Annotated in this window: 181 protein-coding genes, 1 tRNA gene, 3 rRNA genes and 1 pseudogene (1 of these 186 only partly in view); 78 read left to right on the plus strand and 108 right to left on the minus strand. The window is 71.8% G+C overall.

Features of this window, described 5'->3' with window-relative positions; all coding sequences use genetic code 11:
* The 8 genes from Bra3105_RS09025 to Bra3105_RS18495 form a co-directional block, all read right to left on the minus strand.
* Positions 1 to 134, minus strand: the beginning of a protein-coding gene (locus Bra3105_RS09025; RefSeq protein ID WP_228359540.1) for a carbohydrate ABC transporter permease. Its footprint begins 805 nt before the window's first position; the window shows 134 of its 939 coding nt (coding positions 1-134); it begins with the start codon at positions 132 to 134; its stop codon lies beyond the left edge, outside the window.
* Positions 135 to 181: 47 nt separating this feature from the next.
* A complete protein-coding gene (locus tag Bra3105_RS09030; RefSeq protein ID WP_228359541.1) occupies positions 182 to 1,483 on the minus strand; it encodes an ABC transporter substrate-binding protein in 1,302 nt (433 codons plus the stop codon).
* A gap of 378 nt (positions 1,484 to 1,861) precedes the next feature.
* Positions 1,862 to 3,166 carry an extracellular solute-binding protein gene (locus Bra3105_RS09035; protein WP_228359542.1) on the minus strand — a complete coding sequence of 435 codons (1,305 nt, stop codon included), beginning with the start codon at positions 3,164 to 3,166 and terminating at the stop codon, positions 1,862 to 1,864.
* Positions 3,167 to 3,693: 527 nt separating this feature from the next.
* Positions 3,694 to 3,810, minus strand: a 5S ribosomal RNA gene (gene rrf, locus Bra3105_RS09040).
* A gap of 113 nt (positions 3,811 to 3,923) precedes the next feature.
* Positions 3,924 to 6,990, minus strand: a 23S ribosomal RNA gene (locus tag Bra3105_RS09045).
* A gap of 365 nt (positions 6,991 to 7,355) precedes the next feature.
* A 16S ribosomal RNA gene (locus tag Bra3105_RS09050) occupies positions 7,356 to 8,876 on the minus strand.
* Together the 16S, 23S and 5S rRNA genes form the textbook arrangement of a ribosomal RNA operon.
* A 460-nt stretch (positions 8,877 to 9,336) precedes the next feature.
* Positions 9,337 to 10,707: a bifunctional glycosyltransferase family 2/GtrA family protein gene (locus Bra3105_RS09055; protein WP_228359543.1), complete on the minus strand. Its 1,371-nt coding sequence runs from the start codon at positions 10,705 to 10,707 to the stop codon at positions 9,337 to 9,339.
* Positions 10,704 to 12,980, minus strand: coding sequence for a glycosyltransferase family 39 protein (locus Bra3105_RS18495; protein WP_267062393.1), 2,277 nt, complete (start codon positions 12,978 to 12,980; stop codon positions 10,704 to 10,706). Before Bra3105_RS18495 ends, Bra3105_RS09055 begins: the two co-directional genes overlap by 4 nt.
* A gap of 138 nt (positions 12,981 to 13,118) precedes the next feature.
* Between Bra3105_RS18495 and Bra3105_RS09065 the strand changes: the two genes are divergently transcribed.
* Together Bra3105_RS09065 and Bra3105_RS09070 are read left to right on the plus strand one after the other, a co-directional pair.
* A complete protein-coding gene (locus Bra3105_RS09065) occupies positions 13,119 to 13,364 on the plus strand; it encodes a hypothetical protein (RefSeq protein WP_200503295.1) in 246 nt (81 codons plus the stop codon).
* Positions 13,365 to 13,429: 65 nt separating this feature from the next.
* Positions 13,430 to 14,365 carry an alpha/beta fold hydrolase gene (locus Bra3105_RS09070; RefSeq protein ID WP_228359544.1) on the plus strand — a complete coding sequence of 312 codons (936 nt, stop codon included), beginning with the start codon at positions 13,430 to 13,432 and terminating at the stop codon, positions 14,363 to 14,365.
* Positions 14,366 to 14,480: 115 nt separating this feature from the next.
* Here Bra3105_RS09070 and putP read toward each other — a convergent pair whose 3' ends face one another.
* From putP to Bra3105_RS09135, 13 genes are all read right to left on the minus strand, one after another.
* Positions 14,481 to 16,049: a sodium/proline symporter PutP gene (putP, locus tag Bra3105_RS09075; protein WP_228359625.1), complete on the minus strand. Its 1,569-nt coding sequence runs from the start codon at positions 16,047 to 16,049 to the stop codon at positions 14,481 to 14,483.
* 167 nt (positions 16,050 to 16,216) lie between these two features.
* The gene (locus Bra3105_RS09080; protein WP_228359545.1) at positions 16,217 to 16,699 is read right to left on the minus strand and encodes an NUDIX domain-containing protein; all 483 of its coding nucleotides are present in this window, start codon (positions 16,697 to 16,699) and stop codon (positions 16,217 to 16,219) included.
* A 10-nt stretch (positions 16,700 to 16,709) separates the two neighbouring features.
* Positions 16,710 to 18,077 (minus strand): MFS transporter, encoded by a 1,368-nt coding sequence (locus tag Bra3105_RS09085; RefSeq protein WP_228359546.1) that lies wholly within the window; start codon positions 18,075 to 18,077, stop codon positions 16,710 to 16,712.
* 285 nt (positions 18,078 to 18,362) lie between these two features.
* Positions 18,363 to 18,833, minus strand: coding sequence for a ribose-5-phosphate isomerase (locus Bra3105_RS09090; protein ID WP_228359547.1), 471 nt, complete (start codon positions 18,831 to 18,833; stop codon positions 18,363 to 18,365).
* 132 nt (positions 18,834 to 18,965) lie between these two features.
* Positions 18,966 to 20,681 (minus strand): dihydroxyacetone kinase family protein, encoded by a 1,716-nt coding sequence (locus Bra3105_RS09095; protein ID WP_228359548.1) that lies wholly within the window; start codon positions 20,679 to 20,681, stop codon positions 18,966 to 18,968.
* A 67-nt stretch (positions 20,682 to 20,748) separates the two neighbouring features.
* On the minus strand, positions 20,749 to 21,531 hold the full coding sequence (locus tag Bra3105_RS09100; protein WP_228359549.1) for a glucose 1-dehydrogenase: 783 nt from the start codon (positions 21,529 to 21,531) through the stop codon (positions 20,749 to 20,751).
* Between the two features lie 49 nt (positions 21,532 to 21,580).
* Entirely contained in the window at positions 21,581 to 22,924 is a 1,344-nt protein-coding gene (locus Bra3105_RS09105) for an RbtT/DalT/CsbX family MFS transporter (protein WP_228359550.1), read from the minus strand.
* A 172-nt stretch (positions 22,925 to 23,096) separates the two neighbouring features.
* On the minus strand, positions 23,097 to 24,092 hold the full coding sequence (locus Bra3105_RS09110; RefSeq protein ID WP_200503303.1) for a D-ribose ABC transporter substrate-binding protein: 996 nt from the start codon (positions 24,090 to 24,092) through the stop codon (positions 23,097 to 23,099).
* Positions 24,093 to 24,157: 65 nt separating this feature from the next.
* A complete protein-coding gene (locus Bra3105_RS09115) occupies positions 24,158 to 25,363 on the minus strand; it encodes an ABC transporter permease (protein ID WP_228359551.1) in 1,206 nt (401 codons plus the stop codon).
* 48 nt (positions 25,364 to 25,411) lie between these two features.
* Positions 25,412 to 26,968, minus strand: coding sequence for a sugar ABC transporter ATP-binding protein (locus Bra3105_RS09120; protein WP_228359552.1), 1,557 nt, complete (start codon positions 26,966 to 26,968; stop codon positions 25,412 to 25,414).
* Positions 26,968 to 27,633: a DUF2291 domain-containing protein gene (locus tag Bra3105_RS09125; protein WP_200503306.1), complete on the minus strand. Its 666-nt coding sequence runs from the start codon at positions 27,631 to 27,633 to the stop codon at positions 26,968 to 26,970. The genes Bra3105_RS09120 and Bra3105_RS09125 overlap by 1 nt, the downstream gene beginning before the upstream one ends.
* Before the next feature lie 217 nt (positions 27,634 to 27,850).
* Positions 27,851 to 28,939: a zinc-binding dehydrogenase gene (locus tag Bra3105_RS09130; protein WP_323188857.1), complete on the minus strand. Its 1,089-nt coding sequence runs from the start codon at positions 28,937 to 28,939 to the stop codon at positions 27,851 to 27,853.
* Positions 28,940 to 29,059: 120 nt separating this feature from the next.
* Positions 29,060 to 29,998, minus strand: a complete 939-nt coding sequence (locus Bra3105_RS09135) for a sugar-binding transcriptional regulator (protein WP_228359554.1) — start codon at positions 29,996 to 29,998, stop codon at positions 29,060 to 29,062.
* Positions 29,999 to 30,161: 163 nt separating this feature from the next.
* On the opposite strand from Bra3105_RS09135, the gene Bra3105_RS09140 reads away from it, so the two are divergent.
* Both Bra3105_RS09140 and Bra3105_RS09145 read left to right on the plus strand, forming a co-directional pair.
* On the plus strand, positions 30,162 to 31,655 hold the full coding sequence (locus tag Bra3105_RS09140; protein ID WP_228359555.1) for an FGGY-family carbohydrate kinase: 1,494 nt from the start codon (positions 30,162 to 30,164) through the stop codon (positions 31,653 to 31,655).
* Between the two features lie 100 nt (positions 31,656 to 31,755).
* Positions 31,756 to 33,201, plus strand: coding sequence for an N-acetylmuramoyl-L-alanine amidase (locus Bra3105_RS09145; RefSeq protein WP_228359556.1), 1,446 nt, complete (start codon positions 31,756 to 31,758; stop codon positions 33,199 to 33,201).
* Between the two features lie 99 nt (positions 33,202 to 33,300).
* On the opposite strand, the gene glpK is transcribed toward Bra3105_RS09145, so the two are convergent.
* The 3 genes from glpK to Bra3105_RS09160 form a co-directional block, all read right to left on the minus strand.
* Positions 33,301 to 34,836, minus strand: coding sequence for a glycerol kinase GlpK (gene glpK / locus Bra3105_RS09150; RefSeq protein WP_200503311.1), 1,536 nt, complete (start codon positions 34,834 to 34,836; stop codon positions 33,301 to 33,303).
* Between the two features lie 70 nt (positions 34,837 to 34,906).
* Complete coding sequence (locus Bra3105_RS09155) at positions 34,907 to 35,629, minus strand: MIP/aquaporin family protein (RefSeq protein ID WP_228359626.1); 723 nt, start codon at positions 35,627 to 35,629, stop codon at positions 34,907 to 34,909.
* A gap of 114 nt (positions 35,630 to 35,743) precedes the next feature.
* Positions 35,744 to 37,480 (minus strand): glycerol-3-phosphate dehydrogenase/oxidase, encoded by a 1,737-nt coding sequence (locus Bra3105_RS09160; RefSeq protein WP_228359557.1) that lies wholly within the window; start codon positions 37,478 to 37,480, stop codon positions 35,744 to 35,746.
* Between the two features lie 192 nt (positions 37,481 to 37,672).
* Between Bra3105_RS09160 and Bra3105_RS09165 the strand changes: the two genes are divergently transcribed.
* On the plus strand, positions 37,673 to 38,632 hold the full coding sequence (locus Bra3105_RS09165; RefSeq protein WP_228359558.1) for a sugar-binding transcriptional regulator: 960 nt from the start codon (positions 37,673 to 37,675) through the stop codon (positions 38,630 to 38,632).
* Positions 38,633 to 38,704: 72 nt separating this feature from the next.
* Here Bra3105_RS09165 and Bra3105_RS09170 read toward each other — a convergent pair whose 3' ends face one another.
* The gene (locus Bra3105_RS09170) at positions 38,705 to 39,175 is read right to left on the minus strand and encodes an SRPBCC family protein (protein WP_228359559.1); all 471 of its coding nucleotides are present in this window, start codon (positions 39,173 to 39,175) and stop codon (positions 38,705 to 38,707) included.
* A gap of 227 nt (positions 39,176 to 39,402) precedes the next feature.
* Positions 39,403 to 41,274, minus strand: a complete 1,872-nt coding sequence (locus Bra3105_RS09175; RefSeq protein ID WP_228359560.1) for an HNH endonuclease signature motif containing protein — start codon at positions 41,272 to 41,274, stop codon at positions 39,403 to 39,405.
* Positions 41,275 to 41,949: 675 nt separating this feature from the next.
* Here Bra3105_RS09175 and Bra3105_RS09180 point away from each other — a divergent pair.
* Complete coding sequence (locus Bra3105_RS09180) at positions 41,950 to 43,302, plus strand: MFS transporter (protein ID WP_228359627.1); 1,353 nt, start codon at positions 41,950 to 41,952, stop codon at positions 43,300 to 43,302.
* A gap of 52 nt (positions 43,303 to 43,354) precedes the next feature.
* Complete coding sequence (locus Bra3105_RS09185; protein ID WP_228359561.1) at positions 43,355 to 44,299, plus strand: SMP-30/gluconolactonase/LRE family protein; 945 nt, start codon at positions 43,355 to 43,357, stop codon at positions 44,297 to 44,299.
* 31 nt (positions 44,300 to 44,330) lie between these two features.
* Here the strand turns inward: Bra3105_RS09185 and Bra3105_RS09190 are convergent, their stop codons facing one another.
* The 9 genes from Bra3105_RS09190 to Bra3105_RS09230 all read right to left on the minus strand — a co-directional run bounded on the left by Bra3105_RS09190 (position 44,331) and on the right by Bra3105_RS09230 (position 51,882).
* Positions 44,331 to 45,230, minus strand: coding sequence for an SDR family oxidoreductase (locus Bra3105_RS09190; protein WP_228359562.1), 900 nt, complete (start codon positions 45,228 to 45,230; stop codon positions 44,331 to 44,333).
* Positions 45,227 to 46,219: an ABC transporter substrate-binding protein gene (locus Bra3105_RS09195; protein ID WP_228359563.1), complete on the minus strand. Its 993-nt coding sequence runs from the start codon at positions 46,217 to 46,219 to the stop codon at positions 45,227 to 45,229. The genes Bra3105_RS09190 and Bra3105_RS09195 overlap by 4 nt, the downstream gene beginning before the upstream one ends.
* A 56-nt stretch (positions 46,220 to 46,275) precedes the next feature.
* Entirely contained in the window at positions 46,276 to 46,941 is a 666-nt protein-coding gene (locus tag Bra3105_RS09200; protein ID WP_228359564.1) for an ABC transporter permease, read from the minus strand.
* Positions 46,938 to 47,588: an ABC transporter permease gene (locus tag Bra3105_RS09205; protein ID WP_200503319.1), complete on the minus strand. Its 651-nt coding sequence runs from the start codon at positions 47,586 to 47,588 to the stop codon at positions 46,938 to 46,940. The genes Bra3105_RS09200 and Bra3105_RS09205 overlap by 4 nt, the downstream gene beginning before the upstream one ends.
* The gene (locus tag Bra3105_RS09210; RefSeq protein WP_200503320.1) at positions 47,585 to 48,409 is read right to left on the minus strand and encodes an ABC transporter ATP-binding protein; all 825 of its coding nucleotides are present in this window, start codon (positions 48,407 to 48,409) and stop codon (positions 47,585 to 47,587) included. The genes Bra3105_RS09205 and Bra3105_RS09210 overlap by 4 nt, the downstream gene beginning before the upstream one ends.
* A gap of 94 nt (positions 48,410 to 48,503) precedes the next feature.
* Positions 48,504 to 49,346 (minus strand): amino acid ABC transporter permease, encoded by an 843-nt coding sequence (locus tag Bra3105_RS09215; protein ID WP_200503321.1) that lies wholly within the window; start codon positions 49,344 to 49,346, stop codon positions 48,504 to 48,506.
* A complete protein-coding gene (locus tag Bra3105_RS09220; protein WP_228359565.1) occupies positions 49,343 to 50,035 on the minus strand; it encodes an amino acid ABC transporter permease in 693 nt (230 codons plus the stop codon). The genes Bra3105_RS09215 and Bra3105_RS09220 overlap by 4 nt, the downstream gene beginning before the upstream one ends.
* A gap of 49 nt (positions 50,036 to 50,084) precedes the next feature.
* Entirely contained in the window at positions 50,085 to 51,056 is a 972-nt protein-coding gene (locus tag Bra3105_RS09225; protein WP_228359566.1) for a glutamate ABC transporter substrate-binding protein, read from the minus strand.
* Between the two features lie 55 nt (positions 51,057 to 51,111).
* Positions 51,112 to 51,882: an amino acid ABC transporter ATP-binding protein gene (locus tag Bra3105_RS09230; RefSeq protein ID WP_323188858.1), complete on the minus strand. Its 771-nt coding sequence runs from the start codon at positions 51,880 to 51,882 to the stop codon at positions 51,112 to 51,114.
* Between the two features lie 189 nt (positions 51,883 to 52,071).
* On the opposite strand from Bra3105_RS09230, the gene Bra3105_RS09235 reads away from it, so the two are divergent.
* Both Bra3105_RS09235 and Bra3105_RS09240 read left to right on the plus strand, forming a co-directional pair.
* The gene (locus Bra3105_RS09235; RefSeq protein ID WP_228359567.1) at positions 52,072 to 53,418 is read left to right on the plus strand and encodes a dicarboxylate/amino acid:cation symporter; all 1,347 of its coding nucleotides are present in this window, start codon (positions 52,072 to 52,074) and stop codon (positions 53,416 to 53,418) included.
* Between the two features lie 2 nt (positions 53,419 to 53,420).
* Entirely contained in the window at positions 53,421 to 54,434 is a 1,014-nt protein-coding gene (locus Bra3105_RS09240) for a D-cysteine desulfhydrase family protein (RefSeq protein ID WP_228359568.1), read from the plus strand.
* Positions 54,435 to 54,488: 54 nt separating this feature from the next.
* Here Bra3105_RS09240 and Bra3105_RS09245 read toward each other — a convergent pair whose 3' ends face one another.
* Positions 54,489 to 55,292 (minus strand): hydroxymethylpyrimidine/phosphomethylpyrimidine kinase, encoded by an 804-nt coding sequence (locus tag Bra3105_RS09245; RefSeq protein ID WP_228356435.1) that lies wholly within the window; start codon positions 55,290 to 55,292, stop codon positions 54,489 to 54,491.
* Positions 55,293 to 55,390: 98 nt separating this feature from the next.
* Here Bra3105_RS09245 and Bra3105_RS09250 point away from each other — a divergent pair, with 98 nt between their 5' ends.
* The 4 genes from Bra3105_RS09250 (at position 55,391) to Bra3105_RS09265 (ending at position 59,888) form a co-directional block, all read left to right on the plus strand.
* The gene (locus tag Bra3105_RS09250; protein WP_228356436.1) at positions 55,391 to 55,918 is read left to right on the plus strand and encodes a GtrA family protein; all 528 of its coding nucleotides are present in this window, start codon (positions 55,391 to 55,393) and stop codon (positions 55,916 to 55,918) included.
* A gap of 123 nt (positions 55,919 to 56,041) precedes the next feature.
* Positions 56,042 to 58,288, plus strand: a complete 2,247-nt coding sequence (locus Bra3105_RS09255; protein ID WP_228356437.1) for a PTS sugar transporter subunit IIA — start codon at positions 56,042 to 56,044, stop codon at positions 58,286 to 58,288.
* Between the two features lie 6 nt (positions 58,289 to 58,294).
* Positions 58,295 to 59,443: a mannitol-1-phosphate 5-dehydrogenase gene (locus Bra3105_RS09260; RefSeq protein WP_228356438.1), complete on the plus strand. Its 1,149-nt coding sequence runs from the start codon at positions 58,295 to 58,297 to the stop codon at positions 59,441 to 59,443.
* 172 nt (positions 59,444 to 59,615) lie between these two features.
* On the plus strand, positions 59,616 to 59,888 hold the full coding sequence (locus tag Bra3105_RS09265; protein ID WP_152353681.1) for an HPr family phosphocarrier protein: 273 nt from the start codon (positions 59,616 to 59,618) through the stop codon (positions 59,886 to 59,888).
* A 138-nt stretch (positions 59,889 to 60,026) separates the two neighbouring features.
* Here the strand turns inward: Bra3105_RS09265 and ptsP are convergent, their stop codons facing one another.
* Positions 60,027 to 61,745, minus strand: a complete 1,719-nt coding sequence (gene ptsP / locus Bra3105_RS09270; protein WP_228356439.1) for a phosphoenolpyruvate--protein phosphotransferase — start codon at positions 61,743 to 61,745, stop codon at positions 60,027 to 60,029.
* A gap of 324 nt (positions 61,746 to 62,069) precedes the next feature.
* Between ptsP and Bra3105_RS09275 the strand changes: the two genes are divergently transcribed.
* From Bra3105_RS09275 to Bra3105_RS09290, 4 genes are all read left to right on the plus strand, one after another.
* On the plus strand, positions 62,070 to 63,353 hold the full coding sequence (locus Bra3105_RS09275) for an ABC transporter substrate-binding protein (protein ID WP_228356440.1): 1,284 nt from the start codon (positions 62,070 to 62,072) through the stop codon (positions 63,351 to 63,353).
* Positions 63,354 to 63,366: 13 nt separating this feature from the next.
* Positions 63,367 to 64,269 (plus strand): carbohydrate ABC transporter permease, encoded by a 903-nt coding sequence (locus tag Bra3105_RS09280; RefSeq protein WP_228356441.1) that lies wholly within the window; start codon positions 63,367 to 63,369, stop codon positions 64,267 to 64,269.
* Entirely contained in the window at positions 64,266 to 65,177 is a 912-nt protein-coding gene (locus tag Bra3105_RS09285) for a carbohydrate ABC transporter permease (RefSeq protein WP_228356442.1), read from the plus strand. The genes Bra3105_RS09280 and Bra3105_RS09285 overlap by 4 nt, the downstream gene beginning before the upstream one ends.
* A gap of 179 nt (positions 65,178 to 65,356) precedes the next feature.
* Positions 65,357 to 65,905 (plus strand): NYN domain-containing protein, encoded by a 549-nt coding sequence (locus Bra3105_RS09290; protein WP_228356443.1) that lies wholly within the window; start codon positions 65,357 to 65,359, stop codon positions 65,903 to 65,905.
* A 41-nt stretch (positions 65,906 to 65,946) separates the two neighbouring features.
* Here Bra3105_RS09290 and Bra3105_RS09295 read toward each other — a convergent pair whose 3' ends face one another.
* Positions 65,947 to 67,344, minus strand: coding sequence for an FAD-dependent oxidoreductase (locus Bra3105_RS09295; protein WP_228356444.1), 1,398 nt, complete (start codon positions 67,342 to 67,344; stop codon positions 65,947 to 65,949).
* 152 nt (positions 67,345 to 67,496) lie between these two features.
* Positions 67,497 to 67,582: transfer RNA gene (locus Bra3105_RS09300), tRNA-Ser, on the minus strand.
* Between the two features lie 93 nt (positions 67,583 to 67,675).
* Between Bra3105_RS09300 and Bra3105_RS09305 the strand changes: the two genes are divergently transcribed.
* Positions 67,676 to 69,964: a S9 family peptidase gene (locus tag Bra3105_RS09305; protein ID WP_228356445.1), complete on the plus strand. Its 2,289-nt coding sequence runs from the start codon at positions 67,676 to 67,678 to the stop codon at positions 69,962 to 69,964.
* Between the two features lie 50 nt (positions 69,965 to 70,014).
* Here Bra3105_RS09305 and Bra3105_RS09310 read toward each other — a convergent pair whose 3' ends face one another.
* The 5 genes from Bra3105_RS09310 to Bra3105_RS09330 all read right to left on the minus strand — a co-directional run bounded on the left by Bra3105_RS09310 (position 70,015) and on the right by Bra3105_RS09330 (position 73,840).
* Entirely contained in the window at positions 70,015 to 70,866 is an 852-nt protein-coding gene (locus Bra3105_RS09310; RefSeq protein WP_228356446.1) for a MetQ/NlpA family ABC transporter substrate-binding protein, read from the minus strand.
* 80 nt (positions 70,867 to 70,946) lie between these two features.
* A complete protein-coding gene (locus tag Bra3105_RS09315; RefSeq protein ID WP_200503337.1) occupies positions 70,947 to 71,642 on the minus strand; it encodes a methionine ABC transporter permease in 696 nt (231 codons plus the stop codon).
* The gene (locus Bra3105_RS09320; RefSeq protein WP_228356447.1) at positions 71,639 to 72,667 is read right to left on the minus strand and encodes a methionine ABC transporter ATP-binding protein; all 1,029 of its coding nucleotides are present in this window, start codon (positions 72,665 to 72,667) and stop codon (positions 71,639 to 71,641) included. Before Bra3105_RS09320 ends, Bra3105_RS09315 begins: the two co-directional genes overlap by 4 nt.
* 119 nt (positions 72,668 to 72,786) lie before the next feature.
* Positions 72,787 to 73,230 (minus strand): nucleoside deaminase, encoded by a 444-nt coding sequence (locus Bra3105_RS09325; protein WP_228359629.1) that lies wholly within the window; start codon positions 73,228 to 73,230, stop codon positions 72,787 to 72,789.
* A 64-nt stretch (positions 73,231 to 73,294) separates the two neighbouring features.
* Complete coding sequence (locus Bra3105_RS09330; protein WP_228356448.1) at positions 73,295 to 73,840, minus strand: dihydrofolate reductase family protein; 546 nt, start codon at positions 73,838 to 73,840, stop codon at positions 73,295 to 73,297.
* Positions 73,841 to 73,962: 122 nt separating this feature from the next.
* Between Bra3105_RS09330 and upp the strand changes: the two genes are divergently transcribed.
* The 6 genes from upp to Bra3105_RS09360 all read left to right on the plus strand — a co-directional run bounded on the left by upp (position 73,963) and on the right by Bra3105_RS09360 (position 84,435).
* On the plus strand, positions 73,963 to 74,601 hold the full coding sequence (gene upp / locus Bra3105_RS09335) for a uracil phosphoribosyltransferase (RefSeq protein ID WP_228356449.1): 639 nt from the start codon (positions 73,963 to 73,965) through the stop codon (positions 74,599 to 74,601).
* A 416-nt stretch (positions 74,602 to 75,017) separates the two neighbouring features.
* A complete protein-coding gene (locus tag Bra3105_RS09340) occupies positions 75,018 to 75,905 on the plus strand; it encodes a winged helix-turn-helix domain-containing protein (RefSeq protein ID WP_228356450.1) in 888 nt (295 codons plus the stop codon).
* Between the two features lie 545 nt (positions 75,906 to 76,450).
* Entirely contained in the window at positions 76,451 to 78,223 is a 1,773-nt protein-coding gene (locus Bra3105_RS09345) for a chromosome partitioning protein (RefSeq protein ID WP_228356451.1), read from the plus strand.
* Between the two features lie 88 nt (positions 78,224 to 78,311).
* A complete protein-coding gene (locus Bra3105_RS09350) occupies positions 78,312 to 81,617 on the plus strand; it encodes a DEAD/DEAH box helicase (protein WP_228356452.1) in 3,306 nt (1,101 codons plus the stop codon).
* The gene (locus tag Bra3105_RS09355; protein ID WP_228356453.1) at positions 81,614 to 82,513 is read left to right on the plus strand and encodes an SWIM zinc finger family protein; all 900 of its coding nucleotides are present in this window, start codon (positions 81,614 to 81,616) and stop codon (positions 82,511 to 82,513) included. The genes Bra3105_RS09350 and Bra3105_RS09355 overlap by 4 nt, the downstream gene beginning before the upstream one ends.
* Before the next feature lie 272 nt (positions 82,514 to 82,785).
* Positions 82,786 to 84,435: a serine hydrolase domain-containing protein gene (locus Bra3105_RS09360; RefSeq protein WP_228356454.1), complete on the plus strand. Its 1,650-nt coding sequence runs from the start codon at positions 82,786 to 82,788 to the stop codon at positions 84,433 to 84,435.
* 23 nt (positions 84,436 to 84,458) lie between these two features.
* On the opposite strand, the gene Bra3105_RS09365 is transcribed toward Bra3105_RS09360, so the two are convergent.
* Positions 84,459 to 85,892: a serine/threonine protein kinase gene (locus tag Bra3105_RS09365; RefSeq protein WP_228356455.1), complete on the minus strand. Its 1,434-nt coding sequence runs from the start codon at positions 85,890 to 85,892 to the stop codon at positions 84,459 to 84,461.
* A gap of 230 nt (positions 85,893 to 86,122) precedes the next feature.
* Between Bra3105_RS09365 and Bra3105_RS09370 the strand changes: the two genes are divergently transcribed.
* Together Bra3105_RS09370 and Bra3105_RS09375 are read left to right on the plus strand one after the other, a co-directional pair.
* Positions 86,123 to 86,419 (plus strand): hypothetical protein, encoded by a 297-nt coding sequence (locus Bra3105_RS09370; RefSeq protein WP_200503347.1) that lies wholly within the window; start codon positions 86,123 to 86,125, stop codon positions 86,417 to 86,419.
* Positions 86,416 to 86,952, plus strand: a complete 537-nt coding sequence (locus tag Bra3105_RS09375) for a GNAT family N-acetyltransferase (RefSeq protein WP_228356456.1) — start codon at positions 86,416 to 86,418, stop codon at positions 86,950 to 86,952. Before Bra3105_RS09370 ends, Bra3105_RS09375 begins: the two co-directional genes overlap by 4 nt.
* Here the strand turns inward: Bra3105_RS09375 and yczE are convergent.
* The 3 genes from yczE to Bra3105_RS09390 form a co-directional block, all read right to left on the minus strand.
* Positions 86,930 to 87,592 carry a membrane protein YczE gene (yczE, locus tag Bra3105_RS09380; protein WP_228356457.1) on the minus strand — a complete coding sequence of 221 codons (663 nt, stop codon included), beginning with the start codon at positions 87,590 to 87,592 and terminating at the stop codon, positions 86,930 to 86,932. The two genes, Bra3105_RS09375 and yczE, sit on opposite strands and share 23 nt — an antisense overlap.
* Before the next feature lie 65 nt (positions 87,593 to 87,657).
* On the minus strand, positions 87,658 to 88,635 hold the full coding sequence (locus Bra3105_RS09385) for an alpha/beta hydrolase (protein WP_228356458.1): 978 nt from the start codon (positions 88,633 to 88,635) through the stop codon (positions 87,658 to 87,660).
* Between the two features lie 127 nt (positions 88,636 to 88,762).
* Positions 88,763 to 90,154: an MFS transporter gene (locus tag Bra3105_RS09390; RefSeq protein WP_228356459.1), complete on the minus strand. Its 1,392-nt coding sequence runs from the start codon at positions 90,152 to 90,154 to the stop codon at positions 88,763 to 88,765.
* A gap of 57 nt (positions 90,155 to 90,211) precedes the next feature.
* Between Bra3105_RS09390 and Bra3105_RS09395 the strand changes: the two genes are divergently transcribed.
* Together Bra3105_RS09395 and Bra3105_RS09400 are read left to right on the plus strand one after the other, a co-directional pair.
* Entirely contained in the window at positions 90,212 to 91,216 is a 1,005-nt protein-coding gene (locus tag Bra3105_RS09395; RefSeq protein WP_228356460.1) for a hypothetical protein, read from the plus strand.
* On the plus strand, positions 91,213 to 91,830 hold the full coding sequence (locus Bra3105_RS09400) for a GNAT family N-acetyltransferase (RefSeq protein WP_228356461.1): 618 nt from the start codon (positions 91,213 to 91,215) through the stop codon (positions 91,828 to 91,830). Before Bra3105_RS09395 ends, Bra3105_RS09400 begins: the two co-directional genes overlap by 4 nt.
* Before the next feature lie 29 nt (positions 91,831 to 91,859).
* Here Bra3105_RS09400 and Bra3105_RS09405 read toward each other — a convergent pair whose 3' ends face one another.
* Positions 91,860 to 93,068 (minus strand): ATP-binding protein, encoded by a 1,209-nt coding sequence (locus tag Bra3105_RS09405; RefSeq protein WP_323188808.1) that lies wholly within the window; start codon positions 93,066 to 93,068, stop codon positions 91,860 to 91,862.
* 278 nt (positions 93,069 to 93,346) lie between these two features.
* Positions 93,347 to 94,726: a replicative DNA helicase gene (gene dnaB / locus Bra3105_RS09410; protein WP_200503355.1), complete on the minus strand. Its 1,380-nt coding sequence runs from the start codon at positions 94,724 to 94,726 to the stop codon at positions 93,347 to 93,349.
* A gap of 196 nt (positions 94,727 to 94,922) precedes the next feature.
* On the opposite strand from dnaB, the gene Bra3105_RS09415 reads away from it, so the two are divergent.
* The 3 genes from Bra3105_RS09415 to Bra3105_RS09425 all read left to right on the plus strand — a co-directional run bounded on the left by Bra3105_RS09415 (position 94,923) and on the right by Bra3105_RS09425 (position 97,914).
* Positions 94,923 to 95,375, plus strand: a complete 453-nt coding sequence (locus Bra3105_RS09415; protein ID WP_228356463.1) for a DoxX family protein — start codon at positions 94,923 to 94,925, stop codon at positions 95,373 to 95,375.
* A gap of 149 nt (positions 95,376 to 95,524) precedes the next feature.
* Complete coding sequence (locus tag Bra3105_RS09420; RefSeq protein ID WP_228356464.1) at positions 95,525 to 96,349, plus strand: SDR family oxidoreductase; 825 nt, start codon at positions 95,525 to 95,527, stop codon at positions 96,347 to 96,349.
* Positions 96,350 to 96,408: 59 nt separating this feature from the next.
* A complete protein-coding gene (locus Bra3105_RS09425) occupies positions 96,409 to 97,914 on the plus strand; it encodes a peptide MFS transporter (protein ID WP_228356465.1) in 1,506 nt (501 codons plus the stop codon).
* Between the two features lie 78 nt (positions 97,915 to 97,992).
* Here Bra3105_RS09425 and Bra3105_RS09430 read toward each other — a convergent pair whose 3' ends face one another.
* Together Bra3105_RS09430 and Bra3105_RS09435 are read right to left on the minus strand one after the other, a co-directional pair.
* Positions 97,993 to 98,499, minus strand: a complete 507-nt coding sequence (locus tag Bra3105_RS09430; RefSeq protein ID WP_228356466.1) for a mycothiol transferase — start codon at positions 98,497 to 98,499, stop codon at positions 97,993 to 97,995.
* Positions 98,500 to 98,634: 135 nt separating this feature from the next.
* Positions 98,635 to 100,803 carry a hypothetical protein gene (locus Bra3105_RS09435; protein WP_228356467.1) on the minus strand — a complete coding sequence of 723 codons (2,169 nt, stop codon included), beginning with the start codon at positions 100,801 to 100,803 and terminating at the stop codon, positions 98,635 to 98,637.
* A gap of 430 nt (positions 100,804 to 101,233) precedes the next feature.
* On the opposite strand from Bra3105_RS09435, the gene Bra3105_RS09440 reads away from it, so the two are divergent.
* From Bra3105_RS09440 to Bra3105_RS09450, 3 genes are all read left to right on the plus strand, one after another.
* Positions 101,234 to 102,406, plus strand: coding sequence for a hypothetical protein (locus Bra3105_RS09440; protein WP_228356468.1), 1,173 nt, complete (start codon positions 101,234 to 101,236; stop codon positions 102,404 to 102,406).
* Entirely contained in the window at positions 102,390 to 103,178 is a 789-nt protein-coding gene (locus tag Bra3105_RS09445; protein WP_152353709.1) for a ferritin-like domain-containing protein, read from the plus strand. Before Bra3105_RS09440 ends, Bra3105_RS09445 begins: the two co-directional genes overlap by 17 nt.
* Positions 103,179 to 103,646: 468 nt before the next feature.
* Entirely contained in the window at positions 103,647 to 104,567 is a 921-nt protein-coding gene (locus Bra3105_RS09450; protein WP_228356469.1) for an endonuclease domain-containing protein, read from the plus strand.
* Between the two features lie 318 nt (positions 104,568 to 104,885).
* Here Bra3105_RS09450 and Bra3105_RS09455 read toward each other — a convergent pair whose 3' ends face one another.
* Complete coding sequence (locus Bra3105_RS09455) at positions 104,886 to 108,905, minus strand: efflux RND transporter permease subunit (protein WP_228356470.1); 4,020 nt, start codon at positions 108,903 to 108,905, stop codon at positions 104,886 to 104,888.
* A gap of 182 nt (positions 108,906 to 109,087) precedes the next feature.
* Here Bra3105_RS09455 and Bra3105_RS09460 point away from each other — a divergent pair, with 182 nt between their 5' ends.
* The gene (locus tag Bra3105_RS09460) at positions 109,088 to 110,500 is read left to right on the plus strand and encodes an MATE family efflux transporter (protein WP_323188809.1); all 1,413 of its coding nucleotides are present in this window, start codon (positions 109,088 to 109,090) and stop codon (positions 110,498 to 110,500) included.
* Between the two features lie 133 nt (positions 110,501 to 110,633).
* Here the strand turns inward: Bra3105_RS09460 and Bra3105_RS09465 are convergent, their stop codons facing one another.
* The 5 genes from Bra3105_RS09465 to Bra3105_RS09485 all read right to left on the minus strand — a co-directional run bounded on the left by Bra3105_RS09465 (position 110,634) and on the right by Bra3105_RS09485 (position 119,795).
* Positions 110,634 to 111,734: an IS30 family transposase gene (locus Bra3105_RS09465; RefSeq protein ID WP_228356471.1), complete on the minus strand. Its 1,101-nt coding sequence runs from the start codon at positions 111,732 to 111,734 to the stop codon at positions 110,634 to 110,636.
* 243 nt (positions 111,735 to 111,977) lie between these two features.
* Positions 111,978 to 114,917 (minus strand): YML083C domain-containing protein, encoded by a 2,940-nt coding sequence (locus Bra3105_RS09470; protein WP_228356472.1) that lies wholly within the window; start codon positions 114,915 to 114,917, stop codon positions 111,978 to 111,980.
* A gap of 291 nt (positions 114,918 to 115,208) precedes the next feature.
* Positions 115,209 to 117,617 carry a 5-methyltetrahydropteroyltriglutamate--homocysteine S-methyltransferase gene (gene metE / locus Bra3105_RS09475; protein ID WP_228356473.1) on the minus strand — a complete coding sequence of 803 codons (2,409 nt, stop codon included), beginning with the start codon at positions 117,615 to 117,617 and terminating at the stop codon, positions 115,209 to 115,211.
* Positions 117,614 to 118,615 carry a methylenetetrahydrofolate reductase gene (locus tag Bra3105_RS09480; RefSeq protein ID WP_228356474.1) on the minus strand — a complete coding sequence of 334 codons (1,002 nt, stop codon included), beginning with the start codon at positions 118,613 to 118,615 and terminating at the stop codon, positions 117,614 to 117,616. Before Bra3105_RS09480 ends, metE begins: the two co-directional genes overlap by 4 nt.
* A 91-nt stretch (positions 118,616 to 118,706) precedes the next feature.
* Complete coding sequence (locus tag Bra3105_RS09485) at positions 118,707 to 119,795, minus strand: glycoside hydrolase 5 family protein (protein WP_228356475.1); 1,089 nt, start codon at positions 119,793 to 119,795, stop codon at positions 118,707 to 118,709.
* A gap of 336 nt (positions 119,796 to 120,131) precedes the next feature.
* Here Bra3105_RS09485 and Bra3105_RS09490 point away from each other — a divergent pair, with 336 nt between their 5' ends.
* The 10 genes from Bra3105_RS09490 to Bra3105_RS09535 all read left to right on the plus strand — a co-directional run bounded on the left by Bra3105_RS09490 (position 120,132) and on the right by Bra3105_RS09535 (position 132,783).
* Positions 120,132 to 121,304, plus strand: coding sequence for a glycosyltransferase family 4 protein (locus tag Bra3105_RS09490; protein WP_228356476.1), 1,173 nt, complete (start codon positions 120,132 to 120,134; stop codon positions 121,302 to 121,304).
* Entirely contained in the window at positions 121,301 to 122,554 is a 1,254-nt protein-coding gene (locus Bra3105_RS09495; RefSeq protein ID WP_228356477.1) for a hypothetical protein, read from the plus strand. Before Bra3105_RS09490 ends, Bra3105_RS09495 begins: the two co-directional genes overlap by 4 nt.
* Positions 122,551 to 123,837: a glycosyltransferase family 4 protein gene (locus Bra3105_RS09500; protein ID WP_228356478.1), complete on the plus strand. Its 1,287-nt coding sequence runs from the start codon at positions 122,551 to 122,553 to the stop codon at positions 123,835 to 123,837. Before Bra3105_RS09495 ends, Bra3105_RS09500 begins: the two co-directional genes overlap by 4 nt.
* Positions 123,834 to 124,907 (plus strand): YveK family protein, encoded by a 1,074-nt coding sequence (locus Bra3105_RS09505; protein WP_228356479.1) that lies wholly within the window; start codon positions 123,834 to 123,836, stop codon positions 124,905 to 124,907. Before Bra3105_RS09500 ends, Bra3105_RS09505 begins: the two co-directional genes overlap by 4 nt.
* Entirely contained in the window at positions 124,891 to 126,939 is a 2,049-nt protein-coding gene (locus tag Bra3105_RS09510) for a polysaccharide biosynthesis protein (RefSeq protein ID WP_228356480.1), read from the plus strand. The genes Bra3105_RS09505 and Bra3105_RS09510 overlap by 17 nt, the downstream gene beginning before the upstream one ends.
* The gene (locus tag Bra3105_RS09515; protein ID WP_228356481.1) at positions 126,936 to 128,093 is read left to right on the plus strand and encodes a DegT/DnrJ/EryC1/StrS family aminotransferase; all 1,158 of its coding nucleotides are present in this window, start codon (positions 126,936 to 126,938) and stop codon (positions 128,091 to 128,093) included. Before Bra3105_RS09510 ends, Bra3105_RS09515 begins: the two co-directional genes overlap by 4 nt.
* A 77-nt stretch (positions 128,094 to 128,170) precedes the next feature.
* The gene (locus Bra3105_RS09520) at positions 128,171 to 129,475 is read left to right on the plus strand and encodes an oligosaccharide flippase family protein (RefSeq protein ID WP_228356482.1); all 1,305 of its coding nucleotides are present in this window, start codon (positions 128,171 to 128,173) and stop codon (positions 129,473 to 129,475) included.
* A complete protein-coding gene (locus tag Bra3105_RS09525) occupies positions 129,472 to 130,449 on the plus strand; it encodes a glycosyltransferase family 2 protein (protein WP_228356483.1) in 978 nt (325 codons plus the stop codon). Before Bra3105_RS09520 ends, Bra3105_RS09525 begins: the two co-directional genes overlap by 4 nt.
* Before the next feature lie 123 nt (positions 130,450 to 130,572).
* A complete protein-coding gene (locus Bra3105_RS09530) occupies positions 130,573 to 131,262 on the plus strand; it encodes a PIG-L deacetylase family protein (RefSeq protein WP_200503375.1) in 690 nt (229 codons plus the stop codon).
* A gap of 282 nt (positions 131,263 to 131,544) precedes the next feature.
* The gene (locus tag Bra3105_RS09535; protein ID WP_228356484.1) at positions 131,545 to 132,783 is read left to right on the plus strand and encodes a GAF domain-containing protein; all 1,239 of its coding nucleotides are present in this window, start codon (positions 131,545 to 131,547) and stop codon (positions 132,781 to 132,783) included.
* A gap of 240 nt (positions 132,784 to 133,023) precedes the next feature.
* Here the strand turns inward: Bra3105_RS09535 and Bra3105_RS09540 are convergent, their stop codons facing one another.
* Together Bra3105_RS09540 and Bra3105_RS09545 are read right to left on the minus strand one after the other, a co-directional pair.
* On the minus strand, positions 133,024 to 134,475 hold the full coding sequence (locus Bra3105_RS09540; RefSeq protein ID WP_323188810.1) for an MFS transporter: 1,452 nt from the start codon (positions 134,473 to 134,475) through the stop codon (positions 133,024 to 133,026).
* 60 nt (positions 134,476 to 134,535) lie between these two features.
* Positions 134,536 to 136,071, minus strand: coding sequence for a choice-of-anchor G family protein (locus tag Bra3105_RS09545; protein WP_228356485.1), 1,536 nt, complete (start codon positions 136,069 to 136,071; stop codon positions 134,536 to 134,538).
* A gap of 232 nt (positions 136,072 to 136,303) precedes the next feature.
* Between Bra3105_RS09545 and Bra3105_RS09550 the strand changes: the two genes are divergently transcribed.
* From Bra3105_RS09550 to Bra3105_RS09560, 3 genes are all read left to right on the plus strand, one after another.
* A complete protein-coding gene (locus Bra3105_RS09550) occupies positions 136,304 to 137,404 on the plus strand; it encodes an IS30 family transposase (protein ID WP_228356471.1) in 1,101 nt (366 codons plus the stop codon).
* A 326-nt stretch (positions 137,405 to 137,730) separates the two neighbouring features.
* Entirely contained in the window at positions 137,731 to 138,279 is a 549-nt protein-coding gene (locus tag Bra3105_RS09555) for an arsenate reductase/protein-tyrosine-phosphatase family protein (protein WP_228356486.1), read from the plus strand.
* A complete protein-coding gene (locus Bra3105_RS09560; protein WP_228356487.1) occupies positions 138,276 to 139,364 on the plus strand; it encodes a MauE/DoxX family redox-associated membrane protein in 1,089 nt (362 codons plus the stop codon). The genes Bra3105_RS09555 and Bra3105_RS09560 overlap by 4 nt, the downstream gene beginning before the upstream one ends.
* A 43-nt stretch (positions 139,365 to 139,407) precedes the next feature.
* Here Bra3105_RS09560 and Bra3105_RS09565 read toward each other — a convergent pair whose 3' ends face one another.
* Positions 139,408 to 141,078, minus strand: coding sequence for a PqqD family peptide modification chaperone (locus Bra3105_RS09565; RefSeq protein WP_228356488.1), 1,671 nt, complete (start codon positions 141,076 to 141,078; stop codon positions 139,408 to 139,410).
* Positions 141,075 to 142,280, minus strand: coding sequence for a mannose-6-phosphate isomerase, class I (gene manA / locus Bra3105_RS09570; RefSeq protein ID WP_228356489.1), 1,206 nt, complete (start codon positions 142,278 to 142,280; stop codon positions 141,075 to 141,077). The genes Bra3105_RS09565 and manA overlap by 4 nt, the downstream gene beginning before the upstream one ends.
* A gap of 51 nt (positions 142,281 to 142,331) precedes the next feature.
* Between manA and Bra3105_RS09575 the strand changes: the two genes are divergently transcribed.
* On the plus strand, positions 142,332 to 143,198 hold the full coding sequence (locus Bra3105_RS09575; RefSeq protein ID WP_228356490.1) for a nucleotidyltransferase family protein: 867 nt from the start codon (positions 142,332 to 142,334) through the stop codon (positions 143,196 to 143,198).
* Here Bra3105_RS09575 and Bra3105_RS09580 read toward each other — a convergent pair.
* Entirely contained in the window at positions 143,195 to 143,656 is a 462-nt protein-coding gene (locus Bra3105_RS09580; RefSeq protein WP_228356491.1) for a VanZ family protein, read from the minus strand. The two genes, Bra3105_RS09575 and Bra3105_RS09580, sit on opposite strands and share 4 nt — an antisense overlap.
* Before the next feature lies 1 nt (position 143,657).
* Positions 143,658 to 145,175 (minus strand): sugar transferase, encoded by a 1,518-nt coding sequence (locus tag Bra3105_RS09585; RefSeq protein WP_228356492.1) that lies wholly within the window; start codon positions 145,173 to 145,175, stop codon positions 143,658 to 143,660.
* 278 nt (positions 145,176 to 145,453) lie between these two features.
* Between Bra3105_RS09585 and Bra3105_RS09590 the strand changes: the two genes are divergently transcribed.
* A complete protein-coding gene (locus tag Bra3105_RS09590) occupies positions 145,454 to 146,125 on the plus strand; it encodes a hypothetical protein (RefSeq protein ID WP_228356493.1) in 672 nt (223 codons plus the stop codon).
* Positions 146,126 to 146,203: 78 nt separating this feature from the next.
* On the opposite strand, the gene Bra3105_RS09595 is transcribed toward Bra3105_RS09590, so the two are convergent.
* The 3 genes and pseudogenes from Bra3105_RS09595 to Bra3105_RS18660 form a co-directional block, all read right to left on the minus strand.
* Positions 146,204 to 148,066 (minus strand): ABC transporter ATP-binding protein, encoded by a 1,863-nt coding sequence (locus Bra3105_RS09595; protein WP_228356494.1) that lies wholly within the window; start codon positions 148,064 to 148,066, stop codon positions 146,204 to 146,206.
* A 133-nt stretch (positions 148,067 to 148,199) separates the two neighbouring features.
* Entirely contained in the window at positions 148,200 to 148,643 is a 444-nt protein-coding gene (locus tag Bra3105_RS09600; RefSeq protein WP_228359693.1) for a hypothetical protein, read from the minus strand.
* A 78-nt stretch (positions 148,644 to 148,721) separates the two neighbouring features.
* Positions 148,722 to 149,270: pseudogene (locus tag Bra3105_RS18660) on the minus strand (transcriptional initiation protein Tat); the annotation flags it as partial.
* A gap of 186 nt (positions 149,271 to 149,456) precedes the next feature.
* On the opposite strand from Bra3105_RS18660, the gene Bra3105_RS09610 reads away from it, so the two are divergent.
* Positions 149,457 to 150,296, plus strand: a complete 840-nt coding sequence (locus tag Bra3105_RS09610) for an alpha-1,2-fucosyltransferase (protein ID WP_228356495.1) — start codon at positions 149,457 to 149,459, stop codon at positions 150,294 to 150,296.
* An 83-nt stretch (positions 150,297 to 150,379) separates the two neighbouring features.
* Here Bra3105_RS09610 and Bra3105_RS09615 read toward each other — a convergent pair whose 3' ends face one another.
* Positions 150,380 to 151,498 (minus strand): glycosyltransferase family 4 protein, encoded by a 1,119-nt coding sequence (locus Bra3105_RS09615; protein WP_228356496.1) that lies wholly within the window; start codon positions 151,496 to 151,498, stop codon positions 150,380 to 150,382.
* 173 nt (positions 151,499 to 151,671) lie between these two features.
* Here Bra3105_RS09615 and Bra3105_RS09620 point away from each other — a divergent pair, with 173 nt between their 5' ends.
* A complete protein-coding gene (locus tag Bra3105_RS09620; protein ID WP_228356497.1) occupies positions 151,672 to 152,559 on the plus strand; it encodes a glycosyltransferase family A protein in 888 nt (295 codons plus the stop codon).
* Positions 152,556 to 153,665: a glycosyltransferase family 4 protein gene (locus Bra3105_RS09625; protein ID WP_228356498.1), complete on the plus strand. Its 1,110-nt coding sequence runs from the start codon at positions 152,556 to 152,558 to the stop codon at positions 153,663 to 153,665. The genes Bra3105_RS09620 and Bra3105_RS09625 overlap by 4 nt, the downstream gene beginning before the upstream one ends.
* 11 nt (positions 153,666 to 153,676) lie before the next feature.
* Here Bra3105_RS09625 and Bra3105_RS09630 read toward each other — a convergent pair whose 3' ends face one another.
* The 16 genes from Bra3105_RS09630 to Bra3105_RS18555 all read right to left on the minus strand — a co-directional run bounded on the left by Bra3105_RS09630 (position 153,677) and on the right by Bra3105_RS18555 (position 172,578).
* On the minus strand, positions 153,677 to 154,885 hold the full coding sequence (locus tag Bra3105_RS09630) for a glycosyltransferase (RefSeq protein ID WP_228356499.1): 1,209 nt from the start codon (positions 154,883 to 154,885) through the stop codon (positions 153,677 to 153,679).
* A 26-nt stretch (positions 154,886 to 154,911) separates the two neighbouring features.
* Positions 154,912 to 155,814 carry a glycosyltransferase family 2 protein gene (locus Bra3105_RS09635; RefSeq protein WP_228356500.1) on the minus strand — a complete coding sequence of 301 codons (903 nt, stop codon included), beginning with the start codon at positions 155,812 to 155,814 and terminating at the stop codon, positions 154,912 to 154,914.
* Positions 155,811 to 156,956: a glycosyltransferase gene (locus Bra3105_RS09640; protein ID WP_228356501.1), complete on the minus strand. Its 1,146-nt coding sequence runs from the start codon at positions 156,954 to 156,956 to the stop codon at positions 155,811 to 155,813. Before Bra3105_RS09640 ends, Bra3105_RS09635 begins: the two co-directional genes overlap by 4 nt.
* 1 nt (position 156,957) lies before the next feature.
* Positions 156,958 to 157,911, minus strand: coding sequence for a glycosyltransferase family 2 protein (locus Bra3105_RS09645; RefSeq protein ID WP_228356502.1), 954 nt, complete (start codon positions 157,909 to 157,911; stop codon positions 156,958 to 156,960).
* Positions 157,908 to 158,972: a glycosyltransferase family 4 protein gene (locus Bra3105_RS09650; protein ID WP_228356503.1), complete on the minus strand. Its 1,065-nt coding sequence runs from the start codon at positions 158,970 to 158,972 to the stop codon at positions 157,908 to 157,910. The genes Bra3105_RS09645 and Bra3105_RS09650 overlap by 4 nt, the downstream gene beginning before the upstream one ends.
* 52 nt (positions 158,973 to 159,024) lie before the next feature.
* Positions 159,025 to 159,924 (minus strand): glycosyltransferase family 2 protein, encoded by a 900-nt coding sequence (locus Bra3105_RS09655; protein WP_228356504.1) that lies wholly within the window; start codon positions 159,922 to 159,924, stop codon positions 159,025 to 159,027.
* A complete protein-coding gene (locus tag Bra3105_RS09660) occupies positions 159,921 to 161,234 on the minus strand; it encodes an O-antigen ligase family protein (protein ID WP_228356505.1) in 1,314 nt (437 codons plus the stop codon). Before Bra3105_RS09660 ends, Bra3105_RS09655 begins: the two co-directional genes overlap by 4 nt.
* Positions 161,231 to 162,373 (minus strand): glycosyltransferase family 4 protein, encoded by a 1,143-nt coding sequence (locus Bra3105_RS09665; RefSeq protein WP_228356506.1) that lies wholly within the window; start codon positions 162,371 to 162,373, stop codon positions 161,231 to 161,233. The genes Bra3105_RS09660 and Bra3105_RS09665 overlap by 4 nt, the downstream gene beginning before the upstream one ends.
* Before the next feature lie 44 nt (positions 162,374 to 162,417).
* Positions 162,418 to 164,670 (minus strand): N-acetylneuraminate synthase family protein, encoded by a 2,253-nt coding sequence (locus Bra3105_RS09670; RefSeq protein ID WP_228356507.1) that lies wholly within the window; start codon positions 164,668 to 164,670, stop codon positions 162,418 to 162,420.
* Positions 164,667 to 165,404: an acylneuraminate cytidylyltransferase family protein gene (locus Bra3105_RS09675; RefSeq protein WP_228356508.1), complete on the minus strand. Its 738-nt coding sequence runs from the start codon at positions 165,402 to 165,404 to the stop codon at positions 164,667 to 164,669. Before Bra3105_RS09675 ends, Bra3105_RS09670 begins: the two co-directional genes overlap by 4 nt.
* A gap of 52 nt (positions 165,405 to 165,456) precedes the next feature.
* Complete coding sequence (locus Bra3105_RS09680) at positions 165,457 to 166,635, minus strand: hypothetical protein (protein ID WP_228356509.1); 1,179 nt, start codon at positions 166,633 to 166,635, stop codon at positions 165,457 to 165,459.
* Entirely contained in the window at positions 166,626 to 167,693 is a 1,068-nt protein-coding gene (locus tag Bra3105_RS09685; protein ID WP_228356510.1) for a CgeB family protein, read from the minus strand. Before Bra3105_RS09685 ends, Bra3105_RS09680 begins: the two co-directional genes overlap by 10 nt.
* On the minus strand, positions 167,690 to 168,670 hold the full coding sequence (locus Bra3105_RS09690) for a glycosyltransferase family 2 protein (RefSeq protein WP_228356511.1): 981 nt from the start codon (positions 168,668 to 168,670) through the stop codon (positions 167,690 to 167,692). The genes Bra3105_RS09685 and Bra3105_RS09690 overlap by 4 nt, the downstream gene beginning before the upstream one ends.
* Positions 168,667 to 170,349, minus strand: a complete 1,683-nt coding sequence (locus Bra3105_RS09695) for a tyrosine-protein kinase domain-containing protein (RefSeq protein ID WP_228356512.1) — start codon at positions 170,347 to 170,349, stop codon at positions 168,667 to 168,669. Before Bra3105_RS09695 ends, Bra3105_RS09690 begins: the two co-directional genes overlap by 4 nt.
* Positions 170,350 to 170,442: 93 nt before the next feature.
* The gene (locus Bra3105_RS09700; protein ID WP_228356513.1) at positions 170,443 to 171,621 is read right to left on the minus strand and encodes a hypothetical protein; all 1,179 of its coding nucleotides are present in this window, start codon (positions 171,619 to 171,621) and stop codon (positions 170,443 to 170,445) included.
* Between the two features lie 165 nt (positions 171,622 to 171,786).
* Entirely contained in the window at positions 171,787 to 172,578 is a 792-nt protein-coding gene (locus Bra3105_RS18555) for a transglycosylase family protein (RefSeq protein WP_323188811.1), read from the minus strand.
* Between the two features lie 462 nt (positions 172,579 to 173,040).
* On the opposite strand from Bra3105_RS18555, the gene Bra3105_RS09710 reads away from it, so the two are divergent.
* On the plus strand, positions 173,041 to 174,141 hold the full coding sequence (locus Bra3105_RS09710) for an IS30 family transposase (protein ID WP_228356514.1): 1,101 nt from the start codon (positions 173,041 to 173,043) through the stop codon (positions 174,139 to 174,141).
* A 136-nt stretch (positions 174,142 to 174,277) separates the two neighbouring features.
* Here Bra3105_RS09710 and Bra3105_RS09715 read toward each other — a convergent pair whose 3' ends face one another.
* Entirely contained in the window at positions 174,278 to 176,014 is a 1,737-nt protein-coding gene (locus Bra3105_RS09715; RefSeq protein ID WP_228356515.1) for a pyruvate dehydrogenase, read from the minus strand.
* A 180-nt stretch (positions 176,015 to 176,194) separates the two neighbouring features.
* Positions 176,195 to 177,145 (minus strand): serine hydrolase domain-containing protein, encoded by a 951-nt coding sequence (locus Bra3105_RS09720; protein WP_228356516.1) that lies wholly within the window; start codon positions 177,143 to 177,145, stop codon positions 176,195 to 176,197.
* A 186-nt stretch (positions 177,146 to 177,331) separates the two neighbouring features.
* Here Bra3105_RS09720 and Bra3105_RS09725 point away from each other — a divergent pair, with 186 nt between their 5' ends.
* Positions 177,332 to 179,056 carry an FAD/NAD(P)-binding protein gene (locus Bra3105_RS09725; protein WP_228356517.1) on the plus strand — a complete coding sequence of 575 codons (1,725 nt, stop codon included), beginning with the start codon at positions 177,332 to 177,334 and terminating at the stop codon, positions 179,054 to 179,056.
* A gap of 91 nt (positions 179,057 to 179,147) precedes the next feature.
* Here Bra3105_RS09725 and Bra3105_RS09730 read toward each other — a convergent pair whose 3' ends face one another.
* The gene (locus Bra3105_RS09730) at positions 179,148 to 180,689 is read right to left on the minus strand and encodes a sugar transferase (RefSeq protein ID WP_228356518.1); all 1,542 of its coding nucleotides are present in this window, start codon (positions 180,687 to 180,689) and stop codon (positions 179,148 to 179,150) included.
* A gap of 627 nt (positions 180,690 to 181,316) precedes the next feature.
* On the opposite strand from Bra3105_RS09730, the gene Bra3105_RS09735 reads away from it, so the two are divergent.
* Positions 181,317 to 184,037: a LuxR family transcriptional regulator gene (locus tag Bra3105_RS09735; RefSeq protein ID WP_228356519.1), complete on the plus strand. Its 2,721-nt coding sequence runs from the start codon at positions 181,317 to 181,319 to the stop codon at positions 184,035 to 184,037.
* Positions 184,038 to 184,066: 29 nt separating this feature from the next.
* On the opposite strand, the gene Bra3105_RS09740 is transcribed toward Bra3105_RS09735, so the two are convergent.
* Together Bra3105_RS09740 and Bra3105_RS09745 are read right to left on the minus strand one after the other, a co-directional pair.
* Positions 184,067 to 185,008 carry a CPBP family glutamic-type intramembrane protease gene (locus tag Bra3105_RS09740; RefSeq protein ID WP_228356520.1) on the minus strand — a complete coding sequence of 314 codons (942 nt, stop codon included), beginning with the start codon at positions 185,006 to 185,008 and terminating at the stop codon, positions 184,067 to 184,069.
* 73 nt (positions 185,009 to 185,081) lie between these two features.
* Positions 185,082 to 186,008: a class II glutamine amidotransferase gene (locus Bra3105_RS09745; protein ID WP_228356521.1), complete on the minus strand. Its 927-nt coding sequence runs from the start codon at positions 186,006 to 186,008 to the stop codon at positions 185,082 to 185,084.
* A gap of 227 nt (positions 186,009 to 186,235) precedes the next feature.
* Between Bra3105_RS09745 and Bra3105_RS09750 the strand changes: the two genes are divergently transcribed.
* The 5 genes from Bra3105_RS09750 (at position 186,236) to Bra3105_RS09770 (ending at position 191,093) form a co-directional block, all read left to right on the plus strand.
* Positions 186,236 to 187,789, plus strand: a complete 1,554-nt coding sequence (locus Bra3105_RS09750) for an MFS transporter (RefSeq protein WP_323188812.1) — start codon at positions 186,236 to 186,238, stop codon at positions 187,787 to 187,789.
* Complete coding sequence (locus Bra3105_RS09755) at positions 187,786 to 188,379, plus strand: universal stress protein (protein ID WP_228356522.1); 594 nt, start codon at positions 187,786 to 187,788, stop codon at positions 188,377 to 188,379. The genes Bra3105_RS09750 and Bra3105_RS09755 overlap by 4 nt, the downstream gene beginning before the upstream one ends.
* Before the next feature lie 130 nt (positions 188,380 to 188,509).
* Positions 188,510 to 189,877 carry a sensor histidine kinase gene (locus Bra3105_RS09760; protein ID WP_228356523.1) on the plus strand — a complete coding sequence of 456 codons (1,368 nt, stop codon included), beginning with the start codon at positions 188,510 to 188,512 and terminating at the stop codon, positions 189,875 to 189,877.
* On the plus strand, positions 189,874 to 190,761 hold the full coding sequence (locus tag Bra3105_RS09765; RefSeq protein ID WP_228356524.1) for a response regulator transcription factor: 888 nt from the start codon (positions 189,874 to 189,876) through the stop codon (positions 190,759 to 190,761). Before Bra3105_RS09760 ends, Bra3105_RS09765 begins: the two co-directional genes overlap by 4 nt.
* Positions 190,762 to 190,850: 89 nt before the next feature.
* Positions 190,851 to 191,093 (plus strand): hypothetical protein, encoded by a 243-nt coding sequence (locus tag Bra3105_RS09770; protein ID WP_200503902.1) that lies wholly within the window; start codon positions 190,851 to 190,853, stop codon positions 191,091 to 191,093.
* Positions 191,094 to 191,339: 246 nt separating this feature from the next.
* Here Bra3105_RS09770 and Bra3105_RS09775 read toward each other — a convergent pair whose 3' ends face one another.
* The 6 genes from Bra3105_RS09775 to Bra3105_RS09800 form a co-directional block, all read right to left on the minus strand.
* The gene (locus Bra3105_RS09775) at positions 191,340 to 192,605 is read right to left on the minus strand and encodes a GtrA family protein (RefSeq protein ID WP_228356525.1); all 1,266 of its coding nucleotides are present in this window, start codon (positions 192,603 to 192,605) and stop codon (positions 191,340 to 191,342) included.
* A 5-nt stretch (positions 192,606 to 192,610) separates the two neighbouring features.
* Positions 192,611 to 193,744, minus strand: coding sequence for a phosphodiester glycosidase family protein (locus tag Bra3105_RS09780; RefSeq protein ID WP_228356526.1), 1,134 nt, complete (start codon positions 193,742 to 193,744; stop codon positions 192,611 to 192,613).
* Positions 193,745 to 193,877: 133 nt separating this feature from the next.
* Positions 193,878 to 195,359 (minus strand): amidohydrolase family protein, encoded by a 1,482-nt coding sequence (locus Bra3105_RS09785; RefSeq protein ID WP_228356527.1) that lies wholly within the window; start codon positions 195,357 to 195,359, stop codon positions 193,878 to 193,880.
* Positions 195,360 to 195,368: 9 nt separating this feature from the next.
* Complete coding sequence (locus tag Bra3105_RS09790) at positions 195,369 to 195,998, minus strand: P-loop nucleotide/nucleoside kinase family protein (RefSeq protein ID WP_228356528.1); 630 nt, start codon at positions 195,996 to 195,998, stop codon at positions 195,369 to 195,371.
* A 112-nt stretch (positions 195,999 to 196,110) separates the two neighbouring features.
* Positions 196,111 to 197,109 (minus strand): proline racemase family protein, encoded by a 999-nt coding sequence (locus Bra3105_RS09795; RefSeq protein ID WP_228356529.1) that lies wholly within the window; start codon positions 197,107 to 197,109, stop codon positions 196,111 to 196,113.
* Positions 197,109 to 198,164 carry an Ldh family oxidoreductase gene (locus Bra3105_RS09800; RefSeq protein WP_228356530.1) on the minus strand — a complete coding sequence of 352 codons (1,056 nt, stop codon included), beginning with the start codon at positions 198,162 to 198,164 and terminating at the stop codon, positions 197,109 to 197,111. Before Bra3105_RS09800 ends, Bra3105_RS09795 begins: the two co-directional genes overlap by 1 nt.
* 164 nt (positions 198,165 to 198,328) lie before the next feature.
* Between Bra3105_RS09800 and Bra3105_RS09805 the strand changes: the two genes are divergently transcribed.
* On the plus strand, positions 198,329 to 199,111 hold the full coding sequence (locus Bra3105_RS09805) for an ABC transporter ATP-binding protein (protein WP_228356531.1): 783 nt from the start codon (positions 198,329 to 198,331) through the stop codon (positions 199,109 to 199,111).
* A 74-nt stretch (positions 199,112 to 199,185) separates the two neighbouring features.
* Here Bra3105_RS09805 and Bra3105_RS09810 read toward each other — a convergent pair whose 3' ends face one another.
* The 3 genes from Bra3105_RS09810 to Bra3105_RS09820 form a co-directional block, all read right to left on the minus strand.
* Entirely contained in the window at positions 199,186 to 199,761 is a 576-nt protein-coding gene (locus Bra3105_RS09810; RefSeq protein WP_228356532.1) for a sugar O-acetyltransferase, read from the minus strand.
* A gap of 34 nt (positions 199,762 to 199,795) precedes the next feature.
* Positions 199,796 to 200,392 (minus strand): manganese efflux pump MntP, encoded by a 597-nt coding sequence (locus Bra3105_RS09815; protein ID WP_228356533.1) that lies wholly within the window; start codon positions 200,390 to 200,392, stop codon positions 199,796 to 199,798.
* A gap of 301 nt (positions 200,393 to 200,693) precedes the next feature.
* A complete protein-coding gene (locus tag Bra3105_RS09820; RefSeq protein ID WP_228356534.1) occupies positions 200,694 to 202,049 on the minus strand; it encodes a multidrug effflux MFS transporter in 1,356 nt (451 codons plus the stop codon).
* A 227-nt stretch (positions 202,050 to 202,276) separates the two neighbouring features.
* Here Bra3105_RS09820 and Bra3105_RS09825 point away from each other — a divergent pair, with 227 nt between their 5' ends.
* Positions 202,277 to 202,684, plus strand: a complete 408-nt coding sequence (locus Bra3105_RS09825) for a VOC family protein (RefSeq protein ID WP_228356535.1) — start codon at positions 202,277 to 202,279, stop codon at positions 202,682 to 202,684.
* Between the two features lie 32 nt (positions 202,685 to 202,716).
* Here Bra3105_RS09825 and Bra3105_RS09830 read toward each other — a convergent pair whose 3' ends face one another.
* Positions 202,717 to 203,589 carry an MBL fold metallo-hydrolase gene (locus Bra3105_RS09830; RefSeq protein WP_228356536.1) on the minus strand — a complete coding sequence of 291 codons (873 nt, stop codon included), beginning with the start codon at positions 203,587 to 203,589 and terminating at the stop codon, positions 202,717 to 202,719.
* An 82-nt stretch (positions 203,590 to 203,671) separates the two neighbouring features.
* Between Bra3105_RS09830 and soxR the strand changes: the two genes are divergently transcribed.
* The 5 genes from soxR (at position 203,672) to Bra3105_RS09855 (ending at position 208,048) form a co-directional block, all read left to right on the plus strand.
* On the plus strand, positions 203,672 to 204,181 hold the full coding sequence (soxR, locus tag Bra3105_RS09835; protein WP_228356537.1) for a redox-sensitive transcriptional activator SoxR: 510 nt from the start codon (positions 203,672 to 203,674) through the stop codon (positions 204,179 to 204,181).
* Between the two features lie 22 nt (positions 204,182 to 204,203).
* Entirely contained in the window at positions 204,204 to 204,656 is a 453-nt protein-coding gene (locus Bra3105_RS09840; RefSeq protein WP_228356538.1) for a VOC family protein, read from the plus strand.
* Positions 204,657 to 204,805: 149 nt separating this feature from the next.
* The gene (locus Bra3105_RS09845; protein ID WP_228356539.1) at positions 204,806 to 205,513 is read left to right on the plus strand and encodes a DUF4956 domain-containing protein; all 708 of its coding nucleotides are present in this window, start codon (positions 204,806 to 204,808) and stop codon (positions 205,511 to 205,513) included.
* Complete coding sequence (locus Bra3105_RS09850) at positions 205,510 to 206,331, plus strand: VTC domain-containing protein (RefSeq protein WP_228356540.1); 822 nt, start codon at positions 205,510 to 205,512, stop codon at positions 206,329 to 206,331. Before Bra3105_RS09845 ends, Bra3105_RS09850 begins: the two co-directional genes overlap by 4 nt.
* Before the next feature lie 103 nt (positions 206,332 to 206,434).
* Positions 206,435 to 208,048, plus strand: coding sequence for a carbohydrate-binding domain-containing protein (locus tag Bra3105_RS09855; RefSeq protein WP_228356541.1), 1,614 nt, complete (start codon positions 206,435 to 206,437; stop codon positions 208,046 to 208,048).
* 166 nt (positions 208,049 to 208,214) lie between these two features.
* Here the strand turns inward: Bra3105_RS09855 and Bra3105_RS09860 are convergent, their stop codons facing one another.
* The 3 genes from Bra3105_RS09860 to Bra3105_RS09870 form a co-directional block, all read right to left on the minus strand.
* On the minus strand, positions 208,215 to 210,773 hold the full coding sequence (locus Bra3105_RS09860) for an alkaline phosphatase PhoX (protein WP_323188860.1): 2,559 nt from the start codon (positions 210,771 to 210,773) through the stop codon (positions 208,215 to 208,217).
* 306 nt (positions 210,774 to 211,079) lie between these two features.
* Positions 211,080 to 212,963 carry a 5-oxoprolinase subunit B/C family protein gene (locus tag Bra3105_RS09865; protein WP_228356543.1) on the minus strand — a complete coding sequence of 628 codons (1,884 nt, stop codon included), beginning with the start codon at positions 212,961 to 212,963 and terminating at the stop codon, positions 211,080 to 211,082.
* Entirely contained in the window at positions 212,960 to 213,799 is an 840-nt protein-coding gene (locus Bra3105_RS09870; RefSeq protein WP_228356544.1) for a LamB/YcsF family protein, read from the minus strand. The genes Bra3105_RS09865 and Bra3105_RS09870 overlap by 4 nt, the downstream gene beginning before the upstream one ends.
* Positions 213,800 to 214,012: 213 nt before the next feature.
* Here Bra3105_RS09870 and Bra3105_RS09875 point away from each other — a divergent pair, with 213 nt between their 5' ends.
* Together Bra3105_RS09875 and Bra3105_RS09880 are read left to right on the plus strand one after the other, a co-directional pair.
* The gene (locus tag Bra3105_RS09875) at positions 214,013 to 214,927 is read left to right on the plus strand and encodes a LysR family transcriptional regulator (RefSeq protein ID WP_228356545.1); all 915 of its coding nucleotides are present in this window, start codon (positions 214,013 to 214,015) and stop codon (positions 214,925 to 214,927) included.
* 44 nt (positions 214,928 to 214,971) lie between these two features.
* Complete coding sequence (locus tag Bra3105_RS09880) at positions 214,972 to 215,466, plus strand: hypothetical protein (RefSeq protein ID WP_228356546.1); 495 nt, start codon at positions 214,972 to 214,974, stop codon at positions 215,464 to 215,466.
* 56 nt (positions 215,467 to 215,522) lie between these two features.
* On the opposite strand, the gene Bra3105_RS09885 is transcribed toward Bra3105_RS09880, so the two are convergent.
* The 3 genes from Bra3105_RS09885 to Bra3105_RS09895 form a co-directional block, all read right to left on the minus strand.
* Positions 215,523 to 216,101 carry a dihydrofolate reductase family protein gene (locus Bra3105_RS09885; RefSeq protein WP_228356547.1) on the minus strand — a complete coding sequence of 193 codons (579 nt, stop codon included), beginning with the start codon at positions 216,099 to 216,101 and terminating at the stop codon, positions 215,523 to 215,525.
* Between the two features lie 123 nt (positions 216,102 to 216,224).
* Entirely contained in the window at positions 216,225 to 216,512 is a 288-nt protein-coding gene (locus Bra3105_RS09890) for a YciI family protein (protein ID WP_228356548.1), read from the minus strand.
* Positions 216,513 to 216,682: 170 nt separating this feature from the next.
* Positions 216,683 to 217,528 (minus strand): undecaprenyl-diphosphate phosphatase, encoded by an 846-nt coding sequence (locus tag Bra3105_RS09895; RefSeq protein ID WP_200503207.1) that lies wholly within the window; start codon positions 217,526 to 217,528, stop codon positions 216,683 to 216,685.
* Between the two features lie 239 nt (positions 217,529 to 217,767).
* Between Bra3105_RS09895 and Bra3105_RS09900 the strand changes: the two genes are divergently transcribed.
* From Bra3105_RS09900 to Bra3105_RS09910, 3 genes are read left to right on the plus strand one after another with little or no spacing between them, the layout of a single operon-like run.
* The gene (locus Bra3105_RS09900; RefSeq protein WP_228356549.1) at positions 217,768 to 218,493 is read left to right on the plus strand and encodes a helix-turn-helix domain-containing protein; all 726 of its coding nucleotides are present in this window, start codon (positions 217,768 to 217,770) and stop codon (positions 218,491 to 218,493) included.
* A 3-nt stretch (positions 218,494 to 218,496) separates the two neighbouring features.
* Entirely contained in the window at positions 218,497 to 219,657 is a 1,161-nt protein-coding gene (locus Bra3105_RS09905) for a serine hydrolase domain-containing protein (protein ID WP_228356550.1), read from the plus strand.
* The gene (locus Bra3105_RS09910) at positions 219,654 to 220,100 is read left to right on the plus strand and encodes a hypothetical protein (protein WP_228356551.1); all 447 of its coding nucleotides are present in this window, start codon (positions 219,654 to 219,656) and stop codon (positions 220,098 to 220,100) included. The genes Bra3105_RS09905 and Bra3105_RS09910 overlap by 4 nt, the downstream gene beginning before the upstream one ends.
* A gap of 247 nt (positions 220,101 to 220,347) precedes the next feature.
* Here the strand turns inward: Bra3105_RS09910 and Bra3105_RS09915 are convergent, their stop codons facing one another.
* The 3 genes from Bra3105_RS09915 to Bra3105_RS09925 form a co-directional block, all read right to left on the minus strand.
* A complete protein-coding gene (locus Bra3105_RS09915) occupies positions 220,348 to 221,166 on the minus strand; it encodes an alpha/beta hydrolase (protein ID WP_228356552.1) in 819 nt (272 codons plus the stop codon).
* A 90-nt stretch (positions 221,167 to 221,256) separates the two neighbouring features.
* Positions 221,257 to 222,738, minus strand: a complete 1,482-nt coding sequence (locus Bra3105_RS09920; protein ID WP_228356553.1) for a family 4 glycosyl hydrolase — start codon at positions 222,736 to 222,738, stop codon at positions 221,257 to 221,259.
* Positions 222,735 to 223,505 (minus strand): DeoR/GlpR family DNA-binding transcription regulator, encoded by a 771-nt coding sequence (locus Bra3105_RS09925; protein ID WP_228356554.1) that lies wholly within the window; start codon positions 223,503 to 223,505, stop codon positions 222,735 to 222,737. The genes Bra3105_RS09920 and Bra3105_RS09925 overlap by 4 nt, the downstream gene beginning before the upstream one ends.
* A 117-nt stretch (positions 223,506 to 223,622) precedes the next feature.
* Here Bra3105_RS09925 and Bra3105_RS09930 point away from each other — a divergent pair, with 117 nt between their 5' ends.
* From Bra3105_RS09930 to Bra3105_RS09950, 5 genes are read left to right on the plus strand one after another with little or no spacing between them, the layout of a single operon-like run.
* Positions 223,623 to 224,978, plus strand: a complete 1,356-nt coding sequence (locus tag Bra3105_RS09930) for a sugar ABC transporter substrate-binding protein (protein WP_228356555.1) — start codon at positions 223,623 to 223,625, stop codon at positions 224,976 to 224,978.
* Complete coding sequence (locus Bra3105_RS09935) at positions 224,975 to 225,910, plus strand: carbohydrate ABC transporter permease (RefSeq protein ID WP_370646002.1); 936 nt, start codon at positions 224,975 to 224,977, stop codon at positions 225,908 to 225,910. The genes Bra3105_RS09930 and Bra3105_RS09935 overlap by 4 nt, the downstream gene beginning before the upstream one ends.
* The gene (locus Bra3105_RS09940) at positions 225,907 to 226,713 is read left to right on the plus strand and encodes a carbohydrate ABC transporter permease (RefSeq protein WP_228356556.1); all 807 of its coding nucleotides are present in this window, start codon (positions 225,907 to 225,909) and stop codon (positions 226,711 to 226,713) included. Before Bra3105_RS09935 ends, Bra3105_RS09940 begins: the two co-directional genes overlap by 4 nt.
* Positions 226,714 to 226,730: 17 nt before the next feature.
* Positions 226,731 to 227,855, plus strand: a complete 1,125-nt coding sequence (locus Bra3105_RS09945) for a carbohydrate kinase family protein (RefSeq protein WP_228356557.1) — start codon at positions 226,731 to 226,733, stop codon at positions 227,853 to 227,855.
* Between the two features lie 41 nt (positions 227,856 to 227,896).
* On the plus strand, positions 227,897 to 230,653 hold the full coding sequence (locus tag Bra3105_RS09950) for a sugar-binding protein (protein WP_228356558.1): 2,757 nt from the start codon (positions 227,897 to 227,899) through the stop codon (positions 230,651 to 230,653).
* The last annotated feature ends 33 nt before the right edge of the window (positions 230,654 to 230,686 follow it).

A 230,686-nucleotide genomic window follows, 5' to 3' on the forward strand; every position in this document is an offset into this window, starting at 1 on the left:
AGGGTGATCCCGAGCAGGCCCAGCAGCCACGGCGCCATGAACACCAGGGCCGGTTTGTTGTCCGGGTGCTTCTCACGCACCCCGCCCCGTCCACGGCCCTTCGCCATGGACGTGAGCTCACCGATAGCACTCATCACTCATCCTTCCTCGAGAGGTCCTCACCGTCCGGTCCGGGACCGGTTCAGACGGTGATCGCCGACGTGAGCTGATCCAGCAGGTCCTTCCCGGCGGCCTTGGTGTCGGTGCGGCCGAACAGGAGGTCCTCCCCGCACCGCGTGAGGATGTCCTCGAACTGGCCGCCGCCCTGCGGGGTGATGACGGGGGCGTCGCCCAGCTCGTCCGCGATCGACTCGATGAAGTCGACGGCCTTGATGTCGGCGTCGGTGAGGTCGTCCGCGATCGCCTCGCGGACCGTCAGGTTGGCGGGCACGCCGCGCTCGGCGAGCAGCAGCCTCCCCGCGTCCTCGCTGTTGACGAGCCAGTCGACGAAGGCGACGGCCTGCTCCTTGGCGGTCGTCTTCGCGGAGACCGCGAAGTACATCGAGGCCTTGTACCAGAGCTGCGCGTCGACGGCCTTCCCGGTCATCGACGGCATGCGCAGCACGTGGACCTTCCCGCCCGCGGCGGTGTCGTAGGCGACGACCTGGTTGGACCAGGCGACCTGGAGGGCGCACTTGCCGGTGGCGAACAGGGACTGGTCCACGGACTGGCCGGCCTCCTCGACCGACACGGACGCGTCGGGCGCGGCCTTCGTCTCCTGCAGGGACTTCGCGTAGGCGAGGAACTTCTCGGCGTCCTCGGCCGCGAAGCCGGCACCATCGGCCGAGTACTGGTCCTTGCCGAGCTGGCGCATGTACACCTGGAAGGTCGCCTGGACCAGGCCGACCTGCTGGACTCCGAAGACGCCGTCGTCGGTGGCCTGCGTGATGTCCGCGGCGAGGGATGCGAGGTCGTCCCAGGTCCAGGTGGTGTCGTCGGGCAGGTCGATGCCCGCGTCCGCGAACACGGCGGCGTTCGCGAGCAGCACCGGTGCGTTGATGCCGGCGTTGATGGCGAGCAGACCCTTGTCCGGGACCTCACCCGCCGCGACCGAGCTGTCCTCGAAGTCGCCCGTCTCCAGACCGGCCTTCTCGAGGTCGAGCAGCGCACCGCGGTTGCCGTACTCGCTGAGGTACTTCTCGTCCATCTGGACGACGTCGGGCATGTCGCCGCCTGCGACCTGCGTGGCGAGCTTGTCCCAGTAGCCCGACCAGTCGGCCGGCTCCGCGGAGATGCTCAGATCGGACTCGGCCTCGCCATAGGCGTCGATCGCGCCGCGGGTGGCCTTGTCGCGCACGGCGTTCCCCCACCACATGAACCGGAGGGCGGAGGAGCCGTCGCCGCCCGAGGCCTCCGAGCTCGAGCGGTTGGGGCCGCAGGCGGCCAGGGTCAGCGCCGTGGGCACGGCGAGGGTGAGGGCGAGGGCTTCGCGTCGGGTGTGCACGTGATCTCCTTCGATCAGGGCTGCTGCGCGGATTGGGGTGGGGTGAGGGGGTGGGGTGAGGGGGTGCGGCTCTGCGGGCGGAGCGGGAGGATGCGGGTCTCTCATGGCCGACGGCCGTGCGCCGGAGGGCGGACGACGAGCCGCGGGTGACGGGCCACGGGCGGCCGCTCGCGGGACTGCGGCCGATGGTCACGGTCGTCGACGACCGTGCGGTGGGCAGATTCTAAGCAGAGGACGCTGTCCGAATGCAAACGTTCTCATAGCGGCTGCCGACGGCATCGACCTGACCTCGGACAGCGCTGTCCCGATGCCCGCACCGCACGACCGACATTCCGCCGACCTCCCGATGCATGCCAGGGCCGACGGCGATCACGGCACTCATCCGAGCTGCCCCTGCGCCTCGGTGAGGGCTGCGGAGCTCGCGTCCGCGGGCTTCGCCCGCCCGAAGAGGACGTCCTCCATGTGCCTGCCGAGGGCGTCGTTCACGGCGCTGCCGCCCGGAGGGGTGATCACCGGGGACTCCCCCAGTTCGTCGGCGATGGCCTCGATGAAGTCGACGGCCTTGAGGTCGGAGTCGGTGAGGTCGCCCTCGATGGCCTTGCGCACCGTGAGGTTCGCAGGGACACCGCGCTCGGCCAGGAGGATCTTCCCGGCCTCGTTCGAGTTCACGAGCCAGTCGACGAAGGCCGTGGCCGCCCCCTGCTGCGCGGACCTGGCCGCGACCGCGAAGTACATCGAGGCCTTGTACCAGAGCTTCACATCAGCCGCCTTCCCGGTCATGGACGGCATGCGGAGCACCTTGACGGTGCCGCCGAGCGCCGTGTCGTTGCTGACCACCTGGTTCGACCACGCGAGCTGGAGACCGCACTTGCCGGTGGCGAACAGCGTCTGGTCGACGGACTTCCCGGTCTCCTCGACCGCGACCGAGGCACCGGGCGCGGCGCCGGTGCTCTGCAGCTCGAGGGCGAACTCCATCCACTGCTGCAGCTGCTCGGCGGTGAAGCCGAGTCCGTCGTCGGTGAACTTCTCCGCTCCGAGCTGGCGGAGGTAGACGCTGAGCGCGGGATCGCCGGCGGCACCGAGCTGCTGGACGCCGAAGGTCCCGTCGGGCGTGCCCTTGGTGATCGCGGCGGACATCTCGACGAGCTCCTTCCAGGTCCAGGAGCCGTCGTCGGGCATGTCCACTCCCGCCCCATCGAAGACGTCGGGGTTGGCGAGCAGCACCGGGGCGTTGACGCCCGCGTTGAGGGCGAAGAGCCCGTCGTCGACCATGCCAGCGTCCAGGGCCGACGGATCGAACTCGGAGGTGTCCACGTCGGTGTCCTTGAGGTCCAGGAGGATGCCCCTGCTGGAGTACTCGCTGAGGTACGACTCGTCCATCTGGATCAGGTCGGGCACGTCCCCGCCGGCCACCTGGGTGGCGAGCTTGTCCCAGTAGCCCGACCAGTCCGTGGGCTCGTCCGAGATACTCATCTCGGGGCGTGCGGAGTGGTATGTCGAGATGGAGTCGCGCGTGGCCTTGTCGCGCACCGTGTTGCCCCACCAGGCGAAGCGCAGAGTGCCGGAGTCGGAGGCGCCGGAGCCGCCGGAGGAGCCCCCGGGAGCGTTCGGACCGCAGGCGGCGAGGCCTCCCAGGCCCGCCAGAGCCAGGGGCACTGCGAGGACGGTTCGACGTGAGGGCATGGCGATCTCCTTCGATCTTCGCCGCCGAGTGCGGCTCTGCTGATGATCCACGTGAGCGACGGGCGTTCGGGGCGCCAGCGCAACGACCGATATCGCCGCCGCGAGGACGTGGGAGCACCTCCGCCGGGAAGCGCTCTCCCACTAGACACAGGAGTCCGCTCACCGGATCGAGCACGAGCGTAGGCGCAACTCTGAAACGTGTAAAGCTGTCGATGCCGAATCGTGACAGCGGCCCGCTCGCCACGAGCGCGCGCAAGATCAGGGCGGCACCACTCGGGGCTCGCCGGCAGCTCGTCCATGAGCTCCCCCGGCTTCAAGGACCCGGCCCAGAACCTCCACAGCACTCCCGACCCCTCGTGGAGCCCGTGGGGCGGCATCACGCAACCACACCCAGCGGGGGCAGGTGAAGCGGCACGGCGTATGCACGCGGAAAAGGGTTGTGGCTCGTCACCGCGCTCCACCCGAACCCACAACATAGGTTCGGGGAGCTGCTCGTGACGAGCCACAACCCTCATTCACAAAGGAATGTCCGGCGGCGTCCTACTCTCCCACACCCTCCCGAGTGCAGTACCATCGGCGCAGAAGGGCTTAGCTACCGGGTTCGGAATGGAACCGGGCGTTTCCCCAACGCTATGACCGCCGTAACACCACGAGACACCACCAGCCCACCACACCCCCACTATCGGAGGATGCGCGGGGTTGTTTCCCGAGAACCACACAGTAGACGCGAGCACAGCACACAATTCTCAAAATTTGTGTTGATAAGTCATCGGCCATTAGTACCAGTCAGCTCCACACATTACTGTGCTTCCACATCTGGCCTATCAACCCAGTCATCTCCTGGGGGCCTCCCACACCACAAGGGTGCACGGATATCTCATCTTGAAGCAGGCTTCCCGCTTAGATGCTTTCAGCGGTTATCCCTTCCCGACGTAGCCAACCAGCCATGCCCTTGGCAGAACAACTGGCACACCAGAGGTCAGTCCATCCCGGTCCTCTCGTACTAGGGACAGGTCTTCTCAAATATCCAACGCGCGCAGCGGATAGGGACCGAACTGTCTCACGACGTTCTAAACCCAGCTCGCGTACCGCTTTAATAGGCGAACAGCCTAACCCTTGGGACCAACTCCAGCCCCAGGATGCGACGAGCCGACATCGAGGTGCCAAACCATGCCGTCGATATGAGCTCTTGGGCAAGATCAGCCTGTTATCCCCGGGGTACCTTTTATCCGTTGAGCGACACCCATTCCACAATGAGGTGCCGGATCACTAGTTCCTGCTTTCGCACCTGCCCGACATGTCTGTCTCGCAGTCAAGCTCCCTTGTGCACTTACACTCAACACCTGATTGCCAACCAGGATGAGGGAACCTTTGAGCGCCTCCGTTACTCTTTAGGAGGCAACCGCCCCAGTTAAACTACCCATCAGGCACTGTCCCTGATCCGGATCACGGACCGAGGTTAGGAATCCAGAACGACCAGAGTGGTATTTCAACAACGACTCCACACGAACTAGCGTCCATGCTTCCCAGTCTCCCACCTATCCTACACAAGCCGTCCCGAACACCAATACCAAACTATAGTAAAGGTCCCGGGGTCTTTCCGTCCTGCTGCGCGTAACGAGCATCTTTACTCGTAATGCAATTTCGCCGAGTTCGCGGTTGAGACAGTGGAGAAGTCGTTACGCCATTCGTGCAGGTCGGAACTTACCCGACAAGGAATTTCGCTACCTTAGGATGGTTATAGTTACCACCGCCGTTTACTGGGGCTTAAATTCTCAGCTTCGCACCACAAGGGCGCTAACCAGTCCTCTTAACCTTCCAGCACCGGGCAGGCGTCAGTCCGTATACAGCGTCTTACGACTTCGCACGGACCTGTGTTTTTAGTAAACAGTCGCTTCTCCCTGGTCTCTGCGGCCCTCACAGCTCTCACTGCTCAGGCCCCCCTTCTCCCGAAGTTACGGGGGCATTTTGCCGAGTTCCTTAACCACGATTCTCTCGAACGCCTCGGTATTCTCTACCTGATCACCTGAGTCGGTTTCGGGTACGGGCGACCGTATTCGTCACGCCGGAACTTTTCTCGGCAGTACAGGATCACTCACCTACGCCCATACGGGATCCCCATCACGTCTCACCCCATACGGCACCGCATTACCGGTGCGCGGGCTGCACGCTTAGACGGACTATTCCATTAAGTCCGCGGAAGCTACCTCACTGCGTCATCCCATGCGCTGACCTACTACATGCTTGGTTCCCAGCCTCACCCCCACCCACATCCCGAAGGACATGGAGGAGACTCGGGTGGTTAGCATCACACGCCTCGGTATGGGTCCTCCTACGATCGGTTCGGGAATATCAACCCGATGTCCATCGACTACGCCTGTCGGCCTCGCCTTAGGTCCCGACTAACCCAGGGCGGATTAACCTGGCCCTGGAACCCTTGATCAATCGGCGGACGGGTTTCTCACCCGTCTTTCGCTACTCATGCCTGCATTCTCACTCGTGCAGCCTCCACCACTGGGTTACCCCGCAGCTTCACAGTCTGCACGACGCTCCCCTACCCACCCCGGCAAAAACCGGAGTGACACAGCTTCGGCGGTGTACTTGAGCCCCGCTACATTGTCGGCGCAGAATCACTTGACCAGTGAGCTATTACGCACTCTTTCAAGGGTGGCTGCTTCTAAGCCAACCTCCTGGTTGTCTCAGCAACTCCACATCCTTTTCCACTTAGCACACGCTTAGGGGCCTTAGCTGATGTTCTGGGCTGTTTCCCTCTCGACGATGAAGCTTATCCCCCACCGTCTCACTGCTGCGCTCTCACGTACCGGCATTCGGAGTTTGGTTAAGGTCAGTAACCCGGTGGGGCCCATCGCCTATCCAGTGCTCTACCTCCGGCACGAAACACGCAACGCTGCACCTAAATGCATTTCGGGGAGAACCAGCTATCACGAAGTTTGATTGGCCTTTCACCCCTATCCACAGGTCATCCCCTCCATTTTCAACTGAAGTGGGTTCGCGCCTCCACGCGGTCTTACCCGCGCTTCACACTGCCCATGGATAGATCACTTCGCTTCGGGTCTAGAGCCGGCGACTGAACGCCCCGTTCAGACTCGCTTTCGCTACGGCTACCCCACACGGGTTAACCTCGCCACCGACCACTAACTCGCAGGCTCATTCTTCAAAAGGCACGCCGTCACCCCGTAAGGCTCCGACGGATTGTAAGCACACGGTTTCAGGTACTATTTCACTCCCCTCCCGGGGTACTTTTCACCTTTCCCTCACGGTACTTGTCCGCTATCGGTCACGAGGTAGTATTCAGGCTTACCAGGTGGTCCTGGCAGATTCACACCGGATTTCACGGGCCCGGTGCTACTCGGGAACAGCGTCACGCCACACACCACTTTCGTCTACGGGAGTCACACCCTCTACGCCACCGCACTCACCACGGCTTCGACTAGCAGCATGCCAAACGTCGACCCTCCGGCAGAAGAATCAGACACGTCCCAACAACCCCGAACCTGCAACCCCTGCCGGGTATCACACAGATCCGGTTTAGCCACCTCCGCTTTCGCTCGCCACTACTCACGGAATCACTATTGTTTTCTCTTCCTGTGGGTACTGAGATGTTTCACTTCCCCACGTTCCCTCCACACCACCTATACATTCAGTGGCGGGTACCAGAGCATGACCCCTGGTGGGTTTCCCCATTCGGACATCCCCGGATCACAGGTCGGTTGTCACCTCCCCGAGGCTTATCGCAGACTCCTACGTCCTTCATCGGCTCCTCGTGCCCAGGCATTCACCGTGCGCCCTTGAAGACTTAGGCAACACAAAAAATATCACAAAGACACTAAAAATTGCTTACAAGATGCTCGCGTCCACTATGCAGTTCTCAAAAAACAACCCCACACCACCACAACCCACCAACCGGCAGATCATGACGGGGAGGACCAGCCACACACCCACACCCCCCACAAGAGGGGCAGGGCTGCGTGCAGCCTCAAAACCCAATAGCGTGCCTCCACCTCAAACCCACCAGCCAGACCATCCGTTCCATCCCCCGAAGAGGAGTACTACGACAGCCACACGACCAGCGAGCGAAGCGCCCATCCGTTGATGTTCCACCCATGAGCAACCACCCCCACCACGAACGGGCAGGCAAGCGGCCACCAATACTGGTGATGCTCCTTAGAAAGGAGGTGATCCAGCCGCACCTTCCGGTACGGCTACCTTGTTACGACTTAGTCCCAATCACCGATCCCACCTTCGACGGCTCCCCCCACAAGGGATGGGCCACCGGCTTCGGGTGTTACCGACTTTCGTGACTTGACGGGCGGTGTGTACAAGGCCCGGGAACGTATTCACCGCAGCGTTGCTGATCTGCGATTACTAGCGACTCCGACTTCATGGGGTCGAGTTGCAGACCCCAATCCGAACTGAGACCGGCTTTTTGGGATTCGCTCCACCTCACAGTATCGCAACCCATTGTACCGGCCATTGTAGCATGCGTGAAGCCCAAGACATAAGGGGCATGATGATTTGACGTCGTCCCCACCTTCCTCCGAGTTGACCCCGGCAGTCTCCCATGAGTCCCCACCATCACGTGCTGGCAACATGGAACGAGGGTTGCGCTCGTTGCGGGACTTAACCCAACATCTCACGACACGAGCTGACGACAACCATGCACCACCTGTGCACCAGTCCAAAGAAGGCCACATCTCTGCAGCTGTCCAGTGCATGTCAAGCCTTGGTAAGGTTCTTCGCGTTGCATCGAATTAATCCGCATGCTCCGCCGCTTGTGCGGGCCCCCGTCAATTCCTTTGAGTTTTAGCCTTGCGGCCGTACTCCCCAGGCGGGGCACTTAATGCGTTAGCTACGGCGCGGAAAACGTGGAATGTCCCCCACACCTAGTGCCCAACGTTTACGGCATGGACTACCAGGGTATCTAATCCTGTTCGCTCCCCATGCTTTCGCTTCTCAGTGTCAGTAATGGCCCAGAGACCTGCCTTCGCCATCGGTGTTCTTCCTGATATCTGCGCATTTCACCGCTACACCAGGAGTTCCAGTCTCCCCTACCACACTCTAGCCTGCCCGTACCCACCGCACGCCCGAGGTTGAGCCTCGGGTTTTCACGGCAGACGCGACAAGCCACCTACAAGCTCTTTACGCCCAATAATTCCGGACAACGCTTGCGCCCTACGTATTACCGCGGCTGCTGGCACGTAGTTAGCCGGCGCTTCTTCTGCAGGTACCGTCACTCTCGCTTCTTCCCTGCTGAAAGAGGTTTACAACCCGAAGGCCGTCATCCCTCACGCGGCGTCGCTGCATCAGGCTTTCGCCCATTGTGCAATATTCCCCACTGCTGCCTCCCGTAGGAGTCTGGGCCGTGTCTCAGTCCCAGTGTGGCCGGTCGCCCTCTCAGGCCGGCTACCCGTCAACGCCTTGGTGAGCCACTACCTCACCAACAAGCTGATAGGCCGCGAGTCCATCCCCCACCGAAAAACTTTCCAACACCCACCATGCAGTAGGTGCTCATATCCGGTATTAGCCCCGATTTCCCGAGGTTATCCCGAAGTGGAGGGCAGGTTACTCACGTGTTACTCACCCGTTCGCCACTAATCCAGCCGTGCAAGCACGGCCATCATCGTTCGACTTGCATGTGTTAAGCACGCCGCCAGCGTTCGTCCTGAGCCAGGATCAAACTCTCCATCAAAAAATGAAAAACTATAATCCCGACAAAACAAACGACTAGCACATTCATATAAATCTGCTACATCATCCGTCATGCCAAAACAAAAAATTTGGCATCAACAAACAGACACGCTATTGAGATCTCAAACAACACGCGCACTCAAAGATCCGCACCCATCCGGGCCTTCTCTCCGAGGCAACCCCTAAAGCTTAGGAGCAATCGGTTCTCCATGTCAACTCGGCACCCTGTGATCTGGGCTACCACCGAAACTGACTATTGAATTAACCGGAGCACCCGAACCCATCCGAGAAACCAGAAACACTGTTTCCGATCCCCCGAACCTGTCGGCCGGGCACGAGGTAATAACTTACGCACCCCGAGCCCCCACGTCAACTCCACAGCCCCAGGTCAGAGCGTGTTCTGCACCACGTGACGCAGGGTGCTCGGGGTCGTTCGTGCGTGACGTGACCTCAGGGAGCCGTCACACGCTCGGCGCGGGCCCCGTCCGTCGGCCGCTCGCGGCATCGTGCGCCTTCGTGGTCCCGTCCCTGCGCCAGCGGCGCATGACGCCGAACTTGGTGACCGTCGCGATGACCATCGAGCCGCCCAGGATCACCGTCTGCACGGCGGTGGGGGCCTGGGGCCATGCGCCGTCGAGCAGCAGCAGCGCGCCGGCGCTGAGCGCCCAGGTGAGTGCGAGGAGGGCGAGCCCCTGGAGCTGGTGCCACAGGGCACCCTCGCGCTCACGGATCCCGAAGGTCCAGGAGCGGTTGGCGCTCGTGTTCACGATGGTCGCGACCAGCAGCGCGAGGATGTTCGCCGCCTGGGCCCCCATGCCGAGCAGTCCGTGCAGGGCGGCGAAGCCCGCGAGATGCAGCAGCGTGCTCGCGACTCCCACCGCGGCGAAGCGGATGACCTGCCCACCGGTCTGGCCCGAGGGCATGGTCCGCCCCAGACGCGCGCGGATGCCGTCGATGCCGAGCTCTCCCGAGCGCAGCGAGCGTCGGACCCGCAGCACGCCCCGGATGTCGTCGAGGGCCGTCCCCACCACGTCCACCCGGGAGTCCGGGTCGTCGTACCAGTCGACGGGCACCTCGTGGATCCGCAGCCCGGTGCGCTCGGCGAGCACCAGGAGTTCGGTGTCGAAGAACCAGGCGGGGTCCTCGACGAGAGGCAGGATCTCCCGGGCGACGTCGGCCCGGATCGCCTTGAACCCGCACTGGGCGTCGGTGAAGCCGGCTCCCAGTGCGACCGAGAGCCCGGCGTTGTAGCAGCGGGAGATGAACTCGCGCTTGGTCCCCCGCACCACCCGCGACGAACGGTGCAGCCGGGTGCCGATCGCGAGGTCGGAGTGCCCCGACATGAGCGGCGCGATGAGAGGCCAGAGCGCGTCGAGGTCCGTGGAGAGGTCGACGTCCATGTAGGCGAGGACTAGCGCGTCCGACGCGGACCAGGTGGCTTTGAGCGCTCGCCCGCGGCCCTTCTTGTCCAGGTGCACGGCGCGCACGCGGTCGGGCTTGCGCTCCTCGAGGTCGGCGGCGATCTCCCGGGTGCCGTCGGTGCTGCCGTTGTCGGCGACCGTGATCCGGAACGGGTACGGGAAGGTCGAGCGCAGGTGGCGGTCCAGGCGCTCCACGCACGCCTCGATCGTGTGCCGCTCGTTGAGGACCGGCACCACCACGTCCAGCACCGTGGTACCGGGCTCCGCACTCACCAGAGGTCGGGCCTGAGGCAGGTCCTCGGGTGTGTGCGCCGAGGGATCGTGGCTCCCGGAGCGGGTACCGCGGGCGCTGTCGGCGCGCCCGGCCCCGGCGGAGAGGCCGCCCGTGCTTCGTGCGAGGTCCAGGGTCATGACGCCTCCTGGGTGCTGGTGGAGCTGGAGACGGGCTGGGTGAGGTCGTAGAACGTGGAGTCGCCGATGGTGACCTCCTTGTAGTTCTCGCTCGCCCACTCGACGATCTCGCTCGCGGAGTCGGAGCCGCCGTTCTGCTGGCCGAAGCCGCTGCTGGCGAGCAGGTAGTGGATCTGGCCGTCCTCGACGTACTGCTGGAACTGCTCGAGGGTGGGGCTCGGGTCGGATCCGTTGAACCCGCCGATGGCCATCACGGGCTCCTCGGTCGCCAGCTGCATGCCCGCGGCGCTCTGGCTGCCGACGGCCGCGGCGACCCAGGTGTACTGATCGGCGTCGGCGGTGAGGGCGTCGACGACGTCCTGGTCGGGCTCGGTGGCATCGAGCAGGCCGCTCATGCCGCCGCCCCCGCCTCCGCCGGGCCCGCCGCCCATGGCGCCTTCGGCTCCGCCGGCCGACGGCATCTGGCCCTGCTGGGTCTGGCCCTGCTGGGACTGGGAGGACTGGCCGGGAGGTGTGCCCATCCCGCCCTGGCCGTTCTGGCTCTGGCCGGTCTGGCTCTGGCCGGTCTGGCCCTGCCCGGTCTGCCCGGTCTGCCCGGTCTGGCCCTGGCCGCCGGGGAAGCCCTGGCCTCCGCCGGGCCCGCCCTGACCGCCGCCCTGGCCTCCCGGGCCTCCGCCCATGCCGCCGGGGCCGCCGCCCATGCCGCCCATGCCGCTGGAGACCGTCGGCCCCGCGGTGATGATCGAACCGGTCTTGGCCGTGGTCACGGTGCTCACCGCGTAGGCGGCCTGCCCGGCGCCGGCGCTCACGATCGCGCTGGCCAGCAGGGCCGCGAGCAGCGCCCTGCCCATCCGGTGGGCGAAGAGCACGCCGACGGCGGCGAGGATGCCGGTGGCGAGGACGAGGATCGCGAGCCACTGCCCGTACTCCGTCTGCCGCTGCAGGAGCACGAAGCCCCAGATGCCTGTGGCGAGCGCGGCGAGCGCGAGGCCGATCCTGGCGAGCCAGGTGCCGCGGCGCTGCCACAGCTCCCCCGCTCCGGCGCCGACCATCGCGGCGATCGCCGGCGACAGGGCCACCGTGTAGTACTGGTGGAAGATCCCGGCCATGAAGGAGAACGTCAGGAAGGTGGCGAGGAACCAACCGCCCCACACCATGTGGGAGGCGCGGCGCATGTCGGTGCGCGGGGCGCGTCGGCCCATCCACAGCGCGAGCACCACGAGGATCAGCGCGGCGGGGATCAGCCAGGAGATCTGACCGCCCAGGTCCGAGGAGAAGAGCCTCGCGAGGCCGGTCTCCCCGGAGGAGGGTCCGCCGCCGCCCACGGATCCGGTCTCCTCGCCGTTGATGCGGCCCAGGCCGTTGTACCCGAAGGTCAGCTCGAGGAACGAGTTGTTCTGGGAGCCGCCGATGAAGGGCCGCCAGCTCTCGGGCACGAGCTCGACGATCGCGACCCACCAGCCGCCGGCGACGACGAGCGCCCCGACCGCGGCGAGCAGCCCCAGCACTCGTCGGCGCCAGGTGGTCGCGGCGAACAGCATGAAGGCGAGCCCGAAGAAGGGCACGACCAGGAACGCCTGCAGCGTCTTGGTGAGGAAGCCGAAGCCGATGAACACGCCCACCAGGGCCATCCAGCGGATCGAGCCCTTCTCGATCGCGCGCAGGGTCGCCCACGCGCCGAGCGCCATGAGCATCACCAGCAGCGCGTCGGGATTATTGAAGCGGAACATAAGCACCGCGACCGGGGTGATCGCCATCGCCGCACCGGCCACGAGGCCCGCGCCCACGCCGAAGTACCTCTTCACCGTGCGGTCCACGAGGAGCACGGTGCCGATGCCCATGAGCACCTGCGGCAGCAGGATCGCGATCGTGTTCAGCCCGAACATGCGCACGGACAGCGCCATCAACCACAGCGAGGCCGGCGGCTTGTCCACGGTGATCGAGTTCGCCGCGTCGGAGGAGCCGTAGAAGAACGCCTTCCAGGACTCCGATCCCGCCTGCACGGCCGCCGAGTAGAACGAGTTCGCGTACCCGTTGGCGCTGAGGTTCCAGAAGTACAGGACCCCGGTCGCCACGAGCAGACCGAGCAGCGCGAGGCTCGCCCGCGGTGACTCGTCCAGGAGCCTCCTGCGCACGGCCTCGAGCCGGTGCGGGGGCTTCCCGGTCGCCGCGCCCGGGCTCGCCGCCCCATCGGCGGCGGGCGTCGTCCGATCGTCTGGTGAGGACCCGGGGCTCGAACCGTCCCCGGTCCGCTTCTCATCTGTGGTGGTCATGGCGGGAAGACTTCCGGCCGGGCCTATGGATCTGCTGTGCCCCGGGCATGGTGCGCGTATGTGCCGAGCGCCTCACCTCACCGCCCGGCGACAGCACGGTCACAGCGGATCCATAGCCCCGCGGGCGAGCGTCGTGGCATGGACATGATCGACACCTCGATGACCGCCTCCGTCCACATCGTGCAGGAGGCCGCGCAGACGACGACAGAGCAGGCCCTCGCCGACCCGTCCCCCGAGCCCACGACCTCTCCCGCGCGAACTCCCGTCGCCTGGGCGGGTGCGAAGCCCGCCATCGGCGCGGCGCTCGCGGTCTCCCATGAGCAGCGCTCCGAGGAGCCCCGTGCGGATCGCGCGTACCGGCACCGGCGCACCCTCGAACCCTGAGTCCCGGAGCTCGTCGCCCCGGCGGGCTACGCTCGCCTGAGCCGCACCCCGCCGAAGGAGACGAGATGGCCCTGCACGAGTTCACGTTCCCCTCCCGCAACGGACGCGACGAGATCCATGCCTGGATCCACGTCCCCGTCGTCCCCGCGCGCGCCGTCGTGCAGATCGAGCACGGGCTCGGCGAGCACTCGCGGCGCTATCAGCGGCTCATCGCGCGTCTCCTGGATGCGGGGATCGTGGTCGCGGCCGACGACCATGCCGGTCACGGGGCCACGGCCGTCGCCTCTGGCGTCTGGGCGGACACCGGCGAGGACGGCCTGAAGACCGTGATCGCCGACGAGGAGACCCTCCGCGAGAAGGTCACCTCGATGTTCCCCGAGCTGCCGTACGTCGTCTTCGGCCACAGCTGGGGCTCGATGATCGCCCGCGCGCAGGCCGCGCGGCACCCGCAGGGCCTGGCCGGATTGGCGCTCGGCGGGATCGCCGCCGGGATGCGCTCGATGCGGACGTTCGACCGCCACGCCCTGGACCGGGCGATCGGCGCGGGCGACGGCGCGAGCAGCGGCGAGTCCTTCCTGCCGAGCCTCTTCGACGGCTTCCTGGACCGCTACGACGACGTGCGCGGGCCGACCGACTGGGTCGCGCGCGACCGCGACGTGGTGCGCGACCACGGCTCCGACCCGCTCAACGGCTTCGGGACGCCCATGTCCCTGCGCTTCGTCCGGGACTTCGTGGGGCTCTACGACGAGGCGAACGCGCCCGAGTGGGCCGCGCGCATCCCCGGCGGCCTGCCCGTGCTGATCCTCTCGGGAGACCAGGATCCCGTGGGCGGCTTCGGCGAGGGCCCGTACGCCGTGGCGACCGCGCTGGCCGAGTCGGGGACGCGCGATGTCACCACCCGCGTGTACACGGGCTTCCGCCACGAGGTGCACAACGAGCCCGAGATCCGCGACGAGGTCGCGGACGAGATCGTCGCCTTCGTGGAGAGTGTCGCCGGCTGACGACGCTCCGCAGCCTGCGGGAACGCACGAGGGCGCCGCTTCCGTGCAGGATGCGGCGCCCTCGTGCAGGTGGCCGTCGGCCCGGAGACCGGTCGGGACCGGACCGGGCCGGGCGTCAGACGCTCGGCGCGGACTCCGGGGCCTCGTCGGCCGGCTTCTGCGCGATGGTGCCCGTCTTGAGCGAGGCGACCATCTCGTCGAACTGCTCGCGGGCCCTGGCGGGCGGCGCAGGCGTCACGAGCGAGACGACGACCGCCACCAGCAGGTTGAGCACGAAGCCGGGGATGATCTCGTACAGGTGCTCCCCGCCGAACAGGTTCCAGGCGACGTCGGGCGCCTCGGCGCCGAGGCCGCCGCCCCACCAGAACGCCACGACCGCACCGACGATCATGCCGGCGAGGGCGCCGGGCATCGTCAGGCGTCGCCAGAACAGGCACAGCAGCACGAGGGGCCCGAAGGCGGCGCCGAAGCCGGCCCAGGCGAAGGACACGAGGTCCAGGATCGAGCTCGAGGGGTCCAGAGCGAGCAGCGCCGCGATCAGCGAGATCACGAGGACGCCGGCGCGTCCGCCCCAGAGCTTGGCCGCGGGGCCGATCGTGCGGTTGAACGCGCCCACGATGTCCTCGATGAGCGCGGAGCTCGTGACCACGAGCTGGCTCGACATCGTGGACATGATCGCCGCGAGCACCGCGGCCAGCAGGATGCCCGCGAGCAGCGGGTGGAACATGATCTGCGCGAGGTCGAGGAAGACCGACTCGCCGTTGGTCTTGTCGGTGAGCAGGGCGTCGCCGTTCTGCTGGAAGTACGCGAGCCCGGCGAGGGCGGTGAAGATCGCGCCGAGCACGCACAGGATCATCCAGCCCACGCCGAAGGTCGCGCCGTACTTCGCGTCGCGCGAGGAGCGCAGCGCCATGAAGCGCACGATGATGTGGGGCTGGCCGAAGTAGCCCAAGCCCCAGGCGAGCGAGGAGATCACGCCGACGGCGGTCGCGCCGCTGGTCATCGAGGCGAAGTCGGCGTTGACCTGACGCACGGAGTCGAACATCTCGACCGGGCCGCCCACGGAGAACATCGCGACGATCGGGACCACGATGAGCGAGATGAGCATGATGATGCCCTGGACGACGTCAGTGTAGGTCGCGCCGAGGAAGCCGCCGAACAGGGTGTACAGCACGGTGACGCCGGCGACCAGGAGCATTCCGACGAGGTACGGGCCGCCGAAGAAGGACTGGAAGAACACGCCGCCGGAGACCATGCCGGAGGAGACGTAGAAGGTGAAGAACACCAGGATCACGAGCCCGGCCACGATGCGCAGGGCGCGCGTGCGGTCGAACAGGCGGTTGCCGAAGAAGCTCGGGACCGTGAGGGAGTCGTCGGCGATCTGCGTGTACTGGCGCAGGCGCGGCGCGACGAGGATCCAGTTGAGGGCCGCACCGACGGTGAGGCCGACGGCGAGCCACGCCTCGACCAGACCGCTCATGTAGAGCGCGCCCGGCAGCCCCATGAGCAGCCATCCGGACATGTCGGAGGCGCCCGCGGACAGGGCCGCGGTGAAGGGGTGCAGCTGGCGACCGCCGAGGATGTACTCGTCGCCGCCCTTCGTCTTGCGGAAGGCGTAGAAGCCGATGCCGAGCATCGCGAGGAAGTAGATCGCGAGCGCGATCAGCTTGAACGTGAGGTCCATTGCCGTGCCGTTCTGGTCGGGGACAGGGACAGGAATGCCCTGCACGGTAGCGGCATAAGGAGGCGCGCGTCACCGCGGCTCCCCCGTTCTCCCCCGCTCCGGACGGCCCGGACGCCTGTGAGACGTCTCGCGATCACGCCCGGCTCCTCCTGGTCACAGCGGTGTGATCACGGAGTGAGCAGATCGACCTCGCTGTCTCCCCGCAGCACGGCGAGTCCCCGCCGTGCGCGTGACGCGCCCCACGGACCGAGCAGGTCCAGCTCATCCGCGTCCGCGAGCATCCAGTCGTCGAGCTCCGCGGCCTGCGGGACCACGTCGGCCTCGAGCCGCGCGGCCGGGACGACGCCCGCGTCGAACAGGAAGTGCGCGCCCATCGGCGCCCCGACACGTGCGCGCGAGGGCATCCAGTGCACGGCGAGCAGGCGGCCGATCGGCAGGTCCAGGCCGAGCTCCTCGCGCACCTCGCGATGGGCGCATGCGCGGGCGTCCTCCCCCGGGTCGACGCCCCCGCCGGGCAGCAGCCAGTGGTCGCGGTAGTTCGGCTTCTCGATGAGCACGCGGTCGTGCTCGTCGCGCAGGATCACCGCGCCCGACGTGATGACCTTCGGGAGCGAGTCGAAGTAGACGGCATCGGGGAGCAGCTCGTTCATGGCGCCATCCTCACAGACCCGAGCGGCCCGCGGACGCACCTGCCCGTCGTGCGCCGAGCGCCCCCACGAGCGTCGCGAGGCTGAGGGCGATGAGCACGAGCGCGGGGTGCCACCAGGCCTGGCCGGTGACGCCGCCCAGCGCGGCGGTGAGCAGGGGGACGAAGCCGCTGAGGGTCGCGGCGATAGCGTAGGCGAAGGACAGCGCCGAGTACCGGAAGCGCCCTTCGAACAGGTCGTTCATGAGTCCGCCGAGCGCCGCCCACGACATGGTGGGCAGGATACCGCCGATCACCATCATCGCGACGAGCACGCCGAAGGTCGCCGAGGGCAGCAGCGCGTACATCGGCAGGGCGATGAGAGCGGTGCCGAGAGCTCCGATGCCCACCACGCGGGCCGAGCCGATGCGCGTGGCGAGCAGGCCGAACAGCGGGATCGTCACCAGCTGCAGGAGCGAGCCGATGGTGGTGGCGGTGAGCAGCTGCAGGAAGGGATAGCCCAGCTGCTTCGCGCCGTAGTTCATGGTGTACGTGTTCATGAGGGAGTACGAGCCGATGCCCAGCAGCGCGGCCAGCACCGCGGTCCCCAGGGCGAGCGGCCGCGAGCGCAGCATGTCGAGCACGGGGATCCGGTCGCGCGAGCCGTCGGACCTCAGCCGGGTGAAGACGGGCGTCTCGTCGACGCGCATCCGCAGGTAGAGGGAGACCAGCAGCAGCGGGAACGCGAGCAGGAACGGCACCCGCCAGGCCCAGGCGGCGATCGCGGACTCAGGCACGGCGGCGATCAGCACGAGGTAGACGGCGGCCGAGAGGATCGAGCCGACGGGCGAGCCCAGCTGCGGGATCGCCGCGTACAGCGCGCGGCGCAGGGGCTTCGCGTGCTCGGCCGCCAGCAGCACCGAGCCGCCCCACTCCCCGCCCAGGGAGAGACCCTGGGCCAGGCGCAGCCCCACGAGGCCGATCGCGCCCAGCCAACCGGCCTGCGCATAGGACGGCAGCAGGCCGATGAGGCCGGTGGCGACGCCCATGATCCCGACGGTCCACAGCAGCGTCGCGCGCCGGCCGAGCCGGTCGCCCATGTGCCCGAACACGATCGCGCCGAGCGGCCGGATCACGAAGCTCACGGCGATCGTGCTGAAGGAGGCGAGGGTCGCCCCGGCCGGGCCGAGCGGCTCGAAGAACAGCGGGCCGACGAAGAATGCCGAGAAGTACGCGAACAGGTAGAAGTCGAACTGCTCGAGAGAGGTGCCGACGAGCGAGGCCCAGGTGACCCGGCGCGCCTCGCGGGGACCAGCGGGCCCGGTCGAGGAGGCGCCGACGGGGGACTGGGGCGCGGCGTCGGTCGTGGGGACGCCGACGGGCCGGGTGGGATCTGCGGGCATGGTGCTCCGTTCACGGGTCCCGTGCCGGGATCGAGCACAGGTCAGGTCACCCTAAGCTCGCGGGGCGCGCGGGTGGACGCCCGGGCGATGTGGGCCACAGGCCCCGGGCCGGCGGCTCCTCATCCCTGCGCACCCACGCACCCACGCACCCGAACCGTCGCTCCCCCACCCCCTCGCCCGGAATGACGATGGCCAGGTTCTCCGACTGGAATCGGACAATCCTGTCAGAGAACCTGACCATCGATCAGGCGCCGGGGCGCTGGGCTGCCGGGCGGGACGCCGGGGTCAGCTCTCCTCGAGGGACCCGTCGTAGGCACAGATCGCGTCGACCTTCGCGGCCGACGACGAGTTCGGGTCGAACTCCAGATCCAGCCACACATCGACCAGGGCCTTCGCGGACTCCAGCCCGATCACGCGCTCGCCCATGCACAGCACCTGTGCGTTGTTCGACAGGATCGAGCGCTGCACCGAGTAGAGGTCGTGCGCGGTCACCGCGCGGATGCCCTTGACCTTGTTCGCCGCGATCGCGACGCCCAGGCCGGTCCCGCACACCAGCAGCGCGCGGTCCGCGTCGCCCGCGGCGACGAGCTCGGCGGCCTCGACCGCGACGTTCGGGTAGTACGTGCCGTCCTCACGGCCGGTGACGCCCACGTCGGTCACGGAGTCCACGCGCTCATCGGCCTCGAGGACCTTCTTGAACTCTTCCTTGTATCCGAATCCGGCGTTGTCTCCGCCGACGACGATCCTCAGTGCCATGTTCTGCTCCTGTTCCTGCTCGTGATGCGGGGTATGGGGTTCGGGACGATTATCCGTGCGCCGCGGGGCGACGGGCCCGTGAGATCCGACGGACCGCCGGCCCGTCCGCCCGACGGCCCGGACCCGCCGTGCTCAGGCGAGCTGCTCGCCGAGGCGGGCGACGATCCTCGAGAACGAGACCGCGCCCGGGTCGGGGGTGCCCACGGACTTGTCGCCGAGCACGCGGGCGCGGCCCAGGTGGGCGGCGATGTCGCTGGTGCCCTCGGCGGCCTCGGACGCCGCCTCTGCCGCGGTGGAGATCGCGGCGCCTGCGGCCGCGAGGTCCGACGGGGTGCCCGCGGACTCGAGGGACTCCCGGAAGGGCACCATCGCGTCGACCATCGTCTTGTCGCCGACCTTCGCGCCGCCCAGGCGCTCGACGGCCTCGATGGCCTGCACGATCCCGGCCACGAGCTGCTCGGGGGTGACCGCGGTGTCGTCCGCGAGCGCGCTGCCGAGGCTCGTGAGCGCGGCTCCCCAGAGGGCGCCGGAGGTGCCGCCGGCCTCGGCGGACCAGGCGGAGCCGCCCTGGACGAGGACGGTGCGGGCGCCCGCTCCGCCGTCGGCCGCCTTCTCCGCGGCGGCACGGGCGGCACGCACGCCGAGCACCATGCCCTGTCCGTGGTCGCCGTCGCCGGCGACGGCGTCCATCTTCCCGAGCTCGGGCTCCCATTCCTCGAGCTTCTCCTGCAGGTCCGCGAGGATCTCGACGATCCGCGTCGCACTGCCGCGGGAGTCCTCGGACGCCTCGGGGATGGGGTCCTCGCCCGGGGTGTAGATCTCGCCGCGCTCCTCGCCGGCCGGCCCGTCGACGACCACTCCGCGGCGGAAGGCGGGGGTGTCGGCCGGGGCGAGCCAGAGCTCCTCGAGCTCTTCGTCCAGGCGCATGACGGTCAGGGACAGCCCTGCCATGTCGAGGCTGGTCACGTGCTCGCCCACCTCGGGGCGCACGATCGTCAGCCCCGCCTCGCCGAGCATCCGCGCCACGTGCGCGTAGACGACGAACAGCTCCTCGTACTTCACGGTGCCCAGGCCGTTGAGGACCACGGCGGCCCGCGTCGAGTCGAGCTCGGGGGTCTCGGCGAGGACGCCGTCGACCAGGCGCCGGGCGAGGTCCTCGGCGCTGGGCATGTCGACCTCGTCGATGCCGGGCTCGCCGTGGATGCCCAGGCCGATGGCCATCTTGCCCTCGGGCACGTGGAACAGGGCCTCGTCGGCCCCGGGGATCGTGCAGCCGTCGAAGGCGACGCCGAGGGAGCGCGTGGCGTCGTTCGCCTTCCAGGCGAGTCGCTCGGCCTCGGCGATGTCCGCGCCGGCCTGGATCGCGGCGCCGGCGACCTTGAAGACGACGAGGTCGCCGGCGATGCCGCGGCGGTCGCGGTGGTTCTCCTCGGAGTTCGAGGCGATGTCGTCGCTGACCTTGACGATGCGCACGTCCACGCCCTCGGCGCGCAGCTTCTCCGCGGCGACGCCGAAGTGCAGGACGTCGCCCGCGTAGTTGCCGAAGCCGAGGATCACGCCGCCGCCGTTCTCGGCGTTGCGCGCGACCGAGTACACCTGGTCGGAGGACGGCGAGGAGAAGATGTTGCCGCACGGGGCGCCGTGGGCGAAGCCCGGGCCGACCCAGCCCGCGAAGGCCGGGTAGTGGCCCGAGCCGCCGCCGACGACGAGCGCGACCTGGCCCTCGGGCGTCGCATCCCGGCGCACCACGCCGCCGTGGACCTGCGTGAGCTCCTCGGGATGGGCGGCGACGAGTCCCTCGACCGCGGCGGCCGGGAACTTCTTCGGATCATCGAACAGGTAGGTCATGAGGTGGTCTGCTCTCTGCGAGGGAGGAACGGATCAGGAGGTGTGCTCGGGGCCGACGGGCGCCGCCTCAGGCGGCGGTGTAGCCGCCGTCGACGCTGAGGATCGAGCCCGTGACGAAGGTGGATGCCTGCGAGGCGAGGAAGACCGCGGCGCCGGCGAGCTCATGGGGCTCGCCCGGCCGCTTCATCGGCGTCATGAGGTTCCACTGGTCGATCTGCGGACCGCCTTCCTCGTAGAACCCGCGGGTCAGCTCCGTGCGCATGTAGCCCGGCGCGATCGCGTTCACGCGCAGCCCGCGCTCGGCCCACTCGCAGGCCGCGGAGCGGGTGAGGTTGTGGACGGCTGCCTTCGAGGCGTTGTAGGAGGCCTGCTTCTGCGGGATGTTCGCGATGATGCCGCTCATGGAGCCGGTGTTGATGATGCTGCCGCTGCCCCGCTCGAGCATGTGGCGCGCCACGGACTGCATGACGTGGAAGACGGCGTCGAGGTTCAGCCCCATGACCGCGCGCCAGTTCTCCTCGGTGACCTCCTCGAGGGGCTGGTGGATCGTGCGCCCCGCATTGTTGAGCAGGGTGTCGATCTTCCCGAGGTCGGCGACGACCCGGTCCACGAGAGCGTCGACCTCGGCGGGGTCCATGACGTTGCAGTGGTAGTAGCGGACGGTGCGGCCGGTCGCCTCCGACAGCTCTGCGGCGGCCTTCTCACCGGTCGAGTCGTCGATGTCGGCGAGCGCGATGTCGCTGCCGTGATCGGCGAGGCCCTTCGCCATGGCGAGGCCCAGGCCCTTCGCGCCTCCGGTGACGAGTGCGACGGTGCCGCTGAGATCGAAGAGGTCTGTGCTGGTGGACATCGGGGTTCCTTCCGTGGGGTTCCGAGGACTGACGGTGCCGCGACCGGGGTCAGTCGTCCAGGACGGGGCCGTGCAGGCGCGGCTGGTGGACCTTGAGGAAGAAGGTCATGGTGAAGGCGCAGGCATACAGCAGCACGAACGCCCAGACCACGCCGACGTTGCCGCCCCACGGGTAGACGATCGCGACGACCGAGCTGCCGAGGAACGTCGCGCCGCCCGCGGCGGTCGTGTACATGGCCATCGCGGCGCCCTTCTCCTTGGGGGCGATGGCGGGCATGATCGCGCCGAGCGGGACGAAGCCGGCGAGCAGGATGCCGAAGACGGTGCCCGCGGCGACGGAGACCACGAAGCCCCAGTCGGACCCTGCCGGGACCATGTGCGGGACGTACCACCACAGCAACAGGCCGATCGCCGAGCCCACGATGCCGAACCAGCGCACCGTCTTCACCCAGCCGACCTTGTCGCCGAGGGCGCCGAAGGCCGCGTTGAACAGGATGTTCCCGGCGTAGACGACCGTGGTCATGATGAACCACTGCGACTGGCTCCAGCCCAGCCCGCCCTGGTCGGCCGTCCCGTAGATGACGTTGGGCAGGATGATGAACATGCCGAACTCGGGCGCGGTGTTGATCAGGCGCGTCAGGAAGCCCATCGCAATGCGGCCGTTGGTGAAGGTCAGGCGCAGGCCCGAGAGGATCACTCCGGCCGGAGACTCCCCCGCCGGCGCCAGGCGCCGCGAGCCGTGCTCCTCGTGGACGCCGAACCGGGCGACGAGGAAGCCGATCAGCACGATCACCGTCGAGGCGAGCATCGTCCACTTCTCGCCGAGGTAGTCACCGCCGAAGGCGGGGATCATGAAGAAGGCGACCAGCGAGCCCAGCGTGGGAAGTCCGCCGGTGAACATGACGTAGAACCAGCCCACCGCGGCGCCGTTGCGCTCCTTGTCCACGACGTGGTTGATCCACACCAGGAACGCGAAGGCGAACAGCGGGAAGCCGAATCCGCGGAGGAAGTAGCTGATCCCCACGAGCCACACGTTCTCGAGCTGCAGGGAGCCGAGGAACGCCATCTCGAAGACCACCCAGACGCCGAACCCGATCGCCATCACGCGGCGCGGGCCGATCAGATCCGCGAGCGCGCCGGCGAGATAGGAGCCGATGAGCACCGCAGCGCTGTAGCAGGCGATCACCCGCGCTGCGAGCGCTGTCGGATCGCTGCCGCCGAGAGCATGCGCGATGTGCGGGGAGACGAAGTTCGACTCGACGCCGTTGCCGGTCATAAAGATGAGCACGCCGAGGAAGCCCCAGCGCAGCGGGTGCGGGATCCCGAGCCGATCGAGGAAGGGCACGCGCTCGCCGCCGGTCACGGGGGGAGCTGCCGGGTCGGCTGCGCTCATGGGGACACTCCTTCGTGTGGGTCACAGGCTCGGCGGCGCGCACGAGGCGCTGCCGCCGTGACAGACACTAGGGACCGACCCGAACATACGTCAAGCACAAATGTTCGCGCCGCGCAGGGCTGAGCGGTCCGGGCGCCTTCGCGTGCGCCCGGACCGCTGGAGAGCCGCCTCCTCAGCCGCTGTAGGTGAAGGCCTCGGTCATCTTGTCGACATTGTCCTCCGTGATGAGGATGCAGTCGAAGGCCTGCTTCTCCTGCTCGGGCTCGGTGCCGTCGGCGACGAGCGCATGGGCCATCTCGACCGCCTTCGCGGCGAACTGGGCGACGGGCTGCAGCACCGTGTAGGCGAGCTCCCCGGCCTTGATCGAGTCCACCGCGTCGGGGGAGCCGTCGAAGCCGCCCACGACGATCCCGTCGAAGGCGTTCGCCTCCTTGAGCGCGGCGATCGCCCCGAGCGCCATCTCGTCGTTGCCCGAGATGATGCCGTCGATGTCCGGGTGCGCCTGCAGCAGGGACTGCGCCTTGTCGTGGCCCTTGGTGCGATCCCAGTCGGCGACCTCCTGGCCCACCTTCTTGAGGTCCGGGTACTGGCTGATCGTCGTCTCGTAGCCGTTGGAGCGGGTCTGGGCGTTGTTGTCCGAGGGCAGTCCGAACAGCTCGACGTACTTCCCCTTCTCCTTCATCCGCTTCACCCACTCCTGCGCGCCGATCGCGGCGCCCTGGGCGTTGTTGGAGACGAGCTGGGACTTCGCGACTCCGGCCTCGTTGACCTCGGCGTTCACGAGGAAGACGGGGATGCCGGCCTGGTTCGCCTTCTTGATCGTGCCGATCGAGCCGTCGGCGTTGGCGGGATCCAGGATCAGCGCCACGGACTTGTTCGAGATCGCCGTGTCCACGAGCGTGTTCTCGGTGTTGGTGTCACCCTTGTGGGCGCCGACGGTGGTCGTGTAGCCGAGCTCCTTCGCCTTCGCCGCCGCGACGTCGCCCTCGGTCTTCCAGTAGGGGTTCGAGGGGTCGTTGACGATGATCGTGATGAGCCCGCCGGCCTTGCCGCTGCCGCCGCTTCCGCCGTCCGAGCCGGAGGCGTCGTCCGAGCCGCTCGAGCAGGCGGCGAGTCCGGCCGTCGCGGCGCCGATGCCGAGAGCGGTCAGGAAGATCCTGCGTTCCATGGTGGGTGTCCTTTCCAGGGGCGCGCGTCCGACGCGGACATCGCGAGAGGGGATCCGGTCGCGGGTCACGACCGGTTGTCAGGGGTGTCGGGGGAATCGAGAGCAGCAGGGGAATCAGGAGCAGCGGGGGAATCCGGCGAGCCCGGGGCCGACGGCGATGCGTGCGCGGACGGCTCCGCCCCGTCGGCCTTCACCGCCCCGTCGGCCTTCGCCGTCCCCGGTGCCGCGCCGAAGCGCCGACCAGTCCGTCCCGGGCGCCCGTACTGCAGGGAGTTCAGCAGCACGGCGACCACGATGACGGCGCCCACGAAGACCGTCTGCCAGTAGGCGGAGACGCCGATGATGACGAGGCCGTCGGAGAGGAAGCCGATCACGAAGGCGCCCAGCAGGGTGCCGCGCACGGTGCCGCGGCCGCCGGAGAGGGCCGCGCCGCCGATGACGACGCCCGCGATCGCGGTGAGCTCGTACGTGTTGCCGGCCGTGGGGCTCGCGCTCGTCAGGGTCGAGGCGAGGATGAGGCCCGCGACCGCCGAGCACAGACCCGAGACCACGTACACCCACACGGTCACCGTGCGCACGGGGACGCCGGAGAGCTGGGCGGCGCGCTCGTTGCCGCCGGTCGCGTACAGCCAGCGGCCGAAGGTGGTGCGCCCCAGCACGAGGGCGATGACGGCGGCGACCACGACCATGATGAGCACGCCCACGGGGATGCCCAGCAGGCGGTTGAAGCCGAGCCATTCGAAGCCCGTGTTGCCCAGCGCCTCGTCGCCCGAAAGGTCGTTGACGGTGCGTCCGTTGGTCATCAGCAGCGCGGCGCCGCGCACGACGTAGAGCATGCCCAGGGTCGCGACGAACGGGGCGACCTTGAACTTCGCGACGAGCACCCCGTTGACCAGGCCGATGAGCGCGCCGAGGGCGACGGAGACCAGCACCGCGACGGGCACGCTCGGGTAGAGGGTGACGCCCAGGAAGTGCAGGGGCACGCCCTTGAGCAGGAAGCCCGCGATGACGGCGGTGCAGCCGAGCGTCGACCCCACGGAGAGGTCGATGCCTCCGGTGAGGACCACGAGCAGCATGCCCAGGCTCAGCAGTGCGTAGATCGCGACGTGCGAGGCCATGATCAGCACGTTGTCGACGGTCAAGTAGTTCGGGGAGAGCAGCGAGAACACCACGATGATGAGGGCGAGCGCGAGGAACGCACGTCCCTCGACGAGCAGCTTCGAGATGTCGAGGCCCCGTCGGGGTGCTGCCGTGGCGGTGGTGGAGGTCATGGGAGTCATCCGTTCGCGGAGATGAGGCGGGAGGCGGGCGGGAGCGGGTCAGAGGGCGACGGCCTCGCCGGAGGCGGCCATGACGTCGGACTTGTCGGCGGTGCCGGGCTCGAACTCGGCGGAGATGCGACCGCGCCGGAGCACGACGATGCGGTGGGCGATGCTGAAGCACTCCTCGACCTCGGAGGTCGTGAAGAGCACGGCGAGACCCTCGCGGGCCTTCTCGGCGAGCAGGGCGAAGACCTCGGCCTTCGCACCGATGTCGATGCCCCGGCTGGGCTCGTCCAGCAGCAGCACCTCGGGGTCGGTGGCGAGGATCTTCCCGATCACGACCTTCTGCTGGTTGCCGCCCGAGAGCGCGCCGATGGCCACGCGCGGACTCGAGGTCTTCACGGTGACCTCGCGGACCATGCGCTCGGCGAGCGCGCCCTCCTTCGAGCGGGAGAGCAGGCCGCGGCGCAGGAACTGGCGGATGCTCGCGAGGGTGAGGTTCTGGCCCACGTCCATGGTCTGCACGAGGCCCTCGCGCTGACGGTCCTCGGGCACCAGGCCGATGCCGCGGCCGATCCGCTCCCCGATCGTCTCCTGGCCCAGGGCGTGCCCCTCGTGGAGGATGCGGCCGCCCGCGACCTCGCCGCTGCCGGCGACGGCCTCGAGCACCTCGGTGCGTCCGGCGCCCATGAGCCCGTACAGGCACACGATCTCGCCGCGGCGCACGTCGAGCGAGAGGTCGTCGACGACGGCCCGCTCGGGGTTCTCGGGGTCGCGCACGGTGAGGTTCTCGATGCGCAGCACCGGTTCGCCCAGCTCGTAGCCCGTGGGCGGGGAGCCGAGGTCGAAGTGCTCGCCCACCATGTGCCGCACGATCCACGGCAGGTCGATGTCCGCGCGATCGCCCGCGGCGGTCATCGAGCCGTCCCGCAGCACCACGGCGCGGTCGGTGACCTGCAGCGCCTCCTCGAGGTGGTGGGAGATGTAGACGATCGAGACCCCGCGCGAGGTCAGCGACTCGATGATCTCGAAGAGGATCTCGACCTCGCGGGCGGCGAGCGCCGAGGTGGGCTCGTCCATGATGAGGATGCGGGCGTCGATCGAGAGGGCGCGCGCGATCTCGACGATCTGCTGCTGCCCCACCCGCAGGTCGCCGACCAGCGTGGACGGGTCCACGTCCACCCGCATCTCCTGCAGCAGCGCGGCGGTCTGCCGGCGCTCCTCGGCGAAGTCGACGCCGCGGGGCCCGGAGATCTCCCGGCCCAGGAAGATGTTGTCGCGGATCGAGAGGTTCGGGGCGAGGCTCAGCTCCTGGTGGATGATCGCGATGCCGTGCTCGCGGGCCTCGGTGGTGTCCGCGAAGGTCACGGGCTCCCCGTCGAGCAGGATCTGCCCGGAGGTGGGCTGCTCGACCCCGGAGAGGATCTTCATGAGCGTGGACTTGCCGGCGCCGTTCTCCCCGAACAGAGTGGTGACGCTCCCCCGCCGCACGGTGAAGTCGACGCCCTTGAGCGCGCGGGTGCCGCCGTAGGTCTTCACGACCTCGCGGGCCTCGAGGACCACGTCCCCGCGTCCCTCCCGCTCGTCGACCGCGCCGGCCGCGTCGGCGCTCATCACGAGACCTCCAGGTCCGAGGGCGTGACGAGCCAGCCCTGGGGGTTGATCGCGGTGAAGGCGCCGGTGACGGTGACGGTCTTCCCGTCGAGGTCGCCCGCGGGGTCGAGGACCTGCTTCTTCATCTCCTCGTTGAGCGCCGCGCCCGCGTCCTGGTACTCGATCTGGTTGGTGAACTGCCCGAAGCCCAGCGTCCCGGTCGCGTCCCGCAGATCGGTGCCGTTGATCGCGGGGCCCACCTGCATGCGCACCGAGACGTCCTTCGGCATGCCGTCGACGGCGACCTCGCAGATGCCGGATTCGCAGTCGTGGACCTTGCCGGTGAAGGTCGTCGCGTACACCGTGTTGCCGGCGGACTCGACGCCCTCCTTCTTCGCGGCCTCGGGATCCTTCTCGATGGACGCGGCGAGGTCGGGCGCGGCGACGGCCTTCTCGGCGATGCCCTTCTGGATGGTCGGGAATGTCTTGGGCCCGTAGGTGGCCTTGTCGAAGGCGGCGGGGCCGGAGGCGACCTCCTGGCCGTCGGGCACGACCTTGGTGCCGGCGACGACGAGGATCACCGCGAGCACGGCGATGATCACGCCGATCCAGCGGCCGAGGTGCCTCTTCTTCGGGAGGGTCGCGCGGCGTGCGGCAGGGCGCGCGGCGGGGGCGGTGCTCGTCATGGAGCAGCCTTCCTGTGCGGGCGTCCGGGGTCGGCGATGACCCGGGCGCAGGAGGAGAAAGGAGGAGCGAGCGGGATGCTCGGGCGCGGCTCGGCGGTGAGCCGCGGAGGTGCCGGCGCAGGGGCCGACGGTCGGGGCGGGGCGGGGGCCGACGCGGCCGGACGCGATCAGCGATGATCGCGTCCGGCGCCGCCGTCCGGGAGGGGGCGGGTCCGGCTCAGCGACCGGGGAGGATGGACACCTTCACCGAGGCGCCGGCGGAGTCGCCGACCTTGTCGAGGGCCTCCTGGAACTCGGCGAGCGGGTACTGGTGGGTGCAGATGTCGTCGAGCGGGAGCTCACCGGATTCGATCATCTTGATCGCGGCGGGCCAGCAGTGCGGGCCGAGGTGGGCGCCCAGGACGTCGAGCTCCTTGTCGTCGGAGATGATCGACCAGTCGACCGAGACGTTGTCCTTGAACACCGAGTACTCGACGTAGCGTCCGAGCTTGCGCAGCAGGGTGAGGCCCTGGCTGACGGCGCTCGGGTGGCCGGTGCACTCGATGTAGACGTCGGCCCCGTAGCCGCCGGTGAGGTTGCGGATCTCCTCGTAGACGTCGACCTTCAAGGGGTTCAGCGTGAGGTCGGCGCCGCACTTCTTGGCGAGCTCGAGCTTGTGGTCGTCGAAGTCGAGGGCGATGACCATCTTGGGGTTCTTGTGCACGGCGCCGATGATCGCGCCGAGGCCGATCGGGCCGCTGCCGGCCACGACGACCACGTCGTCGAAGGTCAGCTGCGCGCGCTCGACCGCGTGCAGGGAGCACGAGAGGGGCTCGGAGAACGCGGCGTGGTGCGGCGGGACGGACTTGTCGACCTTGTGGGCGCGGGCGAGCGGCGGCACGATCATGTACTCGGCCATCGCGCCGTCGTAGTGCTTGAAGCCGAACATGTCGTGCGGGCCGCACATCCAGTACCAGCCGCGCTGGCAGTACATGCACTCGCCGCAGGGCACGATCTGCTCGCAGGCGATGCGGTCGCCGACCTGCACGCCGTGCAGGGCGAGTGCCTCGTCGGAGCCGGCGACGACCTCGCCGACGAACTCGTGGCCCGGGGTGATGCCGGGCTGGACCCAGCGCTCGCGGTTCTCGTCGCCCCAGAACTTGGTGGCGCCGTGGTAGCACTTGAGGTCGCTCGCGCACACGCCCACGGCCTCGACCTTCATGAGCAGCTCGTCGGGGCCGGGCTCGGGGACGTCGAGGTCCTCCAGGCGGTAGTCCTCCGGCGCGTGCATGACGACGCCCTTCATGGTCTTCGGGAACTCGCTCATCACCGATCTTCTCCTTCGAAACGCCCGGTCAGCGTGATGTCGTGGCTCACACTAGGAGGCGCGAGCACAAACGTCAAACACATTTGTTCGCGACGTGTGTGCGGAGTCTGCCGCCCCCGGTCAGAGCGCCGCGGCCAGCACGGCCTCGGCGGTCGCGGCGTCGGTGACGAGGGTGGAGACGAGTCCCGCGCGGCTCGCAGCGAGGATCGACGGAGCCTTCTCCGCACCTGCGGCGACGGTCACCAGGTGCGGGATCCGGCGCAGCTCCTCGAGGCTCGGGCGCACCAGGCGATCGGCCCCGGGGAACCCGACCTCGCGGCCGGCGGAGTCCAGGAAGTGCAGGCAGATGTCGCCCTCGGCGCGCGCGAGCGACGAGTCGCCGCGCGGCACCACCGAGGTCAGGCTCGAGCGCGAGCGGTAGGGGGCTCCGACGCCGGTGACCGCGACCCGCGCCCGGTCCCAGAGGTCGGTGATCTCGCGGTAGCTCGGATCGGCCTGCAGCGAGTCCCACAGGCTCGCGCTGGGCAGAGCCGGGGCGAACATGAAGCGCGGCGTCGCGCCGGTGCGGTCGGCGAAGCGGCGCACGAGCTCGTTGGTCTGGAACCACGGGTCGCTCTCCTGCTGGCCGCCGACGGTCGGAGCGACGACCACGCCCGAGAGGTCCGGCAGGCCGGGAGAGTCGCAGACGGCGTGGACGGTCTTCCCCGAGGAGAGCAGCAGCGCCTCGCCGGAGCCGAGATCGAGGGCGCGCAGCTCCTCGCCGAGCAGCTCGCCGAGCCCCTTGAAGTCCCGTTCGTGCTGGTCACCCGGGGCCACCCGCACCTCGCGCACGCCGAGCAGATCCCGCACCTGGCCCGCGAGGGAGCGCACGTCGACCGCCGAGGGGTCGAGCACCTCGAACCGGACCATGCCGATGCGCCGCGCCTCGGTGAGCAGCTTGCTGACCGTGGGACGGGAGATGCCGAGCCGCTCGGCCACCTCGGCCTGACGCAGGTCGTCGAGGTAGTAGGCCGTCGCTGCGCGGTGCAGGAGGGGGAGATCCATGTCGGTCTCGAGCACCGTGACTCCTTCCGCACGCCGCAGTTCTCCGAGATTGTAGGGGCATGGCCCCCGTGGCAGGATGGAGCGTCGTGACGCGCGGGTCAACAGCGGGTGACGCGCAGGTGAACACGACCCGCACACCGCCCGCCCCGTCGCCAGAGCGAAGAAGCCGGAGGAACGCATGCCCCAGCCCCATCCCGAGCTCGTCCTCGGCTTCGACGTGGGCACCTCGGCGAGCAAGGGCGTGCTGGTCACGGCCGACGGCGAGGTCGTGCGGCGCGCGGTGCGCGAGCACACGGTCTCCCGCCCCCATCCCGGCCACGTCGAGATGGACGCCGAGGTCTGGTGGCGCGAGCTGGTCTCGATCACCGACGAGCTGCTCGCCCCGGGGGACGTCGAGGTCTCCGCGATCGGCGTCTCGGGCATGGGGCCCTCCGTGGTCCCGGCCGACGCGGTCGGCGAGGCCGTGCGGCCCGCGATCCTCTACGGCGTCGACTCGCGCGCGTCGGCCCAGATCCAGGAGCTCGAGGACGCGCTCGGCGCCGACGAGATCTTCGAGCGCTGCTCCCTCGCGCTGAGCTCGCAGGCCGCGGGCCCGAAGATCATGTGGGCGCTCGAGGAGCACGCGGACTCGGCCCGTCGCACGCGGCGCTTCTTCATGCCCTCCTCGTTCCTCGTCCACCGCCTGACCGGCGAGTACGTGCTGGATCATCCGAGCGCGAGCCAGACCGCGCCCTTCTACGACCCGCGGACCCGCGCCTGGGACGCGGACCTGAGCGAGCGCTTCCTGCCGGGCGTCGAGATGCCCGCGCTGCGCATGCCCGCCGAGCAGGCGGGAGCCGTCACCGAGGACGCCTCGCACCGGCTCACCGGCATCCGCCCGGGCACCCCGGTCGTCACCGGGACGATCGACGCCTGGGCCGAGGCGGTGAGCGTGGGCGCCGACTCCCCGGGCGACCTCATGGTCATGTACGGCACCACCATGTTCCTCATCGCGACCACGAGCGAGCCCTGCCGCAGCCGCACCCTGTGGGCCTCGGCCGGGCTCACGCGGGAGGACACGCACGCACTCACCGGGGGCACCTCGACCTCGGGGGCGATCACCTCGTGGGTGCGGGACCTGACCGGCGACGCCGACCACGCGACCCTCATCGCGGAGGCCGAGCGCAGCGGCCCCGGGGCCCGCGGGCTGCTCATGCTCCCCTACTTCGCGGGCGAGCGCTCGCCGATCATGGACCCCGGCGCGCGCGGCGTGATCGCGGGCCTCACCCTCTCCCACACCCGCGGCGACCTCTACCGGGCAGCCCTCGAGGCCGCGGCCTTCAGCGTGCGCCACCACCTCGAGGAGATGGCCGCGGCGGGCGTGCGCCCCCGGCGCGTGGTCGCCGTGGGCGGCGGCACGCAGGGCGGGCTGTGGCCGCAGATCGTCTCCGACGTCACCGGCGTCGCCCAGGAGATCCCGCGGCACACGGTGGGTGCGGCCTACGGGGTCGCCCGGATGGCGGCGCGCCTGAGCGGGCTCTCCGCCGCCGAGGGCTGGAACCCGTGCGACCACGTGGTGCGCCCGGACCCCGCGGCCGACGGCGCCTACGACGACCTCTACGCCTCCTTCCGCGCGCTCTACCCGGCGACGCAGGGCATCGTCCACGACCTCGCGCGGCGCGCGGCGGACTGACCTGCGTCGATCACTCCGGGCCCCGGCGGGTTCCGGAGAATACTTCCGCGCGGACGACGCGGAGTGGAAGACTCCTCTGCACCCGACGAAGGAGTCACGCATGTCATCCCCCTCCCCCATCGGCCGCCGGACCGCGCTCGCAGCGCTGACCGCGAGCGTGCTCGCCGCCCCCGTCGCCGCCCAGGCGGCGCCCGACGCCGACTCCCCCGACCACGAGAGGCTGCGCGGCCGCGGAGGCCGGCACGGGCATGATCACGGCCATGGTCACGACCACGGCGGCGGCCACGGGACCCGGCCCGTCGGCCCCCTCTCCCCTCCCGACGGTCCCTTCACCCCGGACTGCCCGCGCGGCGTCTCCTGCGACGTGCGCCCGGCGGCCTACGAGTCCACGGGCGAGGACCCGCAGGACTACGCGAACTTTACGCTGGGCGGGCGCACCGCCCGGGACATCACGAGCATCGTCGTCCACGACACCGAGGAGACCTACGAGGGCACGGTCCGGATCTTCCAGGATCCGGCGAGCCAGACCTCGATCCACTACGTGATCAGGGAGGACGGCCACATCACGCAGATGGTGCGCGTCCAGGACATGGCCTGGCACGCCGGGAACTGGACCTTCAACCAGTCCTCGATCGGCATCGAGATCATCGGCTACGCGGAGAAGGCGGAGTCCTTCACGGCCGCCCAGTACGAGGCGACCGGGAAGCTCATCGCCCACCTGTGCCACCGCTACGACATCCCCCGCGACCGCGAGCACGTGGTCGCGCACGAGGACATCCCGGGGTCCTCGGCCGCGAGCCAGGCCGCGATGCACTGGGACCCCGGCGCCTACTTCGACTGGGCGGCGCTCCTGCAGGGCGCGGGGATCCGCGTGCCGCGGGCGACGACGGGTCGGCTGCGCGAGGTCGCGACCATCGCCCCCTCGCTGCGCTCGAACACCCTCGCCCTCACGAGCTGCACCGAGGACGGCGGCGCCCTCCCCGCGCACGGCGCCTCCGCGGTGCCCGTGCGCACGGCGCCGCGCGATGACGCTCCCCTGCTCGTCGACCCGGCCCTCGCGGCCGACGACACCCCGAACGGCGGCAGCGACCGCATCTGCGACTGGGGCGCGCAGCTCGCGCACGGCCAGTCCTTCGCGATCGCGCAGCAGCAGCGCGACTGGGTGGGGCTGTGGATCGGCGGCGAGATCGGCTGGGTGCGCCGCACCGACGCGGGCGGTCGGGCCACGATCGCCCAGGGCCCGCGTCGGGCCCGGCGGGTGGCGCCCCGCGGCTCCGCCCCGGTCCGGCCGACGGGCTCCGCCTACCCGGCGCAGTCCACCTTCGAGGAGGCGGGACTGGAGCCCTCGAGCACCGATCCCCTGCCCTACGAGCTCGCTCCCGGCCAGTCGTACGTGGTCGAGGACGAGGTGCGCGGCAGCTACTACTGGGCGCCCGACGTCGACGGCACGGGCGGGATGTGGGTCGGTGACGACACCCGCTGGCTGCGCGTGAGCATCAACCACCGCTTCGGCTTCGTCCGGGAGAGCGAGGTCCGGGACGTGTGACGCGGACGGGGCGGGGCACCGGTTGCTCCGATGCCCCGCCCTGTCGGCCTGTCGACCCGTCGGCCCGTCGGCCCGCCGGCCGAAGGTCCCGCCCGATGCTCAGGCGGTCGCGGCCTCCACGTCCTCGTCGACCCAGTCGAAGGTCTTGGTGACGGCCTTCTTCCACAGGCGCAGCGAGCGCTCGCGGGTCTCGGGATCCATGTCGGGCTCCCAGCGCTTGCCCTCGGCCCAGTTGTCGATGACGTCCTGCTCGCCGTCCCAGTAGCCCACCGCGATGCCGGCGGCGTAGGCGGCGCCGAGCGCGGTGGTCTCGATGACCTCCGGGCGCACGACGGGCACGCCCAGGATGTCGGCCTGGAACTGCATGAGGGTCTCGTTCTGGACCATGCCGCCGTCGACCTTGAGCTCGGTGAGGTCCACGCCGGAGTCGGCGTTCATGGCCTCGAGCACCTCGGCCGACTGGAAGGCGGTGGCCTCCAGGGTCGCCCGCGCGATGTGGTTCTTGTTGATGTACCGCGTCATGCCGACGATCGCGCCGCGGGCGTCGGAGCGCCAGTACGGGGCGAACAGCCCGGAGAAGGCGGGGACGACGTAGCAGCCGCCGTTGTCGTCGACCTTCTTGGCGAGGTCCTCGATCTCCGGGGCGCTCTTGATGAGGCCCAGGTTGTCGCGCACCCACTGCACGAGGGAGCCGGTGACGGCGATCGAGCCCTCGAGCGCGTAGACCGGCTTGCTGTCGCCGATCTTGTAGGCGACGGTGGTGAGCAGTCCGTTCTCGCTGCGCACCAGCTCCTCGCCCGTGTTGATGAGCATGAAGTTGCCGGTGCCGTAGGTGTTCTTGGCCTGGCCCACCTCGAAGCACGCCTGCCCGAAGGTCGCGGCCTGCTGATCGCCCAGGATGCCGGCGATCGGGGTGTCGATGAGCAGGTCGTTCTTGCGGCCGTACCCGTAGACCTCGGAGGAGGACTTGATCTCGGGGAGCATGGACAGCGGGATGCCCATGTCCTTCGCGATGTCCTCGTTCCAGTCGAGGGTGTCGATGTTCATGAGCATCGTGCGGGAGGCGTTGGTGACGTCGGTGACGTGCACGCCGCCGTTCTGTCCGCCGGTGAGGTTCCACAGGACCCACGAGTCGGTGTTGCCGAAGATCAGGTCCCCGGCCTCTGCCTTCTCGCGCGCGCCCTCGACGTTGTCGAGGATCCACTTGACCTTGGGGCCGGAGAAGTAGGTCGCGAGCGGGAGGCCCACGCGCTCCTTGTACTTGTCGGCGCCCTCGTCGCCCGCGAGCTCGTTGCAGATCTTCTGCGTACGGGTGTCCTGCCAGACGATCGCGTTGTAGACGGGCTCGCCGGTGTTCTTGTCCCAGACCACCGCGGTCTCGCGCTGGTTGGTGATGCCCACGGCGGCGAGCTGGTGGCGGTTGATCTCCGCCTGCTGGAGCGCATCGGCGACGACCGCGCGGGTGTTGCGCCAGATCTCCACCGGATCGTGCTCGACCCACCCCGACTTCGGGAAGATCTGCTCGTGCTCCTTCTGGCCGGTGGCCACGATCTGGCCGCCGTGGTCGAAGACGATCGCGCGGGTCGAGGTGGTGCCCTGGTCGATCGCCAGGATGAACTTCTTCTCGTCAGTCACGGAAACTCCTTCAGTCCCTTGCTGCGGTGATGGTGTCGGTGGTGAAGCGGGTGCTCGTGGGGAGCCGGTCTCAGAATCCCATCTGGACGACGAGGCCGGCGATGATCGCGCCGATCACGGGGCCGACGATCGGCACCCAGGCGTAGCTCCAGTCGGAGCCGCCCTTGCCCTTGATGGGCACGAGCGCGTGGGCGATGCGGGGCCCGAGGTCACGCGCGGGGTTGATGGCGTATCCCGTCGGCCCGCCGAGGGAGGCGCCGATGGCGACGACCAGGAGGGCGACGGCGAGCGGGCCCAGGTCGACCGGGGTGTTGCCGAAGTTGAGGATGATGAACACGAGCACGAAGGTCGCGATGATCTCGGTGAGCACGTTCCAGCCGTAGCTGCGGATGCCGGGGGCCGTCGAGAACGTCCCCAGCACGGTGGCCTGGTCCTCGGTCTGGTCGTAGTGGTTGCGATAGGCGAGCCAGACGAACACGGCGCCCAGGAAGGCTCCGATCATCTCCGCCGCGAAGTAGGCGAGCGTGGTGCCCACCGTGATCGGGATGCCGGGCGCGTACTCGCCGGCGCCCGAGACCGCCAGGCCGATGGTGACGGCGGGGTTCAGGTGGGCACCGGTCTTGTACGCGGCGTAGACGCCGACGAACACGCCGAGGCCCCAGCCCCAGTGGATCATCAGCGGGCCGCCGCCATGGCCGCCCGTCTTCGCCAGGGTGTGGTTCGCGACGACGCCGCAGCCCAGCAGCGTCAGCATCGCGGTGCCCATGATCTCGTAGATCATGATCGTGCCGATGGTTCCCATGGATTCTCCTCGTCGAGTGGGATGCCGCAGCGGTGCGGCCAGATGGAAGGGTCCCGCGCGCGGCCATCGGGACCGCGCGCGGGGTGGTCGGTCAGCGACCGGGTGTCAGCTGCGGGGCACCTCCTGGGCGGAGGCGACGGCTGCGGCCGCCTCGGCATCGGAGTGGGTGGCCTCGCCGGCCAGGCGGGCATCGACGAAGGCCCGGTAGGCGCCGACCTCGGCGTCGCGGGTCGCCCGGTCCCAGCCGAGCTCGCCGGCCATGATGTCGGCGATCTCCTCGGAGGCGGCGGCGCCGCGGTCGCGCACCTCGTAGTCGAGGCGGGTGCGGCGCAGCATGAGGTCGGCCAGGTGCAGGGCGCCCTCGGCGCGGACGGCGTAGAGCACCTCGGCGCGCAGGTAGCGCGGCGCATCCTTCAGCGGCTCGCCGAGCGAGGAGTCCTCGTCGATGAGGGCGAGCACGTCGCGCAGCAGGGTGCCGTAGCGCATGAGCAGGCGATCGGTGCGCAGCTCGCCGAAGCCGTGCTTCGTCGCGATCGCGTCCTTCTCACGGCGGATGCCCTCGAAGCCCTGGGCGCCGATCAACGGGACGACGGTCGTCATCGAGGGGCGACCGGGGAACACGTCCTTGATCGCGAAGTCGACGACGTCCTCGGCCATCACGCGGTAGGTCGTGTACTTGCCGCCGGCGATCGCGGTGAGGCCGGGCTCGACCTCCATGACGGTGTGCTCACGGGAGACCTTCGTGGAGGCGCCGCCGGCGTCCTTGACGGGCTGCAGCAGGGGGCGCAGTCCGGCGTAGGTGCCGATCACGTCGTCGCGGGTGAGGTCGTGGTCGAGCACGGCGTTGGCGTGCTCGATGATGTAGTCGATGTCGTCGGAGGTCGCCGCGACGTGCGCGGGGTCCTCCTTCCACGGGGTGTCGGTGGTGCCGATGACCCAGTACTCGTCCCACGGGATGATGAACAGGACGGACTTCTCGGTCTGGGTGATGATCCCGGTGTCCGGGACGGCGGGGATGCGGTCGCGGGCCACGGTGATGTGGACGCCCTTCGAGGCGAGCACCTCGAGGCCGGTCGTCGCGCCCGCGACGTGCTGCTGGTCGCCGGTCCACACGCCCGCGGCGAGGATGGTCTCGCGCGCATGGGCGTCGAACTCCTCGCCCGTCTCCTCGTCGCGCAGACGGGCGCCGACCACGCGGTCCCCCTCGTGCAGGTAGGAGACGACGCGAGTGTACGTCGCGGCGCTCGCCCCGTACTCGAGCGCCGAGCGGACGAGCATCATCACGAAGCGCGCGTCGTCCTCCTGCGCGTCGTAGTACTCGAGTGCGCCGACGATCTTCTCGCCGTCGAGCGCCGGGAAGACGTTCATCATCCGGCGGTGGCTGAGGTGGCGGTGGAAGGGCACAGCGCGCTTGCGGCCGATGGACTGCATGGCGTCGTAGAGCATGACGCCGGAGCCGATGAAGGCGCGCTCGACCACGCGCTTGAAGAACGGGAAGACGAAGCTGATGGGCTTGACCAGGTGCGGGGCGGTGCGCGTGAGCAGAAGATCGCGCTCGCGCAGGGCCTCGGCCACGAGCTTGAAGTCGAGCATCTGCAGGTAGCGCAGGCCGCCGTGCATGAGCTTCGAGGAGCGGGAGGAGGTGCCGCTGGCCCAGTCGTGGGCCTCGACGACGGCGACGTCCAGGCCGCGGGTCGCGGCGTCGAAGGCGGCGCCGGCGCCGTTCACACCTCCGCCCACGACGAGCACGTCCAGGGGGTTCTCGGCCGTGGCGGCCCGGAGTCGATCGAGGCTCTCGGTGCGGCTCGCGGCGTTCAGGGTGGTGGCGTTCTGCGACGGCACGTGCGCTCCTTCGTCAGCTGTGCGTCATCGGGTGACGATGTCTGGGACGTCGGCCGACGGGGCGGGAGCTGGGCGGGCGCTCGTGGAGGGAGGGCATGCCGCTGGACGGGCTCCGCTGGCCGATATGTCTCCATCCTCGGGACGATGTGCGCCGCGAGCAACCGGAGTGCACGGATGTGCAAGACTGCCGGGGTGAGAGCGGATGCACGGCGCGCGGCGGCCTTCGAGGCTGCACGGATGTACTACCAGCAGACGCAGACCATGGAGGCGATCGCCTCGCACCTGGGCGTCTCCCGCTCGACGGTCTCGCGTCTGCTCGCGACCGCGCGCGACGAGGGGATCGTGCGGGTGAGCCTGCACGCGCCGGGCGCGCGGCGGGCCGGGGACCTGCAGGAGGAGATCGCCCAGTCGTACGGGGTCGCGGTGCACGTGGTGCCGTCCGTCCCGGAGTCGACGGAGCGCGAACGGCTCGACGCGGTGGCGGCAGAGGGCGCGGCGCTCGTGCAGTCGCTCCAGCAGCCGGATTCGGTGATGGGCATGGCCTGGGGGACGACGGTCGCGGCGCTCGTCGAGGCGGCCGAGGCGAAGCCGGTGCCGGGGCTCGCGATCGTGCAGCTGAACGGCGCGATCAACCCGCAGGGCTCGGGGCTGGGGTATGTGTCAACCGTGCTCGCGCAGGCGGCGTCGTCCTGGGGAGCGACGGTGCACCTGTTCCCGGTGCCGGCGTTCTTCGACTACCCGGACACCCGCGATGCGCTGTGGCGGGAGCGGTCGGTGCGCCAGGTCCTCGCACTGCAGTCACGCTGCCGCCTGGCGGTGTTCGGCGTCGGCGCGTTCGACGCCGAGGTCCCCAGCCACGTGTACACCTCGGGGTACCTGTCGGCACGGGACGTGCACGATCTGCGGTCCGACGGTGTGGTCGGGGACGTCTGCACGACGTTCCTGCGGGCCGACGGCAGCTGGGACGACGTCCCCCTGAACGCACGAGGATCCGGACCGACCCCTGCGGATCTGGCCCGGATCCCCCGTCGCGTGCTGGTCGCCGCGGGCCCGCGCAAGGCGGCGCCGCTCAGGGCGGCCCTGCTCGCGGGCTGCGCGACCGATGTGGTGGTCGACGAGGTGACGGCGAACCGGCTCGTGCATCTGGGGTGAGCCGGAGCCGGGTCATGGGGACCGGACCTCGTCGGCCGCAGTGATCAGCGGTCGGCGATCAGCCGTCGGCGATCAGCTCCCGGAGACGGCGCCCGCGAGGTCCGCGAGGGACTGCTCGAGCTGCTCCTCGGAGACGAGCGGGAAGATCTTCAGCAGGTCCTTGTCGGTGACGTCGGTCCAGGAGTAGGTGAGGGTGACGAGGGTGGAGTCGGACCCCTGCGACTCGAGGGTGTAGAGCCACTCCCAGCCCTTCGGGTCGTCCTTGGCGTCCTCGTTGGCGGGCTTCCAGCCGATCATCTTGCCGTCGTCGAAGGCGGTGACGTGGTTGTACATCTTGTACTCGCCACCCATGTGCTCGCCCTCCATGTTCATGACGAACTGCTCGCCGACCTTCGTGATGCGCTCGGTGTCCTCGGCGCTGCGCACGAAGCCGGAGCCGTCGAACTCGTGGTGCCGGGCAGGGAGGGAGAGCAGGTCGAAGATGTCCGCGGCGGGGGCGTCGATGGTGCGGCTGACGGAGATGCTGGTCTCGTTCGTGGTCATGTCCCCCACCGTGCCACCATCACCTGGAGATGTCACGGGCTGGCGCCGACCTGGGCGAACGTTGGTCGCGCGTGGCGCGCACGCTGGGGACGGCACGGAGCGAACTGCGGCGTCGCTGTTTTCAGGCGTGCCTGTAGAGGGGCACGGTGGTGTGCCCCTCTACGGGTGGGGGTGCTGCTGGCGGGGCTCCGACCTCAGGCTCTGCGATGGCGGGTCGGGCTGGTGGGTCAGAAGGGTGGTGGTCCGGGGTCGAACTTGGGTGGTGGGTTCTGTTGCTTGCGTGGTTTTCGGGTGGTGGCGCTGATGGGGATGTCGCCGTCGTACTGGAACGTCGGGAGTGGCTGGTACCGATGCCGCACGGGTTTCTCGACGGGGACTTCTTCCAGGTCAGGCGCTCCGGCCTGGTCCATGTCGACGCGGGGCCACGGGTCCGGGACACCAGGCCGGACCGGCCACGGTGAGTCCAGCCGGGAGGGATCCGGAGTCGGTGCCTCTGCGCTGGTGCGGGCCTCGGCATCGCGTTGCTGCTCGTAGTCGTCCTGCCTGCGCTCTATCGAGTCCCAGACGGCGTCGAGCTGTGCGACGGCTTGTGGGGTGAGGAGGTCGGTGTCGTCTTCGCGGAACACGCGGAAGCGTTCGTGCATCTCCCACACCGTGCCCGCGGTCCCTGCCGGTGACTCGTCCGCCTCTACACGGATGGGGTCGAGCTTGCCGGCGGTTTTCATCGCGTGGTGGAACCAGCACAGGAAGTGCAGGTTCTCCACCGCCGTCCGACCACCACACACCGGGTCCGCGTGGTTGTACTCCACGATGTGATCCGCTTCGGAGGCCACAGACGCTGCGCGCTCGCAGCCAGGGACGCCGCAGGACTGGCCGCGGAGTCTCAGGTGTTCGAGCATCGCCCCGGTCGGCCGGTACTTCTCCGCCGGACGCGGCAGAAACTCCCCGCTCGAGGGATCGGTGAGGACCCGGAACCACTCGTCGCTCTTCCCGGCGATCTCACGGGCCATCTGCGCCGGGATCGGCGTCCCGTCCTCCAGCACGCCCGGGGCATCGTCGCCGCCGACGAGGGTCAGGAACGGGACGAGCACGTTCAACCGGAACCTGGCCTCCGGAACGGTGATGCCGCCGGTGTCGAGCTGGGCGGCATGGGCGAGGTGGTAGCGGATCAGGTTCAACGACAGGGGCATGCCCTCGTTCTCCACCCGACGATCCGGATCCAGGGGGATCTCCGTGCCCTCCATGAGGGCGTGGCGCTGGGCGTTCTGGATCGCCCGAGCCGCCTGATCGAACTTCCCCGCCAATGCCTTGATCTCCGGTGCCGGGCCGATGATCCGCAGCGAGGCGACGCCATCGAGGGTTCCGGGGTCCAGGACCATGCGACGGCGGGTGGAGGAGATTTCTTCGGGTTCTTTCGGATGCCGCTGCTGAATCTTCGCCACCAGGAGTTCGAGGCATTTCGTGAATACTCTCGGCATGATCGCCAAACACCACGAGGCGACCGTGACATCCACCAGCACCATCTCCGCGGGCGTGAAATCCGCGGTGCGCCGCAGCAGGGTGCGGAACCATTCCGCCGGGAATTCGCCTGCTTCCAGGGCTTGGGTGCAGCGCGGGAGGAGGTCCACGGCCCGGTGGGCGTCGGTGATGGCTTTGGAGGCCTGCCCGCGGGTGCAGCGCATCGCGACCGCGACCATCAGGTCCTGCTGCTCGACCTCAAAGGGGTCGGCGTCCATGTCCTCACGCCCCGCCCAGAACGGCGCCAGGGCCACGAAGCGGCGGGAGAGCTCGTAGGACTCGTCGACGCCCTCGTCCCAGAGGGCGCGGACCTGCGCGGTGAGCTCCGCATCCGGGCGGGACTTGACCCTGCGCGCCACCACCTCCCGGCAGACCGCCTTCTTGGGTTCCTTCACGATGAACAGCGGCTTCACGCCCTCCGGGGGCGCGGCCACGAACCGGGGCGTGTGGGCGTGCATGTCCTCGCGCTGACGCTCGGTCATCTTCTCCAGGTCGTCCAGGATCGTGAACGTCGACTCGATCGCCGGCTGCCCGGGAAGGTCCAGACGCCCCTGCGACTCCGGCTGCTCGACTGCACTCACACCACCCACCCCCTCCCCCGGCACTCCACCACCCAGCGCGAGACTGCGCGATGCGATAACCCTGATTCGAGAGACGAGAACAATGAATCCGGCGACTTCACCTATGAACCCGCCGCCACTCGCGCTCGATCGATATGTCCGATTCTATCCCGTCTTGCCACCGAAAACTAGACCTCAATCGAGAATGTGGATAAGCCGAAGAAACACCTCCCTCTTCCACGCCCAACAACCTCTCAGTGGATAACCCCGTGGAAAACACCCCCTTGTGGAGGAACCACTCCGCCCACAGAGGAACCACCGAGCGCGAAGACGAACCGATGCGCGAACCCCCGCCCGCAGATTCACCGACTCCCGCGACGCGACACAGCGAGGCCCACCCCACCCGCCAGGCCACGGCCCCTCAGCGCGCCGAGAAGCGGCCGATCCTATAGCTCCGCACACCGCCCACCCCCAAGCCCACCTCGGAGCACGCTCGCACCGTCACCTGCACGTCCCCACCGTTCACCACCCACTCCTCGACTCCCCGCCGCACCCGACCCACCCGAGCCCACCGCCACACCACCCGTCGGCCCCACGAGACACCCCTTGACTCCCTATAGGATCCACACCACACTTGCGACCGAACCATGGCAGGGACGCCGCGACGACGCGGCCCTGAGGTGCGAAGGAGCGCTCATGACTGCCTCTCACGGTCCGACCGAAGCCGCCAACGCGGAAGCAGCCGGGATCAACCCCGGCACCCATCGTCTGGTGCCGCGCGCGCCGGCGATCTCGTGGTGGATGCTGCTGCTCACCACGGTCGCTATCCTCATGACCTCGGTCGATCATCAGATCCTTCCCGCGGTGCTGCCGGAGGTCTCGCAGGAGTTCGGGCTCTCGCCGGAGCAGGCGGGGCTCATCAACTCGGTCTACTTCGCCGGGCTCGTGGCCGGCGGCATCGTGTTCGGCTACCTCTCGGACCGGATCGGCTCCGGATACCGGCGCACGTGGACGTGGAACATCGCGATGCTGCTCGCGATCATCGGCGGCGCGCTGACATTCGGCCTCGCCGGGAGCTTCCTCGCCTTCCTGCTGCTGCGCATCCCGATGGGCATCAGCCGCGGCGGATCGGAGCCCGTGAACGTCGCGATCGTCGCGGAGTGGTGGCCCAAGGAGCACCGCGGATTCGCCGTGGGCGTGCACCACACCGGCTTCCCCATCGGACAGTTCCTCGCGGGTGCGCTCATCGCGATCGTGCTGGGCTCCGGGAACTGGGCGACGGCGTTCCTGGTGATCCCGCTGCTCGGGATCCCGATCATCATCGGCCAGGCGTTCCTGGGCAGGCGGCGGAACCAGGCCACGCTCTACCGGAAGATCGAAGAGAGGGGGCAGACTCCCCCGCTGCCCGAGCTCACCGACCGCAGCGCGGCCGGCCTCTGGGGTCCGGTGCGCGAGGCGCTGCGCCACGCGAACGTGCGCTGGGCCGTGGTGCTGTGCTTCCTGTTCCTGTGGGGCGAGGCCGGGGTCGTCACGTTCCTGACCACGCAGTTCAAGGGGATCGGGATGGAGACCTCGCAGGCGATCCTGGTCTCCGGCGCCTCGGGGCTGACGGGCTGGATCGGCCAGGTCGTGTGGGGCACGCTCTCGGATCGTCTGGGCAGGAAGTTCTCGATCGCCTTCCTGATCCTGGGGTGGACGGGGACGCTGCTTGCGATGATCCTCATCCACGACGTGGTGACCGCGTGGATCATCCTGCTGGCCTGGGGCCTGTTCCGCAACGCGCCGTTCCCCGTGGTCTACGCGCTGCTGGTCGACTCGGTGCCGCGAGCCGCAGGCACCGCGCTGGGCATCATGATCGGCGTGGCCCTGGGCGTCTCCGGGATCTTCGCCTCGGCGGTGTCCGGTGTGGTCATCACCCATCTCGGCTTCACCTGGCACTACGTCATCCTCGCGGCGATCTGCCTGCTCGGGTTCATCCCGCTGGCCCGGATCACCGAGACCGTGCGGGTCGCGCGCCGGGACATGCCCGATGCGCCCCGCGCCGCGTGAGTCCACCACGAACCCTCGAGCCCCGGCCCCGATCCCCCGAAGGAGACCACCCATGACCGCCTCAGATCTCTTCGATCCCGACGCCCGCCTCGAGAAGGTCGCCGACGGCTTCACGTGGACCGAGGGTCCCGCGTGGATCGCCGCCCGCGGCGTGCTGCGCTTCAGCGACATCCCCGGGAACCAGGTGCTCGAGTTCAGTGAGGCCGACGGCGTGACGCGGCAGGTCACGGGCTCGGCCGAGTTCACGAACGGCCGGACCGTCGGCCCCGACGGGGCGATCGTCGAGTGCTCGCACGGCCGCCGCGCGGTGCAGATCGACCGCACGGGCGCGTCCGAGGACCCGGCCGCCGTTCCCTACGCCCCCGAGGTCCTCGTCGACCGCTTCGGCCGGGCGAGGCTGAACTCCCCGAACGACGTGGTCGTGAAGTCCGACGGCACGATCTGGTTCACCGACCCCTCTTACGGGATCAAGCGGCCGGTCGAGGGGCATGCGGGCGAGGAGGAGTACGGGGACAGGTACGTCTTCCGCTTCGATCCGGCCGACGGGTCGCTCGCGCCGGTCGTCATCGACGTCGAGGCGCCCAACGGCATCGCCTTCTCGCCCGACGAGTCGATCCTGTACGTCTCGGACTCCTCGATCGACCCGCCCGACCGCGACCACCCGGACCCCGAGCGTCCCGGCGGGCACGCGATCCACGCATACGACGTGCTCGGCGGGCGGCACGCGAAGAACGGACGGACGTTCGTCGAGGTCAGCCCCGGTCTTCCCGACGGGTTCCGTGTGGACGAGGACGGCAACGTGTGGTCCTCCTCGGCGACGGGCATCCAGGTCTTCTCACCGGACGGCGCGCGCCTCGGCGAGATCCCCGTGCCGGAGGAGGTCGCGAACTGCTGCTTCGGCGGGGCCGACGGCCGCACCCTGTACATCTGCGGCTCGACGAGCCTGTACCGGATCCGCACGCGCGCCCGGGATGCCCACGCGCGGACGCACGGCTGACGCGCGGCCGGCGCCGGCATCGGGCCTAACGTCAGGCCCTGCCGAACACGTCCTCCAGGCGGAGCTGCGGCCTGCCGAGCACCTGCTGCACGTCCCCGCTCACCGGGGCGAGGACGCCTGAGGCGATCGCCGTGTAGGTGCTGATCCAGGCGTCGACCTGCCAGTCCGGGGCCCCGTAGGGAGCGCGGGAGGCGCGTGCCTCGGCCATCGTCTCGTCGACGTACTCGAACCTCTCGCCCGTCGCCGCGGTCAGGCGCTCGGCGGCCTCTCCCAGCGTGAGAGCCTCACCGCCGGTGATCTCGAGGACGGTGTCGCCCCACGCCTGGGGATCGGTGAGCACACGGGCGGCGACCTGGGCGACGTCCTCGCGGGCCACGAACGCGCACCGGCCATCGCCCGCCGGTCCGCGCAGGGTGCGGTCCTCCCCCGCCCAGGGCAGGAGCACGTCGAGATAGAAGTCGTCCCGCAGGAACGTCCACGTCAGCCCCGAGCGGCCGGCGGCCTCCCGGATCGCGTCCTCGGTGGCGCCGTGGTCCCGGGCGAGCGTGAACTCGGCGTCGGCCGAGGCGCCCGTGAACGAGGTGTAGACGAGATGGCGCACGCCCGCCTCGGTCGCCGCGGCGATCGCCGTGCGGTGCTGCGTGACGCGGTCGTCGGACTCGCCGGCGGAGACCAGCAGCAGGGTGTCGAGGCCCGCGAACGCCGCCCGGCAGGCGTCGCCGTCGTCGAAGGAGGCGACGGCCACCTCCGCTCCCGGCACGTGCGGAGCGCGCGCCGGATCGCGCACGATGAGCCGCAGATCCCCGGCGCGGCCCTGCGCGGCGAGGAGCTCCGCGACGCGTCGGCCGATGTGCCCGCTCGCCCCGGTGATGCCGATCCTGCGGGTGGCGACACCACCGGCTTCGTCGACGCCGGATGCCGGGGCGGTCACTTCGCGATCCCCTTGTCCTTCAGCCAGGCCTTCGCGATGGTCGCGGAATCGGCCTTCTCGTCGACGCTGCGCGTGTTCAGGGCGATGAGCTCGTCGGTGCTGAGCGCATCGGTGACCTTCTTGATCGCGGCGGCGCCGGCGTCGTCCACCTTGGACGAGACGATCGGGACCACGTTCTCCGGCAGCACCATGACCTTCGGGTCCTCGAGCGGGACCAGGTCGTTCTTCACGATCGCCGGATCGGAGGTGTAGAGGTCCGCGACCTGCACCTTGCCGTCCATGAGGGACTTCAGGGTGAGAGGGCCGCCGGAGTCGGAGACGGGCACCACGGTGATGTCCACGCCGTAGTCGCTCTTGGCGCCCTTGGGGCCGTAGGGGCGCTCCTCGAACTCGGGATTCGCAGCGATCTTCAGGTCGCCGATGCCGGCGAGGTCGCCGATGTCCTTGAGCGAGTTCTGCGAGGCGAAGTCCTTGGTGACCGTGTAGGAGTCCTGGTCGGTGGCCTCGGCGTAGGGCAGGGCGCGCAGGCCGTCGTCGAGCGCCTTCTCGAGGCCCTTCGCGAGGTCGTCGGCCGTGCCCTTCGCGGCGGACTCGTCGAGGTACTGCAGCAGGTTCCCGAGGTACTCGGGGATCACGTCGATCGTGCCCTTCTGCAGCTCGGGCACGTAGACCTCGCGCTGGCCGATCTGGAACTGCCGCTTCACGGTCGCGCCCGAGCCCTCGAGGGCCTGGGCGAAGAGCTCGGCGATAATCTCGTTCGAGTAGTACTGCTGCGAGCCGACGACGATCTCGCCACTGCCGCTCCCGCCGCCGTCGGACCCGCCCGAGCCGGAGCCCGAGTCGCTCTTCAGCGGGTCGTCGTTCGAGCAGGCGGCCGCGCCGAGGGCGACGATCCCCGTGCCCGCGAGGGCGGCGAGGCTGCGTCGGCCGACGACGGGGCCGGTCGTGGTGATCGGGCTGCGGACGGGGAGGCGGCGGCGATGGGTCATGGAGACTCCTCGGTGGATGGGACGGAGGTCGGGGAGATGCGGAGAGCTGTGGGGGCTCAGCCCCGGGCGGCTCCGCGCGGCGCGAGGAGGCGTTCGAGGACGCGCAGCGCCACGTCGAGGACGAGTGCGAGGGCGACCACCAGGATGGACCCCGCGAGCATCTGCGGATAGTCCTGCAGCTGGAGGCCCAGGAAGATGAAGCGGCCGAGACCTCCGTTGCCGATGTACGAGGCGAGCATGACGGTGGCGACGACCTGCACGATCGCGAGGCGGAAGCCCGAGATCAGCAGCGGCAGCCCGAGCGGCACCTCGACGCGGGAGAGGATCTGCCATTCGGTCATGCCCTGGGCGCGGGCGGCGTCGACGGTGCGCGGGTCGACGGACTCGACCGCGGAGTAGGCACCCGCGAGCAGGGACGGGATCGCGAGGACCACGAACGCGAGGATCGGCGCCTTCAGCCCGATGCCGAGCCACAGCCCGAACAGGGTGATGAGGCCCAGCGTGGGCAGGGCGCGGGCGGCGCCGCTGAGCGCGACGACGATCCCGCGGCCGCGGCCCGTGTGGCCCACGAGCAGCCCGATCGGCACCGCGATGACGGCGGCGACGACCACGCCGAGCGCCGTGTACCAGAGGTGCTCGAGCAGGCGGGTGGGGATGCCGTCGGCCCCCGACCAGCGGGTGGGGTCGGCGAGCCACGAGAAGGCCTCGAGGAGCTGGCTCATCGGACCCCCTCCCCGCGCACGCGGGACCAGGGCAGCGCGAGGCGGCCCCCGAGCATGATCAGCAGGTCCAGGGCGATCGCGAGGGCCGCGGTGAGCACGATGCCGGCGAGGATCTCCGCGGTGATGCTGCGCTGGAACCCGTCGATGAACAGCATGCCCAGGCTGGGCACGCCGAGCACGCCGCCCACGGTGACCAGGGAGACCGTGCTCACCGCGACCACGCGCAGCCCCGCGACCAGGGCCGGACCGGCGAGCGGCAGCTCGACCCGGAGGAACCGGGCCAGCGGCGCATAACCCTGGGCGGTGGCCGACTGCAGGGTGTCGCGGCTAACCGCGCGCAGGGCCTCGGAGGCGCTGGGCACCATGAGCGCGAGGCCGTAGATCGTGAGGGCGACGATGATGTTGACCGTGGAGCGGATGCCTGTGCCCAGGATGATCGGCAGCACGATGAACAGCGGCAGCGAGGGCACCGCGTAGAGCAGCCCGGCGCCGGCGGTGAGCCCGCCGCGCAGCCAGCCGCGGGCGTTGGCGAGCTTCGCGATCGGGATCGCGAGCACGAAGGCCAGCACGATCGGCGGGATCGACTGCCCCAGGTGGGCGAGCAGGCGCTCGGCCAGCAGCGGGAGGTTCGCGAGCACCCAGCTCACGAGCGGGATCCCTCGCGCAGGACCCCGACGGGGCGGTCGCCCGCGTCGAGGACGACCTGCTGGCCGCTGACCTCGTCCACGTGCAGGGCGCGCTTGCCGACGCCGCTCCCCACGAACGACTCGACGAAGTCGTCGGCCGGATCGGCGAGGATCTCCGCCGGGGTCCCCTGCTGGGCGATCTCGCCGCCGGGGCGCAGGATCACCACCTGCTCGCCGATGAGGAAGGCCTCGTCGATGTCGTGGGTGACGAAGAGGATGGTCTTGCCGAGCTCGCTCTGCAGGCGCAGCAGCTCCTTCTGCAGCTCGGCCCGCACGATGGGGTCGACGGCGCCGAAGGGCTCGTCCATGAGCAGGATGTTCGGGTCCGAGGCGAGTGCCCGGGCGACGCCCACGCGCTGCTGCTGCCCGCCCGAGAGCTGCGAGGGATAGCGGTCGCCGAGCCGATGGTCGAGGCCCACCATCTCCAGCAGGGCGAGCGCCCGCGAGCGGGACCGCCGACGGGAGACGCCCTCGAGGAGGGGGACGGTCGCGACGTTCTCGGCGACCGTGCGGTGCGGGAGCAGCCCGGAGGCCTGCATGACGTAGCCGATACTGCGGCGCAGCTTCACGGGGTCCACGCCCGCGACGTCCTCGTCGTCGATGAGGACGCGGCCCGAGGTCGGGTCGACCATGCGGTTCACCATCCGCATGAGCGTGGTCTTGCCGGAGCCGCTGGTCCCCACGAGCACCACGCTCGCGTGGGAGTCGATGGTGAGGGAGAAGTCCTCCACGGCGGTCGTGCCGCCGGGATATGTCTTCCCGACGTGGTCGAATCGGATCACGGCCGCCTCCCAGCGCGGGGGTCGTCGTACAGATGTTCGAGACGTGCTGGCCCGACACTACGCCACCGCGGTGGCCGGTGCGAACGGGACACGATCAGCGGGATCGGCCGCCGCCCTCCGCGGCGCGGCGCCGCATGCGCCGCTCGAGTAGGCCCGCGGCCTTGGTGAGCAGGAAGTTCAGCACGATGTAGATCACCGAGACGACCACGTAGGTCTGCACCAGGAAGCGGGTGATGGAGACCATCGTCTTGCCCTGGAACTGCAGCTCGTTGAAGCTCACCACGAAGCCGAGGGTCGAGTCCTTGAGCAGGCTCACCAGGGCCAGGATCAGGCTCGGCAGCACGAGGCGCACGGCCTGCGGGAGGATCACGTAGCGCATGGTCTGGCCGCGGGAGAGGCCGATCGCGGCCGACGCCTCGTCCTGGCCGCGGTCCACCGCCCCGATGCCCGCGCGGAACACCTCCGCGGTGCTCGCGGAGCTCACCAGGATCATCGGCACCACGAGCATCCAGAAGCGCGGCAGGTTCACGCCGTAGGCAGGCAGGGCCAGCAGGAACGCGTAGACGACCAGCAGCATGGGGATGCCGCGGAAGAACTCGATCCACACCGCGGAGATCGCGCTGAGGGCCCGTGCCCGCGAGATCCGTCCCAGGGCCAGGACGAGTCCGAAGGGGAAGGCGATGACGGCGGCGACCGCCGTCGCCTCGAGCGTCCCCATCAGCCCCTTGCCGAGGAACGCGATGTAGTCGCGTCGCAGGTAGGGCAGCCACTTGTCGGCCGCGAGCTGGCCGTTGCGCTGGAACTGCCACAGGCCCAGCGCGATCAGCGCGAGGATCGCGAGGGAGGAGACGATCGAGATCAGCAGGATTCGCCGACGGCCCCGCGGGCCGGGGGCGTCGAAGAGGACCTGCGTGGCCGAGGTGCTCGTGGTGCTCATGCCTGCGCCGCCCCCTGCAGTCGGTCGGCGGTGCGCAGCGGGCGCGCGCCGCCCGGGGCGACCGCCCTCTCGACGCGTCGTCCGAGGTAGGCCACCCCGAGCGAGAGCGCGAGGTAGAGGGCGCCCGCGACGAGGAACAGCAGCACGGCCTGCGCGGAGGCGATGTTCAGCTGCTGGGTGACGTAGGTGATCTCGACGACCGAGATCGCCGCGCACAGCGAGGACCCGATGACGGTCGCGATGAACACGTTCACGAGCGGCTGCACCATTGTGCGGAAGGCCTGCGGGAGCACCACGTAGCGCAGCACCCCGAAGAAGCCCAGCCCGATCGAGCGGGCGGCCTCGGCGTGGCCGATGGGGACGGTGTTGATGCCCGAGCGGATGTTCTCGCACACGAAGGCCGCGCCGGAGAGCGTCAGCCCCGCGACGCCGCACCAGAAGTAGGGCAGCAGCACCCCGGCGTCCGGCAGGCCGAAGGCCAGCAGGATCAGCAGGCTCAGCAGCGGGATGTTGCGGAAGATCTCCACGTACACGGTGGCCGCCCAGCGCAGCGGCGGGATCGGGCTGACCCTGCATACGGCGAGCGCCGTGCCGAGGACCAGCGCGAACGCGTACCCCAGCACCGTGAGCGCGATCGTGGTGCCGATCCCCTGCAGCAGCAGCGGGATGTTGTCGAGGATGATCTGCATGGCGTCCCTCCGTCGCTCCTCCGTCGGCCCTCCGTCGGTCCTCCGCGGGTCAGGACGGCAGGTCGCCGATGGTCGGCGGCTCGGGCGTCTCGTCCTCGATGACCTGGCCGATGGTGGCCTCGTAGAGCTTCTTCCAGGTGCCGTCGTCCTCGATCGCCTTCAGGAAGCCGTTGACGAAGTCGAGGGCGTCCGAGTCCTTGTTCAGCCCGATGCCGTAGGGGTCCTCGGTGAAGGGCTTGCCGACGACGGTGACCGACGGGTCCGCCTTCGAGTTGCCGAGCAGCACGCCCTGGTCGAGCACGTAGGCGTCCACGCGCTTCTGCTTGAGGGCGGCGACGCAGGACTCGTTGTCGGCGAGGGTCTCCGTCTTGCCCGGGTCCTTCACGTGCTCCTCGATGGCCTGGATGCCCGTGGAGTTCGACTGGGTCACGAGCTTCTTGCCGGTGAGGTCCTCGGGTCCGGTGATGGAGTCCTTGTCCTCGGTGCGCACCTGGATGGCGGTGCCCGAGAGGTAGTAAGGCCCGCCGAAGTCGATGAGGTCCATGCGCTCGGGGGTGATCGAGTAGGTCGCGATCACGCAGTCCACCGAGTTGTTCTGGACGAGCTTCTCGCGGGTGTCGACGGTGGTGTCCACGTAGTCGACCTTCTCCTCGCCGCCGTCGCCCAGGATGTACCGGGCGAGCAGCTGCGTGATGCCCGCGTCGAAGCCCGTGACCTTGTTGGTCGACGGGTCGATGAGGGAGAACACCTGGTTGGCGGTGGTGCCGCCGCGCGTGAGCTTGCCGGCGTCCTTGATCTTCTTCGCCCAGGCGCTCTTCTGCACGTCGGCGTCGTCGGCGACGGGACCGCCCGCGATGACCCCGTCGTAGGCCGAGCTCGCGCCGCCGTCGTCACTGCCGCCGCCGAGCGACGGGGCGTCGCCGGTGTCGGAGGAGCAGGCGGCGAGCGCGGCGCCGAGAGGCAGGGCGGCGGCAGCGGCGACCACGGCGCGGCGGGCGGGGCGGAAGCTGGTGGAGGTCATCGGGTTCTCCTTCGTCGGGAACGGGATCGGGGATGGAGGGACCGGGCGCGAGGGATCAGTGCGGGAGGATCTTCGAGAGGAAGTCCTTGGCGCGCTGGGACTCGGGGGCGGTGAAGAACTGCTCTGGCTCGCCCTGCTCGACGATCTCGCCGGCGTCCATGAAGACGACGCGGTCGCAGACTCGGCGGGCGAAGCCCATCTCGTGGGTGACCACGAGCATCGTCATGCCGGCCTCGGCGAGCTCGGTCATGACGTCGAGCACCTCGTTGATCACCTCCGGGTCCAGGGCCGAGGTGGGCTCGTCGAAGAGCATGGCCTTGGGCTTCATGGCGAGCGCGCGGGCGATCGCGACGCGCTGCTGCTGACCGCCCGAGAGCGCCGCGGGCAGGCTGTGCTCCTTGCCCGTGAGACCCACGCGGGCCAGCAGGTCCATCGCCTCCTTCGTGGCCTCGGCCTTCGAGACCCCGCGGACCTTCGTCGGCCCGAGGGTCACGTTGTCGACGGCGCGCAGGTGGGGGAAGAGGTTGAAGGACTGGAAGACCATGCCGACGTCGCTGCGCAGCCGCGCGAGGTCCCGCCCCTCCTCCGGGAGGGGCTCGCCGTCGATGAGGATCCCGCCGGCGCTGATCGTCTCCAGACGGTTGATGCAGCGGCACAGCGTGGACTTGCCCGAGCCGGAGGCCCCGATGAGCGCGACGACCTCGCCGCGGTGGATGTCGAGGTCGATGTCCTTGAGGGCCTGGAAGTCCCCGAAGTGCTTGTCGACGCCGCGCACCGAGATCACGGGCTCGGCGCCCGACGGGCTGCCCGGGCTGTGTTCGCTCATGCCGGAAGCATTCCCTGATCCGGGCATTCTGTCCACGCGACGCGGCCCCGCCGCCTGGATCGATGCCCTCTCGTGACCGCTCGCGGGGCTGGTCACCGGCGAGTTCACGGTGAGCGACGGGAGCCGCGTAGGGTGCCACGAACCGCCACAGAGCGCATCCGCACCGACCACACACGAGAGGTGGAGAGCGTGCCCTCCCCCGATCCCCGCACCGCCGCGACCCCGCCATCGGCTCCGCCCTCGCGGGCCCGACGGCTGCTGCGCAGCTACCGCTTCCCCCTGGCCATCCTCACGGGCGTCGTCATCGGCGCGGTCGTGGGCCTCGTGCTCGGAGAGCGCGCGAGCGTGCTGAAGCCCTTCGGCACGCTGTTCGTGAACATGATGTTCACGCTCGTCGTGCCGCTCGTGTTCTTCTCGATCGCCTCCGCGGTCGCGGGCATGTCCTCGGTCAAGCGGCTCGGGAAGATCCTCGGCGCGATGCTCGCGATCTTCGCCGTGACCGGCATCATCGCCTCGCTGCTGATGATCGCGGCGCTCGGGATCTTCCGCCCCACCGACGGCGTGCAGGTCGAGCTCACCCAGCCCGAGAAGACCGAGGACGTCGGCTCGATCGGCGATCAGCTCGTGCAGACCTTCGTGGTCGACGACTTCTCGAAGATCCTCTCGACCGAGCACATGCTCGCGCTCATCGTCTTCGCGGTGATCGTGGGGATCGCGACCTCGAGCATCGGGGAGAAGGGCGCGCCGTTCTCACGGTTCCTGAGCTCCGGCTCCGAGGTGTTCCTGAAGTTCACCTCGATCATCATGTACTACGCCCCCATCGGGCTGGGCGCCTACTTCGCGGCGCTCATCGGGGAGCTGGGCGCGCAGCTCGTGGGCGACTACTTGCGCGCCTTCCTCGTCTACTACCCCGTCGCGATCCTCTACTTCCTGATCGCCTTCACGCTCTACTCCTTCCTCGCCGGGGGCAGGCGCGGCATGAGGCGGTTCTGGGCGCACATCCTGGAGCCCACGGCGGTCTCGCTCGGGACCTCCTCGTCGGTCGCGGCGATCCCCGCGAACCTGCGCGCCGGCGAGAGGATCGGCGTGCCGCGGGACGTGCGCGAGACGATCATCCCGATCGGCGCGACGATCCACATGGAGGGCTCCTCGCTCAGCGCGATCCTCAAGATCGCCTTCCTGTTCGCGGTGTTCCAGCGGGACTTCTTCACACCCTCGAACATCCTCATCGCGGTCGCCGTCGCGCTGCTCTCGGGCATGGTGATGGCCGGGATCCCCTCGGGCGGGTTCATCGGCGAGCTGATGATCATCACGCTCTACGGCTTCCCCGCCGCGGCGCTGCCGATCATCCAGATCATCGGCACCGTCATCGACCCGCCCGCCACCACCGTGAACTCCGTCGGCGACCAGGCGAGCAGCATGCTCGTGGCGCGGGTGCTCGACGGGAAGGACTGGATGGACCAGCCCGACGTGCCCGACGAGCCCGACCCTGCCGAACCCGTGGCGGCGGACCTCGCCGGCGCACGAACGGAGTGACCATGGACCTCACCGCCCTCCCCCGCCGCCGGTACACCGACGGCCCCACGCCGCTGCAGCACCTGGAGCGGATCAGCGCCGAGCTCGGCGGGCCGCAGATCTGGGTCAAGCGCGACGACCTGCTGGGCCTCGCCCTGGGCGGGAACAAGACCCGCAAGCTCGAGTTCCTCGTGGCCGACGCCCTGGCCCGCGGCGCCGACTGCCTGGTCACGGCGGGCGGCGTGCAGTCCAACCACTGCCGGCTCACCCTGGCCGCCTCCCGCGTCGAGGGCCTCGCCTGCCATCTCGTGCTCGAGGAGGACCTGGGGGCCGACGGCACGGCCGTCCCGGGCGGGAATCCGCCCGAGGACACGGGCAACCGCTTCCTCTTCGACCTCCTGGGGGCGGAGACCGTGGAGGTGCACCCGCACGGCGCCGACCTCGGCGCCCGCATGGAGGAGATCGCCCGGGAGCTCGAGGCGAGAGGCGCCCGCCCCTACGTGAGCCCGATCGGCGGCTCGAACGCCCTGGGCGCGCTCGGGTACGTGGATGCGGCCGGCGAGCTGCTGCGCCAGATCGACGAGGCAGGACTCGAAGTCGATGAGATCGTGACGCCGAGCGGCTCCGCCGGGATGCAGGCGGGCCTGGTCGCCGGTCTGCACGCCGCGGGCAGCGGGATCCATGTGGTCGGCATCAACGTGAGCCGCTCGCGCGAGGAGCAGGAGCCGAAGATCGTGGGGCTCGCGCGAGAGGTCACGCAGCTCCTGGGTCTGCCGGAGGTTCCGAGGGAGAGGATCGTGGGGCTCGGGGACTTCGTCGGCCCCGGGTACGCGCTGCCCACGCCCGGCATGGTCGAGGCGCTGCGACTGTTCGCGCGCACCGAGGGCCTGGTGCTCGATCCGGTCTACACGGGCAAGGCTGCGGCAGGGCTGGTGGCGCGGATCCGCAGCGGCGAGCTCGGCCCGGGGCAGACGGTCGTGCTGCTGCACTCCGGCGGGGTGCCCGGCCTGTTCGCGCGCACCGCGGCCTTCGCCTGAGCGACGGGACCGTCGTCCGGGCCCGTCGACCGGTCCTGTCGGCCCGGCCCCGGATCAGCCCCGGTAGAAGCCCTGGTAGACGGCGTCGAACGGAGCCCGGCCGTGCTGGCGGTGCTCGATCGCGCTGGTGACCACACGCTTCGCGGTGCGCGCCGCGTCGAGCGCGTCGGCGCCCTTCGCGAGCTCGGCGGTGACGGCCGCCGCGAGCGTGCAGCCGGCGCCGGAGACGCGATGCTCCCCGATCTTCGGGCTGCGCAGCACCACCTCGCGCTCCTCGTCGACGAAGACGTCGACGGCGTCCTCGCCGGCGAGCTCGACGCCGCCCTTGGCGAGGACCGTCACGCCCCAGCGCTCGTGGATCGCGCGCGCGGCGGCGGTGAGGTCCTCGAGGGAGTCGAGAGGACCCGTGCCCGCGAGGATCCGGGTCTCCCCCAGGTTCGGGGTGACGAAGGTGGCGCGCGGCAGGATCTTCGCCGTCAGCGCGTCGTCCGTGGCGCGGGCGGGGGTGTCGCCCTCGCCCTCCTTGCAGATCATCACGGGGTCCAGCACCACGTGCGGGAAGTCGTGCTCGGCGAGGGCGCCCGCGACCACGTCGATCGTGCCCGGGGTGCCGAGCATGCCGAGCTTCACGGCGTCGATCTCGTGGACGGCGGTGCTCGACTCGATCTGGTCGGCGATCGTCCCCGGGTCGATCGGCACGAAGCGGTGCGCCCAGCCGTCCTGCGGATCGAAGCTCACGATGCAGGTCAGGGCCACGCTGCCGAAGACCCCGAGCTGGTGGAAGGTCTTGATGTCGGTCTGCGCGCCCGCGCCTCCGGTGGCCTCGGAGCCGGCGATGGCGAGGGCGACGTGGACCATGGGGACCTCCGGGAGCTGGGGTCGGCGGCGGTGTGCGATGCGGCCGACGCGGAACGGGCGATCGCCCACTCTACGACCCGGGCCGATAGTGTGCGGGGGTGCCCGGATCAGCATCGGACGGGCTCTGGGCCCGCCATCTGGGTCCGAGCCTGAAGTTCCTCACCGTGGGCGGCCTCGTCTTCCTGTTCGACGCCGCCCTCTACAACCTGCTCGTCTTCTGGTCCCCCGCGAGCGGCTGGGGGCACGGGCTGCTGCACGCGCATCCGATCACCGCGAAGGTGCTCACGATCGTCGCGGCCTCGTCCCTCACCTACCTGGGCAATCGGCTCTGGACCTACCGCGACCGGCCGAGCCCGCGCACCGCCCGCTCGATCCTCGTGTTCGTGGGCCTCAACGTGCTGGCCTCCGCCCTGCAGCTCGCCTGCCTGGGCTTCTCGCGGTACGTGCTGGGCCTGGACTCGGCGCTCGCCGACAACGTCTCCGGCACACTCATCGGACAGGTGGTCTCGACCACCTTCCGATATCTCACCTATGGGCGATTCGTGTTCCCGCACGACCAGGAGACGGCGCCCGATGACGCCGACATCGCGTCGGACGAGCGCACCGGCTCCCTGCAGGACCGCTGACCGTCCTAGAATCCAGGCAGACCGGCGGACATCCTCCGCGTCGGCCTCGGCGTTCCACCGGCACGCCGCTCCGCCCACCCGGGTTGCGACCTTTCCCGCCCCGGGGCGTCGATGAGGACAGTCATGACTACAACAACCGAGGCCAAGAGCGGTTTCAGCCCGCGCGTGGCCCTGCAGAAGGTCGGCACCTCGCTGTCGAACATGGTGATGCCGAACATCCCGGCGCTCATCGCCTGGGGCATCCTCACCGCGTTCTTCATCGCTGACGGGTGGACCCCGAACGCCGCTCTCGAGAGCGCGACGACGCCGATGATCCACTATCTGCTGCCGCTGCTCATCGCGAACACCGGCGGACGGATGGTCTACGAGGCGCGCGGCGCGGTCGTGGGCGTCATCGCGACCATGGGCGTGATCGCCGGCTCCGACTGGCTGATCGCCCAGGACAACGCCGAGATGCTCAAGCAGTGGGTGGCCGCCGGCAAGGACGCCGCCGACTACACCGAGCTGGGCCAGGTCCACATGTTCATCGGCGCGATGATCATGGCGCCGCTCGCCGCATGGCTCATGAAGAAGCTCGACCGGCTGTGGCAGGACCACATCCCCGCCGGCTTCGAGATGCTCGTGAACATGTTCTCGGCCGGCATCTTCGGCTTCATCATGCTGGTGATCGGCTTCTTCGGACTGGCTCCGCTCGTCAACGGCCTGATGAGCCTGCTCTCCAGCGGCGTCGAGGCCCTGGTGCACGCGCATCTCCTCCCGCTCGTGTCGATCCTCATCGAGCCCGCGAAGGTCTTCTTCCTGAACAATGCGATCAACCACGGCGTGCTGACTCCGCTGGGGCTCTCGCAGGCCTCGCAGAGCGGCAAGTCGGTCCTGTTCCTCCTCGAGGCGAACCCCGGCCCGGGCGTCGGCATCCTGCTGGCGTACACCTTCTTCGGCCGGGGCGCCGCGCGCGCTTCGGCCCCCGGCGCCGCCCTCATCCAGTTCTTCGGCGGCATCCACGAGATCTACTTCCCGTACGTGCTCATGAAGCCGATCCTGATCCTCGCTGCCATCGGCGGCGGCATGACCGGCGTCGCGATCAACGTGGCCTTCGGCACCGGGCTCATCGCGCCCGCATCTCCGGGCTCGATCTTCGCGATCTTCGGCGTGGCCGCGCGCGACTCCTATCTGGGCATCTCCCTTGCAGTGCTGGGTGCGGCAGCGGTGAGCTTCGTGCTCTCCATGATCTTCCTGAAGATCGGCAAGCAGGACGACGGCGACATCGCCTCGGCCACCGCGAAGATGGAGCAGATGAAGGGCAAGAAGTCCTCCGTCGCCGGTGCCCTCACCGGCGGTGCGGCGGCGGGCGGCGCGGCCGGTGCCGCGGCGGCCGCCGACGGCTCCTCGCACACCGGCCCGATCCAGCGGATCGTGTTCGCGTGCGACGCGGGCATGGGGTCCTCGGCGATGGGCGCGACGGTGCTGCGCAAGAAGGTGCGCGCCGCTGGCTTCGACGACGTCGAGGTCACCAACAAGGCGATCTCGAGCCTGAACGACGAGTGGGACGTGGTGGTGACGCAGAAGGAGCTCACCGACCGCGCCCGCCAGCGCACCGGCTCGGCGATCCAGGTGAGCGTCGACCAGTTCATGAACTCGCCGCGCTACGACGAGGTCGTCGAGCTCGTCGAGCAGCGCAACAACCCCGATGCCGCGTCGGCCGACGACTCCGCCGCTGATCAGGCCGGGGCCGACGGCGGCTCCACCGGGACTGCCGAGGGCGCCGGCACCGGCGGTGCCGTCGCCGCGGCCGGAGCCGGAACAGCGGCGGGAGCCGGGGCGGGTGCCGCAGCGGCCTCCGCGAACACGCACCGCGCCGAGCCCGTCCAGGAGCCGTCGTCGACAGACGCCGCTCCGGCCGGAGCCGCGCCGTCCGATGCCGCGTCGGCCGATCAGGGCCCCGAGATCCTCTCGGCGTCCTCGATCGTGCTCGACGGCAGCGCCGGTTCGGCCGACGCCGCGATCGACGAGGCCGGCGGCCTCCTGGTCCGCGCCGGCGCGGTCGACACCGAGTACGTCAGCGCGATGCACGATCGCGAGGCGACCGTCTCGACGTTCATGGGCAACGGGCTGGCGATCCCCCACGGCACGAACGAGGCGAAGGAGTCGATCTCCCGCTCGGCCATGTCGTTCGTGCGCTACCCGAACGGGATCGACTGGAACGGCAACCCCGTGACCTTCGTCGTGGGCATCGCGGGCGTGGGCAACGAGCACCTCGCCCTGCTGCAGAACGTCGCCATGACGTTCTCCGACCCCGCGCAGGTGGAGCGCCTCGAGAAGGCCACCACCGCGCAGGAGATCCTGGACATCTTCTCCGAGGACAAGGACTGATCCGATATGGCCAAGAAGGCAGTGCACTTCGGCGCCGGCAACATCGGCCGCGGCTTCGTGGGGCTGCTCCTCCACGAGGCCGGGTACGAGGTCGTCTTCGCCGACGTCGCCGACGCCCTCATCGATTCCCTCGACGCCGCGGACTCCTACACCGTGCGGACCGTCGGCCAGCACCCGACGGAGACGGCCGTCGACGGCTTCCGCGCCGTCAACTCGGGGAAGGACCTCGAGACCCTCACCGGTGAGATCGCCTCCGCCGACGTGGTCACCACGGCCGTGGGCGTGCACATCCTGCGGTTCGTCGCGCCGGCGATCGCCGCCGGGATCGCCGCGCGAGCGGCCGACGCACCCCGCGTCGCCGTGATGGCCTGCGAGAACGCGATCAACGCGACGGACACCCTCGAGGAGGAGATCCGGAAGAACTACGAGGGAGACGACCTCGACGCCAAGGCGCTGTTCGCGAACACCGCCGTGGACCGGATCGTGCCCGTCCAGGACCCCGCCGCGGGCCTCGACGTCACCGTCGAGGACTTCCACGAGTGGGCCGTGGACCGCACGCCCTTCGGCGGCGACGTGCCCGACATCCCGGGCGTGACCTGGGTGGACGACCTCGCCCCGTACATCGAGCGGAAGCTGTTCACGGTGAACACCGGCCACGCCACCACCGCCTGGCACGGCTGGAGGGCCGGTCACGCGACCATCGCCGACGCCATCGAGGACCCGGCCGTCGAGGCCAAGGTCCGCGAGGTGCTCGCGGAGACCTCCGAGCTGCTCATCGCCAAGCACGGCTTCGATGCGCAGACGCAGCAGGACTATGCGACCAAGGTGCTCGGGCGCTTCCACAACCGCGCCCTGCCCGATCCCGTCGAGCGCGTGGGCCGCGCGCCCCTGCGCAAGCTCTCCCGGCACGACCGCATCGTCGGCCCCGCCGCCGAGCTCGCCGAGCGCGACATGGCCGCCCAGGGGCTCCTGGACTCCTTCTCCGCCGCTCTCGCCTTCACCCCGGAGGGCGACGAGGAGGCGGACCGGCTGCAGGAGATCCTGCGCACCGAGGACGCCGACGGCGCGACCGCCGAGATCACCGGGCTCGAGCCCGAGCACCCGCTGTACCCGCAGGTCAAGGAGAGGATCGCCGAGCGGCAGTCCGTGCTCTGACCAGGCGGGCGATCCCGACGGCGCCCCGTGGGCGTCCAGCGGGCGTCCGGCTCCAGGACACCGTCCATCGGCGTCCGATATCGTCCCTGAGTACTCCCGACCCAGAGCGCGGGCAGACCCGCCCGCGCCCCGCGCCGTCGCCCCGAGCGGCGGTCCATCGAAAGGCTGAACCATGGCAGAGCGCACCGTCACCATCGCCAGCGCCTCCGGGCTCCACGCGCGCCCGGCGGCCATCTTCTCGAAGGCCGCCGGCGAGCAGCCCGCGACAGTCACCATCGAGAAGGCCGGCGGCAACGCCGTCCAGGCGTCGAGCATCCTCATGCTCATGACCCTCGGCGCCGGCCACGGCGACGAGGTGACCCTGCGCGCCGAGGGCGACGGCGCCGACGAGTCCGTCGCGGCCCTCGCCGCGCTCCTCGAGAAGGACCTCGACGCCGAGGAGTGAGCCACAGGGGGCCGACGCCCGTCGGCCCGTGGACCCGCACGACATGAGGGCCACGAACCGGATCTCACCGATCCTGGTTCGTGGCCCTCATGTCGTCGCCCTCGCGGGCACGGGCGCGCTGCGAGCGACGAGCGCGCGTCAGAGGCCGAGCTCTCCCAGGATCGGGAGGCCGGCGCGGACGGCGTCGCGGGCGTCGTCCGCGGTGCGCGCGGCGACGGCGGCGGCGGCGAGCTGCTGCGCCTGCTCGAGGGAGACCGTGGAGAGCACCTTCGCGACCGCGGGCAGGGAGCGCGGGGTCATCGAGAGGCTGTTGACGCCCAGGCCCACGAGCACCACCGCGAGACCCGGGTCGCCCGCGGCCTCGCCGCACACGCCCACGGGCTTCGCGGCGCTCTCGCCGAAGGCCTCGGGGTCGCCGCCCGCCGCGCGGGCGCCGTCGCAGGTGGCCTTCACGAGGGTGAGGACCGCGGGCTGCCACGGGTTGTTCAGGTGCGCGAGGGTGCCGAGCATGCGGTCGGCGGCCATCGTGTACTGGGTGAGGTCGTTGGTGCCGATCGAGGCGAAGTCGCAGGCCGCGAGCTGCCGGTCCGCGGTGACCGCGGCCGAGGGCGTCTCGACCATGATCCCGGCCGGGGCGAGGTCGCGCTCGCGGCACAGGCCCACGAAGTCCTCGGTGTCCTCGGTGGTCGAGATCATCGGGGCCATCACCCACACCTTCGCGTCGCTCTGCTTCGCGGCGGCGGAGATGGCGTCGAGCTGGTTGGTCAGCACCGAGCGCTTCTCCCACGAGGTGCGGTAGGCCCGCACGCCGAGCGCGGGGTTCGGCTCGTCGGTGTCGGTGAGGAAGGGCAGGGGCTTGTCGGCGCCCGCGTCGATCGTGCGCACCACGACCTTCTTCCCGGGGAACGACGCGAAGGCCTCGAGATAGGCCGTCGTCTGCTCCTCGACGGTGGGCTCGTCCTCGCGGTCCAGGAACAGGAACTCGGTGCGGAACAGGCCCACGCCGTCGGCGTGCGCCGCGGCTGCGGCCTTCGCGTCCTTCGCGCCGCCGATGTTGGCCAGCAGCTGCATGCGGGTGCCGTCGGTGAGCTCGATCCCGCCGCCCTCGTAGGTCAGCGGGTTCTTCTGCAGCTCGGTCCAGGCCTCCGCGAAGCGCCGGTGCTCGTCGGTGACGTCGTCGGTGATGGTGCCGAAGCCGGCGTCGACGAACACCTCGGTGCCGTCGGCGATGTCGAGCACGCCCTTGGCGGCGACGATCGCGGGCAGGCCCAGCTGACGCGCGAGGATCGCGGTGTGCGACTGGGGGCCGCCGTCGGATGTCACCAGGGCCATCACCAGCGCGGGGTCGAGGGTCGCGGTGTCCGCGGGAGCGAGGTCGGTCGCCGTGAGCACGAAGGGCTCCTCGACATCGGGGATGCCGGGGGCCTGCTCGCCGCGCAGCTCGGCGACGATGCGGCCGCGCACGTCCTTCACGTCGGCCGCGCGCTCGGCCATGTACCCGCCCAGGCCCTCGAGCATCGAGGCGACCTGGTCGCCGGCCTCCCACACGGCGCGCGCCGCGGAGGCGCCGCCGGCCAGCACGAAGCCCTGCGCGGTCTGGGTGAGGGAGGGGTCGGCGGCCATCTGCGCGGTCGCCTCGAGCACGGCCTTCCCATCGCCCGGGGCGTGCTCGGCGCGGTGCGTGAGCGCCTGCTGCACGCTCGCGGCGGCCTCGGCGATGCGCGCGGCCTCGGCCTGCGGGTCCGCGCCCTCGGGGATCTTCTCTCCGACGGGCGGCTCCGCGACCGGCGGCGCCATCGTCCGGACCGTGCCGACGACGCGGCCGGGGCTGACCGCCACACCTGTGTACTGGGACATCTCGGACTCCCTCTGTGATGGGCCCGTGGGGGAGGATTCGGGCGCGCTGGACCACCTCATGCTACGTGCCCAGCGGGCCCTGCGCGGAGCCGTGGGCGGTCCCTGCCGGAGCCCGCGGAGCGGGGAGGGCGTCGGCCCGCGGACCGGGGCGGACGCCGTCACGAAGCGGTCACGGTCGGCCGGTCACGACCCCATCGCGACCAGGACTGTTCTAGAGTCGACCTGCCGGCTCGACGTCGAGCGGGCACCCGCCCCATCCCGCTGCGCACTCCCCCTCCCGCTGCAGCTCCCCACCCCCATCCCGTGTCTTCGAAGGAGAAGAACATGTTGGATCGCAGACGTTTCCTCGCCCTCTCCTCCACCACCCTCGGCGTCGGCGCGCTCGCCGCGTGCAGCTCGGGAGGCGATTCCGGCTCCGGCGGCGACGGCGGCACCGACGTCGAGGTCTTCACCTGGTGGGCCGCCGGCTCCGAGAAGGCCGGCCTCGACGCGCTGGTCAAGGTGTTCGGCGAGCAGCACTCCGACTTCACCTTCGTCAACGGGGCGGTCGCGGGCGGCGCCGGCTCCGCCGCCAAGGACATGCTGCAGTCGCGCCTCCAGGCCAGCGACCCGCCGGACACCTTCCAGGCTCACGCGGGCGCCGAGCTCCAGGACTACATCGACGCCGCGCAGATCGAGGACGTCTCCGACCTCTACGACGAGTACAAGCTCACCGACGCCTTCCCGAAGGACCTCGTGGACCGCCTGACGGTCGACGGGAAGATCTACTCGATCCCCTCGAACATCCACCGCTCGAACGTGGTGTGGGCGAACGCGAAGGTCCTCGAGAAGGCGGGGATCGACGCGAAGAAGGCCCCGGGCAGCGTCGACGACTTCCTCGCCGACCTCGAGAAGGCGAAGGGCGCGGGCGTGACCGCGCTGTCCGTCGGCACCACCTGGTGCCAGGTGAACCTGCTCGAGGCCATCCTCATGTCCGAGCTCGGCTCCGAGAAGTACAACGGCCTGTTCGACGGGAAGACCGCCTGGGACGACTCCGCCGTGACGTCCTCGCTCGAGGCGTTCCAGAAGATGATGGGGTACACCAACACCGACCGCGACTCCCTGGACTGGCCCGACGCGACCCAGCAGCTGATCGACGGCAAGGCCGCCTACAACGTGATGGGCGACTGGGCGGAGGCAGCCTTCCAGCAGGCGAAGCTGAAGGACGGCGAGGACTACACGTACTTCCCGCTGCCCGGCCAGGAGAAGATCTTCGGCTTCCTCGCCGACTCCTTCACCCTGCCCGTCGGCGCCCCGAACGCCGACGGCGCGAAGGCGTGGCTCGACACGCTCTCCTCGAAGGACGGCCAGCTCGCCTTCAACCTCGCCAAGGGGTCGATCCCCGCGCGCACCGACGTCGACGAGTCCCAGTTCGGCACCTACTCGCAGACGGCCCTGAAGTCCTTCGCCGAGGACGCGATCTCCCCGTCGATCGCCCACGGCGCCGCGGTGCCGGTGGCCTGGCTCAACGATCTCTCGGACGCCACCAGCCAGTTCACCACGGGCGCCTCCGACCTCGCGGCCTACCAGAAGGCCCTGGTCGCGGCGGCGGACAAGTACGCGAGCTGAGGAACGGAGCTCGATGCGATCCCGCGTGCGCCGGTACGGACCGCCGCTGCTGCTCATCTCCCCCTCCCTGGTGCTGGTCGGCGTCTTCGTCTACGTGCTCATCGCGAGGAACCTGTGGACGTCGATGACCGACAACCACACGGCCGCGCAGGCGAACGGCCGCAAGGACGTCTCCTTCGTGTTCCTCGAGAACTACGTCGCCCTGTTCAAGAGCCCGCAGTTCCAGCACTCGCTGTGGAACCTCGTGCTGTTCACGGCGGTGTTCCTCGTGGGCGCGATGATCGTGGGCTTCGTGTGGGCGTGGCTGCTGGAGCGGCCGCTGCCGGGCGGGCGCATCTTCCAGACCGTCTACCTGTTCCCCATGGCGATCTCCTTCGTCGCCTCGGGCGTGGTGTGGCGCTGGCTGCTGAACTCGAACCAGGGGGACAGCGCGACGGGCCTGAACCGCCTGTTCCAGATGGTGGGCCTCGACGCGCTCGAGAACCCCTGGTGGAACCAGGTCACCTTCGGCATCGCCGCGATCGCGATCCCCGCGATCTGGCAGCTCTCCGGCTACGTCATGGCGCTGTTCCTCGCGGGCTTCCGCGGGGTGCCCGACGACCTGCGCGAGGCCGCCCGCATGGACGGCGCGAGCAGTCTGCAGATGTACCGGCACGTGATCTTCCCGCAGCTCACGCCGGTGCTCATGAGCGCGATCGTCATCATCGCGCACATGTCGCTGAAGTCCTTCGACCTCATCATGTCGATCTCGAAGCCCGCGAACTACCAGACCAAGGTCCCCGCGGTGGACATGTACGTGTTCAAGTCGAGCTTCGACTACGCGAACGCCGCGGCCGTGGGCACGGTGCTGCTCGCGTTCATCGCGATCCTCATCGTCCCCTACCTGATCCAGCAGCACCGGGAGCGCACCCGATGAGCACCACGACGTCCGCGCCGCCGAGCGCCGCACCGCTCGGCGAGGCCTCGCCGCTCGCCTCCCGCGGCCGCGGCGCCCCCGGCACCCGCCCCACGCCCGTCGGCCGCACCCTGCGCTATCTCGCCATCCTGCTGGGCGTGCTGTTCGTGCTGATCCCCGTGTACGTGCTGCTCATCACGAGCTTCAAGACCGGCGGCGATGCCAGCCCCGCGCGGGCCTGGGCGCTCCCGCACACCTGGACGCTGGAGAACTGGCAGCGGGCCTGGACGGCGCTCGCCCCGGCGCTGGGCCGGACCCTCTCGCTGGTCATCCCCTCGACGATCATCTCCTCGGTGCTGGGCTGCCTGAACGGCTTCGTCCTCTCGCGGTGGCGCTTCCCGGGGGCCGACATCGTCTTCACGCTCATCCTGTTCGGGATGTTCCTGCCCTACCAGGCGGTGATGATCCCCCTGCTGCAGCTCGTGCTCGCGACCGAGATCCCCAACGGCATCCCCTCGCTGATCCTGCTGCACGTGGTCTTCGGCATCCCCATCACCACCCTGATCTTCCGCAACTACTTCGAGACGATCCCGCACGAGCTCATCGAGGCCGCGACCGTGGACGGTGCGGGCATGCTGCGCACCTTCTCCTCGGTCGCGCTGCCGATCGCGATCCCCGGCTTCGTGGTCGTGGGGATCTGGCAGTTCACGAGCGCCTGGAACGACTTCCTGTTCGCGGTGTTCTTCTCGACCCCGCGCAACGGCCCGGTCACCCTCGCCCTGAACAACCTGGCCAACGGCGCGCTGCTCACCGACTACGGCGTCTCGATGGCGGGCGCGCTGCTCGCCTCCCTGCCGACGCTCGTGGTCTACGTGCTGCTCTCCCGCTACTTCATCGCCGGTCTCATGTCCGGCTCGGTGAAGGGCTGAGCGCCGTGGGACGACGAGCGGAGAGCCCGGCCGGGCCGCCGGCGCCGGCGCCCGCCGCTGCCCCGCATCCGGCCGCTCCCCCGCATCCGGCCGCGCAGACTCCCGTCGGGCCGGACCCCGCCGTCGGTCCCGTCGGACCCGCGCCCGACCACCCGGCCACGACCGATAGGCTCGCCACCATGGATGAACGCAGCTCCTACCTCCTCGTCGACGGCGAGAACATCGACGCCACGCTGGGCCTCTCGGTCCTGGGGCGCCGCCCGCACCCCGAGGAGAGGCCGCGCTGGAACACGCTGCTGAGCTTCATCCAGGAGCACTGGGCCGAGCCCACCCACGGACTGTTCTTCCTGGCCGTCGCGAGCGACCTCCCCGCGAGCTTCGTGCAGGCGCTGCTCGCCATGGGCTACACGCCGATCCCGCTGCGCGGCGACGGCAAGGTCGTGGACATCGCCATCCAGCGGACCCTCACCGCCCTCAAGGACCGTGCGGCTGACGTGGCCCTGGTCAGCCACGACCGCGACTTCGTCGACCAGATGCGCGACCTCTCGGAGGACGACGAGCGGCGCCTCGCGATCGTGGGCTTCCGCGAGTTCATGGCCTCCGACCTGCGGCAGGTGCCGCGCGTGGAGATCCTCGACCTCGAGTTCGACGCCGGGACCTTCACCAGCCCGCTGCCGCGCGTGCGCGTCATCGAGATCGACGAGTTCGACCCCTACGAGTTCATCTGATCCTGCTCGCGTTCAACTGATCCTGCTCGCACGAGCAGGCCTCAGGAGAGCCGGCCGAGCACCTCGTTGAGCGCCTCGGTCGAGGACGGGTGGGTCCAGATCCCGTCACGCAGCTGCGTGGCCGTGATGCCCGCGCGCATGGCGAGCGCCACGAGGTTCACGACCTCCTGGGAGTCGACGTGGAACAGGCGCGCCCCCAGCACGAGATCGGTCTGCGCGTCGACGACCACCTTGATCACGCCGCGGGCGTCCCCCAGCGTCTTGGGGCGGGGCATCGCCTTGATCCCCGCGACGGGGGCGAGCACCGTGCGGACCTCGTGGCCGGCGTCGCGAGCCTCGTGCTCGGTCAGGCCGACGGCCGACAGCGGCGGGGTGAGGAAGGTCGTCGACGGCACCGCGACGCGGTCCGAGAGTCGGCGCGAGCCGTCACCCGTGAGCGCGGAGGCCACGATGCGGCTGTCGTCGAGGGAGAGGTAGGTCTGCTGCCCATGCCCGTGGACGTCGCCCATCGCGAACACGCCCTCGGCGCTCGTGCGCAGCTGGTCGTCGACGACGACGGTGCCGTGCTCGTCGACCTCGATGCCCGCCTGCTCGAGGCCCAGGTCCGCGGTGGCGGGCCGCCTGCCGGTGGCGACCAGGACCGCGTCGGCCACGAGCGGTGCGCCGTTCCCGTCGTCCGTGCCGTGCAGCGCGACGCCGTCCGGGCCGTCGACGTACTCGCCGACGGAGGTCCCGGTGAGGAGCGTGATGCCCTCGTCCTCGAGGACCTCGCGCACCGCGTCCGCGACGTCGTCGTCCTCCGCGGGGAGGATCCGCTCGCCGCGGGCGATGACGGTGACCTCGCTGCCGAAGCTGCGGAACATCGCGGCGAACTCGAGACCGATCGGTCCCGCGCCGATCACGGCGAGACGGCGCGGGAAGGGCTTCACGTGCTGGAGCGAGGTGGAGGTGTGGATGCGCGGCCCGTCGATGCCGGGCACCGCGGGCAGGACGGGCTCGGCACCGGTGTTCACGATGACGGTCTCGGCGCTGATCAGGAGGTGCTCGGCGAGGCCGGCGCCGCCAGCGGAGGGCGTCACCTCGACCTCGCGGGGCCCGACGAAGCGGGCGCGCCCGTCCACGATCGTCACGGTGTCGTGGTCGGCGAGCATGTGCAGGTTGACATCGTTGAGCTTCCCGATGAGGGCGTCGCGCGTGTCCACCGCCCGGTCGAAGTACTCCTGGGGGTCGTCGCCCTCGCGGCGCTCGTCCGCGGCGTGCACGAGGGTCTTCGTGGGCACGCAGCCGATGTTGATGCAGGTCCCGCCGTGCATCAGGGAGGACTGCTCGACCATCACGACGCGGCGCCCGGCGGCGGCCATGCTCGCGGCGAGCGTCTTCCCTCCCTTCCCCCAGCCCAGGACGAGCAGGTCGGCGGTCAGGGTGCGCAGTGCGGTCATGGGGTTCCTCCCGGGAGGGTGCGGCGAGCGGTCCCGACGCAGGGGCCCGCGACGACGCTACCCCCGCGGCGACAAGGACGTGCAGAACAGCAGAAGGCCCCCGCCGGAACCGGCGGGGGCCTTCGGGACCCGGACGAGCTCCGGGCCAAGGGCGGTAGCGGCGGGATTTGAACCCGCGGTGGCTATTAACCACACATCATTTCGAGTGATGCACCTTCGGCCGCTCGGACACGCTACCGCCCGCGATTCTACGCAGGGCCATGAACGACGGGCAAACCGCGGGCGCCGACGTGCGATCCAGTTCACCGGCGCAGGCACTACCCTCGACGGGATGACGAGCACCGATGCCCCGACTCCCTCCCAGCCTCCCGTGGATCCGGCGGCGGCCGCGCCCCGGCCGCCCCGCCCCGTCCATCGGCCGACGGACCGCACCCACCACGGCGACACCGTGAGCGATCCCTTCGAGTGGCTGCGCAACAAGGAGGACCCCGAGGTCATCGAGCACCTCGAGGCCGAGAACGCCTTCGCGGATGCGCGCACGGCGCATCTGTCGGGGCTGCGCTCCGACCTCGTCTCCGAGTTCGTCGGCCACACCCAGGAGACGGACCAGTCCGTGCCCGTGCGCCGCGGTGACTGGTGGTACCTCACCCGCACCACCGAGGGCGAGGACTACCCGCGGCACACGCGCGTCGCCGAGACCCCGGAGCTGCCGCGCGGCGCGGGCGGCGTCCCCGCCGTCGAGCCCGGCGTGCTGCTGCCCGGCGAGCAGGTGATCCTCGACGCGCAGTCCCTCGCCGAGGGCCAGGAGTTCTTCTCCCTCGGCGGCATGCGCCCCTCCCCCAGCCAGGACCTGCTCGCCTTCAGCACCGATGTGCGCGGCGACGAGCGCTTCGACGTGGTGGTCACGGACCTGCGCCGCGGCAGCGCGGATGGCGAGCGCGGCGCGGGCGGCGAGGTGATCGACGAGGCGGTGCGCGGCGCCGGCTACGGGCTCGCGTTCTCGACCGATGAGCAGTGGCTCTTCTACGCGCGGGTCGACGACGCCTGGCGCCAGCACCAGATCTGGCGTCACCGCCTGGGGACGGACGCCCAGGAGGATCAGCTGGTCCTCGAGGAGACCGATGAGCGCTTCTCGATCGGCTTCGGGACGTCCCGCGACGGCTCCACGCTGATCATCGAGGCCGCCTCGACCACGACCAGCGAGGGCTGGCTCCTGGACCTCTCGGATCCCACCTCGGCACCGCGCTCCGCCGGCGGACGCCGACCCGGGATCGAGTACTCGCTCGAGCCCGCCGGGGACCACCTGCTGGTGGTCCACAACGATGGCGTGCCCGGCTTCGCGCTCGCGACCGCACCGCTCGAGGACCCGGGATCCTGGACGACGATCCTCGAGGCCGCCGACGGCGAGCGCCTCGAGTCCGTCGACGCCTTCGCGGGCTTCGCCGCGCTCGAGCTGCGCAGCGGCGGGCTCGCCGCGGTGCGCGTGATCCCCCGGCGCGGGACGGCGGGCGCGGGCACGGGGTCGAACGCTGAGGCCGGTGCTGACGTCGACGCGGGCTCGGATGCAGACGCTGACGCGGCGGCGCACGCCTGGGCGGTCGAGGACGCCTGGGACGTCTCCCACGGCGGCGAGCTCGACACCGTGTTCCTGCAGGCGAACCACCAGTTCGACGAGCAGCTCCTGCGCTACCAGCTCACGAGCCTGCTCACCCCGTCGACGATCGCCCAGGTCGACGTGCGCACCCGCGAGCACGAGGTGCTGCGCCGCACCCCGGTCCCGGGATACGACCCGGAGCTGTACGTCGAGAAGCGCCTGTGGGCGCGGGCGGCCGACGGCACCTCGATCCCGATCTCGCTGGCCGCCCGCCGGGAGGTCGCGCCCGACGGCACGAACCCCGGCTACCTCTACGGCTATGGCTCCTACGAGGCGTCCATGGACCCCTCGTTCGTGCCCACCCGCCTGTCCCTCCTGGACCGCGGGGTCGTGGTCGCCGTGGCGCATGTGCGCGGCGGCGGCGAGATGGGCAGGCCCTGGTACGAGCACGGCAAGCTGCTCGAGAAGCGCAACACCTTCACCGACTTCGTGGACTGCGCCGCGCACCTGGTCGACGCCGGCTGGGTGGCGCCGGACCGCCTCTCCGCGGAGGGCCGCAGCGCGGGAGGCCTGCTCATGGGCGCGATCGCGAACCTCGCCCCCGAGCGGTTCCGGGCGATCATCGCGGGCGTGCCCTTCGTGGACGCGCTCACCACGATCCTGGACCCCTCGCTCCCCCTCACCGTGGGCGAGTGGGAGGAGTGGGGCGACCCGCTGCACGATCCTGAGGTCTACGCGTACATGAAGTCGTACTCGCCGTACGAGAACGTGCGGGAGGTCGAGTACCCGGCGATCTTCGCCTCGACCTCGCTGAACGACACCCGCGTGTTCTTCGTCGAGCCCGCGAAGTGGGTGGCGCGACTGCGCGAGACCGTGACCAGCGACCAGGACGAGCGGCCGATCGTGTTCCGCTGCGAGATGGTCGCCGGGCACGGCGGGCGCTCGGGCCGCTACGCGAAGTGGGAGCAGCGGGCCGACGAGCTCGCCTGGCTGCTCGACCAGATCGGCGCGACCGCCCGGATCTGAGCGGCCGGAGGGCCCGAGCGGACGTCGATCGTCCGTCGGGCCCCGTCCGGTCAGAAGGCCGGGATGACCGAGCCGTCGGTGTACGTGGTGGTGATGAAGTCCTTGACCTTGTCGGAGTGCAGGAGCTCGTCGAGCTTCTTCAGCGCGGCGTTGTCCTTCTCCTCGGTGCGCACCACCACGAAGTTCGCGTAGGGGTTCTCCGCGTCGCTCTTCTCGAGCACGATCGAGTCCTCGGAGGGCTTGAGGCCCGACTCGATCGCGTAGTTGCCGTTGACGACGCCCGCCGCGAAGTCGCCCAGGGTGCGCGGGATCTGGGCGGCCTCGATCTCCGTGAACTTCAGCTTCTGCGGGTTCTCGGCGACGTCCTTGGTGGTCGCGTCGGTGACCTCGACGCCGTCCTTGAGGGTGATCAGACCCGCCTCGGCGAGCAGGCCAAGGCCGCGGCCGCGGTTGGTGGGGTCGTTGGCGATCGCGATCTCGTCGCCGTCCTTCAGCTCGTCGAGCTTCGTGATCTTCTCGGAGTACAGGCCCAGGGGCTCGATGTGCACACCCTTGAAGGCGAAGAAGTCGTAGCCCTTCTCCTTCTCCTGCGAGTCCAGGAACGGCTGGTTCTGGTAGTAGTTCGCGTCGATGTCGCCGTCGTTCAGCGCCTGGTTCGGGATCTGGTAGTCCGTGTAGGGCGTGATGTCGAGCTTCAGATTCGCGTCCTCGGCGAGGTTCTTGCTGACGAACTCCAGGATCTCCTGGTGGGGCTTGGGCGAGGCGCCGATCTTGATCGTGGTCACCCCGTCCTTCTCCTCGGGGCCGTCGGAGCCCCCGCCCACCAGGCCGCAGCCGGTGATCGAGAGCGCGGCGAGGCCGGCGCCGGAGGCGAACAGGGAGCGGCGGGTCAGGTGCGACATGGGGATCTCCTCGGGGAGTGGAACGGAGTGGTGGGGCGGAAGGGCGAGGACGGACGGGGAAGGGGCCTCGGGGGCGGGGCTCAGGCGTTGCGTGCGCGGTGGTCGACCGCGCGGGCGAGCACCGAGCCCAGCGACTGCACGAGGATCACGATGACGATGAGCACGACGACGGTCGAGATCATCACGACGTTGTCGTAGGACTGGTAGCCCATGCGGTTGGCGAGGTCGCCCAGTCCCTTCCCGCCCACGGCGCCCGCCATGGCGGTGTAGCCGATGACGGCGATCGTGGTGGTGGTCAGCGAGCCGATGATCCCGGGCAGTGCCTCGGGGAACAGCACCTGGCGGATGACCTGCCAGCGGCTCGCGCCCATCATCTGCACCGCCTCGATCTTCCCGGCGGGGATCTCGCGCAGGTTGATCTCGATGAGTCGGGCGAGGAACGGGATCGCGGAGACCACGAGCGCGAACATGGCGGCGTTCGGGCCGGTCACGCGGCCCACCACGATCCTCGTGACGGGGATCAGCGCGATGATCAGGATGATGAACGGGAAGGACCGGCCCACGTTCACGATGAAGCCGACGATCCGGTTCACCCAGCGGGCACCGCCGCCGGCGGCGCGGTCGGTCTCGAACAGCAGCACGCCGAGCGGGGTGCCGATGAGCGCCGCGAAGATCATCGTGCCGATCGTCATGTAGAGGGTGATCAGCGTGTTCGACCACAGGCTCGTGTTGGAGTCCCAGGTGGTGAAGACGGGGTTGCTCAGCCATTCGCTCATGCCGAGGCCTCCTTCGTGACGACGCCGCGGCCCTCGAGCTCGCGCAGGAAGGCCGCGAGGCCCTCCTCGCTGATGGGGGTGTCGTCCTCGTTGCGCAGGGCCAGCTGCACGCGGCCCACCTGGCGTCCGGCGATGGTCTCGATGGTGCCGGCGACGATCTGCGCGAGCGCTCCGTGCTCGGCGGCGATCCGCACGAGCTCCTCGCTGCTGGCCACGGCCTTCTCGTTCTGCGGGTCGGCGCCGTAGTCGCAGTCGACCACGCGAGCGCTGATGCCCGTCGGGGCCGGCGGCAGCGGGATCAGCTCGCTGCTGAGCGGGCCGTGCGGGTCCGAGGCGACGTCGGCGAGCGCACCGGACTGGCGCACCCTGCCGTCCTCGAGGAGGGTCACCGAGTCGCAGATCTCGCGGACCACGCTCATCTCGTGCGTGATCATGAGGACGGTGATGCCCAGGCGGTCGCGCAGGCTGCGGATGAGCGCGAGGATCTGCCGGGTCGTCGTCGGGTCGAGCGCGCTGGTGGGCTCGTCGCACAGCAGCACCTTGGGCTCGGCGGCGAGGCCGCGCGCGATGCCCACGCGCTGGATCTGTCCGCCCGAGAGCTGCGCGGGATGGTTGTGCTCGCGCCCGGCGAGGCCCACGAGGTCCACGAGCTCGGCGACGCGCGCGGAGCGCTGCTCACGGCCCACACCCGCGATCTCGAGCGGGTGGGCGATGTTGCGGGCGGCGGTACGGGAGTCCAGCAGGTTCGCGTGCTGGAAGACCATGCCGATCTCGCGGCGCGCCGCACGCAGTGCGGGGCCGTCGAGCGCGGCGATGTCCGTGCCGTCGATGCGGACGCTGCCGGACGTGGGCTTCTCGAGCCCGGTCAGGCAGCGGATGAGCGTGGACTTCCCGGCGCCGGAGCGGCCGACGATCCCATGGATCTGGCCGGCGTCGACCGTCAGGTCGATGCCGTCGAGCGCGGTGACGGGGTCTCCCCCGCCCGGCGCGGGGAAGACCTTGGTGAGGCCTTCGAGAGTGATCACAAGCAGAAGTAGAGCATCCCCCTAGCGCACCTGCCGACCCCTGCGTTCACGAAACGTCATCTGACCGGGGGAGGCGTGGGAGGGATCACCGCGAAAGGCCGCGGTGTGTGGTGCGGGCCTCAGCGTCTGCGGCGCGCCCGGAAGAAGCCGCGCAGCAGGTCCCCGCACTCCTGCTCCCGCACGCCCGTGATGAGCTGGGCGCGATGGTTCAGCCGGGGCTCGCGCACGAGGTCGTAGAGGGACCCGGCCGCTCCGGCCTTCGGGTCCGGGGCGCCGACGACGACGCGGGCGATCCGCGCGAGCACGATCGCCCCGGCGCACATGGTGCACGGCTCGAGCGTGACGGCGAGCGTGCAGCCGGTGAGGTTCCAGCGTCCCGTCGCGCGGGCGGCCTCGCGCAGGGCGAGGATCTCGGCGTGCGCGGTGGGGTCCTCGTCGGCCTCCCGGCGGTTCCCCGCCCGCGCGATCACGCGCCCGGCCGGGTCCACGACGACGGCGCCGATGGGGACGTCGGCCGGCTCGCGGTCCGCGGCGGCGCGCGCCTCGTCGAGGGCGATGCCCATGAGGTCGTCGTCGGAGAGGCGCGGGGTGTCGTCGTCCACGCCCCCATTCTCCCCGGCCGCGCCGTCAGCCGCGCGCACCCGTGACCGCGAAGCGCGCCTCGAGCAGGGCGCCGTTCCTCCCGAACTCGCGCAGCTCCAGGTCGAGCCGTCCTCCCATCAGGGGCTTCCCGCTTCCGAGCGTCACGGGGGCGATGGACACGAAGACCTCGTCGAGCATCCCGGCCTCCGCGAACGAGTGGGCGAGGTCCCCGCCGCCCACGATCCAGACGTCCTTGTCGCCTGCGGCCTCCTCGAGCCGGGCGCGGTGCTCGGCGGGAGGCCCCGCGACGCGGGTGATGCCCGCGAAGCCCTCGGGAAGCTCCCGGTGGGAGAAGACGAACGTGGGCTGGTCGTAGACCCAGGCATCCGCGACGGTCTCGAGGTGCCCCACCACCCAGTCGTACGTCGAGCGCCCGGAGACCACCGCCCCGACCTCCTCGACGAAGTCGTCGTAGGGCAGGATGCTCTGCGCGGGGTCGGTGGGCTGGGAGAGCAGCCAGTCCAGGCTCTCGCGATCGTCGGCGAGGAAGCCGTCGAGGCTGGTCGCGGTGAAGAAGCGATAGCGGGTCATCGGGGCCTCCTGCGCGCCGGCGCAGCGCCGCGGGTCGGTCGCTGCGAGGTGTTGGTCCCAGTATTCGCCGGGGCTCCCCCGAACGGATCCCGCGCACAGAGGCGTCGGGTAGATTCGGCGCCATGCGCGTGCTCGAACTCGACCATCCCCTCGTCGCCCACAAGCTGACGGCGCTCCGCAAGGCCGAGACGCGGTCCTCGATGTTCCGCCTCCTGGCCGACGAGCTGGTGACCCTGCTCGCCTACGAGGCCACGCGCAACGTCGCGGTCGCCCCCGTCGAGATCAAGACCCCGGTGACCACGATGACCGGCACGCGCCTGACGGACCCCAAGCCCATGGTGGTCCCGATCCTGCGCGCGGGCCTGGGCATGCTCGACGGCATGACCCGCCTGCTGCCCACGGCCGAGGTCGGCTTCCTGGGCATGGTCCGCAACGACGAGACCCTCGAGGTCACGACCTACGCGAACCGCCTCCCGGACGACCTCACCGACCGCCAGTGCTTCGTGCTGGACCCGATGCTCGCGACCGGTCACACCCTCATCGCCTCCGTGAACTACCTGCACGAGCGCGGCGCGAAGGACATCACCTGCGTGACGCTGCTGTGCGCCCCGGAGGGCCTGAAGACCCTCGAGGAGCAGATCGATCCGGCCATCGACCTCACCGTGGTCACCGCCGCGATCGACGAGAAGCTCAACGAGAAGGGCTACATCGTCCCCGGGCTCGGCGACGCGGGCGACCGCCTCTTCGGCGTCGTCGACTGAGAGGGCCCGCCGACGGACGACGGCTCTCGCCGGGTCCCACCGGGTTCCAACGGGTTCCACCGGACTCTGACCTCGCGCGTCCCAGGATGCGAACACCCGCTTGAGGCCGGGCATCGGCCTCGGGCATGATGGCCGACATGTTTACGAACGCTCCGAGCCGAGAGGTCGCCACGACGGCGGCCCGCTCGATGATGCGTTCGATGATGATGTGCATGTGCATGATGCACCGTCAGCCGAGCCTCTGAGCGCTCGAGAATCCTCCGGGGTCGGCTGACAGGAGCCGGCCGGAAGGCGCGGGCTCCAGGTGCCGGCCGGGAGCACAACCCAGCGATCCGCGAACCTGACGCGTCGATCGGAACTGGGATCCCGGGTCCCCACCCGTTGCACCAGGCGTGCACGAACCCGGAGAACGCATCATGAGCATCACCCTGAACAGTCCTGTCACCCAGACCCGCACCCCGCAGAGCATCGCCGGCCAGAGTCCGGCCGGCCGCGTCGAGCGCCCCGCGCACGACCGCGGACCCCGCGCCCTGCGTCCGCAGCACACCGGCCGTCCCGCCTTCCGCGCCCCCGGCGTCGCCGGGCAGTCGGCCGGCTCGTCCGCCCTGGCCGCTGCGGCGGAGTCCGACCAGGTCACGCTGACCCTCACGGTCACGCTGCCGGCCGGTACGCCCGACGTCGAGGCCGCCCAGATCGCCGACGCGCTGCGCGCCAACGCCCGTCGTCTGACGGCCGGCCGCCGCGCCTCGGCGAGCGTGGGCGTGCGCTCCCCGCGCCCCTTCTCCCCCACCGGGGAGGCCGAGGCCGCGAGCACCGCACCCACCCTGCGGGCCCTCCCGCCGCGCACCCAGGACGGCGAGGCCGCGCAGCCCGAGCGCACGCGCCGCACCGGCGTCGTCTCGCCGAACTCCCCGGCCCGTCGGGACGCCGAGGCGGCACGCCAGCGCCTGCTGCGCGCCACCGCCGTGAGCCCGAACGTCGCCCCCTCCGCGAGCACGGACTGCTCGCTGGTGATCGACCTCTTCGGCCGCCGCGTGCGCATCGACGGCGAGGACGTGGACCTCACCTACAAGGAGTTCGAGCTGCTCGCGCACCTGGCGCGCGGCGCCCGTCGGATCATCGGCCGCGACGAGCTCATGGAGTCCGTGTGGGCCGACGCCTCGTCCGAGACCGGTGAGCGCACCGTCGACGTGCACGTGCGCCGCGTGCGCGCGAAGCTCGGCCGCTACCGCCGCCTGATCTCCACCGTGCGCGGCGCGGGCTACCGCCTGGACACCGGAAGCGACGTCGCGATCCTCGACTGATCGCGCACCTCTCCCGGTCCTCCACCGCAGACCCCCACCCGAGGACCATCGGCCCGGACCGGCAGCCGCTCGTCCGGGCCGATGCATTCGGTGACGAGCGCTCGTCGTCGTCCCAGGTCCGGGAAAGTCGAGGATCCGGGACGAGTCAGAATCCGGGAAGAGCGAACGGCCCGGAGCTCACATCGACGCACTGTCGGGGCTCACGGGCCGTTCGCGATGCCAGTCGTCCCTCAATGGTGGTGGGTGCGGACGACCAGGCAACACGGGTCCACCGATATCGGGGGGAACGTCGGAGGACCCGTTCGTCGCCTCCCGCGAGGGGGATCGAGGAGGCGACGTCCGGGACGATGCTACGGGTCGCGGCGAGCGGATGTAAACGCGAACATGCAATGCTTTGCATGCTTTTGCGCGGCCATGACCAAGTCGGGATTGCCGTTGTCTCCAGCACGTGTCCACCGGTCAGGCGCTTGGCGTCTCGTAGAGTGGAGCATGGCCCCGCGCGCACCGCGGGCGTGTCGACCACCGCAGTGAGGGAGAGCCCATCCATGATCGCGCAGGCGCGCATCGACTCCGACCGGTCCGCGACCGTCCACCTGGCCGATGAGGAGATCGGGATCCACGGGGAGCACATCTCCGAGGTGCGGGCGAACGTCAAGAGCGTGTTCATCGACGCCGCGCGTCGTGCAGGGCGCGACCTCGACGTCGTGATCGTCGAGCCCGACGCCACGCACCATCTGCGCGTGGAGCCCTCGGGCCGCATCAGCACCCGCGAGGCCGACGACCGGCCGCTCTTCGGCCCGTCCGCAGGCGGCGCCGGCCACGGGGCGGGCTCTGTCACCGCACCCTCCTCCACCGCCCCCTCCGCCGCGCACTCCTTCTCCGCGAGCTCCTTCGACGTCGCCTCGTTCGGGCAGCACGCCTTCGATCCCGAGGGCGACGTCGAGGCGACCGCCGTGCACCCCGCTGTCCCCGAGGGCTCCACCGCGGACAGCCCCTCCTGGATCCCGCCGTCGCTGCTCGGCGAGGAGACCCACGAGGCACACGAGGCGCAGGACGAGCAGAACGCCCAGGACGCCCAGGACGCCCAGGACGAGGTCGTCTCTGGATCCGTCCCCTCGGCTGCGCCGACCACGACCTCGGCATCCGGCGCGTCGGCCGCGCGGACTTCCGCATCCTCGGCCGAGCAGGCTCCCTCGGCGCCGGTCGCGCCGGCCCCCGCTCCCTCGGCCGCGTCGCCCGCCGAGCCCGCTGACCAGACGGGCCCAGCGGCACGTCCCGGCCACGGCCGCCGCGCCGCCGCGACGGCGGCGCCGCAGGCCCCCGCCTCCGCGCCGGCGGCGGACGCGCCGCAGGTGGCGGACGCGCAGCCGTCGGGCGAGACCCGTCGGCCCACGCTGCAGGACCTCCAGTCGGCCGGTCGTCAGCCGTCGCCCGCCCCGGCGACCCGCGGCTGGCAGGGCACTCTCACGCGACTGACCGGCGGGCGGATCTCCCCGCGTCCCGGCCGCGCCGAGCGCGAGGAGCGCGCCCAGCTCCAGCGCATCTCCCGCACCCTCGACGGCCCGAAGAACATCGCCGTCGTGAACCTCAAGGGCGGCGCCCACAAGACCACGGCCTCGCTCATGATCGCGGCGACGCTGGGCATGGCCCGCGGCGGCGGCGTGCTGGCCTGGGACAACAACGAGACCCGGGGCACGCTGGGCTGGCGCGGCGCGCCCGCCGAGCACCACCGCACCGCGATCGACCTGCTGCGCGACCTCGACCAGCTGCGCACCGAGCAGGCCACCGTCTCGGACCTCGACCGCTACGTGCGCCGGCAGGAGGCCACCCGCTTCGACATCCTCGCCTCCGACGAGGACCCGGGCTCCTCCGCCCTCATCGACGACGCCGCCTTCCGCGAGCTCGACGAGACCCTCTCGCGGTTCTATCGCCTCAAGGTCATCGACACCGGGAACAACGTGCGCGCCTCGAACTGGCTGGCCGGCGTGCAGTCGGCCGATCAGCTGGTCATCATCTCGACCCTGCGCGAGGACACCTTCAACGCCGCCGCCTGGATGATCGACGAGCTGCGCGCGACCGGTCTGGCCGAGCAGGTCGACCACGCCGTGACGATCCTGTCGCACTCCTCCGGCAAGAAGATGGACCCCTCGCTGCGCACCCAGCTGCACAAGCACTTCGGCGCGCACACCCGCGCGATCGTCGAGGTGCCCTTCGAGGAGCAGTTCGTGGACGGCGCGCCGCTGGACTTCTCGCGAATCCACCCGGAGACGCGGGCCGCGTGGCTGCGGGCGACCGCCGAGATCGTCGACGGCCTGTGAGGACGGGGCCCTCCGGGCCGTTCCTCCCCACAGGGCTCCCGTCCACCGCGCGCCCCGGACGTCGGAGGATGCGCGTAGGTTCGCCCTCATGCCGCTGAACCGCCTGCACCTGGTCGTCGACGACGACCTGGGTCCCGCGCTGTGGGTGCGGGTGCAGGCCGAGGGCGGCGGCTCCCGGCCCGCCGCCGACCTCACGGCCCTGCTCGACGAGGCGCCGAGCGGTCTCTCCGATGCCCTGTCCCGCGCGCTCGGCCGGCACGAGGGCCCGCTGCGCCACCGCGTGCGCGTGCGGGGACGCACGAGCGAGCATCGCGTGCCCGCGCTCCCGCTGGACGGGGAGGCGCTGCTGGACGTGGTCGGTGCGATCGGCGGCCTCGTGGCGGCGCGCACGGGCGCGCGCGCGGAACCGACGGGGCCGACGGGGTCCTCGGACACCGGGAGCGAGGTGGCCGCCGTGATCGGGCCGCTCGTGGAGGCCGGCACCTCCCTGCGACTGTCCGACCAGGTCATCGCCATGCCGGACCTGCTCACGGCCGTGGTGCTGGACCTGCATGCCAAGCGCCTCGTCGCCGCGCGGCACGTGCGGGTACGGATCCTCGAGCGCTTCGGCCGCCCCTGGGCGCGCTGGACGGCCCTCGAGGACGATGCCCAGCCGCTGCTGCATTCCCTCGTCGACGCCCGCGCGCGCGAGGCCTTCGCCCGGCACGTCGGCTCCCGGCGGCGCGCGGAGACGGAGACGTCGGAGGACGACGCCGCGAAGGATCCGACGGCCCTCATCTCCTCGCTGTCCGCCCCCTCCGCGGACGCCCCTGTGCGGGCCGATGTCCCGACCCAGCGGCGCCTGCAGGCGGCGCTCGATGCGTTCATCGACTCGGGGCGCGCCCGCGTGCACCTCTCCTCGACCGGCTCGGAGCTCGTGGTGCGCCTGCACGAGCCGCCGCTGGGCACCGCGTGGCCGCTGCAGACCTGCCTGCGCGACGCAGACGGGACGGTGCGGCCCGTCGCCGACCTGCGCGCCGTGGGCGACGTGGGCGTGGAAGGGGCCGCGGAGGCGTCGGCCGAGGTCATGCGGCTCGCACCGACGGTGCGCGAGGCCGCCGTCGACGACACCGGCGTGGACTGGCTGCTCACCACCGCGCAGGCCTCCGCCTTCCTCGCGCATGACACCGGGGCGCTCGAGGCCGCGGGCGTCACCGTGATGCTTCCGCGCGAGTGGACGAAGCAGAAGACCCGTCTGCAGGCCGTCGTCGGCGAGCAGGAGGCCGAGCAGGAGAAGACGGGCAGCGGCGTGGGCATGCAGGCCATGGCCCGCTTCGACTGGAAGATGTCGGTCGGGGACGTGGACCTCACCAAGGACGAGATCGCGGAGATCCGCGCCGCCCAGGCCGAGCTCGTGCAGCTGCGCGGCCAGTGGGTGCGCCTGGACTCCACGACGCTGCGCGCCGCCGAGCGGTTCCTCGACGCGTTCACCGCGAAGAGGCGCGGGCGGGGCGACGGCGAGGGCGGTGCCGACGGCGGCGGCGCCGACGGCGGCGGCGCCGTCGACGGTGCGCGTCGGGCACCGACCCGTCGGCCCGACGCACCCCGGGATGCCGGGCGTCCCGAGCCGATCGCGGCGAGCGCCGGCAGCATGCACTGGGGCGAGATGTTCGCGCTGCTGGGCAGCGCCCAGGCCGAGGGCCTGCAGGTCCGTCTCCAGGCGGAGGATGCGGCGCCGGTGCCGCCGAGCGCCGGCGCCCCGGCGCGCGGACGCTCCAACGGTCTGCGCAACCTCGTGCCCGGTGGCCCCGGTCCCCTCCCCCTTCCGCAGCCCGAGCGCCTGGACGCCTCCCTGCGCGGCTATCAGCTCGAGGGCCTGAACTGGATGTGGGCGCTGCACGAACTCGGGCTCGGCGGGATTCTCGCCGACGACATGGGGCTCGGCAAGACCATGCAGGTCCTCGCGCTGCTGAGCCGCGAGCGGGAGCCCGATCCCGCCGCGGTCGCCCCCGAGGTGCGGCCCGCGCGAGTGCGCCCGCGCCCCGGGGCACGTTCGCGCACCCACGGAGCGGGCCCCGCTCCCGGGCCCACGCTGCTGGTGTGCCCGATGTCCGTCGTCGGCTCGTGGCAGCGGGAGGCCGCGCGCTTCGCCCCGGACCTCGCGGTGCACGTCCACCACGGCGGCGACCGCATCCGCGACGCCTCCTTCGCCGAGGGCGCGGCCGACGTGGACCTCGTGATCACCACCTACTCGCTGCTGGACCGGGACCTCGAGGTGCTCTCCCAGGTGCGCTGGCATCGGCTCGTGCTCGACGAGGCCCAGCACGTGAAGAACGCCGGCACGGCCGTGGCGAAGGCGGCACGAGCGCTGCGCGCCCCGCACCGTCTGGCGCTCACCGGCACCCCGGTCGAGAACCGCCTGAGCGACCTGCACGCCCTCATGGAGACCGTGAACCCCGGCCTGCTGGGCAGCGCCACCTCCTTCCAGGAGCACCTCGCAGGCCCGATCGAGAAGGACGGCGACGAGTCGGCGCTCGAGCGTCTGCGCGCCCTGACCAGCCCGTTCGTGCTGCGACGCGTGAAGACGGATCCGAGCATCATCTCGGACCTGCCCGCGAAGATCGACATGGTGCGCACCGTGAACCTCACCCCCGAGCAGGCCGGGCTCTACGAGGCGCTCGTCGGCGAGCTCATGGCCCAGATCGACGGCGCCGACCAGAACCAGCGCCGCACGCTCGTCGTCTCCACTCTCACCAAGCTCAAGCAGGTCTGCAACCACCCCGCCCACTACCTCGGCGACGGCTCCGGCATCCTGCGCGACGGCGAGCACCGCTCGGGCAAGCTCGAGTACGTCGACGACCTGCTCGGATCGGCCTTCGCCGACGGCGAGAAGGTGCTGCTGTTCACCCAGTTCACGACCTTCGGGCACATGCTCGTCCCGTACTGGCGCGAGAGGTTCGGCCGCGAGATCCCCTTCCTCCACGGCGGGGTGAAGAAGGCGGACCGCGACGCCATGGTCGCCCGCTTCCAGTCCACGCCCGGCGAGCCCGGGGCGATGCTGCTGAGCCTGCGCGCGGGCGGCACGGGGCTCACGCTGACCGCCGCCAACCACGTCGTCCACCTGGACCGCTGGTGGAATCCCGCCGTGGAGAACCAGGCCACCGACCGCGCCTTCCGCATCGGCCAGACCAAGGACGTGCAGGTGCGCAAGCTCGTGGCCGCGGGCACCGTCGAGGAGCGCATCGACAACGTCCTCGCCGAGAAGCAGACGCTCGCGGACCTCACCATCACGCCCGTCGAGAACGCCCTGGTCAACATGGACGCGGCGCAGCTGTGGGGCATGCTCGCGCTGTCCGACGGGGACGCACCGGACGAGCAGACCCCGAACGATCCGGCGCAGGGAGGTGGACGATGAGCATCCGCATGCGCTCGCGCCGCGGGCAGATCGGCGCCAGCTGGCAGGGCGCCGCCCTGCGCGAATCCCTCGAGAGCGTGATCAGCAGCGGCCGCAGGTCCTCCGGTCGGCGCCTCGCGCGCGCGGACCGCGTGCAATGGCTCGACGTCGCCCCGCGCCGCGCCCGCGCGGGGGTCCTCGACGACGACGGGACGATCTACGAGCCCGAGCTCGACGTCTCCGCCTTCGGCGCCGCCGACCGGCAGATCGTCGTCGACACGCTGCGCGCCCACCCCGAGCTGCCCGCGCTGCTGAGCAGCGGCACCTACCCGCAGGCGGTCGAATCGGAGCTCGACGCCCACATGGCGACCCTGCTGCCGGGCAGCGCCTCCGAGGTCACCCACGACTGCACCTGCCTGGACTGGCCCGGCCCGTGCGTGCACGTCGCCGCGCTCGCCTACGTGCTGGTCGAGGCGATCGACGAGGCCCCCGTGCACCTTCTGACCCTGCGCGGACTCACCCTCTCCGAGATCGCCCAGCCCGTCGCGACAGGCCGGGGTGCACGGGCCCTCGCCGAGACCGCCGGATCGTCGGACGCCGAGACCCCGCAGGGTGCTTCCGCTGCGGGGCGTTCGTCGGACGGGGTCGAGACGGACGGGGCCCCGACGGGAGGAGATGCGCCGGGGGCAATCTCGTCGGCCGGTTCTCCGTCGGCCGATGGCGCGGCGGACGGGTCAGCGGGCGAGAAGACAGCGGACGAGGAGACGGCGGGCGGCCGCCCCGCGAGTTTCGATCCGGCGATCGCCGATCCGACCCTGCTGCAGGATGCGCTGGGAGAGGAGGCATCCGCGATGCTCGCCTCGTTCTATGCCTCCGGCGCGGGATCCGCGGCAGACGAGGCCGCCGGCGAGGACTGATCCCCGCGCACCGCGCGTTCGGGGCCCGGGCCCCGGAGAAGAATCCGGGCCGGCGCGCAGAGGGGGTAGCGCGCCGGCCCGGCACTCAGGGAACCATCACGACACGACAGCTGTGCCGGATCGGGACGAGGGGGTGTCCGTCACGAGAATCATGGAACTCCTCCGACGTGGGAAACCACTGGTGCTTCCCTGTGCGTTCGCTATGTCGGGCGCTGCGCGGGCGCGCAACGGTGGGGCCTCGCGGCGTCACCCGCACCCCTAGAGTGGGAGCCATGCCCCTCACCACGTCCTCGCATTCCCCTGCCTCCGTCGACTCCGCCGCCGTCCTGCCCGACGAGGCGATCTCGCAGATCGACCGCCTCGCGCGCGACGCCGTCGAGAGTGATCGCACCGCCGGGGCGATCTGGGCGATCGTCGGCGGACACGATCATGAGACTGCTGTGCTGGCCGCCGGGGCAGCGGGTGAGCGCCGCCTGGCGGACGGCGAGCGCGCCCCGGACTCCGCGCCCATGGACCCCGCGACGATCTCCCGGATCGCCTCGATGACGAAGTCCTTCACCACGGCGGCCGTGCTGCGCCTGCGCGACGAGGGGCACGTGCGCCTGGACGACCAGATCTCCCGGCACGTGCCCGAGGCCGCGCACCTCGACCCCGTCACCCCGGACTCCCCCGCGATCACCGTGCGGGACCTGCTGAGCATGTCCGCGGGCCTGGTGACCGACAACCCGTGGGGCGACCGCCAGGAGGCCATGACCCGCGAGGAGTTCGCGGCGATGCTCGCGGGCGGACTCGGCCACGTGCACGCCCCCGGCACCGGCTTCGAGTACTCCAACACCGGCTTCGCGCTGCTGGGCCGGCTCATCGACGAGCTCACCGGCACCCCCTACGACCAGTACATCGCCGAGACCTTCGTGCGGCCCCTGGGCATGGAGGACACCGCCTTCTCCCGCGAGGGCCTCGACGCGGCGCGCATCGCCACCGGTCACCGCCTGGCAGACCGCGAGGACCGCACCCGCTTCGAGCCCGTCGACTTCGACTCCCCCGGCGTCTACGGGGCGATGGCGGGCCTGTACTCGACCGTCTCCGACGTGGCGACCTGGGTGCGCTTCCTCGCCGCGGCGGACGCGCCGGACGCCGCCGACCGCGACCAGTCGCTGCTGCGCACCTCCTCCCGCCGCGAGATGCAGCAGCTGCACCGCCTCCAGGACACGCCCTCGCTGCCCGCCGGGCTTGACGGCGCCTCCCCCGGATTCACCCACGTGCGCGGGTACGGCTTCGGGCTCGTCGTCGAGCGCTACCCCGACCTCGGCGAGATCGTCTCCCACTCCGGCGGCTACCCGGGGTACGGGTCGTTCATGGTGTGGCACCGCGACAGCGGCCTGGGCGTGGTGGTCCTCGCCAACAGCAAGTACGCGCCCGCGACGCGGATCGCGATGGACGCCCTGCGGGTCATCGACGCACAGGCCCCGCACCTGCTCGCGGCGCGTCTGCCGACGGCCGCGCCGCGCACCCTCGAGGCCGCGGCGGCGGCGCTCGACTGGCTGCGCGCGGGGATCGGGACCGGAGCGACGTCGAACGACGAGCGCGCCGACGACATCGCCGACGCCTGGTTCGCCGACAACATGAACCTCGACATCTCCCGCGAGGAGCGGCGCCGACGCCTCGAGACGGCCCTGCAGCGCTCGTGCCTGGGGGCGGGCGCCCTCGATGACCTGCGCGCCGAGGACGCCGAGGTGCTCTCGCGGGCGAGCGTGCGCTGGACCGTGCCGGGCGCCGCCGGCGACGACGCGGTCGGCGACGACTCCGCGGGGCGGCGCCGACTGCGCATCACGCTGCTCATGGACCCGAGGGCCGAGGCCCTCATCCAGTCCCTGGACACGCTGGCCCTCGACAGCACGGGCACGCCGGTCACCGCCGGCTGACGGGCCAAGGGGGCGCGGATAGGTCAGAGGAGGGTCACCAGGAGAACGGCCGTCGGTACCCCGATCACGACCGCGAGGACGGCGCCGACGCCCGCTCCCAGCAGGGTGGCGCCGCGTCCGCTCGGCCGGGTCGCCGGGGCGCGGATCGGGGCCGGTCGTGCGGACGTCCCCGCAGGAGCGGCTCCGTGGCCGACGAGTGCAGGCCCCGGCCGCTCACCGGTGCCGGCCGAGTGCGCACCCGGGGAGTGCGCGCCGGCCGAGCCGTGGGACGCGGACGCCTGCCCCGCCGGTGCCTGTGGAGGACCGTCCACGAGACTCCGGCCCGCCGCGTTCCGCGGCGTGCCTCCGTACGGATAGGAGCCGGGCCCCTGCGGACCCTGCTGCGGGGCGACCGGCGCGGCGTTCTGGCCGTGCCCCTGCTGTGGCACACGCTGCTGCGATGGCGGCCCAAGATGAGGTGCGCCCTGCTGCGGCTGACCCTGCTGGGGGCTGCGCTGCGGCATCGCCCCGGGCGGCGGGGTGAAGGCCTGCGAGACGCTGCCCTGGCGAATCTCCTCCATCGAGGGGCCGCTGTGCGCGGGCACCTCGGGACGCTTCGCGCCCGGGGCGTCGGGCGGGAGCGGCGGGAGGGTGTCGGGGATGCGCAGGGGCGCACCGTCGGCGAAGCCGAGCGGCAGACCGGGCGGCACGCGCGGCAGGTCCCGGCGCACGCTCGGGGCGTCCTGGTAGCGGCGCTCGGGCTGCGGGTCGAGCATCCTGCGGATCACGGCGGCGAGCTTCGGGGAGACGCCGCGCAGGCGCCGCGAGAGCTCCTCGGGCCGGAAGGCGCCGTCGCGCAGGGGGAAGGGCCCGTTCAGCGCGAACAGCGCGACGACCCCGCCCGCGTAGAGGTCGTGGCTGGGGTGCGGCTCGGCCATGGAGAACAGTTCGGGAGCCATGTATCCGGGGGTCCCGTTGATCATGCCCACGCTCGTGAAGCGCACGTCGGTCTCGTGCACGGCGATCCCGAAGTCCGCCAGGCGCGAGTGCGGCACACCCGGCCCGGTGGACTCCAGCATGATGTTCGCGGGCTTCACGTCGCGGTGGATCCAGCCGTGGGAGTGGACGTGCGCGAGGCCGTCGAGCAGCTGGTCCAGCAGCACCACCACGGCGGGCTCGCCGAGCGGCCCCCGCGCACGGACCATCGACTCGAGGGTCCCGCCGCTGGCGAGCGGCATCGCGATCACCACGTGCTCGTCCTCGGCGCCCCAGCCGTAGGGGGTGAGCAGGTGCGGATGGTCGAAGCTCACGCCCTTCTCGCGCACGAAGCGCATGAGATCGGCCGAGTCCCGCTGACGCAGCACCTTCGCCGCGCACAGGCGGCGGGTCTTGGAGTCCCAGGAGCGCCACACGGCGCCCGATCCGCCCTTGGCGATCAGGTCGATGAGCGCGAAGCGCCCCACGATGACGTCGGCCATGCTCTCCGGTTCCCTCCGTGCTCCCGATCCGCGGCTCTGCCCACGGCGGGAGCGCAGGTCCACAGTACGATGGATCGTGCGCGAGGTCAGTGCACTCGGCGTGCCTGTGGACGTGCTCGCGCGACGCGCGACGGGACGGGACGGGACGACATCGTGCGGCACAGCACCGCACGGCCCGGCACCGCGCAGAGCAGCACCGCACGACACCGCACAGCGAGAGGGGACGTCACATGGACTGGCTCATGGACTGGCTGACCGACCCCTCCGAGTTCGATCCCCTGGTGTTCGTCGTGCTCGTCGCCCTCACGATCCTGCTCACCCTCGGGAGCATCGTCTGGCTCGTGCTCGAGCGCGAGGAGCCGTCGGCCCGGCGCGGCACCTCGGACGACGCCGCCGCGGCCGCGGAGTCCTCCTCGCCCCTCGCCCGGATCGCCGCGCGCAGCGAGCGGGAGGCCGCGCGCGTGCGGCGCGAGATGGACGCCGACGCCGGCCGCGGATCCGACGCCCGAGGGGGTGCGCGCCGATGAGCGGCGATCCGGGGCCGGCCGCCGCTGCGTCTCCCGCTGCTCCCCCGCGCATCCGCCTGGCTCTCGCCGAGGACGCTCCCGTGGTGCTCGGCATCCGCGACGAGGCCATCCGCAGCTCCTCGGGCCTCTGGATCGACGAGGTCCCGGAGTCCGTGTCCTCCCGCGCCTGGTTCGACGCCCACCTGGACCGCGGCTCGATGCTCGTGGCCACGGGGGCCGACGACGAGGTGCTCGGCTACGCGTGCTTCTCCCCGTTGCGCGACTACGCGGGCTACCGCTTCACCGGCGAGGACTCGATCTACCTGCTGCCCGCGGCGCAGGGGCGCGGGGTGGGCCGCGCCCTGCTCGGGGCGCTCGTCGCGCATGCCCGAGAGCACGGCATGCACTCCCTGGTCGCGCTCGTCGAGGCCGGCAACGTCGGCTCGATCCGCCTGCACGAGCGCTGCGGGTTCCAGGAGGTGGGCCGCATGCCCGAGGCCGGCTTCAAGTTCGACCGCTGGTGGGACCTGGTCACGCTCCAGCTGCTCCTCTGACCGCTCGGCGCCGCACCGGGATCGTCACGTGCGGGAGCACCCAGCCCACGATCGGGCCGATCGCGATCGCATACACGAAGGTGCCCACGCCCACCGGCCCGCCCAGCAGCCAGCCCGCGACCAGCACCGTCGCCTCGATGCCGAAGCGCAGCGGGCCGACGGGCCGCCCGGTGCGGTGGTGCAGGCCCGTCATCAGGCCGTCGCGGGGACCGGGCCCCAGATGGGCGCCGATGTAGACGGCGTCGCTCACGGCGTTCAGCAGCACGCCGCCGAGCATCATCGTGATCGCGAGCGGCAGGCCGTGCGCGGGCGGGACGACGAACAGCGTGAGGTCGGTGGCCACGCCGATCCACAGCGCGTTGGCGAGGGTCCCGATGCCGGGGTGCTGACGCAGCGGGATCCAGGCGACCAGCACCAGGAAGCTCACCACGATGATCACCGTGCCCACGCTCAGCCCCGTGCGCTGGGCGATGGCCACGTGCAGCACGTCCCACGGATCCGCACCGAGCCCCGAGCGGATGAGCAGCGCGAGCGCCGCGCCGTACCCGGTGAGGCCGAGGAACAGGGACAGCAGGCGCAGCCCGAAGCGGCCCAGGTGGAACTGGTCGCGCAGGCTGACGTTCTCGAGAGCGGCGGGCATGCCTCCAGCATGCCTGTGATCGGCCCGGCGACGCCGCGAGGACGCACGCTCACGGGCCGCGGAGGTCAGTGGGCGGCGGCGCGGCGGCCTTCGTTGACGGGGGCGTCGAAGTTGAGTGCGTCGCGCACGAAGCTGATCTGGGCGCGGCGGGCGCACTGGGCGGCCGGTCCGCGCCAGACCAGCGGGTAGCAGTGCCAGCCGCCGGGCTGCTCGAGGTAGGTGACCTGGACGTCGGCGAGGCCGAGGGCGTCGCGCAGACGCTGGGAGTCGCCGAGCAGAAGATCCTGGTCGCCGACGGTCAGGTGCACGGGAGGCAGGCCCTGGAGGTCGCCGCCGAGCGGGCTGAGCCGCGCGTCGTCGAGCGGGAAGCCGTCCGCGTACATCGCCGCGCAGCGCGCGAGCAGATCCGGGCGCACCGCGGGGTCCTTCTCGATCTGCGCCGTGCGCCGAGGATCCTCGCCCGTGAGGTCCGCCCACGGGGAGGTCAGCAGCAGCGCGGAGGGCAGCGACTCGCCGCGGTCGCGGAGTGCCTGGACCACGGCGAGCGCGAGTCCGCCGCCGGCGCTGTCGCCGGAGAGGACCCAGTTCGGGGAGACCGCGTCGAGGTCCTCGAGGATGCCGAGCACTCCCTCGACCGCGTCGTCATAGGCGGCGGGGAACGGCATCTCCGGCGCCATCCGATAGTGGAGCATCGCGGCGGCCGCGCCGGTGCGTCGACGCAGGTCCGACAGCCAGTCCCAGTGGTTCGGGCTCTCGCCGTTCACGTAGGCGCCGCCATGGAGATGGATGACGAACCCGGCATTCGCGCGCGCACGATCGATCCAGGTCACGGGGATGCCGCGATGGCGCGACCGGGTCACCAGCGAGCGGTCGACGAGCTCGCGGTCGGGCTTCGTGGGGTGGTGGGTGCGGCGCACGTTGAGCTCGTAGAGGCCGATGGGCATCTGGGCGCTGATGAACGCGCCGACGCGCAGGGCGCGCGCCCCGGAGGCCTCCTCCTCGTCGACCTGCGGGACGGGGGTCTCGACGTGCATGGACTTCATGAGGGCATCTTCGCATGCGCTCTCGACCGCGCGGTGCGGACACCGCGTGACGCCGCGTGACGCCGCCCGATGCCGCGTGATGCCCGACCCGCCGGCCCCGTCGGCCCCGTCGGCCCCGCGTCGGATCTCAGGCGCGCTCGACGGCGTCGACGAGGTCGTCGTCCACGAGCCTGTTGGCGCTCGCCCGCCAACCGGCCACTCCCAGCAGCACCGCGCTCGCCACCAGCAGCCACAGCACGAGCGTCATCGAGCCGGTCGCCTGCAGCAGCGCGCCCATCACGAGCGGGCCGACGCCCGCGAGCAGGTACCCCACGGGCTGGACCATCCCCGAGAGCCTGGCCGTGATCGCGGGGTCGCGGGTGCGGCCGGGGATCATCGCGATCGCGGTCGGGAAGGCGAATCCGCCGATGCCCAGCAGCGCCGCCCAGGCGACGGGCGCGGCGGCCGGCGCGATGATCAGGGCGAGGTAGCCGGCCGCGGTGAGCACGCCGAAGGCGAGCGCGAAGACGCCCAGGCGCTGGGAGCGCGCGATCACCGTCGGCATCACGAGCCCGCCGATCATGCCCCAGGCGGCGACCTGCGAGACCGTCGCCCCGGCGGCGGCGCCGGAGAGTCCCGCGTCGGTGAGGATCTGCGGGAGGAAGCCGAACTGCGTGTACGCGTTCATCGACTGCAGACCGAACATGAGCGTGAGGAAGAGCGCGGTCGGCGAACGGCGCAGGGGGACGCTGCGCGCCGCCACGCGGGCGGCGGCCCGGGCGCGTGCGCGCTCCGTCGTCGCATCGGGGACCGCCGGGTCGGACGCGGACTCCTCGGGGGGCAGGACGCCGTCGGCCGCGCGCGGGAAGTCGTTGCCGACCTTCGCGAGCACCACGAGGCCGACGAGCACCGGCAGCACGGCGAGCGCGGTCCAGGCCTGCAGGGAGAAGCGCCAGCCGCTGCCCCCGGAGGCGAGCGGGACGGCGATCGCCGGACCGACGGCCGCCCCGACCGAGAGCAGCATCGAATAGGCGGTCATGAGCAGCACGGTCGAGCGTCCGCCGTGGTGCTTGACCCAGGCCGGCGTGACCACGTTGACGAGCGACGGCCCCATCAGCGCGACCGCGCTGAGCAGCACGAACAGCCCGAACGAGCCGGAGAGCGGGCGCAGGACCAGCCCGATCGTCAGCAGCGAGAAGGCGAGCACGATCGTCCCGGTGAGCCCGATGCGCCGGGACAGAGGCACCGCGAGCAGGCCGAACGCGCCGAAGCACAGGCAGGGCAGGGCGGTGAGCAGGCCGTCGGCCCAGGCACCCACGCCGTAGGCGCCGGTGATGTCCTCCATGAGCGGACCCAGCCCGGACGCGGCGGGCCGCAGGTTCAGCGAGATCGTCACCACGAAGACGATCGCGAGCGCGAGCCCGACGGCGCCCGCGGTGCGGCCGGACGCGGCGGCACGGCCGGACTCGGCGGGGCGCGTCGAGGCCGTCGGGAGGTCGGGATCGGGGGTCGAGGAGGAAGGGGTGTCCGGGGACGTCACCGGTCGATTCTCCCCCTCCTCACCCCCTCGCCGCGCATCGCCCCATACGCTGGACCGATGGAACCGATCCCCCGCTTCTGGGCCTCGCGCACCACCACCGTCCCCACTCGTCGCCGCGGCGAGGTCCCCGTGGACGTGTGGGGGTGGTCGGACCGATCCCGCGAGGACGCTCTCTCGCGCGCCGAGCGACGGGCGCAGGACCTCGCGGCGCGCGGCATCGAGGACACTCGCGCGGCCGAGTACTACCCCGGCCGGCCCGTGCGCGAGGAGATCCTCGAGGAGGTGCGCGGCGACGACGGCGCGCTGCTGGCCGTGATCACCCGCAACCGCTACGGCGCCGCCGTGCTGAACACGGACGCCGTGCTCATCGCGGATGTTGACCTGCCGGCCTCGGCGCTGGCACGGGGCCGACGGGGATCCGGGCGCGGTGCGGGCCCGGCTGCGGGCGCGGGCGAGGAGCGCCCGTCCCTGCTGGGACGCCTGTTCGGACGGCGGGCGCAGGCGTCCGCCGCTGCGGGCGACGATGCGGGCGCCGGGGCCGAGGCGCGCACGGCGACCGGGTCCGACGACCCGGCGGGCGTGTCCGATGCGCTCGACGCGACGCCCGAGGCGACGGCCGTGCGCGAGCGGGTCGAGGCCTTCGCCGGCGCCCACCCGGACTGGGGCGTGCACCTGCACCGCACCGCCGCGGGGTTCCGCGTGCTGATCAGCGGGACGGGTGCCGCGCCCGCGAGCGAGCGGGCCCGCGGCATCCTCGACGAGCTCGGCTCGGATCCGCTGTACGTCAGGCTGTGCGCGGCGCAGGGCTCCTACCGGGCTCGGCTCGTGCCGAAGCCGTGGCGGGTGGGCCGCGCGGCGCTGGGTGTGCACTGGCCGGCCGAAGGCCGGGCGGCCGACGAGTACGCGTCATGGGTGCGGGACTTCGAGTCCTCCTGCGCGGGCAGCGCTGCGTGCCGGCGCGTCTGGTGGAACGGCGTCGAGCCGACGAGCGATGCCGAGCGCCGGCTGCTGGCCCTGCACGACGAGCGCTCCGGCGCCGATTCCGGCCACGGGCTCGCATGAGCGTCGACGAGCACGCGGATCGGAACGGACCCGACGGACCCGTCGGCCCGGAGCGGAGCACCGAGCGCCTCGACCTCCACGTGCCCCGGCTCTCCGACCTGCCCGAGCTGCACGCCCTGTACGAGGACCCCCGGGTGTGGGAGCACTTCCCGCAGCTGCGGCACACGGACGAGCGGGACACGCGCGCGATGCTCGAGCGCTGGATCGCCCAGTGGGAGCGGGACGGCCTGGGCACCTGGATCGTGCGCCCCCGCGGAGAGGACGAGCTCCTGGGCAACGCCGGCTGCTCGCTGCGCGGGGCGGTCGACGAGGCGGCGCAGGGCGCGCGCTTCTGGAACCTCGGCTACCGCTTCCGCCCGGAGGCGCAGGGGCAGGGCTTCGCCCGCGAGGCGGCGCGGGCAGCGATCGAGGCGGCCCGCGCGGCGACCCCCGAGGTGCCGGTGGTGGCCTTCCTGCTCGAGCACAACGAAGCCTCCGCGGCGCTCGCACGGCGCCTGGGACTGGTGCAGCGCTACCGGGGACCCGATGCGGGGAACCCCGATCCCTCGGCGATCCGGCTCGTCCTCTCCGACCGGGAGCTCAGCGACGAGGAGCTGGTCGAGACCCTGCGGTGAGCGTCCCGTCCACGTGGCAGGGTCGACTTTCAGTCGCCGAGCAGCGCGAGAGGGACGACGGCGACCCCGTCCGCGCGCCGGTAGGCCTCAGGTCCCGTGGTGAGGACGACGAGGTCGGCGAAGTCGTCCCCGAGCTTCTCCCGCAGCCACAGCAGGTGGCGCACGTCGTGGTCGTCGACCGACCTCGCGAGCTTCACCTCAATGCCCACGATGCGTCCGTCGGGCCCTTCGACGATGAGGTCGACCTCGCGATCTCCGTTCCGGGTGCGCAGATGGCCCACGTGCGCATCGGCCGCAGTGGCCGACGCGCGGACGGACAGCGTGGCGAGCGATTCGAACAGCGGTCCCGCCATGTGCGCGCCCCGCGGGCCCATCAGCGTCTTCGCGCTCATCCCCAATGCCCTCAGAGCGAGGGCGGGATCCACGAGCTGGTGTTTGGGGGCCTGCTGCAGTCGTCCCAGCGAGATCCGTACGGGCTCCCACGCGGGTACGGGGTCGAGCACCCACAGCTGCGTCAGATGCTCTCGGTACGAGATCGTCGTCGTCTTCGCCGGCTGCGTCCCATCACCGCCCGTCGTGGCATCCATGATCTTGGCGTACGCGGTGGTCGACGACGACGCCGCCGCATAGGCGGCGATCCATCGGCGAAGCACTTCCGGGCGTCGCACCTTCAGTCCGACCTCGGGAAGGTCTCGATCGATGATCCTCAGGAGGTAGCTGTCCAGCAGGACGCGTCCGGCCCTCGCCTCGGCCCCCATGACTCCCGGGAAGCCGCTGCGCGAGAGGGCCTCCGCGTAGTCGGACGTCGTCCAGTCCGTCATCCCGGTGACCTTGGCGTCCCCCTCGCCGTCCATCATCGCTGCAAGGCTGACGGTCGGCTCGACGACACCTCTCTCGTGCACTGCCATGGGCCGCATCCGGAGCGAGACGATCCGGCCCGCACCACTGTGCGTCCCCTGCGCAGCGGACTCCGAGGCACTGCCGGTGAGGAGGAACCGGCCCGGGCGTGCCCCGGAATCCACTCGGCGCCGCACGACATCCCACACCTCCGGCAGCCATTGCCACTCGTCGAGAAGGACCGTGCCCTGGTCACCGTTCAGCAGCGACGGATCGGATGCCAGGAGCTCGCGCTGCGCGGGATCATCCAGCAAGTAGGCGCGGGATGCCCTCCGCAGGGCCGTGGCCGACTTCCCGACGCCTTTGGCCCCGTCGATCGCGATCGCGGGCAACGAAGGCATCAGCGCGTCGAGCGAGCTGTCGAGACTTCGTCGTCTGTAACCCACGATTTCCCCCTGACGTGCACATCTGACGCCACAAGGCCGCGCGTACGCTACCTTCAGCAGGACCTTTACGCTACCTTCAGCACGGACTCGACGCTACCATCAGCACGAGAAGGATCTGCAGGACACCCGGACAGGAGCGAGCCCCGCTCCACGAAGATTCCGGGCACGCACGCGTGCATCCCGACCCGCCGTCCTCATTTCTTCGGCGGCGCTCAGTGCCGCCGCGCCACCGCTCACCCGCCGGTGAAGCCGCCGCCTCCGGGCATGTCCTTGAAACGCGAGTAGTGGCCCTCGAAGGCCACGGCGATGGTGCCCACGGCGCCGTTGCGGTGCTTGGCGAGGATGAGGTCGGCCTCGCCGGCGCGCTGGGACTCCTTCTCGTAGTAGTCCTCGCGGTGGATGAGCACGATGAGGTCGGCGTCCTGCTCGATCGAGCCGGACTCGCGCAGGTCGCTCATCATCGGCTTCTTGTCCTGGCGCTGCTCGCTGCCGCGGTTCAGCTGGGAGATCGCGATCACCGGGACCTCGAGCTCCTTGGCCAGCAGCTTGAGCGCACGGGAGAACTCGCTGACCTCCTGCTGCCTCGACTCCACGCGCTTGCCGGAGCTCATGAGCTGCAGGTAGTCGATGACCACGAGCTTGAGGTCGTGCTTCTGCTTGAGCCGGCGGCACTTCGCGCGGATCTCCATGAGCGACATGTTCGCGGAGTCGTCCATGAACAGCGGCGCGTTGCCGATGCGACTCATGGCGCGCGCCATCGCCTGCCAGTCGCGGTCGTCCATCGAGCCGTCGCGCATCTTGCCCATCGGCACCTGCGCCTCGGCCGAGAGCAGACGCATCGTGATCTCGGTCTTGTCCATCTCCAGGGAGAAGATGACGCTGGTCTGGCCGTTGTGGATCGACGCCGAGCGCAGCACGTCCATGCCCAGCGTCGTCTTGCCCATCGCGGGGCGGCCGGCGAAGATGATCATCTGGCCGGGGTGCAGGCCCTGCGTGATCTCGTCGAACTCGGAGAAGCCCGTGGGGATGCCGGTGACCTGGCCGCCGCGGTTCTGCGTGGCCTCGATGACGTCGATGGTGCCGCCGATGACCTCGGACAGCGGCAGGAAGTCCTCGCTCTGGCCGCGCTCGGTGACCGCGTAGACCTGCGCCTGCGCCTCGTTGATGACCTCCTCGACCTCGCCGCCGTCGGCCGCGTAGCCGAGCTGGACGATGCGGGTGCCGGCCTCGACGAGGCGGCGCAGGGTCGCGCGCTCCACGACGATGTCCGCGTAGAAGCCGGCGTTCGCGGCGGTGGGGACCATGTCGATGAGGTCGGCGAGGTAGGCGCCGCCGCCCACGCGCTGCAGCTCGCCGCGCTTGGTGAGCTCGTCGGAGACGGTGACCAGGTCAGCGGGCTCACCGCGCGAGTAGAGGTCGGTGATGGCGTCGAAGATGACCTCGTGCGCGGGGCGGTAGAAGTCCGAGCCGCGGGCCTTCTCGACAACGTCGGCGATCGCGTCCTTGGACAGCATCATCCCGCCCAGCACGCCGCGCTCGGCGGCGAGGTCCTGGGGCGGGGTGCGCTCGAGTCCGCGATCGGGGCCGGGTTCGAAGGCGTCGTTCTGGGTCACCGGGACAGTCTAGGGAAGAGGGCCGACGCCGCCCGACGGGACTGTGGATCCACGCGGCTCGCATGTGGAGTCGCACGCCGCCCTTCCCAAGTCTTTGATCTTTCCACTACCGTGGGCGGCCACCGCCCGACGCCGGACGCTCGCCGCGGCGGGCGCGGGCCCGGGTCGACCCCCGCATCCGACGGAAGGACCCCTCATGGCCACCTCCACCGCACAGCGCCACTCGACCGCACGCGACCTCGGCCTGCTCGTCGCCCGCATCGTCCTGGGCGTCGTCTTCACGGCCCACGGCATCCAGAAGATCTCCGAGTGGGGACTGGACGCGACCGCGCAGAACTTCGCTGGCATGGGCGTGCCGATGCCCGAGCTCGCCGCCCCGGTCGTGGCGATCCTCGAGCTCGCCGGCGGCATCGCCCTCATCCTCGGCGTGCTCACGCCGTGGGTCGGGAGCCTGCTCGCGATCGACATGCTCGTCGCGGCTCTGCTCGTCCACGTGGGCTCGGGCGTCTTCGTCGACGGCGGCGGCTGGGAGCTCGTGGGCGGCCTCGGCGCCGGTGCGCTGGCGCTGGCCGCGACCGGCTCCGGCCGCCTCTCGCTGGACCACCTCTTCGTGGGCCGGCGCTCGGGCCGCCGCTCGGCGCGCGCCTGAGCCGCGCTCGCGCGACCACGCGACCAGCACGCGACCGATAGGACGACGGCCGATGGGCCGACGGCCCATCGGCGACGTCCACGGGGCACGATGGGTGCGGAGCGATCCGCGCTCCTCGTGCCCCGTCGCGTTGCAGGAGGTCCCGTCCCATGGCAGGTTCCGCACGATCCGAGCAGCAAGGCGGGCCCGCCCGCGTGGTCGTCGTGGGCGGGACGGGCACGATCGGCGCGAAGCTCGTGCGCCTGCTCGAGGCCGACGGCCATGAGGTGGTCGTCGCCTCGCCCTCGACGGGCGTGGACACCGTGACCGGTGCAGGCCTCCAGGGGGCCCTGCGCGGCGCGGACCTGGTGGTCGACACCTCGAAGCCCCGCTCCTTCGCACCCGAGGCCCTCGAGGCCTTCTTCACGACCGGGATCCACCGGCTGCTGGGCGCCGAGCGCGCCGCGGGCGTGCGCCACCACCTCTCGCTGTCCATCGTCGGCGCCGACCGCGCGCCCGACGTGCCCTTCTACCGGGCCAAGGCAGGCATGGAGCAGGAGGTCCGCGACGGCGGGATCCCCTGGACGATCCTGCACGCCACCCAGTTCTTCGAGTTCGCACGCGGCATCGCCGAGGCCGCGGAGCGCGCGGACGGCCCGGGCGGGCCCGGCTCCACGACCCTGCTCCCGCCGATCCAGGTGCAGCCGATCGCCGGCGACGCGGTCGCCGCGCATCTCGCCCGGCTCGTCGCCCGGATCCTCGGGGCCGACGGGAAGAACGGCGGCGACCTAGATATCGCCGGTCTCCACCGGATGTCCCTCGCCGCGTTCGTGCGCACCGCCCTCGGGGACGACGCGCCACCGATCCTCGAGTCATCCCGCGCCCCCTACTTCGGCGGCCTGATCAGCGAGGACACCCTTCTTCCGGGCCCGTCGGCCCGCCTGATCGGCCCCGCGCTGAGCGAGTGGACGGGCAGGGAGCGCGGCGTCTGCTAGGTCACGACGAGCACGCACGGGTTTGTGCCCAGCGCGCAGCGGCGGCACGATGGCGGCCCGTGAATGCCACCCAGCACCCGGACCGCACCGAGGCGGTCCCCTCCGCAGCATCCGGCGATCCCGCGGCCGCGCACCACGGCGGCCGCACGTTCTTCGGACAGCCCTGGCCGCTGATGAACCTGTTCAGCCTCGAGATGTGGGAGCGGTTCAGCTTCTACGGCATGCAGGGGATCCTCGCGATCTACATGTACTTCGCGATGACCCAGGGCGGTCTCGGGATCGACCAGGGCGTCGCGACCTCGATCGTCGGGGCCTACGGCGGCGCCGTGTACGTGTTCTGCATCGTCGGTGCCCTGGTCTCCGACCGGCTCATCGGCCCGCAGCGCACCCTGTTCGCGAGCGCCGTCCTGATCATGCTCGGCCACATCTCCCTGGCGCTGCTGCCGGGAGTCCCGGGCCTGGTCACGGGCCTCCTGTGCGTCGCGATCGGCTCCGGCGGGCTGAAGGCCACCGCCGCGACCCTCGTCGGCTCGCTCTACGCGGTCGACGACCCCAAGCGCGACGCCGGCTTCTCGCTCTACTACATGGGTGTGAACATCGGCGGCCTGCTCGGACCGCTCGTCACCGGCTTCCTCCAGCAGAACTGGGGCTTCCACCTGGGCTTCGGCGCCGCCGCGGTGGGCATGGCCGTCGGCCTGGTCTGGTACGTCCTCACCCGCGACTCCCTGCCCGCGAACGCGAACCGCGTGCCCGACCCGCTTCCCCGCTCCCGGTTCGTCCTGTGGGGCGTCATCGCCGTGGTCGCCGTGCTGCTCGTCGTGATCCTGGTGCTCGCCGGCGTGATCAACCCCGGCAACCTCGCGAACATCGTGGTGGGGATCTCCGTGGTCGCCGCGATCATCATCTTCGCGATCATGCTGACCAGCTCCAAGATCACCGCGACCGAGCGCTCGCGCGTCCTCGCCTTCATCCCGATGTTCATCGGCACCGCCGCGTTCTTCGCGCTCTTCCAGCAGCAGTTCACGGTGCTCGTCGTCTACGCCGACGAGCGGCTGAACCGCAGCATCTTCGGCTGGGAGATGCCGATCTCCTGGCCGCAGTCCTTCAACCCGCTGTTCATCCTGCTGCTCGCGCCCGTGTTCGCCGCGCTGTGGACGAAGCTCGGCCGCCGACAGCCCGGCACGCCGGTGAAGTTCGCGATCGGCATCCTGCTGGTGGGCGTCGCCTTCCTGCTGTTCGTGCCGATGGCTCCGGTCGCCGGCGTCCCGGTGCTGTGGGTCGCGCTGATCCTGCTGGTCGCGACGTTCGGCGAGCTCTCGATCTCGCCCGTCGGCCTCTCGCTCGCGACCCGGCTCGCGCCCGCCGCGTTCCCGGTGATGATGATGGCGCTGTACAACCTGGCCGTCGCGCTCGGCACCGCCCTGTCAGGCTCGCTGTCCACGCTCTACTCGGTGGACCACGAGGTCGCCTACTTCGGCATCACGGGCCTGGTGACCATCGCGGTCGGCCTCATCATGCTCGCGATCGCCAAGCCCGTCACCCGCGGCATGGCCGGGGTGCACTGAGCAGGCCACCGACCCGCGGGCGCCCCGGGCGCCCGCGGGTCGTCCGGGCCTCGCCGCGGGTCGACTGAGCCGCGCGGGTCAGGCGCGGGGGATGCCGGCCGCGTAGGCGGCCTGGCCCACGTGCTGGGCGGCGTCGTCGATGACGCTCACCAGCCGCGCGCCGCGCGTGACCGGCGGATCCCAGGCGTCGTCGATGACGACGCCGAGCTCGTCCTCGGAGAGGGTGCGCAGGTAGGCGATGAGCGCGTCGGTCGCGGCGCGCACGTACTCGGCGAGCAGGGCGCCGTCGGTGACGACGACGGAGTGGGCCTGGTCGGAGCTCTGGCCGTAGCCGACGGCGTCGCCCAGCTCACCGAGGTCGAAGCGCTCGCGGAAGCCTCCGCTGCGCCAGACCTCCTGCTCGCCGGACAGGTCAGCGAGCTGCACGTCGATCTCGCGTCCCGTGTGCCACAGCAGCCAGGCGATGGAGTTCGGGTGGCCGCCGGGATGCTGGACGAGCAGCTCGGGGGTGAGGGTGGGACGCAGGGCGTCGACGGCGTCCGCCGGGCGCGACGCGGCGTCGATGAGGATGTCGATGGCATTCATGTCCCTCACGCTACGCCCCGGGTCCGACGGACCGGTGAGCGCAGTTCCGACGGTCCGGAGAGCGCGGTTCCGACGGCCCGGCGGGCCCGGTTCCGCGCGGTGCGGGACGGGGACGACGGGCGGTCCGTCGGTCGATCAGTGGGGGTCGGACGGGAGCGAGGGGCCCGCGTGGCGGGGTGCTCCGCCCGATGACCAGTGGGCGATCTCCTCGGCGATCCGCACCGCCTCGTCCTCGCGGCCCAGCTGGCGCCAGGCGCGCTCGGCGCGGCGCGCGGCCTTGAGCGCCCGTGAGCGGTCGCCGCGGGCGGCGAGCATCGCGGCGTGGCGGTCCTCGAGGTAGGCGCCCCAGTAGGAGGCGCGCGCCTCGTGCCCCTCCGGCACGCGCTCCAGGGTCGCCATGGCCTCGCGTCGGGCCTTCTCGTACGGGGTCCGGGTCTTCGCGGCCGCCTCGCCGGCGCCGCCGGTCCTGCGGGTCCCGTCGGCCCCACCGGTCCCGCCGGTCCCGCCGGGAGCACCGGCGTGCCTGTCGCCGGCGTCGGCTACTGCCCTGAGCTCGGCGGCCGCGCGCAGGCCCTCGGCGATCATCGCGCCGATGCGGGCGTCGGCCTCGTGGTCCCAGAGCAGCGCATCGGGCAGGCTGCCCGTACCGCGCTCGGAGCGGACGCGGCGGACGACCTCGCGGGACGCGGCGGCGGCCTCCGTCGGCCGTCCCAGGTCCAGGGCGTGGCGCAGCACGAGGGCCTCCGCGTCGAGCTCGGCGCGGATGAAGCGCGGCCGCTCGGCGAGCGGGGTGAAGAGGTCGTCGGCGACCCAACGGGCATCCGCGGCGGCGAGGCGGAGCTGATCGAGCGCTTCGAGACCCTGCCCCTGCTCGTGGTGCAGCCGAGCGAGCAGGCGCGTCGCCTCGAGGCGCGAGCGGCGATCGCGCAGCTGCGCGCTCAGGGACTGCACCTCGCTGAGGGCGACCATGGCCCCGTCATAGCGGCGCGCGGCGACGCGCTGCGCACCGACCGCGAGCAGCGGCTCGATCCTCTGCTCGTCGTGCGGGAGCGTGCGCGTGAGGGAGGCCAGGCGACCGGCGGTGAAGGTCGCCTGATCCTGCAGGTCGCAGCGCACGAGTGCGCGCAGCAGCTCGGTGATGAGTCCGACGCGCAGCGGCGAGTCCTCGACCTCGCGCAGACCCTCGAGGGCCGCGAGCGCATGGCCGACGGCCGCGAGCGGGTTCTCCTCGAGCAGCGTCCGGGCGAGCACGGCGTGCGCGGAGACCGCCACGCGCGTGGCATCGGCGAAGCCGCCCTCGCGGGCCTCGAGCCGGGAGGCCTCGTCGAGGACGTCGAGGGCGAGGCGCGTCGCCTCCGGCAGCCAGCCGATCGCCTCGAGGTCCTGCGCGTAGCGCACGGCGAGCAGCGGCCCGGGATCGTCCACGAGCGGCACCTGCAGCTCCGGCAGGGCGACGAGAGCCTCGCGCAGGGCGCGCTGCTCGACGTCGACGGCGCTCGGCCTGGGCAGCTCGAGGCAGCCGACGACGGCGAGCAGACCGGACGGGATCTCGCCGCCATCGCGCCGACGGCGGCGGCGGCCGTGAGCGCCCGATCCCGAGCCCGACGGCGAGGCCGCAGAGGCGCGGGACGCGGCAGGGGCGGCGGAGGACGATGCAGCCGGACCAGGGCGGCTCGAGACGGGGCCGACGACGCGGGCCGGGGCGGCAGCCGCGGACGTGTCCGGCGGCGCGGCGGCCAGGCGACGCAGGTGGGCGCCGAGCACCTCGAGGGTCGCGCCTGCCTGCTCGGGGGCGCCGGCCTCCTCGATCGTCCGGACCATGTCGCGCACGAGCTCCTGCACAGCGATCAGGTCCTGGGGGCTCGTCGTCGCGCCCTGCCCGGCGCGTCCGTCGTGCGCCGTGAACACTCCCTGCGCCGCGAGGCCCTCGTGCGGGCCCTGCTCCTCGATGGCGGCGAGGGCCGCCATGAGCTGGGCACGGAGGAGCTCCAGCCGCTCCGACGGCGGCCCAGGGGCGTCGCGGAATCGCTCGGCGACGTACAGGGCCTCGGCGAAGCGCTCGGCGTGGACCAGGTCGCGCACGCGGACGGCGGCCTCGCGGATCCCACGGGGCGGCGGCAGCGGCGTCTCGGGGCCCCGCAGGGCCTCTCGCAGCCGGGCCAGCGAGGGCACCTGCACCGGGACCGCCGAGAGATCGGGGACGCTCTCGCCCGCACCGCCGGGTCGCGCGGCATCACCGGGTCGCGCGCCGTCACCAGGGTGCGCCGCTCCGGTCCCGGAGGACGCGGAGCGGGGAGCTGTCATGGGGGCAACTTACCAAGGAGCGCCGCCCAGGGTCTTGTCGGCAAATGCGTCGACGGGACTCGCGGACAGGGCGCACGCCACCTCCCACCCCGTGTCCGCTTCGTCCGGTTCCGTCGGTGCGCCACGCCGCCGCGCGTCGGCCCTCGTCAAGGGCGGATCACGCGGGGTCGGGGCGCCCCCGCGCGCCGCGTCGGCCGCTCACGGGGCCGACGGGCCTCCTGTGGCCCTGCCCGCCCCGACGTGGACCCGCTCACAGCGCCGCCCTGGATTCCCACGAGCACCCGGGCGTCACTAGGATGGACGGGCATCCGCTCCCCCGTGGAGCCCGGGTCCGACCGCCGCAGCCCGCCGCGACGGCGTCCCGGACATTCCGGCGACAACCGATGCTTCCGCGGCCCATCCCCTCGCGCGCCAGGAGGTTCCAGCACCCGTGAGCGCTCCCGCACGGCGCGGCTCCAGAACCCGGAGCCGCACCCCACGCCCGACGCCGCGCCCCGTCGCCTATCACGACGACGCGCCGCGCGAGGGCACGCGCGTCTTCTCCGACGGCTCCGTCGCTCCCGTGCTGCGCACGTCCTTCGACGTCAGCGCCTACACCATCGAGGTGCCCGGGAAGATCGACGTCGACGCCGAGGAGATCGCGCGCACCGCCCGGGAACTCACCGCGGATCCGCACGGCATCGAGGCCCGCGACCTCGAGGACCTCCGGCGCGACCTGGCGTTCCTCCACTCCCTGGAGTCGACAGCGCTCACCGAGACCCGCACGATGTACAGCTCGTGGACGGCGAACGAGGCCCGCATCACCGCGTTCCTGGCCAGTTGGCTGTGGGAGCGCCACTGGTGGGCGCACGCCCTCCAGGAGATCCTCGAGGCCCTGCCCGGCGGCGGGCACGACGCCGACCGGCTCCACCTCCCGCATCCGCGCCTTCCGCACCCTCATCTCCCCCACGCCGCCGCCGCGCTGCGCCACGCGTACGTCGAGCGCGCGCTGCCGATCGTCGGCCCGGGATGGACCTGGCTGGCCGGCGAGAAGGTCACCGCCGGCCACATGGCGCGCATGGCGATCCAGGAGGGCGGGCTGCGGGCGGCCGTCGACGCCCTCCTCCCCCGCGCCGCGCAGGTGCCCGAGGCGGGTCGCGTGCTCGGCGAGCTGCTCGCGCGCCGCACCCGCACCATGGAGTTCTTCCGCCTCGAGGCGATCGCCCGGATCACGCGCTCGCGCGGCGAGGCGATCGCCGCCCGCGCGGTCCTCGCCGTCGGCGGCGACCCGATGCGGCCGGCCGGACAGCACCTGCCGGGCGAGGAGACGGTGCTTCCCAGCATCTTCCGGCGCGCCTCCGACCGCGCCGCCCTGCGCTCGGCCCGCTTCGAGATCACGCGCCTGCTCCCCGGGCCCGACCTGCACGGTCTGCTCGGCCCGGCCCGCGCGATCCGTCGCGGGGTCGGACGTGCCGGCGGCGTCGTCGCCCACGCGGGCGGCGTCGTGGCGCAGGCGGGCGGCGCCGTCGCCCACGCGGGCGGTGCCGCGGCGCAGAAGGGCGCCGGGATCGTGCAGCAGGGCGTCGGACGAGCGGACGGAGGAGCCGATGGCATTCGACCTTGAGAAGTTCGCGGAGACCTCCGAGCCCGTGGGCTGGGACGACCTCGACTTCGACACCTTCGAGACCCAGCCGCTGGACGAGCCCACCCTGCGCTCCCTGCGCTACATGTGCGACGTCGAGTACCACACCTCCTGCTACCTGCGGGACATGCTGGTCACGCCCTCGCGGCGCGAGCACGCCACCGGCGGCTTCATGACCGTGTGGAACCGCGAGGAGTTCTGGCACGGCGAGGCCCTCGCCGCCGTCCTCCAGCGCCACGGGATCGTCGTCGACTACGACGAACTGAAGTCCAAGCGCGTCAAGCTAGGCTGGACCCAGGCGCTCAGCCCCCTCAAGCAGTCCGCGCTCTCCAACCTCGCGGGCACCGACTTCGTGGCCGTCCACATGACCTGGGGCGCCGCGAACGAGCTCTCGGCCGTCGCCGCCTACCGTCGGCTCTCCGCGATGACCGACCACCCCGCCCTCAGTCCCCTGCTCAAGCGCATCGCCCAGCAGGAGACCCGGCACGTCGCCTTCTACACCACGCAAGGCCGCGAGCGCCTCGAGGCCTCCAAGAAGGCGCGCCTGGCCACCCGCCTGGCGCTCTCGAAGGCGTGGCGGCCGGTCGGCTCCGGCGTCATGAGCGACGACGAGGTCGTGCACGTCATGGGCCACCTCTTCGGCGGCCGCGGCGAGGAGCTCGACGCCCTCGACAAGAAGATCCAGAAGCTCCCCGGCCTGGACGACCTCACCATCTTCCGCAACGCCTTCGGACGGATGGGCATCGCGATCTGACCGGTGGTGGGCCCGCGGGAGGGCCCGGTCGCCGCAGGATCGCCGCGGGGGTCCGCCGCTGCTGCCTGGGGAGTCGTCATTGCCGGCGCCGAGCGCGGTCGGTGCGCAGCATGGTCGGCGGCCAGCATGGTCGGCACCCGGCATGGTCGGCGGCCGGCATGGTCGGCGGCCGGCATGGTCGGCGGCCGGCATGGTCGGCGGCCGGCATGGTCGGCGGCCGGCATGGAGCGGCGTATGCGGGACATCTCTGCCGTATATGGCAGAGATGTCCCGCATACGCCGCTCGGCGACAGCAATGCGATGGGGCGCGCCCCGGATGAACCCGGTGCGCGGCTGTGCGGCTGTGCGCTGCTCGCGCCGCTAGCCGCTGGCCGCTCGCCGCTGGCCGTCGGTCCTCCCCATACCCGCTTCGTCCACATCAGGGCTGTCCCGCCCCCGCACCCGGGACGCTGCTGGTGGCATCGCCCCATGAAGATCCCCGGAGTCATCCGCAAGTCCCGGCTCCCGGGCATCGAGCCGGACCCGAACGTTCGGCGCCGACTGCTGCGCGACGGCGCCATGCGCTCCGCGGGCCAGTGGTACGTGACGCCCGAGGCACCGGACGACCTCGTCGCGCTGCTCGAGATGGACATGCGTCCCACCTGTCTGGACGCGGCGGCGCTGCATGGCCTCTGGGTCCCCGTCGGGCACGGCGTCCATGCGTTCTGTCCGCGGGTCACGTCGGCTCCCGCATCCCCGCCGATGTTGACGCAGATCCGCCGCAGGATCGATCCGAGGACCGGGCGACTCACCCCACCTGCGCAGCCCGGACCCGGCGAACCCCGGCGCCCGCTGGAGCCGCTGATCCTGCACCGGCCCAGCCTGCGCACCTGGCCGGACGACGACCCGGTCCCTGACATCACCCTCACGCTCGAGCACGCGGCCCGATGCCTGACGACCCTCGATGTCGCCATCCTCATCGAGTCCGCGCTCAACAAGGACGTGCTCAGCCGGCGACAGCTCGACGACCTACTGGCCGGACTCCCCCGCAAGAAGAGCACGTCGCTCGGCCGGGTCCGATCGGACGCCCAGTCCGGCACCGAGACGGCTGTGCGCTGGTGGCTCGAGCAGCGCCACGTGCCCGTCCGCACGCAGGTGCGCGTGCTGCCCGGGATACGCGTCGACATCCTCATCGGCACGAATTGGGTGATCGAGTGCGACAGCAAGCGTTTCCACGACGACCCCGAGCAGTACCGTGAGGATCGTCGGCGCGACCTGGCCCTCGCCGCTCTCGGCTACAAGGTCACACGGCTGACCTGGGAGCAGGTGTTCCTCACCTGGGACAGGACCTCTGCCGTGCTCATGACGCTTCTCCAGCGCCGTCTGCATCGCAGGGCCCTGCCGGTGTGACGGACAGGTTCGCGCTCGATCGAGCTGTGCGGGGCCCGCACCTCGGCAAGGCCGCGTCCCCGTCAGGGCCCGGCGAAGACAGCGCACGGCTGCGTCACGGCCCCGGCTGCGACAGCGCGGCGCGGGCTGCGACAGCGCGGCGGGGCGGGTGTCGTGGAACGGCGTATGCGGGCTCTCTCTGCCATATTTGGCAGAGAGAGCCCGCATACGCCGTTCGCCGACATCGACGAATCCACAGCAGTCGACCCGCACACGCCCCACGACGGGGCCGGCCGCCCCACGTCAGGAACGGCCGCCCCACGGCGGGACCTCTCCCGCTCAGCGACGGAAGCGGTTCCGGATCCTGCGCAGCGGACCGCCGCGTCCCGACGAGCGTCGGGCTCCGGCCGACCCGGACTCCGCGCGACTCTCATCTGCGCCGCCACGGCCGGCGGCGTGCGCACCGCTCTCCCCTGAGGGAGCCGTGTGCGCGGGGCCGGGAGCCCGGTGCGAGTTGGCCGAGGTGTCGGAACCGGACGACGCGTCGGCGCTCGGCGAGGCGCCGTCGGTCGCCCCCTCCGGCGACGTGCCGTCGGCCGCCTTCTCCGGCGAGGTGCCGTTGGCCGCCCCGTCCGGCGACGTGCCGTCGGCCGCCTTCTCCGGCGAGGTGCCGTTGGCCGCCCCGTCCGGCGCGGTGCCGGCGGGCGCCTCGGCCGGCGAGGCCGGGGAGACCGGCACAGATGCCGAGTCCCCTGCCGCAGGGACGCCGGCCGACCGGGTGGACGTCGCCCGAGCCGAGGCCGCAGTATCGGCCGCCGCCGCAGGATCATCCGTCGCGGTGCCCGAACCGGACGACGGGGACTCAGGACCCGACGAGCCCGACGCCGCGCCCGACGCCGCGGGTGCAGCCGCCGCGGCCGCCGCCCGCTCGCCGAGCTCCTTGGACTGCGCCTCGCGCTTGGCCTGGGCCTCGCGCTCCGCCGTCTCGCGACGATCGCGCTCGGCGGCCTCGCGACGCAGGCGGCGGCGCTCGCCCGGGCCCTCGGTGAGCCGGTAGAGCACCGGCACGATCACCAGGGTGAGCAGGGTCGAGGTGACCAGGCCGCCGATGACGACCACGGCCAGCGGCTGGGAGATGAAGCCGCCCTTGCCGGTGATGCCGAAGGCCATCGGCAGCAGCGCGAAGATCGTCGCCGCCGCGGTCATGAGGATCGGCCGCAGACGCTTGGCGGCGCCCACATGGATCGCCTCGTCCAGGGCCATGCCCCCGCGCCGGTACTGGTTGACCAGGTCGATGAGCACGATCGCGTTGGTGACCACGATGCCGACCAGCATCAGCAGGCCGATCATCGAGGGCAGCCCCAGCGGGACGCCGGTGAGGACCAGCAGACCCAGCGCGCCGGTCGCCGCGAACGGGATCGACACCAGCAGCACGAGCGGCTGCACGAGGGACTTGAAGATCCACACGAGCAGCACGTACACCAGCAGGATCGCCGCGAGCATCGCGATGCCCAGCTGGCCGAACGTCTCGTCGATGTCCGAGGCCGAGCCGCCGAGCGATGCCTTCACGCCGCTGGGCAGGTCCGCGTCGTCGATCGCCTTCTGCGCCGCCTGGGAGACCGCGCCGACGTTGTCGCTCGAGGTCGGGGCGAGGGAGACGGTGACCGTCTCGACGTTGTCCTGCGTCGCGATCGACGGCCGGGACTCCTCCTCGCTGACCTTCGCGACGTCGGTGAGCGGCAGACCCTCGGCGAGGTCGAGGTCCTTGAGCTTCGTGAGCGTGGTGACGTCGTCCTTCTGCTCGACGTAGATGTCGAGGTCCTCGTCGTCCAGGGTGATGGTGCCGACGGAGCCGGGGTTCATCTTCTGGGCGACCAGGCCGACGACGGCCTGCTCGGTGAGGCCCTTCTCGGCGGCCTTCTTGCGGTCGACGGTCACCACGGCGGTGGGCTGGTCGCCCTCGAGGTCGCTCGTGACCTCCTTGACGCCGCTCGGGGCCGGGTCGAGCTGGTCGAGGATGGCGTCGTTCGCCTTCTTGCGGTCCTCGGCCGTCGGCCCCGTGATCTGGATGTCCACGGTGCTGGAGCCCGTCGCCGAGGTCATGTCGGCCGCCTCGACGTCCCCGGGATCGGGGAGGTCCTGCAGGGTGCGGACCATCTTCGTCTGCAGCGCCTGCTGGTCGGAGTCGGCGTCGGTGGTGATCGAGAAGCTGATCTCGTTCTCCCCGCCGCCTCCGGCGCTGAAGCCGCCGCCGTCGCCGCCGGAGCCGATCGTGGTCTGCACGGTCTCGACGCCGTCGAGGTCCATGAGGGCCTTCTCGGAGTCCTTCGCCTTCTTCGAGGAGTCCGCCAGGCTCGTCCCGGCCGGCAGGGTCTGAGTGATCGAGGCGATGTTCTGCCCCGTGTCGCCGAGGAAGTTGATCTTCAGCAGCGGCGTGAGGAACACGGTGCCCACGAGCACGAGGATCGCGACGGCGACCGTGATCAGGCGCCGCGGCAGCGAGTCCAGGGTCAGACGCAGCACGGGCGCGTAGAGGCGGTGGAGCCAGGTGCGCTCCTCGCGCGCCTCGGCGGCCTCGCGTACCTTCGCGACCTGCGCCTCGTCGTCCGGATCATCCGGCACCGGCTGCTTCTTGGGCGGGCGCAGGAACCAGTACGCGAGCACCGGCACGATCGTGAGCGCGACCAGCAGCGAGCTGAGCATCGCGATCGCGACGGTGAGTGCGAAGGGCCGGAACAGCTCCCCGGCCATGCCGGCGACGATCGCGATCGGCAGAAACACCACCACGGTCGCGAGCGTCGAGGCGGTGATCGCGCCCGCGACCTCCTTGACGGCGTCCAGGATGGCCCGTCTGCGGGTCTTGCCGTAGGCCAGATGTCTGGTGATGTTCTCGATGACCACGATCGAGTCGTCGACCACGCGGCCGATGGAGATCGTGAGCGCCGCCAGGGTCAGCATGTTCAGCGTGTAGCCCGTGACGAGCATGCCGATGAACGCGATGAGAAGCGAGGTCGGGATCGAGATCGCGGTGACGAGCGTCGGACGCAGGCGCCGCAGGAACAGCAGGATCACGCCGACGGCCATGACCAGACCCAGCAGACCCTCCTCGGCGAGGGACACGATCGACTCGCGGATGAACGGCGCCTGGTCGAAGACCACGTCGCTCTTCGCGTCGCCGCCGACCTCGGCCAGAGTGCTGTCGAGCTTGGAGGAGACGTCCTTGGAGATGTCCACGACGTTGCCGTCCGAGGTCGCGGTCACCATCATCACGAGCGACTCGCGGCCGTTGGTGCGGGAGATCGAGGTGGGATCCTCGGTGGTCTCCTCGACCTTCGCGACGTCGCCCAGGGTGCTGACCTCCTGCTGACCCTGCTGGCCGGCCTGGCCCGACTGGCCCTGCTGACCCCACTGGCCCTGCTGGCCTGTCTGGTCCTGGCCCGACTGGCCCTGGTCGGTCGCGGCGCCCTGGTCGGCGCCCGCCTGGCCCTGCTGGCCCGCCTGACCCTGCTGGCCCGCCTGGCCTGCGGCGTCGCCGCCGGACGCGCCGCCGCTCGACCCGTCGGCCGATCCGCCGGAGGCACCGGAGGAGTCCGACGAGCCGGAGGACCCGCCCTGCGAAGCGGGCATGACGACCATGCCCTTGAGGTCGTCGATGCTGGTCATCTCCTGGCCGATGACCACGTCGATGCTCTGCTTCTTGTCGGTCACGCTGCCGCCGGGCAGGGAGAGGCCGTTCGCGTCGAGCACCGTGGAGATGTCGTCGTCGGTGAGGCCGCGCTTCTTCATCTCGTCCTCGTCGGGCGTGATGCGCACGATCTTCTCGGGCGCGCCGATCACGGCGACGGAGGAGACGCCGTCCACGCGCTCGAGCTCCGGGGTGACGCTCGTGTCGAGGCGATCGGCGAGCTCGGACGGGTTCAGATCGGAGGAGACCGACAGCACCACGGCCGGCAGGTCGCTCGTGCCGCCGGAGATGACCTGCGGGTCCGCGCCCTCGGGCAGCTGGTCGTCGATGCGTCCGATCGCGGCGTCGACCTGGTTGGTCGCGCGTGCGGTGTCGGTGCCGTAGGTGAGCTCGACGGTCACCACCGAGACGCCCGCCTGGGAGGACGAGGAGGTCTTCTCGACGTCCTCGATGCCGGTGACCGCCTGTTCGACGGGCTTGCTGATCTGCTTCTGCACCTGCTCCGAGGAGGCCCCCGGCGAGGTGGTCATCACCTGGATCTGCGGGAGCGAGACGGAGGGGATCAGCTCCTGGCGCATGGTCGTCATCGCGAAGATCCCGATGATCGAGACGGCGATGCAGACCAGCGCGATGAACGGACGATTGTTCAGGCTGAGCTTGGCCAGACGGTTCATGAGTCTCCTGGGCCGATGGGCCGGGACGGTCGAGCGGGGCGTGCGGACACGGCCGACGCGGGGCGGCCATCCTCGGGCATTCGACCACAGGTCGGACATCACGAGCATCAGCCGAAGGTCGGAGCATCGGGTGTGATCCGCGCCCCGCCCGTCGGCCGCCCGGCCCCTGGCACGATGGATCCGTGCCCGACCCCTCACCAGATCTTCCGCCCGACTCCTCCTCCGCCTCCTCGCGCAACTCCTCCCCCGCGCGGCCGCCCGAGCCCTCCCCCGCGGCGGCGCGGCGCTCCGTCGACCGCGAGATCCTGCGCCTCGCACTGCCCTCGCTGGGCGCGCTCATCGCCGAGCCGCTGTTCGTCATCACCGACTCCGCGTTCATCGCGCGGGTCTCGACGACGTCGCTGGCCGGGCTCGGGCTCGCCTCGACCGTGCTGACGACGGTCGTCGGACTCTCCGTGTTCCTCGCCTACTCGACGACCGCGGCGGTCGCGCGGGCCGTCGGCGCCGGGCGCATGCGCGAGGCCATCGCCCGCGGGGTCGACGCCGCGTGGCTCGCCCTGATGATCGGCGCGGGCTGCCTGCTCCTGCTGATGGTCGGCGGCCCGGTGCTGCTCCCGCTGTTCGGGGCGGGGGCCGACGTCACCGCCGAGGCCGCCGTCTACCTGCGGATCTCCGCGCTCGGCCTGCCTGCGATGCTCTCGGTGCAGGCGACCACGGGCCTGATCCGAGGACTCCAGGACGCGCGTCTCCCGCTCGTCGTGGCCGTGGGCGGAGCGCTGCTGAACATCCCCCTGAACGCCGCGCTGATCTTCGGCCTGGGCATGGGGATCGCCGGCAGCGCGACGGGCACGGTGATCAGCCAGTGGCTGATGGCCGGCGTGCTGCTGGGCGTGGTGGTGCGCCATGCGCGGCGCGAGGGCGTGGCGCTGCGGCCGCACCTGGGCTCGGTCGCCGCGACCGGCCGCGAGTCCTTCCCGATGCTCGTGCGCACCCTGAGCCTGCGCATCGTCACGCTCGTCACCGTGCTCGTCGCGGCGCGGCTCGGCGCTGTCCAACTGGCCGCGCACCAGCTCGCGAGCACCGTCTTCATGCTGCTGTCCCTCGCGCTCGACGCCCTGGCGATCGCGGGCCAGGCCCTCACCGGCAGGCACCTGGGCGCGGCCGACACCACGACGGTCCACGCCGTGACCAGCCGCCTCACCCGGTGGGGTGTGGGCGGCGGGGCCGTGGTGGGCGTGGTGCTGCTCGCGGCGAGCTACGTGGTGCCCTCCTGGTTCAGCCCCGACCCGGCCGTGCAGGAGAGCCTGCGCGCGGCGCTGTGGGTGCTGGTCGTCGCCCAGCCCGTCGCCGGCTACGTGTTCGTGCTCGACGGCGTCCTCATGGGCGCGGGCGACGCCCCTTACCTGGCCCGCGCGGGGATGCTCACGATGCTCGCCGTGATGCCCGGCGCGATCGTCGTCTGGTTCTGGGCGCCGGCGGGCCCGCTGGGCCTGGCCGCCCTCTGGGTCGCCACGAACCTGCTGTTCATGGTCGCCCGCGCCGTCGCCCTCGGGGTCCGCGTGCGCGGGGACGCCTGGATGCGCGCGGGAGCGTAGGGCGGCACGGATCCGGCGCGGACGCGCACGGTGCGCGGCGCGCACCGAGGACCCCGCCGTGCCCCACGTGCCCTGCGGGATCACGCGACGATGACCAGGATCTATGACAGGAACGGGCGGCGGATTCAAGGGGTCATCGCAACAGGTACTCCTGGATCATCTCGTATGGCGTGGCGAAGGCCAACCGTTTGCGGGGGCGTCGGTTCAGGAGGTCGGCGATGTAGTCCAGATCTTCTTGACTGTGGATCGAGAGATCGGTGCCCTTGGGGAAGTACTGGCGGAGAAGCCCGTTGGTGTTCTCGTTCGTCGCGCGCTGCCACGGTGAGTGAGGGTCTGCGAAATACACGTCGATGCCCGTCATATTCGTGACTTGACGATGCTGGTGCATCTCCTTGCCTTGGTCCCACGTCAATGTTGCTCTCAGCGTGTCCGGGAGAGCGGCGAGTTTTTCGATCAATCCATCGCGGGTCGCTTCGACTCGTGACTTGGTGGGGTCCAGATGCACCAGGATCACGTAGTTCGAACGTCTCTCGACCACGGTCCCGATCGCCGAGGCCCCGTTCTTGCCCACGATCAGATCGCCTTCCCAATGCCCGGGAACACTGCGGTCCAGCGCCTCGGCCGGCCGCTCCCAGATCGAGACCATGTCCTTGATCCGCCCCCGGCGCCTCTGCGCGCTGCGGCGGGGATGTCTGACTGTGCGTCCGGTGCGGGTCAGCGCCTTCAGCTCGCGCTTGAGACCACCTCTGGCCTGCAGGTAGATGGTCCGGTAGACCGTCTCGTGGCTCACGTGGAACCTCGGGTCGTCGGGATGCTCACGGCGCAAGCGTCCCACGACCTGCTCGGGCGAGTGGCCCTCGTCGAGGCCGTGTTGGACCGCAGCGTGGAGGACCGGGTCGGAAGGGATCTTCAGTTCCTTCGCACGGCGGCGCTTCTCAAAGGCGTCACGTCGAGCGCGTGAGGGTGCGTACTCGCCCCGAGTTCCTTTTGCCGAGCCCCGCCGCACTTCACGCGAAATCGTGGACGGGGCCCGGTCCAGGACCTTCGCGATATATCGGATCGAGCGTCCCTCGATGAGGAGTTCCTTGATCCTGAACCGCTCTCCATCGGTGATATAGCGATCAGGATCCTTCCACCGAGCCGGAGCAATACCGGCCGTGGCCCGGACATACAGAGCCAACGTGGCATGGCTCGTATCGATCTCGTCGGCGATATCCCGCAGTGCTAGCCCCATAGAACGAGCATGCCAGAACCGCTCGATCTTCCAACGAGGCCCCATCTCGAACCCAGGCCTCCCACGACCAACCACAACACCCTCCTCACGTCGAGTGTTGCGACCACCCCTAGAACCCGCGGGCCGTTCCTGTCATAGATCCTGGTCATCGTCAGGCGCAGGGGCCGGGGTCGACGGACCGACGGGCCGACGGACAGACGAGCCGACGGGCCGGCGGCCTGCGGGCCGACGGACCGCGGGGGCTCAGTACTCGCTGTACTGGACGGAGAGCTTCCCGTCGTCGTCCACGGTGACCGCGCCCGAGACCGTGATCGAGCTGTCGCTCGTCTCGTCGGTCGGCTTCTCGTCGTCCAGGAACGGCTCCTGCTTGTATGAGTAGACGGCGGAGCCGGAGTCCTCGTACCCGGTCGAGAAGTACCAGCCGTCCTCCTTCTCGACGGTGACCGTCGGGTAGTCCTCGATCTTCCACGAGCCGGAGTCGTCCACCTGGTCGTACACGTACGCCTCGAAGGGGCAGTCCTCGGGAGCGGCGTCCTTGCTCGTGGCGCACTCGTCGATCCTGGCGTTCACCTGCTTCTGGACCTCCTTCTGACCTTCCTCGGAGAGCTGGTAGAAGGGGCTCGCGTAGGTGTCCTCGTCGCCGCTCGGCTCGACGAGCACCGGCACCTCGCTGTCCGTCACGGTGACGAGATCGGAGGCGGCGGGCAGCGACACGGTGTACGTGCCGGGCAGCGCCGGCAGGTCCACGTAGCCCGGCGACAGGTCCAGGTCGGAGACGTCGACCTCCTGATCGTTCACGAGGATCGTGGACGTGCCCTGGTCGACCACGAGCCGGAGCGTCGAGTACTCGACGGCGCCCAGCCGCCACGACGGGAAGACGACGGCGGAGCGGCCCGCGCGCTCGACCGTGAAGGTCCGCTCGCTGGTGACGCCGTCCTGCGTGATGCGTGCGGTGACCTGCGCGGATCCGTCGTCCTGCCGGTCGGTGGCCGTGATCTCGTGGGAGTCCGGACGCTGCGCCGCCGCGCCTGCGATCTCATCGGTCAGCAGCACCTGCTGAGCGGTGGGCACGTTCGCGGGCGCCAGCTCGGACGCCTGCGAGGCCGAGCCGTCCTCGAGGGCGGAGAGGTAGGCGTCCACGCTCTTCTCCGGTGCGTAGACGGTCCGGGCGATCACGTTGTACGCGATGACGAGGCCGACGACCAGGACGCAGATCGCGCCGGCTCCGGCGAACCCGGCGATGAGGCGGCGCCGCGCCTTCTTCGAGAGCGGGCGTCGTTCCTGGGTCCCGGGCGCCGATCCCGACATGTCCACGGTCGTCGCGCCGCCGGCGGCGGCACCGCCGGCGAGGCCGGTCGCTGCACCAGCGGCGAGCTTGGTCGCTGCACCACCGCCGAGCGCGGCACTCCCGAACGGGGCGCCGGCCGGAACACCGGTCGGGGCACCGGTCGCGGTTCCCTCGGCGACTCCCGTCGCCGGGCTGCCGGGGCCGTTGGCGCCGGCAGACGCGTCGGCAGGCGCCAGGGGCCGGCGGAACCAGGAGAGCGCGCGGCGCGGCAGAACGGGGACCAGCAGCGGGGCGAAGAACCGCGAGAAAACCTCGACGATCACCCCGGCCAGCAGCGCGAGGAACGGCGTCCACCAGGCGAGGCCGACGGAGCCGGACATCTGCTCGCCGCCGCCGAAGAATCCGCCCTCCACACCGACGGACACGGAGACCCGTGCCAGCACGAGCAGCACGATCCCGCCGGCGAAGTAGACCACAGGGAGCGCGGCCCAGGAGACGACGAGGGCGATGATGTTCCCGGGCACGATGCGCCGGCCGTGGTTCCACGGCAGCGAGACCACCAGCAGCACGCCGATCCCCACCAGGATCGTGATCAGCCACGCGTACCAGGGCAGGTCGAAGACCGTAGCGCGGCCTGTGAAGCTCGAGGACGGCAGGAACTCGCCGAGGAGGTCGGGAGCGTTCGCCTTCGCCGTGAGCGAGGACAGCAGCGGCAGCCCGGTGAGCGCCGCGATCATCTGGCCGCCGAGCAGCGGCAGCAGGAGCACGAGCACGAAGACCGGCGGCTGCTCCCCGTCCGCGAGCGCCTGGATCGTGGTGCCGATGGCGCCGAGGACCCCGAGTGCGATGCCGATGACGAGCGCGTGGACGACGGCGAGCTTCGCAGCGGCCGGCAGGTCCGCGACCAGCGGCCACCAGGCCCAGCGTGCGCGCCGGCTCATCCGGCCGAGCCCGATCGCGAGGGTGATCAGCAGCAGCGAGCCGAAGAACGCATCGAAGCCCGCGGCGTGCACACGCAGGGAGAAGCCCTCGTCGAGCGGGACGGGCTGGGCGAGGACGAGGGCCGCGAGCACCGTGAACAGTGCGGTGGCGATGCCCGTGATCAGCGCGCTGACCCAGATGCCGAGGAGCCCCGTGCTGCGTCCGCGCTGGACGAAGCGGCCTCCGTAGAAGGCCAGCAGCACCATCACGAGCGTGACGACGAACGGGAGCAGCCGCACGGAGGCCCGCAGGGCGACCCCCTCGAACTCCGCGTGCGTCCCCCAGGAGCCGAAGGATGCCATCGCGACCAGCTGGAACGGCATGCGCACGATCATCGCGATCCCGCTCAGCGCGCCCTCGGGGTCGATGCCCGCGGAGTCCAGCTCGTCGCCGACCTCCCCGGTGCCCGCGGCTCCCACAGCCATCGCCGCCGCCGAGAGCAGCACCGCGACCAGCGAGGTGAGGAGCGCGCCGACATAGGCGACGCCGCCCACCGCGAGCGACCGCAGGGGGCTCTCCAGCCCCGCTCCCCGCAGCGTCGCGACCACCTGCTCCGTGCTCATCGACGGCGAGGCAGTCGGCATCGCCTGCGGCCCGGCGGCCGCGGGCGATTCCTGGCCCGGGGCCGACGGCGACCCCTGGGCGGGGGCCGCGGGCGACTCCTGCCCGGGCGCCGCTCCGACGGGTGAGGCGGGTGCCGGCGATCCGGCGGAGGCCGAGGCCTGCTGCTGGTCGGTGCCCGCCGGGCCGTCGGCGGACCGGGTCGGGTCCTGCCCGTACGAGCCGTACGAGCCGTACGAATAGTCGGTGGTGCGCTGCTCGCCCTCGGGCGGGTTCGCGGCGGTGTGCTCAGGCGGCTGCGCGGACGGCGTCGTGCCGTCGGGCGCGGACGTGCCGTCATCGGGCGTCGTCATCGGAAGGTCCCCTCGTGCTGATCCGTGGTGTGCAGGATCGGATCCCGCCCGCACCGCTCGCGCCCACCATGAGGAGCCGATGATCAGGGTCCGTGCGGGAGATCTTCACCCTGTTCTCAGATTAGCCCCGCCCACCCACAGATCCAGGGAAATCCCGACGTGCGGACGCCCGATTTCCGGGCGCCCAATCCCGGGGCGCACGAATTCCGGGCACCCGATCTCCCGGCGCTCGATCTTCGGGCGACCGCATATCGGACGCTCGATCTTCGGGCGACCGCGCGGCCCGCCCCGTCAGCCGACCGGCAGACCCGCTCCCTCCCGCGCCGCCCGCTCGCGGACAGTGCGCGCGGCCTCGACGAGGTGCCGGAGGCTCTCGGTGGTCTCCTCGTAGCCGCGGGTCTTGAGCCCGCAGTCGGGGTTCGCCCACAGCCGCCCCTCCCCCACGCGGTCGAGCGCGGCCGAGAGCTGGGAGCGGATCTCCTCGGTGGCGGGCACGCGCGGGGAGTGGATGTCCCAGACGCCCGGGCCGATGCCGCGGGAGAAGCGCTCGGGGTCGAGGGCCTCGAGGATCTCGCCGCGCGACCGGGCGGCCTCGATGCTGGTGACGTCGGCCCCCAGGGCGTCGATCGCGTCGACGACCTCGTTGAACTCCGAGTAGCAGAGGTGGGTGTGGATCTGGGTGGCGTCGGCCGCGCCGGAGGTGGCGAGGCGGAAGGAGTCGACGGACCAGCGCAGGTAGTCGTCCTGGTCGGAGGCGCGCAGCGGCAGCAGCTCGCGCAGCGCGGGCTCGTCGACCTGGACGATGCCGATGCCGGCCGCCTCGAGGTCCGTGATCTCGTCGCGCAGCGCGAGGGCGACCTGGTCGGCGGTCTCGCCGAGGCTCTGGTCGTCGCGCACGAACGACCAGGCGAGGATCGTCACGGGACCGGTGAGCATGCCCTTGACCGGCTTGTCGGTGAGCGACTGGGCGAAGGTCGACCAGCCCACGGTGATCGGCGCGGGACGCGACACGTCGCCGAAGAGGATCGACGGGCGCGTGCAGCGCGAGCCGTAGGACTGCACCCAGCCGTGCGCGGTGGTCGCGAAGCCGTCGAGGTGCTCGGCGAAGTACTGGACCATGTCGTTGCGCTCGGGCTCGCCGTGCACCAGGACGTCCAGGCCCAGCTCCTCCTGCAGCGCGACGACGCGGCGGATCTCCTCGCGCATCGCCTGCTCGTAGGCGGCGTCGTCGATGCGCCCGGCACGGTGGTCGGCGCGTGCCCTGCGCACGCCCGCGACCTGCGGGAAGGAGCCGATGGTGGTGGTCGGCAGCACGGGCAGGCCGAGCCGCGACTGCTGGGCGGCGCCGCGCACCTCGAAGGCGGAGCGCTCGAGGTCAGCCGCGGTCAGGCCCGCGGTGCGCTCGCGCACATCGTTGCGGCGCACGCCCGCGAAATCGCGGGGCACGGAGCGGGGCCCGTCGACGGAGCCGGGGACGACGGTGGAGCCCGCGAGGGCCACGATCTCGGCGATCTTCTCGTCGGCGAAGGCGAGGGTCGCCCGCAGGTCGGCGGGCAGATCGGTCTCGCGCTCGAGGGTGTGCGGGACGTGCTGGAGGGACACCGAGGTCGAGACGACGACGGCGCCGGGGTCCCCGCCGGCCTCGGCCACGCGCTCGCGCAGCAGGGCGAGACGGGCAGCGGCCGTGGGCAGCTCTGTGCGCCACACGGAGCGGCCCTCGACGAGGCCGGCGGCGATCACGGTGCGGCCGACGCCCGCGAGCTGCGTGGCGCTCGGGATCTCGCCGCGCGTGAGGTCGAGGTGGACGGCCTCGACGCCCGTGGCGATCAGGCCGGGCAGCAGGTCGCCGATGCCGCCGTAAGGGGTGGTGACGAGGATCTGCGGACGGTCCTCGGCCGACGCCAGGCGGCCCTCGGCGCGCTCGAGCAGCGCGGCGAGGCCCTGCGGGTCGATGCGCTGGTCGGCGGCGAGCGCGGGCTCGTCGAGCTGCACCCAGGTCGCGCCTGCCTCGTGGAGGCGGGCCAGCAGCTCGGCGTAGACGGCGACGACGTCGTCCAGGCGGTCCAGCGGGTCGAAGCCCGCCGGTGCGCCGTCCTGCGCCTTGGCGAGCAGGAGCAGGGTCAGGGGGCCGACGAGGACCGGTCGCGCGGCGGCGTCGGCACCGCCCTCGAGGCTCTCGCGGAACAGGTCGATGACCTGGGTCGATGCGATGTGCAGGTCGGTGTCGGGGCCGATCTCCGGGACCAGGTAGTGGTAGTTCGTGTCGAACCACTTGGTCATCTCGAGCGGCGGCTGCTCGGCCGTGCCGCGGGCCAGGGCGAAGTACCCGTCGAGGTCGATCGTCCCGTCGGCCGAGCTCGCGCCGTCGGCCCCGAGGACGTCGGCGAAGCGGTCCGGGACGATGCCGACGGCGAGCGCGGCGTCGAGCACCTGGTCGTAGAGGGAGAACGTCTCGGGGATCGCGGCGGGGCCGGTGAGGCCGAGCTCGGCGAGGCGGGCGCGGGTCTCGTCGCGCAGCGCGCGGGTGCGCCGTGCGAACTCGGCGCGGTCGATGCGACCGGACCAGTAGGCCTCCTCGGCCTTCTTGAGCTCGCGGTCGGGGCCGATGCGCGGGTAGCCGACGGGCGTCGCGGCGGGCAGCGGGGCGCGGGCGGCCGCCGGGGTGCGGGGAGCGTTCGGGGTGCGGGGAGCGTTCGTCATCGGGCATCTCCAGTGGTCGGGTCGATTGTGGTCGGGCCGGGTGCGTTCGGGCCGGATGTGGTCGGGGAGGGTGCGGTCGGGTCGGACCAGCGGTCCAGGTCGAGGGACTCGAGCACGTCGAGGGACTCGGCGTGGCGGTTGAAGGTGAACAGGTGCAGTCCGGGGGCGCCGGCGTCCAGGACCCGGGTGATGAGGTCGACCGTCCAGCGCACGCCGATGCGCCGCTGCTCGGACTCGTCGCGCGCGGTCTCCAAGGAGTGCATGAGGTCGCGCGGGAGCGGCACGCCGGAGAGCTCGCCGAGGCGCTCGAGCCGGCGCGGGTTCGTGGCGGGCACGAAGCCGGGGATCACGGGCATCCGCAGGCCGGCGTCGCGGGTCTTCGCGATCAGCGCGCAGTACTCGGCGGGGTCGAAGAAGACCTGCGTGATCGCGAAGTCCGCGCCCGCGCGCTCCTTGGACAGCAGCACCTCCAGATCGTGCTGGGAGGTGGGCGACTCGGGGTGGCGGTGCGGGTAGGCGGCCACGCCCACGCTCACGCGTCCGCCGGCCAGAGCCGCCGTGCGCTCGCGCTCGACCTCGCGGATGAGGTCCACGAGCGGACGGGCGAAGGGGATCTCGTCGTCCTCGAGGTCGTGCCCCTCCTCCTGGTCCCCGCGCAGGGCGAGGATGCCGCGCACCCCGCGGTCCAGGAGGGCCTCGACGACGGTGCGCAGCTCGGCCCGGCTCGAGCCGATCGAGGTCACGTGCACGAGGGGCCGCAGATCGGTCTCGCGCAGCACGTGGTCGGTGAGCTCGAGGACGCGCGCGAGGTTCCGCTGGCCGGTGCGGCTGGTGACGGAGACGTAGTCGGGCGCGGTGGTCTCGAGCTGGGCGATGGTGTCGCGCAGTCGCTCGAAGGTGGTGTCGGTGCGCGCCGGGAACAGCTCGTAGCTGAGCGCGGGCCTTCGACGGGATGCCACCGTGCGCTCGAGCTCGGGCAGGGTCGTGGGCGCTGTCATGCCCGGGAAGCTACGGGAGGGAGCGGGCGGCCCCGAAGGACGGTGACCGTGTGTGAACCCGGTCTCACGGAAGGCCTGGTGAGCGGGCCGGTCAGTCCTTCTGCGAGGCCGCGCGGCGGAGGACTGTGAACGCAGGCTTCGGGCTGCCGTCCTCCTGCAGGATCCCGAACCCGCTGCCGTCGGTGGAGCGGAGCTCGTAGAAGAAGGAGGCCAGCAGCGCGGGATCGTCGAGGACCTTCACGTACCGCGCGTACGCGTCCGCCTGGTCCGCCTCGTCGAACCGGTCGTCACCCGTGGGCAGGCCGATCTCGCCGATCATCATCGAGGCGCCGTACCGATCGGCCAGCCGCTTCGCGCGGGCCGGCAGGGCGTCGAGCGCCGCGGCGTCCAGGTCGGGATACGCGTCGACGGTCAGCACGTCCAGGCTCGGCGCGATGACGTCGAAGATCTCCCTCCAGCGGCGCTCCCGGGCGTCGTCCACCGGGTATCCGTACAGGTTCGTCGTCACCCGTCCGTGGGGCGCGTGCCGGTGCAGGGCCGCCTGCGCGTCGCCGAGGGCGCGCGCGAGGAAGTCGAGGTAGTCGGCCGTCGCCTCGCCGTCGAGCGGCTCGGTGGAGCGGGGATCCCAGCCGTCGGGCTCGTTGAAGACCTGCCACACGTACGACTGGTCGCCGACCGCTCGGGCGATGGCGTCCCAGTACTCGCGCATGCGCCGCAGGAACACGGACTCGTCGACATCGTCGCCCGTGCGCGCGTCCACGAGCAGCAGGCAGACCTGGAGTCCGCGCTTCCGCGCATCGGAGACGTCGCGCGCGAGCGCCTCGAGCCCTTTCTCGTCCATCTCCACGGGATTCTCCGCGTCGCCCCACGAGCGCAGCACGGACTCGGTGTCGACGCCGAAGCGGACCCAGCCCAGCCCGAGCTCGGTCGCGAGATCGAGCTCGCGCGCCATGCCCAGCCCGCCGTCGCGGGAACCGGCGATCGTGACGCCGAACCGGCCCAGCGGCGCGGCGGGCTCCGCGCGGGCCGAGCCCGAGGCCGTCAGGAGCACCCCGGCCCCCACGGCCGCCGCGCCCACGACCCGTCGCCTCGAGGGGAGCGCGCCCGGAAGGGCCGCGCCGACGTCGGTGTCGATGTCGGCGCCGACAGGGGCCTGACCAGGCGAGCTCCTGGGGGTCATGGTCCGATCCGGGACGCGGCGATCACGAAAGCGAGCACCGTTCCAGGATAGACGGGCGGGCGGATCGCGGCCGGGGCCGTCCGGCAGCGCGCGATGCCCGGCGTCCGATCCGCTGCACGACAGTCGGCCCGTCCCCCGCGCCGCCCCTCCTCGCCGCGGCGACCCCACCCCCGGGACCCGTGACCCGCCGCACAATGTCTTCGCGAATCGGACAGAAGGGTGGATTCTGGTCATTCGGGGCAGTTACCGGCGGGTCATCGACGCGCCGACGCCCGGCGCTGCGGGGGACGTGCAGCGCATCAACGCCGTCGACGTCTGCTGTCCAGGGGGAATGACATGCACGCACGCTCCGTCGAGCGCGCCCCGGCAGACGTGCGCGTCCTGCACCTGATCCACGACACCACGGTCGGCGGCGTCGAGGCGATCGCCGCGCACCTGCAGGCGGCGCTCCGCACCCCGGATCCTCTCGCGGCCGACGTGCGATACCGCGTGGCCTCCCTCGCGGGCGCGCCGGAGGGCCAGGAGGCCCTGGTCGCCGACGTCGAGGGCACCGGCGTGAACTCGCCCCTCTCCGCGCTCCGACTCCTCCGGGAGGCCCGTCGCCTGCGCCCGCAGGTCACCGTGACCTCGCTCTGGCGGGTCGTCGCGCTGGGCGCCCTGGCCCGCAGGCTCTCCGGCGGCCGATGGGCCGTCTGGGTGCACAGCTCCCGCTTCACCAACCGCTTCGACCGGGCCGTGCACCGCTGGGCGATCCCCCGCACGGACATGGTGCTGGTGGACTCCGCCTCGGCGTACGAGAACGTGGTGCGACCCGCACTGGCCCGCGCGGGGACGAGCGTCCCCCACGTGCTCGTGCACCCCCGCGCCTCGCCGATCTTCTCCGACGACGTCCCGCGCAGGGCACCGCGGACGGACGAGCCGCTGCGCCTCGTGTTCTGGGGGCGCCTGGCTCCGTCCAAGCGCCTGGACCGCATCGTCGAGCTCCTCGGCCGCGCGGATGCCCTCTGGCCCGGCGGCGCCCGGCTCGATCTGATCGGGCCGGACGACGGAGCGCTCGAGAGCGCCCTGGCCCTCGCCGCGTCCCACGGGCTCCGAGATCGCATCACGCGTCACGGCGCGAGCGCGCGCGAGGAGATCGGCGCCCTCGCCGCCGCCGCGCACGTGTTCGTGCAGCTCTCGGACTTCGAGGGGTACGCCATGTCCGCCCACGAGGCGCTCTCCGCCGGCATGGTCTGCGCCCTCACGCCCGTCGGCGAACTCGCCACGGACACCGCCGACGGCGTCGACGCCCTGCTCGTGGGCGAGGACACCGATTCCGCCGCCGAGCGGCTCATCGCCCTCGCCCAGGACCCCGAGGCCTTCGAGGCGATGGGCACCCGCGCGCGGTCACGCCACAGCGCATCGAGCACGGACATGGCCGAGGCCTTCGTGCAGGCCTGCCGCCGGCTCGCGGGAACCGAGCGGCCGGGATCCGGCGCGGCCCCGCGGCGAGGGACGGGCGCACGATGAGGGGCCTCGGGAACCAGATCGCCGTCGTGCTCATGGCCGGCGCGGCGCTGCTCGCCGCTCCCGTCATGCGGTCGATCGTGCCGGAGCAGTTCGTGCTCGACGGCGGCCACATCGACCACTCCATCCACGGGCCCATTCTGGGCGACGCCCAGTCGTTCCGGCGCGTGGCCGCGATCTACACGGCGCTCGGCCTGGGCGACCAGCAGTCCCTGGCCGCGATGCTGGGCATCGCCCTGTTCATCGCCGCCATGTTCGCGGCGATCGGGTGGACGCGCATCCGCGACCTCTCGCTCGTCGGCCTCGCCGCGGTCGCCGCCTCCCTCGGCCTGGCGGCCGTGTACCTCGCCCAGTACTCCAAGGAGCACGTGACGCTCCTACTTGTCCTCCTGGTGCTCCTCCTGCCCCGCGGACGCCGCTGGGACCTCGCGGTCCCGCTGCTCTGCGTCGCCTACGGCGCGACGCTGCGGCCGTACTGGCTGCTCATCGCCGTCCTCTACCTGGGGTGGCGGATCCTGCTCTCGCGCACTCGCAACCCGCTGGTGATCGTCGCCGCGCTGGCTCTCGTCTACGCGCTCCTGCAGCCCGCGTTCCAGATCGCGCTCGGGCAGACCCTCGAGGGGATGCGCACCTGGTCGAACGAGCAGCAGGCGAACGCGGACGTCGCCACCGTCATCGACTCGGCGTTCCCGGACGCCACCGGCCCGCTCGGCGTGCTCTCGGCCCTCATCGCCCTGGTCTTCCTCGTCATCCCGGTCCCGCTGGGATCGACCGGCACGCCGTACTACGCGGTCAGCGCCCTGCTGATCATGGCGATCTGGGCCGTCGCCCTGCGTCCCGTCGTCAGGGGCGAGCTCATCACGACGGGCCGCGCATCCCGCGCCGGCGGAGCCCGGTGGGGCGCGGATCCCGCCCGTCCCGGCGCCGCCCCGATCGGGACCCCCGGCGCGTCCCAGGGCAGCGGCGTGCGCACCGCCCGGGCCGTGTCGCTGCTGCTCGCGCTGCTCGTGGTGCAGGCGATCTTCGAGCCCGACTACGGCTCATATCTCAAGCACCTGACGCCGATGCTCCCGCTGGTGCTCGCCGCGCTGCCGAGCGGGACCGACCGCTCGCACGCGGCCGCCGTGCTCTTCCCCGATGCGCGCGCCGCGCGACGGCAGGAGCGCTCGGCGCGGCACCGTCCGCCGGTCCGCGCGCACCGCCCCCGCCCGTCCGCCCCACCCGTGACCTCTCAGATCGGAGGGACCCCATGACCCCCCGCACCGCTCCCGACAGCGCCGTTCCTGACGGCGCCCCCGGTCCTGGCGCCCCCGTGCGCGTCCTGCACGCGACCGACGCCTCGAGCTCGGGCGTGCTCGCCGCCGCGACCGCGATCGCCAAGGCCACGGCCGCGCTCCCGGGGTTCGACGTCGCCTTCGCCTACGTCCCGCGCGCCGACTCCCCCTCCCGGGAGGAGATCGCCGCGATGATGGACGGACACGTCCGCGTCATCCGCCTCTCCCGCAGCCACCGCACGGCGGTCCCCGCGTTCGCCGTGGGGATCCTCGCGCTGCTCGCCCGCCGCCGGGTCGACGTCGTGCACCTGCACTCCTCGCGGGCGGGGATGCTGGGGCGCGCCGCGGCCCTGGTGACGGGCCATCGGAGCCGCGCGGTCTACAGCCCGCATTCCTTCGCCTTCGACCGCTCGGACGCCTCGGCGTCGTCGGTCGCCGTCCTGCGGGGGCTGGAGCAGATCGGCGCGGTCCTCGGCCCGCGCCTCGCGCTCGTCTCCGGCTCCGAGGAGCGCCTCGCCCGCCGCTCCCTGCGCGGCGTCCGCACCGCGGTGCTGCGCAACAGCGTGGACGCCGCGGCGCTCGCCCGCCCCGCGTCGCGACGGACCGGGCACGGCCCCCTGCGCATCGTGCACGTGGGACGCGTCGCCCCGCAGAAGCGCCCCGACGTCTTCGGCGAGATCGCACGCCGGTGGGAGCAGGAGCGCCGCACCGGGGACAGCGCCCTGCCCGTGGCGCGTTTCCGCTGGCTGGGCGACGGCGAGCGCCAGCTCCTCGGGGACGGGGTCGAGGTCACCGGGTGGCTCTCCCCCGCCCAGCTGCGCGCGGAGCTCGCCGAGGCCGACCTCATGCTCTTCACCTCCGCCGGCGAGGGGATGCCGATCGCGCTCCTCGAGGCCCAGGCGATGGGCATCCCCTGCGTCGCGCATCCCGTCACCGGCGTCACCGACATCCTCGTGGACGGGGAGAACGGGGTCCTTGACGGGACGGCCGATGGGCTGTTCCGCGCCCTCGCGTCCCTCGCGGCCGACGCCCCGGCGCGTCGGCGGATGGGCGAGGCCGCCACCGTCCGGATCACCCAGGAGTTCGACCTCGCAGATCTGGCGAAGCGGACACTCGACGCATATCGTGCATTGGGTGTCCGCCCTCCCCTCGACACGCGCGTGCCCGGCGCCGGCGAAGCCGCCGAGCACGCGGAGGACGCTGCGGGGGCTCCCCCCGCCCCGGGGCCCGACACAGCACACGAAGAAGGAGTCCGCTCATGACCACAGCCGCCCTCTGGAGGACCCTGCGCGAGCGCTGGTGGCTGCTCGCCGCGGGCGCCGTCATCGGACTGATCGGCGGACTGATCGTGAACGCCGCCCTGCCGCACTCCTACGAGTCCAAGGGCCAGATCCTGGTCGAGGCGGACGCCGCGCAGTCCGCGGAGGTCACGCAGAACCTCCCCACGTACCTCGAGCTCGCCACGGCCGACAGCACCGTCACGAAGATCTCGAAGCTCATGGGCGAGAAGATGACCGCCGCCGACGTGGCGTCGTCCGTGTCCGTGACCTCCCCGGAGAACACCTCGATCATCGAGGTCACCGCCGAGGACGAGGATCCGGCGACCGCGCAGAAGCTCTCCACCGCCGCGGCGACCGCGCTGTCGGAGAACATCGGCGACGGCAAGGACAAGGGGGTGTCCGCGTCGGTCGTGCTCAAGCCGGCCGTCCCCTCCAGCCCGTCCTCGCCCAACCCGGTGATCATCGCGCCGATCGGCCTGGTCGTCGGCCTGCTGGCAGGGCTCGTCGCCGCGCTGGCGCTGAACGGCCGCGACCGGCGCCCGCGCCGGATCGACGACGCCGCGGACGCCGCCGAGGCGCCCGTCCTCGCCGTCCTCGGCTCCTCCGAGCACGGGCTCGCCGCGGAGGCCGCGGAGCAGGGGCGCCCCCGCACGCTGCAGGGGCTCGCCGGTGCGATCCACGGCCTGGACGGGGCGCCCGGAGCACGGACGACGCTGCTCGGCATCGACGGCGCACCCGTCGGCCGGCTCGCGGAGGGCCTCTCGGAGGAGGGCCTCGCCGTGCGCACGATCGACCTCGACGCCGACGCCGACGCCCTCGTCGCGATGGGGGACGACGAGGCGACGATCCTGGTCGGCGCGACCGGCGCCCGGGTCAGCAGGTTCGCACGGGGGGCCGCGATGGCCCGCTGGAGGGGGAAGCGGCTCGACGGAGTGGTGATGCTCGCGGACGGGTCGGAAGAGCGCCTCGACGCGGTCGGGGAATCGGAGAAGAACGAGGCGGCACGGGAACTGCCGCACGAGGGGGAAGAGAACGATGGCAGGCGCATCTGAAGCACTCGAGGACGCGCAGGACCGGGGCACCACGCTCTGGCCCCGCCGGTTCACGCAGGCGGGGATCGAGCGCAACACACCGTGGGTGGTGGCGCTCGTGCTGGGCGCGTGCGATCTGGTGATGTGGGCGCTCGGCTGGCTGGTGGCCGATCTGCTGCTGCCGGGCGTCGTGATCGTCCCGGCGCTCGTCCTCGCCCTGGTCTCGATCGCCGTGCAGTTCATCGCCGGCGCGCTGCTGGGCGTGTACCGGCACCGGTACATCGTCGGCTCCGTCGGCGAGCTGCGCACCGTCGCGCTGGCCTCGGCCATCTCGGCGATCGCGGCGGCCCTGGGCTCCCTCGCCTTCGCCGGCGACCGCTTCTTCGGCGGCGTCCTGCTGGCCTGGCTCGCGGCCCTGGTGCTCATGATCGGCGCCCGCCAGGCGCTCCGCATGGCCTTCGACCGCGAGCGCGCGCCGCGCGATGCGCAGGACGTGGTCATCGTGGGCGCCGGGATCCTCGGAGCCTCGCTCATCGACCACCTGCTCAGCGACAAGCACAGCAAGTACCGCCCCGTCGCGCTCGTGGACGACGACCTCGCCAAGCGCGCCATGGTGGTCCGCGGCGTCCCCGTGCGGGGCCGCACCATGGACCTGGCCCGCGTCCTGGACGAGACCGGGGCCGACGGCGCGATCGTCGCGATCTCCGAGGCCGACTCCGATCTGTTCTCCCGCCTGGCCGATCAGGTCGACACGAGCGCCCGCTGGGTGCGGACCGTCCCGACGTTCAGCGAGATGCTCACGCGCGACAGCATCGGCCGACTGGTCGATCTGGACGTGGAGGACCTGGTGGGCCGCCCGATCACTCCCCCGGACACCTCCGCCGCGCGGGAGGTGATCGCGGGCCGACGGGTGCTGGTCACCGGTGCTGGCGGCTCGATCGGATCCGAGCTGTGCCGCCAGATCAAGAAGCTCGAGCCCGCCTCCCTGGTCATGCTCGATCGCGACGAGTCCGCGCTGCACGCGCTCTCGATGTCCCTGCAGGGCAGCGCCCTGCTCGACCAGCCCGAGTACGTGCTCGCGGACATCCGCGACCGCGAGGCGCTCGACGCGGTCTTCACCGAGCACCGCCCGGAGGTCGTCTTCCACGCGGCCGCGCTCAAGCACCTGCCGATGCTCGAGCGCTTCCCCGCCGAGGGATGGAAGACCAACGTGCACGGCAGCCGCAACGTCATCGACGCCGCGGAGCAGCACGGCGTGGAGCGCTTCGTGAACGTCTCGACCGACAAGGCCGCGCGCCCCACGTCGATCCTCGGCGCCTCCAAGCGGGTCGCCGAGGGTCTCACCACCGACGCCGCCGACCGCACCGGTCGCCGCTACGTGAGCGTGCGCTTCGGCAACGTGATCGGGTCCCGGGGCTCCGCGATCCCCGCCTTCGGCCAGCAGATCCGCAACGGCGGCCCCGTCACCGTCACGCACAAGGACGTCACCCGCTACTTCATGACGATCCCCGAGGCGTGCCAGCTGGTGCTGTTCGCGCTCTCCGTGGGCCGCAGCGGCGAGACCCTCGTGCTGGAGATGGGCGAGCCGGTGAAGATCGTGGACATCGCCCGGCGCATGATCTCCCTCGCCGGGGTCTCCTGCGAGATCGTCTTCACGGGCCTGCGCCCCGGGGAGAAGCTCGCCGAGGAGCTCTTCACGCCCGACGAGAACACCGTCCTCACCCGCAGCGGGCGCGTGTGGCACGTGCGCAACGAGCCGATCGCCGAGGGCGCCCTGCCCGCGCCGGCGGCGCCCGAGACCGCCATCGACGCCTTCTACACGCAGGTCCTCGCCGAGAACGACCTGCACCAGGTCGTCGAGGGGTCGCCCGTCGTTCCGCCCGACGCCGCCGCCGGCACGACGGCGCCCGCGCCCGAGCCGGCGCCCGCGCAGGTCGCGCCCGCGCAGGTCGCGGGCGCGCAGGTCGCGGCGCCCGAGACCCCCGCGACCGCGCGCACCCCGCAGATCGCCGCGGCGACGAGCGCCGATGGACCCCAGGAGATGACGAAGTGACCGCACGCATTCCCCTGTCGGTGCCGACGATCGGCACGCGCGAGCGCGAGCTGCTGCTGGAGGCCGTGGACTCGGGTTGGATCGCCCCCGCCGGGCCGCAGCTCGACGCCTTCGAGGCCGCGCTCGCCGAGCGCACCGGGAGGCGCCGCGCCGTGGCCCTGTCCTCGGGGACGGCCGCGATGCACCTGGCCCTGCGCGTGGCCGGCGTGGGCCCGGGCGACCTCGTGATCTGCCCCTCGCTGACCTTCATCGCCACGGCCAGCGGCATCGTCGCCTGCGGGGCGACGCCCTGGTTCGTCGACTGCGACGAGACCGGCGTCCTCGACCCGGCCCTCGTCGAGCAGGCGCTCACGGAGGCGGAGTCGCGCGGCGCCCGCGTGCGGGCCGTCGTGCCCGTCGACCTCTACGGCCGGATCGCCGACCACGGGAGGCTCGGCGAGATCGCGCGCGCCCACGGCGCGCAGCTCGTCGTCGATGCGGCGGAGTCCCTGGGATCGGTGCGCGAGGGCCGCCCGGCCGGGAGCGAGGGCATCACCGCGGCGCTCTCGTTCAACGGCAACAAGATCATCACGGCCTCCTCCGGCGGCGCCGTGGTCACGGACGACGACGCCCTCGCCGACCACGCCCGCAAGCTCGCCACGCAGGCCCGCGAGCCCGTCCCGCACTACCAGCACGAGGAGGTCGGCACGAACTACCGGCTCTCGAACATCCTGGCCGCGATCGGGCTCGCGCAGCTGGAGCGGCTGGACGAGTTCTGCGCGGTCCGCCGCGCGCACCGTGCGGCGTACGAGCAGATGGCCGCCGATCTCCCGGGCATCACCGTGCTCGGCGGCGGTGACCCCGGCAGCAACTCCTGGCTGACCTCGATCGTCGTCGACGAGCAGGTGGCGGGGATCGACACGGCGGGCATCGGCGAGGCCCTCGCCGCCCACGACATCGAGTCGCGGCCCGTCTTCAAGCCGATGCATCTGCAGCCGGTCTTCGGCGACGAGTCCGCGTTCCCCCGCACGATCACGGGGGTCGCCGAGCGCCTGTACCGCACCGGCCTCAGCCTCCCGAGCTCGCCCGCGTCCTCCGCCGACGACATCGCCGAGGTCTGCGAGCGCATCCGCGCGACGGTGCCCGCGCGTCCCGCGCGGTCGGCAGCCGCCTGATGCAGGATTCCCGAACCTCCGATCCGTCCGTCGGGCCACCGGAGACCAGCAGGCCCGACACGGCGAGGAGCGGCGACATGCCAGAACAGGCCGACCCTCCGGGCCGCGGCAAGCCCGATTCCGCGAAGCGCGTGAGCACGGACGTGCTCGCCATCGGCCTGGGCTACCTCGCCTCGTTCGCCTACCCGCTGGTCTCGCTCCCGTACCTGGGCCGGGTGATGGGGGCCTCGGAGCTCGGCCACCTGATGTTCGCCCTGGCGGTCCTGCAGATCGTCAAGAGCGTCGTCGACTTCGGCTTCGACCAGTCCTCGCTGCGCAGCATCGCCGTCTCGGCATCCACCGCCGAGCGCTCCCGCGTGGCGGCCGAGACCCTCGCGGCCAAGCTGCTCATCTGGACGGCCTGCACGCTCGTGCTGATGTCCACGGTGCTGATCGTCCCCGGGCTGCGGGAGCGATGGCTGATGTACGCCGTGGGCCTGCTCCTCATCGGCCTCGGCGAGATGTACCCCAGCTGGTTCCTGCAGGGCACCGGGCGGGTCAAGGAGTTCGCACTGCTCACGGCGGTCTCCCGCCTGATCTCGCTGGGCCTGCTGCTGCTCACGGTGAACTCCGCGGACGACATGGTCCTCGCGATGCTGTGGCAGCAGTTCCCCTTCGCCCTCTCCGCGCTCGTCGGCTGGTTCATGCTGCGGGTCGTGTGGAAGGAGGCGCACTGGGTCGTCCCCCGCTGGGCGGGCGTACGCGGGACCATCCGGGACTCCTGGCCCCTGTTCATCTCGAGCGTCGCGTTCCTGCTGATGAGCACCGTGAACACCGTGGTGCTGGGCGTCCTCTCGACCTCCCGTCAGGTCGCGTTCTTCGGCGCCGGCGAGCGCTTCAGCAATGCGGCCCGCGGCGTGATGTACGGCGTCACCGGCGCGATGCTCCCGCGGATGACCCGCGAGGACGCGGGGGCCCGCTCGATCCAGCGCCTGATCAGCACGGGCATCGTCCTGGCGTACACGTGCGCCGGGATCATCCTCATCGTCGCCTCGCCCTGGTTCGTGCCGTGGTACCTGGGCGAGGGCTTCGACCCGACGATCACCGTCATGCAGCTGATGGGCATCGCGCTGCTCCCCGTGGGGCTGAGCTCGATGCTCGCGCTGCGCGCCACGGCCAACCATCGCTTCCGCGACGTCGGACGCATCTCCATGACCGGCGCCCTGCTGCACCTGGCGCTGCTGATCCCCGCCAGCTGGCTGTGGGGTGCGGTGGGCGCCTCGGCCGCGCTCATCGCCTCCGAGGTCCTGCTGGCGGCCCTCTACATCCGCGACCTCGTCCAGCGGCGGCGCGCCGCCGCGAGCGCAGTGCCCGACCCTGATCCCGAGGAGGATCTCTCATGAACGACAAGCCCCGCGTCAGTGTCGTCATCGCCGCCTACGAAGCCGGATCCGTGGTCGGCACGGCCCTGCAGAGCGTGCTCGACCAGACGATGGAGGACTTCGAGGTCCTCGTGATCGACGACGGGTCCACGAAGGATCCCGTCCCCTCCGATCTCTCCTCGGACCCCCGCGTGCGGCTCGAGTGGAAGCCGGAGAACGGGGGCCATCCGAGCGTCACGAACTGGGGCCTGGACCGTGCCCGCGGCGAGTGGATGACCTGGGTGGACGCCGACGACCAGATCGCTCCGCGCTTCCTCGAGGTGATGCTCGACGCCGGCGAGGCCGCCGGGGCCGACATCGTCGTCGCGCCCACCGCCTACGTGCGGGACGGCCACCAGGTGGGCGTCTCCCCGTGGGATCCCCCGGAGGGTCCGATCAGCGGTGCCGAGGCGCTGCGGCGCGCGATCCACGGGGAGTTCCCGCTCTCCCAGCACATCCTCTACCGCCGCCCGGTCACGCGGGCCGACGAGGGCCTCGTCTATGCGGACTACCTCTTCGCCCGCGAGGAGCTGAGCCGCGCTGGGACGGTGGCGTTCACCGACGAGCCCTACTACCGGTACGTCATCCACTCCGATTCGGTCACGGGCAGCCTCCGCGAGAGCATCTTCGACCTCCCGGCGCTGGTCGACATGGTCCAGCCTGTCCTGGTCCGCACCTTCGGCGAGCCCGAGGCCTCGGAGCTGCGCACCGTGCACGAGCGGCACGTGGTCACCCATCTGCTGCACGCCGCGGCCCGCGAGAAGACGGACTCTCCCCTGCGCCGCCGGGTCCGCGCGTGGTGCCGCAGCCGCATGAGCGTCGCCGGCGTGCGCGCCCTCCTCGCCGAGGGGCACCGCTCCGAGGCCGCCTCCTGGTCCCTCGCGCTGGTCTCGATGCCGCTGCACCAGGCGGCCTACGGCGCCTACGACCGCGTGAAGGACCTGCGGCGGCGCTGACCCCTCCGGCCCCGGTGCGTCCGCCTCATCCCACTCCACCCCAGAGTCCGTCCCTCCTCCCATCCCTCGTCGCATCAGGAGCTCCACCGCCGGAGCTCCGCACCCAGAGAAAGGCCCACCAGCGTGAGCAGCACCAGAGTCCTCGTCATCGCCCCGCATCCGGACGACGAAGTGCTGGGCTGCGGCGCGACCATCGCTCGCCTGGCCGACGCCGGGGCCGAGGTCACCGTCGCGATCGTGTGCTCGAACCTTCCTCCGCTGTACGAGGAGGGCGTCGCGCCCCGGATCGAGGCGGAGGCCCGGCGCGCGCACGCCGTCCTGGGCGTCCACGAGTCCGTGTTCCTCGACCTCGAGGCCGTGGAGCTCGCCCGCAACTCCGTGGCCCAGCTCAACGCCGGCCTCCAGGCGATCGTGGACCGGGTGAAGCCCGAGCTCGCGCTGATCCCGTTCCCCGACCGGCACGTGGACCACAAGGCCGTGTTCGACGCCTCGATGGTGGTCACGCGTCCGGTCGGCGAGGGCCGGGGGATCCGCACCGTCGCCATGTACGAGACGATCTCCGAGACCTTCTGGAACGCCCCCGGCGCCGAGCCGACGTTCGCCCCGAACTGGACGGTGGACGTGACCTCGACGGTCCATCGCAAGACCGAGGCGTTCCGCTGCTTCGACAGCCAGATCCAGGAGTTCCCCTCCGCCCGCTCGACGGAGGCGCTCGAGGCCCTCGCCCTGATGCGCGGGAGCCAGTCCTCGGTGCCCTACGCCGAGGCCTTCCAGATCGCCCGCATGCACACCCCGGCGTCGCTCGCGCTCTGAGCCCGGGCGGACGAGCGCACGTGAGCCGGCCGGGTTCCGTCTCCTCCCCCGGTCTCGGCACGGTAACCGGCCCCGCCCGCCCCTTCGATGCGTCCGTTTCGTGGCGTACGCTCGATTCGTCGGCGCGCATCGAGAGTCGGGGAGCGCAGCCGCACCGGGAGGTGGCGCATGCACATGCCATCCCGACCGGCCCGGATTCCGGACGACGCCGTATACCGGCACGAGGTGCTGCGGGCGCACGAGGATATGCCTGCGGCGACCTCCCCCGACAATGACCGCCGCATGGTCCGCGACCCCGTGCTCGAGTCCTGGCGGCGCTCCCTGGACCTGCTCCCCCGCGATGCGGCGGCGCCCGTGCGCGCTGGCCTCTCCGGGGCCGAGCTCGCCGAGGCCCGCCGGCGCCACGCGTTCAGCGCCGTCCTCCCCCTGCTCCAGGAGCGTCTGATCGACCCCGCGGTCGAGGCCGGGCTGCTGGTCGCCCTCGGTGACCAGCAGGGTCGTCTGCTGTGGCTCGAGGGTCCCTCGCGACAGCGCACCCGCGCCGAGGACGTCGGCTTCACGGTCGGCGCCGACTGGTCCGAGGACGCCATCGGCACGAACGCCCCGGCGCTCGCCCTGGCGAGCGGCAGCGCGATCCAGGTGGCGGGCGCCGAGCACTACGTCGAGGCGATCCAGGGGTGGAGCTGCAGCGCGGTCCCCCTCCTGGACCCGGCGACCGGCGAGGTCCTGGGGGTCATCGACGTCACCGGGGACGACCGCGCCGTCGGCCCGCTCGTGCTGCCCCTGCTGCGGGCCGCCGCCCGTGCCGTCCAGGCGGAGCTGCCGCAGCGCGAGGACGACGGCGCGGACACCGCCCCCGTGCCCCGATTCCAGCGGACCGACGCGGACCCGCGCACCGGCGATCTCGAGCTGCTGATCACCGGCCGGCGCACCTCCCTGATCCGGCGCGGCCGCGTCACGGCGTGCCTGTCGGGCCGGCACGCGGAGCTGCTGACCCTGCTGCACCTGCATCCCGACGGCATGGGCGCGGGCGAGCTCGCGGAGTCCCTGCACGGGTCGCTCGACGCCGTGGGCACGGTGCGCGCCGAGGTGCTGCGCCTGCGCCGCGTGCTCGAGGGGTTCACTGGCGATGCGCTGACGCTCGGCTCGCGCCCCTACCGCCTGCAGGGAGAGCTCAGCAGCGATCTGCTGCGCACGCGCGCCGCGGTGGACGCGGGGGACGTCGACGACGTCCTCGCGCATTACGAGGGCCGGCTGCTGCCCGCGAGCGAGGCGCCGGAGATCCGCCGGCTGCGCGAGTGGACGTCGACCGTGGTGCGGGCGCTCATGCTCGAGATCGCGGACCACGAACAGCTGTGGCGCTATGCGCAGCTCCCCGAGAACGGGAACGATCTCGAGGTGCTGATGGCCGTGCTCACCCTCGCCCCGCCCGACGCCCCGGAGCGCGCCGCCGCGGCCGCGCGCGCCGAGGCCCTCGAGGCGGAGGGGCAGGAGGAGCGGACGGGCGCGGACCTCCGCTGAGATCCCGGAACCTGACCGTCACCGCCGCCGCACAGGGCGGTGACCAGCGGGAAGAGCGTCCTGTTGCTCTGCGTCACCCGGGCGATCACGTCCGTGCAACCTTCGTGCAACGTGCCGCGGCATATGTTTCGAGCAACCGACGACGGCCGGCAGGCGCGCTGCCCCCGAAGCGCCCCAGCCACGCCCCCGCCTCAGCTGGACCCCCACCTGCGGCCGTCGTCGGAGCCCCCGAGGCCCGCCTCAGGCGTCGGTCCCGGCGAGCCTCTCGCGCTTGCGGTCGACGACGCTGACGCCGAGCGCCGCCATCGCCATCAGCATGATCACCGTGAGGGTGATGATGAAGGCCTCCACCCAGGGCGTGCCGTTCTCCGTGAGGGAGAACAGGATGCCGGGGATGAGCGCCGTGCCGACGGCCGCGCCGATCCTCTGGCCCAGCGACAGGATGCCTCCGGCGACGCCGCCGTAGCGCGGGTCCACCGCGTTCAGGGTGAGCGTCTGGTTCGGGGAGATCGTCATGCCCTGGCTGATGCCCACCAGCGTGAGCGGCACGGCCAGCGTCCAGAACGGCAGCACGCCGCTCTCCACGACCCCGGCCATGACCGCGACCAGGGCGAGGCCGACGAGGACGACGACGAAGCCCGCGATCACGAGGCGCCTTCCCAGGCGCAGCACGTAGCGCCCGCCCAGCTGCGAGGAGATCATCGCCGCGACCGAGGACGGCAGGCCGATGATGGAGGCCTCGAAGGGCGTGCGGTCCAGGTGCATCTGCAGGAACAGCGGCAGCACGATCCAGATGCTCGTGGAGCCCAGGAAGTAGACGGTGACGATGATGATGCCGTTGCGGAAGGGCGGGCTGCGGAAGATGTCGGGGTCGACCATCGGCGGGTGTCCGCCGCGGCGATAGCGGTTCTCCCAGGTCACCCAGCCGAAGATGAGCAGCAGGCCCAGCGGAAGCAGCAGCCACACGAGCGCCGAGACCGAGCGCTCGAGGAACGGCAGCATGATCATGAGGATCGCGAGGGCGAGCAGGATGGTGCCGACGGGGTCCAGGTCTGGCTTGGTGTCCCGGGTGCGCAGCTTGTCGTTGGGGATCCACAGCAGTCCGAGCACGATCGCGAGGATGCCGATCGGGACATTGGAGAAGAAGATCCAGCGCCAGCCCATGTCCTCGCCGAGGACCTGGATGAGCAGGCCTCCGATGACGGGGCCGATGGCGGTCGCGACGGCGACGGTGGTGCCGAACATCGCGAAGGCCTTCGCGCGGGCCTGGCCGCGGAAGTTCATCTGGATCAGCCCGATGGACTGCGGGTTCAGCAGTCCCGAGCCGAGTCCCTGGAGGATCCGCGAGAGGTTCAGGACGCCCACATTCGGTGAGAGCCCGGCCATCAGCGAGCCCAGGGTGAACAGGCCGACGCCGAGCAGCAGGATGCGGCGCCTGCCGGTCGCATCGCCCACGCGCCCGGCGGGGACGAGCAGCACGGCGAAGGCGAGGGCGTACCCGGAGAGCACCCACTGCAGGCCCTCGGAGTCGGCCTTCAGGGAGTGGCCGATGGGCGTGAGCGCGACGTTGATGACCGAGACCGCGACCAGCGCCATGAACAGGGGGAGCAGGAGCACGAACAGCACCCGGCGGGGGTGCGCGGGCGCCTGGGCGGTCGGGGCGGGACGGGTGCTGGGGTCGGGAGCGCTCACCCGATCAAGGATACGGAGGGTGTCCAGGGTCGGGACGGGTGGACCTGCTCATCCTCGGTGTCAGCGGGGCGTGTTCTCTCCCACCGATCCACGACCCAGCGAGAGATCGAGCAGGTTCGCGATACCCAGGATTTGGAGGTGGAGGGCACCGACGTCGTACCGCCCGGACGGACTGATCGCCCGGTAGTAGGAGGGCATGCTTCCCAATGCCACGTTCTGCGCGTTCACGGTGATCGCGAGAACGCCCTGAAGCACTCCGAAGAGGGTCGTGAGCAGGCCGCTGAGTCCTGAGAGCGCTGTGGTGATCGCGCCGTTGGGGGCGAAGAGCGTGTTGAGTGCGGTCTCCACGACACTGCCCAGGGACTTCAGGAGCGGAGAGAGCGCCGCTCCGAGATTGATCGGTATACCCGCAAGAACGAATGTCGCCGTGGCCGTGCCGTTGAGCAGGGACGCCAGTGTGGCCTGGACGAGGAGCCCGGTCGGGAGCGTCCCGGTCGTGTTTCCGGCCTTGATCGTCACGTTGATGACCTGCGTGAGCCGCGTCTTCAGATCGTTCGCGAGCGTGTTCACGATGGTCGCCACCGCATCCGCTGGGAGCGGTGCGTCGACGAACAGCCGGGTGTTGGGATTCTGCTGGTTGAGCCATCCCGAGATGCCGCCCTGGTAGGCGCCGCCCAGAAGACTCGCGACGTCGATGAGCACGGTGCCCTTCGAGAGGTCCAGCTGAAGGGCGGGGTTCCCGCTCTGCGGGATCGGGGTGGACTTGAGGGCGTTCGTGTCCACGGTGGCCGTCACCGTCAGTGCGTTCTTCCCCAGGGCACTGAGCAGCGAGCCCAGCAGCGGCACTCCCTGCAGGACGCTCCAGATCGCGTCCGTCGAGACGTTGAGGGTTGCGGGCACTGCACTCGTGATCGCCCCTACGACGTCCGACGCGACGAGCAGCCTCAGGTAGGCGACGAGATAGTCCCGGTCCACCTCGTCCTCGTCGACCTGAGTGCACAGGGAGTCGAATTCCGCGATGCCGGCCACCGCGCCGATCTGCAGCTGCAGCTGCGAGACGGATGCGACCAGGTCGGCGACACCGGGCAGCCCCGTGGCCTGCTGCAGGAGGCTGCGCAGGTCGACCGTCCCCAGCGTCGGGGCGCTGGCATCCCCCGCGTGAAGGGTGATCGCGCCCGTGCTCTGGTTGACGGCTCCGGATGCACCGATCTCTCCGGTTCCGACGCCCTCGGCGGCCTCGTTCGCGTAGGCGAACTGGTTCACGACGCCAGCATTCTGTCCGGCCACGAGATCGAGGATGCTCGAGAGAGCGCCGGTGAGCGACCCCAGGTTCAGCTGGATCGCCTGGAGCGCCGAGACGGTGAGCGCTGCGCTCTCCGTGTCCGTCGGGGTACCCGCGACCGCCTGGGCATGGGCACCCTCGATTGCGGCCACGGCATCAAGGTTCACGCCTCCGATGGCACCGCTGAGCAGGCGTCCCCGCGACTGCGCGTCGAACACGGTGCCTGGGTCCTGGCAGCCGCCGTTGGAGACCGCCATCGCGGGCGCGCCCACCGCCAGCAGCGCGGTCGGCGTCGCCCATGCGGCACCGCGCACCAGCGCACGTCGCGTGGGGTGAGCCGCACGGCTCGTCAGGATTGCGTCGGTGGACGTCTGATGCTGTGGATGAACGGCGTTCATGGCGATCCTTTCGTGCTCCCACCCGGGCGCGGGTTCTAGGGGTGGTCGCAACACTCGACGTGAGGAGGGTGTTGTGGTTGGTCGTGGGAGGCCTGGGTTCGAGATGGGGCCTCGTTGGAAGATCGAGCGGTTCTGGCATGCTCGTTCTATGGGGCTAGCACTGCGGGATATCGCCGACGAGATCGATACGAGCCATGCCACGTTGGCTCTGTATGTCCGGGCCACGGCCGGTATTGCTCCGGCTCGGTGGAAGGATCCTGATCGCTATATCACCGATGGAGAGCGGTTCAGGATCAAGGAACTCCTCATCGAGGGACGCTCGATCCGATATATCGCGAAGGTCCTGGACCGGGCCCCGTCCACGATTTCGCGTGAAGTGCGGCGGGGCTCGGCAAAAGGAACTCGGGGCGAGTACGCACCCTCACGCGCTCGACGTGACGCCTTTGAGAAGCGCCGCCGTGCGAAGGAACTGAAGATCCCTTCCGACCCGGTCCTCCACGCTGCGGTCCAACACGGCCTCGACGAGGGCCACTCGCCCGAGCAGGTCGTGGGACGCTTGCGCCGTGAGCATCCCGACGACCCGAGGTTCCACGTGAGCCACGAGACGGTCTACCGGACCATCTACCTGCAGGCCAGAGGTGGTCTCAAGCGCGAGCTGAAGGCGCTGACCCGCACCGGACGCACAGTCAGACATCCCCGCCGCAGCGCGCAGAGGCGCCGGGGGCGGATCAAGGACATGGTCTCGATCTGGGAGCGGCCGGCCGAGGCGCTGGACCGCAGTGTTCCCGGGCATTGGGAAGGCGATCTGATCGTGGGCAAGAACGGGGCCTCGGCGATCGGGACCGTGGTCGAGAGACGTTCGAACTACGTGATCCTGGTGCATCTGGACCCCACCAAGTCACGAGTCGAAGCGACCCGCGATGGATTGATCGAAAAACTCGCCGCTCTCCCGGACACGCTGAGAGCAACATTGACGTGGGACCAAGGCAAGGAGATGCACCAGCATCGTCAAGTCACGAATATGACGGGCATCGACGTGTATTTCGCAGACCCTCACTCACCGTGGCAGCGCGCGACGAACGAGAACACCAACGGGCTTCTCCGCCAGTACTTCCCCAAGGGCACCGATCTCTCGATCCACAGTCAAGAAGATCTGGACTACATCGCCGACCTCCTGAACCGACGCCCGCGCAAACGGTTGGCCTTCGCCACGCCATACGAGATGATCCAGGAGTACCTGTTGCGATGACCCCTTGAATCCGCCGGGGCTGTCGGTCCGAATACTCCTGGACGTGGGATCGAGCGGTGACGCCACGACGGTGTGGCTGTCTCCGCGCGTCCTGTCCTGTTCGGACCGCGGATGGCAGATGTGCTCATCGTGCGTCAGAACGACTCGGAAGTCCCACTGTCCAGGGCTTCGAGGAGCATTTGTGATCCACTTGTTACCCAGCGGAAACATTTGCGATGCCGCCATGTCCGAGCCCCTCGTGACGAACGAGGCAGGCGCCGCGCGGTCCGGTCGATCCGGGAGCTCTCCGGGCCCCCTTCCCGACGCTCTCCCGATACGCTCAGCGGGTGCCCCTCACGCCGTCCTCCGCCGCCGCAGATGTGCGCTCGGTGCTGTTCGTGTGCACGGGCAACGTCTGCCGCTCTCCCTTCGCCGAGCGTCTGCTGCGCGTGCGCGCTCCCCAGCTCGAGGTCCGCAGCGCCGGCGTCGGCGCGCTCGTCGGCTCCCCCATCGAGTCCCGGATCGCTCGCGAGCTCGAGCGCCGGGGCGCCTCGGCCGAGGGCTTCGCGGCACGCGAGGTCGAGTCGGCCGACCTCTCGGCCGACCTGGTGCTCGTCATGTCCTCCCGCCAGCGCGGACTGCTGATCGACGAGCATCCCCGCGCCGCCCGTCGGACGGGCCTGATCGGTGATCTGCCCGCGCTCGCCGCGGCCTTCGCCGCGCAGGAGACGCCTCGCGCGGCGATCGACGCCTGGACGCGGCGCGCATCCCGCCCCGCGCTCGACATCACCGACCCCTACCGCCGCAGCGACGAGCTGCTCACGCAGGTCACCGACCGTCTGGATGACCTCGTCGCCGTGCTCGCCCGTCTTCTCCCGCCCGGAGGCTCCCGATGATCCTTCTCCTCGCCGCACAGGTCCTCGTCAGCGCGACGTTCCTGGTGAGCGGGCTCGCCAAGCTCCCGGACCGCCGCGCGACGGCCGACGCCATGATCTCCCTGCGCCTGCCCGCCCGCTCCCTGCACGGTCTCGCCGCCATGGCGGTCCCGATCGCGGAGATCGTCCTCGCCCTCGCCGTGTGGATTCCCGTGCCCGGCCTGCCCGTGGCGCTCGCGGCGCTCGCGCTGCTGCTGGTGATCGCGTACTGGCTGATCATCGCCCGCGCGCTCGGCTTCGACGAGCGGGTCTCGTGCTCGTGCTTCGGCACGCTCGGCTCGCCGGAGATCTCCGGCCTCACGCTCGGACGCAACACGCTGCTGCTCGTGCTCGCGGTGCTCTCCCTGGCCGGCGCGATCCTCAGCGCGCCCGCACAGGCGCTCGTCCACCAGCCGGTGCAGCTCGGGCAGCTCGCCGCCTCCGTGCTCGCGGCGTGCCTGCTCACGCTGCTGACCGTGGGCGGCGTCCGCTCCTCGACGGACTCCGACGAGGGGGACGCTCCCGGGCGAGGGCGCGCCGCGGACGCTGCGAGCGGAGCGACCTCTGGTGAGGATGACGACCTGCTCGACTACGAGCGCACGGCGACCCCCTTCGGCATGCTGCAGAGAGAGGGCGAGGCCCCGACGACTCTCGCGACGCTCACCGCGCAGCGCGCCGCGCTCCTGGTCTGGGTGCGCCCCGGATGCGGCCCGTGCGAGCGCGTGCTGAACGCCGTGCCCGCCTGGCGCGAGGCCCTCGAGGACGTGCTGACCATCCGCACCCTCTTCCGCAGGCCGCCCGAGGAGCTCGACGCGAGCGTGCGCGAGCGCGCGGGGTCGACGGCCGCTCACGACATCGAGGGCAACCTGGGCATGTCTCTGGGCGTGCGATCATCGCCCGGCGCGGTGCTCCTGGGGGCCGACGGCATGCTCGCGGGCGGTCCGGTGGGCGGCGCGGAGGACGTCATCGGCTTCGTCGACGAGATCATCGGCCAGGTCACCGAGGCGAAGCAAAGCGGCGAACTCGCGGGGCCCGACGCCGGGAGCGAGCAGCCTGGGGAGCGCTGAGCCCGAGGAGCGCTGAGCCCGGGGAGCGCTGAGGCCGGCGGCATCAGCCCCGACGCACGCACCCTTCGCTGAGCAGCATCCCGAGCGAGGCCTCGACGAGCTGGTGGGAATCCGGGTTCGGCCCCAGGTGCACGACGATCCGCTCGACGATCTCGTCGATCGTGCTGGGCCCCGCGTCCAGCAGCTGCTCCCAGACGAGACCCGCGAGGGCCGGCGCATGCACGGCGCGCCCCTCGAACAGCACCTGGATCCCGTCATCCATGGCGAGCGCCTGGGCGAACGGGGCGAGCGCCCACTGGCCCGGTCCCGGCGCTGCGATCAGGTCGGGGACGGGGATCGGGGTCGTGCCCTCGGATGCGGGCGCGGGGGCCTGTGCGAGCAGGCCGCGCAGGTCCTCCGCCTCCTGGTACCGCGCCCGCAGGGCACCTCCCGTCCGCTCGAGCAGCGAGGCGAGGGCGGCGAGGCCGTCCGGCACCATCCAGAGGGACGAGGACTGACCGATCAGCACTCCCATCGCCTCATGCAGGGGCATGCGCTCAATCGTCGACGTCGACGCGACGGTGCCCGCCCCGCCCTCGGCGGCCTCCGCGGCCCCGTCGGGGCTCGTGGCCTCCGTGGCCTCCCGCTCCAGGATCACCACGTGCGAGGGCGGTTCGGCCCGTGAGGCGGGGGCGAGGCCCAGACCGGGAAGCGCGTGATCGCGCTTGGCCCACGTGGTCGCCCCATGGTCCAGATGGGACACGGGCTTCGGATAGGCGCTGAGGCCCAGGTCGTCGGGGGCCAGGATCGTCAGCTCGTCGGTGAGGTAGACGCCGTCGCGTGCGAGGGTCTCCGCGGCCGTGGACTTCCCTGCTCCCGACGGTCCGACGAGGAGGACCACTCCGGTCCCCGGCAGCTCCACCGCGGCCGCGTGCAGCAGCAGCCGCCTGCCGCGGAGCCGCTCGATGAGGGCCCGCGTGATGTCCCCGGAGAGCGCGTACGTGCCCTGCGGGCCGGTGGGGAGGACCCGCAGGGCGGCATCGCTGCCGGGACCCGGCGCCGCGGCATCGGCATGGTCGCCGCCCCTCGGGGTGCGCGCCGCCCCGGAGGCGCGCGCCTTGGGCACGTAACGGCGCCGGGAGCGGCCTGCCACTGTGTCCGCTTCTCGATCCGTGCCCCTACCTGTGCCCGTGTCCGTGTCCGTGTCCGTGCCTGTGCCTGTGCCTGTGCCCGTGTCCGTGTCCGTGTCGACCAGAAGATGCGACCACAGCTCGCGGGCGCGCGCCGCGAGCTCCTCCAGGCCCGGTGTGAAGACGAGCTCGACCTCCTCTCCGGCCACGCCCACCACGAGCGTCTCGTCCGCGGTCACCGCATCCGCTGCGGTGCTCGGTTCCACGACGGTGCTCGGTTGCACAGCGGCGCTCGGTTCCCCTGCGGCGGTCGGATCCGCCGGGGCCTCGTCATCGCCCTCGGCGTCGAGCACCCCGGCCTCCACGAGCTCGTCGACGAAGCGGAGGATCTCCCGCGCCGCATCGGGGGGCGCGTTCTCGAAGCGCTCCAGCACCGCCTCGACGAGCCGGTCCCTGGCGAGCTGCCCGCCGGCCTCCTCGAGCACGTCGACCACCTCGGCGCCCGCGCCTGCGAGCAGCATGATCGGGCCGTCGGGCACGAGGCCCACCCACGTCCCGGCCTCGTCCTCCTCGCGCACCACGCGCCGCAGGCTGAGGACGGTCACGGGACGCACGCCTGGACGAGGCGGCCGTGGCCGCTGACGCGCAGCGGCCCGTCGGCCGCGGGGACGAAGGCGGCCTGGCCCGCGAGCAGATCGAGGGCGTCTTCCCCCGTCTCGAGCCGCACCCGACCCTCGAGGGCGAGCAGGATGCGGGGCCCTCCGCCGGCGAGACGGTGGACGGATCGCTCCTCCCCCTCCTCCCCCTCGGGCAGCGTGGTGAAGGTGACCTCGAAGTCATCGACGGGCGCGTAGTACGCGACGGTGACGGAGCTCTGCCGCTCCGGGGCGACGCGCAGGGGCGGGGCGGCCGTCACGCTCACGCACTGGAGCATCTCGTCGGCATCGACCTTCTTCGCCGTCAGGCCCGCGCGCAGCACGTTGTCGCTCGCGGCCATGATCTCCACGCCCGTGCCGTGGATGTAGGCGTGCAGGGTGCCCGCGGGGACGAACAGGGCCTCCCCGGGCCGCAGCGTCACGGGGTTCAGGAGCAGCGCGGCGACGACCCCCGGATCCCCCGGATGGTGCTCGGCGAGCTCGGCGACGATGCGGTCGATGCGCGGGGACGGCGACGCGTCGGCCGCGACCCGGGCACGGCACGCGGCCACGACCTCGTCGACGGCATGGGCGGGCGGACGCATCGACGTCGCCACGAGAGAGCGGAAGGCCGCGCGCATCCCGTGGGCGCTCGGGCTCCCCACCAGGAGGGAGTGCAGGCGATCGGTGAGGTCGGTGCCGAGGCCGTCGAGGATCGCCGCGGCACGGCGCGGAGTGCGGAAGCCGCACAGCGCGGTGAAGCGGGTGAGGGCCACCAGCATCTCCGGCTTGTGGTTGTCGTCGCGGTACGTCCGGGCCGGGGAGTCCAGAGGGAGGCCCGCCGCGGTCTCCGCCGCGAAGGCCTCGGCGGCGAAGTCCCGATCGGGATGCACCTGCAGCGAGAGCGGGCGCTCGGGAGCGATGACCTTGAGCAGGTACGGCAGACGCTCGCCGAAGGACCGGGTCACCCCGTCGCCGAGCGAGGCGGCGGCGTCACGGGAGATCGCGGCGTCCAGCGCCATGCCGTCCGCCAGGACGGCGGGTGCGAGCGGGTGAGCGCCCAGCCACAGCTCGGCCCAGGGGCGGCCGTCGGCCGGGTGCCCCAGGAACTCGGGCAGCGCGGTCGCAGACCCCCAGGCATAGTGCTGGGTCCGTCCGTCGAGCCTCTGCATGGAGCAGGCCCCCTTCTCCTCGTCCGCACCGTCCCGCCTAGACTGCAGCACGTGTCGTCCCTCCCGCCGCTGCCCGTCACGGTGCGGCTGCGTCTGGCGCACGGCTGCCTGGACCATCTTGCCCGGGATACCGGTGTGCGCGTGCTGCATGTGAAGGGTCCGGCACTGGATCCGGTGCTCGCGGAGGGGCGCGGACCCTCCTCGGACTGCGACATCCTGGTCGAACCGGGCAGAGCGGAGGACTTCTGCGCCGCCCTGCGCTCCCACGGCTGGGATCAGGTCACGAGCTTCGAGCACGGCAGCGTCCTCGGCCACGCCGCGACGTTCCACCACACCACCTGGGGCACGGTGGACGTGCACCGCAGCTTCCCCGGCCTGGACAGCGACCCTGGGGCCACGTTCTCGCGGATGTGGAGCGGCCGCCGCCTGATCGAGCTGGGCGGGCAGCAGTGCGCGGTCCCCGCGCTCGAGATGCAGCGCCTGGTGCTGCTCGTGCACGCCGCGCGCGACGCGATGGGCCGACGCGCCCACGATGTGCGCGTCGCCTGGGACTCGCTCGACGACGACGGGCGGGACCGGCTGGACTCCCTGGCCGACGAACTGGGCGGCCGCGTGCCGATCGCTCTGGTCACGGACCGCCCGGAGAGGGCTCGTGGGGTGCGCGGCGTGGCGCTGTGGACGGCGCTGCACGAGAAGGCGTCGCCCTCCGCGGTGTGGTGGGCGAGGCTGCGCGAGGCAGGGTCGATGCGCGAGCGCCTGGAGGTGCTCGGTGCGGCCCTCCGCCTGAACCCCGAGCACCTGGCCCTGCGGCTGGGGCACCCGCCCACGCCCGCGGAACTGCGTCGCGAGAGCTGGGGCCGCTGGGGCCGGGCGGCCCGGCACGCGCTGCACCGCGCCGCGCGCGTCGTACGGCACTAGCCCACTGCGTCGTCCGCGCTGCGTCGATCGAGCCTGCGGCGGATCGCGATGCCGAGGGCGACCCCGAGCGCCGTCCCCAGAGTGTTGGTGACGACGTCGACGACCGACGCCTCCCGGCTCGGCAGCGTCGACTGGTAGAGCTCGACGGAGACGGATCCGGCGATACCCAGGAGCAACCACCACCAGCGCGGCACGAGGAGCGCGAGGGCGCCGAAGAACGGCACGAACAGCAGCACGTTGGCGAGGTTCGCGAACATCTCGGGGCTGACCAGGGAGCGCACCCCGAAGATCCCGGTGACGATCCACCACACGCGGACGTTGGCCCGGTTGATCGCCCAGCCGTCGGAGGAGAGCAGCAGGACGCCCGCCGCGAGCGGATAGACGAGCAGCACCGCCGCTGCGCACGCACGCCCGAGCGCGGGAAGGGGCCTGTGCGCCGGCCGCGACGAGCGGGACACCTCAGTAGGCGCCCGAGGAGGCCAGCACGGCGCGCACCGTGCGCAGGAGGATCTGCAGGTCGCGGAGGAACGACCAGTTGTCCACGTAGTAGAGGTCCAGGCGGACCGTCTCCTCCCAGGCCAGGTCGCTGCGCCCGGAGACCTGCCACAGTCCCGTGATGCCCGGGCGCACGCTGAGCCGCCGTCGGGCGTCGTCGTCGTAGGCGGCGGATTCGCGGGGCAGCGCGGGGCGCGGGCCGACGAGGCTCATGTCGCCGCGCAGGACGTTGAGCAGCTGCGGCAGCTCGTCGAGGGAGTACCGCCGCAGGAAGCGACCGGTGCGGGTGATGCGGGGATCGCGCCGCATCTTGAACATCACAGCGTTGCCGCGGTCCTGGACGGCGCGCTCGGTGAGCTCGACCTGCTCGGCCTCGGCGTCGGTGATCATCGAGCGGAACTTCAGCAGCTCGAAGGTCTCGCCGTCGCGCCCCACGCGCTGCTGGCGGAAGACGACCTCCTTGCCCTCGCGGATCCGGATGCACAGGGCGATCAGCCCCAGCATCGGCGCGAGGACCAGCAGCAGGAGGGTGCTGGCGGCGATGTCGAAGGCGCGTTTCGTCCACCGCAAGGCCTGCCGGGCGCGGGGAAGGTCCATGTGCACGAGCGGCAGACCGGCGACCGGGCGCATCCGCACCCTGTCCGCGGCGATCTCGCTGAGCGCGGGGACCACGATGACCTGCACGTCGAGCCCTTCGAGCCTCCACGCCGTGCGTCGGAACTCCTCGGCGCTCGCGGTGGCGCCCGCGGTGAACAGCAGCACCCGGGGGCGCACCTCGTCGACGATGCGCAGCAGGTCGTGCTCGGCGCCGAGCACGGGGATGCCCAGGCCCGACTCCTCCGCGGCTCCCGCAGCGCCGGTATGCGGGGTGACGGCGCCGACGACGTCGTACCCGAGCCAGGTCTCGCGGTCGATGGTGCGGGCGATGCCGTCGACGTGCGCGAGCGATCCCACGGCGAGGACAGGGGTGCGCAGCCGCCCGCGGTTGCGCAGGGTGTTCAGGCCCCGTCGGATCAGGAGCCTGTCGAGCAGCAGCAAGGGCGGCCCGATCACGAAGAGGGCGACGAAGAACGCTCGGGACAGCTCGATGTCCAGCAGGTAGACCACGGCGCCGACGATCCCGGCCGCGGCCAGGCTCGCGTGCAGGACGTTCGAGAACAGCTCGGTGCCGGCGGGGACCAGGCGGGTGTCGTACCCGCTGAAGAGGATGATCGCGACGAGCCAGCCGAGCGCGATGATGCCGGCGGCGTCCAGCACGTGCTCGGACAGGTCACCGGTGCGGCCGAGCAGGAGCTGACGCGCGGCGTAGGCGCCGAGGGTCGCGAGCACCAGGCACACGGCGTCGGCCAGCAGCATCGTCGTGACCATGAGGGGGCGGACGGCGGCATCGGAGCGCCGTGCGTCCCGAGAGGTCGCACGGGTGCGCACGATCGCGGACACGTTCCTGTGACCGCTCGTCACCGATTCCTCGGACGTCGACATCACTCTCCCGGACGATGCGCTGCCATCTCCATCGTGCAGCCGTCGAGACTCGGCGGGACCGAGCTCGTCCACCAGCGTTGTGACCCGATGGTATCCAGACCTCGTCTCGACGGCACGGGAACGATCCATCCTGCGTCACCGACACTTCATCGGGCCGACCGCAGGACGCCGCGGACGGCGGGGCACGACCGCCCGAGCACGACCAGGATCACAGCCCGAACAGCTCTCCGGCATGTCCGGAATATCTACACTTGGTGTACACGCACGAAAGGACCCCGATGGCCGACTCCCACGACACCCTGCCAGGGCGCAGCGTCTCCCGCCGAGCTCTCGCACGCGGGGTCGCATGGAGTGCACCGGCGCTGCTGGTGTCCACGGCCGCACCGGCCTTCGCCGTGTCCCAGGAATGCACCCCGCAGTCGGCGTCGCAGGCGACGACCGCTCTCGCCTTCACCGGGAACACCCTGGGTCAATGGACGCAGAAGTCGACCACCGACCCCACCGGGAGGACGGCGCCGCGAGTGCTGCCGGGCAGCGCCAACCTGGGCACCGCTCCCTACTGGCAGTTCTGGAACCAGGCCAACACGGCCGCAGTCGTGGACGACCCGCCGACGAACGTGGGCGCCACCATCGTGCTCACCAGCCCGGCGGTGTGCCTGAACCGCGGCACGTACACCTTCTCCTTCACCGCCAAGGTGTATTCGATCAACAGCCGGGAGCTCGTGCTGAAGGCGCGGGTCCTCGATTCGCAGACCGGCTCCACCCTCGCCTCCGCGTCCGACATGAAGTCGAAGGACGGCACCGGCGATTCGCGGTCCCGGACGATCACCCTGACGCTGACCCAGCGCACACAGGTGCGGATGGAGTACACGTGGGCGTTCGCCAAGACGTCGGGCACGACGGGCGACGACATCGGCGTCACCGGGCCCACGGTCCAGAAGACGGCGTGACCCCGCCGCCGATCGCGGCCGCGTCGTCACCTCGACCGGCGTGATCGGCCGGTCCCCGATCAGGACCCGCTCACCCGCTCATCCCTCGATGAGCGTCCCGAGCTGCACGAGCCGCGCGAACTCCGGGACCTCATCGCGCAGCTGCGCCATGGTGCCGCGGGCGCGGAGGGTGCCGTCGGCGAAGAAGAGTATTTCGTCGGCGTTCTTCACGGTGGAGAGCCGATGGGCGATGACGATCACCGTGATCTCGCCGTGCAGGTCCTCGATGGTCGCGGTGATGCGGTGCTCGGTCTCGTTGTCCAGGGCGCTCGTCGCCTCGTCCAGGATGAGCACCTGCGGGCTGGCGTAGAGCGCCCGGGCGATGCCCACGCGCTGGGCCTGACCGCCGGAGAGCCGCGCTCCGCTCTCCCCGATCCGGGTGTCGAGTCCCTCGGGCAGGGCGTCGACGAACTCCTGGAGGTGCGCGCGGCGGACCACGTCGTCCAGGAGCTCGGCATCGACCTCCTCGGGCGCCTCGCCGAAGGTGATGAGGCTCCGCAAGGTGTCATCCCACAGGTAGATCTTCTGGGAGACCATGGCGACCTGGGCGAGCCAGGCCCGCGCATGGCGGGAGATGTCCACGCCCTCGACGGTCACCGATCCCCGCGTGGGCGGCAGCAGCCCGGCGAGGATGTCCGCGAAGGTCGTCTTGCCCGCACCTGATCCGCCGACCAGGGCGATGGTGCGCCCGGCGGGGATCCGCACGCTGACGTCCCGCAGGACGTCCTCGTCGCCGTCGGGATACCGGAATCCGAGGCCGTCGACCACGATGTCCGCGAGACCGTTCCACGCGCCGTCGGGCACGTCGAGCCCGTCGTCCTCGTCCGACGGGGCCTGCTCGCGGCGCCTGTCGTCCTCGAGCTCGTCCATCTCCTCGGTGACCATCGCCAGCGACGGCCGGTTGCTGACGATGCCGTTGTAGGTCGCGACCACGAGGTTCAGGGAGGGGATCATGCGCACGCTCGCCGCGGCGAACATGGCGAGCAGCCCGAACGCGGTGGCGTCGTCGTTGGTGGCGAAGAGGATCACCGCGACGCAGAAGATGCCCAGGACCATGACGATCTCGAGCAGGTACTTGGGCAGTTCGGAATACAGCGCCCGCCATCGGCTGAGCCCGGCGACGCCGTGCCTGTTGGTCTCGTAGCGGTCGGTGAAGTGGGCTTCGCGCAGGAACAGCCGCGCGTCGCGGAAGCCGTCGATCGCCGGGTTGAGGATGCGCCAGGACTCCGTCTCCAGGCCCAGGATGCCCTGGCCGTTGCGCAGGGACCGCGGACGCAGGACCTGCGAGAGGAGCAGCGAGGCGCCGCCGAAGATGATGATCGCGGCCAGGGAGGCCAGAGGCGCTGCGACGAGCAGGGTCACGGCGAGCAGGATCACCGTGAATCCGTAGACGACGACGGTGATGTAGCCCAGCAGCACGCCGTTGAAGGCGGCGGGGACGGCACCGGAGAGCACCTGCATGATCCGGCCGCGGGAGCGACGGCGGTGGGCCGCGTAGGGGGCGGCCATGTACCAGCGCAGCATCTCCGACTGGGCCGCGCTGGAGGCGGCGTTGGTGATACCGAGGCTCCACCAGCGGATCGCGATCACGGTGAGGTTCTTGACCACGAAAGCGGTGACCACCAGCAGCGCGAGCACCAGCAGCACGGTGCGGCGATCGTCGGTGCCGATCAGCGGCACGAGGTAGGTGGAGACCACCCCGGGGAGCGCATCCGGCGCCGCGAGAAGCTGGGTGAGCGGGAGCATCGAGGCGACCGCGAGGATATCCAGCAACGCGGAGACCGCCGCCGCGACGAGGAGCCCGATCGTCCTCCAGCGCATGCGCCAGGGCACCAGCATGAACACTCGGCGCAGCTGCGCGGCGTCGCCGCCGAGCGCGCTCCAGGGACGCCGAGTCGACATGCAGGGCTCCTCTCCTCGGGTCGCGGGACGAGCGAAACGCTACCCGGAGCGAGGAGGGCCCGGCGGATCAGGCGCAGAAACCGGACCTGGCGCGTGCGCGCGCGTCACCCGTCCTCCGCGGACCCGGGGCGGCTCAGTAGAAGATCGTGATCGATCCGGGGTTGCGCACGGTGCTGCTCGTGGAGCCGTTCGAGGCCAGCCCGACCACGCCGTCGCCGATGTTCGAGGCCAGATAGTTCCCTCCGCCACCGCCCCCCGCGCCTTGCGAGGCTGAGGTGAATGCAGTCGAACCCGTTTGGAGGACATGGAGCGAGGAGGAGCCTCCACCACCTCCACCTCCGTACCCGCCGCCGCCCGCGGCGGAGACATGTGCGGTCTGAGCCGTCGACGACACGACTCCATTGCCACCGGCCGCGTTGAACCCCGACCCTCCCGCCGTGCCTGCGGTGTGCTGCTGCGTCACGAGGGTGAATCCGGAACCGACCACGGATGACCCTGCTGCGACGGCGGCGCCACCGGTTCCGCTGACGCCCGCGCCGCCGCCGTTGGCCGTGGTGCGCGTCGTGTTGCCCGTCATCGTTGCAGTGGCCGACGCGCCGACGGCGGAGGAGTTTCCTCCGAGGGCTGCGACGGGCGCCAAGGCGGGAGTGGACGAGCTGTTGCCCTGGGCCCCCGCGCCACCGCCCCCTCCTCCAGCGACCACCACGGGCGTGGTGCCGGCCAGGACGGCGGAAGCACCACCGCCCGAACCACTCCGATTGCGATTTGTGGCAGTGACCGACCCGGGGAACACGACGCTGTCCCCGCCCTTGCCATATCCACCACCACCGGGCACGGCAGCGGTGGCGCTCGCGTCACGCAGTCCCCCCGCGCCGACGATAAGACGCAATGTCTGGCCGGGTGTCACACCGAGATAACCCGTGACGCGCGCCCCGGACCCGCCTGCGGATCCCGCGCTCGATCCCCCACCGCCCGCACCCTGCACCTGGAGACAGATCCGGCGGACGCCCGCGGGGACGGTCCAGTTCGTATCAGTCGCAGTCGCGCTCGAGGTGCTCGGCGCGGTCGCGGTGAAGCTCCGAGAAGGGCACTCGAAGGACGCGGCGACGGCCGGTGCCGCCACAGCGGCCGCGAGCGTGGGCGTCGCCCACGCCGCACCGCGAAGGAGTGATCGTCGTCGCGGCTGTGGGCTCGGCTCGGTCATACGGAAACTCCGTCACGGTCGGGGATGCCGGTGCTGCCTCGCTCCGCGTCGTTTCCCTCGTCCGTCGAAGCGAGCACAGCCACCTGTGTGCGTCGCACGTGCAAGCTATCACGCTCTGGATCTCCCGCCCCTCACCACGGGGATGTGTAGGTTCTGCTGTTGGAGCGAGAACAGAGGAGGTCGCCGATGTCCCTGCTGCGCGCGGCGCGAGTGCGGGCCCTCGACATGGTCCGACGCGGCCGGGAGGTCGCCTGGTGCCCGGAGTGGATGAACCTCGGCAACCTCCTGTACATCGGCGTCTGGGCGCTCGAGGGCGAGAGCCGCGGGTCCCCTCGGCGGATCCTCCTGCAGCCGTCGAAGGCCGCCTCGCTCGCCGTCTTCCCCGAGCTGCGCCGCCGCTTCTTCGTGGAGCGCTCCGAGGTGCGGTTCACGGACCGCCGGGTGATGCCGTGGAGCGGACGGGAGGAGCACGAGCCGGACCGCTACGACGACCCCCTCCTCGTCCCGTACATCGAGCAGGTCCTGCTGCCCGGATCGCCGCTGAACAGCGCTCCGGAGGACCTCGATGACGACGCCATGGTGGTCAACGTGCGCCGCGGCGATTATTTCTCGGTCCCCGAGCATCGGGCCGCCTTCGGCATCGACACCGTCGCGTACACCCTCGAGGCGGTGCGCGCGTCCGTGGACGCGCACGGCGCGCCGTCGAGCATCGTCGTCGTCTCCGACGACACCGCCTGGTGCCGGGAGTACCTGCGGGCCCTCGACGATGTCGCTCCCGTCCGGGTGCGCGAAGGCTCGGCGACCGACGATCTCGCGGCCCTCGTCCACGCCCCGCGGCTGATCCTCCCCAACTCGACGTTCTCGTATTGGGGCGGGTACATCGGGGACGTGATCCACCCGGAGCGCGAGGTCGTGGCGCCGTGGTTCTTCGACCGGACCGCGCGCGGCGGGAAGGCGGGGCAGCTGCGACCGTCCTGGCATCGGATCGACGAGATCCCCGGCGGCTGGGGCGAGCCGGCCGCCTGAGAGCTGCCCGTGGCCGGGGCGCGCGCCGATTCCTCGGGCGCGCCCGGTGAGACCCCGACGCTCGAGATCCGCACGGCGTCGGCTCAGAGCGTCTGCCGGATCACGGTTCCGACGCTCCCCCACATCCGTTCGAAGGTGAAGTGCTCTTCGACGGCCTCCCGGGCGCCGCGGCCGATCCGCTCGCGCAGGGCGTCGTCGGCGAGCGCCGCGCTGATCGTCTCGGCGAGCGCCGTGGGGTCGCGGGGCGGGACGGAGAGGTTCCATCGGCCGTCGTCGATGTACTCGTCCATGGCGTCGGTGCCGGTGACGACGACGCAGCGTCCGCTCGCCATCGCCTCGAGCAGCACGCTCTGCCCGGTGGGGTAGGCCAGATCGAAGGTGGGCACCACGACCAGGCGCGCCGCGCGGAGAAGATCGCGGTAGGTCGCGAAGTCCGTGGGCGGGTGCACGGTGACGTTGCCGGGCAGGTCGCGCTCAGGGATCCGGCCGGGGCCGGTGACGATGTCGAAGCGGTGCTGAGACAGCAGGCGTGCGGCCGCCACCAGGGTGTCCCAGTCCCGGCCGCGGTCGACGCCGACCGCGAGGACGTCGAAGCGCGGCTCGACCCGCGCGGGGGCGAAGTACGTGTGGTCGGCGCCGAAGAGCACCGGCGCGATGCGCTCGGGGTCCACCCCCGCCGCGGCGAAGATCTCCCTCTGGTTCGCGCTGAACACGATGAGCTGGTCGATCCCCTCCATGACCCTCGCGACCTCCGCGGCCGGGCGCGTCCCGGAGGCGAGCTCCTGCGCCCACCAGCAGGAGATGCCGACGGCGGGACGCGACGCGTACGGCGGGAGGCCGCGCCGACGGACCCAGGACAGTCCCGTGAGCTGCGGTTCGAGGAACGCCAGGACGGCATCGGCATGCAGCGCTCGAGGCGCGCCGCGCACCATGAGGTCCATCCGCACCCCGGAGCGGTGCTCGACCACGTCGCGCAGTTTGCGGTGGGCGTGGCCCGTGGCCGGGGGCACCAGGCGAAGGGAGAGCTGAGCGCTGCGCGGCAGCAGGTCCGCCCGGTAGGGCAGCGGGAATCCGGGATCGCGCAGCGAAGGGGCCGTGTGCGGCCGGCCCGCCGAGGGGCCGCTCTCGGCATCGTCGGCCTCCGGGGCGCTCCAGTCGAAGAGCCCGAGCACCGTGGGCCGCTCGTCGTGATCGGACACCATCGACCGCACCTCTCCGGCCCCAGGCCACCTCAACAGCGCTCATGTTCCCGATCGGCCCGCAGGGCCTCGTAGCTTCGCAGGGACGATACTGTCATCCTCGACACCCTGCCGGTCCTCCCGTCCGATACCGGCGGCTCCGATGATGACGCCTCGCGACGAACAGGAAGATCCGTATGCCCTCAGAGGAGTCCGCGCGCGTCACCCTCGTCATCCCCTCGTACGACCGACCCGAGTACCTCGAGCAGGCGGTCGCGAGCGCGCAGGCCCAGACCTGGCCCGCTCTGGACATCGTGGTGTGTGACGACGGCTCGACAGACCCGGAGCAGCTTCGCCTCCTCGAGCGTCTCGAGCGCGATGGGATCGCTGTTCGCCGCTTCCCGCACCGCGGCGTGAGCGCCACGCTCAACGGAGGCATCGGCTCCTCCGACGCCCGGTACTTCCTGTGCCTCGGGGATGACGATCTCATCGAGCCCCCGTACGTCGAGGAAGCAGTCAAGGTCGCAGAAGCGGACCCGCGGATCGGCGTCGTCTACTGCCGAGCGGACGTCTTCGGGGCGATGACTGGACCGTGGGAGCTGCCCGACTTCGACATCGGCTCCATCCTCATCGACAACCAGATCTTCGCAACGGCCCTGTTCCGCCGCGAGGACTGGCTCGCTGTCGGAGGCTACGACGAGACGATGACCGAGGGCCGCGAGGACCACGACTTCCTTCTGCGGATTCTGGGGCTGGGGCGAGATGTGCACCGGCTGGAGGGCACGTACTTCCACTACCGCCAGCACGACCGCCCCTCGCTGAACGCCGTAACCGGTCGCTCCACTGAGACGAAGGCCCGCGTCTACGCGACCATGCTCCGCAACAACCAGAGTCTGTATCTCGAGCATGCCGAAGAGTTCTGGCTCCACTTCTTCCGCCGGCTCGAGGAGGCGAGGGACCTCCGATTGCGCTACCGACACCTCGAAGCGCTGCGAGCGCGTTTTCCTCGTTCCTACGGTGTCCTTCGAACGGTGCGCAGGAGCGCCGAGGCCCTGACCGCGCGTCGTCACCAGGGTCGGCGGTGACATCGTCGGCGCCGGAGCTGGCGATCCACAGCGGATGGCAGCTCGACGACCCCGGTGCGTGGTCCGGCGTCGTGGCTCCGATGGTCACGGCGATCGAAGAACGCTGGAACACACGCCGTCTTCCGGCGATCACAGCCCGCGATGCGGCGATCGACCGTCTCCGTGCACGCCTTTCCCGGCATCCGGTGCTGCCCCGGCACTCAACCGTGACCGCCGCACACCGCTCACGCGCACTACGCGCGCAGCTCGCGACGTCGGACGTCGACCTTCTCGTTGCGGTCGCGGCTTCGACCGACCTTGTCGCTTCTCCCGGAACGCCGGTCCTACAGATCACCGACGCGACCTTCGATGCCGTGGCCGGCTTCTACCCCCAGTTCAGCGGGCTCTCTCAGGAATCACACCGCCAAGGGGCCCGTGTGGAGCGACTCGCCGCACGGAACACCGCGCATTACCTGGTCGCGAGTGACTGGGCGCGTGGATCCCTCGTGGATGAGATTGGCGTGATGCCCCAGCGGATCACGGTTGCTCCCTTCGGACCTGCCATCACCGCGCCAGACCCGATGCCTCCGCGGGAAGCGTCCGGCGGGCCGCTCGAGCTGCTGTTCGTGGCGAGCGACTGGGAGCGGAAGAATGGCAACACCGCGCTTCGGATCCACCATGCCCTGCACGAGAGGACCGGGGCCCGGCTCACGATCGTCGGTGAGACCCCAGCGCTCAGCCCGATGTCCGGGGTGCGCACGGTCGGACGGGTTTCCCCACGAGCCCTCTCTCGCCTGTACACATGCGCCGACGTCCTCCTCGAACCCTCCCGCGCGAACGCCTCCGGCGTCGTCATCACTGACGCCCTCGCCCACGGTCTTCCCGTCCTCGCGACCGATGTCGGTGGGGTAGCGACGCTGCTCCGGCCAGGTGTCGGAGGGTGGCTGCTCCCACCGGACAGAATCGTGGAGGACGCCATCAGTATTCTCGGATCTCTGGACCGGGCAGACCTCGCTGCGCTCTCGCGCTCGGCATCGGAGGACGCGCGAGAACGCCTTTCCTGGAGTGCGTGGGCCGACGCGTTCGACCGCGCTGTCCAGGCGTCCCTGCGCGACGACCAGTACTGAACGTCTACGACTCACAAGCGGTAAATGCGCGCCACAGACGAGTCGAATCGCTCGAAGCCATGCGCTGCACGGAGTCGTGCGGCGGCGTCACGCGCCCGTACGAGCTCCCGGTCATCGTCGAGGGCGCGGATGATGCCCTCTGCGAGGGTCTGCGCCTCGTCGGCCACGATGACGAAATCCTCCTCCTCGCCGACCCCTTCGGCTCCGATGGTGGTCGCGACCGTGGGCAGCCCCGCGAGCAGTGACTCGATGGTCTTGAATTTCACGCCGGCACCGTCGCGCAAAGGCACCACGGAGCAGTCGGCCGCGTCGTACTGAGCCCAGAGATCGTCGACGAATCCGGTGAGTTCGACGTCCTTCCCCTGCCGGGCGACCTCGTCGCGAAGCTCTGGTTTCGCGCCGCCCCCCACGATGCGCAGTCGGGCCTCTGGCACGGAGGCGTGCACATAGGGCCAGATCTCGCGGATCAGCCACATTGCCGCCTCATGGTTCTCGAGTCGCAGCAGGTACCCGACGAAGATCACGGTGGGATGTGCTCGGCGAGGGCGCCTCCCACAGCGCGACCCCGGCGCCTCGAGGTGAGGCGCGAGCACGGTCACGCGCTCCTGCGGAGCTCCGGACGCCGTCAAGAGCCCGCGGTCCTTCTCCGACAGCACGACTGACTCGTGGAGGGTCCTGCCCAGTCTTCTTTCCAGGCGCCGCGCTCTCCTTCCGGCCCTGTTGAGTCGTGCCTGCTGCCGCGGATCCGGCTCCACCTGTGCCGAGCGCTCGAGGCGCTGGGAGACCACGTCATGGAAGGTGCCGATGATGACCGGCCGATGACCGGCGAGCAAGCGGATGAGCGGGCGCAGGCGAATCGACGGGAACCACTGCAGATCGATGACATCGGCCGAACGCAGCGCTCGCCACACCCGTGGCTGCATGAGCAGTGCTACAAGGAAGGGCACGTGGGCGGGCTGCAGAGGCGACCGCGCGACCAGGCCATTCACGCGATGGGAAAGCCGCACCAGAACGCCTCGCGCGCTGCTTCTGGAGGGGATCAGCTCGGGCATGACCACGGTGCATCCGGGGTCGACATCGTCGAGCACCTCCAGCGATGACCGGAAGGCGGGCGCGAGTACGAGAACCTGAGCGCCCTGTGCAGCGAGAGAGCGTGTGACGTCCCGTTGGAGCATCCCGCCAGCGTGGAGCGGCGTCGAGACCGGCAGGGAGGGCGTCACGAAAACGATCCGCGGGGGGTGCGCCATCATCGCGGCCCCCAGACGCGGTGGCGCAGGTTCCCCTGCCAGCGGCCGACGATCCAGCCGAGGCCGCGGGCGATCTCCGGTCGGTCCTCGGGTCGGCGCAGCAGCCGCACGAGCGCCCGCGCCACGCGCGGCACGTCGTGGCGCTCGGCGCCGAGGGAGGACCCGCGGAGGCCCTGCGCGCGATGCTTCACGAACAGCTGGATGTAGGTCGCGCCGTAGCGGCGGTACTGGCGGAAGGCGGACCGGGCGTCGGGCCGGGGCTCGTAGGTGAAGCGCGCCCCGCGCACGACGCCGAGGCGGAAGCCCTGCATCTGCGCCCTCCAGCAGAAGTCGACCTCCTCCTGGCCGCCGACGAAGTCCTCGTCGAAGCCGCCCACGGCGTCGAAGACCTCGCGGCGCAGCGCCAGGAACGCGGAGATGCCGTAGGGCAGGAAGTCCATGGAGACGGGCAGTTCGAAGCTCACGGGGTCGAGCCCGGTGGGCACGCCCGTGGCGAGGTCCGGGGCCGACGGGGCGGAGAACGCATCGGCGACGGCCCGCAGCGCCCCGGGTGCGATCTCGTCGTCGGCATCGACGCACAGCAGCAGCTCGGCTCGCGCGGCGCGGATGCCCTCGTTGCGGGCGCAGTTCGCGCCCTGTGCGCGCAGGGCCGGGACGACGCGCAGGTCCAGGTCCGGCTCGGCGCTGAGCGCGACTCCGCGAGTCGCGTCGCGCGAGCGGTTGTCCGCCACGACGACCTCGAAGGGCGGCGCGTCGACCTGCGCGGCGAGCGCGGCGAGCTGGCGGCCCAGGGTCACGGCCGCGTCGAAGGCGGGGATGACGACGCTGATCTGCGGTGCCGCCTGTTCCTGCTCCGCCCGTTCCTGCGCCGCCGCGTCCTCGCGCCGCCCGCTGCCGCTCATGCGTCCTCCGTCCCGGCCGCGGCGAGCTGTTCGCGCACGGCCTCGCGGATGCGCCGGGCGAAGCGGTGCTCGGCGAAGGTCTCCGCCCGCTCGCGGATCCGCTCGGGGTCCCACGGTGCCGCCTCGGCGCGCTCGACGGCCGCGATGATCTGCTGTGGATCGGGCGCCTCGAAGAACGTCCCGTTCAGCCCCTCCTCGACGGTGTCGAGGTAGCCGCCCGCGCGCAGGGCGAGCGTGGGCACGCCGTGGGCTCCCGCCTCGAGCGGCGTGAGCCCGAAGTCCTCGTGGCTCGCGGCGATCAGCGCGCTCGCGTGGCCGTACGCCCAGCGCATCTGCGCATCGGAGAGGCCCTCGACCAGGCGCACGTTCGCGGGAGCGAGGGCGCGCAGCCGGTCCCGTTCGGGGCCCCGGCCGATCACCAGCAGGCGGCGCTGCGGCATCGCCCGGAACGCCTCGATCACCCGGTCCACGTGCTTGTAGGGCTTGAGGCGCGAGACCACGAGGTGGTGGCGGCCGGCCGCCGCATCGGCGGGTGCGCCCCCGTCGCCCGGCCCGGGGATCTCCTCCTGCGGCCCGTCGGCGACGGCGGCGCTGAACGGCGGGAACAGCGTGGGCGCGTCGATGCCGTAGACCCGGCGGATCCGCTCGCGCACCACGCTCGAGTTCGCGAGGTACCCGTCGGCGCGCAGGGCGGCGCGCCTGTCCCAGCGGCGCAGACCAGGGGCGAGGGCGGTGAGGGCGAGGCGCTTGGGGTCCAGGCGGCCGGCGTCCCCGAGGTAGTCCTCGGGCAGGTACAGCCAGCGGGCGGGCGAGTGGCAGTAGACGATCCTGCGGCCGCTCGTGGGGAAGGCGTGGGCCCACCCGGAGGAGCTCGCGATGACGACGTCCGCGTCGATGCGCATGGTCGCGGAGGCGGCGGCGAGCAGCGGCAGCGCGAGGCGCGGGTCGCGGCGCAGCGGCGCGATCGCGTTCAGCGCGCTCACGTGGATGCGGCGGTCGCCGAGCTCGGGGTAGGTCTGGTCCGGTGCGAAGAAGAGCGTGTGGATCGGGGCGTCGGGGAAGGCGCGGGCGAGGGCGAGCACCACGCGCTCGGCGCCGCCGCGCTGGGTGAGGTAGTCGTGGGCGATCGCGATGCGCACCATCTCAGAACACCTCCTTCGCCCGCTCGGGATGCCGGTAGCCGGCGAGCGCGGCCCCCTCGACGGCGAGTCCGACGAGTCTGCGGCCGGCGCCTCGCGGGACCAGGGGCAGCATCCGGTCGACGGCGCCGCCGGTGCGCCTCGGCCCGAGCACACCGGTGCCGAGGGAGGCCGCCCGCACGGCGGCGTTCCAGAGGGACCACGGCGGAATCGCCGGGGGCAGTGCGCCCGTCCCGTGCTTCGCCTCGAAGATGCGTCGCGCGGCGGCGGCCTGCGCGGCGCGGCGGGCGCGGATCCGCGTGGTCACGGAGGCGGCCCGGTGCGCGGTCTCCAGGGCGGGGTCGAGGACGACGGCGGCGCCCGCCTGCGCGATCCGGTACCCGTAGTCGACGTCCTCCCAGCCGTAGAGGCGGTAGGCCGGGTCGTAGGACCCCACCCGCTCCCAGAGGGACCGGGGCAGGGAGCAGTTGCCCGCCCAGTACCGCCAGCGCAGATCGGCCGGCGCGGCATAGGCGTCCGCGCGGAAGCGCTCGTCGGCCCCTTCCCCGTAGACGGAGGCGTAGGGCGTCGGCTCGAAGCGGTTCCGGTAGAGGCCGACGACCCCGCGCTCCACGCCGTCGGCGTGCGCGGCGAGGTGACGGGCCACGAAGCGGGGGCCGGGCAGCAGGTCGTCGTCGCAGCGGACGAGGACTTCGCCGCGGGCGGCCTCGAATCCCGTGTTCAGGGCGGCGACGCGCCCGCGGTTCTCCGGGAGCACGATCGCGCGCAGCGCGAGTGCCGATGACTCCGCGGTCCGCTGCAGCAGCTCCGTGCTGCCGTCCTCGTCCCCGTCGACGACCACCACGACCTCGAAGTCCCCGGTGCCCGGCGCCTGCGCGGCGAGGGCCTCGAGAAGCGCGGGGAGCCGGCCCGCGCCGCGGTGGGTGGGGACGATCAGGGAGGCGGCCGGGGCGCTCATGGCGCCTCCGTGGGGGATGTGGACGCCGAAGCGTCGAGCGAGGCGAGGAGCGCCTGCACGCGTGCGGTGCCGGCTGACGGCGAGAACCGCTCGGCCCAGCGAGCACGGGCCGGCCGTGAGCGAGCGGCGCCGCCGGCATCGGCGAGGGCGGCGCGCAGAGCCCGCGCGAGGTCCTCGGCGTCGCCGGTCCGTGCGCACCAGGGATGCTCCGGGCCCGCCACCTCGGGCAGCGCTCCCGCCTCGCTGATCACGAAGGGGACGCCCGAGGCCATCGCCTCGGCGGCGACCAGACCGAAGGACTCCGCGGCGGTCGAGGGCATCGCGACCACGTCCGCGGCCTCGAAGAACGCGTTCCGGTCCACCCAGCCCAGGCGGTCGGTGCGGTGCGAGATCGGCGCGAGCGCCGCGTCGATCGCGCGATCGTCGTCGGCGCTCCCGAAGCGGTTCTCGCCTGCGAGCAGCAGGCGCAGCTCGCGGCCGTCGACCTCGGGGACCAGCTCGAGCGCGCGGGCGAGGACGTGGACCCCCTTGTCCCGGGTGAGCCGCCCCAGGAATCCCACGTGCAGCGGCCCGTCGGCGTCGCGGGGAGCCCCGCGACGGAGCGGGATCTCGCCGGTCCAGTTCTCCAGCACCGTGGTGCCGGGCAGCTGGGCGGCCATGAAGCGGGAGGGCACCAGGACGCGCCGCGCACCGAGCATCGCCGCACGCGCCGCGACCTTCTGGGGCCCATGCGGCAGCATGTGCAGGTGGACGATCCGCGGGCCGAGACCCGTGGTCGCGAAGGACGGCACCAGCCCGTTGCACCACAGGGGGATCCGAGGGTTCTGCAGCCGCCACTGCCGCAGGCGGAGCATGTACGAGCGTCGTCCGCGCGCGGGCAGCTCCTCGGTCGCGAACCCGCGCTCGCGCGCGGCGCGCACCAGGCCGCCGGGGGCGGCCGGTCCGAGGACGAGCACGTCGAGGCCGAGGCTCCGCAGCACCTGGGCGATGTGGAGGAGCATGACCTCTCCGCCGCCGAGGTCGCCGTTGTTCGTCGCGATCGCGATGCGGGGCGCGCTCATCGGCCCGCCCCGACGGGATGTCCCGGGAGACGCCCCGCTGCCCCGGCCCGCCTCACAGGGCCTCCAGGGGCAGCCGCGGCGGCGGCAGCGGCCGACCCGCCGGCACCTGGAGGGCGCCGATCACGCGCCCGGCCGCGGCGACCGCGGTGCCGACGCGACGACGGTCGATGCGCCGCTCGCGCGCGCTCGCCACGACGATCCCCGCCACGGCGCCCACGAGGCCCTTGAGGGTCGAGGCCGGCGTGTACGTCGCCGGGTCGTAGCTGGGATAGCGGCGGGCCATCAGCACGCGTCCGCGGCCCAGCGTCAGCTTCTTGCGCACCGAGGCGCTCGCCCCGCTGAGGGAGTAGCGCACGCGCGCGTCGGGTATCCGCACCAGCTCCATCCCCGCCTCCTGCGCTCGCCAGCACAGGTCCACGTCCTCGAATCCGTAGGGCGGGAGGGACTCGTCGAACCCGCCGAGGCGATGGAGCGCGGCGCGCTCGATGACCAGTGATGCCGCACCGATGTAGGGCAGGTAGGCGGTGCCGACCGGGCCGTCGGCGAACGTCGTGGATCCCCCGGAGGCCTCGGCGGCGGGGATCAGCAGCGGGCCGCCGCCGACCTGGTCCTCCCCGAGTCCGCGCGCCATGGCCCCGACCCATTCCTGCTCGACCTCGTCGTCGGCATCGCAGTAGGCGATCAGGCGTCCGCGCGCGCGGCTCGCACCGCGATTGCGCGAGGCCGGGATGCCCCGTCGGGACTTCTTGTGCAGCAGGTGCGCACTCTCGGCGGCCCCTCCCCCGCGCTCGATCCATGCGCGCACCACGTCCCGCGTGCGGTCCGTGGAGCCGTCGTCGACCACGATCACCTCGAACCTCGGGTGATCGACCTGCGCATCCAGGGCGGCCAGCTGTCGGCCGATGCGCGCCTCCTCGTTGCGCGCGCAGACCACCACGGAGACCTCGATCATGGGACCTCCCCCTGTGGCCCGTCCGAGGTGCCGGCGCGCCCGACGGTGCGGTCCGCAGGGCGGGCGCGTCCCCGTTCCGGTCTGCCCATCGGGTCCGGGAGCCGGCCGGACCGGTCGGGATCGCGCGGGGTGGCGAGCAGCTGCAGGGCGACGGCCATCGCGACCGCCCACACGCTCGTGTAGAACACCTCGCCGAGACGGGTCGCACAGACCAGCAGGGCGACCCCGGCCGCCTGGGCGACGTACTGCGGAGCAGGCACCTTGCCCGTGAAGGGCCGCACCAGGAGGAGCGCGGTCACGCCGACCACCAGGACGGCCCACGGCCATCCGCCCTCGACCAGGGCGCTCCAGTACGAGTTGTGGAAGAACCAGGAGCGGTCCTCGATCGTCACGTACGCCTCGCCGAGACCTCCGCCGAAGAAACCTGTGTCGTGGAGCTTGACCTCGCTGGCCGCGTCGATGCGCGCCCGCAGCAGGTCGCTGCCCTCACGGTCGGAGAAGACGCCCACCTGCGAGTAGTCCTCGGAGACGAGGCTGACGAACCAGGCGGAGACCGCGCCCAGGATCCACTTCCCGACGATCGGCAGGTACGGGGCGAGCAGGAACCAGACGATGCCCACGCCGTAGGCGGCGATCGAGGTGCGCGAGCCCGTGAGCCAGAGCGCGGCGGTGCTGAACAGCACGATGAGGACCCTGCCGCCTCTGCTGCGCACGGCCCAGAGCATCAGCAGCCCGACCACGCAGTAGGCGAGACCGGCCTGGTTCTTGTCGCCGATCAGGCCCGTGAGGTAGCCGCCGTAGTTGTCCTGGACGAGCCCCGCGTAGAAGAGCGGCACGTTCACCACGAGCGCGCCGAACATGCCGAGCACGGCCGAGCGCAGGTCGATGCGGCCGCTCGCGCAGACGAAGATCAGCACGGTCACTGCGGCCAAGCGCAGCAGACGGCTCTCCCAGTCCGCGGCGCCCTCGGAGTGCACGGCGAACATCGAGATCCCGCCCACGTAGAGCAGCCCCAGGATGAGCACGGGCACGAGGCTCTGCCACCGCCCGAGGTCGAAGCGCGGCCTGTCCAGGAGCGCCCGCAGGCAGATCAGGGCCAGCACGAGGTTCGCCAGCGGGATCGGTCCGATCGACTGGATCGGGAGCCCGCCGGACGAGATCAGCAGGGCGAACAGGACGAAGTCCAGGATCCGCACGGACCCGGCCGAGTGCGCGGCGTCCCGCAGGTGCTCGCCCAGCCGTCCCCGGGAGCCGGCCGCCTGACCGCCACCGGGCCCCGCGTCGGCGCGCGGCGTCGGTGCGCTGCTCATCCCGACACCTCCCGGTAGACCTCGGCGATCCCGATGCACATCCGCGCGACGCCGCCGGCGTCGGGACGAGGCGCGCGGATCGACGACGGCCTCCCCTGAGCCAGGATCGCATGCGCGACGTCCTCCAGCCGCGAGGAATCCACGAGGCACTGCTCCGGCAGGATCTCCCGGTTCCCGCCGACGTCGGTCGCGACGACGCCCAGCCCGTGGGCGACGGCGTCCAGCAGCGTGTACGAGAGGTTCTCCCAGGCCGAGAGCTGGACGAGCACGTCGTGACGGGGCATCGACTCGGCGGGCTCGACATGGCCGACGAAGGAGACCGCGTCCCCCAGGCCCAGCTCCCGCGCGAGCTCGCGAAGGCGCTGCTCCTGCGGGCCGGTGCCCGCGATCGTGAAGGTCGCCCCGGGGCGCTCGGCATGCACCCTCGCGAAAGCCTCGAGGGCGCGGTCGATGCGCTTCTCCGGGGCCAGACGGGAGAGGGAGAGGACGCGCAGCGGAGCGTCGGGGCCCGGAGCATCCGTCGAGGCGGATGCTCCGGTCGGCCCGCTCGCAGCCGCCGGTCCGATCTCCCCCACCGGCTCGACCGCGTTGCGGACCACCACGATCTTCTCCGCGCTCCCCCACTGGGCGACGATCTGCTCTCGCGTGGACGCGCTCACGGCGATCACACGATCTGCGCGGCGCAGCCGGGCACGATGCGCCGCGGCGATCGCCCGGGCCCGGGCCGGGCTCGACTGGTAGAGGCCGGGAACGCCGGAGATCCCGTGCTCGGTGGAGACCAGGCGGATGCGCGCGCCGCGCCCCGAGCGCAGGCCGGTCACCGCGGCCACCCCCGAGAGGTCCGCGAAGGCGAGGTGGGTGTGGAGCAGGTCCGGGCGCAGCCGTGCGAGCACGCGCCGCAGCGTGCGGACGGCGGTCCTCGGCCCGTCGGCCGGGGAGATCGCGCCGCGCAGCACCGCTGTGCCCTGAGCGGCGAGCCGGTCCGCGAGCGGGCCGTCGGGGCACAGCACGACGATGCGCCATCCGTCCACGCCGTGCCGGGTCGCATCGAGCACGTGCCGGGCGACGCCGCCGAGCTCGGCGACCGGCACGACCCACAGCGCGAGCCCCGTCGCGAGCCGCCGTCGCTCCGCGGGCACGCGTCGCTCCGCGGGCCGACCCGCGGCAGGGCTCCCCGGCTCCCTCAGAACCATTCCTCGAGCCTCTCGAGCGCCGTGAAGAAGCCCTCGCCGCCGTTCACGTGCCCCATCCAGATCTCGGGGATGAAGGGGGCGTCCGGGGCGAGGTGGCCCATGCGCTCGGCGAGGTCCGCGAAGTCGACCTCGCCCTCGCCGACCTGCACGCCCTCGCCGTCCACGCCCACGGAGTCGACGATGTGCAGGTGCTCGGTGAAGGGGCCCATGGCCTCGACGTACTCGCCGAACGGGCGGCCCGCGAAGGTCGCCGCGAGCTTCGTGTGCGAGACGTCGAAGGTGAGGCGGCGGCCCGTGGCCTCGCAGAAGGCCACGGTGTCCTCGGGATCCATGAACAGGTTGTGGAACTGCTGGCCGCCCATCAGCCAGGGGAAGGGCGGGAGGGTCTGCGCGGTCAGGCGCACGCCGGCCTCGTCGACCCGCTCGAGGCCCTGCTGGACCCTCTCGTACATCGCGGGCCGCTCGGCGGGGGCGACGTGACGGTCCGGCAGGAAGCCGCCCATGGTGACGATGACGATCGGATCGTCCTCGCAGGTGAAGCGCTCGCGCAGGCCCCGGGCGAGGTCCACGACCCGCTGCACCTCGTGGATCGAGCGCTCCCAGATCGCGCGATCGGGCGAGGCGAGGTCGATGAGGAAGTCCCCGGGGTACAGGTCGGGCGCGTGCACGGTGACGAACTGCCCCAGGCGCTCCCCCGGCGCGAAGAACTGCGCGGGGTCGAGGTCCATGTCCTTCGCGCTCTGGTGGAACTCGAGGAAGTCCGGTGCCGAGACCTCCAGCAGGGAGCGGAAGTCGTGGAAGCGCACGGGCAGGCCCCAGGGGCGGTCGAAGGAGTACGTCCCGCGGCGGCGCGCCCGCCCGGACAGGTCGCCGGGGTAGAAGAAGTCGCCCGCGGGCACGTCCCTCTGCAGGGCGACGCCCACCAGCTCGTCGCGGCGGTCGGGCTGCAGGCCGCGGCCGGGGCTCTTGACCTCGACGTCGGCGGCGCTCACGACCTCCCCCGCACGCAGGTCGCGCCCGGCGACCAGGGACTTCGCGAGGTTCACGCGGTTCATCAGCTCGCCGGTGGAGACCTCGCGCGGGCCCTCGGTGCCCAGCGCCTCCTCGACCTCGCGGATCTGGCGCACCATGGTCGCGAGCTCGTCGCGCAGCAGGGAGACCTTGTGGTCGGTGCCCTCGAGCGCGCGGTCCACGGTCACGTGCTTCTCGATGATCGAGGCGCCGCGGGCTACGGCCGCCACGGGCACGTGCCAGCCGCGCTCGTGTCCCGAATAGCCGACGGGGCAGTCGCCGATCGCGGCGAGCCGCTCCATGTACCGCAGGTTCACGTCCTTGTACGGCGCCGGGTACGTGGACTGGGTCTGCAGGAGCGCGTAGACGGCGCCGCGGCCGCGCAGCACATCGACCGCACCGCCGATCTCCTGCTCGGTGCTCATGCCCGTGGAGACGATCATCGGCCGGCCGAAGTCCGCCACGTGCGCGAGCAGGTCGTGGTGGGTGAGGTCCGCGGAGGCGATCTTGTACGCGGGGATGCCGTAGCGCTCGAGGGCGTCGGCCGAGACCAGGTCCCACGGGGTGCACAGCACGTCGATGTCGCGGGCGGCGCAGTGGTCGAAGACCTGGTACATGTCCTCGACGGACAGGGTGTACTTGGCCAGCAGGTTCATCGTGTACTGCGGGCCCAGGTCCTCGCCCCCGGACGCGCTGCCGCTGCCGGAGCGGTAGAGGCTCGCCATGTCCCGCAGCTGGAGCTTCACGGCGTCGACGCCGGCCTCGACGCAGTGGTCCACGAGCCGGCGGGCCAGATCGAGGTCGCCCTGGTGGTTGTTCCCGATCTCGCCGATCACGAGCGCGCGCTGCCCCTCGCCCACGAGGTGGCGGCCGACGGGGAACGCGCGCGGGGTCGGCGCCGCGACCGCGACCAGGCGGCCGCCCTCGTCGAGCACGGGGATGCGATCCACGCCGCGGCCGAACAGCGCGGTGATCCGCTCCGCGTCCTCGTGCTCCTGCACGGAGACGAAGTCCGTGCAGGCGGCGTCGAGCGCCGGGGCCTCCAGGTCCGGGACGCTCTGGGCGACCAGCCAGCGGCGCACGTCGCCGTCGGTGAGGGTTCCGCGCACGGTGCCGTCGGCGTCCACCACGAGCACCATGCGGGTCCGGTTCTCGCTGATGCGGCGCAGGGCCTCCATCACCGTCGCGTCGGATCCCACGGTGAACGGCGCGGTGCGGCGGTCCAGGATCATGCGGTCCTCCATCCCAGGCGGGTGAGCATCGACTCGGCGGCGGCGACGTCGGTGAGGGTGTCGATGTCCACGCCCTCCACCTCGTCCAGGACGAACAGGCCGACCCTGCCGCCGATGCGGTTCTCCTTCTCGCGGTAGATGCGCGGGGAGGTGACGTACAGACTGCCGTTCTCGAAGTAGTGCATCTGCGCGGGCGCCAGCTTCTGGCGGCGCGGCCGGGCGTCGACGTCGTACGCGGCCTCGGCGCTCTCCCCCTCGCCCGCGGGCAGGCGCCAGAAGAACGGCGACTCGGGCACGACCCCCACCAGGGAGTCCACGCCCGAGCGCCGGAACTGCGCGATGGCCCGGGCGATGGTGTCCGGATGGCGCACGGGCGAGGTCGCCTGCAGGAGCACCACGGCGCTCAGCTCGGCGCCCTCCGCCTCCACCACGTCCATCGCGTGCAGGACCGTGGGCTCGGTGGGAGAGGCGTCCGCGGCGAGCTCGGCGGGACGGTCGATCACGCGCGCGCCGTGGGCCGCGGCGACCTGCGCGATCTCCGCGTCCTCCGTGGAGACGGCGACGATGACCTCCTCGGCGGGGGCACCGGCATCGACGTCGGCGGGACGGTCGCGGGCGTCGAGCGCCTGCGCGATGGTCCACGCGATGAGGGGCCGGCCTCCCACGGGCAGGAGGTTCTTGCGGGGGATGCCCTTGGACCCGCCCCGGGCGGGGATCACGACGAGGACGCTCATCGCCGGTGCTCGCGCGTCTCGAGCGGGGCGACGAGGTCGCGCGGCTGCTGCGTCACGAGCCCTCCTCCAGGATGCGGGCGATCCGTGCGGCCGGCTCCTCGGCGTCGACGACGGGCGAGGGGGTGGGCTCGGCGCCGACGGGGCGCATGTCGTAGCGCTCCCAGAGCTCGTGCACCCAGGCGGGCGCCGCGGGCGCGAACACCCAGGCGTCGCCGCCTCGCGCGGCCGCCTCGAGCACGCCCGTGGAGAACACGGAGACCACGGGGTTCGGCAGGTCGCGCAGCGGAGCGTCCGTGTCCGCGAAGGCGATGTCGCGCCGTCTCCACAGCCGGTGCTGGGCGCGGGAGAGGACGTCGGTCTCCGCGGGATGGGGCCGATAGAGCCCGTCGTGCTCGCGGCAGAACCGCACCGCGGCGCCGCCGGTCACACGGCGCGGGAGCTCGGCCCCGTGGAGCTGGCCGAGGAAGACGGGCCGCTCGGATCCAAGGAGCACGGAGTCCAGGCGCGGGGCGCGCTCCGCCTCGTGGGCGGCCTGCCACAGCAGCTGGGAGCCCACCGTGCGTGCGCCGACGTCGGTGCGTCCGCTGCGCCAGAACTCGGCGTCGGCCTCCGACCAGGCGAGCAGCGTCGCACCCTCCGGCAGCGGAGGCGCGAACGGGGTGAGCACACCGTGCTGGACCACGAACTCGGGCACGTCGAGGCTCCGCGCGATCCCGTGCGCCGCGGCGCCCGCCGCGAGGTGCCGGCCGATGGAGACCACGGCGGTGGGAGCGGCATCGGAGGCGGCGCCGGCCGCCTGCTCGAGGGTGTCGAAGCCGCGCTCGATCCACTCCGGCCCCGTGGCCTCGGGCAGGTCGAGTCCGGCCGGGGCGAGCACGTCGATGCCCCCGGTGACGTACGGGAGCACGCTCAGCAGGCTCGCGCGCGAGGTCGGGGAGGCGGAGTCGAGGCAGATCAGCGTGCGCGCCCGCTCCTGCGCGCTCCCCTGCGGCGCGCGCGAGACGATCACGAAGGCCGGGGTCGAGGCTGTGTTCGAGGCCGAGGCGGTGTTCGAGGCCGGGGCCGGGGCCGCGTCAGGGGCCGCGTCCGCGGCATCCCCGTCGGGCCGACGCGCACCCGCTCGCGCGCGCCGCATCGTCCCGACCAGGGCGTGCTTGGCCCGACGGGCGCGATGGCGGGAGTCCTGCCAGCGCTGCCAGTCCTCGATGCTGCGCGGATGGTTCAGTCCCACAGGGCGTCCACCTCCCGGATGCGATGGTCGAACGTGTGCTCGGCGAGGGTCCGTCGGCGGCCCGCCTCGCGCAGGCCGCGCGCCCAGGCGGGATCGGAGAGGGCCCGGCGGCACAGCTCCGCGAGCTCGTCCTCGTCGTGCCACAGCGCGACCTCGGTGCCCACGTCGTAGAACTCGGCGACGTCCTCGCGGTCCACGAGCTGCACGCCGCCCATGCCGGGGATCTCGAAGGTGCGCATGGCGTGCCCGTTCTGCAGGCCGTGGACGGCGACCTCCGCGGCGGACTCCGCGTGGATCTGGTACGCGCGCTCCAGAGGGACCTCGCGCGAGGCCTCGAGCGGCGGACGAGACCAGGAGAAGGTGCGCGCCCGGTCCAGCGGGTGCCGGGAGAAGTCGCGTCCCCATGCGCGCACGGGAAGGCCCTGGGCGGCGAGGCCGGTGAGGATGCGCCGGCGGTTCTCGTAGCCCGCCCCGATGAAGGCGATCTCCGGCCGCCGGGCACCGGTGTCGCTCGCCCGGTGCGGATCGAAGGCGTTGGGCACGAAGTGGGCGTCCACACCCCGCGCGCGCAGCATCTCCGCCTCCGAGCGCGCGTATTCGACGACCGGCCCCACCTGCCGCAGGAAATCGGGCGTGTACTCGTGGCGGTGCAGGTCGTCGTAGAGCCACAGGATCCGCGGCGTCGCCCCGAGCGCGTCCCAGAACCGCTCGTCGAGCCCGTCGCCCTTGATGATGACGACGCGGTCGGGCCGCGTCTCCCGCAGCGCCGCGATCGCGCGATCGGTCAGGCGGGCCGTCTCGGCGCGGCGCCGAGCGCTCCCGGCCGGACGCAGGGGGCCGACGGCGAGGCGCTCGGGCAGCTCCACGGTCGCCTTCAGCCGGGTCTTGTCGCCGAGCGTGTCGTAGGCGTCGTAGCGGTGGACGGTGACGTCGTTGCCGTCGCGCGCGAAGGCGCTCGCGATGCTGTGCCAGTAGCCGTGGAAGGCGGGCGAGACCAGCAGGAGCCGCGGCGCGCGAGGAGCGCCGGCGGTCACGGGCGTGCCGGGGGATGCGGTCATCGCGGCAGCCCCCTCCCCGCGCAGTGGATCAGGGAGAGCTCCTCGTGGGCGGCGGCGAGAGGGTGCACGTCGCGACCGGCGAGGCGCCGCCCAGAGTTCCACACCAGGTTCGCGCCGGTCGCGGCGGTCATCGCGGCGCGCAGGGCGTGCACGTGCCCGTGGCGCCGCGCATAGCGCATCCGCGCACCGACGAGCCAGCGGCGGCGCCGGGCCTCCGCTCTCGCGGAGCCGCCGCCCGCGTGGTGCACGGCGAGGTCCGCGTCGAGCAGGGAGGGAATGCCGGCACGGCGGGTCCGCATTTGCAGGTCCACCTCCTCGGTGTACATGAAGTACCCCTCGTCGAAGCCGCCCAGCTCGAGCACCTCGCGCAGAGGCAGGAGCAGGAGCGCGCCGACCACCCAGTCCACGGGCACCATTCCGCTCGCGCGATCGGCCTCCAGATCGTGGCCGACGGCCCGATGCAGCACGTCGCGGTGCCGCTGCGAGGCCAGCGGCACCAGCCATTCGACGCTCTGGTGGCCGATCGTCGGGAACCGTCGCGCCGCATGCTCCGAGCTCCCGTCGGCCCCCAGCAGGCGGCAGCCGACGATCGCCGGGGAGAACGGTGCAGCGTCCTCGACCAGCCGCGCGCAGAGTCCCGGCGGGATCTGCAGGTCGGAGTTCAGCACGAGAGCGTGCGGGATCGGCGGGGCGTCGTCGTGCGGGGAGTCGTCGTGCGCGGCGCCGTCGGCGAGCGCGCGCAGGCCCGTGTTCACGGCCGCGCCGAAGCCGCCGTTGGTCGCACGGCGCAGCAGCTCGACGCCCTCGGGGAGGTCCGCCGGGTCGACGGGCTCCGGGGAGGCGTCGTCGACCACGAGCACCCGCGCGGGACGCTCGGAGGCGGGGACCTCGGGACCGACGAGGGCTTCCAGCAGCGGCCGCGCGAGAGCGATCGGCCCGTGCACGGGGATCACCGCCCCCGTGCCGGTGATGCTCACGGACGCCCCTGGTCAGTCGAGCTCGGAGGGTTGTCGGCGCCGGTCGTGCCCGCGGTGCCGGCGGCATCCGCCTCGGCGGCGCGTCGGCCCCGGCGTCGGACCTCTCCCGCGTGCTCGCCCTCGGCACCCGTCGCCGCGGTCCGCTCCCCGTCCGCGCCGCGGGCCCGCGCGGCGCCCGCGCGGGTGTTCAGCGGGTCGGCGGGACCGCCGGCCGCCTCGACGTCGACCACGCCCGTCTCCGGCTCCACCGTCGCATAGCCCTCGCCGCGCTTGCCCGCGTACCCGTAGCCGTAGGAGGCGGAGGGGGCGTCGTAGCCGTACTCGGCGTCCCCGTAGGCGAGGCGGCTGAAGCGGCTGCTGGAGGCGCGGTTCATCACCACGCCGTAGACCTTCGCGCCGATCGAGCGCAGGGCGTGGGCCGAACGGGTGAGGGCCGCCGCCCGGGTGCGGCCGGGGACGGTCACCACGATCGCGCCGTCGGCGTGACGGGCCAGCAGCTGCGCATCGGTCACCGCGAGCACGGGCGGTGCGTCGATGACCACGAAGTACTCGCGCGAGAGGTCCGCGATGAGGTCCTTCATGCGGCGCGAGCCGAGGAGCTCGGAGGGGTTGGGCGGGACCTGGCCGGAGGGCAGGACGCTGAAGCGGTCGGTGCCGGTGGGCTGCACGGCGTCGTCGAGCGACGCGGCCGAGGCGAGCACCTGGGCGAGGCCCACCGAGCCGTCGACCTCGAACTCCTTGTCGACCATCGGACGGCGCAGGTCCGCGTCGATGAGCAGGGTGGGCTGGCCGGCGCGCGCCATCACGCGGGCGAGGTTCGCCGAGACCGTGGACTTGCCCTCGCCGGGCGCGGTCGAGGTGACCACGATCGAGCGCGGCGGCGAGTCCACGTCGACGTAGCGCAGGTTGGTGCGCAGCTTGCGCACGGCCTCGCGCGGCGCGAAGGAGCGCGGCTCACGCAGGACGCCGTCCTTCGCGCGTCCCAGGTCCTTGGCCTCGGGGAGGGTGCCCAGCAGCGGGACGTCGACCGCGTTCTCGACGTCCTGCGCGGTGCGGATGCGGGAGTCGTTCCGGTCCCGGATCCACGCGGCGGCGAGCGCGATCACGAGGCCCACGGCCGCCCCGATCGCCAGGTACTTCCGCCGGTCCGGCGAATCCGGCGCTCCGGGGACCAGGGCGTTCTGGTACGGGACGAGCTGCACGCTGACGTTCGCCTTCGCGTCGCCGCCGGACTCGAGGGACTTCGCCTCCTTCGCGGTCGCGGTGACCGCGGCGTCGGCGATGTCGGACGCCTCCTGCGGCGAGGACGCGGTGGCGGTGACCGTGATGATCGGTGCGTTCGGGTCGATCGTGGTCTGCAGGGAGCCGGCGACGGCGTCGGGGCTCTGGTCCAGGTCCAGCTCGTCGACGACGGTCTGGCCGACGGCGCGGGTGCCGAACAGCGGAAGATAGGACTGGGCCTTGGAGTACTGGAACTCCATGTTGCCGCTCGCCTGCGTCACCGGGTTGCCCGAGTCGTCCGTCTGCGAGGACGAGGAGACGTACCCGAGCGCGCTCGCGGAGTAGACCTCGGGGCGGGTGAAGGAGAAGCCGAGACCGGCGACGGCTCCCACCACGGTGACCACCACGATCAGCACCGCGTGTCGCAGCAGAAGCCGCAGGAAGTCCTCGATCGTCATCGGCTCGCCACCGTTCCTCTCTCTCGCCGCCCGCGACGTCCCCGCAGGTCCGGGGTCCTGGGCGTCCGGCTCATCCTACGGGGGACCGACGTCTCAGCGGTCCGACGCGACCCGGCTCTCGACCTCCCGGGCGATGCGCGCGGCGGGCTCCTCCTCGGGCATCGCGGGCGCCGGGGTGGGCGTGCCGTGGCGGCGCATCCCGTAGCGATGCCAGAACTCGTGCACCCAGCCGGGAGCGCCCGGCGAGTGCACCCACGCCTCTCCCCCGCGGGCGGCGACCTCGAGGACCTCCGCCGCGAGGATCGAGACCACCGGCGCGCGCAGGGTCAGCGGGTCCGTGCCCTCGGGCAGCACCTCGATGCCCCGCCGCTCCCAGAGCCGGTGCTGGGTGCGGGCGAGCCGCCCGGTCTCCCCCGCCTCGGGCAGGTAGCGGGCGACGCCGTCGCGGCAGAACGAGGAGGCCGCGCGGGCGGCGAGTCGGCTCGGCAGCTCGATGCGCGAGAGCTGCCCCAGCACGACGGGCGAGGGCACGGACGTCGGGTCGGCGCGGTCCTCGGTCACGTCGGCCGACGGGTCGGCGCCTTCGCCGGCCCTCGAGGCGGTATCCGCACTGCCCGGCGCCCCGTCCGCGGCGGGATCGTCCTCGCCACTGTGGTGCCCGAGCTGCCAGAGACGCTGGGAGCCGACCGCCAGCAGGGTGAGGTCCTCGCGCCCGGAGCGCCAGAAGTCGGCGTCGTCGGCGGACCAGGAGAGGACGGTCGCCCCCGCCGGCAGCGGCGCGGCGTACGGGGTGAGCACATCGGTCTGGACCACGAAGGACTGCAGGCCGCGGCGCTCGGCGACCGAGTGCAGGGCTGCGCCCGTCGGCCCGCCCTGACCGGCGGTGACGACCGCGGCGGCGTCGGAGGGGACCGCGTCGCGCGCGGACTCGAAGGCGCGGCGGCGCCAGGCGGGCCCGTCGAGCTCGGGGGCGATGAGGCCGCGCGGGGCGATCACGTCGACGCCCACGCGCAGGTACGGGAGGAAGGCGAGCAGGGCGGCGCGGCTGCGCGGGGAGGCGTCCTCGAGGCCGATGACCACGCGCGCCGAGGTCTCGCCGTCACGCGAGTGGAGCACCCACCGGGGCTCCTCCCAGTGCTCGTCGCGACTGCGCGTGCCGCGCAGTGTGCGGACCGCGTCCGCGACCGAGCCGCGGTGCCGAGCGAGGCCTCCGCGGGAGCGAGCCCAGTCCCGCCACAGGTCGATGCTCTCGGGGTGGACGAGACCGGCCATCATTCCTCCGCGGCGCACGTAGTTCGACAGACCGGCGGCTCCCCGGCCTGGTGCTCACACTGTCGCACACGCACCACCGCCCGGTCGTCGCGACGCGACGACCGGGCGGCAGGCATCTGGCCGGCGGGATCGGGCGAGGCTGCGGAGCGCCCCGCCCGGGAGGGGTCAGTTGCTGTTGAGGTGGATCTGCAGGGCACGCACGGTGGAGTAGGAGGTGCGGAAGTCCCACACGCCGTTGTTCGAGTAGCCGATCTTCGCGCGCAGCTTGCGCGTGGTCTCGGAGCCGATCTTGCCGTCCTGGACCGCGCCGACCTTCTTCTGGAGGGCCTTGATGTCGCTCGTGGACAGGGAGCCGTCGGCCCTCACGCCCACCCACAACTGCAGGCTCGCGGTGGTCTTCGGCCCGAACTTGCCGTCGACCACGAGCTTGCCGCTCGAGGAGGAGCTGGACGAGCCCGACGTCGAGGAGCCCGAGGACGAGCTCGAGGCCTTCGAGGACGAGGAGCTCGAGCTGCTCGACGGGGTCGCGCTCGAGGAGGCGCCGCCGTTGGCCTTGGTCAGGCCCGCGCGGGCGCTGCACACGGGCCAGGCGCCGGGACCCTGGTCCTGCAGGGTGCGCTGGGCGACCGCGATCTGCTCGGCCTTGGTGGCCTTGTCCGCGGTCGCGGCGTAGCTGCCGCCGCCGTAGGCGATCCAGGTCGACCGGGTGAACTGCAGGCCGCCGTAGAAGCCGTTGCCGTTGTTGATCGACCAGTTGCCGCTCGACTCGCACTGGGCGACGTCGTCCCAGACCGCAGGGGTGCTGGCCTCGGCGACGCTCGCGCCGGCCATGCCGAGTCCGGCGACCATCACCGCGCCGCCGGTCGCGGCGGCGAGCTTCGGGGCGACGCGCGCTCCGCGGAAGTAGACGGGTGCGCCCTCGGCGCGATGGGTGGGGGCGCGGCGGGCCTCGGACATGGCGTGCTCCTGGGGGTGCGTGAAGCGGGGGAAGGGCGGGGAAGACGAGGGGAACACCGGCGCGCGAACGCGTGACCTGCACTCCCGTCGCGGGATATCCCTTACAGTGCACCGGGCCCGGCACCGCGAGAAGACCTCGTGACCACATCCGGCCGCTCGTTTTGCCGAACTTTTACCTGTCAGGCACGGCATGTCGGGTCGACAGCGCACACGGTGGCGCGTACTGGGCCGCCCTGGACGCATCCCTACCCACCGCACACGGCCGGCTCGGACGCGGCGGGCCGCGACCGCACGGACGTCACCCGGAGCGACCGTGACCAGGTTCTATGACAGAAAGGGCCCGCGGGTTCTAGGGGTGGTCGCAACACTCGACGTGAGGAGGGTGTTGTGGTTGGTCGTGGGAGGCCTGGGTTCGAGATGGGGCCTCGTTGGAAGATCGAGCGGTTCTGGCATGCTCGTTCTATGGGGCTAGCACTGCGGGATATCGCCGACGAGATCGATACGAGCCATGCCACGTTGGCTCTGTATGTCCGGGCCACGGCCGGTATTGCTCCGGCTCGGTGGAAGGATCCTGATCGCTATATCACCGATGGAGAGCGGTTCAGGATCAAGGAACTCCTCATCGAGGGACGCTCGATCCGATATATCGCGAAGGTCCTGGACCGGGCCCCGTCCACGATTTCGCGTGAAGTGCGGCGGGGCTCGGCAAAAGGAACTCGGGGCGAGTACGCACCCTCACGCGCTCGACGTGACGCCTTTGAGAAGCGCCGCCGTGCGAAGGAACTGAAGATCCCTTCCGACCCGGTCCTCCACGCTGCGGTCCAACACGGCCTCGACGAGGGCCACTCGCCCGAGCAGGTCGTGGGACGCTTGCGCCGTGAGCATCTCGACGACCCGAGGTTCCACGTGAGCCACGAGACGGTCTACCGGACCATCTACCTGCAGGCCAGAGGTGGTCTCAAGCGCGAGCTGAAGGCGCTGACCCGCACCGGACGCACAGTCAGACATCCCCGCCGCAGCGCGCAGAGGCGCCGGGGGCGGATCAAGGACATGGTCTCGATCTGGGAGCGGCCGGCCGAGGCGCTGGACCGCAGTGTTCCCGGGCATTGGGAAGGCGATCTGATCGTGGGCAAGAACGGGGCCTCGGCGATCGGGACCGTGGTCGAGAGACGTTCGAACTACGTGATCCTGGTGCATCTGGACCCCACCAAGTCACGAGTCGAAGCGACCCGCGATGGATTGATCGAAAAACTCGCCGCTCTCCCGGACACGCTGAGAGCAACATTGACGTGGGACCAAGGCAAGGAGATGCACCAGCATCGTCAAGTCACGAATATGACGGGCATCGACGTGTATTTCGCAGACCCTCACTCACCGTGGCAGCGCGCGACGAACGAGAACACCAACGGGCTTCTCCGCCAGTACTTCCCCAAGGGCACCGATCTCTCGATCCACAGTCAAGAAGATCTGGACTACATCGCCGACCTCCTGAACCGACGCCCGCGCAAACGGTTGGCCTTCGCCACGCCATACGAGATGATCCAGGAGTACCTGTTGCGATGACCCCTTGAATCCGCCGCCGTCATCTGTCATAGAACCTGGTCACGATCCCCGCCGGCCGGTGATGGGCGGCGGGTGGACACCGCGGAGCGCCTCGGAGGATCTCGGGGCGGCTCGGCGGGCCTCAGCGCCCCGCGTCTCAGCGCGGGATGTTGCGCACGTTCGCGGCGGCCATGTCGAGCATCTTGCCGACGCCGCCGCCGAGCACGACCTTCGTGGAGGCCATGGCGAAGCCGCGGATCTGCTGCGAGGTGACCTTGGGCGGCATCGAGAGCGCCGCGGGGTCGGTGACCACGTCGATGAGCACGGGGCCCTTGTGCTTGAGGGCAGCCCCCAGCTCCTTCTTGAGCTTCTTGGGGTCGGTGATCTTCACCGAGTGGATCCCGGCGCCGGCGGCGATCGCCGCGAAGTCGACGTGCTCGTGGTCCGTCTCGTAGTCGGGCAGGCCTTCGACGAGCATCTCGAGCTTGACCATGCCCAGGCTCGAGTTGTTGAAGACGACGATCTTCGTGTCGAGCTGGTGGAGCTTCACGGTGAGCAGCTCGCCCATGAGCATCCCGAGCCCGCCGTCGCCGGACATCGAGATGACCTGGCGGCCGGGGTTCCCGGCGGAGGCGCCGATGGCCTGCGGGAGCGCGTTGGCCATCGTGCCGTGGTGCCACGAGCCGAACACGCGGCGCTTGCCGTTGGGCGTGATGTAGCGGGCGCCCCACACGTTGCACATGCCGGTGTCGACGGTGAAGATCGCGTCGTCGTCGGCGAGCTCGTCGAGGGTCGCCGCGACGAACTCGGGGTGGATCGGCTTCATCTTCTCGACGTTGCGGGTGTACGCCGAGACGACGCCCTTGAGCGCCTTCTCGTGCTTGCGCAGCAGCGCGTCGAGGAACTTCCGCGAGCGCTTGGGCTGGACCAGCGGCAGCAGCGCGTCGATGGTCAGGGCGACGTCGCCGTTCACGGCGAGGTCCAGCGGGATGCGTCGGCCCAGGCGGGACCCGTCGGCATCGACCTGGACGACGGTCACGTCCTTCTGCGGGAGGAACTCGCTGTAGGGGAAGTCCGTGCCCAGCAGGATCACGAGGTCCGCCTCGTGCATCGCCTCGTAGCAGGCGCCGTAGCCGAGCAGGCCGCTCATGCCGACGTCGTAGGGGTTGTCGTACTGGATCCACTCCTTGCCGCCGAAGGCATGGCCGACGGGGGCCTTCACGGCCTCGGCGAGCGCGAGCACCTGCTCGCGGGCGCCCCGCACGCCGGCCCCGGCGAACAGGGTCACGGAGTTCGCGCGGTTCACGAGGGAGGCGAGCCCCTCGACCGTCTGCGGATCGGGCTGGACGCGGCCGAAGCGGGTGGCGAGGTCCTTGGTGGCACCGGACTCGACCTCCTCGTCGGCGACGTCGCCGGGGATCACGAGCACGGAGACGCCCTGCTTGGCGAGCGCCGTCTGCGCGGCGATGTGCAGCATGTCCGCGCCGTGCTGGCCGGAGTTCACCATCTCGCAGAAGTGCGAGCACTCCTGGAAGAGGCGCTCGGGGTGGGTCTCCTGGAAGAAGCCCGTGCCGATCTTGCCGCTGGGGATGTGCGAGGCGATCGCGAGCACCGGGGCGCCGTCGCGGTGGGCGTCGTAGAGGCCCTGGATGAGGTGGGTGTTGCCCGGGCCGCAGGACCCGGCGCACACGGCGAGCTTCCCGCTCACGCGGGCCTCGGCGCCGGCTGCGAAGGCGGCCGCCTCCTCATTGCGCACGTGCACCCAGTCGATGCCCTTCGTGGTGCGGACGGCGTCGACGATCGGGTTCAGGGAGTCCCCGACGACCCCGTAGATGCGCTCGACACCGAAGTCCCGCAGCTGGGTGACGAGGTGCTGGGCGAGGGTGACTGCCATGGCGTGCTCCTGACGACTCGGCGGATCCGCGACCCGTCCTGCGGGCCGCATGACGTGATCCAGCCTAGTGGCCAGCCGTTGCGCGCACCGCCCGGACGTGGGCGAGAAGACAGGTCGGACGTCGGATCCGGGGCTCTGAACAGCGGCGGCTCAGAGCATCGCCGGATCCGATTCGCCGGCTCAGAGCAGCGGCAGCAGCTCCTGCCAGACCGCGCGCAGGATCTCCTGCGTCGGCCCGCGCTCGTGATGGGAGGTGAGGGTGACGACGGCGCGCTGGTCCGGCAGCACGACCGAGAACTGGCCGTAGGCGCCGTCGGCCCGCCAGGCCCCGGGCACCGAGCACTTCCAGACGCCGTAGCCGTAGCGGGTGTTCTCCGGCTCGAGCTCGCCGGTGGGCACCCAGGACGACTCGGCGTGCATCGCGTCGATCCAGTCCGCTGGCACGAGCTGCTCGCCCTCCCAGGCGCCGCGCTGCAGCAGGAGCCGGCCGATGCGGGCCACCTCGCGCGTGCGCAGGTGGAGGCCGGTCGCGCCCCAGGTGCGGCCCTCGCGGTCGGAGTGCCACTGGGGGTTCACGATCCCCAGCGGCTCGAACAGCCGCGGCATCAGGTAGTCGCGCAGGCTCGCGCGGGAGCGCTCGGCGATGGTGCGCCCGAGCAGGAAGATCGACCCGTTGGAGTACTCGAACCTCTCCCCCGGCGCGCGCACCAGCGGCGTGCGCAGCAGCAGGTCGGTGAGGTGCGGGTCCTCCCGCTCGGAGTCCAGGAACACGGTGACCGGGTTGCCGGAGGTCATCGTGATCAGGTGGCGCAGGCGCACCAGCTCCATGCCGCGCCCGTACCCGCCGGCGGGCGCGGGCAGGTGGTCGATGAGACGGTCCTCGAGGTCGAGCAGACCCTCCTTCTGCGCGATCCCGACGGCCAGCGCCGTCACCGTCTTGGACACCGACCAGACGTTCTCCGAGGTGTCCTCGACGAAGCGCACCTCGAGGTCCTCGCGCCCTTCGCGGTGCAGGTGGACCGCGCGGACCCCGAGCCGCTTCTCGAGGATGCGCTGGCGCAGGGGCAGCAGGATCAGCGGATCGGGCACGGAGGCCGACGGCGAGGCGGGCGGGACGGGCGCGGGGGTCATGCCCCGACCCTAGACGCGCGGCGTCGCGCGCACGAGATCCTCGTCGCCCGTTCTGGGTGATTTGCCCGTACTCGAGGGTAGGATCGCCGTGGCGCGCCCGCGGTGGGCGGGCGCCTCGGACGCGGCGGACCCCCCAGCCGCCGTGCGTCCGATCCTGCTGCACACGGAACATCACAGAGAACGCGGATGAGCACTCAGAAGATCTCGGAAGACATCAGGGACGACGTATCGGCCGACGTGATCATCGTCGGCGCAGGGGTATCGGGGACATCGACGCTGCTGAGGCTCCTCGAGGAGCAGCGCACGGGGGCGACGGGGACCGACAGGCTCCGCGTGGCGGTCATCGATCGCAGCGACGACATGTTCACGGGCCTGCCCTACGGCTCGCGCTCGGGCGGCGCCTCGCTCATCGTCACCTCGCTCGACGAGTTCCTTCCCGACGGCATCCGCCAGGACTTCATCGCCTGGCTGGAGGCCCGGAAGGAGCGGATCCTGGCGGCCGACGCGTCGCTGGGCATCTCCCCGCACTGGGCGGAGGAGCACGCCGAGGAGATCCGCGGCGGCCAGTGGGACTCCCTGTTCATCCCCCGCCGCCTGTTCGGCCACTTCCTGCGCGGCCGCGTCGAGGACATCCTCGCGAGCACGTCCGACGTCGAGGTCATCCGGATCACCGGAGAGGCCAGCGCGCTGCGCCGGATGGGCACCGCCGCGCGGGCGGGCGCCGCCGCGCGGGCTGACGGGGGCGCCGACGCGGGCGCCGAGGGAGGGATCGAGATCCTCGTCGCCGCGCAGGGCGCCCTCCCCGGGAACGCGACCGCCGACGGGGGCATCCGCAGCGCGGCCGACGGGACCGACGACGCGCGCCGGGGCATGACCCGCGTGCGCGGGCGCTCCGTGGTCCTGGCCGTCGGCAGCCCGCCCACGCGCATGCTCGGCCACGATCCCGCGAACGCCGGCAGCGGGCGCTTCCTCGACGACACCCACGTGCACGGCATGGACCATCTCCTGCAGGAGGCGCGCGCCGCGATCCGGGCGATGCCCGAGGGCGCGAGCCGCGACATCCTCGTCGTGGGCGCGAACGCGGACGCGCTCGAGCTGCTGCACGCGACCGTCCGCGCGGGTCTCGAGCGCGCGTGGGACCACCACGTGACCATCCTGGCCACGCACGGCATCCCCGACGCCTGGACCGTCCACCCGGACCGTCGCAGCGAGTACCGCTCCCGGCACCTCGCCGACTACGCCGCGCGCACGCCCGACGCGAAGCTCACCGCCCGCGCGGTGTACGACGCGGTGGTGCGGGACGTGGACGACGCCATGGCCAGCGGCTTCTGCGAGCAGGACACCGTGGATGAGCTCAAGGAGCTGTGCTCGCAGCTGCTCGAGCGCCTGCCCGCGCCCGAGCAGAAGCTCTACGTCGACGTGTACGGCACGAAGGTGGGGCGCTTCGCCCGGCCCACCGGTGGCGACTACCAGCGCACCGCCTCGGAGCTCCTGGAGTCCGGGCGCGTCCACGCGGAGCGCGGCCACTTCGAGCACGCGGAGAACAGCGCCGCCGGCTGGAGGGTCACGACCTCGACCGAGGAGGGCATCTCCACGCTCGAGCGGACCTTCGGCGTGATCATCAACTGCGCCGGCTTCGAGAACGTCGCCGAGACCCGCGACGGGTTCCTGCGCTCCCTCCAGGACGAGTCGGGGCTGCGCTCCTCGACCTCGCGCACCGGGTTCGAGGTCGACGAGCACTTCCAGGCCGCCCCCGGCGTGTTCGTGGCGGGCCCGCTGCTCGCGGGGAACCTCAACAGCGCCCTGCGCGTGTGGCACCTCGAGAGCTGCCGACGGATCCTCGCGATGGCCGACACCATCGGCGCCGAGATCGCGGCCCACCTCCGCGCCACCGAGCTCGAGCCCGTCTGACGCGCACAGCACGAGAGGGGCCGACCCGCCTGGCGGGTCGGCCCCTCTCGTCATCCTGGGCGCTGAGTCATGGCGCCCGCCGAGCGACGCCTCAGTAGGCGCCGTCCTTGCCGATCACGGCCTTGACGGTGCGCAGCATGATCCACAGGTCCATGCCGAGCGACCAGTTGTGGGCGTAGCGGACGTCGAGCGCCTGCGCCTGCTCCCAGCTCAGCGCGGAGCGGCCGGAGACCTGCCAGAGGCCGGTCATCCCGGGCACGACACCCAGACGGTGGAACGCGGAGCCCGTGTAGAGCGCCACCTCCCCGTCGCGCTGAGGACGCGGCCCGACGAGGCTCATGGAGCCTCCCAGGACGTTGAGCAGCTGCGGGATCTCGTCGATCGAGTAGCGGCGCAGGAAGCCGCCGATGCGGGTCAGGCGGGGATCGTTCTGGATCTTGAACAGCGGCTTGTCGTCCGTCTGCTGCTCGCGCAGCAGCGCGGCCAGCTTCGCGTCGGCATCGACGGCCATGCTGCGGAACTTGAACATGCGGAACGGCTTGCCGTCCTTGCCCACGCGCTCCTGGCGGTAGAAGATCGGCCCGTGGTCGTCCAGCCGCACGGCGAGGGACACCACGATGAGCAGCGGCGAGAGCGCGGCCAGCAGCAGCGCGGAGCCGAGGATGTCGAAGCCGCGCTTGGCCATGCGCACCGGCACCGGCTGGCGCGGGGGCCGGATCACGACGGAGGCGCCGCGGGCGCCGGAGACGACCCGCACGCGCGACCGACGCGCTCCCGGGGCCATGAAGGACAGCTTGAGCGGGATGCCGCGGCCGCGGAGCTCCCAGCTCAGGTGCGTGAGCAGCTGCGCGGGCGCGGCGCCGCGGACCTCGACGACCTCGCTGCCCGTCTCCTCGACGCGATCGAGCACGTCCTGGACCTGCTCGTCCATCGGCGCGGCCTCGCCGCCCACGAGCACTGCGGTCTCCTCCTCCAGGAGTCCCGAGGCCATCGGGTCGACGGGCTCGGTGGACACGAGCACGGAGCGCACGGGGTGCAGGACGCGGCCCAGCCCCACGATGACCGCGCCGCCCGCGCCGAGCGTCAGGGCGAGGGCGAGCAGGGCGGGGCCCGAGGGGACGATCTCGCCGAGGAAGGGACGCGAGAGCGCCAGCAGCAGCGCTCCGAGGACGACGAGCAGGAGGGGACGCGTGGCGTCCGCTCGCGCGCTGTCGAGCGGACGCGAGGACTGGGCGCTCATCATCACCGCCCACGCGAGCGCGAGGACGGCGAGGGTGCCCGCGGCCGCGAGGGGCGCCGCGGTCATCAGGGCGCTCGCACCGACCGTGATCACGGCGACGGCGAGGGAGAGCACCGCGGTGAGGGCGACGCGGCGACCGTGGGCCCCGAGACGCGCCGGGGAAGGGTCCGCATGCGGTGCGGCGGGAGCGAGCTCCGGCCGCAGCGGCACCACGAGGCTCTCGGCGCTGCGTGCGCTCGCGCTCGCGGCGATCTCCGTGCCGGGCTCCGCGAAGCCCGTGTCCGGAAGAAGGAGGAGCGACGACGCGCGCTCCTCGACATCGGCGGCGCTGTGCGCCGTCTCGCCCGCTGCGGATGCGCGGTTCCCGCGCACCTCCGCGACCTGCATACTCATAGGAAGGCCCCCTGAAGTCGACTCTCGTTCCCGGCCGGACTCCACGTCCTGGCCGAGCCGTCGGCGGGGCACCCCGCCCCCGATCTCCGACGTACCGCATGTTCCGGACAACCGGAACGAATACGGACACTTCGGACAGCGTAGGGATGCTCGAACCTGAAGCGAAGGGGGGTGCGGGCTACTTGCGGGTCACCATCGATCCACGGCCGTGGGATGCGGTTCCACTGCGGGCCATTGCGGATATCCGGCCATCCCGCAAGGAGCTCCGTGCTCATCGGAGACCCCGTCGAGCGACGCGTCTCGGGGGCCGCGACGCGCCCCGGAGGGCCCGGTCCGCGCCTTGACGGAAACGGGATGTGATGCGCATCCCGTATATTCCTCGCAAGTCGGACACTTCGGGCTCGACGTGGCATCCTCGATCTACCCCGTTCCGCGCATCCGGAGCGGCCCGGAACCCGTCGCGGAGACTGCGGTGCGACCCGCACCACGCAGAAGCACCCGCATCGCCCCGACCCGAGCCGCACGGACGGCGCCCTCCAGGCGTCGGCGCGGACGGGATCGTGACGCCGCAGAGGCGCCCGCCCCAGGACGGGGACCGGAGATCAGCAGTCAGCAGGAGGTGGAGAGATGGTGTTCGTCGCGCGTCCGGAGGCACTCGCTCAGCTCCAGCGCGCGCTCCGGGATCCCGCCGGCAGGACGCTCACGGTCTCCGGCCCCATCGGCAGCGGCAAGTCGTTCCTGCTCGACGCGCTGCGTGGCAGCGCCTCCCTCCCCTCGACCATCGTCCGGGCCGGGTCGGCCCCCTCCGACTGGACCCTCGGGGGCCTCTCCAGCGTCCTGGCCGCGATCGACGGGCTGCTCGGCACCGAGACGCTCCCCGTGCTCGACGCGCACGACCCGGCGGACCTGCCCGCGCTCGCCCGCGGCATCGCCTCCGAGATCGAGCGGCGATCGATCGCGGACTTCCTCGTGATCGTCGACGACGCCGACCTGCTGGACGAGCCCAGCCGCACCGTCCTCGAGGTCGTCACCCTGCGCTGCGCCCCGCACGGGATGCGCTGCGCGCTCGCGATCCGGCCCGATGCGCAGGGCCCCGACTCCGGCCGACGCCAGACGATCGACCTGCCCGACCTCGACCTGGAGACCATGCGCCGCCTCGCGGGGGACTTCGCACCCGAGGGCGCGGATCCCGCCGTCCTGCTGCTGCTCGCGACTGCCGCCGGCGGGAACCCCCTCGCCCTCGAGGGACTCATCGACGCCTCTCTCCCTGAGGCTCTGGACGGCACCTCGCCCCTCCAGGTGCCGCTGCCCGCGGATGCACGGCTCGAAACGGCCCATCGTGCCCTTCTCGACCCGCTCGACGAGGAGCAGATGATGCTGGTGCAGGTGCTCTCGAGCGCGCCCGCGACCCCCGAGACCACGCTGCTCGCGTGCGGGGACCCAGGCACGTCGGCCGTGGCGCTCGACGACCTGATCGGTTCCGGGCTGGTGACCCGCACGGGCGGCCTGGTGCGGCTGCGCTCGCTCTCCCTGCGCTCCTCGGTCTACTGGGGTCAGACCGCACACGCTCGTCAGTCCCTCCACGAGAAGCTCGCCGCGACCGCCGCCGGGGACGCGCCCGAGTGGGGCCAGTGGCATCTCAGCTTCGTCGACCCCGAGCGCGCGCAGCCGACGGTGCTGCTCGAGGGAGCGCGCGCCCTCGTGGACGCGGCCGACACGCGGCCGGCCCTGCACCTCGTGGAGCGCGCGCTGTCCCTGTCCGTCGGCGAGGCCCCGCAGATCGCGCGGCTCCTGTGCGAGCTCGTGGAGTCCCTCCTCGCGCACGGGGAGATCGAGCTCGCCGAGCGATACCTCAGCTTCGCCCGCGAGCGCTTCGCGGGATCAGGCATGCCCGCGGCCCTGACCCGCTCCGCCCTCCTCTTCGCCCACGTCCGGGGCGAGGCGTTGCCGGTGCACCTCCTGCGCCACAGCCTCGCGGACCACGCGGCGGGAACGGAGACCGAACGCATTGACCTGGTGGCCATGGGAGCCCTGCTGCTCCTCCAGCGCTGGGAGCTGCGCGGCGCGCGGGAGCTGGTCGGCCTCGCGGAGGATTCCGGGCTGCGCGCGACGCCCCTGCTCGCGACGACCGCGCGCCTGGCCGACCTCTACCACCGGGTGCTGCACGGCGAAGGAGCACCCGCCGGCGCCTGCGAACGGGTGATGATCGCGGATCTCGAGCGCCCCGGCGACCAGGGAATCGTGAGGACCGTGCTCGCACAGGCGCTCTCGATCGCCGAGTCCTACGCCGAGGCCCGCGATGTCGTCGACCCGTCGGGACGCGGGGGCACCTCCTCGCCGGCCCCGCGCGCACTCAGCCGCGCCCTCGACCTCACGGAGATCGAGCTCCGCGCGGGCCTGCCCGCACGCGCGCGCGAGGCCTTCCGGAGCCTCGCCCCGTTCGGCTCGAGCACGCGCATGATGCAGCCGCTGGTGCTGCGGGCGCAGGTCGCGCTGCTCCTGAGCAGCGGGGAGGTCGAGGAGGCGGAGACGATCCTCTCCCGTCTCCAGCGCAGTCTCGCCCCCGGCGGCAACCCGCGCCTGGAAGCGGAGCTCACCGTCCTGATGGCCCGCGCCGCTCGCATGGGCGGGAACCTCGAGTCCGCGGCCCAGCACTTCGCACGGGTCAGGGCCCAGGCCGCACGATTCCGCGCACCGCACCTGCTGCGCTTCCACGAGCACTACATCCAGACGCTCGTGGAGCTGGGGCGGCGCGAGGAGGCCGCCGCCGTCCTCGAGGAGCTCACGGCGCTCTCCCACGACGCCCCGTCGCCCTGGGCGCGCCTCGCGATCGCCAACTCCCGCACCCTGCTCAGCACCGGCGAGTCCGCGGACGGCGAGATCCAGGGCGTCATCGAGACGGGGCACGACACGGGCCACGAGCTCCAGCGCGGCCAGTTCCTGCTCGCCTACTCCCAGCGGCTCGAGGAGCTGGGGCGCAGCACGGACTCACGGTCGGCGCGCGATGCCGGTCTCCTGGCGATCGACCAGACGGGGCAGAGCACCGCCGACCTCGCACCCGTCCCGGCACCGCGCACGACCGGGAGCACAGACCCCCTGGCCCGGCTCGGCGAGAAGGAGCGGGCGGTCGCCGAGCTCGTCGGCCGCGGCATGCGCAACCGGGCGATCGCCTCCGAGCTGTTCGTCTCGGTCCGCACGGTCGAGCTGCGCCTGACCGGCGTCTACCGCACCCTCGGCATCCGCTCCCGCGCCCAGCTCGCCCAGATCCTCCAGGCCACGGGCACCGGTGCCGGCGTCGGTGCGGGTGCCGACGCCGGTGCCGAGCGCGTCGGCAGTCGCAGCCGCTGAGCCATCGCCGGCGGGCGACGGGCCGGAGCTCAGACGCGCACGCGCTGCGGGGACGGGGCGTCGGCCGATCGGGCGAGGCCCTCGCCCATGCGCAGGCCGTGGTGCCGGTCGAGCGCGTCGCACAGCAGCACGGTCAGCAGGAAGACGGCGATGCCCCACGGGGCGATCGAGGCGCCCTGGCCGGGGAACACGGGGGCACCGAAGGGCGCGAGCAGGGCGGTGAGCCCGAAGGTGCCCAGCTGCAGGAGGATCGGCAACTCGAGGCCGCCGCTCTTCCAGGCAAGGATCCCGCTGCACAGCGAGATGAGGGCGGCCCCGGCGAGCGCGCCCGCGTCGGCCCCGAAGCCGCGGCCGATCAGCGAGAGCGGCACCGGCAGCACGATCGCCCAGAAGGGGCTGCGCAGCCAGGTGCCGACGGCCTGCTGGCCGATCCCGCGGAACACGAGCTCCTCGCCCACGGCGCGCAGCGGCGCGAGCACCACGGTCAGCACGAGCACGCCGACGATCGCCCCGGCGCTCCCCCGCGGCCCGATCTGCGCGGGCCCGGTGCCCACGAGCATGCCCGCGACGGCCGCGATGACCAGCACGGGAAGCATGCGCGCGGCGCCCCAGGCCAGCATGACCGGGCGGATGCGCCCGGCGACCGACCACAGCGTGCGCACCGGTCTCCAGCCGCCGATGCGCACGCCCAGCAGCGCCGCGGGCACTGCGAAGGCGCCGAGCGCGAGGGCGACGAAGACGCTCAGCGGGCTCGCCGGATCGCCCTGGCTGCGGCCGATCGCCATCGGGTCCACTCCCGGCAGGATCGCGAGCACGGTCACCGTGCCCACGAGCACCAGATAGGCGAAGACGATCTGCGCGACGCCTGTGGCCAGCGCGGTCAGCAGCGGCCGGAACCAGCGCGCCCACTCGGGCCGCAGGTGCGCGAGCCTGTGGTAGGGCAGGGCGGCCGACGGGATCGGGTCGGGCACGGGATCGGACGCGCTGTCGGGCTCGGACCGGGGCGCGTCCGCCGGCGCGGCGGACGCGGGCCGGCCCCGCCCCTCAGGCGGCACGTCGCGACCCGGTGCCGGCGAGCTTGGCGCGGCGCTCGGCGCGTTCCTTCGCCTCGGCAGCGTGGGCCTGGGAGGCCGCCTCGCTGAGGCCGAGATCCTCGATCCCCAGGCGATGCGCCGGCTGCGGGAACGGCGTCTCCGAGACCACCTCGCCGGAGGGGCTCACGTGCAGCAGCTCGCCGTCGCCCAGGAGACGCCACTGATCGGAGTCGTCCATGGGCTCGCTCGCGATCACCACCGAGCGCACGTCGCGCAGCTCGGCGCTGGTCGCGCGCAGGGTGTCGGAGGCCTGGTGCAGGGCGTCGTCGTTCCTGCCGCCGGCGGGCCGGTCTCGCACCCACAGCTCGTTGGTCTCCGGCAGGCGCAGCGCGTAGAGGTGCTCGTCCCGGGCGACGACGAGGTTCAGCGAGTAGACGGGCACGCGCCCGAGCACCCAGGAGATCGCGGAGATCAGCCCCGCGTGCAGGTCGCCGCCTGCCGCGGAGGTCTCACCGGCGATGAGCGCGGCGAGCCATTCGCTGTCGGTCGCGCCCTCGACGAGGTGCCCGGCGCCGAGCTCCCGCACGCGCCCGCGCAGCTCGTCCGTCACCCGCAGCACCCCGTTGTGGGCGACGATGATGCCGTCCATGAGGAACGGGTGCGTGTTGACCAGCTCGTTCGCGGTCCCGGACGAGTTGCGCACGTGGGCGATCATCGCGCGGGAGCGCAGGTCGGAGGCGATCCGGGCGTACCGGCTCGAGGAGTGTGCGGCCACCGGCCGCTTCTGCACGTGCGGCGCTCCCTCGTCGTCGAACCATCCGATGCCGGTGCCGTCCGCGTTGAACTGCGACTGGTGCGCGAGCGAGTACGGGGCGTCGAGCAGCCAGAAGCGGGCGGTGACGGGGCGGTCGGCGTGGAGAGCGAAGAGGCGGCACATGGTCCTCCCACTGTAAGGCGGGTGCGCGCGGGCCGCCCGGACAGTGTGATCCGCGGACCCGCGCGGCCCGTCGGCCGGCTGGTCAGCGCCGGGTGGTCCGATCGTCACCCCCGCCTCGCCGACGGGGAGTAGCGTGCGTCACATCCACGGCCGCTCCGGCCGACGCGACGCTCCCCACCGGGCGCCCGCCGACCGCTGTCGCCGACCGCACGTGAGGAGGGGGACGCATGTCCGAGACCGCACACCCCGCGCAGGGAGGCGCGGGCACCGGCCGAGGCGGGAGCGCCGGCCGAGGCGGGGGCGCCCGCGCGACGGCGGGGCCGTCGTTCCAGGCGGTGCGCAGCCTGATCCCGGCCCGCATGGACCGCCTGCCCTGGGCCCGCTTCCACACCCTGGTGATCGTGGGACTCGGCGCCGCCTGGATCCTCGACGGCATCGAGGTGCAGATCGTCGCGGCCAACGGCTTCGCCGCCGACCTCGGCATGAGCAACGAGCAGATCACCGCCTCGGCGACCTTCTACCTGTTCGGACAGGTGCTCGGCTCGCTCGTCTTCGGGCGGCTGACCGACCGGATCGGCCGCAAGAAGCTGTTCGCCCTCACCCTCGCCGTGTACCTCGCGGGCTCCGCGCTCGCGGGCCTCTCGTTCTCCATGTGGTTCTTCTACCTCTGCCGCTTCATCGCCGGCGCGGGCATCGGCGGCGAGTACTCGGCGATCAACTCCGCGATCGACGAGCTGATCCCCGCGAAGTACCGCGGGCGCGTGGACCTCGCCGTCAACGGCACCTACTGGGCCGGCGTCGCCCTCGGTGCGGCCTCGACGATCTTCCTGCTCGATCCCGAGCTCGTGAACGAGCACTGGGGCTGGCGGATCGGCTTCTTCATCGGCCCCGTGCTCGGTCTGATCCTGATCCTCATGCGCCGGGCGATCCCCGAATCGCCGCGCTGGATGCTCACCCACGGGCGCGGCGAGGAGGCCGAGCAGATCATCGCGGGCATCGAGGAACGGGTCCACGACAGCGGCCACGAGCTCGGCGAGGTCGACGAGTCCCGGGCGATCACCGTGAAGCCCGAGGAGCGGCTGCCGTTCCGCGAGGTCGCCCATGTGTTCTTCAAGGTCTACCCGGGCCGCACCGTGCTGGGCGTGACGCTCATGGTCACCCAGTCGTTCCTGTACAACGCCATCTTCTTCACCTACGCGATCGTCCTCGAGCAGTTCTACGGGGTCGCGAAGGACGCGGCGGGGCTGTACATGATCCCCTTCGCGATCGGGAACCTGCTGGGCCCGCTGCTGCTGGGACCGTTGTTCGACACCATCGGCCGACGCAGGATGATCTTCGGGACCTACGGGCTCGCGGCGGTGATCCTCACGGCCTCCGCGATCGCCTTCTCGGCGGATCTGCTGACGGCCACCACGCACACCGTGTTCTGGTGCGTCGCGTTCTTCTTCGCGAGCGCGGGCGCCTCCTCCGCCTATCTGACGGTCTCCGAGGTGTTCCCCCTCGAGGTGCGCGGCCAGGCGATCAGCTACTTCTTCTCGATCGCGCAGATCGCGGGCGCGATCGCGCCGCTCATCTACGGCACCCTGATCGGCGACGGCTCCTCGCGCGGACCCCTCGTCATCGGCTACCTGGGCGGCAGCCTGATCATGCTGATCGGCGGCATCGTGGCCCTGGTGCTCGGCGTGGACGCCGAGCGCAAGGGTCTCGAGGACGTCGCCGATCCGCTCAGCAAGCGCAATGCGGAGGCCGACGAGCAGGGCGAGCAGGAGGCGAGGGCATGAGCATCGACGAGGGCACGAGTCGACGACCCGACCGGGCTTCGGACGCCCCGTCGGCCGACACGCTCCCGATCGTGGTCGGGGTCAGCAGGTCCTCGGGGTCCCCGGCCGCTCTGCGCTGGGCGCTCGAGGAGTCGAGGGTGCGGGGCGTGCCGATGGTGGCGCTGCGCGCCTACCGGGTGCCGGGCACTGCGGCCGGATCAGTGCGGCCGATGCCCTCCCGCGTCGCTGACAGCGAGGACCCCCTGCGCACCGCTGCGCTGGACGCGCTGCGGGCCGACGTCCGCCGCGCTCTCGGCGCGACGGCCGACCTGATCGACGGGTCCGATGGAACCGACGACGCGGGCACTGCCGACGGGGCCCGTGGCATCCGTGAGGACGGCAGGGTCGAGCTCCGTGCAGTGCGCGGCGCGCGTGCGCGGGTGCTGCTCGAGGCGAGCGACGCGGCCTCGCTCCTTGTGGTCGATGCGCCGCGCCGACGGGAGATCGGCACGGGGCCGACCTTCGCCGCGCAGCTCGTGCAGCGGGCCCGCTGCCCGGTCGTCATCATGCCCGGGCCCGTACGCGGGGCCGCGCAGTCCCAGGTGGAGTGACGGCGGGGCGGCCGCAAGGCTCTTCCCACGGCGGACGTCTGGGGGGGGGCGCCTCGAGCATGGTGCCACCGCCCCGCGCTCGTCCCTTCGGCCGATCCGGGGATCCCGCACGGGTTCCTACGATGTGCGGATGACCTCCTCCCCCGTCGACGCCCCCGCCCCGAGCGGCGTCGACCATCCCCCGGCACGAGGACGCCTCGTGCGTCGTCTCGCCGAAGCCGGCCGCATGCTCGTGGTCTCCCTGGCATGCCTCGTCGTCGGTGCGTGCCTCGCCCTGATCCTCTTCCTGGCCGCGTGGGACACGTACGGCGAATCGCTGCCGGGGCGCGTCGGGCTGACGCTCGTGATCGACGTCGGCGTCGGCGCCGTCGCGAACCTCGCCGCCGGCCCGATGCGACGCGCGGGCCTGTGGAATCTGCTGCTGGTGGTGCCCGGCGCACTCAGCGGCTCCGCCCTGCCCGCCGCCGCCGTGGGACTCGCCCGGGTCGGCGTCCGGCGCGATCGGCGCCTGGACGCCATCGGGCTCTCGCTCGCGGCGGCCACGGGGCTCATCTTCACCAGCATCGACCGGTGGGCCCAAGGGAAGTGGTCGAGCACCTTCGTGTTCGACATCCTCCTCAGTCTCGTCTTCGCGGGAGCCGCCCTGCTCTGGGGGCGCGTCCGCGGCACCCGCGCCGTCCTCATCACCTCCCTGCGCAGCCAGGCCGCGACCGCCCAGCGCGAACGCGAGGCCCTCGAGCGCGAGCACGAGGCGCTGGCCCGTGAGCATCGCGCGCTCGTCGCCCAGGCCGAGTCCGAGCAGCGCGCGGCGATCGCCCGCGACATGCACGACAGCCTCTCCCATCACCTGTCCCTCATCGCGATGCACGCGGGAGCCCTCTCCTACCGTGCGGACATGCCGCCGGAGCAGATGCGGGACGTCTCGGCGACGATCCTCGCCGACGCCCGCGCCGCGAACTCCGAGCTGCGCCACGTGCTCTCCGCCCTCCGCACCGACGATGCGGAGCCCCTGCCCACGGGCGCGCACATCGGCGAGCAGATCGAGCGGGCCCTGGCAGGGGGCCAGGACGTGCACCTGGAGTGGATCGGCACCGATCCGCACGACGTCGATGCCGCCGGCTCGGCCCTCGTGGTGACCCTTGCCCGCGCGGTGCGCGAGCTGCTCACCAACGCACGCAAGCACGCCCCCGGGCAGCCGCTGGCGCTGCGCATCGCCCACGAGGCGGGCACGCTGCGTCTGACCTCGCGCAACACCGTGCCGGAGGATGTGCGCACCGCGGCCTCCGAGCTCGGATCCGGGCTCGGGCTCACGGGCCTGCGCGAGCGCGTGCGCCTGCTGGGCGGGACCATGAGGGCCGAGGCGGCCGCCGCCGAGGGCGGCACCGACACGGACGACGACAACGGCCCGGCGGAGTCCCCGCTCGACGCACCCGCCTTCGAGGTCGAGCTCTCCCTCCCCTGGCCCGACCACCGCACACGAGACGAGGACGACGCATGACACCCGGGAACCCCGCGACCGACCCGGCCCCCGATCCCCTCACGCCCGGGCGCGGGGGCGAGGCCGCTCCGTCGCCCACCACCGCACCCGCCGGCGTCCGCGTGCTGCTCGTGGACGACGAACAGCTCATGCGCGCCGGTCTGCGGCTGATGATCGACGGCAGCGACGGCATCGAGGTGGTCGGCGAGGCGGCCGACGGCGCCGCTGCTCTCGAGGCGGTCGCCGCGCTCGATCCCGACGTGGTGCTCATGGACATCCGCATGCCCCACATGGACGGCATCGAGGCGACGCGCCGGCTGAGCGGCGACGGCGCGCGACCGGGTGTCGTGGTCCTCACGGCCTTCGACACCGACGGGTTCCTGCTCGATGCCCTGCGCGCGGGCGCCGTCTCCTTCCTGCTCAAGGACTCCCCGCCCGAGCAGGTCGTGGAGGGCATCCACGAGGCAGCCCGCGGAGAGGCCCGCTTCTCCCCCGCCGTGCTGCGCCGCCTCGTCGCCCTCGCCGCGGCAAGTCCCGGGCCACAGGCCGGGTCGGCCGCCGACCGCACCGGGGCGGCAGCCGACCGCACCGGTCCTGCTGTCGAACACAACGCCCCGTCGGCCGACCGGCGGGAAGCCGCAGCGGAGCTGACGCCGTTCGGGACGCCCGAGCGCACGCAGCCGGTCCCCGCCGACGCGAGCTCGCTCCCCCATGCGATCACCGAGCGCGAGTGGGAGGTGGGGCGGCTGGTCGCGCAGGGCCTGACGAACTCGGAGATCGCCGACGCCCTGTTCCTCTCCCTGCCCACGATCAAGACCCACATCGGGCACCTGTTCGAGAAGCTGCTGGTCACTAACCGCGTGCAGCTCGCGATCCGCGTGCTCGAGATCGACGGCGGGGCCTGACCCGTCGAGGGGCACCCGATCGACCTCGGGCGCCTGAACGCCCGCGGCACCGGTAGGCTCGCGAGGAACCGACCGCGGGAGATCCTCACGTGAAGTACCTGGCCATCGCCCTGATCCTGGGCCTGCTCGCCCTCCGCCTGCTGCGCGGACGATGGGGCTCGCGATTCCTCGGCGTCTCGGGCCGCGTGGTCGACATCGTCTACGTCGCCGCGCTCGTGATCGCCGGGGTCGCCGCCGTCGCCACGAAGTACTGGCTGCTGCTCGCGCTCGTGGTGGTGCTGCTCGTGCTGCGGATCATCGAGGCGGTGCGCTCCCGAGCTCCGCGCGACTGATCCGCCGGGCGGCCGGGCGGCGCCATTGAGCGGCGGGAAGCCGATGGGGGGCCGACGGGGGCCGATGGGGAGCCGACGGGGTGGGGGCATGTCGTCCACCGGCATATATGGGACGTCTCTGCCACCGGTGGCAGAGACGTCCCATATATGCCGCTCGGTGACAGGAGCGACCCAGCTGACCGGCATCGCCTCCCCGATACCTGGCCACCTTCCCGCCTTCGCCGCTCTGCACCCTCAGCTGCGCCCTCACTTCCGCCCGAAGACCACCAGGCGCTGGGCGAGGAAGCTGAGCACGAACAGCGCCAGGTCGGTCGTCACCTTCGCGACCAGCAGCGATGCCCCGAGGCCCACGAGGGCGTCGACGAGGAGCACCCCGGCCCCGAGCACGACGGCGGCGAGCACCCCGTACCGGACGACTGCCCTGCCGAGCGGGACGTCGGCCCCGCCGTCGAAGACGACACGCCTGTTCAGGGCGAAGTTCCCGCTCGCGCTCAGCACCCGTGCCGCCGCCAGGGCGAGCCACACGGGAGCGCCGAGCGCGGAGACCGCGAGGAACAGCAGGGTGTCCAGGGCGAAGGCCAACAGCCCCGACCCCATGAAGGCGACCACGGGACCGAGCACGCGCAGCGAATCCCGCACGGGCCGGAAGTGGCTGGCCTCGTTGTCGTCGAGATAGACGGTCTCGATCGGCACCTGGTGCAGGCCGATGCCCTCGCGGCCGGCGCGCACGAGCATCGAGTACTCGTACTCGTAGCGGTCGCCGGGGATCCCCTCCGCCCAGGCCAGGCGCGAGAAGGGCAGGCCGCGCAGGCCCGTCTGCGTGTCGCGCAGGCGCGCGCCGGAGGCGAGGCGCAGCACCCACGAGCTCACCACGTTGCCCAGCCGCGAGCGCAGCGGCACCTCGGACCGGTCGAAGCCGCGCACGCCGAGGACGAGGTCCGTGCGGGGCGCGGACGCTGCGGTCGGCGCCGACGGCGCGGCCGAAGCGGCAGGACCGGCCGACCCTGGCCACACTCCCCCGTCGGCCGACCAGCTGGGCACCGCCCCATCGGCCGACGCCCCGATCCCGTCGAGGACGTCGCGCACGCGGCGGATGTCGGCGAGGGTGTGCTGGCCGTCGGCGTCGGCGGTGACGACGCCGCTGCCGGGGCGGGTGGTGCGCACGTGGGCGATGCCGGCGCGCAGGGCGCCGCCCTTGCCGCAGTTCTCCGGCAGGTGCAGGACCTCGGCGCCCTCGAGGGCGCAGCGGTCGAAGACGACCTCGTAGTCGGGTCCGGAGCCGTCGTCGACCACGAGCACGTCGATGTCGTCGGCGGCGAGCCGCGCGACCAGGTCCACGAGCGGACGCGCGGGGGCGAGCGCAGGGATGAGGACCACGGCGCGGGCCGGAGCGGCCGGCTCGGTCGGAGCGGCCGGCTCGGTCGGTGCGAGCGATGCTCCGGGACGGGCGGGAGCAGTGTCGGGGTGGACGGGCGCGGTGTCGGGGCGCAGGTGGGGGCGGATCGTGACCATCGCGCTCACCCGGCCACGTACAGGATGTCGGAGGTGGCGCGCTCGCCGCCGTTCGAGGGCTCGTTGAGGATCTCGCCGTCGAAGATCATCACCGAGGAGCCGCCGCCGTCGAGGTTGTAGCCGCTCGTGCAGCCGAGGTCCGCGAGGATCTCGCCGAGCTCGGTGAGGCCGACGCCTCGCGAGTGCCCCTCGGAGCGGCCGTCGACCACGAGGAAGACCAGGTGGTTCTCGCCGATCACGCCAATGGCGGTGCGCGGCTGCTCGCCCTGGATGGAGTGGTTGCCGATGTTCGTGTCGATCTCGACGTCGTCGACGCCGTCGGGGACCTTCCCGTCCTCGAGCACGGCCGGGCCGAAGCTGAGGGTGTTCCAGGCGCCGTCGGCCAGCAGCTCGTCGGCGCTGGTGGTGGTCTCGTCGTAGATCTCGATGCGTCCGTCGGTATAGAAGACGAGGCCGTCGCGGGCAGGCTCGTCGCGGTAGGAGACGCCGTTGCGGATGACGATGCCGGTGTCGCGGAAGCCGTAGTAGTCGCCGTTGATGGCGAGCACCGCCGCGTTGTCCGAGGCCATCTCGCTGGGCTCGGCGGTGATGTTCTGGCCGAACTCGTCCTGCGCGAAGGCCGAGCGGACGATCGTCGCGTCGTCGATCTCGATCTCCGCGGCGTACCAGGCCAGGGCCTCGGAGCCGCTGCCGGTCTCCGTCTGCGTGAGGGTGATCGTGGTGGTCGACGACGTGTACCCGGTGCTCGAGTACTCGCCGTCGGTCGCGAGCACCGCGGTCTGCGCGGTGCCGGCCTCGGACTCGGCGGCGGAGACGTCGGAGACCTCGACCTTCTCCCGCAGGAAGCGGTCGTAGGCCCAGGCCGCGGAGCCGCCGGTGCCGGCGAGCAGGGCGACGCCCGAGCCCAGCAGCACGCGACGGCGGATCACGCTGCGCCCGCGGTGAGTGCGTCGGCCCGCCGGGGGCTGGGCCGACGACGGCTGGTCCGACGGGGGCTGGTCCGACGGGGGCGGGTCAGACGGGGGCTGGGCCGGGACCGACGGGTCCGACGGGATCCGATCCGACGTCGGCGCGTCGGGCGAGAGCTGACCCGGCGGATGCTCGCCGGGGTCGCGGGTGGGTGCGTGGGGTGCGTTCATGCGCCATAGAGTCGGCGCGCAGACTGTGCCCGGAGCCTCGGGCGGGCTGTGGGGGTGCTGTGCGGCCCGGCGGGCCCCGGCTCAGCAGCTCAGCGGATCAGCACCCCGGGCTCAGCGGGTCAGCACCCCGGGCTCAGCGGGCCGTCGGGCGGGCGGCGAGGCGCTCGAGCATCTCGTCGAGCGCGACGCGGTCGCGGTAGGCGCCGTCGCGGACGACGCCGCGCACGTCGGCGAGCGCAGCGGCGTCGGCCGTCGGGTCCCCGCCCAGCAGCACGAGGTCCGCCTCGAAGCCCGCGCGAACCGCACCGGCCCGGTCCTCGCGGCCGAAGAAGCGGGCGGTGTCGCTGGTCGCCGCGCGGAGGACCGACGTCGGGCGCACCCCGGCCTCGGCGAGCAGAGCGAACTCGTCGTGCAGACCCAGGCCCGGGATCACCCAGCTCGCGCCGTTGGAGTCGGTGCCGGTGAGCATCGGGACGTCGGCGTCGGCGAGCACGCGGGTCATCCGCAGCTGCGCCTCCCAGTGCTCGGCGAGGGCCTCGCGCGTGGGCGCCGGGAGCTCCTCGAAGGTGTCGGTGACCGACTCCCACACCGCGAGCACGTCGGGCGCGATGAACCGCTTCCGGGGATCGTCGCGGTGGCGCGGCGTGCCCGGGAACTGCTGGGTGTGCACGCGGATCAGCGTGGGGCACTGCCAGGTGGTGTTGGCCGCGAGCAGGCGGGCGAGGGACTCGGCGCGCTGCTCGTCGAAGGTGCGGTCCACGAGCCGGTAGTTCTCGGCCGTCTTCTCGCTGGTGCGGGCCACGGGATTGACCACGAGCTTCATGAGGAAGGGCTGGAAGATCCGGTTCGCGATCGGGGCGAGACCGGGGATGCGCGGGAGGCTCGGCACGCCGCCGGCGTTCTTGCGCACCTGCTGCTCGCGCCGCGAGGACGCCGCGTACAGCGAGAGGCCGGTGCCCAGGTGCTCCATGCAGTGCATGCCCGCCTCGGAGGCCTCGCGGGCGTCGATGTCGTCGGGCACGTGGCCCACGACGTCCAGGCCGACCTCCTTGCCCTCGGCGATCGCGGCGAGCAGCGTGCTGCGGTTGGTGAAGCCGGCCTTGATGAAGTCGGCGCCGCGCTCGGCCTGGTGGCGCACGGTGGCGGCGGCGCCCTTCGCGTCGGGCGCGGTGAACGGGGTGAGCAGGTCGCCGGGCAGGGCCAGCAGGCGGGGCGAGCCCTCCGGGCTGCGCAGCGTGCCGGCGGCGCGGCGGGCCAGCAGCTCGTCGCTGCCGGACATCTGCCGGTATCCGGCGATGCCGGCGGCGAGCATGAGCGCGTAGGTCGCGTCGACGTCCTCGGGATCGTTCAGCGGGTGCGCGTGCGCATCGATGTAGGCGGGGACGACGAAGAGGCCCGAGGCGTCGACGACGCGCGGCGATGCGGCGGCTCCCGCGCCCTCGGTCCTGCCCTCGGGGCGGTCGTCGTGCGCCGCGACGGAGGCGATGCGCTCGCCCTCGAGCCGCACGTCCTGATGCGCGGTGACCTCGCCGCTCGCGGGGTCGACGACGGCGACGTCCGCGAGGACGAGCGAGCCGGCGGCGGTGGGTGCGGGGACGTAGCTCGCGGGAGTCATGCCCCGAGGCTATGCCCCGGCGCCGTGCGCGGGTCCGGCCGGGCGCGAGGGGCCGGGGACGTGCGCGGGGTCGGGGACGTGCGAGGACTCGAGGATGTGCGCGGCGGCCTGCTCGACGCCCATCTGCGAGGTGTCCACCTCGATCGCGTCCGACGGGGCGGGCAGCGAGGGGATCGCGAGCAGCTCGCGCAGGACCCCGGCGTCGACGAGCTTCGAGCGCTCCGCCCGTTCGGGGGAGTCCACGCGCGCGGAGAGCTCGTCGGCCGATGCCGTGAGCCAGACGGGCACGAACCGCGCGCCGCGCTGGGCGGCGAGGTCGCGCAGGCGCTGCACGTGGGCGGCGTTGTCCGGATCCTCGGGCAGCCAGTTGGTGAAGACGTGCGAGAGGCCCGCTGGGGCGGCGAGCGTCGCCTCGAGCACCACGTCCAGGACCCGCGCCCGCAGCGCGTCGGTGTCGGCGAGGTCCCTGCCCCCGCGATCCAGGCCCATGGGCACGAAGACGGCGTTGTTGACCAGGTGGTTGTCCACGACGATCGCGCCCGAGCGCCGCCCGATCTCGCGGGCGATGCTGAGCTTCCCGACGGCTGGCGGGCCGACGAGGAGGAAGAGGCGGGAGGGCGCGGGTCGCTCGGGGCTCATGCCCACAGAGCGTAGAGGGTGGCGCGCCCGGTCCCCCGTCGGCCGCGCCCGCCGGGTCGCCCGAATCGGCCGAGCCGGCCGAGCCGGCCGACGGACCGAGCCCGTCGGCCGCTCAGAGGGTGAAGCCGGCCGGGAACGGGTCGCTGGGGTCCAGGACGATCTGCGAGAGAGCGGTGAGCCAGGCGCTGCCGGTGATCGTGGGCAGCACGGCCTCCGTCCCGCCGATGCGGGTGGTCCCGACCAGGCTGCCGGTGAAGGACGTGCCCAGGATCGACGTGCTCTCGAAGTCCTCCTCGAGGCCCAGGTCCCCGCGGGCGTGGTGGATGGCCATGAGCGCGCTGGTGCCGGTGCCGCCGGGCGAGCGGTCCACCCATCCCGGGTGGTTGACGAGGGCGTGCTTCGCCCCGCGCGCGTCCGAGGCGGGGTCCAGCAGGATCGTGTGCTCGCAGCCCTCGTAGCCGGTGCCGGGATCGCGCGGCAGGATCTGCGCGTTCACCGCGTCCATCACCGCGCTCCCCGCTCGGATGAGGTCCCCGGACGCCTCGCGCTCGACGCGGAGCCCGAGCGCGTCGGCGCCGAGGACCGCGTAGAAGTTCCCGCCGAAGCCGATGTCGACCGTGACCTCCCCGTATCCGGGGACGTCGATGCGCTGATCGAGGGCGTGCGCGAAGGAGGCGACGTTCGCGATGGTCACCGCGCGGGCGCGCCCGTCGCGCACCTCGACGTCGGCCGTGATGAGGCCGATCGGGGCGTCCAGGCGGATCCGGGTGACGGGCTCGGTCACCTCGACCATGCCGGTCTCGACGAGCGCGGTCGCGACGCCGATCGTGCCCGCCCCGCACATGGGCAGCACGCCGGTGACCTCGATGAACAGCACCCCCCAGTCGGCGTCCTCGCGGGTGGGCGGCTGCAGGATCGCGCCGGACGTCCACCCGGTGCCGCGCGGTTCGCACATGAGCAGGGTGCGCAGGTCGTCGTGCTCGGCGACGAAGCGGGCTCGGCGCTCCTCCATGGTGTCGCCGGGCAGCGCGGCCACTCCCCCGGTGACCACGCGCACAGGCAGGCCTTCGACGTGCGTGTCGACGACCTGCAGCAGACGGCGCGCGCGCATCAGCGGACCTCCGACGGGGCGACCGGGCTGGGCGCAGCGGGAGCGGTCGCCCCCGTCCCAGCGAGGTCGTCGAGCAGGGCGACGGGCAGCTCGACCTCGGTGACCTCGGCCTTGCGCCGTCCGAAGTCCACGCCATGCTCCTCGCGCAGTCGGCGCAGGTGCTCCTCGGCCCGCTGCGGGTAGTCATCGGCGAAGGCCGACGGGTCGATGGCGATCGCGAACATGCCCAGGCTCGGCGAGGCATCGCCGGAGTCGAAGGGCGCCGCGTCCAGCGAGAACGAGCCTCCCGACATGGCCGCGAGCATCTCAACCATGAGTGCGATGTTCCCGCCCTTCACGCCGCCGAAGGGCAGCAGGGCGCCGGCGAGCGCCGCGCGGGCGTCGGTCGTCGGCTCGCCCTCCGGGTCCAGGGCCCAGCCCTCCGGGATGGAGGAGCCGTCCTCGGCGGCGTCGCGGATCTTCACCCAGGCGGTCTCGCTCGTGGCCTGGTCGAACATACGGGGGCCCTCCGGGTGCGGGAGGGCGAAGGCGATCGGATTGGTGCCGGTCACCTCCTGGCTCGCGCCGTGCACGGCCATCAGCGCGGGCGAGTTCGCGCCGGTCACGGCCACGAGTCCGTGCTCGGCCAGGCGGGTCGCGTAGTCGCCGAGCTCGCCGGCCGTGAACGCGTCGCGCACGGACAGGACCGCGACGCCGCAGTCCCGGGCGGCCGCGACGAGTGCGTCCTCGGCGGTGTCGAAGGCCAGCTGGGCGGTGCCGCAGTCGGCGTCGACCATGATCACGGCCCGGCGGGGCGCGGTCACGCGGGGGCGGGCGTCGGGCGCGATCCGGCCCGATCGGAGGCCGTCGAGGTAGTCGGGCAGGTGGGCGGCGCCGATGGCGGACTTGCCGCGGCGCTCGGCGGAGACAGCGGCCGCGGCCAGGGACTCGGCGACCTCGGCGGATCCGCCGGCCGCGCGCACCGCCTCACGGCAGAGGTCCGTCAGCTCGGCCAGGGTGAGGCGACGGGTCGGGGCGGGTGCGGCATGGCCGGAAGACGCGGAGCTCGAGGTCATGGTCGTCCACGCTATCGGAGCGGCGCGCTCGGCTCCGGGGCGTCCGGCGTTCGACGCTCCCGACCCGGCCCCAGCCTCCATCGCTACAGTGCCGGAGGTCGGGCACCCGGACCCGCACCCGCACCCGCACCCGCACCCGCACCCGCACCCGACAGAAAGCGATCATGGCCTCCTCCGCCTCGTCCACCGCCCTCATCGCCTCCGACGTCCACGCCGGCTACCCGGGCCAGAGGGTCCTCGACGGGATCGACCTGGAGATCCGCTCGGGCCAGGCGCCCACGGGCCTGCTCGGGCCGTCGGGCGCGGGAAAGACGACGCTGATCGACGCGCTGCGCGGGGTCCTGAAGCCGACGTCGGGCCAGGTCATGTACGAGGGCAGGAACGTCTCCCGGCTGCGCGGCGCGCACCGCAAGGCGTTCACGGCCGACGTCCGCTTCGTCTCCCAGTACGCGATGACCGTGACCGATCCTCGGGCGAGCGTCGCCGGGGCCCTGGGCAACGCCGCGCGCGAGGCGCGCAAGGGCGGCCGCACGCACGCGGTGTCGGTGACCGAGATGCTCGCGACCGTCGGCCTCGAGCCTCGCTTCGAGGGCCGCACGCTGCGCTCGCTCTCCGGCGGGGAGCTGCAGCGCGTCGCGCTCGCGACGGCGCTGGCCACGCGCCCCGGGATCCTCGTGCTCGACGAGCCGCTGACCGCGGTGGACCCGGGCATGCGCGGGGAGATCGCGGCGGGACTGCGCTCGCGCGCGAGCGAGCTGGGCGTGGGCATGCTCATCGCCTCGCACGACCTCGAGCTGCTGCAGCGGCTGTGCGAGGACGTCGCCTTCCTCGGCCAGGGACGGATCCTCGCCCGCGGGACCATGCACGAGGTGCTCGCGAGCACCGAGCACCCGGCGATCCGGGACCTCGCGGCGAGCGCCCCGCTCGCCGTGCAGCGCTTCCGCTGAGCGATCCCCGAGTCCGGCACGCCGCCCGAGCGCGCGCTCCGATCCGCCAGTACCGCCCCGGGTTGAGCCGAGGCTCAGCGCGCCCCGTCCTCCGGCGGGAGAGTGCGGATGATCCTGGCCGGTGAGCCGGCCGCCAGGACGTGATCGGGAAGGTCCCGCAGCACCAGGCTGCCCGCACCGACCACCGTGTTCCGGCCGATGCTCACGCCGGCGCCGACGGTGACCGAGGCGCCCAGCCAGCAGTTCTCCCCGATCGAGATCGGCAGCGCGCGCTCCCAGCCCTCGCGCCTGCGGGCGTGGTCGTCGATCGGGTGCAGGGCCGTCATCAGCTGCGCGCCGGGCCCGAGCCGGGCATGGGCGCCCACGGTGATCGCCGCATCGTCCATGAAGAAGGCGTTCGCGTTGACGAAGGCACCGTCCTCCAGACGGACATGGGCGCCGTAGGTGCACTGGAAACGGGGCACCACCTCGACGTCGGCGCCGAGGTGCCCGAGCATCGCGGTCAGGGCGCGGTGGCGCTCGTCGTCCTCGTCGGCCCCGGCGGAGTTGAAATCGTCCAGCAACCTCCGGCATCGACGTCGCTGCTCCTGCAGCTCCGGGTCATCGAGGTACCACTCGCCGCGGGCGAGGCGCTCGGCGTGTTCTCCCATGGCCCGATGGTCTCAGAGCGGACGCCGCCCGGCGCTACAGCACCCCGAGGTGCTCGAGCAGGATCTGCAGGCCGATGAGGATCAGGATGACGCCGCCGACGACCTCCGCGGGAGTGCGGAAGCGCGCGCCGATCCGCTGCCCCAGGAACACGGCGACGAAGGACAGCACGAAGGTCACGACGCCGATCACGGGCACGGCGGCCCAGATCGAGAGCGAGGAGAAGGCGATCGAGATCCCGACGGCGAAGGCGTCGATGCTGGTCGCGATCGCGAGCACCACCACCTCGCGCGGGGTGACGCGGTGATCGGGGTGATCGGGGTCCTCGGGGAGCTCGTCGGCCGGGTCGTCGGGCCGGAAGGCCTCCCAGATCATCTTGCCGCCGACGATCGCGAGCAGGACGAAGGCGATCCAGTGGTCGATCTTGTCGACGTAGGTGCCGAAGGCCGCTCCGAGCAGCCATCCCAGCAGGGGCATCACGGCCTGCGCGATGCCGAAGGCGGCGGCGAGGACGAGCGCGTTGAACAGGAGCTTGCCGCGGATCTGCAGTCCACGGCCGAGGGCGACCGCGAAGGCGTCGGCGGAGACGCCCAGGGCGAGGATCAGAAGGGTGGCGGTGGCGGCCAGGGTCATGGGGGCGGGGCCTCACGAGTCGGGCCGGCGGATGGAGTCCTCCGGCATGGTCAGATGCCGAAGGTCTCGTTCACCCTGGCCGCGCCGCTGCTGCGGTCGCGGAGCCGGGCGGCGGGCCGGGTGCCGGAGCACCAGAATGTCGACGTCGCCTCGGCGCTGCGCCAGGGGCAGACGGCCGGGCCGACGTGCCTGCGGCGCTCACGCGCTGGGAACTACTCCCCTTCTGCCTGCAGAGTACGGGAGGCCGGCGGCGGCGCGAAGCACCGGTGGGAGGCCTCACGAACCGTCGGTCCTCCCTTCCTCAGCGGCGCCCGCCCGCGAGGGCGAACCCGCCGAGGGCGATGAGCGCGGAGACGAGCATCGTGAGGGCGAGCGGGAGCGTGGTGTCCTCGCCCGCGAGGCCGACGAGCCCCGCGACGATGCCGGCGAGCACGAACTGCAGCATGCCCAGCAGCGCGGAGGCGGAGCCGGTCGAGCGCGGCGGGACCGACGAGAGCGCGAGCGCGGTGGCATTGCCGAAGACCAGACCGAGCGGCGCGATCGCCGCGAACAGCGGCACCATCAGCCACGCCGAGGGTGCTCCCACCAGCGTGAACGCGAGGATCACGAGGACCGCACAGGTGCTGATCGCCAGGCCCGTGCCGGTCAGGGTGCGCACGCTGACGCGGGAGGCGAGGCGGGCGGAGAGGGCGGAGGAGGCCATGAGGCCCACGGCGTTGACCGCGAAGGCGAGCCCGTACTGCACGGTGCCCAGCCCGATCATGTCCTGGTAGACGAAGGGCGAGGCGGAGATGTAGGCCATCATGATCGCCATCCCGAAGCCGAATGCCGCGACGTGCCCGAGGTAGCCGCGGGTCAGCATCGCCGACCAGACGGTGCGCCCCGTCGAGGCCGCGTCGGACGCGGCGTCGGCCGCGTGGGAGTCTGAGGCACGATCGCCGGAGGCGGAGGCGTCGGAGCCTGAGGCATCGGCGGTGCGCCGCCGCCCCGCGCGGGCCTCGGCCGGGAGGGTCTCGCGCACGCACAGCAGCGTCGCGACCAGGGCGACGAGGCCGAGCGCCGCGACGATGCCCAGCAGGCCGCGCCAGCCGAGCGGGGCGGCGAGCAGGCTGCCGCTGAGCGGCGCGATCACGGGCGCGACGCCGCTGATCATCATCATCACGTTCAGGGCGCGCGCCGCCGCGGGTCCGCGTTCGCGGTCCAGGATCATCGCGCGTCCGATGACCATGCCGGCGGCCCCGCCGAGACCCTGCAGGAGCCGCGCGATCACGAGCATCTGCACGTCGACGGCGAGGACGGCGGCGATGCTCGCCCCGAGGAACAGCACGAGCCCGATGAGCAGCGGGGGCATGCGTCCGGAGCGGTCGGACCAGGGTCCGAACACGATCTGCCCGAGCCCGGCGCCGACGAGGAACGCGGTGAGCGAGAGCTGCACGCCCGTGGCCGTGGTCGCGAGGTCCGAGGTCATCGCGGGGAACGCGGAGAGGTAGAGGTCGGTGCCGAAGGGGGCGACGGCCGCGAGGATCGCGAGGGTCACCAGCATCGCGGCGCCGACGGGGCGGCCGGGCGCGGGTCGGTCCGGGGTGGAACTCACGGGCCGCGCGGTCGTCTCGGCGGGCGGGTCGATGGGTGGGTCGATGGTCGCTTCGCTGGTCACGGCGCGCAGTCCTCCTTCGCGGTGCACGGACCGTGCGGCTCCTCGCCGGCTCGTCGCCGGCTCGTCAGGTCCGTCGGGCGCTCCGACGCACCGCATGAATATTGTTATGCATTCATCGCAATCTCGCGAGAAGACCGTGCCGCAGACCACTCGGCAAGGCGGAGGCGCCTGGCGAACCGGAGCGGCCGAAGCGACCGTCCGTCCGTGCGCGGGCCTACGGTGAGGCCATGGCCTCCACTCCCCCGCCCGACGCGGCCCCCGCCGCGATCGCCCCGCTCGCCTCGGTCTCGATCGACTGCCAGGATCCGCGCGCGCTCGCGCCCTTCTACTGCTCGCTGCTGGGCCTCGCGGAAGCCTTCGCGACTCCCGACGGATCCGTCGTCTCCCTCGCGGGGGCGGGCCCGATGATCACCCTGATGAGGGCCGACGACTATGTCGCCCCGCAGTGGCCGGACGGCCCGCAGCACCAGCAGATGCACCTCGATCTCGCCGCCGACGACCTCGACGCCGCCTCGCGCGCGGTCCTCGCGATCGGCGGCGTCGAAGCACCGACGCAGCCCGATCCCGCACGCTGGCGGGTCATGCTCGACCCCGTCGGCCACCCGTTCTGCCTGAGCGCCGTGCGGCCGGACTGATCCACCCACATGGCCGTGCAGGTGAAGCCGCCTCAGGTCAGCTCGTCGTGCTCCCCACTCGCCCAGGCCGCATGCCGACGGGCCGAGGCGAGCACCGCCTCGCGCGCGTCCTGCAGCACGGCCCCCGCGAAGTTGCCGTAGAGCCGGTCGAAGTCGAAGCGCGCGGCGCCCTCGGCGACGCGCAGCGCGACGGGCCCGGACAGCGGGATCCGGTTGGGGTAGGAGCGCATGAACGCGAGCGTGCGAGCGTCCGGGTTGGGCGCGATGGTGTCGCCCGAGAGCAGCACCCCGCGCCCGTCGCCCCCTGTCCAGTGCACGATGGCGCTGCCGGGGAAATGGCCGCCGAGCTGGGCCGCCGTGACCCCGGGGACCACCTGCTCCTGTCCTTCCCACAGATGGATCCGCGCGGGCGTCCGGCCCAGCCAGGCGGCGTCGGCTCGGGAGACCCACACCGGCACGCCGCCGAGCGCGTTCGACCAGGCCGACTGCAGACCGAACATGTGCGGGTGGCTGGGGACGATGGCCCGCATCGGCCCGAGGTCGCGGACGGCGGCGATCGCGGAGTCGGTGATCGCGGCGGGCACCTCGACCATCACGTTGCCGTGCTCGGTGACCAGTACGTTGGCCTCCTGCCCGATGCCCACGCCCTCCACGCCGCGCAGCGCGAACAGCCCCTGCTCGAGCTCGACGAGCTCGAGCGGCCCGGCGTAGCGGGAGGGGTCCGCCCAGTGCTGGATCCCGTCGGCGGGGAGGTACTGGCGCTCGTCCGCGCAGATCTGGCAGATGTCGGGATGATCCTTCGCGTCGTACTCGACGCCGCACGTGGCGCACTGCAGGAGCCCGCGGGTGGCGGCGTGCGCGTCGAGCATTTCGGGGTGGTCGATGGTGCTGACGTTCCGGGTCATGATCAGGCCTCTCCTTGAAGACCATCACCTTCTGACCTCAAGTCCGCTTGAAGTCAAGGGCTTCGCGGCGCAGACTTCTCGCATGACCGCCGATCGCCTCGACCGTGCCTTCCGCGACGAGTCCTCGGGGGTGCACGCCTCGCCGGAGCAGCGACTGAGCATCGGGGAGGTCGCCGAGCGCGCGGGCGTCGCGACCAGCGCGATCCGGCACTACGAGTCCCGCGGGCTGCTGACCAGCGAGCGCACCTCGGGCAACCAGCGGCGCTACGCCCGCACCGTGCTGCGCCGCATCGCCGTCATCCAGGCCGCGCAGCACGTCGGCCTCTCCCTCGCCGAGATCTCCGAGGCCTTCTCGCGCTTCCCGCCCGACCACGCGCCCACCAAGCGCGACTGGGCGCGGCTCGCCCGCGAATGGCGGCCGCGGCTGGACCGGCGGATCCGCGAGCTCGAGCAGGTGCGCGACGGGCTCTCGATGTGCGTGGGCTGCGGCTGCCTTTCCATGCGCCAGTGCGCGATCTACAACCCCGACGACGCCCTCGGAGCCTCGGGCCCGGGCGCGCGCCGCGTGTTCCCGCACCCCGACGAGGAGTGAGGGCTCCCCGTACGCTCACCCCATGGATCAGCCCACCGAGCGCCCCTCACCGGCGCCTCAGCCCCTGCACCACGTGGAGCTGTGGACGCATGACCTCGCGGGCGCCGCGCCGTCCTTCGACTGGCTGCTCGGGGCGCTCGGCTGGACGGGCGAGTCGGATCCGGACTGGCCGACGGGCCGCATCTGGCGCCACCCGAGCGGGGTGTACGTGGTGCTCGAGCAGTCCCCGGCCGTCGTCGGCGAGGTCCACGACCGCATACGGCCGGGCCTGAACCACCTCGCGCTGCACCTCCCGCAGCCCGACGGCGCGGCCGTGGGATCCGCCCTCGACGCGCTCGACCGTCTGCGCGAGCAGGCACCGGAGCACGGCTGGTCCGAGCTCTTCGCCGAGGCCTATCCGCACGCGGGAGGCCCCGAGCACACGGCCCCGTTCCTCGAGAACGCGCAGGGGTTCGAGATGGAGATCGTGGCCTGACAGCGGTGACTACACCCGTCTGACCAGCCGCTTTCCTTCAGCCCACCGCGGTGTTCATCTCTCATACACCCGCGACAGGGCGGGCATAGGCGCTCCACAGGCGCGGACCGGATTCTCGATGTCATACCGATCATCGAGGAGCACACGTCGTGTCCGCCATCCCCCTGTACGCCCTGGATCTCGTCGCCGCCGCGACCCTGACCTTCGGCATCTACTGGCCCCGCCATCGCCGACGCGACCTCGTGGTCGCGTTCCTCGGCATCAACGTCGGGGTCCTCGCCGTCTCCGCCCTGCTCGCGAACTCGGCCGTGAGCGCCGGGATCGGCCTGGGCCTGTTCGGCGTCCTGTCGATCATCCGCCTGCGCTCCGACGAGCTCGCGCAGCACGAGATCGCCTACTACTTCGCCTTCCTGGCCCTCGGCCTCGTGGGCGGGCTGTCCGTCACCCCGGCCTGGATGGGCGCGGTGTTCATGGCGCTCATCGTCCTCACCATGACCCTCGTCGACCATCCGGCGCTGCTCGCCGCGCACCGCCGTCAGGTGGTGGTCGTCGACCGCGCGATCGCCGATGAGGACGAGCTGCGCGCGCACCTCGCCCGGATGCTCGGCGGCCGCGTGACCTCGCTCAGCGTGCAGCGACTGGACACCGTCTCGGACACCACCACGGTCGACGTCCGCTACCGCCTCACCGGCGAGCGCCCGGCGGGCGCCGCCGTGCCGATCGAGGCCAGCGCCGACGAGCGCTCGAGCGCCTCGGTCGGGCGCACCAGCATGGCCTCCCCCGTCGCCGCCGCGTCGGACGCCCCGTCCGACGCGCGGGCCGACGCCTCCCGCCACGTGCAGGGGGTCGCGCGATGACCAGCCTGAGCAGCCTCCCCGCCGTGGGCCTCGAGGAGATCTCCGAGCGCGCCGGCCTGATGACCCGCGTGGACCGCAAGTACCTGGTGCCCCGCGAGACCGTGCACATGCTGATCTCCGAGCTCGACGGCAGCGTGCGCGTCCTCGAGATCGCCGGCCGGCGCACCTTCCGCTACGCCTCCACCTATTACGACACCGCCGATCTCGCGACCTTCCGCGCCGCGGCCGGCAGGCGCCGCCGGCGCGCGAAGATCCGCTGCCGCGAGTACGTCGACTCCGGCACCGCGTTCCTCGAGGTGAAGACCGCCACCGGACGCGGGGGCTCCTCCAAGCAGCGGATCCCGCTGCCCGCCGGATCCGAGGGCGACCCGTCCGCCGGCCCTCTCGAGGGCACCTCCCGGGAGTTCGTCGACACCGCGCTCGACGGCGCCGGATGCACCCTCGACGGGGAGCTCGGGCCGGTGCTCACCACCCGCTACGACCGCACGACGCTCCTGGTCACCGGCGAGGAGAGCCGCGTGACGATCGACGCCGACCTGCGCTGGGAGATCCCCGGCACGCAGCTCCCGACGGGCACGGGCCGGCACGCCGCGACCGCGCCGCTGCCCGGCTACGACCTCGAGGGCCTCGTCGTCATCGAGACGAAGGCCGGCACCCGTCCGGGACGCGCCGACCGTCTGCTCTGGGCCGACGGACACCGCCCCGTGCGGATCTCGAAGTTCGCGACGGGCCTCGCCCTGCTGGACCCGCGCCTGCCGACGAACCGCTGGCACCGCACCCTCCAGAAGGTCCGCTCGCCGGCGCAGCGGGCGGCGTGAGGAGGCCCCGCATCACCACAGGACCAGCCGTCAGCACGTCTCCCACCACCACGACACCTTCAGCCATCACCACGGCCCCCGGCCGCGAGAGGACACGATCACCATGACCAGCCAGCACACCCCCGAGAACCCGTCGACCACCGAGCCCGCGACCCCTGCCCCGTCGGCGTACGCACCGCCGTCGGCCGCCCCGCCGACGCCCACCCCTCCGCCGACCGGGCGCAGACGCGGCCGCAGCGCGCGCAGCATCCGTCGGACCATGGCCGCCGTGGCGGCGGGCGCCGCGACCCTCGCCCTCGCGGCGTGCGGCGCGGCAACCGCGGTCACCGGCACCTCCTCGAGCAGCGAGGCGGCGGCGAGCACCACCTCGAGCTCGAGCACCTCGGCGAGCAACGACATGCTCTCGAGCCTGGACCTGACCACCCTCGACACCCACTACGACCAGGACGACCTGACCTGGGACGAGGCCGACGAGCAGGCGATCACCCTCTCCGACGACGGGTCGACCTCCGACTCCTCGGGAGTGAGTGTCGACGGCTCGACCGTGACGATCACCGAGGGCGGCGTCTACCGGGTCTCCGGGTCGCTGAGCGACGGCCAGCTGGTCGTCGACGCCCCGGACGACGAGGACGTCACGATCATCCTCGACGACGCCTCGATCACCTCGAGCAGCGTCCCCGGCATCTCCGTGACCAGCGCGGACGAGGCCACCCTGTACCTGGCCGACGGCACGGAGAACTCCGTCGAGGACGGCTCCGACTACGAGGTCGCGGACGACGCGACGCCCGTCGCGGCGATCGCCTCGGCCTCTGATCTCACGATCGCCGGCAGCGGCGCGCTCTCGGTCACCGGCAACACGAACGACGGCATCTCCACGAAGGACGGCCTCGCGATCGTCGGCGGCGACCTCACGGTCACCGCGGCCGACGACAGCATCCGCGGCAAGGACTACGTGGACATCACCGGCGGCACCTTCGACATCACCAGCGGCGGCGACGCCATCAAGTCCGACAACTACGAGGACGAGGACCGCGGCTGGGTGCTCATCACCGCCGGCAGCTTCACGATCGATGCCGGCGACGACGGCATCGACGCCGAACAGGCGATCGAGGTCGCCGACGGCACGCTGACCATCGAGAAGTCCCAGGAGGGCCTCGAGGCGAACGACGTCATGATCGAGGGCGGCACCGTGGACATCACGGCCTCGGACGACGGCATCAACTCCACCGCCGCGACCACCGAGGAGGAGGCCGCGGCGGAGGAGTCGTCGGACTCCACCGACTCCACGGATTCGGCCGACTCCGGCGACTCGGCCAGCGCGACCGACAGCGCCGACGCCCAGCAGCAGGGCCCGGGCGGGGGCAGCGAGGAGGACGACAGCTCGTGGCTGTCGATCTCCGGCGGCACCGTCACCATCGACGCCGACTACGACGGCCTCGACTCGAACGGCTCCATCTCGCTGACCGGCGGAGACATCACCATCACGAGCGCCGACAACGGCGGCGACTCCCCCGTCGACGCGAACGGCGACGTGACCTTCGACGGGGCGACGCTCACGGCGAACGGCACCGAGATCACCTCGGCCGACGACCTGCAGTCGCAGGCCGGCGGCATGGGCGGCGGCCAGGGCGGTCAGGGCAGCCAGGGCGGCACGCCTCCCGACCAGCAGAGCAGCGATGCGAGCACGGACTCCACGTCCTCGACGACCGACTCCTGACGCCCGGCTCGCTTGCCCCAGCGGCCTGCGCGGCCGACGCGGCGCCCCGGCACCCGACCACCCCACGAGGTATGAGCGTGGCGAACCAGAATCCGCGGATCCTGGTTCGCCACGCTCATATCGTCGTGCCCGCGCGGGCATCGTCGTGCTCGCGCGGGCTCGCGCGTCAGCCCTTGAAGGCGACCTTCTTCTCGGCGATCAGGCCGTGCAGGAACTCGGCGGCCCATTCGCGGGTGAGCGCCTCGGCGGGCTGGAAGGCGCTGCCGGCGGCCACGCCCTCCTTCTTCAGCCAGGCGATCTGCCGGGCGAAGGTCGAGCTCGCTGGCACGTCGCTGAACGGCGCCTTCGTCGGCTTCGGGGCGGACGGGGAGCCCGCGTACCGGTAGAGGTACGCGGCGGTCTCCTGACGGGTGACGGCCTGGGTGGGACGGAAGCTGCCGTCGGAGTAGCCGCCGACGATGCCCTGCTGCTTCGCCCAGATGATCGCCCGGTAGTTGTTCGTCTTCCCATGCTCGACGTCGCCGAAGGGCTCGTTGCGCGGCAGGCTCACCTCGGGCTTGCCGGCGGCGCGGTAGAGGAACGCGGCGAGCGCCGCGCGGGTGACCTTCTTGCGCGGGGCGAAGGTGTCGTCGGCCCGGCCGGGGATGATCCCCTTGAGGGCCGCCCACTGGATCGCGTCGTAGTGCTCCGAGCCCTTCTTCACGTCGCTGAACTCGGTGCGCGCGGGCAGGATCTGCACGACAGTCGGCTTCGGGCCGGTGCCCTCGAACTCGGGCCAGTAGGAGACCTGCTCGTCGAAGGTGCCGTCCTCGCCCGGGTGCTGGACCGAGACGAAGGCGGTGCGGTCCTGGTCGCGCACGATCGGACCGCAGGTCTCGGCGTCCACCGGGACGGAGGCGAACTGCTCGACCTTGCCGCGTTGGTTCCCCTCGAGGGTCACGCGGAACAGGCCGTCGTTGTACCCGATGGTGCTCGGGGCGCCGTCGGTCGAGATCCAGAGGTTCCCGACCGAGTCGAAGGCCAGGTTGTCCGGGCAGGAGATCGGCGAGACCTTCTTCTTCGGGAAGCCCGAGAAGTAGGTCGAGGTGTTCTGCGCGGGGTCGCCGCACACCAGCAGCAGGTTCCAGGCGAAGGAGGTGCCGGACTGCTTGCCCAGCTCGTCGATCTCGACGACGTGGCCGTCGCGGTTGACGGTGCGGGGGTTGACCTCGTCGGGCCCGGCCTTGCCCTCGGTGCCGCGGCCGTCATTGTTCGTGCAGGCCACGTAGACCTTGCGGCTCTTCAGCGAGGGCTCGACGTCCTCGCAGCGGTCCATCTTCGTGGGGCCCACCTTGTCGGCCGCGAGGCGGGTCTTCACGAGCACCTCGTCGACGTCCATGCCCTCGACCTTGGACGTGCCGTCCACGATCAGCGGGATCCAGCGGCCGGTGCCGTCGAAGGCGCCGTCCTTCGGGACGGCGCCCGAGCCGTTGATGGTGCCCGAGTTGCCCTCGAACTTCGCGACGTAGAGGTCGCCCTCCTCGAGGAGGGTCATGTTGTGCTTGCGGTTGCCCTCCTTGTACTTCTTCGAGGAGACGAACTTGTAGAGGTAGTCGAACTTCTCGTCGTCGCCCATGTAGGCGACCGCGTGACCGTCCTCGGCGATGATGACGTTCGCGCCCTCGTGCTTGAAGCGGCCCATGGCGGTGTGCTTGCGCGGGGTGGACTCGGGGTCCCACGGGTCCACCTCGACGATCCAGCCGAAGTGGTGTGCGGAGTTCTCGTATCCGTCGTTCGTGGTGTCGAAGCGCGGGTCCACGTTCTCCCAGCCGCGCGCGGTGGCCTTGGCGCTCATGCCGTAGCGCTTGTCCTCGTCGGTGTCGCCGGCGGTGTGGAAGTAGCCGTTGAAGTTCTCCTCGCCGCTGAGCTGCGTGCCCCACGGGGTGAGGCCGCCCGAGCAGTTGCCGAAGGTGCCGTGGGTGGCGTTGCCGCGGGGGAAGTCCTTGGTCTTCAGCAGGTCGGAGAAGCGGGCGGGGCCGGTGAAGGCGTACTTCGTGTCGGCGAGGAAGCGGCGGTTCAGCTCGGCGTCGACCACGTACTCGTACGGCGAGTCGTGGTCCTCGCGCTGCAGCTCGACGACGGTCAGGCCGTGGGCGTTCAGGCCCACCTCGGCCACGGTCTCGGCGTCGGTGTCCTCCGGCAGCATGATGTTCTCGTTCGTGTACTCGTGGTTCACGAACATCACGGCGCGCAGGCCGTCGGAGTCCGGGATCTCCTGGATCTCCGTGTAGTCGTTGTTGTAGCCGAACTGGCGCTTCTGCGCCTCGCCGGTCTGGGCGCCCCAGTCGAAGTCGGGGGCGTCGGAGAACAGCTTGTCGCCCCACTTGATGATGGGGTGCCACTCGAAGCCCTCGGGGACGGTGAACTCGTCGACGGTGAAGTCGACGGGGTCGATCGCGTCGAAGCGCAGCGGGCTGCCGTTCGGGGCCTTGGGGCCCTTCCCGGCGTCGACCAGAGGGCCGACGGGGGCCGCATCGGCCGACGGAGCGCCCGCGGTGCCGGCGACGGCGATCGCGAGGGCGCCCGCGGCGGTGCCGCCGAGCATGGCGCGGCGGCTCAGCGCGGCCGAGGCGACGTCGCGGAAGTAGGAGTTCGACGAGCTGTTGCAGGTCTCGCCGAGGCACGCGTTCGCGCACTTCAGGGCACAGGTCACGGGCGACCGCTTGCCGGCCACGTGATCCTTCATGAGCAGAGGGAGCTGGATGACCACGACGGGTCCTTTCGCGTGGGGACGAGGCCCCGGCGGAAGGATTCCGGCGGCATGCGCAGCGCGGCACGGTCTCCGTCGCTGCACCATCGGGCGCAGCGCGGACTCCGCCGCCGCACCGATGGGCACGGCGAGATCCTGCGCGGACGGTCGTGTCGCAGTGGCGCGTCCGCACTCCCCCGGGGCGCGAGGGGCGGATCGAGCATGTCGTCCCGGAATGTCCAGTGCCCCACGCCGACATGACAGGGAGGTGTCGGGACGGTGAGCGCGGCGGGGCCCGCCGCGTCAGCGCGCGGAGGGCGCGAAGCGCAGCCTGGTGCCGGGCCGGAGCTGGGCGAGCAGGGGCAGGTCGGCCTCGTCGACCACCGCGATCACGGGATACCCGCCGGTCACGGGGTGGTCCGCGAGGAACACGACGGGCAGGCCGGAGGGCGGCAGCTGGACCGCCCCGGGGACCAGTCCCTCGCTCGCGAGCTCCTCGGTGCGCACCCGCCGCAGGGGAGCGTCGCCGTCGGCCGCTTCGAGGCGCGCACCCACCCGGTCGCTGTCACCGCCGACCACCCAGGTCCGCCCGAGCAGGGCGTCGTCCTCGGCCCAGTCCGCGCGCGGACCGCGGCGAATCCGGAGCACGGGGGCGGTGCTCCCGCCGTCGCCCGCATCCTCGTCGAGGTCCGGGCCCTGAGGGGACTGCGGGGCCTCCGGGTCCTGCGGGGACTGCGGAATGACGGCCGCCGGCTCCTCGGGGGTGCCGACGCTGCGGTGCGCATCGGCCTGCCCGATGGCGAGCACGTCGCCGGCGGCGAGGGGGCGCGGGCCGAGTCCGGAGAGGGTGTCCGCCGCACGGCTTCCGAGCTGGGCGGGCACGTCGATGCCTCCTCGCACCGCGAGATACCCACGCAGTCCCGAGGTCGGCGCGGCGAGGGCGAGGGTCTCGCCGTCGCGCAGGCCGAAGGGCTCGCACAGGGCGACGGGGAACCCCGCGTCGCCACGCGGGGCCGCCTCGTCGCCCTCGTCGAGGTCGTTGTCGTCCTCCTGCGCGGTGTCGGCGTCGGCCCTATGGATCACGCCCTCGCCGATCGCGCCGGTGAGCGCGAGGACCAGGTCGCCGCGGGCGCGCACACGGAGTCCGCCCAGCAGCGTCTCCAGGACCGCCGCGTCCGGGGCGTTGCCCACCAGGCGGTTCGCCTGGCGGGCCGAGGGGCCGTCGGCCGCCCCGGAGCCCGTGACGCCGAGGTCGCCGAGACCGGGCCGGCCGGAGTCCTCGACGAGGGTGCGCGGACCGGGAGCGAGGATCTCGAGCGCGGACGCTCCCGCGGCCACCTCCGGGAAGGGGCGCGCCGCGGACGACGCGTCGCCGGCGGTCGCGACATCCCCGCTGGTCGCGCCATCGCTGGACACCGCGCCTCCGGCCGCCGCCTCGTCGGTCGTCGCGCCGCCGCGCCGCATCACCCGCGCGCTCTCGCGCCGCGCCTCGAAGCGCACGGTGTCGCCGGGGCGGATCAGCGCGGGGTCCTTCGCATCGGGGTCGAAGAGCACGGCGTCGGTGCGTCCGATGAGCTGCCAGCCGCCGGGCGAGGCCTTCGGGTAGACGGCGGAGAACTCGCCGGCGAGCGCGACCGCTCCCGCCGGGACGCGGGTGCGCGGGCTGTCCCGACGGGGCACCACGAGGCGCTCGTCGCCGCCGGTCAGGTACACGAACCCGGGGGCGAAGCCCCCGAAGGCCGCGGTCCAGGGCGTGCCGGTGTGGGCCGCGACGACGGCTTCGGCGCTCAGGCCGGTGGCGCGGGCGACCTCCTCGAGGTCCTCCCCGTCGTAGACGACGCCGATCCTGCGGGTCCGCCCCGTGGAGGCCTTCCCCGCTCCCGGGGTGCGCGCGGAGATCTCGTCGGCGGCCGCGAGGGCGTCGGCCGAGGTCTCGAAGCGCACGAGCACGGTGCGGGCGGCGACCACGCTCCACTCCTGGCCGGGCAGAGGCGCGGTGCGCACGGAATCGTTCCAGGCCAGGGCGTCCTCGAGGGTGGGCAACTCGAGCAGCAGGGCCCGCTCCCCCATCGGCAGCACCTGCGCCGGGGCCGCGCCGGCGTCGTTCCCTCGCTTCGCGGCGCGTCCTCGTGCGGTCCTCCGGCTGGTGTCCCGGGTCTTCCCCGCCCGGTCCTCGCGGGGGCTCATGCGAAGCTCCGGACGTCCACGCCCGCGTCCTCGAGGCCGCGGCGCACGGCGCGGGCGAGGTCGACGGCCCCGGGGGTGTCGCCGTGCAGGCAGATGCTCGTCGCCTCGGGTCGCAGGACCGTGCCGTCGGTCGCCTCGATCTCGCCGCTGGTGGCGAAGCGGACCATGCGCTCGGCGACGTGGACGGGGTCCTCGATCACCGCGCCGCTCTCCTGTCGCGGCACGAGCGTGCCCGAGGGGGTGTAGGCGCGGTCGGCGAAGGCCTCGCCGATCACCGCGAGCCCCGCCTCGCGCGCGAGCTCGGCCGCGCGGGAGCCGGGCAGCAGGAGCAGGGCGAGGGCCCCCGACCCTCCCTCGTCCTCGGGCCCGGCAGGGCCGTCGGTTCCGGCGGTCCCATCGGCCGATCCGGAGTCGTCGGCCGCTCCGCCGAGCTCGCGCACCGCCTCGACGACCGCGCGGGCATGCTGCTCGTGGTGGACGATCGTGTTGTAGAGGGCGCCGTGCGGCTTCACGTAGGCGACGCGGGCGCCCTCCGCGCGGGCCATGCCCTGCAGGGCGCCGATCTGGTAGATCACGTCGTCGGCGAGCTCGTCGGGGCTCGCGTCGACGAAGCGCCGGCCGAACCCGGCGAGGTCCCGGTAGGAGACGTGCGCGCCGATCGTCACGCCGCGCGCGGCCGCCGCGCGCACCGTGCGCCGCATGTGCGAGGGGTCCCCGGCGTGGAAGCCGCAGGCGATGTTCGCGCTGGTCACGACGTCGAGGATCGCCTCGTCGTCCCCCATGGTCCAGGCGCCGAAGGACTCGCCGATGTCGCTGTTCAGATCGATCGTGCTCATGGGGCCTCTCCGTCGACGCTCGTGGGACGCATCTTCGCTCCAAGGATCGCAGACTCCCCCGGGAGCCGGACCGCCCCGTCGGCCGGTCCGTCCCGCCGGCACGGGCCGTCACACGGGCACGGACCGTGATCCCGGACATTCTGCGCGACCGAACGGGTGACATCGCGCCCAACCCATAAGCATTCCTAGGGTCACCCGAGTACGCTCGTCCCCATGGATCCCCGTCGTGTGCTCATCTTCCGGACGGTCGTGCGCAACGGCACCATCGGTGGTGGTGCCCGCGAGCTCGGCTGGACCCAGCCGGCCGTCTCCCAGCATCTCGCCGCCCTCGAGAAGGAGGTCGGCACGCAGCTGCTGCTGCGCTCCTCGAGCGGCGTCACGCCCACCGAGGCGGGCCAGCGCCTGTTCCGCCATTCCGAGCGGATCGCCTCCTCGCTGCACGCCGCCGAGGAGGAGCTCGCCGAGATCACGGCGCTGCGCCGCGGGCGCGTGCGCTTCGCGACGTTCCCGTCGGCCGCGGCCCTGCTGCTGCCGCCCGCGCTCGCGCGCATGGGCCGGGAGGCCGAGGGCGTGGACGTCACCTTCGACGAGCTCGAGCCGCCGGACGCGATCCAGGGCCTGCTCAGCAACGATCTCGACCTCGCGCTCGTCTTCCGCTACGAGGGCACCACCGTGGACGCCGAGGGCGCCCTCGAGTGGACCCCCGTGCTCGACGACCGCGTGCTCGCGGTGCTGCCGAAGGACCACGCCCGGGCCGACGACCCCGACCTCACCATGGCCGACCTCGCCGAGGAGGAGTGGATCGCCGGTTGTGAGCGCTGTCGAGCGAACCTGCTGGTCAACGCGCAGCGCGCGGGCTTCAGCCCGAAGGTCCGGCACACCACCGACGACGCGATCGTGGTGCAGCGCCTGATCCAGCACAGCGGCGGCATCGCCCTGCTGCCCGAGAGCGCGATCGAGGCCGCCCCCTGCGCGGATGTCACCGTGCGCCCGCTCTCCGGGCTCAACGAGCGCACCATCGGCCTGATCAACCGTCCCGGCGCTACCGCGATCCCCGCGGTCAAGGCGCTGCGGGACGCCCTCATCGACGTCGCGGCGGAGCGCTCGAGCGCCGCCGTGATGATCTGAGGTCCGACAGGGACCCGAGGATCCGAGGACTCGAGGAGAAGCCGATGGAGCCGACGATCGCCCCCGATGCGGGCCGACGGATGAGCCGCGCGAGCCTGTGGGTCCGCCCCGTGCTGATGACCGTGGGCGGACTCGCGGTGGCAGCCCTGCTGCTGCTCGCCGACCAGGAGATCGCCGCGGCGCTGCTCGTCCTCGCGGCCGTGTTCATGGGCTACTGGACCTCGCCGCTGCGCGCGGGGCGCCACGAGCCGTTCACCCAGGCATTGGCGCGCCGCGACGACGCCCACGCGATCATCCTCTGGGCTCCCGGCGATCCGCTCTCGGCACGCCTGCAGACGGCCGTGCGCGGCGACCGCGAGGACGTGGCCTGGGTGAACGTGCTGCGCGATCCCTGCGCGGTCGAGTTCCTCGAGGCCCACGGCGGCCGCGGCGCGCTGCCTCTCGTCGTGGTCGGCTCGACGGTGCTGCGACGCGCGACCGCGAGCCAGTACCTCGAGGCGAAGGTCGAGGGCGAGCAGCGAGCCGCCGCGGCAGACTGACGCCGCGGCGCGGCCGATGGGCGGGACCGCCCGTAAGGAGTGCTCGAGCGACCCGCTCAGGAGCGGGCGTACTCGGCGAGCACCACGCCGGACGCGAAGGCGCGCGTGTCCTCGCGCGTCCACGCCGAGGGCGCGTACGGGCGGTGGCCGAAGAGCGGCACGCCCTCGCCGAGCAGGACCGGGTTGATCTTCAGGGCGAGATGGTCGATCTCGTCGGCGAGCTGCGCGGCGAGCGCGCCTCCCCCGCACAGCCAGATCCCCCTGCCCTTCTCCTGCTTGAGCGCTCGGACCGTCTCGACGGGATCGGCGTCGGTGAAGGTCACGCCGTCGCTGCCCGCGGGAGCCTCGTGGGAGCGGGTGAAGACGATCTGCCGCAGGTGCTCGTAGGGGTCGGCCAGATGATGATCGGGCAGTCCCACGCCGTAGGTGTTCCAGCCCATGACCACGGTGTCGAAGGGACCGTCCTCGACCTCGAGCCCCACGGCGCGGGCGAGCACGGTAGGAGCGGTCCCGCGGTAGCGCTCCCAGAGCGGCCCCATGTGATCGCCCTCGGCCAGGAACGCATCGAACTCGCCGCCCGGACCGGCGATGAAGCCGTCCAGACTCACGGCGACGTAGTAGGTCAGCTCACGCATGGGGGTTCCGTTCAGGAGGGGCGGCGAGCGCCGTGGGATGCCGTAGGGCGGCGGGGCGACGAGTCGACGGGCCGAAAGTCGACGGGCGGCACGTCGACGAGCCTGGTCAGACGAAGGAGACGGTCACGCGCCGAGCGAGCCGATGACCACGTTCCAGGTGTGGATCTCGCGGTCGGCGATCAGGCCCTCGCGCCGGAACGGATCGTCCTCGAGCGCCGACTCGACCGCGGCGACGTCGGCCGCCTCGACGAGCAGCAGCGCGCGAGCGCCCTCGGTGTCGGAGTACGGGCCGCTCGCGATGATCGTGCCGCGCTCCTGCAGGCCGCCCAGGAACTCCCGGTGGGAGGGGCGGTGCTCGTCGAGACGGGCCGGATCGTCCGCGTAGTGGTAGGTGACGGCGAAGGTGGTCACGGGTGCTCTCCTCGTGCTCGACGGTCGGGCCCGGCGCCCGCCGAGATGTCTCGCGGCGGCGCTGGTCACAGCAGGATAGGTCGTCGGCGCGAGCACCGGGAAGAGCCGTCCGTCGGCCGTCGGTTCGAGCGGCTCACGCCGCGCCCCGCCGGAGGATCGCGCCGCGCGCGTCAGGCGCTGACGACCCCGCCCGCGAGCAGGCCCACGAGCACCAGGCCGACGATGATGCGGTACACGATGAACGAGGTGAACGAGTTCTTCGAGACGAACCGCAGCAGCCAGGCGATCGACGCGTAGGCCACGACGAAGGACACGACGGTGGCGATGATCGTCGGCCCCCATCCCACGGCCTCGGAGATGTCCCCGGCCGAGCCCACGGCCTCGAGCCCGCCCGCCGCGACCAGCGCGGGGATGCCCATGAAGAAGCTCAGGCGAGTCGCGGTGACCCGGTCGAAGCCGAGCATGAGCCCCGCGGAGATCGTCGCGCCCGAGCGGGACACGCCGGGGAACAGCGGCGCGAGCGCCTGGAAGACGCCGATGATCAGTGCGTCGAGCACCGAGACGTGGTGCATCTCCTTGGGCACGATCTGGTTCGCCTGGATGCGGTCGGCCGCCCACATGGCGAAGGACCACACGAGCAGCGCGATCGCGATCACCCACATGCTGCGCAGCGGACCTTCGATGAGGTCCTTGAAGGCGAGGCCCACCACCGCCACGGGGATGGAGCCGACGATGACGCCCCAGCCCAGCGTGTAGTCGGGATCGGTGCGTGCCTCGGCGCTGAGCAGGCCGCGCACCCAGGCGACGGCGATCCGCACGATGTCCTTCCAGAAGTACAGGATCGCGGCGATGATCGCTCCGACCTGGATCACCGCCGTGAACGCGGTCATGCCGCGGGAGTCGATGTCGTAGCCCAGGAGCTTCTCGACGATGTTCAGGTGGCCGGTGCTGGAGACCGGGAGGAACTCGGTGATCCCCTCGATGATGCCGAGGAGGATCGCATGCAGCCAGTTCACGGGGCGTCTCCGGATGTCGGTGCGGACAGGACGCCCGGAGCATATCGCCGAGGTGCGGGGCGAGCCTGAAGCCTCAGCGGCGTGGGCGGCGTCCTGGCCCGGGCGGCGGGCGGGACCGCGCCAGCGCACGACCTCATCTCACCCTTGTCAACTCCTCCGAATTTCCGTAATCTCAATGTCTGCAGGCAGCGCCCCCGACGATCGGCACGGCCGACCACAGCCGACGAGCAGGAGGAACGATGGTCCGAGGAACGGCGAACAGCGAGAAGGCCTCCGCGCAGACTCCGTCAGGCGCGTCCGGCCACGGCTCCACCTCCACCTCGCCGACGACCTCGACCTCGACCTCGACCTCGACCTCGACGAGCAGCCTCGAGGACCGCATGGATCGGATGGAGCAGAGGCTCGAGGACGTCCTGACCCGACTGGAAACGGCAGCGGGAGACCCCTCCGCGCCGTCAAGCGCCGGTGAGCCGTCGGCCCCGTCGGGCGCAGACGATCCCACCACCGGTCCCTCCCCCGCCGCCTCGTCAGCCGCCGCCGACCCAGCCGACCCCACAGCCCCGGACCGCTTCTGGGCGCTCAACGCGTTGAAATCGCAGCTCCCCGCGCCCGGCGGCGTGGTCTACGCGGGCGCCGTCGACCTGCCGATCGGTCACGTCGAGTACCAGTGGGGCCGCCCCACCGATCCGCTGCTGCGCGCGGACTGGGCCGACCGGGCCGAGCGCGTCGCGGCCCTCGGCCACCCGCTGCGTCTCTCACTGCTGCAGAAGCTGCTCGAGAACGAGTGCACGGTCGCCCAGCTCGTCGACGAGCTGGATCTCGCCTCGACGGGCGTCGCCTACCACCACCTCCACCAGCTGCAGGCCGCCGGATGGGTGACCTCGCCCGCGCGCGGCACCTGGTCCGTCCCGCCCACGCGCGTGGTGCCGCTGCTCGCGATCATCACGGCCCTCGAGGAGGCGTGAACGATGAACGAGAACCCGAAGAACGGCACTCCGGAGGTCGGCGACCTGGGGCCCGAGGACCCGACGTCGGGCGGCCCTGGCGTCGTCCGCCCCTCGCGCCGCACCGTGCTCGGGGTCGGCGCGCTCTCGGCCGTCGCCCTGCTGGGCACGGGCGCACTCGCCGGTCCCCGGCCCGCGCGGCTCGGCGCGCCCACGGGAAACCAGGATCTCGCGGCCGAGCTCGCCGACCATCTCACCGGCCAGCGCACCGTCGCGTGCGCGCTGATCGACGGCGACGACGTCCGCTTCGCGGGCTTCGGAGCCGACGAGCACCGGGAGTTCGAGGTCGGCTCGGTCTCGAAGACGTTCACCGCGGCGCTCGTGATGGACGCGGTCCGCCGCGGCGAGCTGGAGCTCGAGGCGACCGTGCAGGACGTGCTCGGCGCGAGCGCGAAGGGCTCGGCGATCGCGGATGTGACCGTGCGCGAGCTCGCGAGCCACGCCTCGGGCATCCCGTCCCTGCCGGCGCCGGTCATCGCGAAGAACCTCTGGCGCACACCTCTGCACCGCGATCCGTACGCGGGCTTCGGCGCGCAGGAGGTCGTGGACCTCGCGCTGGACGCGACCCCCGTGGGCCGCGGCTCGGTCGCTTACTCCAACCACGGCGTCGCCCTCGAAGGGCAGCTCGTCGCCCGCGCCTCCGGCGCATCCTGGCCGGACCTCCTCGCGGAGCGGGTGCTCGCGCCGATGGGCCTCACCGCCACGCGCGCCCCGATCACCGCTTCACGGCTCGGGGCGAAGGCCCCGACGGGCTTCACGAGCACCGGCCACGGCAGTGCCGCGTGGACCATGGACGGCTTCGCTCCGGCGGGCGGCATCCGTTCGACCGCGGCCGACCTGGTCACCTGGGTGCGCTCGATGATGGACGGCTCCAATCCCGGGGCCGACGGGATCCGCCCCACTGCGCGGCGGGACGAGACGACCTCGGTGGGCGTCAACTGGTTCACGACGACGCTGGCGGGCGGCGGCTCGGCCGTCTGGCACAACGGGGAGACCGGCGGCTTCCACAGCTTCTGCGGCTTCTCGCCCGAGGCGAAGCGGGGGTGGGTCCTGCTCTCCGACACGGCCGACTCCGGGACCGACGACCTCGCCTTCCGGATCCTCGACGGGGAGGTCGCCGCATGAACGTCGCCGCGTTGCTGCTCGCCCTCGCCCCCTATGGGGCGGCACTGCTGCTCACGCTGCTGCTGGTCCTCGAGCTCGTCCACATGCTGCTGGGGCGCCGCCACCCGCTGCGCATCCTCGATCACGTGCTGAGCTGCGGGTTCTTCCTCCTGCTCGCGGGCCTGATGGTGCCGATCGGCGGAGCGCTCACGATCGTCTGGTGGGTGTTCGTGGCGTTGTCGCTCGGCGCGGCGATCCTGGCCCTGGCGCGCAGCCGGGTCGCGGCCTCGAAGGCGGTGCCGACGCCGCCCGAGTCGCTCCCGGCACGCGGCACCCCGGCGGCCGCAGAGGCTCGACGGAATCGTCGCCGCCTCCACCGCGCCATGCGGCCGACGACCCCCGAGGTCGCGATCACCGTCGCCCTCTTCGCAGGCGCCGCGACCCTTTGGCTCGTCGCCGGCTGACCCCGGGCTCCCCGCGCAGCCCTCCAACGCCCCGCGCAGCCCCGCGCCCGGCGCACTCCGCGCCCCGCGCAGCCCGCGAGAAGTACGAAGTCGTTGCCAAGATCGGTTTTGGCAACGACTTCGTACTTCTCACGGATCGGATGGCGGCTCGCGCACCGGATGGCGACCGCGCACCGAATCGCGGCTCGCGCACCGGAAGGCTGCGCGGGGATCGGATGGCTGCGGCTGAGCGGGTGGCGCCCCGCCCTCAGCGCCCGCGGATCGGCAGCCAGTCCAGGACGTCCTGGATGCCGCGGTCCCAGAAGTCCCAGGCGTGGGTGCCGGGGCGCAGGCGGGAGGTGAGGTCGACGCCGCGCTCCTCGGCGAGGTCGATGAACGCCTGGTTCTGGGTGACCAGGTGGTCCTCGGTGCCGCAGTCCAGGAACAGCTGCGGCAGGGCGGTGGGATCGGCCGAGCCCAGCAGTCCCATGAGGTCGTCGGCCGTGCCGGCGATGTCCTGACCACCCCAGATGCGCTGGGCGAGCTGACCCGCATGCTGACTGAGGTCGAGGGTCACGGGGTCCAGCGCACCGGAGAGCGAGGCCGCGGCGGCGAAGCGCTCGGGGTGGTTCAGGGCGAGCTTGAAGGCGCCGAACCCGCCCATGGACAGGCCCGCGACGAAAGTGTCCTCGCGCGCCGTGGAGATCCGGAACGTGCGTGCGAGGAGCTGCGGTAGCTCCTCGGAGACGAAGGTCCAGTACTTCTCGCCGACGGCCTCGTCGGTGTAGAAGGAGCGGCGCACCTCGGGCATGACCACGGCGATCCCGCGCTCGGCGGCGTAGCGCTCGATCGAGGTGCGGCGCTCCCAGATCGTACAGTCGTCGCTCAGCCCGTGCAGCAGGTACAGCACGGGGACGCCGCGCGGGGCGACCGCGTCGCCGCCTGCGGCCCCCTCACCGCCATCTTCAGTGCCGGCGCCGTCGGCCCCGCCCATCCCGATGCCGGCCGCCTGCTGCGGCATGAGCACCACCATCGAGGTGCCCATGCCGAGGGACTCGGCGAAGAAGTCAGTGCGCATGCGGATCATGGGGGCTCCTCGTGGCTCTGCGGTGAGTGGCTCAGCGGTCGCGGGGCCGCGCCCGTCGCTCGTGCGCGGCGCCGCCCCGGCGGATCCGCCTCAGTATCCCAGCAGCCGCCCCACAGCGGGCTGCCTGCGGGCATAGGCGTCGACGAGCTTCCCGCCCAGGTCGACCGAGCGCACGAGGGGGTGCGTGGAGAAGCCCTCCCAGGCGGCGCGGCGGGCGCGCACCGGATCGCCGACGGTCGCGGCCTCGAGGATGCAGCGCTCCGCGCCGCGCTGCTGCGCCATCAGTCCGAGCTGCTCGAGCGGGACGGGGCCGACGGCCTGCGGGTGGACGCCGTCGCCGTCGACCAGGCAGGGGACCTCGAGGACGAGATCGGCCGGCAGCTGCGGGACGATGCGGCCGGAGGGGTCGGCGGCGGACGGCGCGGTGGTCGGCGACCCGGACGGCGATCCCTCCGACGACCCGGCCGGCGCATTGCCGACGTCCAGGATCATCCGCTCGGTGCGGCCGCTCGCGATCGCGGTCATCAGGCGCAGCGCGACCTCCTGGTAGCCGCCGCCGGCGACGTCCTCGGGACGGCGCTCCTCGTCGGCCTCCCGGGACTCGGCCATGTAGGTCGACTCGCGCTCGTGCAGCGTCGCGCGCCAGGTCGCGAGCGGCCCGTCGCAGCAGGCCTCCGACCCCGCCCCCTCCGCGGCCTGCCGGTAGAACCGGCCCTGCTGCTCGACGAGGAACTCACCGCGGGTGGTGCCTGCCTCGAGGATCCGCTCCCGTGCCTGCTGGGTGAACAGGTAGTAGTAGAGGTACTCGTTGGGCAGGGCGCGCATGGCGCGCACCCAGTCGAAGCCGACGAGCCGCGCTTCCTCGATCTGCTCGAGGGCGCCGTTGTCGGCGAGGATCCCCGGCAGGCGGTCCTGGCCGTCGACCGAGAGGCCGCGCAGCCAGCCCAGATGGTTCAGGCCCACGTAGTCGATGCCGATGCGGTCGAGGGCGTCGGGCGCGTCGACGTCCTCGCCGATCAGGCGGCTCACGCGCCGCACCAGGCCGATCGGGGTGTCGCAGATGCCCACCACGCGGTCGCCCAGCACCGAGCGCATGGCCTCCGTGACGATGCCCGCGGGATTGGTGAAGGTGATGGTCCAGGCGCGGGGCGCGACCTCGGCGATGGTGCGGGCGATCTCGAGGGCCACGGGCAGCGTGCGCAGCGCGTAGGCGAGGCCGCCGGCGCCCACGGTCTCCTGCCCCAGCAGACCCAGGTCGAGGGCCACGCGCTCGTCGACCGTGCGTCCTTCGGCGCCGCCCACGCGCACGGCGCTGAACACGAAGTCCGCGCCGGCCACGGCCTCGCGCAGATCGGTGGTCGCGATCAGGCGGGGCAGGGTGCCGACGGTCCGGCCCTGCGCGCGCAGCTCGGCCCCGAGCTCCTCGACGACCCGTTCGATGGTGCGCAGACGGGACGGCTCGACGTCCTGCAGGACGATCTCGTCGATCGTGAGCCCGGTGGCGCCGGTCGCGGCCGCCTCGTAGACGAGCGGGACGCGGAAGCCTCCGCCGCCCAGGATGGTGAGCTTCATGGGGTGAGGACCTCCAGGTCGGAGTCGGGGGGCAGGTCCAGCTCGCGGGCCGAGGGCGCTCTGTCCGTGACGAGCTGGTCGAAGCGTGCGAGCGGCGCGACCTCGAGGTACCCGGTGCCGGGCAGCTTCTCGTGGTCGGCCAGCAGGCAGGAGACGGTCGCGATGTCGAGCAGGCCGCGCTTGATCGGCACCTCGCTGGGGGTCGTGTCCAGCACGGTCCCGTCGGCCCGGATCCCGGAGGTGCCCAGGAAGGCGCGGTCCACGCGGATCTGGCGCAGCGCGGACTCGGTGAGGGGGCCGACGAGGCTGCCGTAGGTGGGGCGCAGGATCCCGCCGAGCACCACGAGCTCCACGTCGCGCGCCCCCGCGAGCCCGCGCACGACGGCGAGGGACGAGGTCACCACGGTGATGGAGCGGCCCAGCAGGAAGGGGCACATGGCGGCGACGGTGGTGCCGATGTCCAGGGCGATGACGTCGCCGTCGGCCACCTGGGCCGCCGCCCGCTGGGCCATCTCGCGCTTGGGGCCGACGGCGTCGCGGGCGACCTGCTCGAAGCGCCGCGGGTCGGGCTCGGGGTGCGCGTCGCCCCGCGGGTCGCACGCGCCGCCGCGCACGCGCCGCACCTGGCCGTCCGCGGCGAGCTGCTCGAGATCCCGTCGGATCGTCGCCTCCGAGGCGGCGAAGGACTGCGCGAGATCGGCGACCGGGACCGAGCCGCGGCGGCGCACGGCGGCGACGATCCCACGGCGGCGGTCATCGGTGAGCATGCGGTCAACCTAGCACCGCGCACGCATCTTCACGCAGTTCCGAACACGTCCATTCATCTTCTCGCATCCTCGCGCAACCTGTGGGAAGCTGAGGTCCCCGCTCCCCTGGAGGACCTCATGCACCGTCGCCAGTTCCTCGCCTCCGCCACCGCCGTCGGCGGCATGGCCGCCCTCGCCGCCTGCGCTCCCGGCACCGGCACCACCGACGACCCCACCGGCCCGTCGTCCGACGAGGTCGACACCGACGTCGCCGGACTCGGCGACATCACCCTGCGGGTGTGGGACCAGGAGGTCCGCGGCTCGCAGGACGAGGCCATCACCGCCCTCATCAAGGCCTTCGAGAAGAAGTTCTCGAACGTGAAGATCGACCGCGTCAAGCAGTCCTTCGACGATCTGCAGAAGCAGACCGCCCTCACCCTCTCCGGGGCCGACGTCCCCGACGTCCTGCAGGTCAACAATGCGCGCGCCGACATGGGCGAGTTCGTGAAGGCCGGGCAGCTGCTGGACCTCTCGGGCTATGCGGAGGCGTACGGCTGGTCGAAGCGCTTCTCGGACTCCGTGCTCTCCAAGGCCCGCTACTCGAAGGACGCGAAGACCTTCGGCGAGGGCTCTCTCTGGGGCGTGCCGCAGACCGGCGAGGTCTGCGGCATCTACTACAGCGCGAAGAAGCTGAAGGGCATCGGCGCCGAGCCGCCGACCTCGTGGGACGAGCTGCGGACGGTCCTGGAGACGGCGGAGAAGGCCGGCGAGCTGCCGATCATGCTCGGAAACCTCGACAAGTGGCCGGCGCTCCACGTGTTCGGCCCGCTCCAGGCCGCCTACGTGGACCCCGAGCAGATCACGAAGCTCGCCATGGGCAACGCGGGCGGCGACTGGACCGACGCGAAGAACGTCGACGCCCTCACCGAGCTCGCCGACTGGGCGGAGAAGAAGTACCTGGGCGACTCCCCCAACGGCCTGGACTACGACGCCGCCTGGGCGGACTTCACCAAGGGCAAGGGCGTGCTGCTGATCGGCGGCTCCTGGCTGGGCACCGACATGGCCAAACCCATGGGGGACGACCTGCACTTCATGGCCCCGCCCGCCGGCGTCGGCGGGAAGGTCGCGACCACGGGAGGCACCGGTCTGCCGTTCTCGATCCCCGCGAAGGCGAAGAACCAGGTCGCGGCCGCGGCCTACATCGACTTCATCACCAGCGAGGACGCGATGAAGCTGATCGCGGACAACGGCGGCATGCCCGTGCTGGACACCGCCGACCTCGCTCCGGAGAAGGGCGTGAACAAGGAGATCTTCGAGGCCTTCGACACCGTCTCGAACGACGGCGTGCTGCTGCCCTACCTCGACTACGCGACCCCCACGTTCTCCGACACCGCGGGCGCGACCCTGCAGGAGCTGATCGGCGGGCAGTCCTCGCCCAAGGACGCCGCGGCGGCCCTGCAGAAGGACTACGCGGACTTCACGGGCGCCTCGTGAGCACGCGCGCGGGGAACACGAGGACACGGCGCCGGAGCGCCCCGTCGGCCGTGGTCCGGGGCCGGCTCACGCCGTACCTGTTCCTGCTGCCCGGCTTCGTGGTCTACGCGGCGTTCGCGCTGTACCCTCTCGTGCGCTCGGCCCAGTTCTCGCTGTACGACTGGTCGGGGATCGGCGCCTCGACGTTCGTGGGGCTGGGCAACTACGCGGACCTGCTGCACGACGGCGGCTTCCTCGCCGCGATCGGCAACGCGCTCGTGCTCATCATCTTCTACGCGCTGCTGCCGCTCGCGATCGGCCTGCTGCTCGCCGCGGTGCTGCGCCGTGCGCAGGTGCGCGGGCTCGGCTTCTTCCGCACCGTGATCTTCCTGCCGCAGGTGGTCGCGCTGGTCGTGGTCGCCGTCGCCTGGAAGCACATCTATGCGCCCGACGGCCCTTTGAACACCGTGCTGCGCGCCGTGGGCCTGGACTCGCTGGCCCGCGGCTGGCTGGGCGATCCCGGGGCGGCGCTGCCCGCCGTGGGATTCATCGGCACCTGGCTCGAGATGGGCCTGGTGATGCTCCTGCTGCTCGCGGGCATGAGCCGCATCCCCGAGGACCTCTACGAGGCGGCGCGCCTGGACGGCGCCGGACCTGTGCGGGAGTTCTTCGCGATCACCCTGCCCTCGGTGCGCGGGGAGATCGTCTCGGCGCTCGTGCTGACGATCATCGCGGCCCTGAAGACCTTCGACCTCGTCTACATGACGACCTCGGGCGGACCGGGCGACGCCACCACCGTGCCCAGCTACGAGGTCTACCGGCGGGCCTTCGAGCTCAAGGACGTGGGCTCGGCGAGCTCCGTCGCGATCGTGCTGACGATCCTCGTGTTCGCGATCAACCTGCTGGTCACCAGGATCGACGAGCGTCCGGAGACGCGAGGGGGCCGACGATGAGGGTCTCGCCCGCCGAGCGCACCATGAACTACGTCGTCCTCGCGGCGTTCGCCGTGTTCGCGCTGTTCCCCGTCGTCACGATCCTGCGCGACGCCTTCTCCCCGCGCATCGGCGTCTCCGGCGGGATCCACCCGGAGAACCTGATCGACGCCTGGCGGATCGGCGGCTTCGGGGCCTCGCTCGGGAACTCGCTCGTGGTCGCGCTGATCGTCGTGGTGGTCTCGGTGGCCCTGTCGCTGGGCACCGGCTACGCCTTCGGCACCATGCGCTTCCCGGGCTCGCGCGTGCTGTTCCCGCTGTTCCTGCTGGGGCTCATGATCCCCGCCGAGGCGATCGTGATCCCGCTGTTCTACGACCTGCGCACGGTGGGCCTCACCGACACCTACGCCGCGATCGCCCTGCCGCAGATCGCGCAGTCGATCGCCTTCGGCACCTTCTGGATGCGCGCCCAGTTCCGCGCCCTGCCGCAGAGCCTCGTCGAGGCCTCCGCGCTCGACGGGGCGGGTCCGCTGCGCACCCTGGTGCGGATCCTGGTCCCGGCCTCGCGGCCCGCGATCGTGACCCTCGTGGTGCTGGTGGGGCTGTGGACCTGGAACGAGTTCCTCATCGCCCTGGTGATGACCCCGTCGGGCCGTCACCGCACCGCCCCGCTGGGCCTGGCGAACTTCCAGGGCCAGTACACCGCCGACAACGCCCTGCTCGCCGCGGGCGCGATCATCGTCGCCGCGCCGATGCTGATCCTGTTCCTGGTGCTCCAGCGGCACTTCATCCGCGGCATGATCGACGGCGCCTCGAAGGAATGAGAGACGGAGTGAGAGAGATGGACGAGACCGCCCCCGCCACGACCTCGGCAGCCGGGGACTGGGACCCGCTGGCCTCGCAGCGCACGCCCGAGGACCCGCCGCTGGACGTGCTGCTCTCGGGCACGGTCTTCTTCGACATCGTGTTCACGGGTCTCGAGCGGATGCCCGCTCCCGGCGAGGAGCTGTGGTCCGAGGGGCTCGGATCGTGCCCCGGCGGGATCGCGAACCTCGCGACCGCGACCGCGCGCCTGGGTCTGCGCACCGGGCTCGTCGCGGGCTTCGGGGACGACGCCTACGCGGACTGGATGTGGGAGACCCTCAGCCGCGACGAGGGCATCGACCTGCACGCCTCGCGCCGCTTCCCCAGCTTCCACTCGCCGCTCACCGTCTCCGTCGCGACCCCGCAGGACCGCGCGATGGTCACCCACGGCCATCCGCTGCCCGAGCCCCTCTCGACGCTCATCGACAAGGCGCCCGCCGCCCGCGCGGCCGTCGTGGACCTCGCCGGGGAGACCGCCTGGTGGGCCCGCCTGGCGGAGGCGGGCACGATGATCTTCGCCGACATCGGCTTCGATGCGACCGGACGCTGGGATCCGGCCGACCTCGCCCCGCTCACCCACTGCCACGCCTTCACCCCCAACGCGGTCGAGGCCATGGGCTACACGCGCACCTCCACCCCGGGCGCCGCTGTGCGCGCGCTCGCGGAGAAGGTGCCGCTCGCGATCGTCACCGACGGCGCCGAGGGCGCCTACGCGATCGACTCCTCGACCGGCGAGGAGGAGTACTGCCCGGCGGTCCCGGTGCGCGCCCTGGACACCACCGGCGCGGGCGACGTGTTCGCCGCGGCGATCGTGCTGGGCACCCTCGCCGGCAGGCCTCTCGAGCAGCGCCTGAAGTTCGCCTCGCTGTGCTCGGCGCTGGCCGTCCAGCAGTTCGGCGGCTCGCTGGCCGCCCCCGGCTGGGGCGACATCACCGACTGGTGGAGGGCGCTGACCAGCTCGTCCGACGGCGGCGACCTGCGCGCCAAGCACACCCGTGACGGCTACTGCTTCCTCGAGGAGGTGATCCCCGACCACGCCGTCCAGGGCAAGCGCCGCGCCCAGGGCACCTTCGCGCTGCGCTCGGACGCCGGCGCGCACTGAGCGCGGGCGCCGCATCCCGAGGATCCGTTCGAGGAGGAATGATGATCCCGATCCCCCAGACCACCACCCGCCCGTCCCGCCGCAGCGTCCTGCGCGGCGGCGCCGCCCTCACCCTCGCGGGCGGCGCCGGAGCACTCGCCGGCGGCGCGCTCACGCCCGCCGAGCAGGCCGCGGCCGCCGGCGCCATCGACCTGGACGTGCTGTACATCGGCGCGCACCCCGACGACGAGGCATGGGCGCTCGCCGCCTTCGGCCAGTGGCACGAGTTCCACGACCAGGAGGCCGGGGTCATCACGGTGACCCGCGGCGAGGGAGGCGGCAACGCCGTCGGCCTCGAGGAGGGACCCGAGCTGGGCGTCATCCGCGAGGCGGAGGAGCGCACCGCGGTGGGCATCGCCGGCATCCGCCACGTCTTCAACCTCGACGCCGTGGACTTCTACTACACGCTCTCCGCGCCGCTCACCCAGGAGGTGTGGGGTGAGAAGGCCGTGCTCAGCCGCATCATCCGGGTCGTGCGCGCGACGCGACCGGACGTCATCGTGACGATGAATCCGTCGGCCGTCGAGGGCAATCACGGCAACCACCAGCAGGCGGCGCGCTTCGCCCTCGAGGCCTACCTGATGGCCGGCCGCGAGGACGTCTTCCCCGAGCACTTCGAGGAGGGGCTGAAGCCCTTCTCCCCCGCCCGGATCCTGCGCTCGGGCTCCGACGGCACGGGCGGCACCGGCCCGGACGCGGTGGCGGACGGTTTCGAGCCCACCGTCGCCTCCGACGTCGTCTTCGGCGCCTGGAACGGCACGGAGTCCGCGGAGCACGGCACGCGCTGGAGCGCCCTGCTCGACGAGTCGATCCACTCCTACGCCACGCAGGGCTGGACGGTGAATCCGCCGTCGCCGACCGACCCCGCGAAGATCCCCGTCGCCTGGCTCACGCTCCTCGACTCCCGCACGCCGCTCGCGGATCCCACCAGCGGCGACGAGGCCGCCCTGCGCGGCGCGTCCCTGCCGTCGGCGAAGGGCGGGCTGCCCGAGGGAACCCGCCTGGAGATCACCGCCGACGCCTTCGAGGCGGTCCCCGGCGTCCCGTTCACCGTGGAGGTCACCGCGCGCGCCGGCCGCAGCGCCCTGCCGCGGGCGGAGGTGGCGCTGGAGACGCCGAAGGGCTGGACCGTTCGGGGTCGGACGTCCCTCGGCACGATCGCGACGGGACGCAGCGCGACGGCCCGACTGACCGTCACGCCCGCCTCCGACGCCGAGACCGGGACGGCCGTGCAGGTGACGGCGACCCTGCGCTCTCGACGCGGCGAGGGCCGCAACGTGCTCCCCCTGCAGGTCTCCGGCCCGGTGCGAGCGGGTCTGGCGCCCCGCTCCGAGATCGCGCAATTCCTGGAGTGGACCGAGAGCCTGGGGATGCGGCGCCTGGACGCGCTGGTCCCGACGCAGCACGCGCTGGGATCGGGGCTCGCGAAGACGCTCGACGTCGAGCTCCGCAACCTCACCGACGACCCCCGCTCCGCGGACGTCGAGCTCACCCTCCCCGAGGGCATCACGGCCGACCCCGCGACGCTCACCGGCACTTCGATCCCCGCCCATGGGACGAAGACCGTGCAGGTCACCCTCGAGAACACGGACTCGTCCCTGCCCACCGCCAACCGGGCGCCGCACGGCGGGATCTACCCGGTGACGGTGCGCGCCGTGAGCGACGGCGCCGCGCACGTGGAGAAGCAGGGTCTCGTGCTCGTGCCCCGTCTGGTCGCGAAGACCTCGGACGGGGTCGAGGTGGACGGTCGCCGGGAGGACGGCGAGTACCCCGGCGATCCGATCGACGTGGGCACACTGTGGGAGGGCGCGGAGGTCACGGCAGCCGACGCCTCCGGCTCCGCCTGGGTCACCGTCGACGAGGATGCGCTCCACGTCTTCGTGCACGTCGTCGACGACGTCGAGGGCACGGTGCTCGGGGCCGACGACAACAAGCAGCGCTTCCGCACGGACTCCGTCGAGATCATGATCGACCCGCGAGGCGACTCGGAGTCGACGGCCTCGACGTTCATCCTGGGCATCCTCCCGGACACCCTCGACGCCGACGGGACCTCGGCCGGTGTCGCCGCCGGCCGGGACCACGACCAGCACCAGGGCGCGCTCGCGGAGACGGCGCCGGGAGTGCGCGTCGCCTCCCGCATCAGCGACCCGTACGAGGGCTACGACCTCGAGGCGACCATCCCCTTCGATGCGCTCCCCAACGGGATCGATCCCGAGCACATCGGCCTGAACGTGGTCGTGTACGACTCGGACACCCAGGACCGCACCGGCCAGTCCCGCATCGGCTGGTCGACCTTCCCCGGTGTGCAGGCGAACCCGTTCCGCTGGGGCGTGCTGCAGCTCCCGCAGGCCGACGCCGGGGACGACGCGCCCCAGGACCCTGTCATCCCGAACACGGCCGCCCGCTCGGTCGAGTCGGCCCAGTCGATCATCCAGTCGGCGGGCGACGGCGTCGGGCTCGGCGGACGGCCGAGCCTGGCGCACTCCGTGCTGAGCATCCACGACGTCCACCGCTCCGGCGACCGTGTGCGCGCCCGTGTCCGCTCGCGCCGCAGCGGCACCCTCCGCGTGCTCGCCTGGGACGGCGAGCGCACGCTGGGGCGGGCGGAGGAGATCGAGGTCCGCGAGGGTCGGACCACGCACGTCTCCTTCGCGATCGAGGCACCGAAGGGCGGGTCGTCCGCGCGGCACCGGATGCTCCTCGCCGCGTCCCTCGAGGACTCCGACGGCGCGACGGCGGCCGCGACCGCGAAGGTGTGAGCGAGTCCGCGCCGCCGTCGCCTGCCGGCCTTC

This window comes from Brachybacterium halotolerans subsp. kimchii (assembly GCF_020792675.1).
GTDB classification, from domain to species: domain Bacteria; phylum Actinomycetota; class Actinomycetes; order Actinomycetales; family Dermabacteraceae; genus Brachybacterium; species Brachybacterium halotolerans.

What these genes read in the sequence shown, in the direction of transcription:
- Bra3105_RS09490 (WP_228356476.1), top strand. Translation starts at nt 120,132, where the DNA reads ATGCACGCACGCTCCGTCGAGCGCGCCCCGGCAGACGTGCGCGTCCTG.
- Bra3105_RS09310 (WP_228356446.1), bottom strand. Translation starts at nt 70,866, where the DNA reads ATGTCGCACCTGACCCGCCGCTCCCTGTTCGCCTCCGGCGCCGGCCTC.
- Bra3105_RS09445 (WP_152353709.1), top strand. Translation starts at nt 102,390, where the DNA reads ATGGCATTCGACCTTGAGAAGTTCGCGGAGACCTCCGAGCCCGTGGGC.
- Bra3105_RS09105 (WP_228359550.1), bottom strand. Translation starts at nt 22,924, where the DNA reads ATGAGCGCAGCCGACCCGGCAGCTCCCCCCGTGACCGGCGGCGAGCGC.
- Bra3105_RS09720 (WP_228356516.1), bottom strand. Translation starts at nt 177,145, where the DNA reads ATGACCCCCGCGCCCGTCCCGCCCGCCTCGCCGTCGGCCTCCGTGCCC.
- Bra3105_RS09535 (WP_228356484.1), top strand. Translation starts at nt 131,545, where the DNA reads ATGGTCCGCGACCCCGTGCTCGAGTCCTGGCGGCGCTCCCTGGACCTG.
- Bra3105_RS09470 (WP_228356472.1), bottom strand. Translation starts at nt 114,917, where the DNA reads ATGACGACGCCCGATGACGGCACGTCCGCGCCCGACGGCACGACGCCG.
- Bra3105_RS09950 (WP_228356558.1), top strand. Translation starts at nt 227,897, where the DNA reads ATGATCCCGATCCCCCAGACCACCACCCGCCCGTCCCGCCGCAGCGTC.
- Bra3105_RS09905 (WP_228356550.1), top strand. Translation starts at nt 218,497, where the DNA reads ATGAACGAGAACCCGAAGAACGGCACTCCGGAGGTCGGCGACCTGGGG.
- Bra3105_RS09120 (WP_228359552.1), bottom strand. Translation starts at nt 26,968, where the DNA reads ATGAGCGCCGACGCGGCCGGCGCGGTCGACGAGCGGGAGGGACGCGGG.
- upp (WP_228356449.1), top strand. Translation starts at nt 73,963, where the DNA reads ATGCGCGTGCTCGAACTCGACCATCCCCTCGTCGCCCACAAGCTGACG.
- Bra3105_RS09640 (WP_228356501.1), bottom strand. Translation starts at nt 156,956, where the DNA reads ATGGTGCGCATCGCGATCGCCCACGACTACCTCACCCAGCGCGGCGGC.
- Bra3105_RS09635 (WP_228356500.1), bottom strand. Translation starts at nt 155,814, where the DNA reads ATGAGCGGCAGCGGGCGGCGCGAGGACGCGGCGGCGCAGGAACGGGCG.
- Bra3105_RS09850 (WP_228356540.1), top strand. Translation starts at nt 205,510, where the DNA reads ATGACCAGCCTGAGCAGCCTCCCCGCCGTGGGCCTCGAGGAGATCTCC.
- Bra3105_RS09480 (WP_228356474.1), bottom strand. Translation starts at nt 118,615, where the DNA reads ATGACAGCGCCCACGACCCTGCCCGAGCTCGAGCGCACGGTGGCATCC.
- Bra3105_RS09400 (WP_228356461.1), top strand. Translation starts at nt 91,213, where the DNA reads ATGAGCGTCGACGAGCACGCGGATCGGAACGGACCCGACGGACCCGTC.
- Bra3105_RS09910 (WP_228356551.1), top strand. Translation starts at nt 219,654, where the DNA reads ATGAACGTCGCCGCGTTGCTGCTCGCCCTCGCCCCCTATGGGGCGGCA.
- Bra3105_RS09870 (WP_228356544.1), bottom strand. Translation starts at nt 213,799, where the DNA reads ATGAGCACGATCGATCTGAACAGCGACATCGGCGAGTCCTTCGGCGCC.
- Bra3105_RS18555 (WP_323188811.1), bottom strand. Translation starts at nt 172,578, where the DNA reads ATGTCCGAGGCCCGCCGCGCCCCCACCCATCGCGCCGAGGGCGCACCC.
- Bra3105_RS09095 (WP_228359548.1), bottom strand. Translation starts at nt 20,681, where the DNA reads ATGACCTACCTGTTCGATGATCCGAAGAAGTTCCCGGCCGCCGCGGTC.
- Bra3105_RS09610 (WP_228356495.1), top strand. Translation starts at nt 149,457, where the DNA reads ATGTCCCTGCTGCGCGCGGCGCGAGTGCGGGCCCTCGACATGGTCCGA.
- Bra3105_RS09365 (WP_228356455.1), bottom strand. Translation starts at nt 85,892, where the DNA reads ATGGCCGACGTCATCGTGGGGCGCTTCGCGCTCATCGACCTGATCGCC.
- Bra3105_RS09080 (WP_228359545.1), bottom strand. Translation starts at nt 16,699, where the DNA reads ATGAACGAGCTGCTCCCCGATGCCGTCTACTTCGACTCGCTCCCGAAG.
- Bra3105_RS09110 (WP_200503303.1), bottom strand. Translation starts at nt 24,092, where the DNA reads ATGGAACGCAGGATCTTCCTGACCGCTCTCGGCATCGGCGCCGCGACG.
- Bra3105_RS09230 (WP_323188858.1), bottom strand. Translation starts at nt 51,882, where the DNA reads ATGAGCGAACACAGCCCGGGCAGCCCGTCGGGCGCCGAGCCCGTGATC.
- Bra3105_RS09240 (WP_228359568.1), top strand. Translation starts at nt 53,421, where the DNA reads ATGGACCTCACCGCCCTCCCCCGCCGCCGGTACACCGACGGCCCCACG.
- Bra3105_RS09685 (WP_228356510.1), bottom strand. Translation starts at nt 167,693, where the DNA reads ATGACCGCATCCCCCGGCACGCCCGTGACCGCCGGCGCTCCTCGCGCG.
- Bra3105_RS09525 (WP_228356483.1), top strand. Translation starts at nt 129,472, where the DNA reads ATGAACGACAAGCCCCGCGTCAGTGTCGTCATCGCCGCCTACGAAGCC.
- Bra3105_RS09465 (WP_228356471.1), bottom strand. Translation starts at nt 111,734, where the DNA reads ATGGGGCTAGCACTGCGGGATATCGCCGACGAGATCGATACGAGCCAT.
- Bra3105_RS09590 (WP_228356493.1), top strand. Translation starts at nt 145,454, where the DNA reads ATGGCCGACTCCCACGACACCCTGCCAGGGCGCAGCGTCTCCCGCCGA.
- Bra3105_RS09385 (WP_228356458.1), bottom strand. Translation starts at nt 88,635, where the DNA reads ATGAAGTCCATGCACGTCGAGACCCCCGTCCCGCAGGTCGACGAGGAG.
- Bra3105_RS09115 (WP_228359551.1), bottom strand. Translation starts at nt 25,363, where the DNA reads ATGACCTCCACCACCGCCACGGCAGCACCCCGACGGGGCCTCGACATC.
- Bra3105_RS09860 (WP_323188860.1), bottom strand. Translation starts at nt 210,773, where the DNA reads ATGAAGGATCACGTGGCCGGCAAGCGGTCGCCCGTGACCTGTGCCCTG.
- Bra3105_RS09885 (WP_228356547.1), bottom strand. Translation starts at nt 216,101, where the DNA reads ATGCGTGAGCTGACCTACTACGTCGCCGTGAGTCTGGACGGCTTCATC.
- Bra3105_RS09735 (WP_228356519.1), top strand. Translation starts at nt 181,317, where the DNA reads ATGGTGTTCGTCGCGCGTCCGGAGGCACTCGCTCAGCTCCAGCGCGCG.
- Bra3105_RS09295 (WP_228356444.1), bottom strand. Translation starts at nt 67,344, where the DNA reads ATGACCGCACTGCGCACCCTGACCGCCGACCTGCTCGTCCTGGGCTGG.
- Bra3105_RS09070 (WP_228359544.1), top strand. Translation starts at nt 13,430, where the DNA reads ATGGCCCTGCACGAGTTCACGTTCCCCTCCCGCAACGGACGCGACGAG.
- Bra3105_RS09395 (WP_228356460.1), top strand. Translation starts at nt 90,212, where the DNA reads ATGGAACCGATCCCCCGCTTCTGGGCCTCGCGCACCACCACCGTCCCC.
- Bra3105_RS09085 (WP_228359546.1), bottom strand. Translation starts at nt 18,077, where the DNA reads ATGCCCGCAGATCCCACCCGGCCCGTCGGCGTCCCCACGACCGACGCC.
- Bra3105_RS09495 (WP_228356477.1), top strand. Translation starts at nt 121,301, where the DNA reads ATGAGGGGCCTCGGGAACCAGATCGCCGTCGTGCTCATGGCCGGCGCG.
- Bra3105_RS09695 (WP_228356512.1), bottom strand. Translation starts at nt 170,349, where the DNA reads ATGACGATCGAGGACTTCCTGCGGCTTCTGCTGCGACACGCGGTGCTG.
- manA (WP_228356489.1), bottom strand. Translation starts at nt 142,280, where the DNA reads ATGCAGAGGCTCGACGGACGGACCCAGCACTATGCCTGGGGGTCTGCG.
- Bra3105_RS09485 (WP_228356475.1), bottom strand. Translation starts at nt 119,795, where the DNA reads ATGACCCCCAGGAGCTCGCCTGGTCAGGCCCCTGTCGGCGCCGACATC.
- Bra3105_RS09620 (WP_228356497.1), top strand. Translation starts at nt 151,672, where the DNA reads ATGCCCTCAGAGGAGTCCGCGCGCGTCACCCTCGTCATCCCCTCGTAC.
- Bra3105_RS09275 (WP_228356440.1), top strand. Translation starts at nt 62,070, where the DNA reads ATGTTGGATCGCAGACGTTTCCTCGCCCTCTCCTCCACCACCCTCGGC.
- Bra3105_RS09090 (WP_228359547.1), bottom strand. Translation starts at nt 18,833, where the DNA reads ATGGCACTGAGGATCGTCGTCGGCGGAGACAACGCCGGATTCGGATAC.
- Bra3105_RS09055 (WP_228359543.1), bottom strand. Translation starts at nt 10,707, where the DNA reads ATGACCCTGGACCTCGCACGAAGCACGGGCGGCCTCTCCGCCGGGGCC.
- Bra3105_RS09405 (WP_323188808.1), bottom strand. Translation starts at nt 93,068, where the DNA reads ATGCCTTCGTTGCCCGCGATCGCGATCGACGGGGCCAAAGGCGTCGGG.
- Bra3105_RS09330 (WP_228356448.1), bottom strand. Translation starts at nt 73,840, where the DNA reads ATGACCCGCTATCGCTTCTTCACCGCGACCAGCCTCGACGGCTTCCTC.
- Bra3105_RS09375 (WP_228356456.1), top strand. Translation starts at nt 86,416, where the DNA reads ATGAGCGGCGATCCGGGGCCGGCCGCCGCTGCGTCTCCCGCTGCTCCC.
- Bra3105_RS09520 (WP_228356482.1), top strand. Translation starts at nt 128,171, where the DNA reads ATGCCAGAACAGGCCGACCCTCCGGGCCGCGGCAAGCCCGATTCCGCG.
- Bra3105_RS09855 (WP_228356541.1), top strand. Translation starts at nt 206,435, where the DNA reads ATGACCAGCCAGCACACCCCCGAGAACCCGTCGACCACCGAGCCCGCG.
- Bra3105_RS09065 (WP_200503295.1), top strand. Translation starts at nt 13,119, where the DNA reads ATGGACATGATCGACACCTCGATGACCGCCTCCGTCCACATCGTGCAG.
- Bra3105_RS09500 (WP_228356478.1), top strand. Translation starts at nt 122,551, where the DNA reads ATGACCCCCCGCACCGCTCCCGACAGCGCCGTTCCTGACGGCGCCCCC.
- Bra3105_RS09755 (WP_228356522.1), top strand. Translation starts at nt 187,786, where the DNA reads ATGAGCATCGACGAGGGCACGAGTCGACGACCCGACCGGGCTTCGGAC.
- metE (WP_228356473.1), bottom strand. Translation starts at nt 117,617, where the DNA reads ATGACGAACGCTCCCCGCACCCCGAACGCTCCCCGCACCCCGGCGGCC.
- Bra3105_RS09315 (WP_200503337.1), bottom strand. Translation starts at nt 71,642, where the DNA reads ATGAGCGAATGGCTGAGCAACCCCGTCTTCACCACCTGGGACTCCAAC.
- Bra3105_RS09130 (WP_323188857.1), bottom strand. Translation starts at nt 28,939, where the DNA reads ATGAGCGAGTTCCCGAAGACCATGAAGGGCGTCGTCATGCACGCGCCG.
- Bra3105_RS09660 (WP_228356505.1), bottom strand. Translation starts at nt 161,234, where the DNA reads ATGAGCAGCGCACCGACGCCGCGCGCCGACGCGGGGCCCGGTGGCGGT.
- Bra3105_RS09655 (WP_228356504.1), bottom strand. Translation starts at nt 159,924, where the DNA reads ATGATCGAGGTCTCCGTGGTGGTCTGCGCGCGCAACGAGGAGGCGCGC.
- Bra3105_RS09145 (WP_228359556.1), top strand. Translation starts at nt 31,756, where the DNA reads ATGTCATCCCCCTCCCCCATCGGCCGCCGGACCGCGCTCGCAGCGCTG.
- Bra3105_RS09785 (WP_228356527.1), bottom strand. Translation starts at nt 195,359, where the DNA reads ATGACTCCCGCGAGCTACGTCCCCGCACCCACCGCCGCCGGCTCGCTC.
- Bra3105_RS09255 (WP_228356437.1), top strand. Translation starts at nt 56,042, where the DNA reads ATGACTACAACAACCGAGGCCAAGAGCGGTTTCAGCCCGCGCGTGGCC.
- Bra3105_RS09505 (WP_228356479.1), top strand. Translation starts at nt 123,834, where the DNA reads ATGACCACAGCCGCCCTCTGGAGGACCCTGCGCGAGCGCTGGTGGCTG.
- ptsP (WP_228356439.1), bottom strand. Translation starts at nt 61,745, where the DNA reads ATGTCCCAGTACACAGGTGTGGCGGTCAGCCCCGGCCGCGTCGTCGGC.
- Bra3105_RS09760 (WP_228356523.1), top strand. Translation starts at nt 188,510, where the DNA reads ATGACCTCCTCCCCCGTCGACGCCCCCGCCCCGAGCGGCGTCGACCAT.
- Bra3105_RS09780 (WP_228356526.1), bottom strand. Translation starts at nt 193,744, where the DNA reads ATGAACGCACCCCACGCACCCACCCGCGACCCCGGCGAGCATCCGCCG.
- Bra3105_RS09430 (WP_228356466.1), bottom strand. Translation starts at nt 98,499, where the DNA reads ATGAATGCCATCGACATCCTCATCGACGCCGCGTCGCGCCCGGCGGAC.
- putP (WP_228359625.1), bottom strand. Translation starts at nt 16,049, where the DNA reads ATGGACCTCACGTTCAAGCTGATCGCGCTCGCGATCTACTTCCTCGCG.
- Bra3105_RS09170 (WP_228359559.1), bottom strand. Translation starts at nt 39,175, where the DNA reads ATGACCACGAACGAGACCAGCATCTCCGTCAGCCGCACCATCGACGCC.
- Bra3105_RS09915 (WP_228356552.1), bottom strand. Translation starts at nt 221,166, where the DNA reads ATGATCCGCATGCGCACTGACTTCTTCGCCGAGTCCCTCGGCATGGGC.
- Bra3105_RS09800 (WP_228356530.1), bottom strand. Translation starts at nt 198,164, where the DNA reads ATGACCTCGAGCTCCGCGTCTTCCGGCCATGCCGCACCCGCCCCGACC.
- Bra3105_RS09925 (WP_228356554.1), bottom strand. Translation starts at nt 223,505, where the DNA reads ATGCTCACCGATGACCGCCGCCGTGGGATCGTCGCCGCCGTGCGCCGC.
- Bra3105_RS09670 (WP_228356507.1), bottom strand. Translation starts at nt 164,670, where the DNA reads ATGATCCTGGACCGCCGCACCGCGCCGTTCACCGTGGGATCCGACGCG.
- Bra3105_RS09865 (WP_228356543.1), bottom strand. Translation starts at nt 212,963, where the DNA reads ATGAGCCCCCGCGAGGACCGGGCGGGGAAGACCCGGGACACCAGCCGG.
- Bra3105_RS09585 (WP_228356492.1), bottom strand. Translation starts at nt 145,175, where the DNA reads ATGTCGACGTCCGAGGAATCGGTGACGAGCGGTCACAGGAACGTGTCC.
- Bra3105_RS09340 (WP_228356450.1), top strand. Translation starts at nt 75,018, where the DNA reads ATGAGCATCACCCTGAACAGTCCTGTCACCCAGACCCGCACCCCGCAG.
- Bra3105_RS09815 (WP_228356533.1), bottom strand. Translation starts at nt 200,392, where the DNA reads ATGACCCTGGCCGCCACCGCCACCCTTCTGATCCTCGCCCTGGGCGTC.
- Bra3105_RS09825 (WP_228356535.1), top strand. Translation starts at nt 202,277, where the DNA reads ATGGCCTCCACTCCCCCGCCCGACGCGGCCCCCGCCGCGATCGCCCCG.
- Bra3105_RS09615 (WP_228356496.1), bottom strand. Translation starts at nt 151,498, where the DNA reads ATGGTGTCCGATCACGACGAGCGGCCCACGGTGCTCGGGCTCTTCGAC.
- Bra3105_RS09560 (WP_228356487.1), top strand. Translation starts at nt 138,276, where the DNA reads ATGATCCTTCTCCTCGCCGCACAGGTCCTCGTCAGCGCGACGTTCCTG.
- Bra3105_RS09920 (WP_228356553.1), bottom strand. Translation starts at nt 222,738, where the DNA reads ATGAAGCTCACCATCCTGGGCGGCGGAGGCTTCCGCGTCCCGCTCGTC.
- Bra3105_RS09220 (WP_228359565.1), bottom strand. Translation starts at nt 50,035, where the DNA reads ATGCAGATCATCCTCGACAACATCCCGCTGCTGCTGCAGGGGATCGGC.
- Bra3105_RS18495 (WP_267062393.1), bottom strand. Translation starts at nt 12,980, where the DNA reads ATGACCACCACAGATGAGAAGCGGACCGGGGACGGTTCGAGCCCCGGG.
- Bra3105_RS09645 (WP_228356502.1), bottom strand. Translation starts at nt 157,911, where the DNA reads ATGAGCGCCCCGGCCGCCTCCCTGATCGTCCCCACCCACCGCGGCGCG.
- Bra3105_RS09745 (WP_228356521.1), bottom strand. Translation starts at nt 186,008, where the DNA reads ATGTGCCGCCTCTTCGCTCTCCACGCCGACCGCCCCGTCACCGCCCGC.
- Bra3105_RS09775 (WP_228356525.1), bottom strand. Translation starts at nt 192,605, where the DNA reads ATGGTCACGATCCGCCCCCACCTGCGCCCCGACACCGCGCCCGTCCAC.
- Bra3105_RS09245 (WP_228356435.1), bottom strand. Translation starts at nt 55,292, where the DNA reads ATGGTCCACGTCGCCCTCGCCATCGCCGGCTCCGAGGCCACCGGAGGC.
- Bra3105_RS09750 (WP_323188812.1), top strand. Translation starts at nt 186,236, where the DNA reads ATGTCCGAGACCGCACACCCCGCGCAGGGAGGCGCGGGCACCGGCCGA.
- Bra3105_RS09600 (WP_228359693.1), bottom strand. Translation starts at nt 148,643, where the DNA reads ATGACGGGCAACACGACGCGCACCACGGCCAACGGCGGCGGCGCGGGC.
- Bra3105_RS09200 (WP_228359564.1), bottom strand. Translation starts at nt 46,941, where the DNA reads ATGAGCCAGCTCCTCGAGGCCTTCTCGTGGCTCGCCGACCCCACCCGC.
- Bra3105_RS09325 (WP_228359629.1), bottom strand. Translation starts at nt 73,230, where the DNA reads ATGGGCATCGCCCTCGACGAGGCGCGCGCCGCCGCGGACCGCGAGCCG.
- Bra3105_RS09435 (WP_228356467.1), bottom strand. Translation starts at nt 100,803, where the DNA reads ATGACAGCTCCCCGCTCCGCGTCCTCCGGGACCGGAGCGGCGCACCCT.
- Bra3105_RS09930 (WP_228356555.1), top strand. Translation starts at nt 223,623, where the DNA reads ATGCACCGTCGCCAGTTCCTCGCCTCCGCCACCGCCGTCGGCGGCATG.
- Bra3105_RS09280 (WP_228356441.1), top strand. Translation starts at nt 63,367, where the DNA reads ATGCGATCCCGCGTGCGCCGGTACGGACCGCCGCTGCTGCTCATCTCC.
- Bra3105_RS09765 (WP_228356524.1), top strand. Translation starts at nt 189,874, where the DNA reads ATGACACCCGGGAACCCCGCGACCGACCCGGCCCCCGATCCCCTCACG.
- Bra3105_RS09195 (WP_228359563.1), bottom strand. Translation starts at nt 46,219, where the DNA reads ATGACCCATCGCCGCCGCCTCCCCGTCCGCAGCCCGATCACCACGACC.
- Bra3105_RS09510 (WP_228356480.1), top strand. Translation starts at nt 124,891, where the DNA reads ATGGCAGGCGCATCTGAAGCACTCGAGGACGCGCAGGACCGGGGCACC.
- Bra3105_RS09595 (WP_228356494.1), bottom strand. Translation starts at nt 148,066, where the DNA reads ATGTCGACTCGGCGTCCCTGGAGCGCGCTCGGCGGCGACGCCGCGCAG.
- yczE (WP_228356457.1), bottom strand. Translation starts at nt 87,592, where the DNA reads ATGCCCGCCGCTCTCGAGAACGTCAGCCTGCGCGACCAGTTCCACCTG.
- Bra3105_RS09035 (WP_228359542.1), bottom strand. Translation starts at nt 3,166, where the DNA reads ATGCCCTCACGTCGAACCGTCCTCGCAGTGCCCCTGGCTCTGGCGGGC.
- Bra3105_RS09940 (WP_228356556.1), top strand. Translation starts at nt 225,907, where the DNA reads ATGAGGGTCTCGCCCGCCGAGCGCACCATGAACTACGTCGTCCTCGCG.
- Bra3105_RS09305 (WP_228356445.1), top strand. Translation starts at nt 67,676, where the DNA reads ATGACGAGCACCGATGCCCCGACTCCCTCCCAGCCTCCCGTGGATCCG.
- Bra3105_RS09880 (WP_228356546.1), top strand. Translation starts at nt 214,972, where the DNA reads ATGGAGCCGACGATCGCCCCCGATGCGGGCCGACGGATGAGCCGCGCG.
- Bra3105_RS09840 (WP_228356538.1), top strand. Translation starts at nt 204,204, where the DNA reads ATGGATCAGCCCACCGAGCGCCCCTCACCGGCGCCTCAGCCCCTGCAC.
- Bra3105_RS09180 (WP_228359627.1), top strand. Translation starts at nt 41,950, where the DNA reads ATGACTGCCTCTCACGGTCCGACCGAAGCCGCCAACGCGGAAGCAGCC.
- Bra3105_RS09125 (WP_200503306.1), bottom strand. Translation starts at nt 27,633, where the DNA reads ATGACGAGCACCGCCCCCGCCGCGCGCCCTGCCGCACGCCGCGCGACC.
- Bra3105_RS09260 (WP_228356438.1), top strand. Translation starts at nt 58,295, where the DNA reads ATGGCCAAGAAGGCAGTGCACTTCGGCGCCGGCAACATCGGCCGCGGC.
- Bra3105_RS09715 (WP_228356515.1), bottom strand. Translation starts at nt 176,014, where the DNA reads ATGGCAGTCACCCTCGCCCAGCACCTCGTCACCCAGCTGCGGGACTTC.
- Bra3105_RS09810 (WP_228356532.1), bottom strand. Translation starts at nt 199,761, where the DNA reads ATGGGAGAACACGCCGAGCGCCTCGCCCGCGGCGAGTGGTACCTCGAT.
- Bra3105_RS09415 (WP_228356463.1), top strand. Translation starts at nt 94,923, where the DNA reads ATGGCCACCTCCACCGCACAGCGCCACTCGACCGCACGCGACCTCGGC.
- Bra3105_RS09140 (WP_228359555.1), top strand. Translation starts at nt 30,162, where the DNA reads ATGCCCCAGCCCCATCCCGAGCTCGTCCTCGGCTTCGACGTGGGCACC.
- Bra3105_RS09345 (WP_228356451.1), top strand. Translation starts at nt 76,451, where the DNA reads ATGATCGCGCAGGCGCGCATCGACTCCGACCGGTCCGCGACCGTCCAC.
- Bra3105_RS09900 (WP_228356549.1), top strand. Translation starts at nt 217,768, where the DNA reads ATGGTCCGAGGAACGGCGAACAGCGAGAAGGCCTCCGCGCAGACTCCG.
- Bra3105_RS09100 (WP_228359549.1), bottom strand. Translation starts at nt 21,531, where the DNA reads ATGTCCACCAGCACAGACCTCTTCGATCTCAGCGGCACCGTCGCACTC.
- Bra3105_RS09795 (WP_228356529.1), bottom strand. Translation starts at nt 197,109, where the DNA reads ATGCGCGCGCGCCGTCTGCTGCAGGTCGTCGACACGCACGTCGAAGGC.
- Bra3105_RS09700 (WP_228356513.1), bottom strand. Translation starts at nt 171,621, where the DNA reads ATGGCCGGTCTCGTCCACCCCGAGAGCATCGACCTGTGGCGGGACTGG.
- Bra3105_RS09650 (WP_228356503.1), bottom strand. Translation starts at nt 158,972, where the DNA reads ATGAGCGCGCCCCGCATCGCGATCGCGACGAACAACGGCGACCTCGGC.
- Bra3105_RS09730 (WP_228356518.1), bottom strand. Translation starts at nt 180,689, where the DNA reads ATGAGTATGCAGGTCGCGGAGGTGCGCGGGAACCGCGCATCCGCAGCG.
- Bra3105_RS09290 (WP_228356443.1), top strand. Translation starts at nt 65,357, where the DNA reads ATGGATGAACGCAGCTCCTACCTCCTCGTCGACGGCGAGAACATCGAC.
- soxR (WP_228356537.1), top strand. Translation starts at nt 203,672, where the DNA reads ATGACCGCCGATCGCCTCGACCGTGCCTTCCGCGACGAGTCCTCGGGG.
- Bra3105_RS09790 (WP_228356528.1), bottom strand. Translation starts at nt 195,998, where the DNA reads ATGAGCCCCGAGCGACCCGCGCCCTCCCGCCTCTTCCTCCTCGTCGGC.
- Bra3105_RS09355 (WP_228356453.1), top strand. Translation starts at nt 81,614, where the DNA reads ATGAGCATCCGCATGCGCTCGCGCCGCGGGCAGATCGGCGCCAGCTGG.
- Bra3105_RS09215 (WP_200503321.1), bottom strand. Translation starts at nt 49,346, where the DNA reads ATGAGCACCACGAGCACCTCGGCCACGCAGGTCCTCTTCGACGCCCCC.
- Bra3105_RS09370 (WP_200503347.1), top strand. Translation starts at nt 86,123, where the DNA reads ATGGACTGGCTCATGGACTGGCTGACCGACCCCTCCGAGTTCGATCCC.
- Bra3105_RS09265 (WP_152353681.1), top strand. Translation starts at nt 59,616, where the DNA reads ATGGCAGAGCGCACCGTCACCATCGCCAGCGCCTCCGGGCTCCACGCG.
- Bra3105_RS09420 (WP_228356464.1), top strand. Translation starts at nt 95,525, where the DNA reads ATGGCAGGTTCCGCACGATCCGAGCAGCAAGGCGGGCCCGCCCGCGTG.
- Bra3105_RS09185 (WP_228359561.1), top strand. Translation starts at nt 43,355, where the DNA reads ATGACCGCCTCAGATCTCTTCGATCCCGACGCCCGCCTCGAGAAGGTC.
- Bra3105_RS09830 (WP_228356536.1), bottom strand. Translation starts at nt 203,589, where the DNA reads ATGACCCGGAACGTCAGCACCATCGACCACCCCGAAATGCTCGACGCG.
- Bra3105_RS09350 (WP_228356452.1), top strand. Translation starts at nt 78,312, where the DNA reads ATGCCGCTGAACCGCCTGCACCTGGTCGTCGACGACGACCTGGGTCCC.
- Bra3105_RS09450 (WP_228356469.1), top strand. Translation starts at nt 103,647, where the DNA reads ATGAAGATCCCCGGAGTCATCCGCAAGTCCCGGCTCCCGGGCATCGAG.
- Bra3105_RS09675 (WP_228356508.1), bottom strand. Translation starts at nt 165,404, where the DNA reads ATGAGCGTCCTCGTCGTGATCCCCGCCCGGGGCGGGTCCAAGGGCATC.
- Bra3105_RS09725 (WP_228356517.1), top strand. Translation starts at nt 177,332, where the DNA reads ATGAGCACTCAGAAGATCTCGGAAGACATCAGGGACGACGTATCGGCC.
- Bra3105_RS09805 (WP_228356531.1), top strand. Translation starts at nt 198,329, where the DNA reads ATGGCCTCCTCCGCCTCGTCCACCGCCCTCATCGCCTCCGACGTCCAC.
- Bra3105_RS09225 (WP_228359566.1), bottom strand. Translation starts at nt 51,056, where the DNA reads ATGACCTCCACCAGCTTCCGCCCCGCCCGCCGCGCCGTGGTCGCCGCT.
- Bra3105_RS09550 (WP_228356471.1), top strand. Translation starts at nt 136,304, where the DNA reads ATGGGGCTAGCACTGCGGGATATCGCCGACGAGATCGATACGAGCCAT.
- Bra3105_RS09710 (WP_228356514.1), top strand. Translation starts at nt 173,041, where the DNA reads ATGGGGCTAGCACTGCGGGATATCGCCGACGAGATCGATACGAGCCAT.
- Bra3105_RS09455 (WP_228356470.1), bottom strand. Translation starts at nt 108,905, where the DNA reads ATGAACCGTCTGGCCAAGCTCAGCCTGAACAATCGTCCGTTCATCGCG.
- Bra3105_RS09875 (WP_228356545.1), top strand. Translation starts at nt 214,013, where the DNA reads ATGGATCCCCGTCGTGTGCTCATCTTCCGGACGGTCGTGCGCAACGGC.
- Bra3105_RS09285 (WP_228356442.1), top strand. Translation starts at nt 64,266, where the DNA reads ATGAGCACCACGACGTCCGCGCCGCCGAGCGCCGCACCGCTCGGCGAG.
- Bra3105_RS09360 (WP_228356454.1), top strand. Translation starts at nt 82,786, where the DNA reads ATGCCCCTCACCACGTCCTCGCATTCCCCTGCCTCCGTCGACTCCGCC.
- Bra3105_RS09945 (WP_228356557.1), top strand. Translation starts at nt 226,731, where the DNA reads ATGGACGAGACCGCCCCCGCCACGACCTCGGCAGCCGGGGACTGGGAC.